Raw genomic sequence first — 230,686 nt, 5'->3', positions numbered from 1 at the left:
GAATGAAATGAAATAACCGGATTTCACCGGGTATTTATTTAATCAAACAAAAACTACGTTTTAAATAACTGATGTGTCGAGCATGAAATTGTCTTATAGTAAACGTAGATTTGTTTATTGTTTGAAGATTTGGTCACAAGAGGTTTTTATGATTAAGTCAAAAATCATCCCGTGCAGCATCAGAAGGAGGTTGCAGGAGTCTTATGCCGGTAGTAAGTGCGTCTTCCAGTACCGGAAGCAATGGAATGAATCCTGGTGTAGGTGCAGGAACCGGATTACTATTTGTATGATGAAAACGATTGTATCCGGGGATTGAAAGCTAACGAGTGGCATTGGAGGGCTTTTCTCGTTCCTCAGGGAGTAAGGTTATGTTCCAAAATATAATAAGAACAGGGCCTTACACATTATGGTGCGATCTGGAAATAGGAAACCCATAATTTTATCCCTTATTTTTGCATAGGACACTATTATGACTACCAAATATTACAAAAAAGTAAAAGAATTGGGAATTTTCATATTCCTGGGTTTATTTATCGTATATTGTTGTATAAATTTTTGTATAACCTTTCTCTTCTTTAATTCGTGGATTACAAATCCTTTATCAAACTGGATCTTCTTTGGCCCGCTAATAATCTTCCAGTATGCTGGCTTTTTTATCAGCATGTACCTGGTATCCGGGAAGGAACTACCGGATGAGAGTGATACAGCAAAGATCCACGAGAGATGTACCGGTCTTAAGGCTTCTGTCGCCGGGTTTATTACCTGGTTTATCGCACTTATTATTTTAGACTATATCCAAGTGCAGATTAATATTTTTCTCTCTATATTCTGTGGATATGCCCTGTCATTAGTGATTTTCTGGCTTTTGAAAAGAATTGACAAAAGATATTGGTAATAAATATTGATGTTTAAAGGAATATAAAAATATAATTACCTGCATCTATAATTCGTACTACCGGGACAGAGGCCCAAGATGGGGGGGAGAAAAACCCTCCTTTTCATAAAGACCATACAATCTGGTGCATGTCTTCAGGAAGTATAGACAACGGGAAAACTGCAATAATTCAGCGGTTTATTATCAGGATAACATCATGACTACAGAGAATTTTAAGGATATAAAAGAATGGGGAATTTTCATCTTCGCATGCCTGTTAATCGTATATTTCATCTTAAACATCCTTTTTCATAATTCCGCGACAGTGGGGGCCTTATCAAACTGGGTTTTCATCGGGCCGCTTCTCATTTTTCCGTTTGCAGGCTTTTTTATCAGCATGCACCTGGTACCCGGAAAGGAGATGCCGGATGAGGGTGACAGAAAAGAGGTCCGTGAGAGATATAATGGTCTTAAGGCTTCTGTCGCCGGATTTTTCACGTGGCTTATTGTACTCGCTCTTTTGGAAAAGGTTTATGTGGAAATGAATATTATTCTCTCGATTTTCTGCGGGTGTGTCCTCTTTTTAGTGATATACCTGGCTTTTGAAAAAGGCTTAACATAAGGCCGGAATGATTGTTGGTAAAGGACCGGTACCTTATACTCATCAGGCATAATTACAAAAAAAAGTTTAAGTAAGAATGTTGAAAGTGATAATCCTTTCTCTCGTTTTTAAAAATCCGTGATTTTTCAGGGTTTGGAAAAAAGCAGTCAGTCCTGTTTGTCCCAGGTATGAGAGTAGCCCTTTCTTTCCGCATCTGTTCCAGATATCCTCACACCTTTATTTTCCGAAACATATCCTATTTTAATTCCCGGGAGAGAGTTTTTTTCATGGAGGCTCTCACTGCATGTATACAAAAGCCCGAAGTCCCCGCCGTAGTAGAAGGCGGTATCAAAACCGATGCCTTCAGAAAGCGGGACAAGGTTTTTGTCTATATCAAAGCCGCATCCGTTGAGGTCAGAGAGGTCGAAGAGTGACACCGCAAGGCCGTCCGAGACGTCCATCATACAGGATACATGTGCTTTTCCGAGAAGAGTTCCTTCAAAAACCTTCGGCTGCGGTTCGCAGAGGTCCTTAAAATAGCGTCTGTCACCGCAAAGCCCTTTTTGGGCATGCCCCAGGTTTCCGCAGACATATACGGCATCCCCTTTTTTTGCACCTTTTCTTGAGACATAGTCCTCTTTTCTGACTATCCCTATTCCTGTAGTGACTATCGTAAGCTCGTCGTGCGAGTCCACGTCGCCGCCGCAGAGTTCAGCTCCAAATTTTTTGCAGCACTCAAAAGCCCCTTTTGTTATTCCGTCTATTCTATCCTCCCTGTCAAGGCCTGCCGCAAGAAGGATGCATGCAGGTTTAGCTCCTGATGATGCGATATCGGACAGTGTTACGGAGGCGGACATCCATCCTGCCTGCCTGTCGGTGCAGCCCTTTGGAAAATCAGTTTTTTCGTGGAGCATGTCGGTTGAAGCGACGATATAGATGTCGCCGAAGGGTATTTTTGCACAGTCGTCCTCGGTTTTACCCTTACCGATAATTCCTGCAATCCTTTTTACAATCTCCCTGTCATCCATTTTTTCTCGCCTCGACCTCGCGTTCGCTTTTGTACTCCCTGACTATGTCCTCTATCATCCTTTTCTTTTTCTCGCTCTCAAATTTCTCCTGCCCTGATGACCATTTCAAAAGCGCTTTTTCAAAGTCTTCGCGTTTTACAGAGCCGGTTCTCCCCCTTATTGATACGAAAGCCTCTGAAGCCTTAAGAAGCGGAGTCTTTTCCTCCCTGAACGCCTCGTCAAGCTTTTCATCAAAGTTTTCTGCGATGACGGCCTTTATGTGCGATTTCGAGAGCATAAGAACAGTTGCCTTTCCCCATCCGCCTGTCTTTGATACGCATATAATGTCACCTTCCGATATCCCGAGGTCGTCTTCAAGTGCAGAAAGCCCCTCTTTTGTAAACGCCGGCAGTATTTTAACCGGGATGTTGTCGCCTCCCATCTGGAGATCAGCAAACCTTTTGAGACGTGATATCCGCTTTAGAAGTCTCTGGGTGTTTTTCTGCTCTTTTTTAAGCCTCCTTTTAAGGGTCGTTATCTGGGAGTCCATCCCGGAAATCTCACGGCTTTTCTGTCTTTCCTCCGCCCTTTTGGTCCTCTCGGACGAAAGAATTTTTTTCAGGCCCTTAATCTCCGACGACTTCTTCTCGTTGTCGGCCTGAAGGGATGATACGTGGCTTCTAAGGTCTTTTATAATCCCCTCAAGGTGTGAGACCCTTGTATCCGTGCCTGAAAATTCGGCTGCAATCTCTTCTTTTGTCTCGTCTTCCTTAAGTGAATCCGGCGATATTTCAGAGAGGATTCTTTCAACGCTAAGCCCCTTTATGACACCTGAACGGACGTAGTCGAGGTCGTACCCGGGAGGTATTCTTCTTTCAATGCTTTTGAACTTGTTTTTGTATGACCTGTACGCTTCAAGGGCTGCGGAAAGAGAGTCCCTCTCGTGGTCGTTTTTAAATTCAAACCCCGAGGATATGCAGATGGACGCTTTTTCGTCCTGCGTCCTGTCCTCTTTCGGAGTGTATGAGACGGCCTTAAACGCTCTTCTTATCTTTTCAACTGAAGCAGGCATTTTTGCTATATCTGAGGCTATTACAACAGGCTTTCCTGCTGAGGATATCTCTTCAGTCCAGTCCGAAAGAGACATCTGCCGCGAACTTTTGAGCGCGACAAGCTCCCCGTCAAGTGAGACCGCGGCAAAGCCGAATGTCGTTCCCGGGTCTATCCCGACGATTACAGGCCTTTTTCTAACAGTCTGCGGGAGGTATTTTATCCTGTCAAGCTTTCTTGCAGAGACTCTCACCTGGAAATCGGAGTGCTTCTCGGACTGAACGGATATTTCATTCTTCGCGGCGCAGACATGAAAACTGACCCTTTTAAGGCCCCCGAAACCCTTCGACTCTTTTTTGTCGTATCTAAACCCCTTCTCCCTCAGGATGTCCTCTATTTCACGTGCTTTTAAAAGGACCGAGCCGTGGATTTTTCTGATATACCTGTTCTGGCTCCAACCGCCCTTTCCTATTGAGCGGCTCCTTGAGACCACAATGTCGCATGAGTTTTCAAATGCGACAACTTCGCATCCCGCACCAAGTTCAGCGACGTGAGCGGAGGTTTTGGCTTCTGAAAAAGGGTCAAACCTGTCGCTTAATTTTATATTGTACCTTGCTGCAACACGCGGGAGAGACTCCTGTCTTTCCCCTCCCGTAACCTGCACAAGCTTTGTCCCGGCAGGCAGGGACTGCATAAAAAAGATAAGTTCCTGCTGGTTTTTCGAGACCTCTCTTGTACTGTCTACGGCAAGTATATCGGGCTTTTCTTTGTTAAGCACCCTTATCAGCCTGTACAGAGATGCCTCTTCGGTTTGTGTGAGTTTTCCGTCCTCTCTTTTCGCAAGTGCGAAGACGGGCTTTTTTGTCCTGGACCTGACTGACCCCTTGATGATGTCTATCCCGAATACCTTCAACCAACCACCGTTTTAAAGGCATCTTCCGGTGTGCAGGCGATGCCGTATTTTCTTGAAAAATATCCTGTAATATTTTCAAGATCATGCATAAGAATATCCTTTGCGTTTGGGTGGGAGGTCTCTGTCCACTGGGGCCAGTCGATAAGCCAGACCTCTTTTTCGTCGAACATTACGTTGTATTCCGAGAGGTCGTTGTGTATATAACCGAGGGCATACGCCTTTTTTACGTTTTCCAGGATAGTGTCAAATATTTCCCCGGGGTTTTCAAGAGTTATCTGCTGGATGTTTCTTCCGGCAATGTAAGTCATTGCAATTGCGTTGCGGTTTATTGCGACAGGGACCGGGACGCTGACACCCCCCTTTCTTAAGGCTTTGAGGGCTTCGTACTCCTGCCTTGCGGAATATGTGGACGCAAAAATCCACGGGAAATGTTTCCATTCAGGCATGAAGCTTCTGTTAAGCCTTGCTGACTGGAATGAACGCTGTCCGACACGGTGGATTTTGAGGGCAAGGACGCCGGTCCCAAGGGCCTCATATACTGTGGACTCTTTTCCTACGCCTATAAGACAGCCGAGGGCTGATATAGTCCCCTTTTTTACAAGCGATAACACTGCAAGTGCGTCGTATCCTGTAAAAGTCAGCTGGTATCCCCTGTAGGGGACGGAGCTGCTTTTTATCATGTCCTTTTCCATCAGGTGCCCGAGCCGGAACTCTGTCTCCTGTGCCGACAGACCTGACGACTTTTTGAGTACGTCATCCGGGACCCATGAATATTTTCTCATGAGTTTTTCGGTGGTCATCAGGAGAAGGGTCTCATATTTATGCATGTTTTTAATATCTTCGGGAGAAACCGGCATAGTCTGTAAACACTTTATCTGTTGGAGATGATATAACTGATTAGATTTTAACAGGCCCTGTTTATTCCCGAAAGTTCTTTGCAGAAATGACATGGGCGAAAGAGTCGTTTTAAGGAGGTTTTACTATGGCAGTGAAATGTTTGAAATGCAATAGGGATGCGGTTATATTTCAGAGATATTCGGGCATGCACTTATGCCGTGAACATTTCACAGCCGATCTTGAAGGCCGTGCGAAAAAGACAATAAGGCAGCACAAATGGGTCTCCCCGGGTGACAGGATAGCTGTTGCGATGAGCGGCGGAAAGGACAGCAGTGCCGTTTTGTATTTCCTGAAGAAGGTTTTCGGGGAAAGAAGGGATATGGAAATATTCGGTGTTACGATAGACGAGGGAATAAAAGGCTACCGCGACCCCTCGTCAGTCTGCGGAATCGCAGAGAAATACGGTGCAAAGTGCTATGTTGCGTCTTTTTCCGAGCGTTTCGGGGTAACACTGGATGATATAGTCAAAAAAAAGGGAGACAAAAACTCCTGCTCTTACTGCGGCGTTTTGAGAAGGCAGATATTAAACAGTTTTGCACGCGAGCTAGGTGCGACAAAGATAGCGATGGGCTTTAATCTTGATGACGAGGCACAGTCGGTATTAATGAACGTTCTTCGCGGGGACTCGGAAAGGCTTCTTAGAAAACAGTCGCCTGCCGAAGGCATGGTCCCGAGAATAAAGCCTTTCATGTATATTCCCGAGCGTGAGGTGGCATTATATGCTTCTTTGTATGTCGAAGGCTATGACGAGCGTGGCTGTCCGTACTCGTACAACGCCCTCAGGGCCGATGTAAGGGAGCTTTTAAACGACTACAACTACCGCCACCCTTCCGCAAAGTATTCACTTGTAAATCTTGGGGAAGACCTGAAAGAAGGCTTAAAAGATGATAATACGAAAATAAGCCGGTGCAGTTTCTGCGGTGAACCTGTTTTCGGTGAATGCCATACATGCAGGGTGCTCAGGGAGATAAAAAAGTGACGCTGAAAAGCTTTATGCAGGAGTTCAGGAATTACCTTTTCAGGGACAGGCTGAGTTTTTACGTGCAGCTTCTTGCCATCCAGGTTATCGTCTATACTGTAATCCTGCATTATTCGATACCGTATCTTGAGGGCGTTGAGCTTTCATGGTCTCAGTCTGCTCTTTTCGTCCTCCAGACCATGACAACCGTAGGTTATGACCTCCTTACTTTCTTCCCGGTTAACAACACCATAACAGTCATCCTGATAATTGTCATCATGTGTACAGGGGTCTTTACGTTTTTGATGATAATTCCGGCAGTCCTGACCCCTTATATCCAGGAAGTATTCAAACCCCTGCCCCCTTCAAGACTTCATGAAAATCTGAAGGACCACGTGATAGTTGCCGGATACAACGAGATATCAAAGTCCCTGGTAGACAGCCTGCTTGTATCACAACTTGATATCGTCCTTGTGGAAGAGGACGAAAAGAAGGGTCTTGACGCTCTTAATTACTACAAAAAGAATAAAAAATCGGTAAAGGTAATCCTGGGAAATTACAACGAAAATGCGACCTGGACCGGTGTCGGTGTGTCTGATGCACGGGACATAATAATATGCGAATGGGAGAAAAAATCGGCGACTATACTTCTCGGGATAAGAAACCGCACCAGGGCCACAATAACTGCAATCGTTGACGACCTCTCATACGAGAGGTACCTCAAATATGCAGGAGCCGATCACGTTATATCCCCGAAGGACTTTACCGGGAAAGTCCTTGCAAGGCACATCTCGCTGACGCCTGAAGTAGACATCCTCTTCCAGGCTTCTGTCCGTAACGGAGAAAAAAGGATTTCAGAAGACAAAAAAAATCCGCTGAAGTTCATATACCTTACTGTAACGGGTGAATGTCCGGTTATAGGCAAAACACTTGACGAACTCTCGCTTTTTGAGACCTACGGCGTTGACCCGGTTTTTATTATGGACAAGGGAAATTTCCACGAACGCGGAGGGGGTGACATAAAGATACAGCGTTCGACGACTCTTTTTCTTCTTGGGCGCTCTGATGCGCTTTCACGTCTCGTAGGAAATATGGTTTCGTGCAGTCCCAAAAAAGAAAGACTTGCCGTAATTTCAGGCTTCGGGGACTTGGGAAGAGTTGTTTATTCTGAGCTTAAGGATGCAGGTATACAGTCGTATGTAATAGACCCGAAGGCTGAAGAGCCTTATGTCATAAAAGGATACGCCCAGGAGGAGTCGGTTCTTATCGACGCCCACATAAATGAGGCTGAAGTATGCGTTGCGGCCGTAAACGACGACGAGGTGAATATCTTCACGACCCTTATCGCAAGAAATCTTAACCATTCCATACATATTCTTGCAAGGGCAAACAAACCCGGGTCCGTCGAAAAACTCTATCGTGCAGGTGCCGATTACGTGACGCTTCTTCCGACTACAAGCGGCCAGATAGCAGCAGGCATAGTTCTTCACAATATAGTATCAGTCCTTCTTGACCTGCCGGGAAACAAAAAAGTCATAATGAAGAAAAGTTCTGTTGAAGGCGGGGTCACCGCAGGATGGTGCGAAAATGCTTCAGGTGCAAAAATTATTGCGGTTGAAGGTAAAGAGGATGCCGCAATAAGACCTTCACCGGATCAGGAGGTCAGACCCGGAGATTGTATAATTGCGTTTGGAGACGTACAGTCACTTAGAAAACTTATTTCGATATTGTCTGGAGGAAAAAAGTAATGGAAAACCTGTGCGAAGGATGTGAATGTGAAAGAATTGAACAGATGATAAGGCACGCCCTCTGGTCTTCCGGAAGAAAAAGGATAGTCGTCGGACTTTCCGGGGGTGTTGACTCTTCTGTCTCTGCGGTTTTGTGCTGCCGTGCGGTTGGTGCTGAGAATGTTTCAGGGTATTTTCTTCCGTCTGTTGTTACACCGGAAAAAGATGTAAGAGACGTTTTGGAACTCTGTGAAAAATTCAAAATTTCCTGTTTTAATGTGTCTATATCAGGGATACTTGATGAATTCAGAAAGATTCCCGGCTATGAGAGCACGCCTTACCTTGACGGGAATTTAATGGCGAGAATAAGGATGACCACCCTGTATTACTACGCAAACCAGAAAGACGCCCTGGTGTGCGGGACGTCAAACAAAAGCGAGTATCTCCTTGGCTACTGCACAAAGCACGGGGACGATGCGGCGGACATCCAGCCTCTCCTGCACCTTTACAAGACCGGAGTTTACAGGATTGCAGAAGAGGTGGGAATACCGGAATCTATAATCAAAAAAGCTCCTTCTGCGGGTCTCTACCACGGGCAGAGCGACGAGGAGGAGATAGGTTTTTCATACGATGAAATCGACAGGTATCTGGTTAACCTTGAGTCAAACGGCTGGAAGCCAGAAAGTGGTTCCGAAAAAGAGATATTAAAAAAGGTGAAATCGGCGCTGCATAAAAGGAACTCCCCGCCGAACCTTATGAAGGACTAAAAAAGAAGAAAAAATTATATTTTTTTTATTTTTCGTGTAATGTTTTTATTTCCCAAGTATTGACGGGTTATTTAAAAATTCCAGGGAGTCTTTTTTTCCTATGAGCGAATATATAGGCTTTTTGTGGTATAAGTTGAGACCCGGGTACTCTTCTGCCTTAACAACTCTTATATCAGGTAATCCTTTCCCGTAATTCGGGTTTTTTACGAACCCGTCGTCTGAAAGTTCATAGTATGCCGCACCGTGCATAAGGATATACTCGGAGTATTCACTTTCAAAGTTGTCAGAGACGATATTCGCCATAATAAGGGTGTCTTCACCAGGGTTTATCGTTACGTGCCCGTATCCCGGGGGAATAAGGGCTACTTCGCCTTCTTCTGCCTCTATTGCGACTATATCATAGTGGTCTTTTGTCTGCAGAAGAAAATGGGCTTCTCCGGAAAGCACCTGGTAAAGCTCCGGGTAACCGCAGCCGCACGGTGCATCAGGGTGATAGTGGCCTTTTGTTTTTACGTATTCCCTGCCAAGAGTGCGTGGCGGAATTATTGTAATATCGTATCTGAGCCTGTTTTCAAAAAGCCACTGAAAATCTTTCCTGCTTTTCGAAAGGCTCCGGTACATAAAATAAAGAGGTTGTTTTTCAGGTGCATCACCTGCATCCTCAAGGACGCACAGCATGTCGCCTACTGTCCGTTCAGCCGGAGAAGGGAGCTCTCCTTCCCAGAATTTATCCATCTTTATTTCTTACGACGTGACCATACAAAATACCCTGCCCCGATGATTACGAAGATGACTATTGTAATTACTATCGGATTTGTAAATATGGCCATGCCTGAGACTTTTGCAATCCCAATCTGCGCTTTCATCGAGTCTGATATTATGCTGTTGTCAAGGGCATCGCGGTAGCGTATTTCGGTATCTATTCCGTAAGTCTTTATTGTAGCGTCGGAGTCTACGGAGACTTCAAATACGGCTTTTGCAGTCTGTCCCGGCTCCATATCGCCAAGGTATGCGGTATCGTCGTTGCTTGTGAAAGGGTCCACAGCCGAGATACGGGCCTGGGCGTTATATGCCGTCGTTGCTCCTGTATTTTTGTAGACTATTGTGATCTCTCCCTTCTGTCCGGGTCTGAGCTGGGCAGGGTCGGATATGATTTCAAAGTCAACTTTTCCGCCGACGTCAATACCTACGGTTTCCGAGTCTGATGTCTTCTGGTCACCGTCGGAGTCTTTGTATTCTGCTGAAACCAAGACCGGGTAGTTTTTGGCTTCTCCTTCGTCAGATACGGATGCTTTGAATGTCACAGTTTTGGTCTCTCCGGGAGCAAATTTTCCTATAAAGACGCTTGCATCGGTCGGGACCACTGCACTTCCGGTTGCTCCCGAGAGTTTTAGAACCGTGTTCTCACCGGTTTCATGACCGACGTTTGTAACGTCCATCGTGATGTAGCCCTCGGTGCCTACATTCATTGAATCAGCGCTTACGTTTGAAACTTCTATCTGGACATCGGATTTGATGTTTATATCAACTGAAAGCGGCTTTTCAACAGTCCTGTAGTTGTATTTTATTGTGTCTGTTCCTGTCTGTTCCGCACTGAAAAGGTACTTGTACTTAAGAGTTACATTCAGCGGGTACTTCCCCGGGCTTGCGTATTTGTCTACCTTTATTTTGAATGAGGCGCTGTCCGAACTTCCTGCTGCAATGTCTCCTATCATCTGCGGGTCTGTTTTGACGGTAATAGGTGCTTTGTTTGCTTCAAGTGAGACCTCTACGAGTTTTGCAGTATCCGGGACGTCATCACGGTCAACTATGTCTGACTGCACTATTTTGAACTCTTTTGTCCCGGTGTTCTGTACTGTGATAGTAATCGTTGTATCATCACCGGGATCAAACTCGTTTGATCCGGATATGGCAACACTCATTTCAGGATTGCCTGAAATATATTTTGTGCCGGCAGAGGCGGGCATTGCCGCAATTACGACACAAATCAGGAATATTGCAAGAATATTTGTGAATTTCATATTCATCATCTCTTTGCTTTTTGGGTGTGTTGTTATTTTTGTGACAACATTTATTAGAACTGTGGATATATATTTGTATGCCAATGATAGATAATCAGCCTGAGTCCGGGAAGATAAGTGAGTCTTTAAAGTCACTGGGACTTACAAAATATGAGGCCCTTGTATATACGGCTCTGTTACAGGTTGACGGCGCAACGGCGTCAGAGATCCACGAAATATCCGGAGTGCCGCGCGCATCTGTATACCCTGCCATAGATAAGATGGTTGTGAAAAACATTGTGAGCGTCTCAAATACGGCACCGAAAAGGTTCAGCGCTGCTCCGCCAGGGGAAGCAGTAAAGAATATGCTGAACTCCATAAAAAGGGATGCAGACGAGGCGTTGGATGCGCTGAACCAGTTGTATGAGTCCCGCAGGGTGCATTCCGCGGAAAGACAGGAGTATATATGGAGTATAACCGGCGAAGAGAATATCTCGGCAAAGTTAAGGGAAATCGTACTTTCGGCCGAAGAGGAGGTCTTTGCAATATGCAGGTCCGCTGTTTTCAGGGAGTCTGTCCTCAGCATACTCAAAAATTTTAAGGGAAATGTGCGTATTGAAGTTGTTACTGACAGGTGGGAAGGTGCAGTTCCGAAAAATTCCTCTGTGCTCGTTTTTGATGAGCATAAGCCCCAGAGCCAGAATGCAGGCAATCTGTCAGGTGCATACATAATAGACAGAAAAAAGGCGCTTCTTATTATGGACTCAAAATCGGGGGACAAGAATATAAACGCTCTTTACTCTGAATCATACGGTTTTGTCCATTTCTTCATGACATACCGCAGTTTTATCTGTAAGCACCTGAAAAATCTGGGCGATGCGAAAGTATTTTCACAGGACTGAACCGTCTTTATTTTTCTGTCAGACAGGAGTCTGCCCGGAAACGGCACTGCCGGTTCATGCTTTTTTAGCTTTTTTCAACTAAAAATTGTATTTTTAACCTTATCTCTTAAATCCGGGTTACTATCCTGTTCGCAATAGAAAATCTAATTCGTTGTTAGGTTCTTATAGGATATTCAGATGATAAAAGAACGGGCTGTTAGTGCGGTAAAAAATATTCTGGAGTCAGCCTCGTTTGAAGTTGACGAGGGTTCCGGAGGAATAGATCTGACTGCATACGGAGGTAATGACTGCCTTGTCGTTCTCTGTTCCGACGATGCTTCTGAAATAGACTATTTTACGAGCAAAAGGTTTAAAGTCCAGCTTGAGGACTGCGTTGCCGAATGCAAAAAACTGCTTTTTACAATGAAGAGCGGTTTAAACGTAAATAACTGCATCATGTGGGGATATGAAGATCTGGCAAAGTACGCAGGGCAGGCGACTGTTGCAGATGTCCTTGGGCAGACTCTTGCACTTGACCTTGCCGGGGGCTCTTCAGCAGGGCAGTCAGGTAACAGTGACTACTTCGAATCGTCTTATGACGACTACGGACCCGAACTTTTGTGCCTTCCGGCGTCAGTGTCAGACGACAGGGCAAGAAGGATTGCAGGGATAAAGGGTGAACTTAAAAGGGTATTTGTGCCTCATTTCCTGTACAGGTGTGAAAGCACTGGAGAAAAAGTGTTCAAGTCCCATGTTATAGATTTTAATTATTCTGAAACCGGGCTTATAAACGGTGTTTCTGGGGATAAACAGGATATTGAGACCGAAGAGCTTGAAAAGGCCGCACCCGAGAGGAAAAATGTTCCCGGAGATGCAAAGGTTGTCGATGCAAAAATTAAGAAAAATGAAATTCTGGATGATATAAAGGATAAAATCGCAAAAGACCTTACAAAGACCGTCCGTGTAAGTACATCAGAAGGTGACACGATATCCTATGAAGACGTTAAGGTCTCTCCGGACAAGGACAAGATAAATATTAAGGTCGACCTTGTCTATCTGCCGGTAATACAGATCCGCGGGGACAAGGTTGTGGAAATAAACGCCTTTACCGGAAAAATACTTAAAGAACCTATGGATGACGGTGTAGAACTTCTTTAACTTTATTTTTTGGAGGGTTTTGAATTAATGATAACAGTTATAGGAGGAGGACCTGCCGGAAGGTTTGCTGCAATACACCTTGCAGGGGCAGGTGAAGAGGTACGTCTTATTGAAAGAAGAGGGAAACTCGGCGGTCAGTGTCTTCACCAGGGCTGTATGGTTATATGCGGCCTGAATGACTGTGCCAGGCTTATTGACGAGTCTGAGAAACTCGGCCGCCTGAATGTTCTTAAAAATCACCCCGGGGTATCCCTTCCTGACCTTTGGGATGAGATGAATAATATACAGGCCAAGATATCAGATATTCTTGACAGGGAGACAAAGGGTGCAGGTGTTAGCGTAACTGATGCAGAAGCGTTTGTTGACGGCAGTACAGTTACAGTCAACGGCGAAATCTTATCCTCCGAAAGCGTTCTTATTGCGACAGGATCAAAACCTTTTGTTCCGGATATCCCAAATAGCAATCTTCCCGGGGTTTATACCCCGCATACAATATTTAATATGAGAAATATCCCCAAAAAACTGGTGATAGTGGGAGGCGGTGTAATTGCAGCCGAATATTCCTATATATTTTCAATGTTCGGCTCAGATGTGACCGTTGCTTCAAGAAGTCAGTTTTTAAGGGGCAAACCAGACCTTCTCAGAAGATCGGCCTTAAAAGACCTGCATAAAGTCTCGATAAAAGAGTACACGCTGGTAAGAAATATATCCGGTAAGGAAAGGGCAGAATCGGTTTTTCTTGAAAGCGGTGGAGAAAAAATGGAATTTAAATGTGATGCTGTTCTTTTTGCATCCGGCCTGACTCCCAATACTGGCAATATCACTGGTATAAAGAAAGGGGAGCACGGAGAGATTATAATAGACGAAGGCTACAGGACAAACTGCAAAGGAGTCTATGCCGCGGGTGATGTCACGGGAAGAGTTTTCATGACACCTTATGCAAGAATGCAGGGAATAAACGCTGCAAGAAGCATCCTTGGGGAAAAACCCTTAAAAATTCCGGAATATATCCCGCAGTCCCTGAAACTGTTTTATGAACACTCATACTGTAACGGGAATACTGAAAATACGAGTTCTGTTAGTATTCCCTCGCCTTCAGGACCCGGCTCCTTCTGGTCGGTTCCTGAAAAGAACACCGGAAATGCAATGATTAACGTCGACAGAAAGTCCGGTGACATTAAGGGGATGTATCTCGGCTCTCCCTCATCTTCAGTCGTTGCGGCGTATATGGGATATCTGATGGAGAAGGGCCTTAATGTATCTGACTTTGAAGATTTCGTCGAAGTTCACCCTTCAACAGATGGTGTTTACGGCCTGATAAAATATGCCTACTCCCTTTTGAAGTGACGGCTTTGGCGCTTCTAAGGGGAAAAACATTTAACTGTCTTTTTTTGACCTGTACGCCTTTGCATCGTCTTTTCATCTAAGCAAGCAGTCTGAAAAGTTGCAATTAAAAAAGTTTATTGATAAAACTGCCAATAGAGAAAGCAGGATGCATAAATATACTCTTTCAAAAGCCTTTGAAAACGAAACTTTTGCAACTTATCTGTCTGTTGCGGTTGTAATCCTGTTGTTTCTGATGATGGAGATTACCTACCAGATAATTTTTGAAAATACGATTATGGTATTGTCTCATATTTTCTATTTCCCTGTAATAATCATCTCTTTTCTCTACCCCAGAAGGGGGGTTGTAATATCCACAGTTCTTTCGGTCTTATACCTTGCATTTGCGTATATTTTTATATCACCTGACATTTACGGGATTGTCTCGGCTACGATGCAGTTCTACGTATATGTAAGTATTTCTGTCGTTGTTTCGGTAATTTCCGACAGACTCATGTCTGACAGAATAAAGTTCAGGACTCTTTTCGATTACTCGGAAAACGGCATATGCGTTGCTGAAAAGGACTCAGGAAAAATAATCGAGATGAATAAAAAATTTTCATCTCTCCTTGACAGATGGGGTTTTTCCGAATCAGAAAAGAGTATTGCCGAACTGTGTGGTAACATGGATTCGTGCGACGAATTTCTTTCAAATTTTTACGAGAGAAATTCGGTTGAAAATTACGAGATGAAAATCCGTGCGAAAGACGGAAATGATGGATATGCCCTTGTATCAGCATCGAATATACCCGGCGGAAAAATCGTTATGACCCTTACCGATATTACGGAAAGGAAAACGGATGCTGAAAAGATAATGAGTCTCAACGGGGAGCTTAAAACAGCAAACGATGAGGCAAACCTTTACATAGACATAATGGCGCATGACATCAACAATGCAAATACCGCAGCGCAGGGTTTTGCGGAGCTTCTTGGAGAGAATATAACTGAAGATGACAGGCCGTATTTTGACAAGATGCTGGCCGGGATAAAGCAGAGCAGCAACATCATCGATAAAGTGATAAAGGTAAGGGAGATTCACAGCATTGATAATACACCTGTAGTGTGCTCTCTTGACAAATCTGTAGATGACGCCGGGAAAAAACTTGGAATCAAAGTGAATTATAGTCCTAACGGGATTTATGTCATGGCGGGGGTATTTCTTTGTGATCTTTTTTGTTACATATTCGAAAACAGCCTTGCCTTTTCAAAAGGTAATGCCGTAATTGACGTGAATGCAGCCGAAAAGGGTGAACTCATTGAAATTTCCGTGACCGACGACGGCCCGGGAATTCCTGACAGCCGGAAAAGTACCCTGTTCTCAAGATTTCAGCCCGAAAACAACAGCAGAAAGGGCAGGGGTCTTGGTCTCGGGCTCTGCTGGCTTATTGCCGATGCTTACGGCGGAAAGATTGAGGCGAAGGATGCAAAGGAAGGGGACTATAAAAGCGGCCTTAAAATAATAATTACACTGAAAAAAGCGGTTTTGGTATGATTATCTGCCTTTCTGGGCTTCAATCCATTCAAAGATTATCCTTTTGAGCTCCTCTTTTGTTGTGTCCTCGTGCAGATAATACCTGAGATAATACTCAAGGTCATCAAGTGTGGGATGGATTATATTGTTCAGTATGTCATCTGCCGTGGCGCCCCTTTTGTTTTCCGAGCGTTTTAATAGCAGTTCGTTGAGGTGGTGCATTTCGCACGTCTCGTCCAGAATATTCTCAAGGTTTTTATTGCACCAGTCCATTTTTGAAGTCCAAATTATATTTTAACGATGATTCTGCAAAAAGTCTGTATCTGGTTTTATTAATTGAATAAAGGATTTTTTATTGCCCCTAAATTCTTTCAGATATCCTGTCTGTCCTGCGTATTTTTGTCACCTTCACTGCTTCCCGGAATTACTGTGTCGTTTGTATGGTTAAAAAGCATTTTATACCGGTTCTCACTGTTTTTAAGCTTTTCAAGGGCTTTTATCCTTATGATTACGTTTGCGGTGATTGCAGCCGCGGACTCTGCCTCCGCGATAAGCCATTTTTCGAATTCAGTCTTCTTTTTTGACACCAGTATTATTGCAGCGAAGAACTGGTCCCTGCTCTTGACTGATATTATGGCTATTGATAAGATTTTCCTTTTTTCAAGGTTATTTACTTCATTCGGGGGGAATATATCAAAATCATTGCTGTTAAGGTAGTAATTTCTTTCTGATATGATATTGTAGAATGCAGAATCCTTCTCTATTTTACGGTATATATTCAAGAATCTCGTTTCACTCCCGTCAGGCAGGAAAAGATCAAGGTCCCCTGTCGTATCGTTTACAAGGTAAATTCCGCCGGATTCCATATTCAGAATAGCCATTACTGTCTTAAGCGAAAGTGGAAGTGCGTCATGGTAGGTTATTGCCGATGAAAGCTTCCAGCCAAGGTCTTTCTGGAGGTCTACGATATCCTCAAATTTTTTTCTTTCGGTGTTGTCCTTAAGTATGACAGCAAGACCCGGCTGCCCGTCGTAGAAGACCACCGGGATGATTTTCATGAAAAAACATCTGACTTTGTTTTTCTTTTTTATAAATATCTCTTCAGCGATTATATTGCCTGAAAAAGCCTCTGAAATCCCCGAAATAATGTCTCTTTCACCTTTCTTTGTCGTAAAAAGTTCATCAGGGTAAAGGCCGGTGACTTCATCAAGACTTCTGTCAAGGAAATCCAAAAGCGGCTTGTTTGCGTTGAGTATTCTGTCGTCGCATCCTACTATAAGGACCAGGTCTGAAGTGAAATCAAGCATTGCGGATACAGGGACCCTTTTTGAAAGAAAATACACTTTCGCCTGACCATATGGCTTCATATCAACCATTCCCGCCGTTTTGAGAACATCCAGATATCTTGCCGCAGTTATTCTGTTCATCCCTATAGCTTCTGATATCTGCCTCAGTGACATCCCACGTGGATTTTTTTTCAGAAGATTTAGTATTGCTGCATTCTCGGGACTGTCAGGAATCATTATATTTTAAAGGTTATTCTTTTGCAACATATAAAGGCATTTGGGAAATGGATAAATACAGCAATTCTGTGTTGATCAATCCTATAGATTATCCAATAACAAAATGTATATATAGTATTGAGTCAACATTATTTTTGTGCATGAGGATGTGTAACACCTTATCCCTGGCATGCATAAGTAAACTGACACAATAATTTGACACAATAAGTTATTCGTTAATCCCCATGATCAATCCCCCCAAAACCCCATCATCACTTAACGGATACAGTTTGCCTCAATGCAAGGAATTGCCCTGGTAAGGGATGCCGGAAGATTTTCCCCCCCCAGAAGAATCCTAAATGTTTCCCCCCCATAAAGGGTTCTTAAATTCCGGCCGACATCCATCATGGCACGGCTTTTTGGCCTTAAATGGAAATATAAATGGTTTTATCTGTTTTCAACTGTTTCACTTTAACGCTTATACGGATTTATTTTTTTCAAAATCACTGTCAAAACAGAAATCCTGATGTTTTTTATGCCGGCTGTTCATTCAGTCTGTCTGAGGCAAGTTATTTTTCTTCATAAGAGTAAACATTAAAGATTATATTTCAGGCGCCAATATTATGATGCCTAAAATACATAGATAAACCCGGATAAGAAAAAGCTTTAGGAGTCTGCACTATTATGGCGATCTTTGACAGAATAAAAGGGCAGGGGAGTAATCCAAACCCCTGGATTGACAAGGCTGCATCACTTTTTGATCAGGGGAAATATGCGGGTGCAGTAAAGAATCTCGAAAAAGCTCTGGAAATTGAGCCTGAAAACGGATCTTTATGCTACAGAATGGGCACAGCGCTTATGCACCTTTCAAAATTTGACGAAGCTGAAAAATACTTCAAGCGGGCTGTCGCGGCATCGCCTGAAAATATGAATGCATGGCAGGCACTTGGAAATTCCCTTTACGAATCGAGGGACTTTTCCAGTGCAGTGCAGTGTTTTGACAAGGTGCTTTCATCGGACCCGTCTGTACTGGATATCTGGTACAAAAAAGCAGACTCCTTCGAATATCTTGGCAATTTCGCCGGTGCAGCGGAATGTTGTGAAAACATCCTCGGACTTGAGCCTTCAAACGTTGATGTAATGGAAAAGCTTGGCACTCTCTGTATGAGAACAGGCGATTTTGACAAGGCCGTGGAAGTGTTTGGAAAGGTCCTTTCATCAGACTCCGAAAATGTATTTGTAATGATAAAAATGGGTGAAGTCCTTGAAAAACTTGGAAAATCCGAGGAAGCCCTTGGATTTTACGATGTCGCCTTAAGGACCGCCCCATCGGATACGTCTGCTGTCTACCACAAGGCTTCTTTGTGTGAAAGACTTGGCAGATACTTTGAAGCTGCCGAAATCTACAGGAACGCAGGTCCTGACATGCCACCTGATGCAGTCGCCGCATTCAACAGGGCAGTAAACCTTGTCTGGAGCGGTTTATATTCTGAGGCTGTTTTCTCCCTTGAGATTGTCCTGAAAAAGAACCCCGCGGATATATCGGCATGGCACATGATGGGAATCTCACTCGAGCATATGGGAGAGTATGAACGTTCTGTCGTGTGCTTTGACAATATACTGAAATACGCCCCTGACAGTTCCGCTGCATGGTACCAGAGAGGAATGTGCCTTTCAAAGCTTGGCAGGTACAACGACGTGATGAACAGCTTTGAACATGTGATGAAAGGTAGTGCCGACGGCGGTGTCAACTGGATAAACAATAATATAGACTTAAGCCTTTTTGAAAAACAGGCGGCAGATGTCCAGTCAAAGCTCAACATTGATGTAAAAGAGTCAAGAATGCTTGAGATGCAGGGAGAAGCGCTTATGCACCTTGGGAGATTCGAGGAAGCGTTTACATGCTTCTCCAAACTTGTCGAGTCCCGGCCTGACAACATCAATGCGTGGCGCAACAGGGCTGATGCTCTTATAAGCCTTGGAGAATACGCCGGTGCAGCCGAATCCATAAATCATGTTCTGGAAAAATTTCCGGATGAAACTGCCCTGTGGGAGAAAAAGGGCAATACCCTGATGCATATCGGGGACAGCGAAAAGGCGGCTTCATGCTTTGAAAAGGTCGTGGAATCAGACCCTTCCAATGTGGGGGCATGGCAAAAACTTACTGAAGCCAGGCTTAAAATGGGTCTTTTTGAAAAAGCCCTTGAAGGTATGGATATTATTTTGTCAAAAGCTCCAGGCGACGATTCGGTAAGAAGCAAAAAGGCGGAGATTTTAATGTCCGAAGGGGACTATGATCAGGCGCTTGAAATCCTTGAGCCGATTATGCAGAAGGGTGGAAGTGATGTCAGTGCATGGAGGAATTATATCACCGCTCTTGATATGACAGGCAGGTACGATGAAGCCGTATCCGCAATAGAGAACCTTGAAAGCGCAGGGGTTGCGGACTCTTTTCTGCTCTGTCAGAAAGCTGAAATTTATGAAAAGTCAGGGAATATCGAGGGCTCTGTTGAGGCATATTCGGCAGCCTTTGAGATTGACCCGGAGAGGGAAGGTCTTTCCCTCTCGCTTGCAAACAGCCTGAAGCTTCTTGGACGGTATGAGGAAGCCTCAAAAGCTTTCGAACATTACGTACGTGCAAACCGTGAAGATGCGGCCGGATGGAGGGAGCTTGGAATAACCCTCAGGCGTACAGGAAGTCTTGAAAAAGCTTCAAAATCGTTCCAGAAAGCTGCCGGGTTAAACCCCGGCAACACGGGTATACTTCTTGACCAGGCCCTTTTGATGCTTGAAGTGGGGGATTTCAGCAATGCCTGTGATGTTTTTGAGAGGATTCTTGAACTTTCACCTGAAAATAAAGTTGCAAAACGCAATTATCCGTTTGCCCTTTCAGGAGCAAAGAGGACCAAAGAGGCTGTAAAGGAGTTCGGGAATTTTCTGGAGACTGACGATGACGACATAGCTGCAAGACTTGAAGTTGCGTCACTGTGCGAAAAAACCGGGGACTTCGAGCTCGCTGCAGGCCATTACGCCGCAGTGCTTGAAGACAATGAAAAAGACCTCAACACATGGATTAAGCTTGCAAAAGTCCTTGCTGTTATGGGGAGGTACGAAGACTGCATAGAGGCATGCGACAGCATATCTGAAAACTACCCTGACAATTACACCGCAAACAGGATGAAGGGAGACATGCTTTTCAGGCTTGGCAGGTTCGAAAAGGCATCAGAAAGCTACAAAAAAGCTCTCGAAGGAGATCATCAGGACAAGGCGACGCTTCTTTTGTGCGCAGAGTCTTTGCTTAAGGCGGGAAAATACAAGGAGAGCCTTCAGAACTATTCGGCTGCGCTTGAGGACTCCGAAGGTGATATCGAAAGCTTCTTCCAGTGTGCGACGGCGCAGATGCATATGGGGGGATATGAAAAGGTTCTGCGGTTTATCGGGCGTGTCTTAAAAGAAAAACCAGAACTTTCAGGAGCTCTTCTTATTCAGGCAAATGCCTATGAGAGAATAGGGCAGTATGAAGAGGCCCTTTCAAACTACGAGGCCGCAATAAAGACTGACCATAAAAACCCGGCGTTATGGGATGCACGCGGCATGCTTCTCGTCAACCTGGGAAGGTACAACGATGCCGGCAAATCGTTCGAGCGTTCGATAGAGATGGGTTCGACATCCTCTGCAAGCTGGTACGGCAAAGGCCTTGCACTTGAGCAGCTTGGAAAGCATGAGGCTGCAATAGAGGCATATGATCAGGTTTTGTCCATGAATCCCGGGGATGCTGCAGCTTCATACCGTAAAGGCATATGCTTAACAAAGCTCGGCAGGTACAGGGAGGCATCGGAGTGCTTTGAAAAAACGGCAAGAGCTGAAAAGGCTTCTGGTTTCGAAGAAGAGAAACCTGATCTTTAATTCGTTTTATAAAAAATATTTTTATCATCCCAAAAAATCTCTGAAAAATAATACCTTCTTTTTGCCCCCCGGGGAAAAATGGATATCTGTTTAGAGGGCCTGTTTTAAGGTGTTTTTTAATTATTGAATTTTTTGTAAAATTTTTTAGATCTCTATGCTTTCATCCGAGAATGTCTTCAGCTGCACAGAAAGCATGGGGTCCATGCAGTCCTTCGCTGCAAGGTAAAACCCAAAACTTTTCATTAGCCTCAGTTTGCTTGAAAGAAAATGAATGAATTTTGTAAGGGTGGGTGTAGGAAGGTATATAAGAAGTGTATTCAGTGAATCCACAACAACGCATGTTTTCTCATCGGGATTTTCCTTGAGCATTTCGGTCAATGCTATCCCTACATCGGTGAGGTTTCCGGGATTGTTTACGAATACCGAGTTGTCAAGGTCTGACGGCAGATTTCCAAGAGCATATTTTGTTATTGCATCGATAAAAAACACTTTTGAGATGTCGAGCCCTTTTGATTTGTACATATCCTTTAGCAGAGGAGACGGATTGTTTGCAGTTATTACAATCGCCCTGTATCCTTTGGAGACTACGGCTTCTATTATCTTGTAATTTGCCTCAATAAGCTCCTCTGCAGGAGCCATTGCGAGGACAATGCGCCCGTTCCCAAAATCAGACAGTACTCCGTTTAAATCAGACAATAGCTCACCTGGTCAAGAAATCCCTGCATTCGTCAGGTATATAGTCAAATCCCCTGGAAATGGCTTTGTTCAGCTCTTTGAGGTTTTCTATTACCTGCTGGGAGTTTTTCAGCTGTACGGACAGTTTCATTTTTATAATTTCCGGGTCTTTCCCATTTTCAATATCGTTGATGGCCTCAGAAAGATTTCTGCATATGTGGTTTACAGGCTCCTTAAGTCTTCTTGCAGCTTCCGTCAGAAATTCCATAAGAGCCTTTTCGGCCTCTTTTTTTTCTGTAATGTCCACATATGAGCCAAAATAGTATGATTCCTTTGACATCTTATTGTATATTTTTATGATGGATAACTGCGCATCAAATTTGTTGCCGTCGCTTTTTAAACCCTTTACCTCACCAAAATATTGCCCGGTTTCTGAAAGCCCGGGTATTATCCTGTTGTGGCAGGAGTTAATGGGGTCAAAAAGCATGGACAGTTCTTCTCCTATTATTTCATCCTTTGATTTGTATTTGTGAAGCAGAAGTGCTGCATTGTTTATATATGTTATAAATCCTTTTTCGTCAAGCAGGAATATCCCGTTGAACGATACCTCCAGGGCATGCTCTTTCATCTTAAGTTCGCATTCGGCATTTCTTTTTTTGAAGGCAATATCTATCTGGTGGTTGAGTTCGATAAACTGGGATGCAGGGTTTTTGCCTTTCTGGACATAGCCGTCAGCACCGTACATAAACGCCTCATGAACAACCTGCTCCCTTCCTTTCCCGGAAAATATTATAAAAGGTATGAACGGGTTTAGATCGCGGACTTTTCTTAGAAAGTCAAGACCGTTCATTTCAGGCATTTCATAGTCAGAAACAATTGCATCGTAAGTATTATTGCATAATTTTGAGAGTGCTTCTGTTGCAGAGTATGCTTTTTCAATAGAGTAATCATTATATTTTTTGAGGTAAATAGAGGCAATTTCAAGAATTTCCGGTTCTTCATCAACCATTAAAATATGTAGCATAAAAATATACCTTCAAATATAATAAGTTACTTTTGAATTGTTATGTATCTATAATTCTATTGCATTAAATAAATATGTATATCATACCTGAAATTGTTTTTTAATTATCCTGCATAATGTCTTTTTCTGTTATTATCTCCTGCGAAGAATTAATCTCTGTTAGTTTTCAATAAACTATCCAATGAAGAACGAATACAGGGGTGCAGTGCTTGGGGCGGCAGCAGGTGATGCACTCGGGATGCCCTATGAGACTTCTCCTCCGGCCTTTGGGAAAAGTATGACAAAAGGGTTTAAAAAAGCTCCGAGGAATCACCCGAACGCCTCTCTTCCTGCCGGCGGCTATACGGATGATACCCAGATAATGCTTGCCTGCGCCGAACTTCTGGTGAGCGGAAATTTCACGCCTGAGAATTACGCTTCAAAATTGCAGAGGCTTCACGAAAACAAAAAGCTGAGGTTCCCTGACGGAACGGTAGTTACAGCGTGTCGTCATATGTCCTCGAAAAAAGAAAATTTCGGGTGCAACTCGACGACATCTGGGTGCATCCCTCTCGGTCTTCCTTTTGCCCTTGCCTTTCATGACATCGTTGAGATGAGCGAGAAGCTTGTCGAAGCATGTGCAGTCACCCATACAAACCCCGGTGCCCATGCCGCAGCAATATCCTTTGCGACATTAATCCGGGCTACCCTTGACGGGGATGAAAAACCCCTTCATGAAGCGCAGAAGAACGCTTTTCTGGAGGATCATAATCTGGGTCTGAAGACAGGTGAGGCTCTCAGGATAGCACGTGAGGATATAAGTCTGGAATCGTCGGTATCTGTAATCGGGAACGATGTAAGCGTTTACCAGACTCTTCCTATGGCGTACTACCTGATACAAAAGTTCGGCGATGACCCTGACCTGATGTACCTTGCGGCAGGAGTGGGAGGAAACACAGATACTATAGGGTTTATATGCGGTTCGTGGTTTGGAGCGCAGTATGGGGCTTCAGCAATCGATGAAGACTTAATTCTGGGCCTTGAAAACCGCGAAAATCTTGAAACAATAGCAGACAGGCTCTATATGCGCTACGGGACAAAGAATTAATTCCGCCTGAATACAATATTATTCCCTATGGATATTGCAATTATCGGTGCGTCGGGTTATACAGGAGGGGATCTTGTCCGTCTTCTTCTGCATCATTCAAAAGCATGTGTTACCTGCGTCACATCCAGAAAGAAGGAGGGAAAGCCGCTTTCTTCACTTCACCCTGGTCTGAGTGGTCTGACAGATCTTTCATTTACAAACCCTGATGTGAACGATATAGATGCGGACTTCGTTTTTCTTGCGGTTCCGCATACGGTTTCAATGAATTACGCAGGTCTTCTCAGGGACAGGGGAATAAAGTGCGTGGATTTAAGTGCGGACTACAGGCTTTCAAAGGACGTTTACGAGAAGACTTACGGCGTTTCCCACAAAGCTTATTTCAAAGCCCCCTACGGTCTGTGCGAGCTTCACAGGGATGAGATACAGAAAGCGCAGTTCGTGGCGAACCCCGGATGTTTTCCGACGGGGGCGACACTTGCATCAGCACCTCTTGCAAAGTTTGCAAATACAATAATATATGATTCGAAGACAGGTGTGTCAGGTGCGGGTGTAAACCCAACCCCGGCAAACCAGTACACAAACGTTGCTGACAATTTCTCAGCGTACAAATGGACAACCCATCGTCATCTCCCGGAGATGATTCAGGAGGCAAAATTCCTCGGATCAAAAGCCCAGTGCTATTTCACACCCCACCTTCTGCCGGTAAACCGTGGTATTCTTACAACGGCCCACATCCTCCTTGACGATCCTATGTCACAGGAAGAAGCCGAAAAGCTCTATAATGATATGTACAAAAATGAATTCTTTGTACGCCTCCAGAACCCCACTCTCGGGGGCGTCAGGGGAAGCAATTTCTGTGACATAAAGGTTGAGTGCGACGGAAAGAGAGTTGTTGCTGTCTCCGCAATTGACAATCTTGTTAAGGGCGCAAGCGGGCAGGCAATACAGAACATGAATATTATGTGTGGATTTGACGAAAAAGACGGCCTTACGACAGCGCCAGTCTTCCCCTGAAAAAATTAAGGAAGTGATTTTGGACTATGCTGATTAAAGATGTGATGACTCCTGACCCAGTTACGGTTAAAGCCGATTCAAAGGTGAGAGAAGCGGCAGGTATTCTTAGAAAATACAGAATAGGCGGGCTTCCCGTAATGGACGGCGAAAGGGTTGTCGGTATTGTAACGGAGACTGATATCCTCTCCCTTCTTGAAACCGGCGATTTGAGTGACGACCTGTGGCTTCCCTCCCCTCTTGAGATTATAGAGGTCCCTATACGCGAGTTCGTAAACTGGGAGAAGACTAAAAAAGCCCTTTCGGATATCGGGGAAAGTCCCGTTTCGGATATTATGAGCAGTGACGTCGTATCAATAGAGGACGGTGCTGATATAGAGGAGGGAGCCAGGCTTATGCTGGACGAAGGCATAGCACGTCTTCCTGTTATTCGTGATGACAAGCTTGTCGGAATAGTGACCCGGCAGGACATAGTACGCGGAATAAGTCTGTTTAATGAAAAAACACCTGAAGGAAGTGATTAGAGAAGTGAATAGTATCTGCGAAGTTGAAGGAGTCTATGCGGCAGGAATCAAGGAGAAAAAATACGGGCTTGCGCTGATTAAGGCCAAGGGGACTGCTGCGGCTGTATTTACGAAAAACAAATTTATGGCTTCGCCTGTTATTCTCATGAAGAGGAGGATTGAGAAGGGTTTTCTCGAGGGCATTATTGTGAATTCGGGAAATGCAAATGTCTATACCGGCGAACAGGGCATGAAGGATGCCGAAAGGATGGCAGAGATTGCAGCGGAGGCCTTTTCTGCAGACCCTGAAAACATCGGTGTTGCAAGTACGGGTGTTATAGGAAGATTTCTCAATATGGAAATAATAGAGGACCAGTGCAGGCGCGTCTCAAAAGACCTCGGTCACGACGAAAAGTCGGAGGAAAACGCCGCAAAGGCCATAATGACAACCGACCTTCTTATGAAAACCGCACTGTGCAGGCGCGAGGGTTTTTCGGTTGCCGGAATTGCCAAGGGCAGTGGTATGATTGCTCCAAATATGGGCACTATGCTTGCTTTTCTCTATACCGACGCCGAACTCACTGCCGACGAGCTTAAGCGTGCTCTTTTGACTGCTTCAAAGAGAAGCTTCAACCGTGTTGTCGTGGACGGTGACACGTCTACAAACGACTCCGCTTTCCTGACCGCTACCGGTCTTAAGGGAAAAGTGGACTATAAGGAGTTTTGCGGCGCGCTTGAAGAGGTCTGCACAACTCTTGCAAAGCAGATGGCTGAAGACGGTGAGGGTGCGACGAAGATGATTGAAGTGCGCATAACAAACGCCCCTTCGGAGGAGGACGCAGAGGTAATTGCAAAAACAATAGTCGGTTCTCCTCTTGTAAAGACGGCAGTCTACGGTGAAGACCCCAACTGGGGAAGGCTTATTGCGGCTGCGGGACGTGCCGGTGTAGAATTCCCTCCTGAAAACGTTACCGTAAGCATCTCGGGTGAAAACGGCAAAAAGACTGTTCTTCTTGCAAAAAAAGGGGAAATTTTAGCAGACAATAAGTATCACCCTGAAGCTTTAGCCGAAGCGAAGGCTCTTATGCACGGTAAAAAAGTCATATTCACACTTGACCTTGACTACGGAGGTTTTTCGGCGACGGCGTGGGGGTGTGACCTCACCGAAAAGTATGTGGAGATAAACGGGAAGTATACCACATGAAGCGTGTTGACATTCTGATGGAGGCTCTGCCCTACATTCAGCAGTTCCACGGAAAGACTATTGTCATCAAGCTCGGCGGTCATGCTATGGTAGACCCCGATGTTCTTGACACCGTGATACAGGATGTCGTTCTTCTGCATTATGTCGGGATGAGAGTCGTTCTGGTCCACGGCGGAGGGCCGGAAATAACCGAAAAGATGAAGGCTATGGGAAAGGAGCCGAAGTTTGTCGCAGGTTTAAGGATAACTGACAACGACACCCTTGAAATTGCCCAGATGGTGCTTGTTGGAAAGATACGCGGCAATATTGTCTCCCTTATAACCAAGTTCGGTGCAAAGGGTGTGGGACTTGCCGGCCAGGACGGAAACCTCATGTTTGCAAGAAAGGCAGGAGCAAAGAAGATCTTTGTCGGGGACAAAGAAGAGGAGGTTGACCTCGGTCACGTGGGTGACATTGAACAGATTAACCCGGAACTTCTGACGGGACTTCTTGACAAGGGATATATCCCGGTTGTGTCACCTATTGCAATAGACCGGAGGGGGAGGTGTCTCAATGTCAACGCCGACACTGCGGCCGGAGACATCGCGGTTGCGCTCCAGGCATATAAGTTCATCAACCTTTCAGATATCGACGGCGTGATGAACGCCCAGAGGACAAGGACGTATCACCGCCTTACGACTGAGGAGTCTTACAGGCTTATAGATGAGGGAGTTATAGTGGGGGGGATGATCCCGAAACTTCAGGCGTGCCTAAAATGCATTGAAAACGGCGTTGAATATGCCCATATCATAAACGGGAACAATGACCATACGATACTGATTGAGCTCTTCACACATGAGGGTATAGGGACGATGATAAAAAACAGCGATTCCGAATAAATAATCAAAAGATCAATATTTTTTGTAAAAAAAATGTCTTTTTTGAAAGTCTGAATTGTAATATGTGCAGGTACGCAGAAATGTCAGGACTGTTTTCACCCGGACCGTTTAAGGCGAAGAAATCCGTTGAAATATTCCGCGAGGCTTTTTTTAAAAACCCTGTCGGAATATGCATTTTGACCCACCCTGATTTCAGGATAAAGATTGTAAACGAAAGCTTTGCGGAAGTTTTCGGGCTTGAAAAATCCGGTATCTCGGGAAAACTTTTTACGGCGGTATGGAAGAAGGACCCTCTTCGCGACGAATTTTTCAGCCTGATGAGGGAAAAAGGACTTGTAAAAAACTTTAAACTTTGCCTTTTCTCCCCTTCGGGAAAAGGTGAACTTCAGATTCTTCTCTCTTCTGCCTTTATAGATGATGAAAACATTATCATCTCGGCCGTGAACGCGGAAAACTCCGGGTGATTATTCATTAAGTTCAGTCTGTTTCTCTTCGTTCATCTCAATTAATATTTCAAATATTTTTCTGGTAAGTTCCGGGTTAAGCCCTTCTTTTTCAGCAGTTTTAAAGGCTCTTCTTAAAACCGCATCTCTCTGCACCTCATCCCTTACCGGGATTTTTTCGCAAATCTTTCCTTTGCAGATGTCCCGGGCACACTCCTGCCTTTTCTTAATCAGGTCTATTATCTGCATATCTATTTTCTGTATACGGTTTCTTGCAGACTCCAAATCCATTACAGAATAATTTCACAGTTTATCACTAAAAAATGATGGCTGAACCGGGACATTCAGTCATGTCTTCAAAAAAATTTCAATGCGGTAAAAATAATGATAGCTGAAAGTCTAATATAGAGTAACAGATGTTTGGAAATATTATATCTAAGATTCCCAAAAGGGAGAGAAATGACCTTTTAATCGGATGGGTGGCGATAGCCATCGCGTTCACGATTATTTTTATAAGGGGAGGCCGCCTGACAGTATCACAATTTGCATTGTATTTTTTCATATCGCTTTTAACTGTAGGCCTTGGTTTTCTCCTGCATGAGCTTGCGCATAAGTTCATGGCAATGAAATACGGGTACTGGGCGGAGTTTAGAAAGGACAACCAGATGCTTCTTGTCGCAGTTGCACTTGCAGCGCTTGTAGGTGTTGTATTTGCAGCGCCCGGTGCGACAGTAATCTATGCGCAGCAGGGAAGGGTCATGACAAAGGAGGAGAACGGAATAATTTCACTGGCAGGTCCTCTTACAAACCTCATACTTTGTGTGCCTTTCTTTTTGCTTATCATTGCTTCAGCGGTTTTTGGCCCTGTTTCGGCAGGAATATTCAGCATTCTGTTTCTTACAGGGCTTATAGGTCTGTCAGTAAATTCGATGATTGCATTTTTCAACCTTCTCCCTGTAAGTGTCCTTGACGGCAAAAAGATTCTGTCGTGGAACCCTGCTGTATTTGCCGTTATGATAGTGCTGTCATTTGTAATTCTTCTGGTATCCTATGACTACGGCGGGATTTTAACTGCAATTATCAGCATTTTCAGTTAAAAATTATCTTTTTTTGTAATTTTTTTGGTTTTGTATACTCTATTATAAGATATACAAAACAGAACGGCTCTTGGTTAACGGGAGTACATTGCCGGAAGCTAATGGTTTTTATGTATAATATAAACTTTCTGTGTTTTCCCCAAATAATATATTTTTAATATATAAAGTACTTATTAGTATATCCTAGATATTTAAGGTATATTTTAAAAAAGCAATCTATTTATCCTGGATTCCCTAACTCTTGAACGTTAATATTGATTGTTTTCAGGTCTCTTCCTTTTAAGAGACTGCCATAGAATCCAAAGTGAGAGATGCCTTATGGAAAACTTTACTTCACAGCAAAAGTACACTGACAACTGCCGTTATCTCCACAGAAAACTTGATGAATCAGAGATGTCTCCTATGCACTGGAAAATATGGTTCCTTTCCTCTATGGGGATTTTTCTTGACGGTTTTGATCTATTTATCATATCGATAGCCCTTCCTCTTATAATTGCGCAGTTTGAGCCTGGTTCTGTGATGACAGGTCTCATCGGTTCTGCGGCTGTAATCGGCTCCATAATAGGTGCCGCCGCCGGCGGCAAGATTTCCGATAAACTTGGCAGAAAAGCGATATACATAGTTGATCTGATATTATTCCTTGTTTTTTCCCTGATGACCACCTTTGCATGGGATATATATTCGCTTATTCTCTTTCGTTTTCTCTTAGGCATAGGAATCGGTGCGGACTATCCCATATGCGCAAGTTATGTCTCGGAGTTTATGCCTGCCGGGAACAGAGGAAGAATGCTTATAGGTGCTTTCTCCTTTCAGGCCGTTGGAATGTTTGCAGCCGCAGGATGCGGTCTTCTTATATTGTGGGCGTACCCGGAACCGGTGTCCTGGCGCCTTATGCTCATAGCAGGGTGTATTCCGGCCGTCCTTATAACTTATATTCCGTATGAAAGTTCCGGAAAGCCCGCGCTGGTACATTGAACACGGAAGACCAAAGGATGCTGCGGCTGTAGTCGGAAGCCTGACTCATATTGATGAAGAAAAGGCTGAGTTCTTTGCAGAGTGTGAAGAGGAATGCATTAATGAGAGAAAGAAAAAGAAAAGTCCCGGTTTTGGTATTCTTTTCAGGCCCGGGTACCTGAAAAAGACTGTTCTTGCTTCAGTGCCGTGGTTTGGCATGGACATTGCGACATACGGCGTCGGGATATTCACTCCTATTTTAATTGGTGTAATGGCAGGGACCGGGATTTCAGGTCTCGGCACGATAGCATCGGACTTCTATGAAACGAAGTACACCGCGTTTCTTGACATCTTCCTTGTGATAGGGTTTGTTCTCAATATCCTCCTTGTGGAAAGGCTTGGGAGGATGAAACTTCAGACTTTAGGTTTTGCCGGGATGATAGCAGGTCTTTTAGTGCTCTCTTTCGTTGCCCTGGAGAATTCTTATCTGTCTCTTGCTTTTGCGGGGTTTATCATATTCAATGTGTTCATGAATATGGGTCCGAATGCGACGACTTTCATTGTACCTGCAGAAATTTTTCCGACCTCGGTCAGGGCAACTGCACACGGGTTTGCGGCTGCTATGGGAAAGGCCGGTGCGGCTTTCGGGATATTTCTGCTTCCTGTTTTTCAGGGCATCCTTGGAACACCGGTTACACTAATGTTTATTGCGGGCGGGTGTTTTGTGGGCCTTGCGGTGACTTCGGTCCTGGGGATTGAAACAAAAGGGAGATCACTTGAGGAGAGCGGGTTGCATGAACTTCCAAAAAATTTAAAGCCAAAAGAAAGCATTTACGGGGAATGAAATAAGAAAAAGCAATGATTGTTGGTTGAAATAAAAAAATATTTTTTTGCGGATATTTTGTTTTTCAGTCTTTTTTACCCGATAGTATGCATGCGGCTACAATGGCAATTCCAAAAAGCGCAGTCAGTGCAAAAAATCCGGGGGACTGCGTTTCTTCGGGCGTAGCCGTCTGCGTTTCGGTTTGTGTCATGGTTACAACAGGTGCGGGGGTCATGTCAGAAACAGTTCCCTTTTGTACAACGCTTATTTTGAAGTCGGATACCGGTTTGCCCTCTTCAGATGTGATGTAACACTTATCCGATGTTGCCTCTCCGCCTGCAAAAGTTACAGAAAGTTCGGATTCGCACCCTTCAGGACTTGTAAATACGTGTCTTTCACCTTTTTTTATGGTATACTCGTATGCGTAGTTTTTGCTTTCCCACCCCTGCGATACTCTCAGGTTGGCGTAACTGGCGCTGCATACTGACCCTGAGCAGTCACTGCAGTTTGGGTATGTCGCGTATGTAAGTTTGAAGTTGTTGAAGAACGGGGATATTATGTACTTCGGGTCACCGAATGCATCTGAAAGGTATTTCCCTGTAGGGTAACTGGTCTGTGTTTTTCCTATGCAGAGCCAGTTAACCGTATTGGGGTCTGAAGTCTTTATGTAAGTAGCCTGAACAGGGTCTGAAACCGAAAGCTCTGAAAACGCAGCACTGTCGTTAAAAGTCCCTTTTAGGGACTCTTCCTTAATTGTTACGGATGCTCCTGTCCATGATTCGCCGTTCCAGGCCTTTTTGGCCTGAATAACGATTGTGTTGTCAGAAGGCGTGATTTTGGATATAACACCGGCAACAGTAACCGTTTCGTCAGATGCAAGTACAGGTGCAGCCATGCCCAGGGATATCAGTATGACTACAAAGACAACCGGCACCACTCCGTTTTTTATTTTCATAGTCCTTCTTTCTACTTTTGTGATTATTTTGTTTTCTGTCGGAAGTCTTTTCGGAAACAGCCGGTTTTAGATAATATTCCCCGGCAGGATGTACAGGATTTTCTTCATGGTTTAGAAAATAGGGGGTATGGATCTCTTAAAAATGTGATTTAGTCAAATCTTTTATAGCGGATACATAGCTTTCGGGATTTGCAGGCATTTGAAAAATAGAACAGATTATATGTAATATTACCTGTTTTTTATTTTTTAGTTTAATCTGCTTTATCTTCCAGGATTTTTGAAAGCTGTAAGACTATTCTTTCTCCTTCCTTTTCTGCCTCTTCAAGGGCATCTGGTCTTCCACCGATACCTCCCGACTTGTCCATTCCGCTTATTGTTATATTCTTTGAGTACTTGAAGCCCGAGTCGTTGAAAAATGCTGTAATAACAGGATAAGCCGCATCAAAGACGTTTTTTATGTCCTGGCCTGCGGTTGAAACAAATACTCCTGGGTGCGTGTCGAGGTGGGCGCTGTCAAAATGAAGGTTTTTCTTTACAAATCTCTGCGCCCATAAAAACTGGCCCCTGTCAATTAAGCCCTTCATTTCGGCCGTTATCGACATGGAGTATATCGGTGATGCCAGAACGAGTATATCGGTATCATCCATTATTTTTTTAAAGACGTCGGTGAGGTCGTCTTTGATTATACATACTCCGGTATTATGGCAGGCGTTGCAACCCTGGCAGCTGTCGTATTTTATCTCCTTGAGCTTGATTTTCTCGACCTCGCCCCCGGCATTTTCCGCTCCCTTTAGAAAACTGTCCAGGAGTTTTTCGGTATTTCCGTATCTTTTGGGGCTTCCCGCAATTGCAGTTACCTTTACCATCACTCTTCACCCTTCATTACTCTCATTTTCTTAGTAATCCTTAAGGAAAGCTCTTCAGCAAGGCTTTCGACGTTATCCTTCTTTTTCAGCTCGCCTTTTTTGTCAACGCCGTTGATCATGAGGTATTCTATATTGCTGTCCTTCACATCGCATACATGGAAAAAGCATTTCATTACAGGTATTGCGGAGTCAAAGACATAGCCCCAGTTCTGCCCGGCGACAGAAAGAAATACGCCGATTCTTTTGTCTTTTCTCTCTTTCGGGACGACCTCCTGTTTCAGGACATATTTTATTGATCTGAAAACCTGCGTCCTGTCGACGAATGCTTTTGCCTGGGAACATATGCTCATGCAGAATATCGGCGAGGAGAACACAATGATGTCCGCTTCCTTAATCTTTTCAAGAAGACCTGCCATATCATCATTTATTACGCAGACACCCTTTTTTTCGCATGCATTGCAGCCTCTGCACGGGTTTAAGTCGTAGTCGGAGAGCACAATTTTCTCTGCGTTTACGTCTTTTTCTCTTTTAAGACAGTTAAACAGTATATCCAGAAGGTCTTCGGAATTGCCGTGCCTTCTCGGTCCTGTTGCAAAACCAATTACGGAGATTGACATTACTTATTGCTATTTGTGGAGCACCGATATAAATAATTCCATTAAAAAGCCCTGATTTGCCCTTTATCGAAAAATGCACCCTTGGATCTGATTAATCCCGGTAAAATACAGGGCAATAACGACCCGGACCGGTTTTACGCTATGTATAAGCAGCAGAAAACCGGCAATGCAGGCAAAAAAGGTAAAATTTGGTTTTTATCCGGTTCAGACGCCTTTAAAGCAGAGGTACCACTCTTTACATTCGTAGCCTTCGGTAGGCCTCTTCTCTACTTCTTTCTGCGTCGCAGGCGGCGGGACGATAACCTTGTCGCCCGGCTGCCAGTTTGCAGGCGTTGCAACACCATATTCATCGCTTGTCTGGAAGGCTTTGATAATTCTTATGACCTCAGGAATATACCTGCCGTTTGACTGCGGGTAGTATATCATCGCCCTCATTTTACCTTCAGGATCGATAAAGAAAACGGCACGCACGGCAGAGGTTGTTCCCATGCCCTTCTGTATCATTCCATAGAGTTTTGCGACATTCATGTTGAGGTCGGCAATTACCGGGAACGGAATTTCTACACCCATTTTCTCCTTTATGTTTTTGATCCATGCAAGGTGGGAATGAACACTGTCTATGGAAAGCCCTATGAGCTGGGTGTTCATTTTCTGGAGTTCGTCGTATATTTTTGCGAATGCCATAAACTCTGTTGTGCATACCGGAGTGAAATCGGCAGGATGCGAGAACAGAACGACCCATTTTCCTTTGAAGTCTGAAAGCTTTATCGGCCCCTGGGTTGTTACTGCCTCAAAATCAGGTGCAGGCTCACCCAGTACAGGCATTGAAATACATTCCTCGCATTCGCAGTTGTCATTTTCTGTGCTCATTTTTTTATTACCCCCTTGTTTGGTTTTTATCTGTACGCTTCTTCAAGTTGTGTTTTTCCGTAGACGTAAGCCGGCATTCCCGCAAGGAGAAACGCCACCCTCAGGCCTTCTTCTATCTCTTCCTTTTTTATCCCGAGATTTTTTGCTCCTGCTATCTGTGCATGGACGGCGTGTTCGTCACGCAGTGATGCCGCGATTGCAATTGCTATAATCTTTTTCTGCTGGCGTGACAGTGCACCGTCACTCCAGACAAGGTTGTCAAAAGCAAGAATCTTTTCATGCAGTGCCGGATCAGTTTTCTCAAGATCCTTGAATATTTCAGGCACTTTTCCTATGTTTTTTCCAAGTTTGTCCATTTCGCCACACATAATAATCACTTCTTCTGAAGCTTCATAGGCTCCCCGCAGCAGACAAGTTCGCCGCCGCCGGCCTCTTTTACTTCAACAACGTTTCCGCAAATCTCGCATACGTAGATTTCGCCTTCTTCTTTTACGTTAACCATTTCTTTTAACACCTACTCTGCCTGATAAAGCCTTTATCATCAGAATCATTTCAAACATTCCGGGAATGTTGCGCAAAATCTTCACCAGAAGGTTTTATCTGTAGAATCCGGATTAATATAATGCTTTAAAAACCGGTTAAACCGGATTTTTTTATTTTCTTTTTGGAGGATTTTTTACATCATCAGGTGTTTTTATGTCGTCTCTGATATGAGTGACGGGGAAACAGTCGTACATTTCGCATGCGCAGGCAGGACATTTCCTCAAATCCTGCTGGGAATCGTTTATTTCAAACTCAAGTCCACAGTCTACGCACACGTACCTGCCTTTGCCGACTTTATCGCCGGCTTTCACTCTCTTTGGTGCTTCACTCATTGATTTCACCTTAACCCTTCATTATGGCTGAATCTATATATTTCTTTTGATTACTGCCTTTTTTAAACTTTTAAGCCTTTAATGCTGATTTATGTGTGACGGTGCATGAAGAATCTCCCGGTAAATTTTAAGTTTGTTGAGGTCGTTAATTCATTTTCAGTTATGTCGTACCAGATAATAGCACTCATGGGAAGCCCTGTTCCTGACGGTAACACCTCTAAGATTCTTGAAAGGGCCGTGAAAGGTGCAGAGGACGCCGGCTGTAACGTTTCGAAGGTTGATGTTACATCTCTTAAGTTTTCGCCGTGCATGGAGTATTTCTACTGCGATCAGAATGAAGGGTGCATGATAAACGATGATTTTACACCCTTTATACAGAGATTTAGGATGGCAGACGGTTTTATTGTCGCAACTCCCGTGATGACAATGGGTATTCCCGGGGCCCTTAAGTCATTTATGGACAGATTTCAGGTTTTTTTTGCGGCGAAATATATGCGCCACAAACCTTTGATTACAAAAGAGCAGAAAACATGGAGGAAAACCCTTCTTATCTCAATAGGAGGCATGAAAATCCCCAATGATTTTGACGGGGTAAAACTTTCCATGAATTCCTTCTGCGATATCATAGATGCCCCCCTTTACGGGGAAGTTTTGCAGAACGATATGGACAATATAAAAGACATTGAAAACAGACCTGAAATCCTTGAAACTGCATACAAAAAGTCTTTTGAGATGTGCAGTGGGATAATCTCCGGCAAAAAAAGGTTCTCAAAAGAGTAAATTGGATATGAATTTATAAGCCGCCTGAAAAAACACTGAATGGCCTTCTTTTGTTATTCTCTGTTTTTTATGAGAAGTTTTTAGAGAAGGCCCCTCTGTTTAAAACTGGTATAATCTTTTTTTGATACAATCAGGTGGTCAAGGACTTCTATTCCAAGAATCTCTCCGGCAGTGCACAGCCTGTCTGTGATGTCTTTGTCCTGGACTGAAGGCTCAGGGTTGCCGGAAGGGTGGTTATGCACAAATATTACGGACGCACACCTGTCGGTTATCGCATCTGAGAAAACTTCCCTCGGGTGCACCGGGCTCTGGTTCAAAAGACCAATCGTTACAACCCTGCTTTTTATCACCTCCCCTGCGCCGTTCAGGGTTATGCATATGAAATATTCCTGAGTCTTGTTTCTTATGTAATCGACGAGAGGCAGCACATCTTCAGGGCAGGTGACCTTTTTAGTTTCGTCTTCACGGTATCTTCTGGAAAGTTCGAATGCAGCGATTATCTGAGACGCCCCGCAGAGTCCTATTCCGTCTATACTCATCAGATCGGACATTTCCGGGTGTCCCTCGTTTTTATCAAGAATTTTTTCGATGTCTGATGATATTGTGCCGACATCCCTTCCCCGTATTCCCCTGCCTATTATAGCGGCGATGAGTTCACGGTTTTTAAGATTTTCTGCACCAAGCCTTGATATTTTCTCACGCGGCCTGTCCTCTGTTCTGGTATCCCTTATTCTCTTCATAAAAATTTTCTTGTTCCTTTAGCAGTTGAATAAATCCAGTTATATTCCTGATAATTTATAGGAATGGCGATTTAAGTCCGGTAATTGTTTCAACAAATCGGATTAGAGTATCTTTCGTTTATTGACGATCGTACATTCGACCGTAAGATATATAATTAATAATGATTAATAATGTAAAATACCCCTGAGGTTGTGGAAAATATATGACAGAAGATGAAGTAAAAATGGGGACTACAGTTTATGTCCCGCACTCCTCCTGCCGTGATTTCAGGTGGATGGGAGACTACGAGGCAGTTTACCGTGAGTCCGTAAAAGATCCGGAAAAATTTTGGGAGAATATAGCTTCTGAACTTGAATGGGACAAAAAATGGGACAAAGTCCTTGAATGGGACTATCCTGATTCCAGGTGGTTTTCGGGCGCAAAATTAAACATCACGAAAAACTGCCTGGACAGGCATGTCAACAGCAGCAAAAAAAACAAAGTCGCTTTGATCTGGAAAGGCGATGACGGCTGCGAAAGACTTTACACCTACCGCCAGCTGCACCGTGAAGTCATGAGGTTTGCGAACGGGCTGAAAAATCTTGGTGTCAGGAAGGGAGACCGGGTCTGCTTTTATATGCCGTTTGTCCCGGAGCACATAGTAGCGATTCTTGCATGTGCAAGAATCGGTGCAGTTCATACGATAGTCTACGCAGGTTTCGGGTCCGAGTCTTTGCACCAGAGAATTCTGGACTCCCAGGCAAAAATTGTTATAACAGCTGACGTCAGCATAAGACGCGGAAAGAGAATAGACCTGAAGTCACTGGTAGACGATGCGATAGTTAATGCACCTTCAGTTGAGCGGGTAGTTGTATTTCGAAGGACACAGCCTGAAATCGAGCTTTATGCAGAGATGGAAATTGACTACTACGACCTCATAAAAGACGAGAGCAATATCTGTGAACCCGAGGAGATGGATGCGGAAGACCCGCTGTTTATCCTCTATACAAGCGGAACTACAGGAAAACCTAAAGGTATCCTGCACACCTGCGGAGGATATATGGTCGGCACGTACTATACCTGCAGGTACATATTCGACATAAAAGATTCCGATGTGTACTGGTGCACGGCAGACCCGGGGTGGATCACAGGTCACAGTTATGTCGTTTACGGGCCGCTTGCCGCCGGTGCGACTGTTATGTTCTCTGAAACCACCCCAGATTATCCTGACCTCGGCGTATGGTGGGAAATTGTCGAGGATTTCGGTGTCACCATAATGTACACTGCACCCACGGCTATCAGGATGTTTATGAAATACGGTGAGGAATGGCCTAACAGGTATAATCTTGAAAGTCTGAGAATTCTCGGGTCGGTAGGGGAGCCTTTAAACCCGGAAGCCTTCGAATGGTTCTATAGGGTAATCGGGAAGGGAAAACTTCCCATAGTCGATACATGGTGGCAGACCGAGACCGGAATGCACATGATAACGACTATACCCGGAGACCCTATGAAGCCCGGATTTGCAGGAAGACCCGTTCCCGGGATTATTGCGGACGTCGTCGACAAAGACGGGAAATCCCTTGAGCCGGGGATAAGCGGAAAGCTTGTTATAAGAAGTCCGTGGCCGTCAATGATGAGAGGTGTGTGGAACGACAGGTCAAGGTATGAAAAATACTGGAACGATGTTCCCGGGTGCTATACGACAGGAGATATGGCGGTAAAGGACAAGGACGGGTATATAATGATAACAGGGCGGTCGGATGACATCATCATCATGTCAGGGCACAATATAGGCTCTGCCGAGGTTGAGTCCGCACTCGTGGAGAATGAGGCTGTCGCAGAGGCGGCTGTAATAGGAGTCCCTGACTCCCTGAAAGGCAATGTCATAAAAGCCTACGTGATACTGAAGGAGGGTTTTGAGGCTTCCGAAAAGCTTGAAAACGAACTTAAGTATCATGTAAGGATGACTCTGGGGCCTATTTCCATGCCTTCCGAGATAAAGTTCGTGCAGTCGCTTCCAAAGACCAGAAGCGGCAAAATAATGAGGCGTGTTTTAAGGGCGGTCGAGACGGGTGCTGACCCGGGGGACCTTTCAACCATTGAGGACTGATACACCCGGAAAACTGTAGCAATAAATTATGTCCTGAAAAAAAGGCCTGAGGGCTGACTGCATAATAAAAAAGTTAAAAGCTCAGGTTAATAAATTTCAGTGCTGGAAGCGCTGAAGTTTATAATGCTGCCTTTTTTTGCCTTAAACCTTGAGAAATCATTTATACCATAAGGGCATTACTTTTCAGTGATACAAAAAAGGTGAGTTAAATATGTCTACGATGGATAATGCAAAAGCAGCCTTTGCAGGCGAATCACAGGCTAACCGCAAGTACAGCAATTTTTCGGATAAAGCTGCGGCAGACGGTTTCCCGAATGTTGCAAAACTATTCAAGGCGGCTTCAGAAGCAGAGGCGATACATGCAAAGAGACTTTTGTTTGCCATGAATATGGTCGGAACTACAGAGGAGAACCTTAAGGGTGCTGTCTCAGGCGAGACCGAGGAATACGAAAGTATGTACCCGTCATTTATTAAAATGGCAGAGGAAGAAAAGGACAAATCTGATGCAAAAGCAGTGTTCACACACGCGATGAAGGCTGAGGAGGTTCATGCCAAAAAGTACAGCCAGGCTCTTGAAGCAGTCTCAAAAGGCAAAGACCTCTCTATAAAAGTGATATTCCTGTGTCCTGTATGCGGCAACATCGAGTTTGACAGTGCTCCTGAGAAGTGCCCGATATGCGGTGTGCCCAAGAGGATGTTTAAGGAAATTATATAATTAAAATCATTTTTTTCGCCCATTGAGCGACATTTAAATATTATTGAACTTTATATCTCCGGTTATGGCTGAAGTGAAAGTGTATTCCACAAAAATGTGCCAGTATTGCCGTCTTTTGAAGGCATATCTTGACAGGCACCATGTTTCATATACAAATATAGACGTCGGTGAAGACGTAAACGCCGCAAAAGAGATGGTTGACCTGACAGGCCAGTATGCAGTCCCTGTAACTGTGGTCGGCGATGAGGTTATTATAGGATTCGATACGAAGCGCCTCAACGAGCTTTTCGGAGAAGAGGAGGCGCCTGAAATATATGACGTGCTGGTTCTCGGTGGAGGCCCTGCCGGGCTTACCGCGGCAATGTACTCTTCAAGAAAAATGCTTTCCTGCATGATTATAACGGAAAATATCGGAGGTCAGGCCCTTGAATCATGGTCAATTGAGAATTACATGGGGTTTCGCATAATAACCGGAGGAGAGCTGATGCAGAAGTTTGAGAACCAGATAAAATCGGAAAATATCCGTGTTGAGCCTGACAGTGTATCTGAAGTTTCCGAAAAAAATTCTCTCTTTGAAATAAAGACCGTCTCGGGGCAGGTGTTTAAGGGTAAAAGCCTGATTATAACAACAGGCGTCAAACCAAGGTGGCTTGGAGTTGAAAACGAGGACAAATTTATAGGCCGCGGTATAAGCGTCTGTTCGACATGCGACGGGCCTTTGTTTAAGGGAAAGGATATCGCGATAGTAGGTGGCGGAAACTATGCGGTGACGACAGCAATTGAGATGAGCAGTGTTGCAAAAAAGGTATATCTTATCGTGAGAAGCAGGATAAAGGCCGATGAGGCCTACATGAAGCAGTTTAAAGCCAAAGAGAACATCGAGACTTTTACAAACTATGAAATCTCTGCTCTTTTGGGAGACAAAAGGCTTGACTCAATAAAAATACGCGAAAAAGATACAGGAAATGAGAAAAAAATTGATGTCTCGGGAATATTTCTCGCAATAGGGCACGACCCGAACACGTCCTTTTTGGACGGTTTTGTGGACTTAAACGAGAAAGGAGAAATAATTACCGATAAAAACGGCAGAACCGGTAAACCGGGGGTATTTGCTGCAGGGGATGTAACCGATGTCGAAGGAAAGCAGGTCATAATTGCCTCTGGAGAAGGTGCAAAGGCTGCTCTTTCGGCTTATTCTTACCTGACTGAAAAGAAAAAATAATTTTTTCAGAACGTTTTTTCTTTCAATAAATAAAAAACGGCTGATTTAAAATTAATACCCGTCTATTCCTAGTTATTTTCAATACTATTTTCGCTTAAGAGTAGAAGCTGACTTTTGTCTCTGTTTTATTCGAACTATAAACTTCCACCATTATCATGTTGCACTGCCTGTAGAAGAGAGTAAGAGACTGTTCAAATCCTTCGTCATCGTTTGTCCTTGCCTGGTCCCTTGCAGTCCTGTATGTCTCAAGAGGTGCGGAGACATTTTTGCCCTGATTTTCCATCTCTCTTAATATATCCTTCATAAAATTCAGTTCATATTCCGTATTCAGGGAAGTTTCTGCAGGAGTGGCAGAAGTCAAAGTTGTCACCTGTTTGTCTGCCGCAGAGTTCTGTGCATTGTCAGTACATCCTGAAATAAATGCTGTTTCTGATATTAAAAGCAGCAGAAGCCCTGTTTTTATAATATTTATAATGCACATTGTTTTTTCACGCCGGCTTTTGGTTTTTGATGATATTGTTTTACTGTTTAACCGGTACTTTTTTTCAGTGAACAACTTAAATGGTTTTAATGTACCTGATTAGTCCATTTAACCGGAAGGTTAAATCCAAGGAAATTATACCTTTTCCCAAAAAATGCTGAGGATTTGTTGCCCGTAGAAAAAGGGCTGAAAAATATCTTTTGGTTATGCCAGTGCCGAAATAAGGACACCGAATATCACAATGAGTGTCAAATGAATTCCCAGTGCTATTTTTGCTTCTTTTTGCATCATTCATATCTCTCCCTTTCAGGCCGTAAGAATCATTAAAATTAAAACCTTTTTTTCCAAGGACTGTTTTTGATTCTTTTTTTTGTATGGTATTCTGCCTGTTATATCATAAGTTGGTACAGGGCAGATATAAATGGTTTAAATGCATTGGATTATCACGTTTAATCCGAAAGTTATATGTATTTACCTTCAAAAAAGATTCATTTTCAAAAAAAAGCTGCCCTTTAGGCCGTATTTTTGGTAAATATTTTCATGTGAATCCTGTTTTTGGAAAAATGCGGAAATAAAACTTTGATGATGTGAAAACAAAAAAAAGTTAATTTTTAATGTTAAGATTGATGGACAAATATTTAGTCTCTGCAAAAAACCAAGGATATTCCCTGAATTATTATCAGGATTATTTAGGTCTGGAGTCGAGTGATTATATGGGTTTTTTGCAGAGATTATCCCGCTTATGGGGCGGTTGTTATGTTTCTGGCTAATTTGGTTTTCTTATTTATCTGGTGATTTTGGATTGTGATCCTACCTGATTTGGTCTGTCGAATCAATTGCAATACTTCTGTTTAATGATGTTTCTGGAATCAATGCCTGTGCATCACCTCCGGTTTTCACTAAACTTGAACGGGGACATGAATAGTTTTTTTTAGACATGCCCTCAGAGGGGGATATACGGCAGAAGTCTGCCGGCATATTGCCCTTTTTCAGATGGAGCATTGAAGGGGTATTGTGCCTTCTTACCATCCTTGGTAATAGGTTATTCTTGCCTGATATAAATGGATAAAATAGAAGTCATTCAGTCGTATAACCAGAAGGTTATACATGCATTGTGGTTAACAATAGTATATTCTGCAATATTTAATAACACAATAAATGCCACCCGTATGTCATTATTTTTATGAGTCACTGTCAGATTCGATATCAAAGCCGCGGTTATGACTTTTAATTTTGTCAAATTCGCCTATTATCTCGTCGACCGTATTGTAGCGGTCATCAGGTTTTTTGGATATCATCTTCATTATAATTTTATCAAATATGATGTCTTCAGGCCTGTTTTCCGAGGGCTTCAGGGGTGTCCTGTGGAGTATCTCGTCGCTCATGTCGGCAACGCCAATTCCAAAGAAAGGTCTCATCCCGACAAGCATTTCGTAGAAGAGAATTCCCATCTGGTATATGTCCGTTCTTTCATCCGGCCTGCCAAATTTTTTTGGCGCTATCTGTTCAGGCGCGGCATAGTTTAAAGAGAAACCTATTGTTGTGGTCTCGTTACCGTCCCCCATAATTTTTCCGAGACCCCAGTCTGTAATTTTTGGGGTGTCATCATCTGAAATGAGTATATTCTGGGGCTTTATGTCCCGGTGGATGATATGTCTTTTGTGGGCATATGATAGGCCCTGTGCAACGCCGTATATGATATCAAAAGCCTCCTTCTGCGAAAGCGGCATATCAAGGTCTGCTATTGCCCTTGGGACATACTCCATTTCTACAAAAGGAACGGGAAGTATATTTACCGAGTAGAGCCTCACGATATTCGGGTGGTTGAGTCCTTCCCAGATTCTCATTTCCTTCATGAAGAGTCTGCCTGTTGTCTCATCAAAGTTTATCGGCACTTTTACCGCAACTACGCTGTCATCAGACCTTCTTTTAGCCCTGAAAACCCTTGCAATTCCCCCCTTGCCTATAAACTTCACGTCCTTGTATTTTTCGTTCAGGGTGTCCGGGAAATATGAGCTGCCAAGCCCGGTCTTCATAATGGACTCCTCGTCAGGGAAGACGACGGTTGAATCCTGGTCATATGGCATAACCATCGTTCTTGAATTGTTGTCTTCCTCCTCCTTAATCCAGATCTTCCTGTTATTCCTGAAAAGACGGGTGAATACGGCGGGTAAAAGCGCCGATAGAAGCAGGGCGGCAGGGTAGGCGACCGAAGAGATTGGACCGAGGTCAACAGGCGATGTGTATACAGAAACAAAGAACATTACGGTTGTAAGGCCTGCAAAAACAGGTTGTATCCTGCATAAAAGTAAGGGCAGCTTTGATCTTATAAGCCCGGCTCCGATAATGCCCGAGGCCGCTATGATATATGCTGTCATGAGAATGAATATAATCTGGACATATCCGAAATCGATTAGTCCGTATACAATCCTTGAAGTGTAGGATATTATCGTGTATAATAGCGCAGCTGATAGGGCAAAATATCCTGCTTCAAAGAATAAAATTTCAGATATCCTTTTGTTTTTTACTGTCGTAAGCGACCCGGCACCTCCTGAAAGAGCTATAAGACCTGCCGCGACTCCTGCTATCAGGAGCATCAGTATAACAATTCCAAAAGGAGACTGCTGATGCCACCATTCGTTGTTTTCAGGGGGCTGGGAACCCTGTGGATGCTGGTATGCCGGAGAACCCTCTGTGGGCTGGCCGGGTTGCGGGCTTTGTTCGGCAGTACCTGTATTATCTCCTGATTCTGTTCCTGCCGGGGCAACAAGAGTATACATGTCGGTATGATCTATAAGGGGATAGTCGTCTGAGACATAGTTTGATGTGTAAAAGAGGTTCTGCCAGTATCCGCTCCCTCCGGTAGCAAGATTCTGGAGGTTGAGGTTGTTCATGAAAAGCTGGTTCTGCGTGCTGAATATTCCGGATTCCAAGGTATTGTAAAGGCTGTAAGAAGTATCACCTATACCGTTATTGTCGTTATCGCTGCCATAGTAGTCGTTCCAGTAATTGCCGAGAGAAGAGGTGAAATTCTGTCCCCCAAATATGTACTGCATACTTGCGGTAGACCACATTATTGAGCGTGACAGTGACTTTGCGTTTATTGTATTCTCAAAGTTGTTGAGATAAACGTCGCATTCTGCCGAATCGTCAATAAAAAGCCCTATCCTATGGTTTTTAATTGTGTTCCCAGATATTGATGTCCCGGCAGAGGAGAAAAGTGTAATTCCTACGGGCGTTTTGAGTATCTCGTTGTCGGCAATTATATTATTGTCGGAATTTATCAGGACTGCGCATTCCGAGTCGCCTGTTATGGTGAAACCTTCAATTACGACATTGTCTGCGTTTATTGTAATCCCTGTTTCGCCGTCCACGGTTATTATCTGCGGTTTTCCGTCACCAGAATCGACGCCTATAAGCTGGACGGGCTTGTCGATGACGAAATTCCCGGTATATTCGCCGCTGCTGACGATTATAGTGGAACCAGATTCAGCTGATGAAATGGCATCAGAAATTGACGGATAGACTGTCTGACCTATTCGTATCTCGCCTGATGAGGCTGGTGTGAAAAGAATAAAAAGCATAAACAGCGCAAGAAGAATAAACAGGGTTTTGCGTGCTTGTGAACCTTTAAAACTGCAGGTTCCAGCCGGTATTCTTCTTCCGTTCATACAAAATTTCCGTTTTAAAAGCTTTTTTTGTTGTTCCGCACCGCATGACCGTATTATTTTGCCCTACCGGTCTGTTGCTGTATTTTAAGGTCTGATCAGATATCTGTTTATCGCGAATGCAGAAAATGTTTATGAAACTATTGTATGAATATTTTTCAGCCCAGATTGAATATCAGCCTTGCACCCTTTGCGCCCCTTGCAAGATCAAGCATATCTCCGTCTTTTATAGGTGTCTGCCTGTTTGCCTGTATTTTTTTGTTGTTGATGTAACTTCCGCCTGTGCTTCTGCAGTCCTCGAAGTACCAGTCGTCGCCTCTTTTTATAAACCTGCCGTGCGGTTTCGTAACCCTTGTTACGGCCTCATATGAAGGTGAAAGAACAACAGATCCGTCTTTTTCTATGTCTGATGCAGACTGGTCTTCACGGCCTATTTTTACTTCACTCTCCTCAAGCGGCCATGCTTTGCCGTCGTCGTCTCCGCCGAGGATTATAAGGACAGGTGTTCTGGTTTTGTTCTCGTTTTCAAGCATGCTTCTTACGGACTTCAGTTTCGAGTTCAGTTCCTCTTCGCCTATCCTGATGTCGATGTTGCTGAATATGCTTAAGTTTCTGATTATGCCCTCCATACCTCCGGGTATAAGGGAGTATTTCCATACCGGAAGAGATCCCTTGGATGTCTGCCTTCCCATGCCGGCCTCTTTTTTTATGACACCGGTGTTAAGAAGCTTGTCCAGGTGTTTTTTCGTGTTTTCATAGCTTGTGTCTATTTCTTTTGCAATTTCCCTGACTTCTTTAGGCTGGTGCTCAATCAGTTTGAGAATTTTAAGTCTTGTAGGATTTGAGAGTACGTTTAGGTATTCCGAAAGATCTTTGTAGAAATCGGGATCGTTTGAGATTGCAATTGTATTTTCGTTTAATTCATCACTCATTTCATCTGCCTCCCTCTTTTCAGGCCGGGTAAACTATTAATTGTATATATTATGCCGTTTATGGATTTTGGATTTTCAGACGATCATTACAACGGCCGTTATATTGTCCTCTGAAGTTTCCAGCGAAGTTTTTACGAGGCCTTTGGCAATGCTGTTGGCGTTTTTTTCATGCATTATATCTTCAATGTTTTCGGTTTCTATATAATCATGCAGGCCGTCGCTTGAAAGGAGTATAACCTCTCCGGGTTTTGTGCTGAAGGTATAAGTATCAACTGTAAAATCGCCTCCGAGGGAATGGTTTATGATATGCTTCATTGGGTGAAATCTTGCATATTTCGGGTCAATAAGCCCTTTTTTGACAAGATCCTGGACAAGCGAGTGATCGACCGAGACCTGCCTGAGGCTTCCGTCATAGTGGTATAATCTTGAATCGCCTGTATTTGCGGCAACCACGCACCCGTTTTCCACGAAGGCTGCAACAAGAGTCGTTCCCATACCAAGTCTGGGGCCTTTTGCGTTTTTAATTATCTCTGAATTAGCTTCTTTAAACGCAAAAATTAAAAGCTCTTTCTTTTCGCCGACGTCCATTCCTTTAAAGTACCCTTCGGAAAAGACTTTTTTTATAGTTGAAACGGCTATACCCGAGGCTACTTCGCCGGCAGCATGCCCTCCCAGACCGTCTGCGACCGCCAGAAAAAGACCTCTGCCGACACATGCTGTTAAATACGAGTCCTCGTTGTAAACTCTTTTTCCGGCAACTGATACAGCACTGTAATCCATAACCAACTATTCCGTTCTGAAATATTCAATACTTAATTTAAAAGTCCCTGAGTCTGCAGGGGTATGAACACATGCTGCAAATTTCAGGTGTTCTTTCTGTTCACATTTATCCTGTATTTATATTAATATTCACTATTACAACGGTTTTTTCATACAACCCTGTGGTTATACGGTTGTATATAAATAAAAGATTAAGGTAGCGTTGATACCTGTAATCCAGAGACTTTTTTTTAAAAAAATTTTCTAAATTATTTTATTTCGTTTTCTTTTGCCTATTTATATAAACATCATCCAGACCATGTATGATATTACAACCATTATCACGAAAACCACGATGAGGAACTTGTACCAGCATTTTTTACAAAAAAAACCGAATGGTCCCATGTCTTTTCGTTCAAACGATTTTTTGCAGCCCCTGCAGACATGTCCTGTTTCTTTTTCCCCGGACTTCTCCTCTTTGGTTTCCTCAAGGTAATTTTTAAGCAGCTTTTTTTCAAGATTTGGGCTGTTTTTAAGCTTGTGCCATTCGGCTTTGCTCATACCCCTGAAATAGTCGCATTCCCTGCATTTAAGCCAGACCTCATATTCATCAGGGTATTCAGCGTAAAGTGCTTTTTTGCCGCATTTAGGGCATTCATAAAGTTCTTCATTCATTTGTCAGGAATCTCCTGATTTTTATTTCCGCAGTCATTGCATATAAACAGGGAGGAATTGAATTTCAAAATCAAGTGTCTGCTGTCAGGTTTGCCCGGGTAAGTTGTAAGGGTGCATTTGGCAGTTTTCCGTTCTGTCCTTCGGAAAGATGCGAATTCCAAAATTCTGCTTTTTTACAGTCATATTTGCAGGCTTTTTGTGTGACCACTGGTTATTTAGTTCAAAAAAATCAATAGAAATAGTTATGAATTTCAGGTTATTTCCGGCGGCCTGTATAGTCATGCTGGCCCTTTTTGCCTGTCTCAGCGGCTGTATGAATGTAAATACAGGAGGAAACAAGGCTGTTTCCGAAAATATAAGTGCACTGTTCTCTTCAGACAATCTGACAAAGAAGACTGCATCCGAAAACCTGACAAAATTAGGTGAACCTGCTGTAATACCGCTTACAAAAGTATTTTCAGAAGGCGATCCGGTGGCTTCCGCCTGGGCGGCGGTTGCCCTTATCAACATAGGCGAGCCTTCTGTTGATCCCCTGATTGACCTTCTTTCATCAGATAATGAGACTGTGCGTGACTGGGCCGGAAACACACTTGCAGGCCTTGGGACGACTGCAGTTCCTGCACTGATTGAAGAGGCGAAAACAGGAAACAATGAATCAAAAGAAATTTCGTCAATAGCGCTCATAAAAATCGGGGAACCTGCCCTTCCTCTTCTCAATCTTGAGCTGAATACCGGGGACAGAAAATATTCCCGGGATATGAAGGCTATAATTCAGTCTATTTATGCTACAGGAGCGCTTCGTGAGAGGCTTTCAAACGAAACCCGGTCAAACACAACAGGAGCCGGCGTTCTGTCAAACTGAAAATTTCAATTTTTTTTTAGTTTAGATTTTCAGCAATGAAACTTACTTTTTTATGTGACAACAGCACCCTGACTGATGTTTACCTGACAGGTGAGCCTGCACTTTCTTTTTATATTGAGGACTGCGGGAAGAAGATACTTTTTGACGCCGGTTATTCGGATGTTTTCATAAAAAATGCTGAAAAACTTGGTATTGACCTTCTCTCACTTGATTTCATCGTCCTGTCGCACGGTCACTGCGACCATACCGGAGGCCTTGAATTCCTGAAAAAAATGTTTGAAGAGGCTGAAATAAACGGTTTTTCTCATAAGAGACCTGTCCTTGTTGCGCACCCGCTTGTTTTCAGGAGTATATACGAGGAAGGTTTCGGAGAAATAGGTTCCCCCCTGAAAAAAGAGGACGCCAAAGCTTTTTGTGAATTAAAACTTTCGCGAAATCCGGTCAGGATAACTGAAAACCTGGTCTTTCTCGGTGAGATTCGTGAAAGCTGCGAATTCGAAGAGCCGCATTCAGCTGGTGTATCCGTGGCAGATTCGGGTGAAGTTCTGCCAGATTTTCAGCCTGATGATTCCGCTCTTGTTTTTTCGGGAAAGAATGGTCTTTGCGTCATAACAGGCTGTTCGCATAAGGGAATCTGCTCAATATTAAAGCAGGCAGGAAAAGTCTCCGGGAGGGACGACTACTTCTGTGTTATAGGCGGATTTCACCTCCTTGAAGCTGAAAAGGAAAGGCTTTATGAAACAGGAAAATTCCTTGGAAATGCAGGTATAAGTTTTATTTATCCCTGCCACTGCACTGATTTTAAAGCAAAGGCCGCCCTTTCAAAGTTTGTTGAAGTAAAAGAGGCCGGTTGCGGGCTTGTCCTGTCAACTATGGCAGGAAAAATATGAAACCTGACTGTTTCAGGTATATTTACAGTTCCATTCTGCAATGCAGTTCTTAAGAGCCTGCTTTTTTCATCCTTCCGCCGGGAAGAAAGAGCGTGAACAAAAGACCTGCCCCGATGAGAGCAGTTACAACCCATAGTGCCGTATTTATCCCCCGGATTCTTGACTTTTGCATTGATACCGGTAATTTCGCCGTGGCAGATGCCGGGAGACCTGCCAGGGCCCCTGCCTCTTCATCTGATACGACCTGAATACCATCAAGTACGACTGACCTGACTTCTTCTTTCTGTTCAGGGTTTAAAATCTGGCTTTGATCACTGAGGGCGATGAAGCAACCCGAAAGTATACTTATTATCCCCCGTCTCATAACCTCTAATTCCGGTGCAGATCTAAAAAATGTTCAGGTGGCCTGACTTAACCGGTGCCCCTTTAATGCCGGAAATCAGGGAAGTTTCAATTTGAGGAGTACTTCTTTGTATTGTTGTCAGGGAAAAAAATCCGTATACATTCTGAAGAAGAGCACACTGAATTACTGCCCTCGTCAAAGCAGTTCATTATGAAAGATTCAGCGTAATAAACGGTGTTCTCAGAGCCGCTGAAAGTAACATTTTCCACACTTTTCAGGCCCTTGTTGTCAAGGACGAAGATCCTGTCGCTTTCGTCAGACAATGTCGTTTCTCATGTGACGCTGTCCGATTCAATTTTTATTGTCTGGTTTTCAAAATGTGTTCCGGTGAAATTTAAGTCGTCAATGTTTTCAAGGTATTTTTCAGGCATTGTATAAGATTTCCTGATTGTCATATAATCATGACTGTTAAGTTTTTGAAAATCTACGTTGACAATCCCTTTTTCTGATTCTGAGTTTTTATGGCATGATACTTTGTATTCGTAAGGGCCGTAGTCTTTTTTGGAGTAAAAGGAGAGATAAGACGAGCTGATCTGATAGTTTTACGGCATTTCCATTGAAAACCGGGAAAAATATTGCGTATCTCATGATAATTTCGACCTGATTTCTATATCGTGCCAGACATTTTCAAGGTCGTGCCCCTCTCCCGTAATATATAATCCGTTTTTCTCTTCGAAAGACAGGTAGTGCATTGGGATGTTATCGCAGATAATCCCCAGGACTAACGAGATTAAACCTGTGAGTATGATTGCAAGGAGAAAAGCTGTCATCAGGTGTAAATTTTTAGATAAGGTCATTTTTTTGTTTTCTTTAGGAAAAAATATACCTCGGTACAGTTAGGATAATATTTTTTATTTTATATATCTACAATGTTCATCATGTTATATATTCAAAGTATTATCTTTTTGTCTTCAGTCATCTTTCGCTTTCAGAAACCTTTTTACAAGAGGTTTCATAAGCTTTGTCCTGAGTCCTTCAAGTGTCTTCGATGTTTTTTTGAGCTCTTCAGGGATTTTTATGTGCTGCGGGCATGATTTCAGGCACTTCCCGCAGTTCCTGCAAAGTGATGCGTTTGAAGGCTCTCCCATAATACCCATCATCTGTCCAATGTAGGTCCCTCTTGTAATCAGTTTTTTTCCTGACATGTAATACTGGTTGTAAAAGTAGAAGCACATGGGGATATTTACACCGAAAGGACAGGGCATACAGTAGCTGCACCCTGTACAGGGGACTTTAAGGAGTTTTCTGTATACTTCCGCTGCCTTTTCCATTGTCTTAAGTTCAGCACCCGTCATTGAGCCCGGAGTCGCCTGTTCGGCGGTTTTTATGTTTTCTTCGACCTGGATTTGCGTGTTCATTCCCGAAAGGACGACAGTAACTTCCGGGTGGTTCCATATCCACCTGAGCGCCCGTTGGGCAGGTGTTTTAACGTCACCTGACTCTGAATATATTTTTTCTATTTCGCGGGGAAGCTTTTCCGCAAGAGTTCCGCCCCTTAAAGGCTCCATAACCATGACGGCAAGACCCTTGGATGTAGCGTACCTGAGGCCTTCTGTTCCGGCCTGGTTTTCTTCGTCTATGAAATTGTACTGGATAAGGCAGAACTCCCAGCCGTAAGAATCGACAATCTCTTTGAAGGTCTTCCTGTCGGAATGAAATGAAAACCCTGCGTTTACGATTCTTCCGTCATTTTTAGCCTTGTTAAGAAAATCGAGAACACCAAGATTTTTCACGTTTTTCCAGGTGTTTTCGTTGAGGGAGTGCAGCAGATAGTAGTCTATATGGTCGGTCTGAAGCTTTTCAAGCTGTCTGTTGAGGTATTTGTCGAAGTCTTCGTAAGTTCTTACCTCCCATGCCGGAAGCTTTGTTGCAAGCTTTATTTTCTCCCTGTAGCCTTCCTTTAGTGCACGCCCGAGAAAACTTTCGCTTTCGCCTCCGTGATAGGGATAAGCCGTATCTATATAGTTAATGCCGTTGTCTATTGCGTATCTTACAAGTGCGGTCGCCTTTTTTTCATCTATCTGTCCTCCTTTTGTCACCGGAAGTCTCATCGCACCGAATCCCAGTGCTGACAGCTCATCCCCGTTTTTTAAAACTTTCCTGTACTGCATAAAAATCAAACCCCCGCCTTTTTTGTTTAGTCATTTTAAACACGTGTGCACATAAGGCGTGCCTGAAAATCATAATCCTTTTTTTGCTTTGGATAAGTGGGTCTATATAATTTTGGAATGAATTTTGGGTATTTGATGTTTAAAATACAAAAAAGTTTAGAGTTCTGATCTTTTGTTTTTAGTTTTAAAACCGTTATTCCAGGCAGAAAGTCATGTTATTTCTTGTAATGTTTATTCTGGTTTCAGCCACAGTTTCATTTCTGATTTTATCTATGGCACAAACTTTCAGGGTAAACTTATCTGGGAGAGTATCTGAATTAAGGTTTCTGCATGACCACCAGACCGTCCTGTCGCCGCAGGTCCATGCATCATCCCCCAGGTACGTTACTTTGTAGCCTGTTGAGTTGTCCCAAAGGAAAAACCCGGTCATATTTTTCTGTTCCGTATCTTTAATGGTCCAGTGGTATATGGTTTCTGTATTTCCCGTTAATTCCGGAGTGAAGTCTATTCCGATTCGGGATGACATTTCAGGAGACCAGCACGTATGCCCTGATGCGACTGTAAAGTTTTGCGCCTGAGCGTTTCCTGAATGTTTGTCTCCTGTCTCTGTGCAGCCCGCCAGAAGAAAAACTGTTGCAAGGACAAAGAAGACCGCAAAAACCAGGGATACAGATCTTTTCTTCATACAAAAATAGTTATTTTTACTTTTTATTCAGGCTTTTATTCATCATTTCGTCCTTCTTTTTGTACCCTTCAAGGAGAAGCGAATTTATGTTTTTAACCGGCTTTTCGGTGCATGACTGGATATGAGTCTCGCAGAACGGGCATGAGGTTATGACGACGTCGCAGCCGGTTTTGTCGATCTCTTTTGAACGCTCCTCACCAAGAGCTTTTGCCTCGTCCGGAAGTCCTGATTTTACGCCTCCACCTGAGCCGCAGCACTTTGCGGGCATCTCAATGAACTCACCTGCAACCATCTTCAAAAGTTCCCTTGGCTGGGAAGTTATGTCCTGTCCTCTCATAAGGTGGCACGGGTCGTGGTAAGTGACCCTGACATCCAGTTTTTCCGGGACTTCAATTCCGGTTTCTGTCAGGAGCTCGTTTATGTCAACGACCCTGAACGGTTTTCCTCCGTAGTTGTTTTTGAGTGTCGACCCGCACCCTGCGCACATCGTCATGACGGTTTTGATTCCCCTTTTTTCAAAGCACTCTATGTTTTTCTTCATGAGTTCGGGGACATATGAAGCCTGTCCTGTCCTTAGAAGAGGAGAACCGCAGCAGACCTGCTCCTTCGGGACAATTATCCTTATCCCGTTTCTTTTCAGGACTTCTATCGCGTCAAGGGCTGTCTTGGGAAGTCTAAGGTTGTAGAGACAGCCGACGAAGAACCCCACCTCCTTTTTTACCTCGCCGTAAGGCTCTATAACTTCCGGAATCATCTCCATAAGAGCCTCTTCATGCCTTTCCACGCTTCTTCCTGTAGTTTTTACAAGCTCTGCCACTTCTTTGTGTCGTGGCAGGGTGAGGCCTTCCTTGTTTGCAAGCTCACGGAGTTTCTCTATGGCCTTTCCGGGGATTTCAATGTGCTTGGGGCAGGCTTTCCAGCACGCCTGGCAGCTTGTGCAGGTAAAAAGGCCTTCCTCTTCGACGCATAAGGGTATTCTGTCCCTTTTGTCCCTCGGGTCAAGGGCAAGCCTCATCTCCTGTCTCATAAGGGCAGGTCCTTCGAAGTCCGCGACGTCCATGGCAGGGCAGACCGATACGCAGCACAGGCACTCTATGCAGTCCCTGATTGGCTTTATTTTGTCTATATTCTCCTTTGAGGGGAGTTCCGCATTTTCGGACGACACCAGGCCCGGCATATTCTTAAGAAATGCACCGAGGTCTACGACGAGGTCCTTTATTACCGGTAGGTCAAGGGGCTCGATTGTCATGCCGTCCTTTGCCTCGGTCATGCATGCAAGGCCCGGTTTTTTGTTGATGAGAACGGCGCAGCTTCCGCACTGGCCTGCACCGCAGCAGTACCTGAATGAAAGAGTCGGGTCAAGCTCGTCGCGTACAGCAATCAGTACGTCAAGGACCCTTGCGCCGTCGTGGACATATACCGTGTAGTCCTTAAGCCTGGGTCCGGTCTCTTCGTCCCTGCAGGTGTCAAAACGGGATATGTGAAAAGTTATCTTTTTTTTGTCTTCCATAGTTCAGTTTTCTCCCTTCTTTTCGATTCCTGCCTTTTCAAGAGACTGATAGGTGTGCCCGTACGGGGATTTGTCAGGTGTCCATTTTGTCTCTATGTCATTTCTTACATGGGCGCCCCTTGATTCCTCACGCAGGAGGGCTCCCTTAACGACAAGAGTTGCCGTTGTCAGCATGTCCTCTAAAATACAGCAGTCGATAAGGTTCTGCTTTGAAACGGCTTTTGGATTCATCCCCTTAAGGCGTTCGATATCTGAAAGCGCTTTTAATAGCCCTTCCTTCGTCCTGAATATCCCTGCATTCTCCCACATGGTCTTTCTGAGGGCGGATTTTATCTCTGATACGCTGTCAGTGCCTTTTGTAAACCTGGATATTCTTTCCTTCTGGGCTTTTACCTGTTCACTGTCTATTGTTATATCGAATTTTTCGGTCTTTCCGGCAGATTCCCCTGCACGCTTGCCGAAGACCTGCGTATCCGCAAGTGAGTTTCCGCCGAGGCGGTTGGCCCCGTGGACACCACCTGTGACTTCCCCACATGCGAAAAGACCTCTCAGCGTCGTTTCGCATTCAGGAGTTATCCTGAGTCCCCCCATCATATGGTGAGCTGTAGGTGCGACCTCCATGGGCTCTTTTCTGATGTCGACTCCGTTGTTTAAAAACTGCTCAAGCATCACGGGGAGACGCTCTTCTATAACTTCCGGGGGAAGGTGCGATACGTCCAGGTAGACACCGCCTTTTTCTGTACCGCGTCCTTCAAGGATTTCGGTTGCAATAGCCCTTGCGACAACGTCTCTTGTTGAAAGCTCCATCCTTTCGGGGTCGTACTTCTCCATAAAGCGTTCACCTCTGGCATTCCTGAGAATTCCGCCCTCCCCGCGGACAGCCTCGGTAATAAGTCTCCCTCTCGCGTCGTAAGGGTAGACGGCTCCCGTCGGGTGAAACTGTACCATCTCCATGTCGATAAGTTCCGCTCCCGCACGGTATGAGAATGCATAACCCTGCCCGTTTCCCATCGCGCAGTTTGTGCAGACGTCATAGATCTGGCCGAGGCCGCCTGTTGCAAGGACAACCGAGTCTGCGCATATGACTACGATTTCACCCCGCCTGTTAAGCCCGGTTGCGCCGCAGACCCTTAATCCATCCTTTAAAAGCTCCGTTACTGTTATCTCCTGCATGACCCTGATATTCCCGGAGCGAATCTTTTCAAGCAGGGTCATTATTATTTCATGGCCTGTCCTGTCGCCCGCAAAGCATGTGCGTGGGAATCTCTGCCCCCCGAACGAGCGCTGGGAAAGCATTTCGCTGTCTGTTACGTCAAAAACTGCGCCCCACCTGACAAGGTCCTCCATCCTTTCAGGCGCCTCTCTTACAAGTATGTCGACAAGTTTTGGGTCGTTGAGGTATGCTCCGCCTTTTATCGTGTCCTCTTTATGAACCGAACAGGAGTCCGCACTGTTTATTACGGCATTGTATCCTCCCTCGGCCATAGTGGTGCATCCCCCCTTTCCTGCAATTGATCTTGAAAGAAGTATGGTGTCCCCGTACTTTGAAGCCTCGATTGCAGCCCGTGCGCCTGCACCTCCGCTTCCTATAACCAGTACATGGCATTCTTTCACGTTATCCGCAAGCATAGTTATCAACTGTTTTGGACTTTGAATAAGATAAATAAATGGCTGAAAGCATAAAATACCCTTGCCAAAAAGCATTCCGGCATACTGTCTTCTTTTATTTTCAGGCTTAAATCAGATGGTGTCCCGGCGATTTTGCTGAAATCTCTTTTTCTTTTCAGAGCCTTACATTAATACCAAAAAAGGTACATTAATATAGGAAAATAATACAGGAATACAAAATTCCGGCAGAGTGAGTTTAATTGAGGTTTTTGATGAAATTCGGCGGCACGTCGGTCGGAGACGACAAGTGCATAGGGCGTGTCGTATCAATAATTGATCACTACTATAAAACAGGCAGTGAAATAGCCGTTGTAGTATCGGCAATGTCAGGCGTGACAGACCAGCTCCATGCTATCGCCGAAGAAGTGGAGAAATCCCCGGATAATCCTCCGATAGAGTCTTTTATAGCGTCTTTAAGGACCAAGCATAAAAAAATTCTTGATCTTGTTGCAAAGGACGAATCCGAAGCGGTTATGAATGAGATTGATATCAGGCTTGAAAATCTCAAGAATATCCTGACTGCGGTCCACAACCTGCGCGAGCTCACTCCGCGTTCAAAAGACTACATAATTTCTTTCGGGGAGAGGCTTTCAGCCCAGATTGTGAGTGCCGCACTCAGGCAGGCCGGTATATCCTCGGTTCCACTGAACGGCTGTGAGGCGGGTATTATTACCAATTCAAACCACGGCTGCGCCCATGTGCTTCCCGAAAGCGAGCCCAGGATAAAGTCAAGAGTAGTCCCCCTCATGCAGGACGGGGTCCCTGTCATCATGGGATATATGGGGTGCACCGAACAGGGGATAGTCACGACTCTCGGGCGTTCGGGCTCTGATTATTCCGCTGCCGTAGTCGGCGCCGCCATAGATGCGGACGAGGTGTGGATATGGACTGACGTCGACGGCATAATGACTTCAGACCCGCGTATCATAGACGACGCGAGGGTTATTCCTGCAATATCATACCTTGAAGCGATGGAGCTTTCCTACTTTGGTGCTGAAGTCCTCCACCCGCGGACAATAGAGCCTGCGATGCAGAAGGGAATCCCTGTAAGGGTTAAAAACACTTTCAACCCGTCCGCTGAAGGGAGCTGTGTCCTTGCAGATGAGCACCGCGACGAAAGGGTCGTGAAGGCAATCACCTTCATAGACAAGGTTTCTCTCATAAATCTTGCAGGCGCCCAGATGTTCGGAAGACCCGGTGTCGCACGCTCCATATTTACGGCACTTGCGGAGAGCCAGGTGAACGTAATGATGATCTCGCAGGGCTCTTCAGAGTCAAACATCTCCCTTATCGTGGACGATGAACACCTGAACAGCGCTCTTAAGGCACTGAACCATGTCCAGCAGAGCGGATATATAAGAGAGGTCACTTTTGACCGCGACGTGAGCGCCGTAGCTGTGGTAGGTGTCGGAATGGCAGGAGCACCGGGAATTGCAGGGCGGGTATTCACGGCCCTGGGGAGAGCTAACGTGAACCTTATGATGATCTCGCAGGGCTCGTCTGAAGTGAATATATCCTTCGTCGTGAAACACGAGGACGGGAAAAAGGCTCTTAGGGTTTTGCATGATGAGTTCAGGCTCTCGGAGGACTCGCAATGAGCGGTTTTGCGGACGGTCACACATACCGCGGTGCAGGCGTCGATATAGACCTTGAGGCTGACGGCGTAAAGGCTCTTGTCAAAATGCTTTCATACAGGCGCAGGGGGAGTTTTGAGATGTGCAGCGACGTCGGTCATTTTGCCGGCCTGATAGAGTTCGGCGACTATGCACTTGCTCTTGCAGTTGACGGTGTCGGGACCAAGATGCTTGTCGCTGACATAATGAATGACTGGTCTACTCTCGGTATAGACTGCATAGCGATGAACGTAAATGACCTTTACGTTATGAACATAGAGCCGGTTGCATTTGTTGACTACATCGCCACAGAAGGCGTCGAGGTCGACAAGATGCGCCAGATAGGCATCGGCCTCAACGAGGGTGCAAGGCTTTCGAACATGAACCTTGTCGGTGGAGAGACCGCGACCCTTAAGGGCATAGTTAAAGGCCTTGACCTTGCAGGGACATGTCTTGGTGTTCAGAAGAAGGACAAAATAATAACGGGAGCCGCCATAAGACCCGGAGACGCCATAATCGGGGTTTCTTCGAGCGGAATACATTCAAACGGGCTTACCCTTGCAAGAAAGATAGTCGAGGACTGCGGGTCGTATGACATGATGATGCCGTGGGGAAAGACACTCGGTGAGGAGCTTTTGACCCCTACAAGGATATACAGCGAAGTCCTTAAGGTTGCATCAGAGGTCAGCGTCCACGGCATGTGCCATATAACAGGCAGCGGCTTGAGAAACCTGAAGCGCCTCGGAAAGTTCGGTTTTGACATAGACCACCCGGTTGACCCGCAGCCTGTCTTCAAGTGGATGCAGGAGAAGGGGTGCGTTGAAGAGCAGGAGATGTACCGTACTTTCAATATGGGAATGGGATATGTTTTCGTAGTCCCGCAGTCTGAAGCGGAAAAAGTCGTAAAAATGGTCTCAGGCGCAAAAGTTGTCGGGAAAATAAGGGAAGAAGAAGGTATCTGGCTTAAGGGAGAGCCTTTCTTCTGAAAAATATTATCTGATTTTTAAACGTTTTTTTCAATTTTTTTATCAGAATTCTTTGGTTTTGTCTTTTTTATTCAGCTATCGGGCTGTAAGTTTTCTTTTCAGACCCTGTACCACCGGGCGGACCACAGGTCTTTTGCAAGTTTCTCTCCCGCATACCTGTCGGGTTTTGTATCAAACTGCCTGTATATAACCGGCAAATCAGAAACACCTGCTTCTTTCAGGATGTCAAATCCGGTCTTTTTGTCTCCTGAAACGACTATGACGTCGGCAATATCCCTGTACTCTGCAAGGAGGTCTGAAAGGTTTTCTGCGGCTTTTTCGACGTGGTGCCTGATGTCTTCCTCTCTTAAGCGTTCAAACCTCTTCTGAGACCAGCCGCCTTTGGAGTGTTTCTCCTTGACGCTGCTCCTGACAAGGCTGCTTTTTATAAGGCCTGACTCTGTTGCAAGCCCTATGCAGGACTCCCCTGCATGGGCAAGAACGAAGACACAGTGCCTGCTCTTCAGAAAAATGTCACTTAAAGGTTCTGTCAGAAATTTTTCGTCCTTTAAAGTCTCCTTTTTTTCCGGGGGAAACGGTGGCAGGACAAAAAAAGAGCACACTGAGGGGCATTCAGTGTCAAAAAATCCTATTACACCGGTATCCTTGTCTGCCCCGCTGACAAGACTTTGAATTTCGTCATCCGGCAGGTCTTCAGTAAAGTCCGTCTCTTTCGGTGGGAGATAAACAGAAAGAAGACTCTTTTTCCCGGATTTTACAGACGATATCCTGTCAATTAAGTCCCCTGATTTTTTTTTGTCCAGAAACCAGTTTTTAACGCAAGGACGGCTCTGTTCACAGCCGTCTTTGTCCATGGTATCTGATATTTTTTCTTCAAGTGATTTTATAGCGGCCTTTGCACGCTTAAGCTCCTCTGCGGTCTCCTGAAGTTTTGCCGGGTCGGATGTTTTTTTCTCCTCTCTTTTTGCAAGTCTTTTTCTTAATTTTTCGTTGTCCTTTTCAAGTTCAGAAACTGTTTTTTTGAGATTTTCAATCTGTTCGAGAAGGTCTTTTTTGAAAAATCCGGTTATCATATAACTTACAGCACCTTTAAAAAAACGCAAATTTCCGGGAAATCAGGCCGCCCGGAAAAATCACTCCTCTTTTTTATCCTCCGGGACAATGGGTATGGATTTTACGGTTTTTTTGCTTACTATGCCGCTGTTTCCCCCCAGGTCCTGAATTATAAGGGTAAAGGGCTCTTTTACTTCGCGTGCATCTGCGATTCTCTTCTTCAGAGCATCTATCTTTTTCTTGTTCTCTTCGTCCGCGTTTAAAAGAAGGGTGTCAAGTGCACTGTCAAAGCGCACCAGAACGCCCTCGACGTTTGATATGAAAGCTTCGCACGCAGGGCCGGGTGTCACCGAAATACCCAGTTCAGGGATCTCCATTGTACCCTCACTGCTTCTTATAACGCGGGCCGAGAGGTCATCCGTTTTTTCCACTTTCAGGGTATACCTGACTGGTGCTCCGTCTCCGAGGACAAACGTCTCGACTGAGCAAAATCCGCAGTCGCAGGTTGCATTTGCTATCATGACCTCCTGAAAATACGGGATTCTTTCAGTCTCGTATATATACTGTATATCCTTTTTGCAAACAGGGCATGGTGCGACCAAAACACGCCGCAACTTCAGGCTCCTCCGATTTTCTCACGTGAAACCTTTACTGACATGGGTGTTATGATGACATATTTCTGGTCACCAAGGCCGACAATGTCACCGTTCACGTCTGCTGCAACGTCCCTTAAGTCTTTTATGACACGTTCATAGGTTATCTTGTCCATTTTAAGGCGTCCTATGTCGACAATCACTATGTTTCCGTTGTAAACTTCGTCTTTAATCCGTGGTGTATCACGAATCTCATTGATTGTCGCAATTTTAACATACATAGACGCCGGACCGGAAGTATTGGAGGTCTCGATGGAAGCCAGATCAAGTTCCATATAGTCTGATTCGTCAGGCTGGTTGCTCTTCCTGAAAAGAGATGAGATCTTTACCATATGAAAAATTTGTGGAGTGAATTTTATTTAACTGTATCCATTGCCGGAAGAGGATTATTTATTCCGGAGCATACAAAAGGGTAAAATTTCTTCTTTACCTCTTGGCATGACAGCATATCACTGCAAAAACGTGGAAGTTTAATATTTGATAAAAGGGTATAGTAACCCTCCTTTCAGATCTCAAGGCTCCAGATCTCGTCGCCGACGTGGTGCACGTTTTTTGCGGTCTTTCCTGTTTCCGCCGCCATCATCTCTTCCGTGTCCATCAGGGCGATTCCTATTGCAAGCGGCTTATTGTGTTTCTCTTCAGCGATGATAACCGGTTTTCCTTTTTTTATGTCGTCTGAGGCGGAGACTATCCCCGGGCGCATAAGATCAGCACCCTTAGCCATGAAGGGTATTGCTCCCGGGTCAACTGTGATCCTTTTCTCCGGAAAAGGCCTGTCAACCGCTCCATGGAGGGTAGGGAATACCGACCCCCCGATCTCCATTAAATACGGTTTTCTGTCTACGAGGTATATTGCAAGGTCTGCTGTAGTCTCAACTATCTCGACCCTGTCCGATTTGAACAGTTCAGAAGATTGTCCTATATTTTCCTTTAAATCCCTGTAAATCTCCGAAAGCTTTGATTTTCTGACTGTGTATCTTTTTTTGATCTCAATTCTGACCATAGATCTCTTCCATTGTATGTCGTGTATAAGATATAATTACACCCTGTTCTGCAGAGTGACTCTGTTCTGGTTGCGCTATATTTATCTATGTTACACTCTCAATTATACTAATCCTCATCAAACAAATCAGGGAATCTCATGACACAAAGACCGTTGGAAATTTTAGATAAGGCTCTCAATCAGAAGCCGGTAATCGTAAGCCTGAAAGGCGGCAGAGAAATTCGCGGAGTCCTTCAGGGCTATGATGTTCATATGAATCTTGTACTTGAGAATGCAGAAGAGGAAGTAGGGGGTACAGTTACAAAAGCTGGCACTCTCATCGTCCGCGGTGACAATGTAATTTATATTTCACCGTCAGTGAACTGATAACAAATTTAAAACTGATATTTTTTAGAAAAAGGTGATTTTTAATGAGTAAAGGTACGCCATGCAGAGGAAAAAGACAGACACAGACACATATAGTCTGCAGAAGGTGCGGGAAAGTATCATTCCACAAGCGCCACAAAGTATGCTCAGCCTGTGGTTTCGGCAGGTCAAGCAAAATGCGTAAGTACAACTGGGAAACCAAGAAATCAGTAAATCCAACCCACTAATATCATGTGCGGAATCGTTGGCATCGTCGATGCTGGCGGCGTTTCATTCCCGCTCTATTATGCCCTCTACGCTCTTCAGCACAGGGGGCAGGAGAGTGCGGGAATCACCACTTTTGACGGTAAAGACCTGCATAAACATAAAGATCAGGGACTTGTTGCCGAAGTTTTTGATATGGACATCCTGTCAGGTCTGGCGGGAAACACCGGTATAGGCCATGTAAGATACCCTACGACCGGGGCGAAAATTCCGGAAAATATTCAGCCTTTCAACTTCACTTTTCAGCACAGAAAGATAGCCGTCGCCCACAACGGAAACCTTACCAATACACTTGAACTGAGAAAGGAATTTGAAGAAAGGGGCCAGATATTCTGCACTTCAACCGACACCGAAATTATAGGTAACATTCTGGTGGACGAACTGAGGCATTCCGGTAGCATGCATGATGCCGTTCTTGCCTGCATGAAGAAGCTTGAGGGTTCGTATTCGGTAGTGGTCCTTGTCGATGACAAGGTATACGCTTTCCGCGACCCCCTCGGAATACGTCCTTTGTGTCTTGGAAGAACACCCGACGGCTATATCGTCTGCTCGGAATCGGTTGCAGTCGATGCACTCAACGGTGAGTTTATCCGTGATGTTAAGCCCGGAGAACTTGTCACACTGTCAGCTGACGGCATAAAATGCTCACAGATAGCGGAGGCGTCGTCGTTTGCCTTCTGCATATTCGAATACATATATTTTGCACGTGCCGATTCTGTTATAGACGGTCAGCTTGTATACGACGTAAGAAGAAGAATTGGCCAGGCACTTCATCTTGAAGCCCCTGTGAAGGCCGACATTATATCTCCTGTCCCGGATTCGGGTACTGCGCATGCGACAGGATATTCCGAAAGTTCAGGCATTCCTTTCCGTGAGGGCCTTATCAAGAACCGCTACATGGGCAGGACTTTTATTATGCCTACCCAGAAGGCAAGGGAAAACGCCGTCAGAATAAAACTGAACCCTGTTAAAAAACATCTCAACGGGAAATCCGTTGTTCTTGTAGACGATTCAATCGTCCGCGGGACTACTTCAAGAAGGATAATCGACCTTGTGAAGGATGCCGGAGCAAGGGAGGTTCACATGAGGATAGGCTCGCCACCCATAAAGGCCCCGTGCTACCTCGGTGTTGATATGTCGACAAGAGAAGAGCTTATAGCGAGCAAGAGGACATGCTGCGAGGTCTGCAGGAAAATAGGCGCAACGTCCCTGCACCATGTGTCTATAGAGTCCCTGATAAAGGCGACAGGACACAACGCCGAAGACCTCTGCACGGGGTGTCTCACGGGGATTTATCCTCTTTCCATAAAGTCCGAGAAAGCCTGTCCCCGGCATATAGATTATGTCTCCGGAACTTACCAGTCAGACCTTGAGACCTTCAAAAAGGACGAGATAATAAAGTGAATGAGACGGGCCTCCAAAGCTGCTCTCTAAAAATCCGGGAAATTGAAATAAAAAGAACATATCATATTTCCTGAAAAATAATCCGCCAATATCTTTTTTTCTGAAAAGACTTTTAATTTGTCAGAAATTCCTGAATATGAAATGTTTGGATTTTTTTTGAAATGTTTCTGCACTGTCCCCGGTCAGTGAGATTTATTTCATGAATGTTTTATAGAAAAAGCCACTTAATTATATATTACTGTTGAAAATCCCTGTGGGACGGGTTTGTCCGCTCTTAAGAGCAGTCACGCAATAAATCCTCAGTTTATAATATAACCGGAGATATCCTGTAAGATGCCTGTAATAAGATTTGTCAAAAGTATTCTGGCGGCTGTTATACTTTTGCATTTTATGGTTTTCAGCGTATCTGCACTGGAATATTCGCTTTCCGGTGACATTTATCCGGTAACAGACGAATCGTCCGGGAGATGGAATGCAGAGATTTCAGACGGTTATGCTGCGTGGACGGAAAATGTCGGATCAGGCCAGAAAATTGTCCTGTTCGATTACCTGAACGAAACGGAGACTTCGCTGTCAGAGTCGGTGTGCTCCGACTATTCACTGGCGCTGTCGGGTAAATACGTCGTCTGGAGTGAAAGAAAGGATTTTGATTCACCTTACCTGCTTGTATTATACAACATTTCAGGCGGAAATAAAAGCTATGTCTCTTATTGCCCTTCCAACCAGGGAGAAGCGGATATTTCCGGGGATTATGTCGTCTGGCTTGACGGCCGCTATTCCGGGTTTACGAATATATTCCTCAAAGACCTTGCTACGGGTGAGTCGGGTCTTATCAGGCAGTCTCTGACCGGCGACAAAAAATCCCCTAAAATTGACGGAAATGACTTTTACTGGGTCGAAAAAGGTGTTTTGTACAGGCAGTCTGTATTTGGGGGCAGTCCTGTGGAAATCACATGCAACGTTTCAGGGGATATCTCGGTTTCAGACGGAAATGTAGCGTGGGAGGGAAAGTCAGACGTTTATTATTCGGTTTATGTCTATGACTCTGCCGACAACAAAATTACAGTTCTTTCAGGTAAGGGTTATGACCTCCGCCACCCCCGCGTATACAACGATTCTGTCGTTTACGAAGACTACAAAAACGGTGATTCAGATGTTTACATGTACGATTTGTACACCGAAACCCCTGCATCCGTGTATAAGGGCAGTGGAGACCAGGTGAACCCGGACATCTTTGGTGACAGAATTATCTGGACTGACAAAAGTGGTGGAAAAAGCATCATTGCAGGCTTTACGGCGGACGAAGAGGCAAAGCCGGACGTGGATTTTTCAGTTACGGGAACTTCCGCGAAAAACGGCCTCCCTCCGCTTGAAGTTCATTTTATAGGTCAGTCTACGATGGCACTTGGTTCGTCTTCCGAATGCCACTGGGACTTTGGAGACGGGGAAACCTCATCAGAAGGCTCTCCTGTTCATATATATGAAAAACCCGGGATATACAACGTCTCGCTTACAGTAAAAAACAACAACGGAAACAAAACGGTAGAGAAGGATAACTACATAAAAGTCGGGGAACTTCCTGTTGCAGCCTTTACAGACGAAGGTACTGTAGGTGTGGCTCCGTATATCACAAGGTTCCATGACATATCAGCAGGAGAAATTGACAACCGCACATGGGATTTCGGTGACGGCGTCTGGTCTTCCCTTAAAAATCCTTATCACAAGTATAATAATGCCGGGACCTACACCGTGACACTTACCGTAAGAAACGAATACGGAGGTGATACCGTGACAAAGGAGGACCTTGTTGATGTCGGAGGTGCACCCCGTGCAGCCTTTGTATACGGGTATGCCAAAAACAGCACTGAAAAGCGGCCTGTTATCATCTTCACCGATGTTTCGTCGGGAAACCCCGGCTCCTGGATGTGGAGTTTCGGCGACGGGAAGACTTCAGATGAGAAAAACCCGGTACATGTCTACGAAACGCCGGGGATTTACGATGTAAGCCTTACGGTTTCGAACCGCTACGCAGAGGATACATATGCACAAAAAGGAGTTGTTCAGGTAAGCCTCTCGTCATACCCCTTAAAGGAGGTAATAGTCGTCCCGCAGGAGGCAGGCCTTTTGCCGGGGGAGAGTATGCAGTTTGTCGCGGCCGGTAAAGATACAGCCGGGAGAAGCAGTATCATAAACCCGGTCTGGAGCGTTTCGGACCCGTCTGTTGCATCGGTAGACAGACTGGGTGTTCTTACAGCAAAATCACCCGGTGAAACAGACATTTTGTGTGAATACCAGGGTGTCACCGGTAACGCGTCTGTTGTCGTGGGAGAGGAAACATATGCGCGCAGCCGCTGCCTCCCGGCACTTGTAATATCGGATATGCCGGAAGAGTTGTCTGATGATTTAAAGAAGCTTGTCGCAATATTTTACCGGAGTTCGGAGAAAAAATAATACGGATATCTCACTTGTGCGGGGCTTCAGTTCAAAAATAATATCCCGGGACTAAAGGTTTTATTCCCGCAAAGAGCGGGATAATATTTTTTGATTTTTTAGACTTTTCCTGAAAAGCATCTGTTATATAAACCCGCATGCGGTTTATATCCTTTTTTTATGCGTAAGACTATTTAAGGCTTAAAAACTACTGGTTTAATGTAAAAACGCAAAAAAAGCTTTTTCTAACATAGCGAGGAATGGATTTGAACCATCGGTCTACGGGTTATGAGCCCGTCGGGATTTCCTGACTACCCCACCTCGCTTTTTGGTGTGCTATATTAGGTTGTAGCCTCTGCCGTATATAACTTGTGATATTGAATTAAGTGTCACATGTGCCGTTTTAATACTCCTGTTTCATCTTTTAGTCCTTTAATTTACTCCATTTGATATTTACGTCATTTAATGTCTTCTTTTTGTCAGAATGTGATGTGATTTGCCGTTTTTCTTCAGGCCTGTTTTTCTGCACATATTTTTAAGAAATGACATTTACAACTGATATTTATGGCAGACAACAGGAAAACTGGTGATGAATCCCATTTTGACGACGAAATACCGGAGCTGAGAAAAAGAAGAATTCCGGAGATTAAAAACGAACTGTTCTCAAAGGATTCGGCGGGAGGGCAGAGTGTTTTTGAGGTGAACGATTTTTCGTTCGGTGATTTTGTATCAGACAATACTTATGCTGTCGTTGACATGTGGGCTGAGTGGTGCGGGCCCTGCAGGATGATGGAACCGGTTATTGAAGCACTTTCGGGGGAATTCTGCGGGAAAGTGGCTTTTGCAAAGTGCAACACTGATGAAAACCAGCGTATTGCAAGTCATTTTATGATAAGTTCCATCCCCACTCTTCTGTTTTTTTCCGGCGGCAGACTATGTGAAAGGATTACCGGGGCATACCCGGTTGAGACAGTAAGAAACAGAATTCTCCTGGCCTTTCAGATTTGAAAACCTGAAATCCATTGAATATTTTTTAGATATCTTCTATTCTGAAGATAGGTGTTTATTTTATTTTTGCCATGTTTTTCCTTTTTGAGGCGGTTAAAGGGTATTCTATATCAAACTAAAAAAGATCAGTCCGGTCAGGGTTCAGTTGTGGGTAAAAGCTTTTTTTTAAAATTTCGGCTATTCCCTGAACCTGTCGCTGTGGTTCATTTTTGACGCCATAATGAAGTCATTTCTTGTTATTCCTCCGCACTTGTAGGTATACCATATAATCTCAAGAAAATTTCCTTTTTCTATACAAAGGTCAGGGTAATGCCCCTCGCGCTTGCACAGGTCATCAAGCTCTTTGATAAAGACGACACATTCACCAAAATTTCCCAGATTATATGTGCGCCTGAGTTTGTTTTCGCCTATTGACCATCCCGGGACTTTTTTGAGATACTCCAGAATATCTTTTCTCGTAAGCGGCGGAACCCTGTCAATCTCCGGATTGCATCTTTCTGTACTGAGATCCATTGTTTAATCATCGCGGTCATATTAAAAAAACTTTTTATCCTGTATTAAAAAACGTGAAATCGTCTTTTTTTCAGGTTTAACCCGGGAAAAAAGCAGATTTTTACTACAATAACAAATTCCTTTTTTTGCAGGAACGAAAATTCTTAATAAATAATCATGTTAAATTTATTGGGGATTTTTTTGAGAGAACTAAGAATACATGGAAGAGGCGGTCAGGGCTCGGTGACTGCAGCTGAACTAATAGCAACGGCTGCATTCCTGGGTAATGTCTATTCCCAGGCTTTTCCGGCATTTGGTGTCGAAAGAAGAGGAGCTCCTGTCCAGGCCTTCGTCCGTTTTGACGACAAGAAAATCAGGCTTCGAAGCCAGATATACGAACCGGATTATATAATCGTCCAGGACAGCACCCTTGTCAAGGACGTTGACGTGTTCGGCGGCTTAAAGACGGGCGGAATCGCCATTGTAAATACGGAAAAGGATATAAAAAATATCCCTGACGGCGTCAGACTTGTAAAAATAGACGCGACGAAAATAGCTCTTGAAGTGCTTGGTCTTCCAATCGAGAACACTACCCTGATGGGTGCGTTTGCAGCGGCAACCGGCGAGATAAGCATGGAAGCGATAAAGAAGGCACTGAAAAAGAGGTTTTCCGGGGCTCTTGCCGAAAAGAACATTCTTGCGGCAGAAACCGCTTACAACAGTGTGAAGGGAGGCAGTGCTTAAGATGTCTTTAAACGTCGGATGTGCGGCACCCCCCGGGAGGGCACGTGAGAACAAGACCGGCTCGTGGCGTGTCTTCAAGCCTGTTGTCGAAAATGAAAGCTGCATAAAGTGCGGCAACTGCATGCTCGTATGTCCTGAAGTGAGTATACACGAGGACAGAGACGGCTACCCGGTGGTCGACTACGACTACTGCAAGGGCTGCGGCCTGTGTGCGGAGGAATGCCCGAAGGATGCAATAAAAATGGTTAAGGAGGAGAAATAATGCTTCAGATAATGGAAGGATCACACGCTGTTGCAGAGGCTGTAAGGCTCTGCAGGCCGCAGGTGGTGTCAGCCTATCCTATAACTCCGCAGACGCACATAGTCGAACGACTGGCCGAGATGGTGGCAGACGGCGACCTTGACGGTGAATATATCTGCGTTGAAAGTGAGTTTTCAGCCCTTTCGTCATGTCTCGGTGCGTCTGCCGCAGGCTCGAGGGTATACTCGGCAACAACCTCGCAGGGCCTTGCATTTATGGCGGAAGTTGTTTTCAACGTCGCCGGAATGCGCCAGCCTGTCATCATGACAATCGCAAACCGTGCACTCGGAGCGCCCCTCAACATCTGGAACGACCAGCAGGACTCGATATTTTTGCGCGACTCGGGCTGGATGCAGTTCTACGCCGAGGACGCACAGGAGGCGACCGACCTTCATTTCATAGCCTACAAGGTCGCAGAAGACCATAATATCCTTCTCCCGGCGTTCGTGTGCTTTGACGGGTTTATACTCTCGCACACATATGAGCCTGTCGACATTCCGTCGCAGGAGGAGATTGACGCATACCTCCCGGCGTTCAATCCCTACCAGAGGCTTGACGCAAAAAAACCGATGTCCTTCGGGATGTATGCAACTCCGGAATACTACGAGGAGTTCAGGTACGAGATAAACGCTGCGATGCAGCGTGCAAAGGATGTGATAAGAAAGGCCGGCGCAGAATTTTCTGAGAAGTTCGGCCGTGATTATTCCGGTCTTGTCGAAGGCTACAGGCTTGATGACGCGGATACCGCAATAGTTGCCATGGGTTCTGTGTGCGGTACGGTAAAGGATGCAGTAGACGAGATGAGGGATGCAGGCGAAAGGGTCGGTCTCTTAAAGATACGTGCATTCCGCCCCTTCCCCAAGGAGGACGTAAGAGAAGCGCTCAAAGGCGTTTCAAATGTTGCAGTCCTCGAAAAGAACATAAGCCTTGGTTCAGGAATGCTCGGTGCGGTAGGACTTGAGGTAAAGGACGCGGTTTACGGCTCGGGTTCATCGGTTCACTCCTATGTCGGAGGTCTCGGGGGCCGTGACATAAGAAAGAAGGTTGTAAAGACTCTTGCAGAATGGGCACGCCAGGGTAAAGACGACTGCTTCTTCGGTCTTCGCGAGGAGTTGCTGTAAATGACGGAAAATACATGTGAATATTTTGAGTCCGGTCACCGTGCCTGCGGAGGTTGCGGGCCGGCACTTGCAGGAAGGCTTATCACAAAGGCTGCAGGTGAAAATACGATTGTCGTGGCATCTACGGGTTGTATGGAGGTGTTTTCTACACCTTATCCCGAGACTGTCTGGAAGACGCCGTGGATACACTCCCTGTTCCAGAACTCCGCCGCCGTTGCGTCCGGAATCGAGGCTTCACTGAAACGGCAGGGCCGTGAAGAAAAGGTAGTTGTAATTGCAGGTGACGGTGCCACATTCGATATCGGGATGCTTTGCATCAGCGGAATGTTTGAACGCGGTCATGACGTGACGTACATCTGCTACGATAACGAGGCCTACATGAATACCGGAATCCAGAGGTCAGGTGCAACGCCGTATGACGCAAGCACAACGACAAGCCCTGCGGGAAAACTTTCAAACGGAAACAAGAGGCCAAAAAAGGACCTTCCTGCAATTCTTGCGGCTCACGGAAGCCCGTATGTTGCGACGACCTCGGTCTCAACCCCCAAAGACCTTATGGACAAGGTCCAGCGTGCGTTGAACACACCTGGGCCGTGCTATGTGCAGGTCCACACGCCGTGCTGCACAGGCTGGGGATTTGACGGCTGCAAGACCATCGAGATAGGGAGGATGGCTATAAACTCCGGCCTGTGGGTGAATTTTGAGATGGTCGACGGTGAGATAGTAAAGGCAAAGAAAGTCAGCCGTGTCCCTGTAGACGATTACCTGAAAAGCCAGAAAAGGTTCCGCCACCTATTCAGACCTTCCCCAAAGACAGAGGAAATTGGAAAGATTCAGGAAATTGCAAACAGAAACGCAGAAAAATATGGCATAGATATAAAGCCCTTCCACTGATATCCCGGCCGGAAAATCCCCTTACTCTATTATATCCTTTTTTTAACCGACCCTAAAAAAGAAATGGCAAAAACTCTAAATCTATTGGAGTATATTCCAGAACAGGAAGGATTTATATGAAAAAAATATTATTTGCAGTTCTTGTTATTCTCCTTATGGCAGTACCGGCTTTTGCATCGGCTGATAACATAACGCTTTCAGGACCTCTTAAGGAGGCAGTTACGGCATACAATGAGGGGCTGGACCTTGCGGACAAAGGTGACTACCAGGCTTCGCTTGAAAAACTCAATAAGGCGACCGACCTTTATAAAAACTTCTCGGCGGCGTATGTCGCAAAGGCCGGAGTCCTGATATCCCTCGGGGATTACGAGGAGGCCCTGGAGGCAGCGGACAAATCAATTGAAATGAGTCCTGACCAGGCATATGCCTGGGTGAACAAGGCTACTGCTCTTATTGCGCTCGGAAGATACGAAGAAGGTCTTGAAGCCTCGGAAAAAGCGATATCCCTTAATCCTTCGGACACAGGGGTGCTTCTCAGCGCCTGGCTGAATAAGGGAACGGCTCTTGGCGGTCTCGGACGTTACGATGAGGAGCTCAAAGCCGCAGAAAAGGCTCTTGAGATAAGCCCGCAGGATGAACGTGCACTTTCAAACAAAAATTATGCAGAGAGCATGATTTCAAACCAGACTTCGCAGACAGGTACAGAGAGTGAAACAGGGGCAGAGGCTACCGGAAGCCAGAGTTCGCCTGTTTCTGTATTTGCCGCAATTGCGGGTATCTCAGCCGTTGCAGCTTTTAGATACATTAGAAAGGACTAATTCCAATATCCCTGAGAAAATTTTGGGGGGCAATAATCCGGCTCCTGAAATTTTTCAGGTATTTCAGTCATTTTTTCTGCATGAATTATATTCTGAATATTTATTCTTAGTTAATCTTGCTTTCAGGGCTGACAATACTTTTATTATCGCTATTTTGTTCTGATTGTCTTAATAGTCCTGGGGTGGTTTTGGAACTTAACATACGAAAAAAAAGGTATGGATGAAAGGAGAAATTACTCTTTTCTGTATGATAAATAGACTCCTGCCAGTCCGAGTGCAAAGAGAACTGAAATTATTCCGGCAGGTGACTGTGTCGTTTCCGGAGACGCAGACGTCTCTGCAGGACTCTGTGTTTTTGCCTGCGTTGTCTCTGTCACCTGTGTAGTCGGAGTTTTTGTGGCTGTTAGTGTTCTTTTTGGTGTCTGCGTTATCTGTGACACCGGCGTTACGACTGGCGTAGGTGTCGGCGTTTGTGTCTGTGTAATTCCTGTGTCTAAGGTCTCGCTTTCCTGCACAGTCCCGACGGGAGACGAAACTGTTGCTCCTGTGATTCTTCCCAGGTTGTCCAGAATACCGTTTACGTCGCATTCAGCCCAGATTGTATATTCGCCTGATGAATAAAGTGAATTTCCGGTGTCCCACAGGCAGGTAAGAGTCCCTGAAGGCAGGAAGTATGCCGAGTTTTCAGGCTGAACACCTTTTATGGATACAGGTGTCCCCTGGCAGTTGTAAAGCGATGAAAAGGTTGCACCGTCTTTGTCCTCTACTATTATGTCTATTCCGCCGTCAGACGAGGTGGCACCGTCCCTTGAAAATATCGGGTAGAGGTTTGAATCGAGCCTGAAATCAAGCATTTCGCCTGAAACAATTTTTCCTCCTGTGATGTCAAAGCTTTCGCCTCCGGGGCGGTAAGAATAAATTTTCATTGCAATGTTGGGGTATACGACGTTAATAGCTGAATACCCGTTCTTTGCGCCGTCAGGGTATGAATACCATATTCCTTCCCTTCCGCTGAAGTCGGCCTGTGATACTATGAAGCTGTTTTTGTCAGGAGTTATGGTGTACGACGGTGAATCGGTTGCAGGGTTTCCTGAGGAATAATACGCAAGCTGCGTGTCGGTTTCGTTTCCTGAAGTGTAAAATACGTCGCTGTTAAGGACCAGACCCTGTTCTCCGAGGAAAACCGTATCCCCTTTGTTTATCTGGTTTAATGCCGCACTTGCAGGATATAATATAAATGCTGTGCAGATTAAAGCAAAAAAAACGATGAATAGCTTTCTTTTCATTATGAGCACCTCTGTGTAACCTTTTTGTTATTGTTTACAGGACAGATATAAATATCTGCGGGGGCTTTCTGTTATTGTCTTATTTTTGGTCCCTGTTGCTTTTCCTGTCCATACTTCCGCTGACGAACCCGTCGATGTCGAGCGTTACATACAAGAATCCAAGCTGTTTTAGTTTTTCTGATATTTCTTCCCTGTTTTTGAGGACTGTTCCGAAGTCGGAAGGGTCAGTCTCAATTCTTGCGCACTCGAAGTACTCCCTGACCCTAAGGACCGATACACCGTAATTTTTGATGATATCTTCAGCCTTTTCTATTCTTTCAAGGTTATTTTCAGAGATTTTTTTTCCGTAGGGTATTCTCGTTGCAAGGCATGATGCCGAAGGCCTGCCGCTGTTTGGAAGTCCGTATATGGTGGCAGCCTTTCTTATGTCGTCTTTTGTCATTTTTGCATCTGCAAGAGGGTGTTTTATGTTCTCCTCGCAGCCTGCAATGTATCCCGGCCTGTAGACTTTTGTGTCGGAAAAATTCGTCCCGTCGGCAACAGATAATAATCCAAGTCTTTCTGCTTCGGCTTTCAACAGTTTTACGGCATTTTTTTTGCATATATAGCAGCGGTTATTATTGTTCTGTGAAAATTTTGGGTCTTTTATTATATCCGATTCAATGACAGATACCGGAAGGCCCAGATCTTCTGCAAGTAAAAAAGCGCTTTTGTATTCGTCTTCAGGCATAAGGGGACTTTTGATTATTGCACATCCCATTGAGTCGTCGAGAACCTCTTTTGCCATGACTGCAAGAAGGGTACTGTCAACGCCTCCCGAGTAGGATATAAGGACCGAGTTTATTTCACTAAGAATATTTTTCAGGTTTTCAAGCTTTTTTTGAAGACTGTCGTCCATAAAATGCACCGTGAATTAGATTTATGACTGCTCTTTTTCGAACCTGTAGCTGCTGTAAGGAACCGTTATCTCAAATATGACACCTTCACCGAAGACTCCGGTTTCTTTTATTGAAATATCGGTTATCGCAAGTATCTCACGCGACAGAAACATCCCGAGACCTGAGTTTTTGTAGAACTTTCTGTTGAATGCGTTTTCCTTCTCTTCATCCGGGATGCCCTTCCCGTCGTCCGAGTACTTAAGGATGAGGTCTTTGTCTCTTAATTCGTAATCCAGAGATATCTTTGTTATTTTTTCACCGTACTTTACCGAATTTTCAGCAAGGTTGTAAAACACCTTCTCAAGAAGAGGATCAGCGTATATAAATATGCTGTCTGTGTTATCCTCTGTCTTTATTGTCCCGGTATTAACGTTCTTGAGAGCATTTTTGAACGATTCACCTACATTCTGCCATACCGGTGATTTTATTCCTATGTCCTGGTAGTCTTCGGTGAATTTTATGTGCTCGTATATATTTCGGGTGGCTTCTGTCTCTCTTCTGATATAATCGACAGATTTTTCGTCTGCCCGGGGAAGGCTTTCGAGATGTTCTTTTGAGATTTCCAGGTATCCCATGAGAACAGTTATCTGGTTGAGGATATCATGCCTTGTTATACTTGAAAGAAGGTTCAGCTTTTTGTTTGCCTGATAAAGCGATTTTTCTATTTTTTTTCTCTCGGTTATATCAAAGATTACTGCGTCAGTTCTCAGGTAGCCGCCTTTTATGTCATTCTGAACTCTTCCGGTGACATATACGGTGATTTTTGTTCCGTTTTTTGTAGTCAATTCAGATTCAATTGATATTTTACCTGATTTTAAAAGTCCGGAATAAGTCTGCCGGGCTTTTCCGCTTTTGTCTTCAGGAAGAAATTCCGTAAATTTTTTGTTTAGCAGTTCCTCTTCGGTGTATCCGGTCATAACCATGTATTCGGGATTTACCCCGGTAATTCTGCCTTCTTCATCAAGGGAAACGTATGAGACCGGGGATTTTTCAAAAAACTCCCTGAAGGTCTCTTCACTCTTTCTAATCTCTTCTTCGGCTTTTTTCTGGAATGTCACGTCGCGGATGGTAACGATTGTCCCTTCGGTATTCCCGTGCCTGTCTTTTAAAAAGGTTGTCTGTACGTGATATATCGTTCGGGTTTCGCCGTTTACAAACGGGATGTCATTTTCAGTCTCTTTGATCTTTTTGTCAAGCATTTCCTGCATGAATTCACTGAACTGCGGCCATTCATGACTGTATTCAGTAATAATTTTTCCGGGGTTTTCCCTGATATCGCAGTTATGAAGAGCTTTTCCTGCCATATCGTTTGCTTCGATGACGTAGCCTGAGTTGTCGAATATTATAAGTCCTGACGGGAGAGTCTGGAACACCATGTCATATCCGACCGGGACAAGCGAGAACAGTCTGTAATGGTACATGCCGATAAATACTATAAGAAGAGTGAAAAGGTATGAAAGCGGGGTTATATCTATGTGGAAGAGAGGTCTTATCCAGAACAGATAGAGCAGTAAGAAAAGAATCAGTATTAATCCGGCTAATATCAGAATTTCAGCCTGTTCTTTAATCACTCCGTGCGTGCGGCCCAGAAAGCCGGACAGCATTGCAAGTCCCGAAATGAGTGCTATAATCAGGTAGGATACGCTGAGAAGATATATAGGCCCGGGTGTAAATGAGAGAAGTAGTGCAGTGTCTGCAACGTAAAATCTGACATTTTCATATAGGAGCGGAATTATAAGATTTGACTGGGTGACACCTATCACTATTGCAGGAATAATGAAAAGCGCTGCATAGAGAGGAGCTGTCAGAATTCTGTCATTGCGTGTATAGTTTATTACGAATAACAGCCACAGGGGCGGGACTAGTGATATTCCTATATACTCGAGCCTTATCATTGCCAGTATGAGTTCCGGAGACGTGAGCGAGAGCTCGATGCCGTATGTTATCGAATAGTATGAAGCGGCAAAGAGGAGCAGCACGAAGGGTGTTGATGTTTTTGATGAGGCTCTTGTCAGTATTAAGAATATAAGAACTGTTCCTATTACGCCTGAGAGCAGGTATATGATGGAGATATCATTCATAGTCGTTTTTATTTTTTTACAGCTGCACCTGGGTGAGATGTTTTTTCAGGCTTTATGCTTTATTTTGCCGGAAGCGGATTACCTGCCAAAGTGACTTTTTAAAAAAATTATCTTTGACGCCTATATGTAATTTATTTGTCCTGTGCACATTTCCCGGGATTTATTCTGACTTTGTACAAGTGTTTTCAGCGCATCCGTTTTCCTCTCCCCTTGAAGCTGTGCATATTTCGCAGATTCTTTTTGAGAGGTTACAGTTCTTTTCTTCTATGATGTCATCTGCAAGATTCATAATAAGCTTTTTGGCGTCTCCGGTGAATTCGACCCTGTACCCCCTTTTCCCTGAAACGTACTGTGAGACTGCCGACGGTGCGATGTCAAGCATTTCGGCAGCTTTTTTCTGGGAGATGCCTCTTTTTACAAGTTCAGTTACTATTGATGCACGGATAGCGGGAAGAAGTTCCCAGACTACCTGCTGGCAGGGAGTGTTCATATTAAAAACCTATATCTAATCACAATTGTGAATATATATGCATAACTGATATACCAGTTTTTCCCTGACAAATAGTCTTATAAGTATGCTGTCAGTCGGGAAATTTCTGCTGTCCTGTAAAAACAGGATATAAATATTAATCTGCAGAGAAGAATAAGAAGGGTCTTTTTATGGATATAAGCGAGAGATACGAGAGGCAGGTGATGCTCTTCGGAGAGGAGGCACAAAAGAAACTTTTTAAGTCGTCTGTCCTCGTTGCAGGTGCCGGCGGGCTTGGAAGTCCTGTCTGTGTCTATCTTTCGGCTGCTGGAATAAAAAAAATAGTAATCGCAGACTATGATTTTGTTTCGCTTTCAAACTTGAACCGCCAGTTCATTCATGACGAGTCGGCTATAGGAGAGATGAAGACTGAATCCGCCAGGAAGGCTATTGAGAGGATAAACGGCTCGGTTGAGGTAGTAACAGTTGATAAGCCCCTGTCTGATGATAATATAACGGATATCTGCAGAGAAGAGGGCTGCAGTCTCATTGCGGACTGCCTGGATAATTTTGATGCGAGGCGGGCCCTGAACAGGGCGGCTTTAAATCTTGAAATACCTATGGTTCACGGGGCGGTAAACGGCTGGGACGGTCAGGCAACAACGATAATCCCCGGAGAGACGCCGTGCTTTGAGTGCATGTTTCCGGACAGTCCTCCAAAGGAGAAGTTTCCAATAGCGGGCCCGACGGCAGGAGTCATCGGTTCCGTGCAGGCCAACGAGGCGATAAGGGTTCTTGCGGGACTTGAAGCCGGACTTGCCGGAAAGCTTTTTGTATGGGACGGGAGATGCTCGTCTGCCGATATTATCCCTTTTGAAAGAGACGAAAACTGCCCTGTGTGCTCGGGAATGACTTTTGGGAGAAGGCATATATGATCAATGTAACATTCAGGATTTTTGCAAGGTTTAAGGAGACTTTTGGGGCGGAAAGGAAGGTCTTCCTTGAGGGTGAACCCAGTATAAAGGACGCGGTGTCAAAACTTTGTGCAGAAACAGAAGGCGGGTATACGGTCCTGTTCGGTGATGACGGAGAACTTCTGGATACAGTCCTTCTTATGTACAACAAAAAAAGGGTGTCTGGTGATAAGGCGGGAGAGACTTTACTGAAGGACGGCGATGAAATAATACTTTACCCGCCGGTTTCAGGAGGATAAAATGGGTATTATTGCGATAACAAAGGATGATATTGATATAGGCAGACTAATCGGCGATGCAAAAAAGCCGGAAACCGGCGGATTTGTGGTATTCGTCGGGACAGTAAGGGACGACGGGATTGAAGCTATTGACTTTGAGTCTTTCGACGAGGTCGCACTTGAGGACCTTAAAAACATCGCGGGGGAAGCGGAAGAAAAGTATTCCCTGACTTCGGTTGATATTGTCCACAGAAACGGTCTCCTAAAGATAGGGGAGAATATTCTTGTGATTGTTGCAGGTGCTGCACACAGGGAGGAGGCCTTTGACGGGTGCCGCTATATTATAGACGAGATTAAGCGCTACGTCCCTATCTGGAAGAAGGACATCTCGAAGGGAGGGAAAGAGCACTGGCATGCATAAGGCTTTCGGGCTGCAAAAAAAGCTATACCGGCGAAAGCCAGAGGTCAAGGAGCCCTGAAGAGACCCTCGAAGTTGTCCTTCCGGTCGCGAAAAAGTGCGGTATTACAAGGATAGCCGATATAACCGGTCTCGACAGGCTCAATATCCCTGTTTTTTCATGCATCAGGCCTGGTGCTGCCGACGGTGCTATATCGGTCTACAACGGCAAGGGCATGACCGAAGCCGCCGCACGTGTTTCGGCGGTCATGGAGGGAATAGAAAGGTACTCGGCGGAGATAAACGGGCGAAAGCTTGTCTGCGAAAGGTTCAGCTCACTCGGAGAAAAAGATGCCGTGAACCCAAAAGACCTTATTCTTCCGAAAGGAGTTGACCCCGATTCGAAAATTCCGTGGTATCCGGGGTACGACATAATAAACGATGAGGACGTCCTTGTCCCGGCCCATGCCGTTTTTCACCCTGTTCCGCACGGGAACATACGTTTTTTCAGGACGAGCACGAACGGGATTGCTTCGGGGAACACTTTTGAGGAGGCCTGTCTTCACGGTCTCTGCGAGGTGGTCGAAAGGGACGCATGGTCTCTTGTCGAGGCCTCGGGTTTTGCAGGTCCGGTTCTTGAAGACATAAAAAGCCCGGAGTTAAGTAGGATTGTAAGTTTATTTGAGGACAACGGCGTCGGCTTAATCCTCAGGGACATTACTTCTGACAACGGTATTCCTACGGTTGCGGCGGTTGCAGACGATGTCAGGCTAAAGGACCCCTCCCTCCTGTGCATAGGGATGGGGACGCATCTGTCTCCTGAAATAGCCGCAGTCAGGGCCATAACCGAGGTCGCACAGTCCCGTGCAACGCAGATCCATGGTGCAAGGGAGGATACTACAGAAGCTGACTTCAGGAAAAAAATAGGTTATGACAGGACGAAGCGGCTGAACAGAAAGTGGTTTGAGAAGTCCGAATCAAAGGACTTTTCGGAGATGAAAGGTTTTGTCTCCGGCGATTTCCTGGACGACATCAGCTATATATCAGAGAGACTTCAGGAATGCGGGACACAAAGGATTATTGTCAGTGATTTGAGTATTGTCGATGCCGACATTAAGGTAGTGCGTGTGGTCGTACCGGGGCTTGAGACGTTTGCCATCGACAACGAGCGTGCAGGAGAGAGGTGCAGAAATGCGAGACGTAATCGTTTATCTGGGGCCAAGTCTTCCAAAAGACAAGGCTGAGAGGATTCTTCCGCCTTCAGTCGCGGAATACCGTCCGCCGGTAAGAAGGGGAGACCTGGCGGAGGCTATAGAAAAAAGACCGAGGGCCGTCTGTATTATCGACGGTCTTTTCTTCCAGGACTGTTCTGTCGGTCACCGGGAGATTATGGCGGTCTTAAAGTCAAAGATTTCCGTGTACGGTGCATCTTCGATGGGTGCACTCCGTGCCTGCGAGCTTGAGGCTTTCGGGATGGTGGGTGTAGGAAGGATTTTTGAGATGTACCGTGACGGGGTCATAGAGTCCGACGACGAGGTCGCACTTTCATGCGACCCGTTTACAAACGAGGCCGTTTCGGATGCACTTGTCGATATGAGGATTAACTTTGAAAGGGCGGTCCGTTTTGGCATTATCACGGGTTTTGAGCGTGACGTCCTCATTGATGCCGCATCTGAAATATACTACCCGAACAGGACTTACAGGCGGGTTTTGAAGGATGCAAGACTTTCTGAGGCAATTTCAGGAGAGTCTTTCGAAAAACTTACGGGATTTCTAAGAGAGCACCCTTTCTCCCAGAAGGAGGAGGACGCCAGAGAGGTTCTGAGGGTTGTCGGAGAGAGAGAACTTTACCGGTGAGTTTTGCCTGATTTTAAAATTGGGATTTTAGATATTGATTGATCTTTCAAATAAAGACATCTCGAAAAATATATCTTTTATATTTCTAATAAGATTCACATGGGATTGTTTCATGAGAATTTTATTGGATACAAATATTTTCATTTATCGGGAAGAATATCGTATTGTTGAGAAAGATCTTCAGGAATTGTTTCAACTACTGAATGAATTGAAATCAGAATTAATTGTTCATCCGCTTTCTATATCTGAATTGAATAATGATGCTAATTTAACTCGGAAAAAAGTAAATATTTCAAAGATTCGTAGTTATTCCCTTCTTCAAAATTTTCCTGATTCCTCTGTAGATTTAGAATTTAATAAATTGTTTGGTAGTCCAAAAAATTCACATGATCGTATTGATCGTGAAATTTTATATTCGATTTATAGAGATGCGGCGAATTTTTTAATTACCGAAGATAAAGGAATGCTTAAACAGGCAGAAAAAGTCGGAATTTCAGACAGAGTATTTTTAATTTCTGAAGCTTTGGATTATTTTAAAAATTATCTCCCGTCTAAACTAAAGATACATACTCCACCTGCTTTAAAAACTGATTATCTGTATAATATAAATATCCAGGACCATATTTTTGATTCTCTTAGAAAATCATATCAGGGATTTGATGAATGGTTTAAGGCAAAATCCAGAGAAAACAGAAAATGCTACTATCATGAAAGGTCTGATGGAAGTCTTGGTGCTATTTCTAATCTGTAAAATTGAAGATGAATTCATTCCAACATTGAAACCCCTTCCAAAAAAGAAAAGGCTAAAAATTTCAACGTTGATCGTTGATCACGTTGGTTATAAAATTGGGGAACTGCTACTTAGAGTAGCAATAGATGAAGCACTAAAAAACGATATTTTTGAAATGTACCTAACCCATTTTACCGAAGAAAATGATCGACTTGTGGATTTGATTCATGATTACGGTTTTTATTCTGCAGGAATTATTGAGAAAAATGGGAAAAAAGAGGATGTTTTCTTAAAACATCTGACTTCTGAGAATTGTGATATTTCAGGATTAGACCCTCAGAAATTATCTGCCATGTTTTTTCCAAGTTTTTGTGATAAAAAGAAATTTAATAAATATATTATTCCAATTATCCCAATCTATCATGATAGGTTGTTTAGTGGATATAAATGTCGACAGACCAGTTTAAATGAACATTTTGGAGAATTTGCGATTGAGGGAAATACTATAAAAAAAGTTTATCTGACTCGTAGTAAAATAAAAAAAATAAGTTCTGGAGATATTATCTTCTTTTACCGTTCTCATGATAAAAAATCTATTACATCGTTGGGTGTCGTGGAATTTTTTTATCATGATATTTCAGATATAGGTGAAATTTCTAAAAAAATAGGAAAAAGAAGCGTATATACATCCGAAGAAATACAAAAAATGAAAAAGCCATTGGCTATAATAATATTTAGACATCATTTTTATATAAAGGAAATAAAATTTGATAGCTTAATGGATTCTGGTATACTTTCAGGATGCCCGCAGTCAATTATTCAAATATCCCATCAAAAATATGAAAAGTTAATCAAGTTGGGTGAAATCAATGAACGTTTTATTATCCATTAAACCGAGGTATGTTGAAAAAATAATCTCTGGAAAAAAAAGATATGAGTTTAGAAAAGTAGGGTTTAAAGAAACTGTTGGAGAAGTGTATACCTACTCTTCTTTTCCCGTAAAAAAAATTGTTGGAAAATTCCATGTAGGGCAAATTATTGAGGATCATCCTAAAAATCTCTGGAGTCAGTTACAGGAGTTTTCAGGAATTAATGAGGATGAATTTTTTTCCTATTTCAAGGGTAAAAATAATGGATTTGCAATAAGTATTGATGACATGGTTACTTTTGACACCCCTATTGATCCATGGGAAATGGATTCCAGTTTCAATCCTCCGCAATCATTTCAATATCTAAAAGATAGTTTATGCTTATCTTTTTGATTTTTTTATTTGTATGATTTTGTAATTTTTGAGATTAATGATATAATTAAATAAATGGTAAAATAGTATGTGAAGTAAACTTCATATGAAATAAACTTCACATTAATTATGATGATGAACACTGGCAATGAAAACGGCAAAGACAGTGGCAGCGGCAATGAAAAAGCTGAAAGCACTGAAAAGGCTGAAGTGACCAATAACAATAAAAAATCCGAAAACTCCGGGAACTTCAAAAATACCAGGAACTCCAAAAAATTTGGATATGCCATTTTGGCATGGACTGCGGCAACAGTTACCGGTGTCGCCCTTATGGTTCTGTCAAAAGCCGGGATTGCGGAAAGCAGCCAGTCGGGTGGTGTCCTAATCGGTGTCGGTGCGGCTCTTGCGGTTCTTGGTATCGGAAACCTCGTTGGAAAATATGTCACTAAGGCGGTAGAGACACCGGAAACAATAAAAGTTTCGCAGCGGGAGGAGAACGATGAAAGAAACGTCCGCATAAGAGAGAAGGCCGGGTGGAATGCGTCTCATATTACACTTTATGTCCTGAGTTTTCTCGCAGTCGCCTCGGCACTGATGGACCTTGACCTTTATATCACGATTTCACTTGCACTCCTTATTTTAATGGATTTTTTGCTTATCGTCGGCTCAATAGTCTACTACGAAAAGAGGATGTGAATGGACAACCGCATCAGAGAGCTTCGGACGGAGAGGTCAATGACACAGCTACAGCTCGCGGAGATGGCGGATGTCTCCTCAAGGACCATAATCTCGCTTGAAAAGGGGCAGTACAACCCTTCCGTTCTCCTGGCACATAAACTGGCGGTGATATTTCACTGCCCGATAGAGGAGGTCTTTATCTTCAGTGAAGAAGACCTCCTGTAAACTCTTTTTTTTCAGCAGAGATTTATCTCCCGCAGTTTTGTCTCCGGTCTTCCGGAAAGGCTGAAGTCAAGGGTGAACATGGCGGAAACGATACCGGATGATACTATCTTCCCTGTCTTTTCTGCAAGAATGTATGAGACCGCAGCTCCGCCGGTGCAGCCCATATTGTCGGTTCTCCCGAGAAGCTTCTTTTTTGTGATGATTTCCCCGCCGCTTTGGGCGACGTTCACGCAGAGTATATGCGTTATTCCAAAAAGCTCTTCCTTCTCCCTCAAAAGGGCTTTCATAAGCTTTGAAGTTTTATCCGCATCTGCTGCGGCTGAAATTTCCTGAATTATTGTTTTACTCTCGTTTATAATCGTATCCGAATTTTTGATTGCAGTCCTTATTGTCTTCTGAGCCGGGTCTTCGCCTGAGTCTTTGCCCGTATCCTCTTCGGTCCCCTTTTTGCCTTTGGTTTTGGAGTTTTCTTTTTCCGCGTCCGACCCTGAGTAATACTCGAGTTTTGTCTTTTTTTCGGACAAATCCATAAGCATCTTCTGGATTTCAGTGTAGTTTTTCAGGACCTGTGAACCTTTAACGGAGTCATAAAGTGAATAGAAGTTTTGTATATAGGAAGTCATGCCGTAAGACCCCAGGTGTCCTGCGACCGATGACATGAGCGCCTCTTTGTCCAGTGAAATTTCTTTGCCTTTGATTGTGTAGTCGGTCCTGAAATACCCCGCGATGTCGGAAGCCGTTGCGAGGAGTCCGGGTATTGCGGGAATGATGCCCATTACAGCCCCTAATCCCGCAATTCCTGCTGTCATGAATTTTGTTTCAGATATTCTGGCCTTTTCAAAACCGGTGAATACACCCTCTTTTTTTGGTTTTTTTAGACTATTAAGCAGTTTTTCGTTGATTTCTGCCTGTTTCTCAACCAGGTCTTTCAGAAACCCTAATTTTTCTGTGACTTCGATTAAGGAAGCGTCGCCGGAGGCATAGTTTAGGCCGTCCACTATGAGAATCTTTGAATCTTTGGGAAGACCGTCTGATTCGTGTATTTTTTTCGCAATTTCGGATGATATTTTGTCCAGGGCACGGTATGCTACAATCGCTGAAATGTAGCCTGAAGTATCGTCCGTATCTGTTTTTCCTTCCAGAGGTTTTGTCTGTGAATTTTTCGAGACCTCTGCAAGTGTTTCACTGAGAGTTTTTATTTTTTCTACCAGTTCTTCCTGGTTATTCGCCCCGGAATCATTTTCTTTTTTTTCACCGGAATTTTCTGTAATTTTGTTCCCCCCCTTTTCAGGATTAAACAGTTTACTTCATCTGTCAGAATAATAATCTTTGCCGGAAAATTTTCTTTTGCTTTCCGCTTTGATGCATAATATTTTAACCTGTTGAACAGATCAGAGATTATGAAAGCAGCAGTAATATATCACTCCTTTTCAGGAGTTACCAGGGGTGTTGCGGAAAAAGTGAATAAGGCTTTGGAAGGGGATTTAATTGAAGTAAAACCCGTTGATTCGTATTCAAAGCTGACCGCGTACACTGTCGGGACATACCGGGCAAGAAAAGGTGAAGCTGATAAAATAACGCCTGAAACGATTGAAGTTTCCGGTTATGACATCATCGTTATAGGGACGCCTGTATGGGCATTCCGCCCCACACCTGCTATAAACGCGGCGGTAAAGGGTTTAACCGGTTGCGCTGGAAAAAGGGCCGTTATATTTGCTACATGCGGGGGAAGTGCAAAGGATACGACAAAATATCTTACCGACGCCCTCTCGGAAAAGCACGTAACTGTCTTTGCTGAATTTGTTCTTGACAAAAACGACGTTCTAAAGGATGAAAACATCGAAAGGATTTCAGAGTCTGTCGTTCATGCAGGAGAAAGCGAGTGAAGTGAATTGGCATTTCCCGGTGTTACAGCCGTCAGGTGAATGAGAAATTTTCAGTACTATCTCTTTTTTGCCGGGAAACTTTCAATGAATTGTAAAATGCCTTTATGAAATATCTTAAGGATAAAAAGGATATTCTTGAAATTCTCAGGAATTTTTCAGCTGAATATTCCTTCAAGGCAAAAGACGGTCATTTTTCCTGTATTACCGGTATTGCCGCAGAGACGTTTAAGCGAACACTCCGGGCACAGGATATTTCCAAGATCATTTTCAGTTGCGTCAAGTGTTCCGGCATGTTCATGGAGACCGTATAAAAGCTTTAAGTATCTGCCCTCGGCTCTCTGTGGAATCCCGTTGCCGTGTTCATTGTAGTTCCACTCATAAAGTTTTTTATGAGCCATTTTTCCGCTGCATCTTTCGCATATGCAGACCCTGTTTTCATCGCAACATAAATCATGGGAACTGAAGTTAAAAATGTAGTCAGACTTAAGCGCAATTTTTGCCCCGCATAATATGCATTCATCGGGTTTTTCATGCTCATGCAGCCATTCATCAATGTTGGAAGACCAGATTATTTTTCCGCTGCGAAGCATAAAAAATCTGCTCATCTCAAATCCACGTTGCCCCTCCAATCCCGCAGATTTAGCCAATACTTTTGCATACTGCCAGAATATTAGGTCACGTACCGTTTTTACTGAAGACGGTGACATAACATAGTTATCATAACCGCATATCAATCATAAACATATCGCTGCATATCATATTATATTTATCAAAAAAGTTAATAACAAATATTATTCATGATGTTATTTTAATGAGAGTATTCATGTATTTTTTGTCTGTAAAAAAATTATAATATGGTTTAGGATATTTTTTTTGGAGGGCTTATATGCGGATAAAAGATATATTCTACAGTTTCCCAATGTAAACCTGTATCACAATAAATCGGGCATACTGAGTCAGGCTTAAACCCGTGGTGGTCTTTGTGAAATCGGATACAGAAAAAATGAAGGGCAGTCCTGTGACTGATGCCGGCAAAACTGACTTTGAGGCACTTAAAAAAGATCTGGGATTCGGACCCGGGGGTCTTGATTCAGACGAAGCAAAAGAGAGAATTTCAAAATACGGGTATAATGAAATAGCCGAAAAAAAAGAGAGTGCATTTTTGAAGTTCGTATCCTATTTCAGGGGCCCTATACCCTATATGATTGAAATTGCCGCAATATTGTCGGCGATTCTCAGCCACTGGGAAGATTTTTTTGTGATAATTGCTCTTCTTCTGATGAACGCCTTTGTAGGCTTCCGTGAGGAGTACCAGGCGGGAAATGTCATCGAAGCTCTTAAAAGCAGGCTTTCGGTAAAGGCGAAGGTCAAAAGGGACGGAAAATGGACTGTCGTTTTTTCGCGTGAAATAGTCCCCGGTGATATGATACGAATCAGAATCGGAGACATTGTCCCTGCCGACTCCTATCTTCTCGGCGACAGTCCGGTTGAAGTTGACCAGTCATCCCTCACGGGTGAGTCCCTTCCTGTTGAAAAGAAAAAAGGTGACCTTGTATACTCGGGATCAGTAATAAAAAGCGGTGAAACCGACGCAGTTGTATTCAAAACAGGAGCAGCCACATACTATGGAAAAACAGCCGAACTTGTGGAGGGAGCCGGGGCGAAAAGCCACCTGAAGGCGGCGGTCATCAAAATTGCAAACTTCCTGATAGTCGTCGCCTTTGTCCTGGCAGCGCTGATTCTTGTAACAGCTGTATTCCGTGGAGACCCTTTCCTTGAGGTAATCCAGTTCGCCCTTGTCCTGACTGTCGCAGCAGTCCCCGTTGCAATGCCTGCGGTCCTTTCGGTTACAATGGCCATCGGAGCCTTTGCCCTTGCAAAGAAGAAGGCCATAGTAACAAGGCTTTCTGCAATAGAGGAACTTGCAGGAATAGATGTTCTATGTTCCGATAAAACCGGGACGCTTACGCAGAACAAACTTTCCGCAGGAAGTCCTTTCACCCTGGACAAAACAAATCCCGGTGACGTAATTCTCTGTGCAGCTCTTGCCTCAAGGGCTGAAGACAATGATTCCATTGACATTGCTGTCTTTGAAAGTCTCAAAGGGGGAGGAGATTTCGCTCTTTCTTCATATGAAATACTGGACTACGTGCCTTTTGATCCTGTAAAAAAGCGTTCCGAAGCTGTCGTCAAATCCCCTTCCGGTGAGGTCTTCAGGGTTTCGAAGGGGGCGCCGCAGGTCATTCTATCCCTGTGCGGTGGCGGAGAATATTTAAACGCTGTAATCAGCCCTGCCATTGAAGATTTTGCCAAAAAAGGCTACAGGTCTCTTGGCGTTGCAAGAAGAGAAGGTGATGTGGAGACATGGAAATACCTTGGAATAATCCCCCTCTTTGATCCTTTAAGGGAGGACTCCGCAGAGACTGTAAAGTCCGCAAAGGAGATGGGCATAAACGTAAAGATGGTCACAGGCGACCAGGCTGCTATTGCAAGGCAGACCGGGCAGCTCCTGGGTCTTGGCACAGGGGTTGTGGATGCATCTGTCTTTGAGACGACAAAATACCACGAAGCTGCACAGATGGACTCTCTGATAGAAAATACGAACTGCTTCGCCCAGGTATTTCCCGAGCACAAATACCACATCGTAGACGTCCTTCAAAAACGCGGGCATATCGTCGGGATGACCGGAGACGGCGTAAACGACGCTCCTGCCCTGAAAAAGGCCGATGCGGGAATAGCTGTTGCAGGCGCAACTGATGCGGCAAGGGCTGCTGCCGATATCGTCCTGATGACAACCGGCCTTTCAGTTATAATTGACGCCGTAAAGGAGAGCAGAAAAATATTCCAGCGGATGCTGAATTATACAATTTACAGGATTGCCGAGACTTTTGCTCTTTTAATCTTTCTGACCGCGGTAATTCTCCTGTTCAACTTTTATCCCGTAACCGCCATCATGATAGTCCTTCTTGCAATCCTCAATGACGGAGCCATACTCTCGATCGCATACGACAATGTAAAGATGTCTGATACACCGGAATCGTGGAATATGCGGTTTGTAATAGGAATTGCGACAGCAATCGGATTCTTCGCAGTAATAAGATCGCTTGGGATATTTTTTATAGGGGAAAGCGTCTTCGGACTTGACCAGGACTTTATAAGGACGATTGTGTACCTCAACCTCTCGGCAGGCGGTCACCTGACGGTTTTCGCCGCAAGGACACGTGGTCCGTTCTGGTCCATCAGACCTTCGTCCATTCTTTTCGCAGCAGTTTTTGGCACGCAGTTTCTGGCAACACTTATTGCAGTCTACGGTGTCTTCATGACACCTGTAGGGTGGTTCTGGGCGGCATTCGTGTGGGTTTATGTGCTTGTAATGTTTGTCCTCCAGGACGGTGTCAAACTGGGAGCATTATCCCTGTATAATAATTTTAAAGGGAGAAACCTGCCCGGAAAGAAAGATTCTTCTTTATTCAGCTAATCTTTTTAAAATCATCAAAAGGCAAAATCTGCCGTTTTGCTAAGTTATTTATCGTATGGCAGGTTATGTTATCAATTGTACATGCCCCAGATCCCCTTTGAAATCAGACCTGGAAGGCATTGTTCTTTATCAATGAGGTGCATAGATAATGTTCCGATTCAAAGCAGATCAAAAGATATACGAGATCGCCGGCGTTAAAGTCGGAGGACAGCCCGGTGAAGTTCCTACAATGCTTGTGGGAAGTATGTTCTACCAGAGGCATAAGATAGTTTCAGACGAGAAGGCGGGAATATTTGACAAGGATGCCGCCGAAGGCCTCGTCAAAAAGCAGGAAGAGCTTGGAGATATCACTAAAAACGCTCCTGTCGTAGATATCATCGGCTCGAACCCGAATGCAATCATCAAGTACGTGGACTTTATCGCTGATCTTAACGACAAGCCGTTCTTTGTCGACTCGGCAAGTGCCGACGTAAAGATTGCTGCAATAAAGCATGCAAAGGAAGTAGGCCTTGAAAAGCGTGTCATCTACAATTCCGTTTCTATAGAAACAAAGGAAAACGAGCTTACTGCTTTAAAGGAGTGCGACATCGATGCCGGAATTCTTCTGACATACACGAAAGATCTCATGAGGAGCAGTGCCCGTGAAAAGAAGGTTGAAGAGCTTATGCCGAAGATGCTTGATGCAGGAGTGGACAAGATACTTGTCGATACTTTTGTTATGGACGTCCCGTGCCTGACACCTTCATCAAAGGCGACAATCGAAATAAAGAACCACAAAGGTCTTCCGTGCGGAACTGCTGCACACAATGCAGTCTCGACGTGGAAAGGTCTTAAGGGAATGCTCGGAAAAGAGGGAGTTAAAGCAGCCGATCTCACCGCAAACCTCCTGCCTGTCACAGCCGGAGCCGACTACGTCCTTTACGGACCTATCGAGAACTGCGGCAACGTGTTCCCTGCGGTCTTCACAATCGATTCGTCATATAAATATGCTTATAGAATGAAAGAATCATTATCATTAGATATCTGATGAAAATGACTGCTAAAAAAAAAGTGTCACAATAACATTCGAACCTGACGGGAAAACAGTATCCGGGTCCCCCCGGACTCTGCTTGACTTTGCGCTTTTGGGAAATGTCGCTCTGCGAGGAGAGTGTGGGGGAGTCGGTATCTGCGGGAAGTGCAAGGTACAGATAGTAAAGTTATACGGCACTATAAACGGGCCAACTGAAAAGGAGAAAAAACACCTTTCAGAAAAAGAGATTGAAGAAGGGTACAGGCTTGCATGCCAGGCAAAAATTGATGAAGGCAAAGCTACTGTATATATTCCGCCCGAAAGCCGTACGGGTAAGAGGGAAATCTCATCAGCCGGGCTTGACGAATATATAGAGCCCGACTCGTCAGTAAAAAAAATTAATTCAGTCCTTAAAAAAACCACTTTTGAAGATATAAGGACAGATTACGACAGGCTTTGCGGCAAACTCTCATGTTCGTCGAAGACTGAAGTTTCACTGAAAATTCTTGAAAAACTTCCTGAGCTTTTAAGAAAGTCCGACTGGAACGTAACCGCGGCAATATGTAAAAACAGGATAATATCTCTTGAAAAAGGGGACACTTGCGATAAAATTTTCGGGATAGCCGTTGATATCGGCTCATCCAAGGTCATATGCCATCTTGTAAACCTCATTACAGGCGAGACCGTTGAACGTGCGAATTCCGAAAACCCCCAGGTTATGTTTGGAGAGGATATCGTTTCAAGGATAACTTATGCCTCAAAGGAGCCTGAAAACCTGAAAAAACTCCAGAGGCTTGTCATCGATACGATAAACTCGCTGATTGACACTGTATGTAAGAACGGCGGTGTCCTGCATGAAAACATTTACGAGCTTGTTTTCGTTGGAAATTCAGTTATGCATCATCTTTTTCTTGGGATTACACCGAAATACATAGGTGTCGCACCTTTCATTCCGGCTGTAGGAAACCTTATCAGCTTCCAGGCTAAGGAGCTCGGTGTAAATATCAACGAAGAAGGGTTTATCACCGCTGTTCCCCTTATAGGCGGGTTTATCGGCTCTGATGCTGTTGCAAACCTTCTTATCACAAAGATTTACGAAACGGACGAGGTAAGTCTTGTAATCGATATAGGGACCAATACTGAGATCCTACTTGGAAATTCAAAGGGCATTATGGCCTGTTCAACGCCTTCGGGGCCCTCTTTTGAAGGAGCACATATAAGCTCGGGGATGAAGGCCGTAAGCGGTGCAATCGAGAGCGTGAAGATTGAAGAAAATGACGTCACCTTTACGACAATAGACAATGCAAAGCCCAAAGGCATCTGCGGTAGCGGCATTATCGACCTTGTCGCCTGTATGTACAATGCGGGAATTATAACGAGAACGGGCAAGTTCAAAGACAAGAGTAACCCCAGAATTAAAGAGGGTGAAAAATCTCCCGAGTACATAATCGCCGAAGGCAAATACACCGAAAACGGCAAGGACATCACAATCACGGAAAAGGACATCAATGAATTCCTTCTTGCAAAGGGCTCCATCCGGTCGGGCTGGAAAATCCTTCATGAAAAGTATGGAATTGACCCCATGAATGTTGACAAGGTATACCTTGCGGGCTCCTTCGGGACACATGTCAATATTGAGAATGCGATTACACTTGGTATAATTCCCGGTATAGACAGAAAGAACATCGTCTTCGCCGGAGAGACTGCAGTGGGAGGAGCAAAAATAGCTCTGAAATCTCTTTTTGAGCGTGATAAGCTCGAAAAAATCCTCAAGGAAGTTGAGTATATAGAACTCTCGGTAGAGTCTTCGTTCAGCTCCCAGTATTTAAAGTCTATCCCAATAACGGGCGCATAGGCCCGCAATATTTATTTTTAATTATAGGGGCAAGTGATATTGAAGGATTAAGCTTAGATTCGGGCAAGTTTATTCAATATTTTTTACTTAAATCCATGAATCTTGATTAGATATTTTCCATATATATGCCTCATTGAAAAGTATTATCTATCTCCCGTTATAGATACGAAACTATCTCACCTTTGCGTGAGAGCGGGGTTATATTAATGACAGACGTAAGAGAAGAATTTGTAAACGCACTTATCGACTTTGACGAGTCTAAGTGCATGGATATTTTAAACAAGAGAATTGCGGACAAGGAAGACCCGAAACTCATAATTGAGGATGTAAGGAAAGCCACGGATATCGTAGGCAAGAGATTTGAGGAAGGAAGATTCTTTGTTTCAGACCTTATGATGACAGGTGAAATCCTTTCACAGATTATGGAAGTCTTAAAGCCTGTGTTCGGCGACAGCCAGATGGAGAACATCGGTACAGTTGTTATCGGCACAGTTGAGGGAGATGTCCACGACATCGGAAAGAACATCATCATAGCTCTGCTTGAAGCGGAAGGCTTTAAGGTTATAGACCTTGGTGTGGACCAGCCTGCTGATTCATATATTAACGCAATCAGGGAGAGCAACCCTGACATCGTTGCATTAAGCGGACTTCTGACAGAAGCCACTGAGTCGATGAAAAACATTGTCGAGAAGATAACTGAAGCAGGTCTTCGCGAGAAGGTAAAGATTGTCGTAGGTGGCGGAAGGACAGACGAGGAGACCATGAAGTATACAGGTGCTGACGAATGGTCTGATGATGCAACCTCAGGAGTTAAGAAGTTCAGACAGCTTGTGGAGGCTTGAGCTTAAATGGAGCCAACTGAAATATACAAGGAAAAGCTGGCAAGGCTTGAGGCTGTCATCAAGGGAAAGACCCCTGACAGGACTCCGATGACTTCAATGGTGAGCACATTTCATGCTCATTATTCCGGGTATAAATCAAACGATGTCATATACGACTACAACAAGAACAAGGAATGTGTTATTAATTTCCTGAAAGACTTCGACCTTGACTCACTGACTGTTCTTACGGGTCTTGAAGCGACATTCATGAGCATCAGCCTCATGAAAAACGCACCAGGGGTCATTCCTTCGGCAAGGTTCATGCAGCCGTACTTCCACGATGCTCTCGGGGACATTTTCACAAAATGGCCGGGCATGGAACTTGGAGACGACACAGCTCCCCAGTTTATCGGAAGCGAAATCATGAAGCTGGATGAGTATGACCAGTTCATAGCAAATCCGACTGATTTCCTGAACACTGTAGCACTTCCGAGAATCTGCAAGAACCTTTCAAACCCCGGCTCTGCCCAGGCAATCGGAGCTATGGCAAAATACGGGGCGGAACTTCAGAGATTCGGCGCTGCGCAGGGCGAGCTTATTCAGGCTATGGCAACCGAATGCGGTGTGCCTACATTCCCGACAGCATGGAGCTATGCTCCTCTTGATTTCCTCGGGGACTTCATGCGTGATATAAAGCACATTGTTCTTGACTTCTACAGGCACGGTGACAAGGTCAAAGAGGCAACTAAAGCTATCACACCTTACCTTATCGAGTCTGCAAAAGTAACTGGTCAGGTTCCGCCGGAGATGCAGAAAGCTCTCGGCACGGATGTTGTCCAGTGCTTCTTCCCGCTTCACTTAAACGAATACTTAAACCCGAAGCTCTACGACGAGTACTACTGGCCTGCACTCAGGGAAGTCCTTGAAGAAGTAATCAAGATGGGACAGACACCGTTCATCCTCTTTGAAGGAAGACACGATGCACACCTTGAGTCACTCCTTGAACTCCCGAAAGGAAAGGTTATCGGTGTGTTCGACAAGACCGACCCGAGAAAGGTCAGGGAAGTCATTGACGACCATGTAATACTTTCATACGGAGCTCCGAACTCGCTGCTTATAGGTGGAACCCCTGAGAAGGTCGACAGTTACATGAAGAGCATGCTTGATGACTGCAAGGACGGTGGTATGCTTGTTTACCTTGGTGTTGACGGAGGAATCTCCGGAGACGCAAAACCTGAGAACGTCCGTGCTGCAATTGATGCAGTCAAGAAATACGGTACATACTAAAGACACTGATATCAAAAGGGACGAAAATCCCTTTAAAATAATATTTTCCTTTGTTTAAATCCTTCAATTTTGATATTTAGGCATGTCTCGCAGGGGTTTGGCTTTGATGCGGCTCTGGTGATGTTTACAGCCGCAGGCTTTTGTTCCTCTTTTAAATATTCAAAAATGTAATTAAAATAATCTGTTTCTGTATTTTTTTGTCAGTTATTCCAGGTTCACCTGAATGCAGCGTTCCGGTTTCTTAGTTATTTTACATTTTCTGGTTTTGTTTTTTTATTTTTTTCGGATTTTTTGTCTCCTTTTACTCTTGTAAGGTCAAATACAGTTATATCCTGGTTTAAAGACTGATTCTAATTTTATCTGTTGAAACATATTCTCAGGCGTCCTGATACGGGTTAAAACCATCTATTATGTATCTTTTCAGGAAAAAAGCGCATATAGGATATCATATATAATTATATGTATCAAGGCATAGTATACTGAAGAAAAAGACTCTGATTGCCGGAATTAGATTAAGTAATGTTTTAATATATACATTTTTTTTGTTTTTCTCTTTTTTTAAGGCGTTTTTCCGGGAAAACTATTAATATCACCATTTATAGAGAGCAAATTACCTCACAGTTAACTGTGAGACCGGGGTTATACTAATGACAGATATAAGAAAGGAATTTGTAGATGCACTCATCGACTTTGACGAGTCGAAGTGCATGGATATTTTAAATAAAAGAATTGCAGACAAAGAGGACCCTAAACTGATAATCGAAGACGTAAGAAAGGCTACAGATATTGTAGGCCAGAGATTTGAGGAAGGAAGGTTCTTTGTCTCCGATCTCATGATGACCGGAGAGATACTGTCGCAGATTATGGAGGTTTTAAAGCCAGTATTCGGCGACAGCCAGATGGAAAACATTGGGATAGTTGTCATCGGAACAGTCGAGGGAGATGTCCACGATATCGGAAAGAACATTATCATAGCTCTTCTCGAGGCTGAAGGCTTCAAAGTCATAGACCTTGGTGTGGACCAGCCGGCAGACGCGTTCATTAAGGCCATTAAGGAGAACAAACCTGATATCGTCGCGTTAAGTGGACTTCTGACCGAGGCTACCGAGTCCATGAAGAATATCATTGAAGAGATCAAAAAGGCAGGTCTCCGCGACAAGGTAAAGATTGTAGTGGGCGGCGGAAGGACAGACGAAGAAACCATGAAGTACACCGGTGCCGACGAATGGTCGGACGACGCAACGTCAGGTGTAAAGAAGTTCAGAAAGCTTGTGGAGGCGGACTAAAATGGACGCAAAAGAAGTATATAAAGAGAAGATTACAAGGCTTGACAACGTCATCAAAGGAAAAACTCCTGACCGGACACCTGTACTGGGCCTTATGACGCTGTTTCAGGCGCACTATTCCGGATATACTGCAAAGGAGATATTTTTTAATCCGGAAAAAAACAAAAAGGCCATTCTGAAAGTTGCAAAAGACTTTGACATGGACAGTATCTCTGCCATAGGTGGCCTTGATGCGACATTCATGGGTTTAAGCCTCCTTAAAAGTTCACCTGAACTTGTCCCGCCTGCGAAGTTCATGCTTGGAAATTACCACCAGATACTTGGTGATGTCTTTACCAAATGGCCGGGCATCGAACTTGAGGATGATGCACACCCGCAGTTCATCGGGTCAGAGATTATGAAGCTTGACGAGTATGACCAGTTCATAGCAGACCCTATTGGATTTCTGAACTCGGTTGCACTCCCCAGAATATGCAAAAATCTTGCAAATCCCGGTTCTCCAAAGGCAGATGCTGCTCTTTCCGGTTATAAGGCAGAACTTGCAAAATCAGGCGCTTTCCAGACGGACCTCGTTCAGTCTCTTGCAGGCCAGTACGGTGTTCCTACTCTTCCCATGGGCTGGAGCTACGCACCTCTTGATTTTGTCGGGGACTTTATGCGTGACATTAAGCATGTGGTTCTTGATTTCTACAGGCACGGGGACAAGGTAAAAGCTGCCGTTGACGCACTGACACCTTACTTTATAGAATGTGCAAAAGTTACCGGTGCAATTCCGCCTGAAGTGCAGAAAGCCGCCGGAACGGATATTGTGGAGTGCTTCTTCCCGCTGCACTTAAACGAGTACCTGAACCCAAGGCTTTACGACGAGTATTACTGGCCGTCTCTGAGGAAAGTGTTTGAAGAAGTGATAAAGATGGGGCAGACTCCTTATGTCCTCTTCGAGGGCAGGCATGATGCCCATCTCGAGACGCTTCTTGAGCTTCCGAAAGGAAAAGTCATCGGTGTATTCGACAAGACAGACCCGAGAAAAGTCCGTGAAGTCCTTGATGACCATGTAGTCCTTGCATACGGGCCTCCAAACTCGCTTCTTATAGGAGGAACTCCCCAGAAGGTCGACAGTTATATGAAGAGTATGCTTGACGACTGCAAAGACGGCGGAATGATAGTTTTCCCCGGTGTTGACGGTGGAATATCCGGAAATGCAAAGCCCGAAAACGTAAAAGCTCTTATTGAGGCAGTAAAGAAGTACGGTACATACTAAATAAACCAAAATAAAAAAACCATATGCCTGAAGGGAATAATTTCTCTTCAGATATAACTTTGTTCTGGTTTTTAGGCTGGCTTCGCCTGAAAACAGTGTTTTTGCCGGGATATTAGCAGTGGCTGTAATTTTTAAATTTATTTTTTTTGAATTACCTCTACTGTTTATTTAATATATTCTGCTCCTGCACGCTCAAAAATGTTATATCTGACTTTTACTACTGCTTTTAATATTACGTATCTGATCAGGTATTTTCAGGTTGAAATCCTGGTGAAAACGAAATCCCACCTGATTTACCAAAAAAGCGCACAGATGTATCCGTATATAGATATTTTGGTAGCGGCAAATGATCTCAATGATTCTGGCTTGGATGTGCTGTTTGTTATTAGATAATATTTACTTAAATCCATATCTTTTGTATTGTGTGGTTTATTCTGTCTGTTTTGTAGGAAAAGTATTAGTACGGCGGTTTATAGAGAGCAAATTACCTCACAGTTACTTGTGAGACCGGGGTTACACTAATGACAGACAAAAGAAAGGAATTCGTCGATGCACTCATCGACTTTGACGAGTCGAAGTGCATGGATATTTTAAACCAGAGAATTGCAGACAAAGAGGACCCTAAACTTATAATCGAAGACGTAAGAAAGGCTACAGACATTGTAGGCCAGAGATTTGAGGAAGGGAGGTTCTTTGTTTCGGACCTCATGATGACCGGAGAGATACTCTCGCAGATTATGGAGGTTTTAAAGCCAGTATTCGGCGACAGCCAGATGGAAAACATTGGGACAGTTGTCATCGGAACAGTCGAGGGAGATGTCCACGACATCGGAAAGAACATCATCATAGCCCTTCTAGAGGCTGAAGGCTTCAAAGTCATAGACCTTGGCGTAGACCAGCCCGCAGACGCGTTCATTAAGGCCATTAAGGAGAACAACCCCGATATAGTTGCTCTGAGCGGTCTTTTAACGGAAGCTACCGAGTCCATGAAGAACATTGTCGAAAAGATAACGGAAGCAGGTCTTCGCGACAAGGTAAAGATTGTCGTTGGCGGCGGAAGGACAGACGAAGAGACCATGAAATACACAGGTGCCGACGAGTGGTCGGACGACGCAACGTCAGGTGTAAAGAAATTCAGAAAACTCGTGGAGGCGAACTAAAATGGATGCAGACGAACTACGTCGCGAAAGGCTTGAAAGAATTGAAACGGTTATTAAGGGAAAAGAGCCTGACAGGGTTCCTGTACTTGTTTCAACGAGCGTGTTTCATGCTCATTATGCAGGCTACACCTCAAAAGACATCATCCACAATCCCGAACTGAACGTGAAAGCAGCAGTAAAAACAGCCAAAGACTTTGACTTTGATTCTTTCGCCCCTCTTGTGGGACTAGAAGGGTCATTTCTGAGTATACCTTTTACGTGCTCTTCGCCCTCTTTCGGGCCTTCCACCAGGTTTATGCAGGCCTCATTTCACAAGGTCTTAAAGGACGACTTCACCAAATGGCCCGGAATGGAGCTTTCTGACGACGCCTCGCCACAGTTTATCGGAAAAGAGGTAATGAAGCTTAACGAGTACGGCGACTACATTGAAGACCCGGTAGGCTTTCTGCACAGGACTGCACTTCCGAGAATGTGCCAGGCCTTAAAAAATCCGGGGTCCCCCGAGTACAACGGGGCCATGGCGGAATTCGGTGCTGAAGTGCAGAAAAACTCTGAAGCGTCGGCAAAGCTTTTCCAGGCGCTTGGAGAGTGCGGTTATCCCCTGATACCATCCGCAAACAGCTATGCACCGCTGGACTTTATAAGCGACTTTCTGCGTGATATCAAAAACATTGTTCTTGATTTCTACAGAAATGGCGATGTGGTGAAAAAAGCGGTTGATGTAACGACTCCTCTTATGATAGAGTCCGCAAAAGTTTCCGGGAACATTCCTCCCGAAGCCAAAAAAGCGTTCGGGACTGATATAGTCGAGTGCTTTTTCCCTCTTCACTTAAACGAATACTTAAACCCGAAGCTTTACAAGGAGTTCTACTGGCCTTCCCTTCTGAAGGTATTCAAGACAGTCATAGACATGGGCCAGACACCTTATGTAATCTTTGAGGGAAGGCACGATGCCCACCTCGAGACTTTGCTTGACATCCCGAAAAAGAAGCTTATCGGTTTCTTTGATAAAACTGACCCGAGAAAAGTCAGGGAAGCAGTCGGTGACCACGTGATACTGATGACCGGCCCGCCGAACTCACTTCTCATCGGAGGAACACCCCAGAAGGTGGACGATTATATCAAGAGCATGCTTGAAGACTGCAAGGAGGGCGGTATGATTATAACGCCCGGAGTAGACGGAGGAATCTCCGGAGATGCAAAACCTGAAAACGTAAAAGCTCTTGTAGAGGCTGTTCACAAATACGGGAAATACTGAACTGGATAGTCACTCCACATAAATACATTTTCTTCTCTAAAGGGGATTTTTTAAAATCCCCCCGACTCTCATGGCTTTATGCTCCTGAAATGTAGCTTACGGCATTTTTATTGTGGTATTTTAATCTGATTAAATTGTCATCGTTTTTTTTGTTCATAATATTTAGATAATCTGATTTGTCACGTCTTTTAGCCAAAAAAGCGCACAAATATACAGTATATAACTTTATAGATAGGGGCATACGATCTGCAAGAAATAAGCCCAAATTTTTTGAGATTTCAAGAAAACTTGATTTATAGAAAAATTTATTGTCAAATCTGCCTTTTTTTTCGTTTTTCATTTAATAAGTATTTTATACCACTCTCAAGAGAGACCAATTTAGCTCACCTTAGGGGTGAGTGCGGGGTTATACTAATGACAGACAAGAGAAAAGAATTCGTTGATGCGTTAATCGACTTTGATGAGTCGAAATGCATTGAGATTCTAAACCAGAGAATAGCAGACAAGGAAGACCCTAAACTGATAATCGAAGACGTAAGAAAGGCTACAGACATTGTAGGTCAGAGATTTGAGGAAGGAAGGTTCTTTGTTTCCGATCTCATGATGACCGGAGAGATACTCTCGCAGATTATGGGGGTTTTAAAGCCCGTATTCGGCGACAGCCAGATGGAGAGTATCGGAACTGTTGTCATAGGAACAGTCGAGGGAGATGTACACGACATCGGGAAGAACATCATAATAGCTCTTCTCGAGGCTGAAGGCTTTAAGGTTGTAGACCTTGGCGTAGACCAGCCGGCAGACGCCTTTATAAAGGCTATTCAGGAGAATAAACCTGATATCGTCGCATTAAGCGGACTTCTTACCGAAGCTACCGAGTCCATGAAAAACATTGTCGAAAAGATTACGGAAGCAGGTCTTCGCGACAAGGTAAAGATTGTAGTGGGCGGCGGAAGGACAGACGAAGAGACCATGAAGTACACCGGTGCCGACGAATGGTCGGACGATGCAACATCGGGTGTAAAAAAGTTCAGAAAGCTTGTGGAGGCGAACTAAATGGATACAGATGAACTGCGCCGTGAAAGGCTTGAAAGGCTTGAAGCTGTTATGAAAGGAAAGGAGCCTGACAGGGTGCCTATAATCGCTTCAACAAATGTGTTTCACGCCCATTATTGCGGGTATACATCAAAGGATGTTATCCTCAACCCTGAGCTTAATATAAAGGCTGCGGTTAAAACCGGTCAGGACTTCGATTTTGATTCCTTTGCACCGCTTATCGGACTTGACGGCTCTTTTATGACCATACCGTTCATAAACTCGGCTCCGTCAATAGGTCCTGCCACCAGGATGATGGAGGCGCCTTTCCACAGTGTTTTAAAGGACGTATTTACGAAATGGCCCGGAATCGAGCTTTCAGACGACGCTTCCCCCCAGTTTATCGGCCGGGAGATAATGAAGCCTGACGAGTACGACAGTTACATAGAAGACCCTCTCGGCTTCCTTCACGGGACTGCACTTCCGAGGATGTGCTCAGCCTTAAAGGACCCCGGCTCTCCGGAGTACAACGGAGCTATGGCCGAGTATGGTGCTGCAGTACAGAAAAAATCCGAAGACAACGCGAAGCTTTTTATGGCACTTGGCGAATGCGGCTATCCTTCTATACCACAGGCAAGCGGCTACGCTCCTCTTGACTTCATAAGCGACTTTCTGCGTGACATAAAGAACATGATTCTTGATTTCTACAGAAACGGCGACAAAGTCAAAGAGGCAATCGATGCGACAACGCCTCTTATCATCGAAGAGGCAAGGGTTTCAGGAAATATCCCGCCTGAAGTTCAGAAGGCCTGCGGAACTGACCTCATAAAGTGCTTCTTCCCGCTGCACTTAAACGAATATCTCAACCCGAAACTTTACAACGAATATTACTGGCCTTCCCTTCTGAAGGTATTCAAAACTGTTATCGATATGGGACAGACGCCTTATGTAATGTTTGAAGGCAGGCATGATGCACACCTTGAGACGCTTCTTGACATTCCGAAAAAGAAACTTGTAGGTTACTTCGACAAGACAGACCCGAGAAGAGTCAGGGAAGCTGTCGGTGATCATATCATTCTCATGAGCGGCCCGCCGAATTCGCTTTTGATTGGCGGAACACCCCAGAAAGTGGATGATTACATGAAGAGTATGCTTGACGACTGCAAGGAAGGCGGAATGATAATTACGCCTGGTGTTGAGGGAGGAATCTCCGGAGGCGCCAAGCCCGAGAACGTGAAGGCCCTTATCGAGGCTGTCCACAAGTATGGAAAGTACTGAATAAATAGTTTGCATAATTCAGATTGGAGGTTTTTACAATGGCTAATTCAAAATTACTCAGTCCTGATTCACCGCTTGTCATAATTACGATAATGTCAATCTTTTTCCTGCTGATGGGTTTTGGTACAATCACACCGGCTCTTGACGTTATAATGAAGGCGTTTCCGGACCTTTCTATAAGTACATTTTACCTGATATCAACGCTGCCGTCGCTGATACTTGTACCGGGGTCTATGATTGCCGGTGCTATCGCCGGAACCAAGGTAAAATACAAAGTGCTTGCACTTATCGGTATTGCACTGTTTACCCTCGGAGGTATCGCTCCTGTATTCCTTGACGACTTCTCGGTAATCCTTCTGAACAGGGCCATATTCGGGTTTGGTATCGGTATGCTGTACCCGCTTGGAAGTGCCCTTATACTTGGTCTGTATGAAGGTGAAATGCAGGCAAGGCTGCTTGGAATGGGAACAATCGTCATGAACATCGGTGGTATTGTTCTCCAGTTCTTCGGAGGATATTTCGCAAGTTTCGGATGGCACGCAAGTTTCTGGGCCCACGCTTTTGCAATAATATCGTTCATTTTAGTTCTGCTCTTTCTGCCTGAACCAAACAAATCAGTCCAGGAAGAGAATGGCGACAAGCCCAAGGAAAAAGTCAGAGTACCGTCTTCGGTATGGGCCCTGTCCCTTATATGGGGTTTCACTGTCCTTATGCTCTACCCTGTCCTTCTGAACATGTCCACGTTTATGGATATCAACTCTCTCGGAGGGTCGGCTGTTGCAGGTATCGTACTTTCATTCTTCACGGTAGGCGGAATGATTGCGGGAGTTATATTCAGCAAAATGACGAAGCTTAAGGCGACACGCAGGTATCTTCTTACAATCGCCATGTTTGCTGTTTCCTTAGGTCTGGGCCTCGTGCTCTACGGAGGAAACATTGTCCTCGTAACTATCGGTATATCGTTTGTTGGTATAGGCTTCTCGACGATGTATCCCGGAGTTCTGATGCTCATCGGCCTTATAGTAACACCTGATGCTCTTGCCAAATCAACAGCTATAATGACAATCTGCATGGGTATATTTGAGTTCATTTCCGGATACTGGATTGAGTTAATCGGTGACCTGACAGGGGACGCAATTGCAATGCCATTGTTCGTGGGCATGGTAATCGTTGCTGTCTGTGCTGTAATCTCGATATTCATCAACCCGTACCCGAAAAACGACGTTGCAAATAAGTCAGGAGAATCTTCCTGATTAATTTGCTCTTTTTATGACACTTTTTCTGTGAGTGCCGGCTGTGGCGCATATTTTTAAAAATTTCTTTGTAAACTGTCTGTGATATGATTCTATGTCATCTGGTGCGCCATATTGTTGAAATGAATCTTTTTATATATCAAACCTGATTTTTAGATGGTTGTGTATTAAAATTATTCTTAATATCATAGAAAAAGTCCTAAAAAATTTAATTATGCTTTTTATTCTATTATTTATCTAAAATAAAGCGCGTATGCCTGGACATATTTATTTTTATGTATATGGGCAAACGATATCTGCGGATCATGCTCCGTTAACATATATAAAATAAATTAATAATTATATACAACAACTATTGTTGCCTAAATAAATTCATTATATAAGTTTTGCTGATAAACTATTTGTAAAACTCATTATAGATACCCAATTATCTCACCTTAGGGGTGAGTACGGGGTTATACTAATGACAGACAAAAGAAAAAAGTTGCTAAATACTTTTTTGGACTTTTTTAAGTCACAGTGCACAGAATTACAGATACGAAAAACTGTTGATGACCCGGAAGTGGTCTGAAATGGAGCCCGGTGAACTTTACACGGAGAGGCTGGAGAGGCTTGAAGCCGTAATAAAAGGAAAAGAGCCCGACAGAGTTCCGGTTCATGCTGAAACAAGTCTTTTTCATGCACACTATGCGGGATATACTGCAAAGGACATCACCCTTGACTATCTGAAGAACAAGGATGCGGCCCTAAAGACCGCCCGTGACTTCAATTTTGATACTCTGGCCTGCATTACAGGAGTTGCGGGGTTTTACAGTTTTCTTGCCCTGATGAAGGATGCACCCCAGATAGCACCCTCGGCCGCTCTGATGCAGGCTCCCTTTCATAAAATCCTGAATGACGTCTATACAAGGTGGCCCGGCATCGAGATAGAAGATGATGCAGCTCCCCAGTTTATCGGCCGGGAGGTAATGTCCTCCGATGAATATGCAAAACTTGCAGAGGACCCTTACGATTTCATCAACAGGGTTCTTCTCCCGAGAATATGCAGGTCCTTAAATGACCCGGGCTCTTCCGAATACAACGCTGCTCTTACCAGTTTCGGTGCCGAGATTAATAAGTTCAACATGGTTATGGGAGAAATGTCAGCTGAACTTTCAGGCAAATATGAAGTGCCTTTGATTCCGACAGGATGGAGCAGTGCACCCCTTGATTTCCTCAGCGATTTTTTGAGGGACATGAAAAACCTCTCGCTTGACCTCTACAGGTGTCCTGAAAAGGTCAAAGTGGCAGTAGACGCTCTTACACCTGTTATGGTGGAGTCCGCGAAAGTCACCGGGACTTTTCCCGAGGAGGTAAGAAAACAGGCAGGAACGGATATCGTCCAGTGCATGTTTCCGCTTCACCTGAATGAGTATCTTAACCCTAAGCTTTACGATGAATATTTCTGGCCTTCGCTTCTCGAAGTTCTTGAAGAAGTAATAAAGATGGGCCAGACGCCTTTTGTTGTATTCGAAGGCAGGCAGGACGCTCACCTGGAGAGCCTTTTGGACCTTCCTAAAGGAAAGGTAATCGGTCTGTTTGACAAAACCGACCCGAGAAAGGTAAGAGATGTCCTGGGAGATCATCTCGTCCTTGTGAGCGGCCCGCCCAACTCCCTTTTAATTGCCGGAACACCGCAGAAAGTGGAAACTTACGTAAAAAGCCTTCTGGACGACTGCAAAGAGGGTGGAATGATAGTAACGCCCGGTGTAGACGGAGGAATTTCCGGCAGTGCGAAGCCTGAAAACGTAAAAGCCCTTGTTGATGCAGTAATAAAATACGGCGGGTACTAAGGAGGCGTTTGAAATGGATAAATCTCAGGCATTTAATCCTGATTCACCCGTCGTAGTGATAACGATAATGTCAATCTTTTTTTTGATGATGGGACTTGGAGTTATCACACCTGCGCTTAACGTAATTATGGATGCATTCCCCGACCTTTCCATCAGTACGTTTCTCCTGATATCAAATCTCCCATCGCTTCTGATGATCCCAGGATCTGTTATCGCGGGTGTAATAGCCGGGTCAAAGATGAAGTACAGGACTCTTGCAGCTCTTGGAATTCTGTTGTTTATTATAGGAGGAATAGCTCCGGTATTTCTCGATAATTTTTATGTAATTCTTATTAACCGTGCAGTCTTCGGTTTTGGTCTCGGGCTGATTTCTCCTCTGGGAAGTGCCCTGATACTGAATTTTTACGAAGGTGATATGCAGGCGAAACTGCTTGGCGTAGGAACCATAGTAATGAATGTCGGCGGAATCATCCTCCAGTTCTTTGGGGGTTTTTTCGCAAGTTTCGGGTGGCATGCCAGTTTCTGGGCTCATGCCTTTGCAATAGCATCGTTCGTTTTGGTCCTGCTTTTTCTGCCGGAACCGCAGAAAAAGTCTGTAAGTGAAACGGGGTCATCTGAATCGCAGGATAAGGTCAAGGTCCCTGCCGGAGTGTGGATGATATCAATAGCCTTCGGAATCGCACTGCTCCTTTTGTATCCTGTGCTCCTTAATATGTCAAGCTTTATGACCGAAAATTCGCTTGGAGATTCAACGGTTGCAGGAATTGTACTTTCGTTTTACACCATAGGAGGGATGATTGCAGGCGCTCTTTTCGGTAGTCTTTCGACAAGAAGCATTACCAGGAGGTATATAATTTCAATTGCACTCTTCTGCATGGCGGCAGGCCTTGGCCTTGTGTTTTACGGAGGAAATGTCGTTATTGTGGCACTTGGTATTGCCGTGACCGGGGCAGGATTTTCCATAATGTACCCGGGAGTTCTTATGATAATAGGAGTTATGGCAAACCCGGAGGTCGTTGCAAAGTCGACGTCTATAATGACTGTTTGCATGGGAGTTTTTGCCTTCCTTTCAGGCTACTGGATTGATTTTATCGGTAACATCACCGGCGACGCCATTGCAATGCCTCTGTTTGCCGGAATGGTACTTCTGGGAGTCGGAGCTTTTGCTTCGGTTTTTGTCAACCCTTTTCCAAAGGAAAAAAGTAAATCCTGAATGTTGCGGGGGCAGTTCCCTCCATTAATTTTTTGCATAAAATCAGGTTGAATAGTTAAAATGGTATTAGAGATTTGCAGTGATTTCGATCCCGTTTTTGAAAAAGGTCTTTTTTGGATAATTCTGTTTTTAACAAGCTTCTCTTTTTTGGCGATGTAGTGATTTATCTAAGTTTTCAGGCTTTATTCCGGTTAAATCTGTTTGCTTAATCTCATTTTCAGAGGTGAGGCGCATAAGGTTTTTATATATATATTTTTGGATAGCAACATATACTGCACAGAACAGAAGCTTAAAAAGCATCAATATCCATGAAAATAATCTTATTCTAATACAACATTTCTTGTGTAACTTATTTATTCCGGTTTTATTATGGAAAAAGTATTAGTATAACCCTTTATAGATACCCAATTGGTACACATTGGTGTGTCTGAGAGCGGGTTAATGGTTATAAAATGACAGACAGAAGAGATGAATTCATAAATGCAATTGTTGATTTTGATGAGCTGAAGTGCATTAATATTCTGAAGAAAAGAATTGCTGACGATGAGGATCTGGAGAATATAATTGAGGACATAAGGAAAGCTACGGGAATTGTCGGAAAGAGGTTTGAGGACGGTGACTACCTTGTGTCAGACCTTATGATGGCTGGTGAAGTGCTTTCACAGATAATGGAGGTTTTAAACCCTGTTTTAAGTGTAAGGCGTGAAAAAATCATAGGGACTGTAGTTATAGGTACTGTAGAAGGTGATGTCCATGATATCGGAAAGAGTATAGTTATAGCTCTTCTTGAGACGGAAGGTTTCAGGGTCATCGATTTAGGTGTTAACCAGCCCCCCGAGTCATATATAAATGCCATCAGGGAGTACCATCCCGATATCGTTGCACTGAGCGGACTTTTAACCGAGGCCTCCGAGTCCATGAAAAATATAATAAACGAAATAAAAAAAGCCGGTCTTCGCGACAAGGTAAAGATTGTCGTAGGTGGCGGAAGGACGGACGAAGAGACCATGAAGTACACAGGCGCCGACGAATGGTCATATGATGCAACTTCAGGCGTTGGAAAATTTAAAAGGCTCCTGGATAAAAAGCAGGTCTGAAAAAAGTATATTCTATCTGGAAATCATTCCAGATTGTTTTCGTATTTAATGATTTAAAAAAGGAATTCTGAATATCTTATTATATTAAACCTTTTTAATCAGAACTTTTCTGGTTTGCTCTTTCATTCGTCACATAAGAATTAATGTACTTTCAGTACGTCTGCCAAAAGATCTCCTTTAAACTTTTTTGTTGCAAAAATTTTGTGGATTTTTTCGTTTTTTTGTTGCAGAAGGCATATATTTTAAACCAGAGAATTGCAGCCAAGGAAGACCCAAAACTCATAATTGAGGATGTAAGGAAAGCCACGGATATCGTATGTAAAAGATTTGAGGAAGGAAGGTTCTTTGTTTCAGACCTTATGATGACAGGTGAAATCCTTTCGCAGATTATGGATGTTTTAAAGCCTGTATTCGGCGACAGCCAGATGGAGAACATCGGAACAGTTGTTATCTGAACTGTCGAGGGAGATGTTCACGACATCGGAAAGAACATCATCATAGCTCTTCTTGAAGCTGAGGGCTTTAAGGTCATAGACCTTGGAGTGGACCAGCCTGCTGATTCATATATCAACGCAATCAGGGAGAACAACCCTGACATCGTTGCATTAAGCGGACTTCTGACCGAAGCCACCGAGTCAATGAAGAATATTGTCGAGAAGATAAAGGAAGCCGGTCTTCGCGACAAGGTAAAGATTGTCGTAGGCGGCGGAAGGACAGACAAAGAGACCATGAAGTACACCGGTGCCGACGAATGGTCGGATGATGCAACATCGGGTGTAAAGAAGTTCAGAAAGCTTGTGGGGGCGTGATAATTATGGAACACAGTGAACTGTTCCGTGAGAGGCTTGCAAGGATAGAGGATAAAATAAACTGCAAAACTCCTGACAGAGTCCCGGTGACATCCCTTGTTATCCTTTTCCATGCGCACTATTCCGGCTATACTGCAAAAGATATCTTCTTTGACTATGAAAAGAACCGCCAGGCGGCTGTTAAGGTCGGCAAAGATTTCGATTTTGATTCCCTTGGTGTCGTGACCGGACTTGAAGCCTCGTTCATGAGTTTTTACCTGATGAAGAACGCACCTGAACTTGTTCCTTCGGCAAGGTTCCACAAGCTTCTCGGTGACGTTTTCACGAAATGGCCTGGTATTGAGCTTGAAGATGACCTGCACCCGCAGTTTATCGGCAGTGAAATCATGAAGGTGGACGAGTATGATAAATTCATAGCTGACCCGCTTGGTTTCGTGTGCAACGAGGCTGTTCCCAGAATCTGCAAAGGCCTTGCAAACCCCGGTTCTGTCGAGGCAGGTGCGACCCTGACAAAATACGGTGCAGAGCTTGAAAAATACGGCAATGCAGTGACCGACCTTATCATGTCGCTTGCGCAGGAGTGCAGCCTCCCGTCCATTCCAATGATAGCTATGCACCGCTTGATTTCATAAGCGACGACCTGAGAAATATACAGAATATTGTTCTTGATATCTACAGGAGGAAGGACAAGGTTAAAGCGGCAACCGATGCAGTAACACCGTAATTCATAGATTCGGCAAGAATTACCGGGACACTTCCTCCTGAACTGAAAGAAGCTCTCGGAACGAACATTGTCGAGTGCTTCTTCCCGCTTCACTTGAACGAATACTTAAATCCGAAACAGTATGACGAGTTCTACTGGCCTTCACTTAAAAAAGTCCTTGAGGAGGTAATTAAGATGGGACAGACACCGTATGTTTTCTTTGAGGGCAGGCACGATGCACATCTTGAAAAACTTCTCGAGCTCCCGAAGGGCAAGGTCATTGGTATTTTTGACAAGACCGACCCGAGGAAGGTAAGGGAAGTCCTTGACGACCACATTATTCTCTTTAGAGGGCCTTCAAGCTCTCTTCTGATAGGAGGGACGCCGCAGAAGATGGATGATTACATGAAGAGTCTTCTTACCGACTGTAAAGACGGCGGCTTCATTGTCTTCCCGGGTGTCGACGGAGGTGGAATATCCGGAGCTTCAAAACCTGAAAATGTCAGGGCTTTAACAGACGCCGTAAAGAAGTACGGTACGTATTAACCGGGGGAAGAAATTTTTTTTGTCTCCTGCTGAAACAATCTGTAAAAAACCAAAAAATACAACAATTTTTAGAGTAATGTCAAATTAAACGCTCATTTTTAAAGTATTCTTTTGTTCCCGGCGCCTGCAAAATTTCATCTGCAATAAAGACAAAAAGAAAGTGAGAATGGAACACTCAGAAGATACAAAAAAACCGCATGACAAAAGTAGTTTTCTTGATGAACGGAAAAAAGTTCTTGAGATTGCGGGTGTAAACGATCTTGAAGTGCTTGACGTCGGGGCCGGGCCTCTTTGCATCATGGCTGCGAAAGGGTACGACTGTTTTGTAACGTCAATCGATATTGATACTGAAAAAATTGCAGTCTGGGAGGAAAAAGCGGAAAACGAGGGAGTTTCCGAAAAGATAAGTTTTGAAAAAGAGGATGTAACAAACCTCTCCTACTGCAATGATGCCTTTGATGTGGGAATATGCTTTGGTGCACTGCACCATATTCCTGAGGACAAAAGAGAAAAAGCTCTGGCTGAAATCTCCCGTGTTTCTTATCTTCGTTTCATAATAGCGGAGTTTACACCTGAAGGATTTGAAATTCTTCACGGAAAAGACGGATTTACCGGAGTAGACCTTCATTCACTTGAATCTTATCTTAACAAATCAGGTAGCTTAAGGGTTGTTCCGCTGGAAAACCTGAACGTTTATATCATTGAAAAAAAGGTCTGAATAAAACCTTCCTGTTTTTTTCTGAAGTGAAAGGATTCTGTTGGACTTGTCCTGTGTAAAGGCCGGTTGCCTTCTACAAGCTTTTTAACCTGCCTTAAGGTCTGAATTATGAGTTTTATTATCAGAGAATTTATTCATGGTTTATTAGGAAAATGTGAGTTTATTCAAAATTTTTGGAACATTGAGGCCTTTTTAGAAAAATCCCGGAGATAATACGTAATTCTTAAAATCTTCTGCGGACTTAACATCTTCAGACGTATTCATTACGGCGATGTAGTTGTCCATGTTGTACTGCGAAAGTTCCGTTTCCTTAAGGTTTCTGCCGTACTAATTTTCAAAAGCTTTGAATTCACTGTCCAACATGCAGGTCGCAATCAGCAAGTGCCGTTCTTTACGGTCAGATAGAGAGTCCCCGTATCAATACACAGGACGGGATTAACCGTTATGTTTTCAGACGAAATTATGTAGTTTGCAAGGCACCCCGGGGCACATGATAGTTGTCAAGGTCGATGATTGCGAAATTCGTGTTTTTATTAAGGTCAGAAAAACCGTTTATCCTGCTGTATTCTCCTGAAATAAGCTCTGATTTTCCCGTGCACAGGTAGTCTTAGGAACTTATGATCCCTTTCTGGCTGAAAATATAAAGGCCGCTGAGACTGAATAAGGGATAGCTCTTTTAAAGTATTACGATGTCAGGCGAAATATCGCCGTTCAGGATTTCCGAGACTATTTTCTTTCTTCCCTGAACTATTGTTATTTCAATTCCTGCGTTGTGGTCACTGCTGTAATTTTCAGCTGTCTGTGTCAGGGCAGAAGTTAAGAAGTTATACAGATTCATCATATGGCATAACAACCTTTAAAATTTCGGTCTGGTCTCCCCGGGACTGGCCTAGGCCTGAAACGAATATATAACCCGCAGAAATGCAAATTATCAGCAGAACTGCAAAAATGAGTGAAATTAAATAGTTGTTTCGTGGCAAAACAGCCTTCCTCCGAATTCAGGACAGAAACGCCCTGAGATAACAGCCATGCCGAATATGCATAAGGCCACTATTCCGAGCATCAGTGCGGATATAAACGGATCAACGGAGGATGCCGGATGAATCGTTGTGACAATCTCTCACCCCGCAGAAATTTGCTGAACACATAATAATTGTTATGAGAGCTTCATTGTTAGTATTATCATAAAATAATATTAATTGCATTAATTAACCCACTTAACCTAAAATTCTGAATGTTAATTTGTCACCCCCTGTGGGAGGGGATAGTTTTTTATTCCAAAATTTTCAAGAGACTTATCATAACGGGGAGGACTAAAAATGGATACGATGGATGCCATAATGACACGCAGAAGCATCAGAAAATTTGAGGAAAGGCAGATTCCTGATGAGATTCTAAACAGGATAATTCTTGCTGGTACATATGCACCTTCCGCTCTTGCACTCCAGCCGTGGGCTTTTGTCGTGATACAGGACAAAGAGTTTCTTAAGGAAATCTCTGATTACTGTGCACCTGTTCTTTTGTCGAATATGAGAAAATCTGTTTCCCATGAGGGCATGTCCGATAAGTTCAGAAAGCTTCTTGAAGGAGAGAACTATTCCATTTATTACAACGCACCGACCGTTATCCTTATCGCGGGAAAGAATACCTGCCGTTTTAAGGATATAGACTGTTCGCTGTGTGCCGAAAACATGATGCTTGCAGCTCACGCCCTTGGAGTCGGGAGCTGTTTTGTCGGGTCATCCGAGATTGCATACGAAAACAAAGAACTCCTGGAAAAGTTCAGGATTCCTGAAGGCTCCAGTCCCGTAGGGACTATCGCTTTTGGTTATCCTCTGGAAAAGCCAAAGGCCGGGGAAAAGCTGACGCCTAAAGTCGTCAGAATATAAGAGAGATTTTTCCTTTACACTTAGCCCTCCATTATTTTTCGGGACAGTATGCAACTGTTTATCAGTTTTCAGGCATAATTATGAAATTATGACATTGATATCAATATATATGTGCAGGAATCCTGTTTTCTGCTGCTTTTTTTTGTCTATATTAACTTTATTTTTAATTTTTGTGAACGGAACCACGTCCTTTGCAGCAGCGTCAGGGATAAACAACATAACCTTTGACCCTGGCGTAAAGATGAACTACTCTTCCGGTGAAATTCCGGTTCTGGCAAAGGAGGCGCAGGATTCGGCAAACGCCTCCCTGAACACTATAGCAAACATTCCTCCTGAATACAGGACTTTTGAAAACACTGTTATAGCGTTTGACAGCGTGATGACGGACTATTCCGATGCGATGTCTCCAATGACCCTGGTGGGGGACATTTTCCCGGACCCCGAGGTTCTGGCTGAGGGTCTTGGTGCAAAGGACTCATACAACTCATTTTTAAACGACGTTTACACCAGGGAAGACCTTTATAACGCAATGAAGGGTCAGACTGCCGGAAATCCCGTTGAACAGCGCCTGTATGATGTTGTCATGGAGGAGTTCGATAAAAACGGTCTTGGCCTTTCTGGTGACAAAACGGCCGTAATAAGGGATATGAAAACGAACCTGAGTTCTCTTGAAACAAAATACAACTACAATATCAATTCCGACGATTCGGTTGTTGAGTTTACGAAAGAGGAACTTGCAGGGATATCGCAGTCTGACCTGAACAAATTTGACAGGACAGCAGACAAAAACTACAGCGTGAAGCTAAACTATCCGAATTACGCAATAGTGATGAAATATGCGGATGACGAAAATGCTAGAAAAAGAGCATATATAGCCTACAGCAACATTGAGGCCGACAAAAACACGAAGCTTATTGAGGAAGCAATATCCCTGAGGACGAGGATTGCAGAGGAGATGGGGTATTCCACCTGGGCCGAATATGTCCTTTCTGACAGAATGGCCAAAAACGTAAGCAATGTGATGGACTTTCTTAACTCCATAAAAGAGCCCCTCTCTGAGAAAAACGACGAGGAGATGAAAAAACTCCTGGAGGTTAAGAAGAGCATTGATTCAAATGCGACGACAGTCTTCCCGTGGGACAAGGTTTATCTTTCAAATATCCTGAAAGAAAACGAATACAGCTACGATGAGGAGAAGCTGAAATCGTATTTCCCATACGGGAGTGTTTTAAACGGCGTTTTCGATACATGCGGAAAGCTGTTCGGGGTAAATTTCATAAAGGTTGAGAACGCCTCCGTCTGGTCGCCTGACGTGAGCCTGTATGAGGTCACGAATTCGTCTGACGGGAAGGTTCTGGGTTACCTTTACGTCGACCCGTATGTCCGTGACGGCAAATATACCGGAGCTGCAGCCGAAATGGTTATAACGGGAAGAGAGAAGAACGGCGAATACGTAAAGCCCGTTGCGGTCATAATCGGTAATTTTGAGAAACCGCAGAACGGCAGACCGAGTCTTCTTTCGGTATCCGATATCGAAACACTCTTCCATGAGACCGGTCATTCCCTGCATATTATACTCTCAAAGTCGCCTTACGGCACGCTTTCGGGATATAATGTGGACTTTGACTTTACTGAGACACCTTCACAGACCCTTGAGGAGTGGGCATGGGACCCGGAAATTCTTGAGTTGATGTCCGGAAAATACGACAAGCCTTCGGAAAAGATTCCTGATTCGCTTCTTAAAAGTGTAATCTCCGCAAGAGATTTCGGGAAAGGCATCAGCTACAGTTCGCAGCTGATGTATTCCCTTGTGGACATGTATTATCATAATTCAACGGTTCCTGTGAATACTACAAACGTCTGGAACTCCACGTACGAGGAGGTCTTCGGGGAGGGTCTTCCTGTCCTTATTCACCCGCAGGCGACGTTCCCGCACCTTATGGGGGGGTATGATGCAGGCTATTACGGGTACCTCTGGTCTAAGGTATACGCACTTGATATTGATGAAAAATTCAAAGAATACGGGATGACAAACGAAACCCTTGGCTTAAAACTTAGGGATGACATCTATTCAAAAGGGAATACAGAAGACAACATGGTTCTTCTCGAGAACTTTTTGGGGGAGAAGCCGGGTGTAGATGCACTTTATGATTATCTTGGCCTGAACACCCCGGATGAGACATGAAATAAAGGCTTTATACAAAAAATCTCTTCCTTTTTTTAATTATTCATATCCGTTTTTATCATACTTCTTTAGTTAAACCGAAGGTTTCTTTTCTTCCTGTCTGCTTTTATGATATTCTTTTTGGGTTAATTCTTTCTGATTTCAATATACATTTAAACAGTACATAATATGAGCGAATGCAGAGAGGAAAGGTCGTACAGGGATATATTTGACGGGGTTATAGAGGCGACCATAAAGAATGCGGGCAGGATTGCCTCGAAAAATCCGGGACTTGTCCTTACGGGGGCAAAGATAGCATATCACCAGAAAAAGGCTGCAGCAAAGAGGGCTGAATACGAGAGAAAGGGAGTCCTGGTCCCGGGCGTCATGATGATATCCCTTACGTCACGCTGCAACCTGACGTGCATGGGGTGCTACATGAACTCCCGTGAGTGCCGTTTAGGCAGTTCAGATATGACCGATGAGGAAGTGTCGGATATAATATCGCAGGCAAGGGACCTTGGAGTCTCTGCCGTCGTTTTTGCGGGAGGAGAACCGTTCCTCAGGCTTCCTTTGATCCTTTCGCTTGCAAAGAGATATCACGAGATGCTGTTTCCCGTTTTTACAAACGGCCTTCTTATAGACGAAGCCGTATCAAAAGAGCTTGGTAGACACAAAAATATAGTCCCGATGCTGAGCCTTGAGGGTTTTTCAGTGGAGACGGATTTCCGCAGGGGGGAAGGGACATATGAAAAGCTGATGGATGTTTGCAGAAGGCTTTCTGAGAGGGGAATGTTTTTCGGCTGCTCTCTTATGGTCACCTCAAAGAACATGCCCTGCGTAACCGGTGAGGAGTTCGTCAGCGACATGGTCTCAAGGGGTGTTCTGGCGTTCGTATACGTCGAATACGTCCCGATTGAAGCAGGGACCGAAGACCTTGTCCTGACAAAGGAGCAGCAGTCGCACCTTCGGGAAAAGCTTCATGAATACTGCGACCGTTTCCCTGCACTTTTCATAGGTTTTCCGGGCGACGAGGATGCATACGGCGGGTGCCTTGCGGCCGGAAGGGGCTTTGTGCACGTAAGTCCTTCAGGCGACCTTGAACCCTGCCCTGCCGCCCCATTTTCCGACATGAACCTGAAGACCGTTCCCCTGGAGGACGCCCTTAAATCGGGTCTTTTGGAAAAGATAAGAAAGAGTCACGGTATGCTCACCGAGTCCGGGGGCGGGTGTGCACTCTGGGCGAACAGGGAATGGGTCAAAACCCTCCATGAGAAAAAATAGATGAAATATGCCAGATGTTTTAGGTTCGGCGGAAGTAAAAGAAAAGGCAAAAACTTTGGGTGCGGACCTGTGCGGGATTGCGGATGTTGAAAGTTTTCCCGGTGCACTTCTTCTCGCAAAAAAACTGGACCCAGACCCTGTTGCGACATATGAAGTCTGCCCTTAAAAGTGCTCTTTATGCCTGAACAACTGTCCGGTATCCGCACTTGACGGCAAAACCGTGAACCAGAAACTGTGCAGGCCGCTTTCAAACTTTATAACGCAAAGGGGTTTTGTCCTCCAGAAGTGCCGCAGGTGCAGGGAAATATGCCCCAGTGCACGGGGAATCCGGAAAAAAGGAAACTGTTAATCCTGTCATGCACTGAAATAATCTTTTATGTGCAAAAGGTTCGCCCTTTATGATTTGGAGTTTTTCTGCGACCTTTTCGGAGTATGCGGTCCGGTCCCGCAGGTAAACCTTTCATACAATATATCACCCGTAAAAAACGTATGCATCATCTGCAGCAATAAAGGAAATAATAATGGAAATTATGTAATGTCCGCAAAATGGGGTATTGATAAAAGTCCAAAACCAGATTCAGATTTTTCAGGGCAGAAAAAGTATTCCGTGATAAATACAAGGGACGATACGTTAAAAGAAGGCGTATATCTTTTCGGGAATACGGGGAGGTGCCTTATTCCCGCCAACGGTTTTTACGAGTGGAAATCCGGGGGCCTGAGAAAGACTCCGTTTTACATTTATGCTTCAGACTCTCCGGTGTTTGCATTTGCAGGCGTTTATAAATCGTCCTCTTCTTCAAATGGCAGGTCTTATTCATGCAGTATCGTAACAACAGCTTCGAACAGGGTCCTGAAAGAGGTCCACGGCAGGATGCCTGTAATATTACGCGGAAGCGGTGCAATGAAGTGGATAAACCCTGAATATGAGGATTTTCTTTCTCTGCTAAAGCCTTATCCCTCGGAGAAAACAGGGTTATATCCTGTCGGAAACGGTGTGGAAAATCCCGACAATGACGGGCCGAAGCTTATGGAACGGATTTATGAAAACAGGTGGTGGTAGTACCCCCAAAAATCAAGTCTCCTGTCTTTTCAGGTCGCAAAGGGTGTCAATTGTTTTTTTTTCACGGATTTATTCTCATATATTGTTCTGACTAAAAAAAGCAGTTTTTGGTTTTATTTATTTTCTTTTTGGATTTCTCGCAAAAACTATCGACACTATAAGAAGTGCGGCCAGTGAAGCAAGAGGAGATATGGGACTTTCAGTGCCTGCCAGGTTGTTGTCTATCTCCGCATTACTTTTAATTTTCGTTGAATTTATGGTATTTGGGTTAATAAAAGGGTTCAGGTCTACAAACCATATTTCGTATTTGTCCGGTTCATATCCCGGGTAATCCTTAGGATATGCCCTTAAAAGAAGCTGACCTTTGTCGAACTCGACTATATCGCCGACCTCAAATTCATCGTTTCCTGTTATATTAATCTCTTTTTTCATACCGTCCGGGATATGATACAGGTAAATATGACCGTCTTTTTTGTAGACCACATAATCACCGTCGACTGAATAGGCGTAAAGACCGAAGTCCAGGTCTCCGTCTTTTGTGTCTAAAACAATGTTTTCAAGGCTTTGAAGATCTGTAGCATAGAGCGTACAATAAAACTCATCATTACCGTTATTATTAGTGGTCTTTGTACCTTTAGACCAGATGAAATAATTGTCTGAAAAGCAGTCCTGGTCTATTGCCACACTTTCATCTGAAGAAATATCTTCAGCCCCTTTAATAGAGATTTTTTCAGCTTTTCCGCCTGAAAGTGCCGGTTTCACGTTATATACTGCAATTCCGTCATCATGATTTCGTTCACCGGGTCTTTTATTTATAGTTCCTGCAAGGGTTGCGACTTTATAATTCCCGAATCCAAGTAGATCATCAATTTTTGACTGGTTGTCGATTGTAATTACATTCCCGTTACTGTGAGAATATATTCTCAGGCGATCTGGCCGGATAATATCTTCTCCTTCATATGGGAGGCAGTCTTCAAACAAGACCAGATCATTGTCGGCCAGTACTCTTTCCATAAAATGATCAGAAACCTTCTCGTTATTCTCTCCATCAAATGAGAATGTTCCTTCAGCGACACCGCCGGTACCACTTGAAGAAGTAATTTCTGTTGAGAGAGAATAGTACGCAACGCCATTTGAGATATCAAGGCTTTCTATATTCATCCAGTATGAAATCCAGTCGTTTGCCCGCCTTTTTTCTCCTATGATTCCTGTATCAAACTTTTTTGTTTCTTTGGTAGTGCTGTTCCAGATATAGACAATCGGGTCTGCATATTTCCTGTATGCAACTTCTCCTTTGCTTAGTCCTGCCCGCGAAACAGGTAGATCAGACGGCAGGTTAGGAAAGTAAACACCGTCATTTCCGTCAATGTATGTATAACTGGTAGTAATTATCTGGCACTCTTCTGCGCTAACTATTGAGATTGAGGATACAGATATCAGGACTACAAATATTGAGAATATGAAAATATTGAAAGTGCGGTGTATCCCACCTATGGCACTATATTTTTCATGAAATTCAGACACCATCATCATTCTGGGAATAATCATTCATCTTTTTATATGCTGTTTATTCCAAAAGTATCTACACAAAAATGTATCTTTTAGTTTCATGTAGATGCTTTCGGAATAATGCTTATCAAATAATACGGTTTATTGCAACTACGTGGACCGCATGCCCGGCACTGCACATAAAAACTTCGATTTTTATGCAAATTCATAGTCTGCGTGGGTTTAGTTTAATGAAACAAAGCCCCTCAGCCACAGGTGTGATTCATACCAATGCCGATAAATCTGAATCATATGAATACAGGGAAACCATAATTAGCAGCCGGGAATTGATCAAAACGTCTGATTTAGTGATATACGGCAAGATAAAAAAAAGATGACAAAAATGAACGCGAAAACAATCAAATTTTCATTTTGCTGTTTGTCTTCTTCTGCTGCTGGCAGCAGGAACGGGGGTTGCAAGTGCATACTCCATATCGGCACATGCAAATGAAAGCCAGCTTAAAGAAATTGATGATATATATGGCCAAGACATGACCGAAGGAGAGTTTTGGGAGCAGGTTTTCCCGGAAGAATATGCAATGTTAAAGGAAAACCTGACTGCAGAAGAGTTTGAAAACTTTTCAGCGATGAAAAAATATTGGGGAGATGACCATCCCGAGCTTCCATACGGGGCAAATGTATGGGACGAAAACGGTCCTGTTTCACTTAGATCAATTAAAAACGGAGAAACTAGTATTTATGGTCTTAAAAACCAGAATATAGATAAGAGTGGATATGTCATTAAGGGAGCAAATCAGGATGCAGAGTTTACTGTAAATAGATTATGCCTACTTTTGGGTAGAAAGAGTGGGATTGTTTTATGTGCAGATAATCTTAGGAGAAAGGGATCTTCAATAGTCTATAGTGGTACAGGAAGAGTTGCAGGATATACCAGCTCTACAGAATTGACTGTAACAATTGAACTGTATGGAGATGGTACTAGAGTAGGTTATGATGTGAATTATGGAAATAAAGGTCACACAGTAACTGTTTCAAATTCCTATTCAAATCCGCAAAGTGGCACTTTATACCAATCAAAAGTTATTGGAACATCAACAAATCCGGATCTTACAACGTATACATGGTCACCCGGGAGACTGTGGCCATATAACTAGATATCTGTAATGAATTGGTGTTGCATTAAGTGCCACCTTTCTTGATCAAATCTATAAATATTGTAATGGGGGAGACTCAAAGTCTCCTTTTTTTTAATTTTATTATTCTAAATCATAAAAAAGACAAATAACACTTTTTTGTGTAGATACTTTCGGAAAAATCAGTATATAATATCAAAATTAATTATCTGTTCATGGCAATAGAACTTGAATTTAATGAAAAAATCCGATGTCGTGGATTTTTGAATATTCTTTACAAAATATTTATATATTTAATAGTAACAGTTTTTGTATCTGTTTCCTTAATTTCAGTAGTAAGTGCAGAATCCTCCGTAATAAATACGCCATACACATATGTTGACGGGAATTCATGCAATATTCTCACTTATCCTTCGGCTTATCATACATCTTATATGGGACTTAGTATGGGAGAGGTTGCGTACAGAAAATATGAAGACCCGCTTGTCTATATCTGGAACAGCACTACTAAAGAAACAAAAACATTTGACACAAAGGTAATCGGAGAAAAAAGAAAAGCCAACGACTGGATATCGTATAAGATGGGAATAGAATCCGTTGATATTTCAGACGGTATTGTTTATTTTTCCCTTCAAACTTCCACAACTACCCCCAACGGTACTTGTGCATTCACTGAGGGCATGTTCTCTCTTGACAGTGATAATAATTATGAAAAGATTTCTGATGGAGAGAATGATATCGTTAATCTAAGGGCGTTTGATGATCTTGTTCTTATGGATGAACTTTCTGATATGGACTGTTTACGGGTCTATTCGCGTGACACAGGCAATATAATTACTCTGGATAACCGTGGACTGGCACTTAACAATATAATCGGGTTTGGTGATAACAATGCCGCATTATCTTTATGCATTCTCTCTTCTCACCAAAATGTCAGGAAGCCTGAAGATGGGATAACTGTCTTCAGACTTCCAAAAAATATTACCGGAAATTCTTTTGAATCCGTTACCATCCCGTCATCAACCGGTTATTCGTACACTGAAGGAGAGATGGCAGTAAGCCAGGACTGTTTTTCAGGAGATAAGCTAATCTGGTCAAAAGAAGTGTCTCCTGATTACGATAATTCCGGGGAAAACGGATGGGCTGAACTTTGTGTAACCGATCTGAATACACTAAGGGAGACTGTCATAGACACAATAAATGAGCCGGTTGGTGAAATGAATGTGGTCAGGGAGAAAGATAACATTGAGAAATTCGGGTTTTACTCATATGCCGTCGACGGTGATTATGTGGTCTACAAAAAAAGCGGTCATATTTACCTGTATCATATCCCGGACGGTATGAAAAAAGAGATTCATATAACAGGAAACGATGAATTTGAGGTTGGTGATATCATTGAGTTTGACAACGGTCAGCTTCTTTTAAGGGCATACCCGAAGGATTACCCCGGTTATGAGCCGAACAAATACGAGATATGGTTTGTAGATCTTAACCCGTTTATTAACCCGAATGCAGATAATTCCACAGAGACCGGAAATAACAGGGAAGGGAACAGCAACCTGCCGGGTACTGAAAGCCCTTTGTCTCCTTTTGTTTCACTGGCGGCACTTCTTATAACGTCCGTGGTTTTTTGGGGAGCACGGAGACGAAAATAAACGAAAAATAAAATAACCGTTCCATTTTTTTAATACGGACTTTTTGTGTAGATACTTTCGGAATAATGCATATTTAAGCTCCGGTTCTACTATAGCCTTAAGGATTACGTGTTTTTTTCATGCAGGTAATTCATGACCTGAATAAAAGGAGAATATAAAAAATAAAGGAGGAATTTAGATGAAAACAGTAATGAAAGAGGAAAAAAATGAAAAAAAAGAATTGCTGACATCAGCCGGTATACCGGCTGTCCTGTCTGTTCTGATAATTGTGTGCGGGATGGCCGGAGTTGCAGGTGCATATGCCGTGTCAGCCCATGCAAACGAAAGCCAGCTTGAACTGATAAATGAGATATACGGACAGAAGATGACCCAGGGAGAGTTCTGGCAGCTGGTATTTCCTGAAGAGTACACAATGATGAAAGACAACATGACTCCTGAAGAGTTCAAAAATTTTTCGGAGACTGAAAAGTACTGGGGAGACGACCACCCTGAACTTCCCTACGGTGCAAATGTGTGGGACGAAAACGGGCCGGTTAACCTTAACGAAATCAGCGACGAAGAGAAGGAGGGACTCGGGCTTGGCGGAGTTATCGTCGATGACAGCGGATATATCATATTGGGGTTTGACAACGACACAAAGGGTGCAATGGAAAGACTTGAGGCATACGGGGATGTAAGCGGAGAGAACTTCCTGAATGCCCTTGCATCAGGTCTTTACAGCAGTTCGCCTGTAAGGACACAGATCGATCTAATAAGATCAATTTCTGAATTTCTTGGGATATTCTGAGAAAAATCCCAAAAAATTCATTTAAAAAAATCCGGAAGATTTGGGTTTATGCGTTGACGGTTTTGGAATAATACGTATATATGAGGGACATTATATTACTCACCCGTAATACCTGCTGTAAGTATTTATCCCCGTATTGGACGGCCTGAAGAAGTAAAAAATCCAAAAATTTTGACTGATGCAAAAAAATTCTGAACTGAGAGGCATAAAATATGCTTAAAAAAAGAAGTCCTGAGATGAAATGGGTATTTATGGCCTTTTCATCAGTTTTGCTTGTCTTTTTTGTCTCGCAGGCTGTTTCAGCGGAAAACAGCACAATCACCGATGATTCAAGAATAAGTCTCATAAACGAGCTGTACGGTGAAAATATCACAAACGGGGAGTTTCTTTCTATGACCGACCCCGATACCCTTGGTGCCCTGAAAAAAAGTATGACAGATGAGGAGTTCAGGGATTTCTGCAGCAGGCAGAAGTACTGGGGAGACGATTACCCTGAGCTTTCCCATGGTGCAAATTTCTGGGACGAGAACGGACCGGTAAACCTAAGCAGTCTCAACAGGTCAGAAAAAGAGATTTACGGCCTGGAATCCACACTAATCGGAAAGGACGGATATGTCATCCTCGGCTACATGAAAAATTCGGTTGAGGAGGGAGAATCAGTTCCTTTCTACAAGACGATGCCTGAAGGAATCGAAAATTTCACCTGCGATCTCAACTGGATGGATTCCGGGAGCGAGTTGAAAATTACGATATTCTCGCCGGACGGCATGATGGGTCCGTATTCGGATGACAGCGACGGTGTAGTAAACGGCAGAATTTTTCTCAGAATATCAAGGCCGGAAGGTATAGAAAGCGGGGAATGGTATGCAGTGGTTCAGGCTGATAAGACCGATAAAAAACAGCACTTTGTGCTTTTATTCTACTAGGAGGGGGGATTATGAAAGGAATAAAGAACATTTTAATTATTACGGTTCTTGGAGTCCTTTTTGCCATTTCCTGTTTAATCAGCTGTGTGTCGGCAATTGAGACAGGAGGATATGTAGTTGAACCGGCATACGGCATATCGCCTGATTATACAGATATTTATTTTGGCTCCATGGACGGTGACGATAACCTGTTAAGCGGACCGCAGCCTGAACAGACCGGATATTCAGACCTCCCCCTTCCGGTACTCATAATACTCGCATTTTTAGGTGCCGGTGCAGTCTTGGCGTATCCGGCAAAACTACTCCTTTCAGGTAAGCTTCCTGCCCTTACAGGACTTTCCCGGCTTAAAAAAAGTGAAATCCTTGAAAACGGACCACGCAGGCAGGTATATGAAACTATAGTCAACAGTCCCGGTGTTCATTTAAGCGAGATTGAAAAGAATACCGGACTTACGAACAAAAACGTAGAATATCATGTAAAAAAACTTTTGAGCTACAATATGGTAGTATCAAAAAAGACAGCAAGAGGAAAAGGTTATTTCAGGAATTCCGGCACATATTCGTCTGGTGAGAAGCTTTTGTACCTGCATTCCAAAAACCCGACCGAAAGAAAGATTCTTGAAACAATTAATGAAAATCCCGGAATCTCAAGAAAGGAACTCAGCATTGCCGTAAAAATATCCGCACCTTCCGTAAGCTGGTACATATCGGGGCTGGTACGTGACAATATCATAACGAAGGAGCAGAATGGAGGCTGTGTCAGTTATTGCATAAATGATTCCCTGAAAAAAGACCTCGCAAAAATCGTCTCAGGTTACGCTGTAGCGGCCTGAAGGTCATCTGTTCATTTAACTGGTTTCCAAATGAGTTTTTAACAATAATAACTGCCAGCCGGAATTACCGATTTTTCCTGCCAGGACCGGATTCCTGAGATATATAGTTAACATATCCTGCTTTTAATTATCTGCCCGCAAAGACTTTAGTTCCCACAAATTATTTATAACTCTTCTATTGAACTATCAGACAGGCAAAGCGGAAGTGGTGTGCAAAAATTCTGGTCTGTGATGTAGCGGTATTTCTCAGTGCTCTTGCGCAGAGGAGAAATTACAGGCAAAAAGTCATCCCGCGTTTTGCAGCTGTTTTTATACGAGGTGAATCTAGATTATGGGACTGAAACATCCGAAAGGGCCCAAAACCCACATAAAAGACCTGATAATAGACCCCATCTTTGCAAGTGAGGGAATGGAGACAATCCCGAGGGACAGGCTGCCTGAAAACGAGATCGAGCCTGACCTTGCATACCAGATAGTCCATGACGAGCTCATGCTCGACGGCAATGCAAGGCTTAACCTGGCGACATTCGTAGGGACCTGGATGGAGCCGCAGGCAAGAAAGCTTGCTTCCGAGACCTTCGACAAGAACATGATAGACAAGGACGAGTATCCGCAGACGGCTGACCTTGAAATGAGGTGCGTAAGCATGTTAAGCCACCTGTGGAATGCACCCGACCTTGAACAGGCGACAGGGTGCTCCACCACCGGGTCAAGCGAAGCCGCGATGCTCGGCGGAATATCGATGAAAAGGAGATGGCAGCACAAAAGAAAGGCCGAAGGGAAGCCCGTTGACAGACCGAATATCGTCATGGGGATAAACGTTCAGGTCTGCTGGGAGAAATTCGCAAACTACTGGGACGTAGAGATGCGTCTTGTCCCCATGGAGAAGGGGCGTTATCATTTAACGGCAGAAGAGGCTGTAAAGCTCTGCGACGAGAACACTATAGGTGTCATTGCAATTCTCGGCTCGACTTTCGACGGTTCATACGAGCCCGTCCTTGAAATATGCCAGGCACTTGACAAATTCCAGGAAAAGACAGGTCTTGACATACCTGTGCATGTCGACGCCGCATCAGGAGGAATGATAGCTCCTTTCCTTGACCCCGGTTTAATCTGGGACTTCAGGATCCCGAGGGTCGCATCCATAAACACGTCAGGCCACAAGTATGGTCTGGTATATCCCGGGGTAGGCTGGGTCATATGGCGCAATGCGGAGGCACTGCCTGAGGATCTGATATTCTACGTAAATTATCTCGGCTCGAACATGCCGACTTTCGCGCTTAACTTCTCAAGGCCCGGTTCACAGATAGTCCTTCAGTATTACAATTTCCTGCGTCTCGGAAGGGAGGGATACAAAAAAGTCCAGCAGTATGCAAGGGATATTGCACTGTTCCTCTCGTCGGAAATAGAAAAACTCGGTCCTTTCGAACTTGTGACCAGAGGAGACGAACTGCCTGTGTTTGCGTTCAAATTAAATGACAGTATAAAAAATTACACTGTGTTTGATGTATCCAACAAGATGCGTGAACGCGGCTGGCTCATTCCTGCGTACACTTTCCCTGAAAACTGCAAAGACCTTGCGGTTTTAAGGATTGTCGTAAGACGTGGATTTTCCTGCGACCTTGCGGATATGTTTCTCGAGGACCTGAAAAGACAGCTCAAAGTCCTTGAAAAACAGTCCGTGCCCGTTCATGACGAAAAGACGGGTACAAGCTTCCACCACTAAGTAATACAGGGGGGTGAATATTATGGGTGATGATAAAAAAGATGCTGAAAAAGCCTTTCAAAATCCTGTAAAATCCATAAACTGGGTTACTATGGCTCTTTTGACCACGGTTGCCGTCGCAAGCATCCGCGGCCTGCCTGCAATGGCGCCTTACGGGCTTTCATCGATTGTCCTGTATGTAATCCCGGCGATTGTCTTTCTTATTCCTACGGCACTTGTCTCTGCAGAGCTTGCGAGCGGGTGGGAAGGCGGTATATTCGGATGGGTCTACGCCGCTTACGGGGGACGTGCCGGAATGGTTGCGATATGGCAGCAGTGGATACAAAACGTCGTCTGGTTCCCTGTGCAGCTCGCTTTCTTTGCAGCGGCTGTAGCCTACATCTTTAACCCTTCCCTTGCGCAGAACGGTGTTTTTGTAGGCTTCATTATTATTGTCGTATACTGGATTGCAAACCTGATTGCTCTACGCGGCGTGAAGACGTTCTCGGAGATTGGAAGCAAGGGCCTTATAATCGGAACCCTTCTTCCTGTCCTCGTCCTTGTGATCCTTGCGGTCATATTCGTCTTTACGGGAGGAAAAACGGATATTCCTGTCAGTGCATCCGGTTTCGTTCCAATGTGGGCGGGAATCGGAAGCGTCGTTCTTATAATAAGCAATTTCCTTTCGTTTGCCGGGATGGAGATGAACGCTGTCCATGTAACGGATATGCACAAACCTGCGAAAAATTACCCGAAATCAATACTTATGGCATCAGTCCTTATTCTCCTTATATTCATACCGGGAACGCTTGCTATTTCTGCATGCCTTCCTGCGTCAGGAATTGACCTGACTACGGGTGTTTTCCAGGCTTTTGACGTTTTGTTCGCCCATGTGGGTATATCGTGGGGAGCATCAGTTATGGCCTGTCTTGTCGTTATAGGTGTTCTCGCCTCGGTCGTAACATGGATTCCGGGTCCGAGCCGTGGTCTTTTGTTTGTGGGAAAGGAAGGATACCTCCCCCCGTGGCTCCAAAGGACGAACAAAGCCGGGATGCAGGAGAACATAATGGCTGTGCAGGGAATTATCGTAACTGTTCTTGCACTGTTCTATGCACTTATACCGTCGGTGGGAGAGGCTTTCTGGATACTTTCCGCTATGGCCGTTCAGCTCTACCTTATAATGTACGTTATGATGTTTATGACGGCGATGAAGCTGAGGAAAAGCGCTCCTGATACAAAAAGGGGCTTTAAAGTGCCTGCAATGCGTTTTGTCGCATCCGTCGGGGTTATTGCAAGTATCCTTGCGTTTTTCATAGGTTTCATCCAGCCTTCGGGAGAAAACCTCAACCCGTTCTTCTATGCAGGAATCCTCCTCATTGGAATTATTGTTCTTGGTTCGGGGCCTTTCATCCTTCACGAGTACAAAAAACCCGGGTGGGACTTAAGACCAAAAGACAGTGCTGGTGATAGTCCTTCCGGAAGCGAAGGTGCAGAGTCCTGATTTAAAGGTTAAAGGCGTGATAAAAAAGATCTCCTTTTTTTAAACTAATCCTAAAGATATTTTGTAAAGGTTTTTTCATATATACGGAATCAATAACATGAAGCAGTGATAGAATGGAAACTTCAGAACCTGTTTTTATAAAAACGTCTTTGGCAGTCCTTCGTCCGTGGAGTGTTGCCGACGCTGATTCCATCGTTAAATACGCTGACAACCCTAATGTCGCCGGAAACTTAAGGGACGGGTTTCCGAGTCCTTATTTCCGGGACGACGCACTGAAGTTTATATCGGCTGCAAATGTTTTGGAGAACGGCTTTATGCTTGCAATCGAGACTGGTGGAGAAGCGTGCGGCGGAATCGGGATAAGTATTTTAAGTGACGTCTACAGGAAGACTGCCGAAATAGGCTACTGGCTTGGAGAGCCTTTCTGGGGAAGAGGGATTGTTACAGAAGCCGTGAAGGCGGTTGTACCGGTCGCTTTTGAGAGGTTTGACATTGCAAGAATTCAGGCCGGGGTCTTCGGGTGCAACCCTGCATCTGCAAGGGTTCTTGAAAAATGCGGGTTTGTCCTTGAGGCCGTTTTAAAAGACGCCATCTTTAAAAAAGGAAGACTTATGGACGAAATTATGTACGCCAGGTTTCGTGAATGATTCTTTTTGATAAATCGTAATGCTGCAAAATATAAAATTCATGTTTTGCCAATAAGGTATTACCTGAATGATTACCGACAAAAATGAAATATCAAGGTTAGGAAAACTCTATCCTATAATTATATCGAAATACGACCCAAAATGGCCGAAAATATTCGCCGATGAAAAAGAGCTTATCAAAAAATCTCTTGGTGCGGGAAATATTGAAAAAATATCGCATATCGGTAGCACTTCAGTCAAAGGCATGCCTGCAAAGCCTACGATTGATATTCTGCTTGAAGTCAGAAGTGACATGAAAAACAGTGATATCGTCGCAAAACTGACAAATATGGGTTATGCTTTTGATCCGCAGCCACAAAATCCCCCTCCCCATATGATGTTTATGAAAGGATACGGGAAAGAGGGCTTCACGGGCCAGGCTTACCATATCCATGTAAGGTATAAGGGAGACTGGGACGAGCTGTATTTCAGGGATTACCTGGAAAAGCACAACGACGCTGCAAAAGAGTATGCCTCTTTGAAAATTCGCCTGAAGGAAAAATATGAGTTCAACCGCGAGGCATACACGGATGGAAAAACAGAATTTATCCGTGATATCGTGAAAAAGGCACGGAAAGAACAAAAATAAGGTTTTTGGAATATTTGTCCTGTTCATTTTTTTGTTGATTTTATGTGCCACTGCATTTATTAAATCTCGTGCATATGTAGATCAGTTGATGAATTATGGACCTAGAAGAATGCATTAAGTTCGCGAACGAAAACCCTGTTGCATGGGTGGGAACAGAAGACGGAGACCAGCCACGTGTGAGGCCTCTCGGGATGTGGTTTGCCGATAAGACCGGGTTTTACTTCCAGATATGGACTATAAAGGATATCTATAAGCAGATGGAGAAAAATCCCGTCCTTGAACTCGGGTTTATAAGCGAAAAAAAGGACAGGGTTCTTCGCATCGCGGGCCGTGCCGAGTTTCTGGACGACCTGAAACTAAAAGAGAAGTCTCTTAATGACCGCCCGTTCCTAAAAGACTTTGGTCTTACGGCCGACAGCCCGAAACTTGCCATATTCAGGATATCGAAAGGCGAAGCCTACTTCTGGACTATGGAGACAAACCTCGACCCAAAGAAAAAGCTGCTGTTCTGAGTCATGAAATATTATATATAACCTATTTTTTTGTCTTTTGTCCGGTTACCGTAACTTTAAGGTGTTAATACAAAGGTGCATAGAAAATAGTCCTGCATATTTTCAATAAGGGTTTATGCCGGGTTTTCGCAGTTGCGGCTGGTTATACAGTGAAAAGAATCCTAAAAATCATCTTCTTCCCTGTCATCTATGCTTATTTCCCTTTCGCCAAGATGATAATACAGGTATTCGATTCCGAAAGCAAGGCCGAACATGACGACAAGCACTAAAAGCTTCACCGGTGCGGTAACAACCGTGTCATAGACCAGAAATCCTGCCGCCGCAAGGCAGAGGACTGTTCCTAGTGCCGGAATTATACGTTTTGAACCTGTTTCTTTCGACAGGCGGACGTTTGCGTAGTTTACGGCCGCAAATATTATCAAAAACCCGGCAGAGCCCATCGTCGATATGTCCTGGAGGTCAAGAGTATTTGTTATTACAAGGGTTATCGCCGCGGTGATGAAAAGTCCCTCAAGGTGGCGGTTCCAGACCTCCTTTTCAAGAAAATGTGGGAGTTCGCCTGATTTCGCGATTATGTAGCTTAAACGGGCCGTCCCGTAGAATGTCGCGTTTATTGCCGATGCTGTTGAAAGAAGGGCCGCGATTGCTATAAGGACAAAGCCTGCATGCCCTAAAAACGGAGTTGCGGCCTCGGCAAGTGCATAATCACTAGATGCCGCGATTTTGTCCAGTGAAAGGTTTCCTACGGCAACTATTGCTATCAGGATATAAAGCACCGCGACAAACCCGACAGAAATGTAGAAAGCATGGGGCAGGGTCTTTTCAGGGTTACGGACATCTTTTGCGGTGTTTGCGATAAGTTCAAACCCTTCATACGCAACGAATATGATGAAACCTCCCGATACGAGGGTAAGCGCCGGAGACCATGTCGAAGGCGAAAGCGATGCGGTGTTAACGGACAGAAGGCCTATCGCGGTGAAAACAATAAGGATTGCCAGTTTTATTGCGACTATCACGTCCTCCGCCTTTCCGACGACGTTTGCCTTTAAGACGTTTAAAAACATCAAAATGAGGATAACTGCCGTTGCAAGAACATGCTTCATCAGAAACTGTATGTTTTCAGGAAAAAACGTCGCCCCGTAACTTCCGAAGGCGTATGCGTAAAGGGAGAGCATTATAATATAGCTTATCCATATCAGAAGGTTCATCGTGCCTGAAAAAAGGCCGTTTCCGTATCCTTTGATTATGAATTTAACAGTCCCCCCGGGACTTGGATATGCTACCGAAAGCTTTGCGTAGGAGTATGAGGTTACTATTGCGACAAGCCCCGCTATCATGAATGCGACCGGCGTCCCGCCCCCGGAAAGCTTTACTGCAAGGCCCAATACAGCGAATATGCCGCCTCCGACCATGCCTCCGATCCCTATTGAAACGGCTTCGGCAAGGCCTATTGCTTTCCTGTCACCGGTCATAACTATCGTGTTTCACCGAAATCGGCAAAAAGGGTTTTCTTTTCTGCAAGAAAAATGACTGAAAACGGTAGTTAATCTGAATAAGTCTCCGTTTTTCATACGGCATAACCTGAAATGGGCAGGCAGTTTATTGCACCGGATAAAAGCTTTCGGGAAGTTAAAAAATGGTTCATGTCCCTACCGGTGAAAGTGGGTGGGATTTTTATCGTCCGGCAGATGCCGTTACCACAACTGTTTTTTTATCGGTCAGAGGCTCTTCTGCCTTCACGCTGTAGCTTTTCTGCTTGTCTTCAATTTCGTCCCACAGAGATTCGTTTTTGATACATCCGGGGTCGGGCATCGAAAGGTCGCTGAAGTATGACCATGCTCTGGCCCTGCACCCGCCGCAGATGTATTTGTCCGGGCATTTTCCGCAGTTTCCTTTCAGGAGGTCGCGGTTTCTCAGCTGTTTTAGGACCGGTGATGTGTGCCATATAGTGAGAAAGTCATTTTCTCTTACGTTTCCGACATTGACAGGCATGAATACACACGGCTGAACGTCTCCCTGCGGCTCAATGCTGCAGTAAAGTCTTCCTGCACCGCACCCGCCAATGAAGTCGGCAAGCATTCTTGTCTTTCCCTTTATGGCCCCTCCCAGATAGAAGTGACCTACCGGGACACCGGATTTTTCATGCCTGTCTACAGCCACACGGGCAAACTGTGGTGCTGTGGAAAGGACTTCGGGGTAGACACCGGGGCTGTTTTTTGAAAGTATCCTTTCCAAAAGTTTCTCCCTTTCGCACGGCTGAATGTCGCGGTTTGCCATCTCGGTTCCCCTTCCTGTCGGAATGAAATTGAAGCAGATGAGCCTTTTTGCACCGGTATCCTTTACAAAGTCGTAGATTTCGTTCATCTGGCAGTAGTTGTCCTGTGTGACGGTAGTTGCAATGCACGTGTATATGCCTTCTTTTACGCAGTTTTTTATGCCTTCAACACTGCGGTCAAATGCACCGTGTATTCCTCTCATGGCGTCATGCTGCACTGCATCCTTTCCGTCGATGGATATTTCTATGTAATCTACACCTGTTTTTCTGAGTCTTGATGCCGTTTTGCTGTCAATCATCGTTCCGTTGCTCGCCAGTGCAACGTACATCCCTTTCTGGTTTGCATATGAAGCGACCTCAAAGAAGTCCTTTCTCATAAGTGGCTCTCCGCCTGAAAAAGCAATGACGACGACTCCTGCCGAGGCAAGTTCATCTATGAGTCTTTTTGACTCGTCCGTTGTGAGTTCGTCAGGAAGCGCCTTTTGTGCGTCCTGGTAGCAGTGTCTGCATTTCAGGTTGCAGAGGTGCGTGAAGTCCCAGACCACGAGAAACGGTGCATTTATTATCTGGGGCTTTGTGACTCCGTACTGGGCGATTCCTTTAAGTACATTCATAAGCCCTCTTTTGAATACCGGGTTGGAAAGCCCTTCTTTAATTGTGTCGTCATCTATTCCGAAGAGACTTCCTCCTTTTTTGACCGTGTATCCCACAATTTTTCCGGCCAGCCTGCACCTCCGGCACATGTCCGTATCACAGCCCAGGTAGCTGTCTATTGCGTTTGAAAGTCTGTTTCCGCATTTGTCGTCACTTACGACGAATCTGAGAAGAGATAGTGAGAACGGGTTGCCAATCCATTTCTCCACTGCAGCCATTGCCAGTGTAATATCATCAGACATTTTTTTAACCCCCAATTGTCGCCTGATTAAAATGTTAACGGATATATCAGTTTCACGTTGAAAACCAGGTCATAGCACCTTAAATCCTGACCAGAGAATTTTGTGATGCAATGTCCTGAATTTTTGCGCTGATTTTAAAAAGTATTCATTATCATAAATTAACATTTCGCAGAACTGTATCTTGAGGAAGGTTTTGTTTAGAGTACCATTTTAATAAAAAACACCGTTATCATCCAAAAGGCCCATCATATGTGAGGGCAAAAAAAGATTTATGGACTGCCAAAGTGATAATGAACCCCTGACAAAAGAAGAACTCCTGGTTATTGAAGAGTCACTTGAAGAATATAAGAAGGGAATTTACTATACTCACGAGAAGATACTTTCTGACCTTGGCATTCATTGATATGAGTAAATGGTATGATTTCCTGAAAACCGGAAAGTTCCCGGGCTTCATTTTTCAGGTTTTTTCGCTTTGGCTTCAAGTCTTGCCATTCTTACATGAATAAGACGGTCTTGGCCTTTCGGGAGCAGGCGTGAAATCTCAGCCGTCAGTGTCCCGTCACCACAACCGATATCAAGAAGCCGTTCGCTTCCGTTAAGCCCGAGTTTTTCGATAAGCTCATTTCCCCATTTTTTCTGGGCAGGTGAATTTTTGCAGTAGTCGGACGCATTCCATGTAAATGAACCGAAACCTTCCCGAGAGCTCATTGTAAGATCATCCGGTAAGTTTTGGTTAATTCTGTGGAATATATGTTTGTATGGGCGGATGTCTTACCCTGCGTTAACCGGTAAGGATATTTCAGGGTAATTTTTGGGGCAATATATATTATGCAAAAAAACAGAGAGGTCATCCATGGAAAAGAAGGAAATAAATCCTAACTTCTTCATCCCGATGCCTGTTGTTCTTGTAGGGACAAAGGTTCACGGGAAAGCTAACTTCATGACCGCAGGGTGGTGCACCCGTGCAAACGCAAGCCCTCCTATGATTGTATGTGCAATCGGAAACACTCATTATACGCCAAAGGGAATCGCCGGGACTGAAACCTTCTCTGTAAATATTGTCCCAAGGTCGCTTCTCGAAAAAGCGGATTATTGCGGTATGGTTTCAGGAGTTAAGACCGATAAGTCCTGCGTCTTTGATGTATTCTACGGGCGGCTTGAAACGGCGCCTATGATATCCGAATGTCCGGTGTCACTCGAATGCAGGCTTGTTAAGACAGTTCTTCTCCCGTCAAACAGCCTCTATATCGGAGAAATTGCAGGAGCATATGCGGACGGAAACGTTTTCAGCGGGAACAAACCCGATTTTAAGAAGATAGATCCCCTCATTCTGACTATGCCTGACAATAATTACTGGACACTCGGAGAGTACGCCGGAGATGCCTGGAGTGCGGGCAGAAAATTAATGGAGAATGGCAAAGACTGATAAATATAACGGAAAAAGAGGTGAATCAGTATACATGGATACAATAACCGTTGACGGCAGTCTCTGTACAAAATGCGGGACCTGCTCCGAAGTATGCCCTATGGGTATCGTGATTCCGGCAGGAAAAAATAATCTTCCGTATGTTGAAGAGGGTATGTCAGGTCTTTGCATACTTTGCGGGCACTGCGAGGCTTTTTGTCCTGAAAAAGCACTTAAGCACAGTTTCCGCCCTGACGACCGCGAGTACCAGCCTGAAGGTACGGGAGAGATTTCCCCGGAAGACATTGATCTTTACCTGAAAAAAAGGCGTTCTGTCAGATTATATACAAAAGACCCGGTGCAGAAGGAGAAAATAGCGGAGCTTCTGGACATTGCAAGGTACGCACCTTCAGGTGGAAACGGGCAGACCGTCGAATGGATAGTCGTATATGACTTTGAAAAGGTGAGACGGATTGCTGAACTTACCATCGAATGGATGAAGACGCTTGTCAATGTCAGTCACCCGATGAGCGGCCTGATGGGAGGGCTTATCACGGCTTTTGAAGGAGGAAATGACGTTATCTGCCGCAATGCCCCTCATCTTCTTTTTGCGCATATCCCTGAGGGAAACCCGGTTTCTCCGGTCGACGCCATAATAGCCCTTACAAATTTTGACGTTGCTGCACCTGCCTTCGGTATAGGGACATGCTGGGCCGGATTCGTTTCAATGGCGGCCTCTTCGTATAAGCCTCTCCAGGACGAAATAGGAATCCCTGACGGGAGGAAGGTTGGATATGCGGTGATGTTCGGATATCCCAGATATCAGGCGAAATCTGTTCCCGGCCGAAATCCGGTTAAAGTGACATGGATTTGAAGGTTTAAGTGTTTCCGGGTAAAATAAAAAATTAAAGAGTGTGATATCTCAATGAAAGTGATAGGAATAAACGGCAGCCCGAGGATAAAGTGGAATACTGAGACTCTTGTTGAAAAAGTGCTGGAAGGCGCCGCCTCAAAAGGTGCACAGACAAAAATCTTTCATCTTTATAACCTTGATTACCGCGGGTGCACCAGCTGTTTTGCCTGCAAGGTCAAAGACGGAAAAAGCTATGGAAAATGTGTATTGAAGGACGGACTTGCACCTGTCCTTGAGGAAATCGCCGGTGCGGACGCACTTGTAATCGGCTCTCCGGTATACTTCGGGGACGTAACAGGAGAGATGAGATCGTTTCTTGAAAGGCTTTTCTTCCAGTACCTTGCATATACGAATCCCCCGTCGTCTATATTCGGGAGAAAAATCAAAACGGCTGCGATATACACAATGAATGCTCCTGAAAAGCAGGCAAAGGAAGTCGGGTATGATGCCGTTTTCGGCTCGATAGAAAATGTTCTGGTAAGAATATTCGGATATTCCGAGAAGCTTTGTTCGTATGAGACGCTTCAGTTTGCAAACTACGACAAATACGTATCATCTCTTTTCGACCCGAAGGAAAGACTCAAAAGGCACAGGACGGTGTTTCCGGAAGACTGCAAAAAGGCGTATGAACTGGGTGTCCGTCTCTGCAGCCCGTGATGCAGATGACTTAATTATACCAACCTTTTTTTGCGGGGCTTACCCGGGAGAGTGACATCCCTGTTTAAAATCCGGTGTAAAGGAAGAACCCGCAAAAGTAAGAAACATCGATGCGATAAAAAAATTATACTATCAAAAAGCTTAAAGAACCCTTTTCAGGCTAAAGATTTTTTTAATTAAATATATCTGATTGCCGGTGTTCTTAGTCTTCATTTTATTATCTTATCCATGATGTTTTCAAATCTTGTATTGCTTATCGGGTGGTGACTTATGACCTTGCCGTTGTACATGATGCAGAACGTCCCGAAGGGAGAGGGTGCGTTCTGGACCGATTCTTCATCCTCCATTTCTACAAGCCTGGCCTTTATACCGTATTTTTCTGAAGCCGTCTCCATGATTGCCGCAACGTTTTTCTCAGAATACGGGCACTGGGCCGAACGGAATATTGACAGGCCTTCGGGATATTTTTCACAGTTCTTTTCTATATCCGCCTTAAAGGATGGATTTTCTGCCCCGGGGTCGAATTTGAGTGCCATAAGTTCGAAATCAGGCTTTGCCTCATCGACCATAACAAAACCCTTTTTGACGAATATGTCCTTTTTGGCCATAAAAGGGCCTTTTCTTGTGACGACTGCAACACCTTTCATACCTGCATTTTTTGCATCACTTATGCAGGCGTCTATGAGGGAGGAAGCATAACCGTGGCCCTTGAATTCTTTCCTGAACCCGACGAAGATGCACTGGATAAACATATACCCGCCGGCATCGACAGGGCGGTGGGCATAGCGGCCCGGCATGTATTCAAGCATCCCCTGGTATTCCCCTTCCTTCGTTAAAACCGCCTTTATTCTTAGTCCCTTTGGGTAGTATTTTTTGAACCAGTCTATTTTTCTTCTCAGCTCAACGTGCTTTTTTACGTCCTTATACCCGCAGACACCGTATTCGGCGATGTTTTCAGGAGTCAGGTCAATGACCGTGACATCACTCATGCTTTTACCTTCTATTCTGACAGGATAAAATACATCATGATTTTAGGATATCTTTATCAGCCGCAGTTGTCCGGTTTCTGCCTCCGGAAAAATCCATATTTTGCTAATTTTTTTCTATATCCATGTGCATTATTTATGGAAAATCCATTCAAGGCAGTATACCGTAAGCTTCTCTTCAGTCCCTTCCCCGATGCACTTTTTTCTAAGGTCACAGTGAGGACACATGAGGTGCCCCAGCTCTTTTTTGTCCACGTTCAGTGTCCCGTTCTTTTCATGGAGGTCATACAGAAGCTTCAGGTATTTACCCTCGGCAATTCTCGGGATTTCGTCCTTTGAGTCCGACCCTTCCCATTCGTAAAGCCTTTTTTTGCCCTTTCCCGAATTGCATGGCATGCACACGCGTATTGCATTGTCCGGTGTGTCAGGTCCTCCGCAGCAGCGTGGACAAGTATGTGCTCTGTTGTCAGCGGACCTTTCGCTCCGCAATATATGCATTCGTCGGGTTTTTCATGCTCTCTTAACCATTCCCGTATTGTCGACGACCAGACAATTTTACCGTCCCTGAGCTGAATAAACCTGTTCATCTGAAACGCATGCTGCCCCTCAAGACCTGCAGATTTGGCAATAAGTTTTGCATACTGCCAGAATATCAGGTCGCGGACTGTTTTGACTGCTGCCGGTGGCATAATAATTTCTCTATATGGGGCGCGGCGATAAACGTATCGAAATAATCTCAATACCTGCAGTTTCACCAGACCCATAAGGGCCTTTGTGGACTTCCCTCGCCATTGCAGTTATCTCTACCAAAGAAATATATACAGGATTAGCTTATTCATCCCTGAGCTGATTGCTATGCCAACAATCACGCAGTATGTAATAAAGGTCCCTGAAGCGGTTATCGACCGCAGGGACTGGGTAAGATATCTTGCCTTAGTGAACTGGCATTTCAAGGAAGTCGGGGATTCTATAATAGCGACCCCATCCAAAGATTTCAATGCATTCGTTGAAAAAACACTGAACGAGTACCTTAGCGAGAAAAAAATGCCTGATCCGGAGATTGCTCCGGTGGTAATGAATCTGGCTGATGATCATTTTGCCGGAAGGGAGCTGTTTCTAAGAGCAGGGGATTATTATATCCTTCAAAATCACTTCCGGAAGGTAAAAGGTAAGACTAAGACCAAGACCCGGGCAAAATGACCGGGTGCGGAAGAAGGTTCTGAGAATCACTTCCCATAAAGGTATTTTTTATGGTTTTTGAAGGATTCCCTTTTATAATCGGCTGGGAGCTGACTCTTGAATGCAACATGCGTTGCAGGCATTGCGGCTCTGTTGCGGGAATGAGACGTACCAAAGAGCTTTCTACAAAAGAGGCCCTGTCTCTCTGCGACCAGTTCCCTGACCTCCTTGTCCGGGAGGTTGACCTCACGGGAGGCGAGCCCCTTTTGAGAGATGACTGGATGCAGATAGCAAAACATCTTAATGACCTTAACATTCCCGTAAATGTCCTGACAAACGGGCTTGTTATAGACGAAAAGATGATCAGGAAGATGAATGAATGCAAAATTACCGGTGCGGGCCTGAGTATAGACGGTCCGCAGAATGTCCATGACCGCATTCGCAATTATAACGGCTCCTACGAAAAAGCTGTTAATGCGATAAAACTTTTCCAGGAAGCCGGGATTGGTTATAATATTATAACTACCGTAAACAGGGAAAATATCGGATTTCTTCCTTCTATGAACGAAGCCTTCAAATCTCTTGGTGTGGCTTTCTGGCGTCTTCAGCCGTTAATTCAAACCGGACGTGCACGAAAATCTCCCGGACTTGAGCTTGGCGACAGTGAGATGCTTTCACTTGGAGAATTCGTACGCAGTCAGGCCAGAGAAGCTGAGTCCGGGTCTCCGGAGATTATATGCAGCGACGGACTGGAATACGTCAAAAAGACCGGAGATGGTGAGCGGCCCTGGAGAGGATGCCCTGCCGGAATTGTATCCTGCGGGATAATGAGCGACGGACGAATAAAAGGCTGCCTTTCCATGCCTGATGAAGTGTGCGAAGGTAATATCCGTGACCAGAGTCTGTGGGATATCTGGTTTAGTCCTGATTCTTTCAGGTATACGAGAGTTTTTTCAGCAGACGATGCCGGGCCTCTGTGCGCAAAATGCGAAAAGATAGGTGAGTGCAAAGGCGGGTGTTCGTCAAGTTCATATGCCGGCACAGGAGTTTTTCATAATGATCCTTCCTGTTTTTTCAGGGCTGAAAAGAAAGCCGGCGGCATCAAAAACGAATCTTAATTTTCTGTAGTTAGACATTTTGTATCTGACTTAAAATTTCTCAAGGGGGCAGACCTTAATGCACATCCCGCAGCGAAGACCCCCGAGGGAGTTGAACATATAATCTGCATACCTCTCCCTGTGGATAACGCCTTCGGGGGTAATGGCCTTTGGAGGGCAGACTTCTATGTATTTCATGCAGTCACGGCACGCCTCGTTTATGAATGAAAGCCCGCCGTTGTCATCGGCCTTAAGAGGAGCATCAGTAAGTATTGCGGTCATACGCACCCGGGGACCTGACTTTTTCGTTATAAGCAGGTGGTTCACCCCGAAATTTCCTATTCCTGCGTTATATGCGGCATACTTGGATGAAAAATCCGCCATCAGGAGTTTGCGGTCCGCATACCAGTAGCCGAACTCGCTTCCCTCGCTCGGGGCTATCGTTGCGACAAAGCCTTCAGTTTCGATGATTTTTGCGGCTTTAAACGCAATTATCCTTAACGTTGCAGTCCCGGCCATAAGAGTGTTGGTGTATTCGGCACGGCCTTTGGGAAGTGTCACAAATGCCCCCTTTGGAACGGAGACCCCTATTATAATGACAGACCTGACATCATCCATAATATCTTTCGGGTTTTTTCCTTCATAGCCGGGGTTATCAAAGCATGACGCATACGCAATGCCGACAAAGTCCGCACCAAATTTTAGTATATCTCCTTTAAGCGTTTCTGAAAATTAGTCGTCCGTCATCTTTGCCTCCGGTGACTTCATTTAAGTTTGAAAAAAGAGCTTTTAAACGTATTGTACAGATTGCACCCGGAAATAAAAAAATGAATTAATTTTGAGTAGGGGGTTTTGGATAATTCCGGAATCAGTTGCCTGATTTTTCAATCATTTCGGAGATGTCGCCTACAGCTTTTGCAATTGAGCAGTCGGGGCTGTGCTTCCCGCACCCGAGACAGGCGGTTTTGACTTTGTTCAGTGATTCTTCAGCTTTTTCTTTCGTCATTTCTTTTCCAGTGTATTTCCATGTCGGCAATTTACTCACCATAACATAATTTGCAGGTTATTGTTATATACTTAAGCGGCATTAAAATATACAAAGACTGCGGGTACACAAAAATAACCTTCAACCATAATGTGGCAGACAGACGATTACCTAAAGGAGGGCCGGCAGAATTATGGAAGCGGCATTTGATTCCGCAAATGAAATAGTGGAGCTTAAAGACGAGATATTCAGACTGCGTTCTGATCTCAGGCGGTTCATGGAGCGGTCGGGCCAGAAGCACATAGAGACGGTTCTCGGCGACATAAAGAAGAACTACGCAAAAGCGTTCGAAGAGCAGCAGATAGAAAGTGCAAAAAGCTGTCTTTCCTCTAATATGACCAAAGGATGTGCGATGCGTGAGAACTGCTATAAGGTTTTCATGGACTTTTTGCAGGGTACAGCAAAGCACCTTCATGACGACAAAGTATCAGACGAGATAATAAATTCATACCGGGAGCAGATGAATGAGATTCGAAAGAAGTGCACATCCGAAAACTGCGGCACGTGTTTTTCCGAGGTCTTCAGGCTATTTGAAAAGCAGCTTGACTTAATGCAGTCGCTTGGAGTATATTCAGGACCTGAGGATGAAAAATCGGCTGTGTCTGATATTTCCGAAGAGAAAATCGTGAAAGACGTCCTGGAGCCCGTATCGAATGTCCAGAGGTTCCAGATACTTAAGGCCCTCGTATCAGAAAGCCTTTCGTTTTCGGAAATTTCAAAGATGACAGGTCTTCGCGGGGGAAATCTTCTGTTTCACATAAAAAAGCTTACCGATTCCGGGATGATATTTCAGCGCTACGAAAGAAGCGACTACATAATAACCGACAAAGGTTACAGGACCTTAAAGGCTCTCTCCGGGCTTTACAAAAGTCTCAACGCAAATCATGTCACGTAAGGATTTTACCCGGCCGACGGAGAACTATGACTTCCGGATGAGATATTACGTAATGCCCTTTTTGTACAGGACGACGACAGGTGCCCACCGCAAAACTCTTGAAAAAATGCTTTGCGGGTTTCGGGATTTGGACGTCCTTGATATCGCCTGCGGGACGGGAATATGCGAAAGAATTCTGGACAGTTCGGACAAATGCACGGGTCTTGACATTTCGGATGAAATGCTGCATAAAAGTTCTTTTTTATCGGAACACAGAAAAATCCACTTTAACCCTGTAAAGGGGGATGCGGTGAAGCTTCCCTTTAAGGACGAAGCCTTCGACGTTGTCTTATGCTCTCTTGCCCTTCATTTTATGCCCGATTTCAGGGTAAGCATCAGGGAGGCGTCGCGTGTCCTGAAAAAGGAAGGCTCTTTTGTGTGCTGCTGCCCCGTGATGCAGAGCGGAATTATCCTTGACTCCTACTGGCGGTATTACTACAGTAAAGGCAGGTTTTATGCACCCATATTTGAAAAAGACCTGAAAGAGACATGCGTATCATGCGGTCTGTCGTACCGGCGCATCTCAAAAAACGGAAAGCTTCTCTATTTCACATGTGAAAATAAGTGAAAAAAGCAAAAAAATCTTTTTTTGAATTTGTTTTTTTTGGCAGGGTCGGTTTTGGGACTGCCTGAAAAAGGGGATTTATCCTGATATATCTGGTTTTGGAGTCTTTTTGTAGGCCATTCCCTGGAATATCGCAATTATATCGCAATTTTTCTGCCGCTGTCGTAGGTTATCGAGACCGTATAAAGAGATATCTTATTGTTCTTTTCAAACTCCTCAGCATCTGCGGTAAGAATTCCGTCTTTTGCCGCCGTGAGCCGTGCCGTGGCTGTTTCTGTGCCCGTCTTCAATCTTCATGGAAGCCTTTGCAGATCCTTTGGAAACCTCAACAGGCTCTATCCCGGTCACCTGCGCAAACCTGTCTTCCGGAATAAAGTCAGAATCCGTGCCGCTTTGCATTGACATGGTTATGAGGTTTTTATTTGCGAATAAAAAAGATATCCGGAAATTTGTATTGTGCAGGCTGAATTTCTGTCCGGGCGGTCCAGGCAGCCTGGTATTATGTGATTATCTGATGGTCTTAATTCTTGAAACTGTGTACAGGTGCCGGAATTCTTCCGCCGCGGTTTACGAAATCTTCGCAGCCGAACCTGTTTACGCTCTGGACAGGTGCATGCCCCCAGAGGCCGCCGAATTCCAGGGTGTCGCCGACGTCCTTTCCCACAGCCGGGATAAGCCTGACCGCTGTCGTCTTCTGGTTTACCATGCCTATTGCCGCCTCGTCGGCGATGATTCCCGAGATGGTCGATGCGGGGGTGCTTCCGGGAATTGCAATCATGTCAAGGCCGACCGAGCAGACGCATGTCATAGCTTCTAGTTTTTCTATTGTAAGAGCTCCTCTTTCCACGGCATCGATCATCCCCTGGTCCTCGCTTACCGGGATGAATGCACCGGAAAGTCCCCCTACAAACGAGCTTGCCATTAAGCCGCCTTTTTTTACCTGGTCGTTTAAAAGGGCGAGGGCAGCAGTCGTCCCCGGCGCTCCGACTGACTCAAGTCCCATCTCCTCGAGAATTCCTGCGACACTGTCCCCGACCGCAGGTGTCGGTGCAAGCGAGAGGTCGACGATTCCGAACGGGACGCCGAGTCTCTCTGACGCCTCCTGTGCGACGAGCTGGCCTGCACGTGTGACCTTAAAGGCGGTCTTTTTCACCGTCTCACACAGGATTTCAAAGTTTTCACCTCTTACGGCCTCAAGGGCGTGTTTTACGACACCGGGACCTGAAACACCAACGTTTATCACCGCATCCCCTTCGGTGACACCGTGAAAGGCCCCGGCCATAAACGGGTTGTCGTCAGGTGCGTTGCAGAAGACGACGAGCTTTGCACAGCCGAAAGAGCCTGTATCCTTTGTCTCCTCGGCAGTCTCCTTTATTATTTCGCCCATGAGCCTGACCGCGTCCATGTTTATTCCGGTCCTTGTCGAGCCGACGTTTACCGAACTGCACACTCTCTCGGTTACGGACATTGCTTTCGGTATCGAGCGGATGAGGTTTTCCTCCGATGGGGTCATCCCCTTTGAGACGAGTGCGGAAAATCCTCCTATGAAGTTGACGTCTGTGTCTTCGGCCGCTTTGTCAAGCGTTTTTGCGACTTCGACGAAGTCTTTTGGGGTTTTGCATGCGCATCCCGCGAAAAGTGAGACCGGTGTAACGGATATCCTCTTGTTTACTATGGGAATCCCGAATTCGCGGCCAATCTCATCACCTGTCCTGACGAGGTCCTTTGCTTTTCCTGTAATCTTTTCGTATATGTTTTCCTTTAAGGTGTCTGGGTCGGAATCGCAGCAGTCAAGAAGACTTATGCCCATGGTTATGGTTCTTACGTCAAGCTTCTCCTGCTCGATCATCTTGTTAGTCTCGGACACCTCGAAGATGTTGATCATAACTTCTCAACCTCCGTTTTTTTCAGATGCGGTGCATTTTCGTGAAGATGTCCTCGTGCTGGCACCTGATTTTGACGCCAATCTCGTCGCCGAGTTTTTCAAGCTCTTCTGCCATCTCGCAGAACGATTTTTGTGATTCGGATGCATCAGCTATCATCATCATGTTGAAGTAGCCCTTAACTATCGTCTGCGATATGTCCTCGATGTTGACCTGGTTTTTTGCAAGGTACGTGCAGACCTTTGCAATTATCCCGACCGTGTCCTTTCCGACGACAGTTATTATAGTCTTTTTAATGCCCGGATTCATTGTTCTGATTATGTTTGTTTTACTCGGGCATTAATTCAGTGCGGACACCATACGAATTTTTTCATGCAAAACTGTTTTCATAATGAATCACTATTTTCGTTGTAATGCAAATCTTTATAATTCACAATTGTGAATTAACAATAACAGTAATTTCACAATTGTGAATTAATGATGAGGACTGCATAAAACTTTTCAAAAAATGAGCATATGTTGTGTCTGATATGAACCAGAGAATAGAGAAAGTTTATGAAGCGCTGTTTGCCATTGAGGACATAAGGGAGGTATTCCGCAAATCCCTTCCGGCAGGCCCGGATGTTGAAGGCGAAAAAGCCATACAAAAAATTGCGGAGAGCCTGAAAGGGACAATCGATGACATAGAGTACAACCGCGGGAATTCTTCGGGCAAAAAGATAGGGGACAGTCTTCCGGTACGCGACCGCGAGGAGGCATATATCAACATCCAGCCGATACAGGCTGCGGGAAGACTTACAGCGGATGCAAGAAAGGCGATAATATCATACGGAGACGGTTATTCCGCCTGTGACCAGTGCAGAAAGCCTTTTCGTCTTGACAAGATTGAAAAGCCGTGTATTGCGGGATTTCACCGTGACCTTGCATCGTTTCTCAACATGGACGAGGCACGGGTTGTTCCGGGGGCGACAAAGCAGTGGAAGTTTTCAACCTACGGTCTTACGTGGGAGCAGGTGAAGTATCTTGCGGACTCGTTTGACGAAATAGCTGAAAAATACGGACTTGAAGTAAAAAAGCCAAAACCAGAACCATAACCGGGAAATAAATATGACGAAAAAAAACGGCGAAGACAGAAAATACGGGCAGGAAACTCTCTGTGTACACGCGGGGAGCAGACCTGACCCTGCAACCGGGGCAAGGGCCGTCCCGATTTACCAGACGGCGGCATATGTCTTTGAGAGTTCAAAGAACGCAAAAAACCTCTTCTCATTAAAAGAGGACGGAAACATCTACACGAGGCTGAACAACCCGACGACGAAGGTCTTCGAGGACAGGGTCGCTGCTGTTGAAAACGGTATCGCATCTCTTGCTACGTCTTCCGGGATGTCTGCGATTTCAACGGCAGTTTTGACATTCACGTCCCCGGGTGACGAAATAGTTTCGGGTGACAAGATCTACGGCGGGACGCACGAACTTTTCGGCCAGACCTTTCCTAAGCTCGGAAGGCGTGCCGTATTCGTGGACTCCGGAGACCCTGCCGCTTTTGCGGAGAAGATAAACGAAAATACAAAGGCGCTGTTCGTCGAGTCAATAGGAAATCCGGGCCTTGAAGTTGCGGACATAGAGGAGCTTTCAAAGATATCGCATGAAAACGGGATACCACTAATAGTCGACAATACCGTTGGAGTCGGTCTGGTAAGACCGATAGAGTTCGGTGCCGACATAGTCGTCCACTCGGCGACAAAGTACATCGGCGGTCACGGAAATTCCCTCGGCGGAGTTATAACCGACTCGGGAAAGTTCGACTGGACTAACGGCAGGTTTCCGGAGATGACAGCGCCCGACGAAAGCTACGGTGGTCTCATCTACCCGGACGAGTTCAAAAATTCCGCTTTTATCGTAAAGGCAAGGGTGCAGTTCATGAGGGATATGGGGCCGTGCATATCCCCTTTCAACTCGTTTCTTCTCCTTACCGGAATGGAGACGCTTCAGCTCAGGGTGAAAAAGCACTCCGAAAACGCGATGATAATTGCCGAGTTTCTGGAAGACCACCCGAAGACGGAGTGGGTATCTTACCCCGGTCTTTTGTCCCACAGGTCGCATGAGCTTGCAAAAAAATACCTTTCAGGTGGGTTTGGTCCTATTGTCGGCCTCGGGGTAAAAGGCGGACTTAAAGCTGCATCAAAACTTGTCGAAGAGGTCAGGCTGTTTTCGCACCTTGCAAACATCGGTGATACTAAGAGCCTTATAGTCCATCCTGCCTCGACTACGCATTCACAGCTTTCCGAAAAGGAGAGGCGGGATGCAGGAGTATACGACAATTTCGTGAGGCTTTCGGTCGGAATAGAAGATGCATGCGACCTGAAAGGCGACCTCTCGTACGCACTTTCAAAGATCTGATTCTATGGTTGAATATGACAGAAAAAACTTATGCTGAAAAATGCAGGAACGAATTTCCCGTTGAAAAAGGCGTATTCTCGTATGACCACGATTTTCTGACCGAAAACGGACAGTTAATGCCTGAAATAAAACTTTCGTACGAGATTTACGGCCGGCTCAATGCCGAAAGAAGCAACGCGGTTTTGATATGTCACCCGCTTACGGCTGATGCACATGCAGCGGGCTTTAACGACGGCGACAGAAAACCCGGATGGTGGGATATAGTAATAGGGCCGAAAAAAGCGTTTGACACTAAAAAATTCTGCATAATATGCTCAAACGTCCTCGGCGGGTGTAAAGGCTCAACAGGCCCGTCATCGGTAAACCCGGAGACCGGCAGGGTATGGGGTGCGGACTTTCCCGTCATAACCATAGGTGATATGGTAAATGCCCAGAAGCTTATGACTGACTCCTTCGGCATAAAATGCCTGTTTGCCGTAGCCGGCGGTTCGATGGGGGGAATGCAGGTCCTCCAGTGGGCCGTGTCATACCCGGATATGGTCAGAAAAGCTGTTGTGATAGCGTCTGCCGCCTCCCAGGGCCCGCAGCAGATTGCATTCAATGCCATCGGGAGGAGAGCCATAACACAAGACCCTGACTGGAACGGCGGGAGTTATTACGAAAAGACCTTTCCCGGGCGGGGACTTGCCCTTGCAAGGATGATAGGGCATACCACTTACCTGAGCCCGCAGTCGATGGCAGAGAAGTTCGGGAGGGACACCATTTCATCCCAAAAATGTCCCGAAAGCGCAGGAGTCCCCGTATCACGTGCCGGATTTCAGGTCGAAAGTTATCTTGACCGCCAGGGAGGGACGTTTTCGGAGAGGTTTGACGCGAACTCTTACCTTTACATAACAAAGGCGGCCGACCTTTTCGACCTCAAAAAGGGAGGGTCTTTGCGGGCCGCAATGTCGAAAGCGAAAGCCGGATTTCTTGTTGTTGCGATAACCTCGGACTGGCTTTATCCCCCCGAATATTCGGAGGAGATAGTCTCGGCCGTTCTTGAAAACGACGGTCATGCGGAGTACTCCGAAATCCGGTCGCACAAGGGCCATGACGCTTTTCTGATAGAAGGCGGACAGCTCAACTATATTCTGGGAAGGTTTTTATCGCAGATCTGCTCAGGCGACGTGATGTCCGAAACAAAGACTATTGATGAGTCCGATTTTTCGGTTGAAAAAGCCGCCAGACTTCTCATTGAAAACGGGATAAACCACCTCCCGGTAACAGGGAAGGATAAAAAAATCTGCGGAATAGTGACTTCGTGGGATATCGCCAAGGCGGTTGCATGCGGTGCGGGCGAAAACTCCGGGATTATAACAAGGAGTGTCGTGTGCACCGGCCCGGAAGAGCCGGTCGGTGACGCCGCCGGGAAAATGGCGAAAAACCAGATATCCGCACTTCCTGTGGTGGACGACGACGGCAGAATTCTTGGTATAGTTACAGGAGAAGGTCTCAGCAGGCTTATAGGAGGAGGCAGTCTATGAGGATAGTGTTCATCCACGTCGACTATATGAGGTACAGGGCGGTTAAGCGTGCAAAATCCGCCGGGGAACTGGAAAAAAGGGAGGGCGGAATTGAAGACGGGCTCGTCCTGTTTTCGTGCGCAGAAAAGGAGGACGAAATAAACCCCGAATTTGTGGTAAAAAGCGCTGTAGAAAACGTAATCAGATGTCTTGACATGATAGGCTGCAGAAAGGTCATGATTTATCCTTACGCACACCTGACCCCGTGCCTTTCAACGCCCGAAACTGCGGTTAAAATTTTAAAGGGACTTGAGGAAGCGCTTAAAAGGGAAGGGGTGGAGACGGAGCGTGCCGTTTTCGGGTGGTACAAAGAGCTTGAAATGAAGAGCAATGGTCACCCTCTTGCAGACCTCTCCATGATGATAAGGCCTTTCGGAAAGGAGAGGTGCGACTTTCACTGCCCGTTCTGTGGAGTTCCTGTAGTAAAGGAGGAGCTTGTTGCGGTAAAATCATGAAAGTCCAAAAAAAGAGAAATTTTGCCGGTGGCAACTGCTGCGGCCGGATTTGCTTCTCTTATGAGAAAAGCAAAAGATAATTCCGGTGCAAAACCAATCCGGAAGAGAAGCAGTACAGTTAAATTCTACTATAAGCACCAGTCAAAAAAAGGAGATAACCAGGATATGGAAAAACCAGAAGAGCATATGATTTACATGGACAACGCCGCAACGACGCCTGTAAGACCTGAGGTAGTCAAAGCGATGGTCCCTTTTATGACGCAGAACTTCGGGAACCCGTCTTCACTGTATACAATAGCACAGGTCTCACGTGAGGCCGTCTCAAAGGCACGCGGGCAGGTCGCAGACGCAATCGGAGCAGATCCTAAAGAGATATATTTCACTTCGTGCGGGACGGAATCTGACAACTGGGCGGTAAAAGGTGCTGCCTTTGCAAACAAAAACAAGGGAAAGCACATTATTACAAGTTCAATCGAGCACCATGCAGTCTCATACACCTGCGGCTGGCTTGAAAAGCAGGGCTTTGAGGTCACGTACCTTCCTGTCGACAAGTACGGGCTCATCGACCCGGAGGACGTTGAGAAAGCTATCAGGGACGATACGATTTTAATCACGATAATGTTTGCAAACAACGAAATCGGGACTATAGAGCCTGTAGCGGAAATCGGCAGAATAGCCCGTGAAAAGGGTGTTTTGTTCCACACAGACGCAGTCCAGGCGGCAGGGCATGTCCCGATAGATGTCTCCTCGATGAACATCGACGTGCTGTCGATTTCGGGCCACAAGTTCAACGGCCCGAAGGGGACTGGAGTCCTCTACATAAGAAAGGGCGTAAAGATTGACCCCCTGCTCCACGGCGGGGACCAGGAGAGAAAGAGGCGTGCAGGGACCGAAAACGTCCCCGGAATCGTCGGTCTCGGCCTGGCCCTCGGGCTTTCGGTAAAGGAGATGAAGGATACGAACAAAAGGCTTACAAGGCTTCGCGACAGGCTTATCGACGGCCTTCTGAAGATACCAAAATCGCGCCTCAACGGTCACCCTGAAAAGAGGCTTGCAAACAACGTGAATGTAATCTTCGAGTATATCGAAGGCGAGTCGATACTCCTTATGCTAAACCGCAGGGGAGTTGCGGCATCGACAGGAAGCGCCTGCAACTCGTCGTCTCTTGAGCCGTCGCATGTCCTCACTGCAATCGGTCTTCCGCAGGAGATAGTGCACGGGTCGCTTCGGCTTACAATCGGAGAGGACACGACTGATGCGGATGTCGACTACGTTTTAAAGGTTGTTCCTGAAATTGTCCAAAAGCTGAGGAACATGTCTCCTCTGACGCCTTCGGAACTGAGGACATAAATCAGGAATAATAAAGAAAAAAGGAAAAGGCTGAGAAGAGAATACGGGCGAAGGTTTTTCCTGTACAGGGCGGATTTTTACCGGGATATGCTGTAAATCCGCTTTGTACCGGAAAACGTTATTGCGCCCGCAGATTTAAGGATAAAAAAAGGTGGTGTATATGAATTACAACGAAACAGTGATGGATCATTTCGAAAACCCGAGAAACCAGGGAGTTATAGAGGACGCTGACGGGATAGGAGAAGAAGGAAACCCGCAGTGCGGCGACATAATGAAGATTTACCTGAAAGTGAGGGGCAACATCGTAACCGACGTGAAGTTTCAGACTTTCGGGTGCGGTGCCGCGATAGCTTCGTCAAGCATGGCGACCGAGCTAATCAAGGGAAAGACTCTTGAAGAGGCGTGGGAGCTCTCAAACAAGGCCGTTGCGGAGGCACTTGAGGGTCTCCCCCCGCAGAAGATGCACTGCTCTGTCCTTGCAGAGGACGCAATCCACAAGGCGATAAACGACTACCGCGTAAAGCAGGGGCTTGCCCCGTGGGAGGAAAAGCCCGGAAAAGAGTCCCACCACCACTAAATATTTTTTATAAAGAAATTTTTTCTGCTTTATTATATCATTTTCGCGCTGCAGGGTCATATGTTATTATACTAAAAATGTCTATCTCAGGTCATGTCGCCTGAAGTTATCGTACACAACAGTGTCACCCTTGACAACGCTTTTACAGCAGATGCATTTGCCAAAAAGGGCATTGATATAGGACTTCATTATGAAGTTCTTTTGTCTTTTGAACCTGATGCGCTGATTATAGGCTCAGGTTCGTCCGTAAAGGGAGCCGAAATGTGCGGTGATGATTTTCCCCGCGAGGAGGAAAGTGATTTCATAAAACCGCAGACCGACCCTTCGGACAAAAGGCCCTGCGGGATTTTCGTTGACAGCAGGGGTCTTCTTTTAGGTAAACTCCATTTCTACAGGCGTCTTTCGCACATAAAAAACGTCGTCGTCCTGATATCAGAAACGACACCGAAAAATTACGTCAGCTACCTTGAGGGGCGTGGCTATGACTATATTGTTTCAGGTTCTGACAGGATATCCCTTTATTCTGCACTAAAGGAAGCGGAGAGAAGGTACGGTTTCAGGAGGGTAGTCTCTGACAGCGGCGGGACTTTGAACGGAGTAATTTTAAACGAGGGCCTGGCAGACGTTTTAAGTCTTCTAGTATACCCTGTGGTTGCAGGAAGAGGGTCCAGAAAACTTTTTGAAAACGTAAATGTTCCTTTTTCCATGGAACTTGTGAGGTCTGGCCTGAAAAAGGATGGAATTATACATAACATCTACAGGATAGAATAATAGTTTAACTGTCTGACAGGAAAATATACAGGTTCTTATCTTCATATATTGCCATTTTTATGCTGATAAATCTTTTAAAAATCATTTTAGGCGTTTAATTCGCGATATATATAAATAATATTGGAGCAGGTAATCATTTTAACCAGTTGTCCGCTAAAAAAGAAATTTATGCCGTACCCTGACATCTGGTGAAGATAAAGGGGGTATATTATGAATCCTGAAGAAGTTCTACAGGTTGCTGTAGTTGATGGTTCCGTTAATTCAAACACTCCTGAAGGCAATGCGATAAACCGCATAATTGACGACCTTTCAGGTTACGGAATACTTGTAACGAAATTCGTGTCATATGAAGATGCAAAAGCCGCCCTTTCAAACCTTCCCGGGGCAGACTGTATACTTATAAACTGGAACCTCGGTGAAGGGGATGATAACAGGAACGTGGCCGGTGAAATGATCTCTGCAATAAGGGAAAGAAACGAGGATATTCCTCTCTTTATGATTGGAGAGCCTACACGTGACCCTCCTACTACCCTTACAATTGATATAATCCGCGAAGTAAACGAGTTCGTATGGGTTATGGACGATACGGCGGAGTTTCTTGCCGGAAGAATAACCGCCGCTGCAAGGAGGTATCGCAGCGGGCTTCTGCCGCCTTTTTTCGGTGAACTCGTAAGGTTCTCGCATGACTTTGAATATTCATGGCATACGCCCGGGCACGCAGGAGGAACCGCATTCAGAAAATCTCCTGCTGGAAGAGCGTTTTTCAACTTTTTCGGCGAGCAGCTGTTCAGGTCAGACCTCTCCATATCCGTAGGAGAGCTGGGGTCGCTTCTTGACCACTCGGGTCCTGTCGGAGAGGCTGAAAAGTATGCCGCAAAGGTGTTTGGAGCTGACAGGACGTATTTTGTCACAAACGGGACATCGACGTCGAACAAGATTGTATTCTTCGGCCGTGTCACCGAGGGGGACATAGTCCTTGTCGACAGAAACTGCCACAAATCGGCTGAACACTCCATAACGATGACGCACGCTGTCCCTGTCTATATGATACCGACAAGGAACAGGTACGGAATAATCGGCCCGATTAGCCCTGAAGAGTTCTCTCCTGCCACAATAAAGAAAAAAATAGAGAAATCGCCGCTTGCAAAAGATTGCAAGGACAAAAAACCCGTTCATGCGATTATAACGAATTCCACGTATGACGGCCTCTGCTATCAGGCGGTATGGGTAGAAAAAGAGCTTGGAAAAAGTGTTGACAGCATCCACTTTGACGAGGCATGGTACGGCTACGCAAGGTTTAACCCGCTTTACCGTGACCGCTTTGCAATGAGGGACGGTGCAAAGGACCCCGAAGGTCCGACTGTCTTTGCCACGCAGTCTACGCACAAACTTCTTGCAGCACTTTCCCAGGCTTCCATGGTCCATGTCAGAAACGGCAGGGTTCCTGTTGAGCACTCGAGGTTCAACGAGGCATTCATGATGAACTCGTCGACATCCCCGCTTTATACGATAATTGCGTCCTGTGACGTATCATCGAAGATGATGGACGGAGCATCGGGCAGGATGCTGACCCAGGAGCCTATTGAGGATGCGATAAGGTTTCGAAGGATGATGGCGAGGATAAAGAGGGAGGTAGGAACCGGAAAGGACTGGTGGTTCGGCATGTGGCAGCCTGACCATGTTACCGACATGAACACCGGAAAGCAGATTGAGTTCTGCGACGCTTCCCTGGACCTCCTGGGCAAAAATCCGTCCTGCTGGGTGCTTCACCCGGGCGATTCGTGGCACGGGTTCAAAGGTCTTCCCGACGACTACTGCATGCTTGACCCGATTAAGGTGACAGTCCTTATGCCGGGTGTAAACGATGACGGTTCACTTGCCGAATGGGGAATTCCTGCGGCTATTGTAGTCAGGTTCCTTGACAAGAGGGGTATCGTCATAGAAAAATCGGGTGACTACAATATCCTGTTTCTCTTCTCGATGGGGATAACCAAAGGAAAATGGGGAACTCTTGTTACCGAACTCTTCGAGTTCAAGAAGCACTACGACGAAGGGTCGCCTCTTGAAGAGGTCTTCCCGGTTCTTTCAAAAACTTATCCTGAAAGATACGGAGGTATGACCTTAACGGAACTCGTAAAGGAGATGCATGACTATATGAGAAGCACAAAGCAGGGAGAACTTCTTGAAAAAGCCTACGAAAAGCTTCCCGAGCAGGTTGCAACTTACGCCGACACTTACAAAAAACTTGTAAAAGGGGACGTCGAGCAGGTGCCTGTATCAAAGATGCAGGACAGGATAGTTGCAACAGGCGTTTTCCCTTACCCCCCCGGAATACCAGTTCTTGCGCCCGGTGAGGCTGCCGGAAAATCCAATGGCCCTGTTTTAAGTTATCTTATTGCACTGCAGGAGTTTGACAAAAAGTTCCCGGGATTTTCGCATGACATACACGGTGTCGAAAACATAAACGGGGAGTACATGATCTACTGCACAAAGGAGTGATATCATGGCTGAAAATGAGCCGAAAAGTGTTTTTTCAGGCAAAAAAAAGTATCTGGGAGTATTTACCCTGGCAATGATAAACGTTGCCGCGGTTTTGAGCATAAGAAATTTTCCGTCAATGGCAATTTATGGGTGGTCGTGCATAGGCTGGTACATAATAGGGACTATCTTTTTTTTAATCCCTATTTCCCTCGCCGGGGCCGAACTTGCCACGGGATGGCCGGAAGGCGGGGGTGTCTATGCGTGGGTGAAGCAGGCTTTCGGTGAAAAGGACGGTTTTATCGCTCTTTTCTGCGAGTGGTCGAACAATCTTGTGTGGTTTCCGACAGTCCTCTCATTTATTGCTGCAACCCTTGCCTTCGGGCTTACGCCTGAGCTTTCGCAGAGCCCTTACTATATGTTTACCGTGATGATGATTGCATTCTGGGGGACTACGGCGGTCGCCTATTTTGGTGAGGACGCTTCAGCAAAAATGAGCAATTTCGGTGTCATCGTCGGAAGCATCATCCCGGCCGTTCTGATAACTCTTCTCGGTTTATGGTGGTTTTTGTCGGGCAAAGCAATTGTACTGCCGCAGTTTTCCTTTTCAGTGTTGGTCCCGGAGATAAACCTCGGGACCCTGCCTTTCTTCTCGACGGTGATTCTTCTGTTCGCCGGAATGGAGATGGCGGGCTTTCACGCCCTTGAGGTCAGAAACCCACAGGAGGATTTTCCAAGGGCAATCGGCATATCGGCAGTAATAATATTTCTCTGCAGCGTTGCCGCAACCCTTGCAATCGCTTTTGTGATACCTGCTGAAAAGCTCAACCTTGCATCGGGTGTCATGCAGGCTATACAGTACTTCTTCGACTCGTCAGGTCTTTCCGGCCTTGTCGGTCCGATGGGCATTTTAATAGCAATCGGGGGTGTTGTATCCCTTGCAGCATGGCTTATAGGTCCTGCAAAGGGCCTTGGTGTTGTTGCAGAGGAGGGAAACATGCCTCCGATGTTTGACAGGACGAACAAATACGGGGCCCCTGTTGCCGTACTTGTCACCCAGGCCCTTATAGGCTCTGCAATCTCACTTCTCTACGTGTTCCTGCCATCCGTAAACCAGGCATACTGGATTCTTTCCGCTATGACTGTCGAGCTTTTGTGCATAGTATATTTCCTCGTTTTTGCAGCTCTTATAAAACTGCGCTACAGCCAGCCCGACAAGCCCCGTGCTTTTAAAATACCCGGCGGAAAGGTTGGAGTATGGCTTGTGGGAGGTCTCGGTCTTGTAGGAGTGTCGTTTTCGTTTCTGGTAGGACTTATGCCGCCTAACTATTACTCGAACACTTTCGGCTATATCGCATCAGTCCTTCTCGGGACGTTTGTCCTGGCAGTCCCGCCGGTGATTTTCCTGAAGCTGAAAAAACCGTGGTGGAAAAAGGGTGTAAAAAAGGAGGAGGTGTGAAGAAATGAATGAAAAGCAGGAGTTTATTCTGGGGTGTATTGTGCTTGTAATCGCGATAATGATTATACCTGTGAGTATTGCCGTGTTTATGCACGGGTCGTCTCCTTACAGTGAAATGGAAAATGACCCTGTAGTTGAGGCTGCGGAACTTGCCGGACTTTCAATATGCAGCGTCAATGATTCTGTATGGGACATTCCGGGAGCAGAAGGCGGTAAGACTTACACGTTCTCGGGAAACTGCACTGATCCGGATGAAAGACTTGTTGTATATACGCAGGCTTTCAACAGCTCGGCTTCAAGGGATGCGGCTATATTGTCATTCAATTCGAGGGTTATAGGAAAGCTGAAAAACCCTGGCGTTCCGATAGTTGTCGGCCAGTACCTGGTATACGTTGATGACAGCAGGGGCAAGGAATTGTCTTCGCGTATTGCGGATGCCCTGGATAAAATTGAAAACAGCCTGGATGAACAGTTCGGGCAATAAAAAAATAATCATTTTTTGTTTTTTGATTTACTGACTCTTTCTCCTTGATAGTATGTATGGTACAAGAAAGACTGCCACAAGTGCAATCCAGAAAGTCCCGAAAATTGTCAGAATCTCGACTTGAAAGGCATCGTAAAACCTTGCTTCCGCGTAGGATTTCCTTGTCCAGTCTATCTGCACTGTGCCGTTGTTTTCCGTTGCAGACCCGCCTGTGCTTACCGTTCCCAGAAGCGGGTTTCTGACGTCATAGCCTTTCGGAAGGTACAGCGTTACGTTATAGAAATTGTCGAAGAGTACCTGAAAGTCTTTGTTTTTAAGCTCTGCGTCATAGCCTGCGGTATAGTTGCCCTTCTCAAAGGTGATGCTTCTGCCCTTGTCCTCAAATGTGGCGTTTGTCCCGTTTTCATATGCAAGTGAGACGTTTGAGACCTCAAGCGGAACTTTTTCGCCTAGAATTCCGGGCTGAAGAAATTCAAAACCGTCAAGATTTTGGATATCAACCGACGCGTGGTATGAAGATGCGTTTTCATAGACATAATACGATGCATTAAGCCCTGATACGCAAAAAACGAGGGATGATAGTATTATCAGTGCAGCACAGAAAGAAGTGACTCTAAATCTGCATCTATCTCTGTCGGCGGGTCGCATTGTTTGATCACCGTTTCAGGGTCTTTTAAGAGGTGTCCTGTAACCACACATACAATTTTCTCGTCACTGTCCAGAAGGCCTTCTTCGGCCATCTTTTTGATTCCTGCAACAGACGCGGCCGAGGCAGGCTCTACACCTATCCCCTCTTTTCTTGCAAGGTCTTTCTGCATGGAAAGAATTTCGTCGTCGGTTACGGAGAGTGCACAGCCGCCAGTGTTTCTTATTGCTGCAAGAGCCTTTTCGGCGTTGACAGGTGCACCTATTCTTATGGCTGTCGCTACGGTTTCAGGGTTCTTTTCAGGGACAAGAACATCAAGATTCTTTTCGATTGCATTTACTACAGGACTTGCCCCTTCTGCCTGGACACCTGTCATCTTCGGAAGAGAATCGATGAACCCGAGGTCCTGGTATTCAAGAAGGCCTTTGTATACGGCTGATATGTTTCCGGCGTTTCCTACCGGAAGAACAAACCTGTCGGGGACGCACCCAAGCTGGTCGACTGCCTCAAAGCCTATGGTTTTCTGGCCTTCAAGGCGGTAAGGGTTGACCGAGTTTAAAAGATAAAGCCCCTCTTTTATACAGAGGTCGTTTACCATCTCAAGCGCCCTGTCGAAATTTCCGCGTATTGCAATAACCCTTGCTCCGTGCATAAGGGCCTGGGCAATCTTTCCAAGTGCAACCTTCCCTGCCGGGAGAAGGACAACCGCAGGGATTCCTGCCTTTGCAGCATATACCGCAAGACTTGCCGAGGTGTTGCCTGTGCTTGCGCATGCAACGGTCTTCATTCCTAGCTGAAGCGCCATTGAAACGCCTACAGTCATTCCCCTGTCCTTGAATGACCCTGAAGGGTTCATGCCTTCGTGTTTTGCGTACAGGTTTTTAAGCCCGAGTTCCTCGCCTATCTTTTTCAGGTGGTACATCTGTGTTCCGCCTTCCTGCAGGGTTACAGGCTCCCCTTTTACCGGGAGAAGCTCTTTGTATCTCCAGAGGCGGAGAGGTCTTTTGTTCCACTCTTCACGCGAGATATTCAGCGTATCAAGGTCATATTCAACTTTAAGGAGATGATTGCAGTGTTTACACCTGTATATTATCTCATTCTGGTCGTATTCTGCGCCGCAGTTTACACAGACTAGACGAAACATGATTATGAGTTTCTGTCCGCAGAGGAGTTATAGGTAGTGGATGGAGGTACCGGTCAGCCCCTGTGCACGCCTGAGATTAAAAATACGGCCGACCATTCGAAGACAAAGAGTACGAAAGGAAGAATGATCTCAGTAGTGTTTTTTATGCTCCTGTCGAGGGCAAAAAAAAGCGCCATAACGGCTGTGACCCCGATGACAAGTGCGATTAACCAGTACCTTCTGCTTCCGGGGGCAACTGTCCCCGACACCTTCGTGCAGCTTAAAGGAAAAAGCCAGAAAACGCCTTCATGTGTACACGAATCTTCGAGGAGGTGAAGAAAGGAGCCTGAAAGGACACCTGCGCAGAATACCCCCGCAGGAATTGAGACCGTCATAAAATCATTGGTAATCAGTTTTGATGCTATGCATATGTAAACCCATAAAAGCACCGAAGCTGCCGCAATGCCTAACATGGAATGCAAAAGCCCCCTGTGTTTCGGCCTGATGCGCCCTAACGTGAAGATGTATACCAGAAGGGACACGGGGTAGTATATGAAGTATCTTATGATGTAGCCGAATACCGGCAGTATGAGAACCGTGTGACGTCTCAGCTTTCTTGCACCGCCGCGTCCTCCCATAAGCCCGTGCATTATGGCGGAGTCGGCCGCGTCGGCATCGGGTGCAAGAGAGCCTATGAATATCCCGAAAACCGCCGGAATTAAAAGTATGTCCTCAACTCTGCCGTAAATCAGCGGGAAGAATACCGCAGCCGAAAGGAGACTGAAAAAAACATGCTGCTCTCCTCTCATATTTCTCTAAAATACTTCTATCTTCCCCATTTTATGTATAAGTCGTCCCTGCGGTCCGAAAGTGAACAGAATTTTTTTCTGGTCTCTTTCACAACGTAAGGGTCGATTTCAGCATAATATAAGTCTTCGTTTTCTCCAGCCTCAAGGATGTCTTCACCTGAAGGTGACACGAGAAGGGAGCCTCCCGGATATTCGTCGACGGAAGTGTTTCCGGTCGTATTTACTCCTGCGACAAAGTACTGGTTTTCGACTGCTCGTGAATGAATGAATAGTCTCCAGTGCTTCATTCTTTTTTTCGGCCAGGCTGCCTGGACGAAAATGCACTCGCACCCTTTTTTGCAGTAGTATGAATAGAGGTCTGAAAATCTCAGGTCATAGCATACCGAAAGCCCGAACCTTATTCCCTTATAATCAAAAACGGCGGGCATGTCCCCGGAAAGAAAGAACCTGTCCTCGTTTCCGGGTGAAAAAAGATGAATTTTTGAGTACTTTGCCAGAAGCCTCCCGTTTTCGTCATAGAAGACCGAGGTGTTTTTCGGTTTTGCCGGGCCGTAAGTGTTTTCTTCCGTTATTTCCCTGAAAGAGCCGAGGACAGCAATATTATTCTCCTCTGCAATTTTTCTGAAAGTCCGGGGGATGAAGCCATCCGGGCCGGACATGTTTTCGTTTGATTCCGGGTCCCAGCCTGTTGCATACTGCTCGGGAAATATTATTATGCCGGCGGCTTTTTCTGATGCCTCTTTTGCATAAATACCGGCTTTGTCCATGCTTTTACGGGGATTTTCCCACGCGGGACCTGCCTGTGCAAAACATATCCTTACAGATGCCATTTCCTAAAAAAGAAGTGTATTTTTAAGTATTATATTTCTTCTTCTCTTGAGCCGTAGAGAATTGCGGCAATTCCTGCAACGATGAACACTGCTGCTACAGGCAGGACGTATATGATGCCGCCTAATTCTTCTCCGGCGTTTACTGAAATGATAATTAATATAAGGGCAATTCCTGCGACGATTATGCTCCCTGCCGAAAGAATAGCGCCGCCATATACCATTTTTTCCGTCATTTTTGCTTTATGAGTATTTCTGGGCATCTTCATTTAAACTGTTCGTTATGCACGTTTTTCAGAATAATATTTCTGAAAACGGTTCTTTATGAAAAATATTTTTGTAATCTATAAGGGATTATGGAGATTTGATTCTATATATCTTTATTCTGCACGGCTGTCAGGCCGAAAACCCTGTAACCACCTGAATTAATACATGTGATTATAATTTCCGCAGCCTGAAAAATAATAGTTATTTAGTCTGTTCTGAACGTTCAAAACCGAGAATAAATGCTTTCTCGTTGACTTCAACGGTCTTTTTCGGGACGAGCATCTTTACCGCCTCAAGAAGCGTCTCCTTTTTAAGCGGGAGGTAATGGGAGGCCGCACCGAGCATAACAACGTTCTGCGAGAGTATGCTTCCGGCTTCACGGGCAGCTTTCTCTGCATCGACTTTAATCAGGTTTACGTCCTCAAGCCGGCTTAAAATCCACTCTTCAGAGGGTATCTCAAGGTTGTTCTGGAATGCTGATACCGGGACCACAATTCCTGATGCGGAGACAATAATACCTCCTTCTTTGAGGAAATGACGGTATCTCAGTGCTTCCAGGAGGTCAAACGATATGATGAGGTCAGCTCCTCCCGGAGATATGAGAGGACCATAGATTCCGTCGATTCTTATGTGCGTCTCGACCGATCCCCCTCTCTGGGCCATCCCGTGAGTCTCCGCCGACCTTACGCTTCTCTTTTCGAGAATGCATGCCTCTCCTATGATGTTTGACGCAAGGATTGTTCCCTGTCCTCCTACTCCGACGATGAGAAGGTCAAAGCTTTCAGTCATCTAGTTTCCCTCCGGGATTATCGCCCCTTTCGGGCAGATGTCGGAGCATACACCGCACCCGGAACACAGCTCGTTTATCGACGACTTTTCGTCCCTGAACTCTATTGCCGGGCATCCGAACCTTACGCACGCCCTGCAGCCTATGCAGGCGTCGGGGTTTACGGTATAATGTCTTCTCTTAATGCCCTGTTTTCTCGAGGCGATTACGCATGGCTGTCTTGATATGACAACCTTTACGCCTTTCGTGCTCTTTGCCGATTTGAAAGTGTTAAGCATGGACGTAAGGTCGTACGGGTTAATTGTCTCGACGAATGAGGCACCGCACGCCCTGCATATTGTCTCAAGAGATATTGAGGGTGAGGTCTCTCCTTTTGCCGTAAGCCCGGTATTCGGGTTGGGCTGGTGGCCTGTCATTGCAGTAATTCTGTTGTCAAGGATTACGACTGTCATGTTGGCGCCGTTGTAGACTGCGTTCAAAAGACCCTGTATTCCGGTATGAAGGAAGGTCGAATCCCCGATTGTACAGACAACGTCGCTTTCGTCGCCCGAATGGGAAATCCCGCTCCCTACAGTTATCGATGCCCCCATGCATATAGTCGTATCGACGGTTCCGAGCTGAATTCCGAGAGTATAACATCCGATGTCAGACGGATAAACTGCGCTTTTTCCGAAGACCTTCTTCATGGCGTAGAATGTCGCCCTGTGTCCGCATCCCGCACAGAGAATCGGAGGTCTTGGCGGAAGCCCTTCGGCAGGCACGGGGTGTGGATAATTTTTACTGTGCTTAAATCCGGCCTTTTCAAATGCAAGTGCAGTTCTTTCCGGGTCGAGTTCGCCTTCGTAAGGGACGCATCCGTCCTTTTTCCCGAAAACCGTTGTTTTTACTGCGGCCTGCCTGACTTCCTCCTCGACTACAGGTGAGAGCTCTTCTACGACAAGGACTTTTTCGTGCTTTGATACGAATCCTTTAAGCCATTCTGAATCTATGGGGTATGCGCCTATTTTTGCAAAAGAGACATCTTCGGGAATTATCTCCTTTACGTATTCAGCCGCAATTCCGCTTGTTATGACAGCAGTTTTTCCCCTGACTTCGCAGAAGTTGTACCCGGATTCTACAAGTCTTTTTGCAAGTGAGGCCTGTTTTTCGTCAAGCTTTTTGTGAAGAATGCGTGTGTGCACGGGAATTACGACATACTGGGACGGGTCTTTTTCAAAACTTCCCTTCCTGTGCTCCTGTCCGCATTTATCTATCTTGACATCGCTTTTTGAGTGGCATATGCGTGTCGTCGGGCGGAACAGGACAGGCAGAGAGAACTCTTCCGACAGCCCGTATGCCTGTTTCATCATGTCGTGCGCCTCCTGGAGGTTTGAAGGGTCAAGGCACAAAATCCCTGCAAACTTTGCGTATATCCTTGAGTCCTGCTCGTTCTGGGAGCTGTGTGCAAACGGGTCGTCTGCCGAAAGTATGACAAGGCCCCCGCGGACTCCCGTGTAGCCGCTTGTCATGAGGGGGTCTGCCGCAACGTTTAGGCCCACGTGTTTCATCGTGACAAGGCAGCGGACGCCGGTCCACGAGGCGCCGAGGGCGTTTTCAAGAGCCACTTTCTCATTGACAGACCATTCTATATAGAAATCACGCTCTTTCTGAAATCTCAGGGTGTCTATGACCTCTGAAGAGGGCGTGCCCGGATAGCCGCTTGCAAAATCGAGGTCTGCCTCACAGCAGGCATGTGCAATGGCCTCGTTTCCAAGCATATATTGTGTAGCCATAACCTTGGAGAATATTTTGTAAGTCGGTGGCATTTAATCTGACTGATATAGTCCGGGCAAAACAGCACTGAAAAAAGTTTAAGTTTTGGAAGAATGCACATTTCATGCATTGAACAGTATAAGCATATTTTTTTACTTCATGTCGCTTTTTTCGCAGTTGAAATTATAGTGCTTCCTTAAGAAGTCCCTTATTTTCTCCGATTCAAGCCATCTTTTGTCAAGCCTGTTTACAAGCCTGTCGATGGCTTTTATCTGCTCCATTACCTCATTATAGTATATGAAATTTCCAAGGTCGATGTAACCGAGTATCGTCTGGAGAGGATTTCTTATTTCGTCGTTTAGAATCGCAAGCTCCTCAAAATTTCTGTTCAGCTGGTCGATAGCTATCTTCTGCTCATGCTTCAGTTCTACAAGGTCGGTTATATCCGTATATATTGCTGCGAACTGGTCTTTTCCCGGGCTGTAGACGTGAATCTTGTGGTACTGCCTTAAAGCAGGGTTGTAGTCCGAAAAATTTTCGGATTTGCCTGTCTTTGCTACACGCCCGTATCTTTCTATTATCTCCTTTCTTCCGCGTGGGAATATTTCAAGAAACGTTTTTCCCTGTATTTTTTCCGCACATAACCCGGTCATCTTTTCAAATGCGGGATTAACGTTTAAATACCTGTAATCAACGGGATTTCCGTCTTTACCGGTAATTATTTCGTGAAGTGCGAAAGCGTTTGTCATTGTCGTGAAAAGGTCTTTGTACTGTTTTTCACTCTCCCGCAGTGCCCTTTCAGTCTCCTTTACAGATGTTACGTCAAGGACTGATTCAACAGCTCCTTTAATATTTCCTGAATTGTCATAAACCGGGTATCCGGCAATTTTTAAGCATCTGCCGTCAGTGCTGTACTTCTCCCTGACAAAACTTTCCCCTGTGTTCAGAATTTCATGCATTGTACACCGGGTGCATTTTTTTTCGTTCGGGACGTCAAGTATGCAGAAATTGTTTTTTGAAGGACTGCATGATGTTTGCAGTGACTGGCATTCTGAATTGTATTCGCTTCCTGTTTTGTGTGAAAATATGCAGATTATGTTTTTTTTGTTTAATTCCATCATTCCTGCGCATGATTCTGCAGCGTATACTGTATTGTCTGATCTCCTGTGTCCTGTGCTATAGCTGATTACACCGCCGCTTTTATGCAGTTTTTTCCATAATACCGGAAATGAAAATTTTGTTCTCTCTCCTGGTCTTATATCATCAATTTTTTTCCGTTTTATCTCTTCAGGCAGATATCCAAGGTTGTCGCATGCTTTTTTGTTTGCAAATATTATTTTTTTCTCTTTGTCTATCCAGTATACTTCTTCGTGAACATTTTGAAGTGCTGATATGCCCTGAGCTGTTATATGTTCATTTTTTTTGGACAGTGCACTCCTGGTTATTGTATAGTTGTGTCTTTTATTGAAATCAGGATTGTCTTCCTCTTTTCCTGACCTTTCTGTTTCGTCGGGATGGTTTTCTGACATATCGCGTTTAAAATATTGCGTAATTAAGAATATATAATTAGAGTCCCTGTTTAAAAGAGGTACTCTACCACAATATCCTTAAAAAGCGTATTCTGGTATTTTTTTGAGAAAAATAATTAAAAAAAAGGTTATTTTTTCCTCAAAAAGTGAAAAATTTCAATCGTTTTTGATTTGCTTAAGGATCTCCCCGAATGTTGAGTCTTTTGGAACTGATACTGTTTTGCCGGTATAAGCAAGTCCGGGTGTGTCTTTAAGCTCTTTGAAGAAGTATGTCCTCGGACCATACTGGTAACCGGTATTGTCGCACCACCAGCCAGGATATCCGTTTTCCTCAACTTTTTCGGTCTTTGGGTCTGTTACAAGCCCGTTGGAATATTTGACAATCATCTTTTTCGTAAGGGCTTTCCATTTGGATATGATTTTGTCGCCACGTGTTACGGAAAATTTCGTCATAAGTTTCTCAGCGTTTTTTCTGTCGCCTTTTTTAAAGAGTTTTCCTGCTTTTTTGTCAGTTTTTTCAAGTTTTGAGAGGGAATTCGCTTCAATTTTTTTCTGTTCCTCAGAAATATCCTTTATCATGGCGTCGTACTTCAGCATTGCCCAGTTTGTAAGAAAGTCAAAAGTCCAGTATGCTGCATCAGGGTCATACTCCAGGCGGTCTCCGCGAGAGTATGAACCGGATATCTTATGTGAATTTGCGTATACGGGGGCATAAACTGTCTCGTATGCTACGGCAGGACCAAACCACATAACTCCTTTGAGTTCGTCCGGAAGGTCAGGTCTTATCTCTGTCATGTAGCTGTATGAGCAGAATATCGCGGATATCGGTCTTACGTTTACACCTGCACGTATTTCCATTGAATTTTCGTTCATGAAACTGGTGTGCGCATCCATAGGGCCAAGGTAGCGGTAAGGGTTTCCGAACGGTCCTGCCGCCTCACCTTTCGTAAGGTCGAATTCGGTTCCTTCATAATGGTCCCTGAACATGTTGAGGGCCTGCGTAAATGTCACTTTTTCGTCCGGCTTAAAAGAGAACGGGTAATCACGCGTGTATGTGTCTTTCACGTACGGGCTCAGGTTAAGAGACGGTGCCAGGGTACTCTCAAGTCTCCAGATTCTCATAAGAGAGTAATAAGGGTGCGAATACTCCCCGTAACTTACTGTAGAAAGCCAGTCCAGCTCCCCGTCAGAAGGTTTCCACAGCCCGGCCTTTTCAGCGTTCGAAAAAAGGTTTTCAGAATAGATGATATCCGGGTTGTCCTTTTCCACTTCCCTTATCCTGAACTCGTTTGCAGCGACGAATATTTCTCCGTCCGGAATCTTTATGGCGACCCAGAGGCCTCCTGTGTCCCCGGCGGGGTTTCCGCACATCTCTATGACCCAGGCTTCGTTTTCGTCGGCAAATATCAGGGTCTCGCCGGTTCCGTAGTACCCGTAGTCGTCGATAAGCTTTCCCACAAGCTTAACGGCCTCTTTCGACTTTGAGCACCTCTCAAGAGCTATGTTGGACAGTTCAGACGAGTAGAAGATGCGTTTTTTCTCTTCTGCTCCTGGTTCATGTTTTGCATAATCGGTGCATTCTGCGCTTACCAGGTTTTTTTCGTTGATTATTCCGTAAGAGGCCGTGTAATACGCGTAGGTGTGGGAAATCTGGTCTATGTAGCCTAAAATTTTCCTGTCGCTTCCGCCGCCCTTGTCTCCCGCTGCATCAGACCCGCTGTTCGGGTCGAAGTAGACCGGCCTTTTGGAGTTTTTTTTGTGGTCAGCCGCCGGGACGTATGTGAGGAATATTCCGTCACGATTTCTCCAGTCTTTTCCGACGCCGTCGTTTGTATGACCGGCGTAGGTTTTTCTGTCCGAGGACGCGCCGGGCGTTACAACATAGATTGTGCACGCTGAAGCCGGATTCGGTGTACATATTAGCGACAGCAGCAAAATCAGAAGGCCGGCTTTGAATCTGCTCCTAAAAAAGCCCTTAATGTTTTCCATAATCCCAAAAGAATTCATGAGTTAAAATAGAGAAATTGAATATATATATTTTTACGATACTGTGGGTTCACCCGCAAATAAAAAAATTTGATAAGTCTTGACATATCCCCTTTAAATATATTTTCCGGCCTTTTTTCATATTCAAAAAATCCGGAAAAAAGATATCGGGTTTTAACCGGTCCGGCCGACGGACGGAGATGAGAAGTCCCTGTTCCGGACGATTTCTCCTGTTTCTATTCCGTAAAACTTTTTGTAGAATTCCTGCTGCTCGTATTTAAGGTCAAACGAGAAAATTTCAGGATGAATTTTGTTTGCTATGTACATAAGCCCCAGAACCCATCTCGGGCTCCCGAAGTCCCACCCTGCCGGGACGTTGTAGACACTTCCTGATTTTACCGCTTCGACTGCGATGTTGTGCTTTTTGCAGTAGTCGATAAAGTCGGATGCAGGAGAACTCAGAAATCCTGATATGAATATCTTTTCAGGGTTCATACTGTTTAGTTCGTCAGCCGATATGTTGACTCCGGGCTTGCCCTTTCTTTTTATCGTCTTGTTTACGCACCTGCCCCCTGCCGTTTCCACAAGGTTTGTCTCAAACCTTTCCGCGTTTAGGGCGAATAACGGGTATCCCATCGAGTAATATACGGAGGGCCTTGAACCGGACTTTTTGCTCTCTGATTCTATATAGTCGACGCGGGTTTTTATGTGGTCTATGAGTTCTTCACCTTTCTTCACCTTCCCTGAACGCCTGGAAAGTTCTTCTATGAGGCCAATCCATGAGTCTATGCCCTGTACACGGTCGTGAAGACCCCGGATAAAGTCTTCTTTGATTATTTCTCCGAGAATCTGACCGAGTTTTTCATCGTCATTAACGCCGAGTGCAACAAGGACGGCATGTGCCATCTCAATAGCTCTTGTAGTCCTGTAGCCTCCGAGCATCCCGTATTCGGTATACTGGGATTCTGAGATTCCACCTTTTAGCGGTGCCCTAAACCCGCATTTACATATCGCGTTTTTTGCTGCATCCGAGACCCGGCATCCCATGGGCCCGTAAAATTCCCTTTTGATGATTGTCCTGCCGCATTTAGGGCAGACAGTGTTTAAATATTCAGTTCCCGGCGAGTTGAAAAGGTATGCGTAGTTGACAATTCCTCTTATCCGTTCGGTTATATCTTCTGCCTTCTTTATTGTCGGTTCAAGTCCGGGCTGTGCATCGCCGAACGGAACGAATCTCATGACCTGAACCGGAATCTCCTTTGATATTTCAGATACCTTTTCTGCGGCACTGATAACCTCGTCTTCCGAGCCGTTTATGTACATCGATGATACCTCGACGTGGACACCCGCTTCTTTCAAAAGCCTGATGTTTCTGAATACAGGTCCGGAAGACTTCACACCGCATTCTTTGTATCTCTCATCGGATGACCCCTTTATACCTACGTTTACGAAATCAAGCAGGGGGATTAGTTTTTCAAGTGCTTTTTCGGTGAAATACCCGTTTGTCGAGCACCCGACAAAAAGTCCTGACTTTTTTGCCTCTTTTGCAAGTCCCGTAAATGTATAATAGGAGACTATGGGGTCGTTTAAGCAGAATACGATACCTTTGCACTCCTCTTTGAGCGCCATTGAAACGACTTTTTCCGGGGGCACCCGCTTAAGGGCGCCTGATACCGCCTTCGGGTGTGAGGCAAGCATCTCGGAGATGCAGCCCCGGCACGAAAAGTTGCACCCTGATGTGCTCACCTGAAGTACCTTCGATTTCGGTGCGAAGTGGACAAAGGGCACGGTTTCAATCGTTACCGGGAGGAGCGTTAAGTACGCGTCCGGAAATTTTTCTACAATATTTCCGCCTGAATTTGTGTACATCCTGCATTTTCCGCTTTTATCTTTTGGAATTTCACAAAGGTTTTCACAGATTTCACATTTCATGGCAGGGCCCCTGGCGTCTCTTTTGAGATAATAATCCAGAAGCCGTTTTCTTTGGTGTTTATTTCATATGTAACACCGATGTTTTCAAGTGCCGTCTCAAAGCGCTTTTTGTTTTCTTCCGAGAGATTTTTCTTCCTTAAATCGCTCCATTCCGGGTTTAACCTGTCCATCTCGCGGCAGACGTTTTCAAATATCTCCTCTGAGCCGAACCCCCCGCCGATGTAAGTCTTTCCGCCGGGCTTTAATACCCTGTAAATTTCCCTGAAGGCTTTGTTTATGTCTTCCCAGAAAAACATCGACCCCCTGCTTATGATAAGGTCTGCGTAATCGTTGTCAAGCGGTATTTTGTGGACATCGCCGTGCAGAATGCTGATTTTGCCGGAAAGTCCTGCATTTTTGATGTTCTCTTCCGCTTTTCTCTGCATCTCGCGTGAATTATCAAAAGAGATTACATTAAGGTCGGTTATCTTTGCGACTGCAATTGCAAGCGAGCCCGGGCCGCTTCCGAGGTCGATGCATATGCCTTCTTTTATCTTCAGCTCTTCGACAAGGTTTTTCGCGATTGCCGGGTATACCGGTGCAAACACGGTCTTTGAAATGTCGTTCATCTGGTTTGCGGATTTTTTTCCGAATTTTTTCTTTCCCTGCATATTTATCTCATCTCTTTTTTGGGTAACCATTTTCACCGGTTAACCTGGCAATATTCAATACAATCTATTAACTGTCGCCTGAAAAAAGAAAAATCATTTCATTTTTACCTGAAAATTGGTTGAAAAGAAAAAAAGTAAAATATTAAGCCTGTTATTATTTCTATTTTGAAAATGCTGTCTTTTTTCTTTTTATAGCAGTCAGGAGGGGAACACGTTGATTGCGGGAGCTTTGAATATTACGTATATTTCCTGGCCTGTATGAAGGTTTAAGTCCTCAATGCTTTTATGCGTCATGACGCCAGTAAACTGTATTCCGGCGTCCACGATAACTCTTGAAAGGGGACCGTTCCAGTGTATTTCTGATACGGTTCCTTTAAGTATGTTTCTTGCCGAAGATTTGACAGGTCCTGTTGAAAACAATATCTCCTCAGCCCTGATTCCCGCGATGACATCCCCCGTTATATCTGTTATGGCATGAAGGACAACATCTCCTACATGAATTTCTGTGTCTTCGGAGGGCCCTGTTCTTTCCGCGTATCCTCTGAATATGTTCTCCATCCCGGTAAACTGTGCGACAAACCCTGATGCCGGTTTTTTGAAGACTTCCTCAGGTTTTCCCATCTGTATTATCTTTCCCTTCTCAAGGATTGCAACCTTGTCTCCGAGCTCGATTGCGTCCGAAAGCGTATGTGTAACCACTATGCACGGTATATGCTCCGCTTTAATCCTGTGGTGAAGTTCGCGTCTCATTTCAGCCTGCATTCTTACGTCGACTGCTGCGAGAGGCTCGTCAAGGAGGAGAATACCGGGCTTTAAAACAAGAGCCCTCGCAAGTGCCACTCTCTGCCTCTGTCCCCCGGAGAGGTTTCTTACGTTGACCGGCGAGTACTCGGATATCATCATAGTCTCCATCTGCTCGTTCACAAGCATTTCAATCTCGTTTTTCGGGACGTTTTTGAGCCTGAGGCCGAATGCGATGTTGTCAAACACCGACAGGTGGGGAAACAGTGCATATGACTGGAACAGGTGGCCTGTGCTCCTTTCGTCCGGGGGAACGAAAATTTTCTTCTCTGATGAATAGTAAATGTCGTCTCCGAGTGCAATTTTTCCTGATTCCGGCGTGAGAAGACCCGATATAATATTTAAAATTGTGGATTTGCCTGCTCCGTTCTCACCTATTAATACCAGTGTTTCACCGTCGGACACGCTGAAGCTGACGTCCAGACGGAAATCACGCAGTTTCATATTTACATCGACAGAAAGCATCAGACACCTCTTTTTGTAACGTATTTTACTGTAAGGATGACTGCAAAGGATATTGCAACCAGAATTATCGAGAGACTTATAGCTTCATCCATACTACTCTGCATCGTCGTATATATTGCAAGAGGCATCGTCTGCGTTCTTCCCTGATAATTTCCAGCAAACATTATGGTTGCACCGAACTCTCCCAGAGCCCTTGCAAAAGAGAGAATAGACCCGGATACAAGTCCAGCCCACGCAATTGGAATTGTAACCTTTGTAAGGACTTCAAATTTTGATGCACCGAGGGTTTTTGCAGCGTTTTCATAGATTATGTCCACTGCTTCGAAGCTTGCCCTTGCCTGCCTTATGTAGAAAGGCGATGCGACAAAAACCTGTGCAAAGATTACTGCAAGAGTTGTGAAAGCTATCTGGATGCCGAATGCATCAAGGTATACACCGAGGACGCCTTTTCTTCCGAATGCCATGAGAAGGGCAAGACCCGCGACTGCCGGCGGAAGCACTATCGGAAGGTCGGTTAACGTGTCGACGATATTTTTTCCCCTGTAGTTTGTCCTTGCGTTTATGTATGAGAGGGGTGTTCCGAGAAGAATTACGATGACTGTGCTTATTCCTGCTGTTGTAAGGGAGAGAGAGAGTGCATCGAGTACTGCAGGCTGCTGCAAAGCTTCAATAAATCCCTCCGGCGTTATCTTCAGAAACAGCGACGCGACGGGAAGAAGTATAAAGATAAGAAACAGCGTTAAAAGAGCAAAGACAAGGAATGTTACTCCCTGTCTTTTAATCTTTCTTTTGTCTATACCGGAGGCTTTTTTTTCACTCTGGAATTGGGTCGAATCCATAACTCTTCAGAATAGCACTGCCTTCATCGCCTCTGACGAATTCAATAAAGTCTTCGGCTTCGTCCTTCTGTTTAGAGTCTGCAAGAATACCAAGCGGGTATTTTGCGAGTACGTTGTATTCTTCAGGTATCTCTATCTGAATTATCTTGTCGCCGTAGTCCTTGCTTACATCGGATTTGTAGACGAATGCAGCGTCAGCTTCGCCTAAAAGAAGCTTCGGAACGACCGTTGAAACCGACGTCTCTTCTGAGATTACATTGCCGTAGACCGCATCAACGTAGTCCTGGCCGTATTCGGAGCTGTTTGCCATCTTCCCAAGGATCTGTCTCGTGTATGACCCGAAAGGCACGTCCTTTGTACCCATTACAATCTTGACGCCGGAGTTTGCAAGGTCTGAAAGGTTCTGTATTTTTGCAGGGTTGTCTGCAGGCACAATTACTGCAAGAGAGTTTTCAAGGAAAAGCTGGACAGTGTCGTTATCCATGTAGCCCTCGTCTACGAGAGCGTTCATGTGCTTCTGGTTTGCGGAAACAAATATATCAGGCTGTGCGCCCTGCTCAATCTGCGTCCTTAAGGCCTGGGACCCGTCAAATACATTTTCAACGTTTACATTCTCGTTTTCCGCCATATATTTCTCGCCGACATCGGTGAAAGCACCTGTAAGCGATGCTGCCGTAAACACGGTGAGAGTTATCTGCTCTGCCGATGTCGTCTGCACAGGCGAAGCTGTTGGAGCTGTGGTCTGCGTAGGTGCGGCTGTTCCCGTCCCCGTCCCTGTACATCCCGCAAATGCAATTGCAGCGACTATCAGGAGAACAGGGATTATAATTGAAATTTTGCTGTTTAATTTCATCAGAATCACCTGAATTTGATAACCAGTTTACAACCTAGTATTTGTAAATAGACACTATTTAAAGTAACATTATCATATTCCCTATAGTAAATAATGTTAATTTGACTGAGTTTATCTAAAAAAACCCATGTTTTTTTCGTTTAACGCCGGGTCCGTCTAACTGTTGTTTAAGCAGGATTTCTGTTTTCACAATTCTCCCTTTGATTTCATGTGAACCTTAAAAAGCGTGCCTATAGGATTCTGGAATGAGTCTTTTACCACAAGAGAGCTTGCAAAGACTGTTCTGAAATTTCCGCTGGCAAGTTTTACGGCGATTTTGGACTTTTTGCCGAAGAAGTTGCTTTCCCGGACTGCATTTTTGAATGTGTCCCTTATAGGCTGTTTTGTATCCAGGTCGTAGAAAAGGAGGTATTTGTTGATGGAATCAGTTGCCACATCACATATTTTGCGGTTGATCATATGCTCTGCGTAAGGGTTTATGAATATGATTCTTCCTGCCTCGTCCAGGAGGAAATATGCGTCCATCTCGGTAAGGGACTTGTATGCAAGAACTGCGGGAAGTTCGTAGCTTTCTTTGGACGATCTTTTCAGCTGTGAGTTTTTTACTGCTATCTCGATGTTTGAATATATGTCGTTGGCGGTGAACGGCTTTATGATAAAACCGGAAGGGGAAGATTCCGCAGCTTTTTTAAAAATCTCGTCATTTTCTTCCCCTGATACAAAAAGCACCGGAATTTTGAACATTGACGTTATGTATTTTGTCGCAAGTATTCCGTCTATTCTTCCCTCAAGCTGTATATCCATCAGGATAAGGTCCGGGAGATGTTTTATCGCCATTTCTATGGCTTCTTCTCCTGTGGAGACTCTTCCTGCGACTGCATAATGCTTTTTGGAAAGCAAATCTCTGATCAGGGCTGCAATAAGGTTATCGTCCTCGACGATCAGAATTTTTTTAATACCCTTTTTGTCCTGTCCGTTAATTTTTATTCTCCCCTCGCTTGATTTTTGGCGGATTTAAACCCTTATAAGTTTTCTTATTCAGGCATAACCACAGAAAAAATGAGATGCAGTAAGTGTTTCCCTAAATTTTTTTGTTTCTCATGTTATGCATAAGTGCTTATCCTATGATATATTGTATGTATTCCCTGAACTATAAAATAAATCCAAAACTGAAGATAGCAGAAATTATGGGTAAGTTAACCTAAAGTCACAAAAAGTCCTGCGGAATAAATATTTTTTGGAACAGAAAAAAGCGGGACCTCATTTTAAAATTATTTTTTACCGGACTTTTCAGTATTACCTGTAATTTTTTAATTATTTTCCCGGGGTATTATTTTCACTGAAAATTTTCAGTTTTCCTGCTGCCTTTATGCAGTCTCCGGCCGATGAAAACGCATCTGCAAGCTCCGAAAAGTTTGGTACATGGGCCTCGTTTAAAACCCTTATTCCCTGCATCATGCTGTCTCCGCCTATAAGGCACCCGATTACCATATTTTTTGTCTGGGACGAAAACCTGACAATCTCCTTTGCAAGTCTTACTGGTTCGATTGACGTTACGGGCGCTGCGGCAACAAAAGCAATGTCCCACTCGTTGTCATGCTTCATGAGCACATCCAGGGTTTCCGCGTATCTTTTCGAACCTGCATCTCCTACCATGTCTATCGGGTTTTTGCCGCTCCAGCCAAACGGAAGAATTTTGTCCAGTTCGTATTTTATTTCGTCGCTTAAATCGATAAGGACAATCCCGTTGTCTTCTGCGTAGTCAGCCGAAAGAACCGCAAATCCTCCTGCACTTGTTATTACAACGGCACGGTTTCCCTTTGGCCATCCTTCGGATGCCAGAAGACCTGCTGTCTGAAAAGCTCTTGTGACAGAGTATGCCATGACAATTCCGGTTTCCATGAACGCTTCCCTGTAGATTTCCCAGCTCCCCGCAAGGGAGCCTGTGTGTGAACGCGCAGCCTCAGTTCCTTTTGCCGACCTTCCGGATTTTATTGCGACCATGGGAAGGTCTTTTATTGTCCTGCCTGCCCTTTTAAGAAACTCCCTCCCCCTGACTATCTCTTCTATGTATAAGACGGCAGCCTTTGTCCTGTTGTCCCCGGAAAGCATATCCACGTAGTCCGAAAATTTCAGGTCGGCCTGGTTTCCGACCGAAATGACTGATGAAATCCCGACGTCACCGGTGATGCTTCTGTCCGCGACTGCCGAGATTATCGCACCGCTCTGGGATATGAACGCAACAGGGCCTTTTTTGGGAAGCGCCGGACCGAACGTCGCATTGAGACCTATTCCGGGTATCATGATTCCGAGGCTGTTGGGTCCGGTTATCCTCATATTGTATTTTCTTGCAGTTTCAAGGACCTCTTTTTCAAGTGCCTCACCTTTTTCTCCTGTCTCCTTAAACCCCGCAGAGATTATCACACAGAATTTAACCCCGGATTTTCCTGCATCGGATACTATTTCGTTCACTTTTCTGGCAGGGACACATATTATGACCCAGTCCGGAGTTTTTTTGATGTCGGAAACTTTTTTGAACGCTTTTCTGCCAAGTACCATATCCCTGCCGGGATTCACGGGGACTACCTCTCCCTTAAACTCCAGGAGGTTTTGCATTACATAGTATCCTACCTTTCCCGGAACAGGGGATGCACCCGCAACCGCTATCGTTTCAGGCATGAAAAGGTCTTTTGGAATTTCACTGCCGTATGTTTCGGGAGCCTTCTTTTTCATGCTGCTGTCGGTTATAAATCTTGCATCGACACATACGGCCTTAGTTTCGCTTAAAATGACAGGGTTTATGTCAAATGATACTATACTTTCATCTGATTCAAAAATTTCCGAGATTTTAAGTATTGTACCGGTAAGTGCATCAATATCAAGAGGTCTCAGTCCGCGGAATCCTTTTATTATAGCTGAAATCTTTGTTTCGTCAATCATTGACCTGACTCTTTCCCTGTCAAGAGGGACGAGGCGGAAAGATACGTCCTTCCAGAGTTCTACCTCGGTTCCGCCCTTTCCGAAAGACATCACCCTGCCAAACGAGGGATCGGTGACTCCCCCTATTAAAACCTCGGTCCCTGAAGGCACCTGCTCGGAAATCATCACACCGTTAATCCTTGCTTTCCCTGCATTTTTCTTCACTCTTTTAAGAAGGGATTCGTATTCTCTGATTAACGCTGACTCATCCGGTATATCAAGGACAACACCTCCGGCATCGCTTTTATGTGAGATGTCAGGTGAGGATATTTTCAGGGTGGCAGGATATGGAATTTTTTTTGCCGCATCAATGACCTCTTTTTTGTTTTTGGCAAAAAAATAACAGGGAACAGAGATCCCAGCCTTTTTAAGAAGGGAATAGGCTTTTGTTTCAGGCATGAGTTTTTGAGGCATAAGGCTTTATGATGATTTTTTACCTTATCTAATTAACCTGTGTCTTTGGCACTTAAGTTAACGGCAGCGTCACGGGAACACACAAAAAAATATTTTCAGCCCGGCAGGAAATAAAAGATTTTATAGAAAAAAGGATGTTTTAACCGTTTTTTAATTTTGGTTTTCCCCGCATTTTGTGTTTTATCTTCTGTTGCACCCTGGACCTTTGAGGACGCTTTTTCCGCCCTGTTTTTTTATGACTTCTATTTTTGTCGGGATTCTCTGCTTTATTGCAGGTACATGCGAAATTATCCCTATCAGTTTTCCGTCCTGCCTAAGCCCGGAAAGTGTGTCAAGAGCCGTATCCAAAGCCTCGTCGTCGAGTGTCCCGAAGCCTTCGTCAAGGAACAGCGAGTCTACGCGGACATTTTTGCCTGACATTGCGGAAAGCCCGAGTGCCAGTGCAAGGCTTATTATAAAGCTCTCTCCACCGGAAAGGTTCTTCGTTGACCTGACTTCTCCTGCCTGGTAGTTGTCTATTACGCAGAGGTCAAGCTGTTTTTCAGGGTTCTGGACAAGGATGTACCTGTCATTCATCTCTTCAAGGCGGAGGTTGGCCTGCGAGATTACAATCCCGAAAGTGAGACACTGTGCAAAGTTTCTGAATTTTTTTCCGTCAGATGACCCGATAAGCTCATGAAGCCTCTCCCACCTCAGGTAGTTTTCCTTCTGTCTTTCGCAATTTTTAAGCTGTTCAGAGAGTGTTTTTCGTTTTCTTTCATTTTCTGAAATTACGGAATCAACTGCCCCGATTTCTGATAAAATCCAGTTTCTATCGTTTTCCGCTTTTTCCTTTTCAGCCTCAATTACAGGTGCCTCTTTGTCGGTCAGGGCTTTTTTTGCCTCGCTTTCATATGCCTTTTTCCTTTCGGAAAGCATAGCCTCCGTTCTGCTTTTCATCCCTGAGATTTCGTTATGTTCTGTCTCGAGTTTCTCCGTTTCAGCCGGTGATAAAAGAGAGTCAAGGAATTCTTCTTCGTCCTTAAAGCCCGAATCACAAAGTTTTGAGTAAAATCCGGCTGATTTTTCTTCAAGTTTTTCTGAAAGGGAATTAACTTCTCTTTCAAGTTCACCTTTTCGCCCTGATTTTGATTTCAGCCCGGCTTCAAGGTTTACCTTCCTGATGTTCAGGTCAAAAACCGTTTTTTCGGCACTGGACAAAAGCTCCTGAAATCTTTTTTTCTCGTTTTCAGGGTCTTTATCTCCGTAGATATCGAATCTTTCCTTTTTCAGTTTTAAAAGCCTGTTTAGTGAAGTTTCAAGTCTGCTGCTGTTTGCCCCTGTTTCCCTCTCCGTTTCTTCCAGTCTTTTTTCCGCCGATTCTATATCCTTTGAAAGTATTTCCGTATCTCTTTTCAGTCTCTCCTTTTCGGAAGTCTTATCCAGGAATATGTTCTTTCTCTCTTCAAGGATTTTCGGGACATCAGACAGGTTTTCAGTAATTTTTTCCCGTGAATCCTTTCCGAAGAATTCTGAAAGAGTATCTTTTAAAAATTCTGTGTTCTCTGAAATTTTTTCTTCGGTTTCATTCAGCTGTGACGAGTACGAGGACTCCTCTTTTTCGAGGCTTTGAAATGCGTTTTTAGAGTTGTCATAGTCCTTTTCGCAGTCATAGACGCTTTCCCTTGCCAGGACATATCTTTTATCTGCCTCTTTTAATTCTTTTTCAAGGTTATCTGCCCCTGAAATGGTTTTATTAAGGGAGTCCAGTTTTTCTGAAAGCTCTGAATGAGCTCTTTTATAGAAGTCATCCTCTTTAATTTCAGTCGGGTCGATGCCTATTTTTTCAAGCTCTTCTTTTTTCGCAAGGAAGGTCTTTTTTGCTTTATCTTCAGCTTCTGATATTGCATTGTTGTTTCCTTCCGACTCGGTCTCAAGCCCTGCGTATTTTTTGTTGTTTGAAAGAAGCTTTTCCCTGAGAGATTTTATCTTTGACTTATGTTTTGTTATGTCAGATTCCGTTCCTGAAAGTCCGGGGAGGGTATTAATGTTCTTAGAATAGGGATGTTTTGTTGAGCCGCAGAGAGGGCAGGGTTTTCCGTCAAATAAGTTCTTTCTTTCTTCCCTGAGACTCTGCACTTTTGCAGCGAGGATAAGCTTCTTTTCAAGCGCTGACATAACCTCTTCAAGCGTTGTTATCTCCTCTGAAACTGCCCCGGCAGCCCTGAGTAACGTGAGTTTTTCCGTCTCAATTTCCAGGTTTCTTTTCAGAAGAGACTCCTTTTGGATGTTAAGCTCCTTAATATTATTGTCTGCTGCGGTTGTTTTTTCAAAAACCGACAACTCTCTTTCAAGCCTGGATTTCTCTTTTATAAGTGATTCCGGATCGTTTTCCCCGCAGACCCTTTTGATTTCGTCCGATATTTCATTAACTTTTGATTTTGATGTTTTGCGCTCCTCTTTTTTCTCTTCAAGGGCAGTTTTATATTTTTCAAGCTTTTTCAGGCATTCTTTCTTTTTAATTATTGTTTTTTTCAGGCTTTCTTTTATTGCAGAGGCCTTTTTTTCATAATCGTACAAGGATGATATTCTGCTTTTTATAACACCTAAATTCTCAAAAATAAGTCCGTCTACGGCGTTTATTTCAAGGTAATCCAGAATTTGAGACAATCTTTTCTTTTTTATGTCGTATTCCCTTTTAAAATTTTCAAGACTGTTTTCATATTCCTTGTGCTTTTCGGAAAGTTCGTCCTGTTTTTTGCTGTATTCCCGGTATGAGATGTCTTCCCGTTCCGTTCCGGCGTCCAGAACATTCACGGCCTTTATTATCTCCTCTTCTTCGGAGTATCTTTTTTTCAGGAGGTTATGTTCTTCGTTGGCACTCACGTGTTTTTTGGTTATTTCAGCCAGTTCTGTGCCGGCATTTTCGATTTCTATGGCAAGTCCTTCATATTCTGATTTATTCCTTTCATAAAGCTCTTTTGTGCTCTTGTAGTCCCTGTATGACCCATCGGCTTTAAGCGCACTTTTCGCTTTCTCAAGCCTTTTTAGGTTTCCGGAAAAATTCATTTCCTTCTTAAGGACTGACGCCCGTTTTTCTTCAAGTCCTGCTATCTCTTCCCTGGTTTTGTCCATTCCGGAGATCCAGAGTAGGTATCCGGAAAGCCTGTTCAATGTGGTTGAAAGCTCTTCCGCCCTTTTTCTTTTCTCTTCTTTCTCTTTCAGAAGTCCTTTTTTCTCCTCATCCGAGATGAGGGTGACCGCACCTGCCTGTGCGTTTAAAACCGATAGTTTTTCTTTTTCCTCCCTGGTCTTTTCGTGCACCTTAACCGATATTCTGCTGTAGATTTCCGTTCCTGTAATCTGCTCGAGAATGGGTGACCTGTCGGCGGGGTCTGCGTTGAGAAATACCGCAAAGTCTCCCTGTGCAAGCATGACCGAGCGTGTGAAACGCTCAAAATTCATGCCTGTCAGGTCTTCTATACGTTTTAAAACGGTATTTCTTGAGGTCTCAAGGATTTTGCCCGAATCCGCATCCGAGATTTCATGCTTTGGAATCTGCAGGTTTCCGTCAGGTTTTGAGTATGACCTCTTCTGGCTCCAGTGGCACCTGAACCTTCCTTTTGCGGACCCGAAGATAACTTCCGAGAAGCATTCCCCTGTTTTTCTGGACATTATCTCGTTTGAACCCTGGGAGATTTTGCCAAGCCTCGGGGTCTGTCCGTAAAGCGCAAGGCACACAGCGTCCAGAATAGTGCTTTTTCCGGCACCGGTAGGCCCTGTAATTGCAAATATCCCGTCATTTGTATATTCCGGCAAAGTAAAATCAACTGACCATTCGCCGTAGAGGGAATTCAGGTTTGAAAATCTCAGTTTCAGTATTTTCAAAACTTATCAGCTCCGGGATTTCAGGCTTTCCTGGTCATATTCCCATTCTTCTCCGTCGTCTTCCAGAACCAGCCTTAATGCTTCGTTAAATGTCTGCCTGAGTTCACCTTTCTGCGAACCGGAAACGCCGGATGATTCAAGGCATCTTTCAAAAACTTCGGATTCCGTGAGGCTGTCAAGAGTCTCGCCTTCAGCCTCCCTCAAAAGGATTCCGGCAGAAAGACTCTCGTTTTTGATTCTTAGTATCTCAATGCGGGAATTTTTTGCCATGTCAAGGATAATTCCCCTGAGGTCTCCGTTCACCGTGTTCCCTGTGTATATTACCTCGGCCCACACTGGCTCTCCAGAGAGTTTAAGTTCAAAGATTTTGTCCCTGATGTGGTCCGTATCACCTTTAATGGACTCAAGTCGCCTGAAAACAGGAACCTGGATATCCCTGATGTCCGTTATGCCGCCAGAGAATTCCACGGATACAACGGTCTTTTTCTGTTTTGCTTCAGAAAAGCCGACCGGAAGAGGTGATCCGCAGTAGCGCATGTTGTTGCACCCGAAAGCTTTCTGGGGGACATGGAGGTGTCCCAGGGCAAGGTAGTCTATGCCGTCGGGAAAAATGTCACTTCCGACATTTTCAAGGTTTCCGACATATATCTCCCTGACTCCGTCTCCTTTTACCGTCGTCCCCCCGGCTGCAAAAAGGTGTCCGGTGACAATAAGGGGCATTTTTTCTCCGCCCGGACTCCTTTTTTTTTCTGCTGTGCGGACGACGGCGGAATAGTGCATCTTTATCCCTTCAAGCATTTTTTTGGATTTGTCACCTGGCGTTTCGTTGTCACCTGCTGTTCTTATGTCCTTTTCCCTGATGTAGGGTACTGCGCAGACCACAGCCCCTGTTTCTCTGCCGTTTTTGTTTATTATGATGACTTCGTCCTCGGGATTTTCCGAAACGTTTCCGATGACATGGACATTTAAAACCCGGAGAAGTTCTTTCGGCGCCGTTAAAAGGGAGGGAGAATCATGGTTTCCTGCCGTGATTATGACATTTTCGCAGCACGACAACACTGACACCCTGTACAAAAAATTGTAGTACTGCTCAAGCGATTTGTTTGAGGGTGTTATTGTGTCGAATATGTCGCCCGCGACTATCAGGGCGTCGGCCGATTCGCTTTCTATTATGCCGAGAAGCCAGTCCAGAAATTTTTCCGATTCCAGGTACCTGTTTTTTCCGTACAGCCTTTTTCCGAGGTGCCAGTCGGACGTATGTATTATCTTCATCCGTTGTCCTGCGCTTTTTTATACAACAAAATCCGGTGGTTTTACCATGGGTTTAATCTCATTTTGATCTCTTATTGCAGGCATAGGATAGGCAATTCCCTGAAAATTTTCTCTTAATCTCTTGTGGTTTTATGAAAAATGAAAAATCCACGTGTTCTGTTATGCCTGTAACTGTAGCGGGGTAATCCTTTCAGCCGCTGCTTTTAACCTTTAATCTCTTAATTATATTATAATAAAGCCGTGCGGTTTGAAAATAAATCCGGGAAATCTCCCTGAACAAATTCACAACATATAATAACCTCCAAAGTCAATTTATTTAGGCAACACAAGGGAGGGCCCGTAGCATAGTCGGTGGTGCACCCGGCTGATAACCGGGAGGTCGTGCGTTCGAGCCGCACCGGGCCCACTAGATTCTTGATCAAATCGAATTTCACAGATTTCTTTTAACAGATTTTTTTGATACAAAATTGCATCAGACCGGTAAGGGTTTACAAAATTTTATTCTTATCGGCAGAGATTTTAGTGGACTAATTTTATTTTTTATTTTACTGTCTCAAATGAGATTTTCCTATGAATTGTTGAGGATTAGATAATTAATTTAACTACCAATTGACTGTTCTGCATCATGTTGATTATATAAAGATGTGTATTTATATAAAACTAAATAGTTAATACGGATGTGACACTATTCACATTCATTGTAATATGTTTAATAAAGAACCATTTGTAGTGCCGCATGAGACAATCTGCATAGATGGGGAATGGTTTGATCTTGAAGACATTGTACACTGCGTGATAGAAGGGCAGGAATATATCTGGCTTGATGATCAGTGTTATGAATTAAATGACTCAGTCCTAGGTGATCCCGTTGAAATCAATGAAGATTATGAGGATGAAGATGACGTACCTGAACAGTATGAGCCTCCGCGATCAAGTGGGTGTTTAACAAAAATTGCTATAGTTTTGGTTATTATCTTCATTTTAGTATTAGCGGGGCCGGAAATAATGAATACTCTGAATTATGCAGGCAGTGCTGTCAGTAACGTAGATGTCAGTCCTGTTCTGTCATCGGTGGCTGAGACCGGAGACAAATTGTCCGAGTCAGTCTGGAAAACCAAGACCTCAGATGTAGTTGACGCAATGGATTATACAAATCCTACTACCAGAGATTATGCTCTGTCGCTGATCGATAAAGAGCACGGGGGAAATTATAATATTGAGCAGATTTGCGATATGTGGGAAAAAATTGACGGACAGTGGACATACGTAAACGATCCAAAAGGTGATGAATATTATTCTCCAGCAAGCAGAACAATAAATCTCAGTTTGAAGGGAGACTGTGACGATTTTGCTATCGTTATGGCATCGTCTCTGCTTGCAATCGGCGGTACTCCACGGGTTATTCTGGCCAGTAACAAAAATAAGGCCGGACATGCCTATGCGGAAGTTTATATTGCAAAAAACAAGAAGGGCCTTCAGAAAATAGGAAATTATATCTGCAAAAGATATAACTGCAAAAAAATTGCATACAGAACCTCAGAGAAAAATGGACAGACCAGATACTGGTTAAATCTGGACTGGAGTTCAAAACATCCGGGGGGACCATATTACCAAAATGACGGAACGACTATTGCAGTATATCAGGACAAACACTGGTCGGAAATTACATGAATTATTCCTGAAACCTGGCATAACAGATTAATCTGATCTTACTATGACTAGGTATCACCTTAAATGAGACATTTTTGTTTTTTGTCTTCTCTTCAAAACCATTGATATATCCTGAATAAGAATATATTAAAGCAGATGAAATCTCCGGGCACCCTTGCCAACAGCGGCATTTCTGATGACCCTACGCTTGAAGACGGTTCTGAGCCGGGTTTTTTTGAAGAACTCCTGTCATATCTTCAGGCGATATCAAATCCCGTGAGACTTGAGATAATTCTTTTAATTGAAAAGCATCCCAGTTCGGTAAAGGAGATTGCCTCTCATATAAACTGCAGCTACGACAATGCCAAAAAGCACATAGAAAGACTTATGAAAACAGGAATAATCAAAAAAGAGGCAGGAGTCGGTTTTGAAACCTCAAAAGGCTCACTTCCGGTGTGGAAATATTCACTTATTCCCGGTGGGATGGAGTCTCTTATAAGGAGCCTGAACCTGTTTTCAAATCTAAATCTTAAGATAATAAGTGAAAAATCCGAAAAATGCCTTTTAATGTGCAGCAAAAAACTGAACAGCTGCTATGAAAAATTTCCGTATCTTGCCGTTCTCGGCGGTGATGACGACGGCAAATCGATTTTTCTTTTGTCAGACCTGGTGAAGATAGGAAGAGCTACCGGTGATTACGATTACAGCAGAATATCCGGTATTGTGGCTCTTTCAGGGTATTACAGGTCTGTTACAAGAATTGGTGGTTTTCACGCATGTTTTGTGCACCGCGGGGATTGCTGGTACTTTTCAGACCTCAAAAGTACAAACGGATCTTTTGTAAACCACAGGGCGGTTTCATCAGGTGATGAGGTAATGCTTTCAGACGGGGATATAATAGACCTCGGAAGGGGAAGGTACCGGGCAAGGCTTGTTTTTCACGGTGTGTGCAGCGATGTCGGAAATGCAGATAACCAAGGGGCAATTAGTTGAAGAAAAATGCATATGCCGAAATTGCAGTTGCCCTCGCCATTGTTATGGTAGTAGCGGCTGCCGTTTTTGTTCTGTCTTTTTCCGGGAATTCCAGCCTGAAATCTTCGCCTTCATATGTCACTGTGACATCAGGAGATTACACCGAAGACAATCCGGAAAGCTTCATTTTTTCAAATAACTCTTTAAATATATCAGGCTCCGGGGAAGGAATCTTTTTGGAGAACAGTCCGGCCAAAGTTGTCGTACATATCCTGAATTCACAAAAATTCAATGATTCTTTCAACGAATCAGGTCATAAATATGATGGAGGTCTGGATTTATATACAGTCCCTTTAGTTGATGTCAGCGTACGTGGAGACGAGTCACTTCTTAACAGCAGCTGGGCTGAAATATGGTACTCGGAGAATTCCGGATTTTTTTATTTCGCCCTTATAATCTCCTTCGTAATGTCGGCCGTGCTCTCCATAATTCCCAACAGGCATGAAAAAGGCTGGTTTTTTGGGGACCCGGCAAAAAAAATCCTGATAGCAGGCGGGAATATTCTCATAGCCTCACTGATGTGCCTTATATCATCAGGGCTTATCGAAAGCTCATACAGCATTTTTGAATTATCAGAACAGGGCCTTTTCATATGCGCAGGGCTTATCTTTACCCTGATATATGCAGCGGCCTCATCAATACTGTTTTTTGGTCTTACGATAGCGTCCGGAAAAACCGGGTATTCCCCGCATGCCCATTTTTTGTCCCTTGCAGGAGCAGGAATCTTTTATGCCCTGTGCCTGTCATCCGAAAATCCCGCACTCTATGGCATGAACCTGGTATATATACCGCTTCTTCTGGTTCTCTCGGCCCTTCTTGTCTTAGTACCGCGGTTTGTGCCGGTTTTTTCATCCGGCAAATCTACAAATGCGGCAAATTTTGAAAAAGGAGACAATACTCTTGTTTTCGATTCCGGTGAAAATACACCTGAAGAAAGGCAGCCGCTGTTTCCGAAGGAACTTTACAAAAATTACAGTGACGTCTCGATTGCCGGTGCCGGCGGAATTGCAATAGTTTTTCATGCAAAAAGAAAAGAGGACGGGCGTGACGTTGCGGTAAAGGTACCCATAAGCAGGGATGAGCTTACCGGCAGGTCATTTATACGCGAGATAGGAGTGTGGGAGAAGCTTAGGCACAAAAATATCGTAGAGGTCTACTCTGCAAATATTCTTCCCGTCCCTTACATAGAAATGGAGTACATCGAAAAGAATATTTCAGACCTTCTGGCGCATATTCCGGTTCTTTATGCGTTTGAGATAATGTGCGGGATTCTTGAGGGGCTGTCCTATGCCCACAAAAAGGAAATAGTCCACCATGATATAAAGCCTGCAAATGTCCTCATAGATTCAGACAGCACCCCGAAACTCACTGACTGGGGGCTTTGCAGGAGTGCATCTGACAATTTTGAGTGCTCGGGTATGGGATTTTCGTTTTTTTATGCCGCACCTGAGCAGATATTCCCCATGAAATACGGAAGACCCGGCAAAAAAACGGACATCTACCAGGCAGGCCTTTTGTTTTATGAAATACTGACAGGAAGAAAAGTCCATACCGGAGACATAATCGGGAAATTCTTCTCTGAGGATGAGAAAGAAGAAATAAAGCCTGTATCATCAGTTCTTTCGGACGATTCACTGAAACCCGCGGACAAAATAATCCGGAAATGCCTCGAAAAAGACCCCTTATTAAGGTATGATGATATAGAAAGCCTTCTTGAGGATATAAGAAGTCTTTACATATGCCTGAAAGGTGATAAAGACAAAGAAAAAACCGGAAAAAATAAAAAAAAGAACTGATCTTTTAGGAAATCAGATCATCATTTTATCTTCTTTCGTATTTTCTGTACATATAATAAACGCCTGCTCCGACTATAATTATCATCAGTATGCCGAAAATTCCTATGAGTGAGTTTTCCTTCACATCAATTCTTATGCTGTCAGAGACCTCGTTCTGGTCTGACACTACTTTTACGGTTATTTTGTATTCGGATGCGGCGATATTGGACGGCGGGACGACCTTTAAGAGTACTGTGTCCTTTTTGCCTGGTGCGATGCTTGGAAGAGTCTCCGGTGATGTCGTAACCTTCCATCCTTCAGGCGTTGAGACCTCTATTCTTACGTTTGTCAGGGCTACACCGTTGCCCTTGTTGAGGATTTTAACGGGAATTTCTACTGTTTCGCCTTTTGTCACCTCGTAAAGGTATTTTTCGGAGAATACTTCCAGGTCACTGCTTCCCTTGATTGTGGCCTTCAGGTTTGTCTTGTATGAGGAATTGTCTGAAGATATGACGTCTGATTTGAAGGTATAATCCCCTTTCGTCACGGAGTACGGGGGGATGACCTCAAAGAATACCGTTTTTTCTTCTCCTGCCTTTATGAAGACTTCAGAGACCTCGCTCGTGGAGTCTGCAGCCTCTTTGTAGCGGCCGTACCAGCCGTCAGGCATGTCCTCGTATGAGAGTGTGAATGTATCGTCGCTTTTTCCGACGTTTGAAAGCTTCATCTCAAATATAGGCTTGTCTCCAATCTGTGCAGTTACAACGGGGGCTTTCGTGTCGATATCAAGACCGAAATTCTTTCTTTCGAGCATTAAAGTGCCGACGTCCTCGGTGTACCCGCTCTGGATAACAACGTCATCCTTTTCGCGGCTCAGGTATCCGTCGTTTTCAACCAGGAGCCGGTATGTTCCCTGTACAAGCTCTGTCCTGACTTCTCCGTCGGATGTCGAGTAGACGACTGTAGAGGCATTGGATTTCCTGTCAGAAAATGCCGAAACTTTTGCACCTTTTATGGTGTCGCCCTGCTCGTTGACTATCTTAAGTTTTAGAACACCGTTTTCTCCTGCGTGTGTTTTGTCTATAATAATATAAAGCCAGAGTTTTGCATCGTCCAGTGAAACTCTCAGCTGGTATGTGTCAACCGGAGTATCTCCCGCGGTCTTTACCTCCAGCTGTACCGTATCGGATTCTCCCGGTTCAAGTGAGAGCCTGTCAATTTTCATATCATTCTTGATGAACTTGAACTCCCAGTCATTTTCCCCTTTGAAAGTGTCTACCCGAAGTTTTTTAGGGGTGTTGGTTCCGGCAACATTTTTGATGGTTATATCAAATTTAACCACTTCTCCTGCCTCTATTATCTGCCCGGGATATTTGCATGCCATGGTGAATCTGCTACTTGAGCCGCTGTTAGAACTGCTGTCATCTGCATATACGGGCTGGACTGCGGAAATTACCAGAAACAGAATTAAAAATGCCGTGAATGCGATGCCTTTTAGGTTCTTTTTGGATTTTATAGAAAAATATTGTGTGATTTTCATTTGAATCCTACCTGATATCCATCCTCATGAATCTGACATATGCAAGGCCGAAGAATACGGCCGGGAAGGCAATAAGTGCTATGAAATTTTTGGCAAGGTCTCCCATGACATCTGCTACATCAACTGTCTCGGGAATTGATGAATCGTCCTCGACGTTAAAGCTAATATCATACATATTCCGGTATATCTGAGGGTATGCTATGTACGATGATATATACTGAAAGTTGTTTGTAGGCGAGAGCAGGTTGAAGAAGTCCGATATTGCCTGTCGTTTTTGCCAGTATTCGTTTATTTTATTTTCATAATTCTGCCATTCGTCTGTTTCATAAGGGTTTTCATAGTATTCGTCATCCCCGTCTGATGATACAGCGTATGTAACCGAGGATAATGCACCCGTCGAAGAGGTTTTGAAGAGGCTTTCCGGTGGTTGTGGTGCGTCTCCTGCAAGGAGGTCCATAACAGAGCCGGAGACCAGGACCGGCAGAAGACCTGTCAGGAATATGAATATTATCAGCGTGTATATCAGTGCACTTCCGCTGTTTTCAGATACCGTGGACATGAACAGTGATATTGCAAAATACGAGAAAATCATCAGAAATGCCGCTATTCCGAATATCATTATGTATTCTATCTCTGAGACTCCGGGGATTATGCTGAATATCATAAGAAGGGCCACACACACCACAAATGTCACGATAAGAGCGAGAATAAGGGCTGCGACTCCTCCAACTGCTTTTCCGTTTATTACTTCATCGCGGTATATCGGGTGAGAGAGAAGAATCTTTAACGATTTGCTCTCCTTTTCACGTGTAATAAGGTCAAAGCCCATCGCAATCCCGAGAATTGCTCCCAAAGATGCAATTATTGTACCAATCTGGCTGAATATAGTCATGACCGAGGGTTTTGACCACATGTATGAGTATGATGAGTGACCGTTTTCCTGAGCTTCAACCTGGTGTTCGGCGTAGTTCTGAATTTGTTTGTTGTAGTCGAAAGCTCCTCCTATCATGCCGACTATCGTTGCAGTCAGAATAATTGCAAGGATTATCAGAAATTTTTTGCTCATTATGTGATCCCGAAACTCTTTTTTCGAGATCTCAACAAGACCCGCGGATTTCATGCCTGTGTTCCCCCTGAATTTTCATTGTAGTATGAGAGGACTGCATCCTCAAGAGTTGTAGAATCAAGGGCGAGATTTTTCAAAACGATACTGTTTTTGGTGAGTATTCCTGCAATATCGCTTCTGATATCTGATTTGGCGACAATTGAAGCGAATCTGTGGTCGTATTTATACTCTGCAGATATGATTTCAGAGTGTGATATTTCAGGCATGGGTGTTGTTGTCTCGATATTTATCCTGATTTCGCTGAGTTTCAGGCTTTCCTGCCCTGAAGAAAGTTCTTCCCATGTTCCTTCCCTGACAAGTCTTCCCTTCTGGAGAATTCCTATTTTTGTCGAGACCTTGCTTATCTCGGAGAGGATATGCGATGACACGAGAACCGTCCTTTCCTCTTTTGCAACATTTCGTATTATTTTCCTGTAGTCCGCAACTCCTTTCGGGTCAAGGTTTGCCGTCGGTTCGTCAAGGATTATGACTGACGGGTCATTGAGCTGGGCTTTTGCGATTCCAAGCCTCTGTCGCATTCCCTTGGAATAACCTCCTACGGGCTTTTTCACACCGTTTAGTCCTACCTGCTTTAAAAGCCCCTCAATTTTGTCTTTAAGCTCTTTCTCGGGAATTGAATAAAGCCTTCCGAAAAAATGAAGGTTTTCATAAGCATCCAGGTTGGAGTAAAAACCAACGTCTTCGGGCATATATCCTATTTTTTTCTTCACTTCAATCGGGTTCTTTGAGACTTCGGTTCCGTCTATCAGGCACTCACCCGATGTGGGCTGGATGAGTCCTGTAAGCATCAGTATTGTGGTGCTTTTTCCGGCACCGTTAGGGCCTAAAAGTCCGTATATCTCGCCTTTGTCAATATTAAGGCAGAGATTGTCAACAGCTCTTACGCCGTTGTACTCTTTTACCAGATTTTTTATATCAATCATTTGCTCTCCACACAAAATTTACGGTACACTTATGGCAAAACATATCCCAGTGATAATTTTCATGTTATGCTGCTGTCTCTGCGCCTGTAATAACTGAAAAAAATAAAAATTATATCAAAGAGAGTTCATTTGCAATTTTATTGTACACTATTATAATATTAAATGATTATTCATTTATAAATTAGTTAATTAAAGAAAATCCCTGTGTATAACCGGATGGTTATACGTATGGAAATGGAAAATTTTGCTGAACCCTAAAATTGTACCAGGGATTTTGATAAAAAAGCCGGGAAAATTATTGTGTTGTAAAAGTTGTTACATTTGTTGTCTTCCCGCATGCTTTCTGAAGAAGTATCTGTCCCCATCGCAGCTGCTATAAGAAAGATTATTACAGAAACTTTTGGATGCTGAATTTTCATTTATAATGAGTTTTTTCTGACAGTTCTTAGGTTATGGTTCTCTTCTTTACCAGGGATTGTCTGCACGGACAAAAATCTTAACAAAAAAGAGATATCAGGGGATTATACCCTGAAATTAATATTTTTTATTTCTCTAGAATAAACGAGACGGTTTTTTCAAGGGCTGATACAAGCTCTTTTTCATCATCAAGGTATTGTGCGAATGACTTGTAGAGCATGAAAATAATCTCTGTACCGTATATATCAACCGCTTCTTTTGAAGAAATTTCCTGAATATATGAGTCTGTAAGGATTTCGGTTGACGAATACATCACTTCTTCGAGACTGCCGTCTTCAGAGAGTGTACAGAACTGGCTCTGGACCTTTTTTGTCATGTCGTCAGGCCGGTAAGGCATGGGTTCTGTTTTTCCGAGGACAAACATTTTTTTGTCGCTGTAGATTTTGTCGTACATCTCGCCGTGCATATCGGTTCTTGCTTTGACAAGCATGTTTATGCCATGTTTTTTTACAAGCGGGGCCGCCTTTTCGCTCATTTTTTCAAGAAGCGCGGCACTGTTTTTCATGACTTCATCCGACAGTTTTTCTTTGTTCTTCTCTTCCTCTTCAATCTGTCTTAAAATTTCATTGAAGCCTTCTTCTATTGCATCCATATTGGATAGATCTATTGCTCTTATGCTATAAAAAACAGAAATTTCCTTAGTTAATAAAAATTTTAGAGTTTGCCTTTTCTTCTGTAGGAATAATAGACAACCAGAAAGACCGCCCCGGCAAGTATTACGAGTGAAATCGGATTTGTGATTATACTCAGGACTTCGTTTTTGTTGTTTGCTGATATGGGAAGCTTCATCTGGTCAGACAGTATCAGGTTGTCGGATTCGTCCCTGTATTTTATCTCGGTGTTTATACCGTACGGGATTATGAGTGCGTCTGAGTCCATCGATATTCTGAACTCAGCTGTTTTTGTATCTCCCGGTTTTATGTCGCCGAGAATTGCGGTGTCGGTTGTGCTGTCAACAGGGCTGTCGGGTACAATTCTTGCGCTTGCACCGTATGCGGTCTCGTCCCCGTAGTTCAGGAAAGATACTTCAACCGTCTTCTCATCTCCGGGTGTCATCGAGATGTTGCCTGAAACTATCCTGAACTTTGCACCTTTAGAAATGTTTATCCCGAAAGTCTCTGAAACCGAGTCTTTGATTTTGCCGTATTCGTCGGTGTATACGATGTCAATTGTTTCCGGGTAAGTCCCGCTTCCGGCCGAATCGTTTACCACTGCACTGAAAACAATCTCCTTTGTCTGCCCGGGTGCAAAGTCGCCAAGGAATACGCTTCCGTCAACAGGTCTTATTATGCCTGAAACTCCTGAAATTTTTGCTCCGGCGTTGTATCCTGTCTGGTATCCCGAATTTTCGACGGTGACTATTATATTTCCCTTCTCGCCCGGGCTTAGCCCTGTTGTCCTGGCCGAGAGGATTTCAGGTTTTACGGCACCTTTAACCGTGACAGGGAGGTTTATCACCTGCGTTTTGTCTTTATAAACGTAGTTCCACCTGTCGCCTTCAATAAGACTTTCTGCAAAGGCGTATGTGTAGTGCACGTAAAGCGTCAGATTGTATACACCTTTCGGGGCGTTCTCGTCCACATGGGCGTAAAATGTCCCGTTTGCCTCTCCGCCCTCTTTGAGGTCTCCGACCATAAACGGTTCCGTCTTAATCCTAAGAGGTGCATTGCCTGCCTGAAGGTCAAGTGTCGTTCCAAGGGAGGTAGTCGGGTTTATGCTCGTCTCCATATACTGCAAGCCTCTTAATTCCTCGTTGTCGACACCGTGGTTTTCAACCACTATCGTAAATGCGACGTTGTCTCCGGGGTAGACCTCAGAACTGCCCAGAATTGTTGCGGCTACAGACGGCTGGCTGTATAAAAATTCTTCTCCTGCACAAAGAGCGGTCCCTGCGAGGGCTGATATGAGGACCAGAAAAATGCTTAAAAGGCCTGCAGTCCGGGTATTAATCCCTGACATGAAATATTTCTCCTTTCATTCCTGTAACACCCTGCAACCGTTATTTTCTTCCCGCTCTTTTTTTGTGCACAATGTAGCCTGCAGCAGCAAGTATGAGTATGACGATTACAGCGATGACAGCTATTCCCGTTGTCATACTGTCTTCTACCTTTACTATCACTTTTATCGTGTCTGAAACGTAGTTGTTGTTTTCAATGTCGTTGTACCTGATTTCAGAGTCAAGGGAATAGTTTTTGGCAGTCGCACCTGAACTTACTGTCACCTTGTATACTGCAAGGGCCGAGTCTCCAGGCTTCATGTCGCCGAGATACACGTTCGTGTCGCTGCTTGAGAACGGGTCGACGACACTTATTCTCCCCTGTGCATAGTATGCTGTCGCACCGCCAGTGTTTTTATATGTTACATATATCAGGCACTCCTGACCTGAGTAAGCTACAGCAGGACCTCCGGTCACGTCAAACTGAATTTTGCTCTTAAAGCCGATTCCAACACTTACAGGTTCGGTTTTGGCGGGAAGGCCCTCGTAGTCCTTGTATACGCCGTATACCTGAACAGGATATGTCTGATCAGATGACGCGTCGTCTGATATAGCGGCCTTGAACCCGGTAGTTATTGTCTCTCCGGGTTTGAGGTCACCTGCAAATACGCCGTTTTCAACAGGTGTTACAGGGCTCTGCCCTGACGGGTTAAGAAAGATTGAAAGCGTTTTTGCGGTATCGGTCCCGTTGTTTGTTATATCCATGTAGATATAACCTTCACCGCCGGCATTCAGGTCACGTGAGGTTAAATTTGTGATTTCAAAAGAGACTGACGGTTTTAAAACGATGTTTACGGGAATTTTTACTGTTTCTGTTTTGAAGTCATAGGATATTGCGTCGGTCCCGACCTGGTCTGAGTTCTCCATGTACTGGTACTCGACAACGGCAGTCATCTGGTAATTTCCCGATTTCGCATCTTCAGGCACAAAAACGTCGAACGACACTGTCTTCATGTATCCCGAGGGAAGGTCTCCGAACACCTGCGGGTCGGATTTCACTACAAAAGGCGAGTTGCCGGGCTTTAATGCAACTACTCCGGCCTTTGCTGTGTTGGGAAGGTAATCAGGAGTCATATACTGGTCCTGGACAATTTTCATGTCTATCAGACCCTTGTTTTGAACAAGCAGGGTAACCGTCGTGTCGGCCCCTGCCTGGACCTCGTTTGTGCCATACACCGATATGTTTATGTCAGGTCCGTCTGTGTAGAACTTGTCCCCTGCACATGCGGTCTGTGCAGAAACGGCAAAAACAGTCAGTATAACCAGAAACAACATCATTTGCGCTTTCATCTGAAATCCTCTTTATATTTTATGCGGCAGGACTTTGCCGGGTAATCTCAATATATAGTTAATCCTTTTTGAATATTTGGCCGGATGCCCGGATATTTAATCTATAATAAACTATTATAGTTAAAAATATGCCTAAAGTGTGCCGGCTGTGCCGGTAAGCGGAATATGCTTTATCCTGTCTGCGTTTTATTTTTATATACCAACGAATCAATGTAAATGCATATAGAAAAGTTGTTTGCCTAATCCGGAACTAAAACCCTATAGTAAATTTAAGGAGATGTTTTTATAAGTCTTGGTATAAGTTCCCTTTACGGGGGTATTTCACACCTGATAAACAAAAACCCGCGTCTTGTCATAGGTATAATGACTGTTCTTTTAATTGCCGCAATATTTACGATGTCAGGCCTTAAGTTTCAGTCTACATCCGACCAGTACCTTGACAAGAGTTCTCCCGAGGGTCTGAGATACGACCAGTACAATACCCAGTTCGTCTCCGATACTTTTATTCTTCTTGTCCAGACGTCGGATACGACAAACTACGAACTTATGCAGGACCTTCTTGTTCTCGAGGGCGAGATAAAAAGGCTTGACTACGTTTCAGAGACTGTCTCTATAGGGGATGTGCTAAAGGAAGCTAACGGGGGAATTCTGCCGCAGAACCAGGTTGATATAGACTATATACTCTCTAAAATTCCGGATTCAGAGAAGAATCTTCTGGTCCCTGACAGCCAGACGTCCCTTTTGTATGTCAAAATAAAGCAGGGAATTTCAACCGATACGTCGGTTTTGATTCTTCCAAAGCTTGAGGCTCTTGCAGGGGAGGCCACTCTTCCGCCGGGTATCTCTATAGAAATTACGGGAAATACTCCATACAACGACGAACTTCAGGAGGATATGGTGCTGTCAGGAATCACTCTCGTAGGCGGAGCCTTCATACTGATGACAATCGTCCTCTTTATCCTGTTCTCCAATATGCGTCACTGGTATCTCCCGCTCATCCTTTTAGCCTTCGGGCTTTTGTACACGTTTGCGGTCATGAGCCTGTTCGGTGTGGAGATAAACAACGGTGCAATAGCGTCTTTTCCTATTCTTCTGGGGCTTGGTATAGATTATGCGGTCCAGTTCCATGCCCGTTTTGACGAGGAGAGGAGGTATGGAAAATCGATTGCCGAGTCGTCAGAGAGCACACTTAAAAACACCGGTCCTGCTGTTCTTCTTGCAATGCTTGCGACAACCATGGGCTTTATTGCAATGTTTATAACGCCTGTTCCGATGATAAAGACTTTTGCTGTAGTATCAATAATCGGTGTTGGCTGCTGTTATCTTACGTCCCTCTTCGGTTTTCCCGCCCTTGCAGCCATATTAAAGTACAAACCAAAAGAGAACGAACAGTCAAAGGCTGTCGTCCTGATGAACAGGTACAGCACTTTTCTTGAGGGGATTGTCAAAAAGGTCTCCTCTGCTGCGATTCCTGTTATAGTTATCTCGATCGTGATAGCATACGCAGGGATACACGTGGACCCTTCGATTCCGATAGACACGGACACAAAATCCATGGCCCCTCCCGACCTTCCGGCCCAGCTTACCCTGGACAAGGTCGAGGATGTGGCAGGTTCGGTTACGCCTTTTCCGCTTTACCTGAGAGGAGACGACCTGAGGTCGCTTGATGCCGTTTCGTGGATAGATAAGTTCGGCAGTTATGCCGCATCAACGCACGACGAAATAACAGGCTTTGACAGCGTTGCAACTCTTGTACGGGAGTACAACGGCGGGAAGATGCCTCTTGACCAGGCGACTCTGGACACTGTCCTTTCAAAAATCCCGGAGGACTCACTCAGCGAGTATCTAGACGGCTCAACTGAGGCTGTAATTTCTTTTACAACGACAATTCTTACGCTGAATGAGCAGAACACACTCAAGCAGGAGGTAGCAGACGATGCTACGTGGTCAGAAATCCCCGCCCACATGGAGGTTTACCCGACAGGCGACTTCGACCTTTACACAAACCTTATGGACCAGATTGCAGACAGCAAGGACAAAATGACTATGCTTGGGTTTATCCTGATATTCTTTTTCCTTGCACTGGCATACAGGAAGAAGGAGGCTTTAACCCCGATTGTCCCGATTGTGTGCATAGTGGGGTGGAACGCTGTTGCAATGGTCGCAATCGGCCTTCATTACAACCCGATAAGTGCATGTCTCGGTTCGATGACAATCGGTGTTGCTTCAGAATACACGATTCTTGTGATGGAAAGATATATTGAAGAGAGGAACAGCTGCGACAGGAATATCGACGCCATTACAAAGGCTGTCCAGAAGATAGGGTCTGCGGTTACGGTATCGGGCCTTGTTACCGCAAGCGGTTTTTCGGCACTTATGCTTTCTGTGTTCCCGATTGTTTCCAGTTTCGGCCTTTCAACGGTAATCGCGGTAGTGTTCTCTCTAATCGGTGCAATTGTCATTATGCCTGCTGTTCTGACCCTTGTCGGTTCGGCAGAAAAATTTTACGGCAGTAAAAAAGGAAAAACCGCCTGAAAACGGTTGATAGATAGTATATACAATCTTAAAATATTTTATTGAAGATTCTAAAGATGCTTTCTCAATCACAGTATTCCGAAAGTCATCCTGAGAAGTCCGGTTAAATACAGAAATACAGGCACGTAAAGAATGCAGTGGATTGCAGCCGCAGTTATCACCGAATACAAAATAAGGTGTGGTCTTTTTTTAAGCATTCCTTTGAGCCCGGTATATTCAAGATATGCAAGGGGGGGCACCACATATATGAAGAAGATGCAGGTGCTTATGATGCCTCCTGTGCTGTAAGGTGTCAGTCCTGTAAATAAGCAGTTTTCGGTAAGTGAATAATATATCATGTAAAGGACAGACCAGATTTTGGTAAAAGGAAAGGCCGCTGCACAACTGTAGAATATTACGCTTAATGCGGGTATGGACTGAAACCTGAATTTAAGAATTTTCAGGAGGGCAACAAGGACTATTCCTTCAATGCCGAATATTATAATTAATGTAAATATGACCGGTATATTTTGCCACCAGCCGTATATGACAGGATAAAGGGGGTATGGAAAAGGGCTCAGGATTACATTGTAGATTAAGTAAACAAGTGTATAATATAATATTTGTATTACAAATACCGATATGAAAAGTGCCAGAATTCCGTGGACTGCCCTGCCTTTATTTATAATCTCAAATGCCTGTTTCGGGTGCCTGTAAAAAAGATATATGAGATGAAAGTATTCGGAAAATTTCAGTTTTTCATTGGTTTCATTCCGGCCTGAAGGATTTGGGCAATCATTAGTAGTAATTATATCCACCGCTTTTAAATTTAATTCTTTTTTATTTGCGCTACAGTATATATAACTGGCCCTCTGCATTTCTTGTTATAAGATACCTGCTAAACGTATCCTGTGAGGTGTATCCTTGTAATAAACAGGACTGCCACTGTCACCTTCTGCAGACTGGAAATTTGCATACCATTGATCAGGTATTTTTTTTATGAAAATAGGTATTATAGAGCGATTCTTTCTTAACCACGATTCCATTAACAGTCCCAATTGTTATTCCGGACATTGATATATCAAGATTAGCCCATGGATCACTATACCCGTATACATCAGTTTGTGCCCATGAAAATTCAAAGATATCATCATTAACATTGCTTTAAGGTACCCATGCCGAATCTGAATTATCACCATTTGATGATACAGTAATTGTTCCAATTGAACTTGATGAATCTGGTTGATATACTCTGTCTCCTGGTTGACCCATATGCCCGGCAATCACAATTCCATTTTGTCCGTTTCTCGTTGCAGCAAAACTTGTTGTACCTGCGTGACTATTGGCAACACATTGTATACCCCCAATAACAGGTCTCCAGCTATCATCTCTGTCCGAACATAATTTTGCCATAGGTTCTGATATGAAAATTATAGGAACATCATTAATGCCTTTTTTAGTAGCATCCGAATCAATAAACCCAATTATTTTATTGATGGTTTCTTTATCAATATCTTCCTCTTCATAAATACCAACGCAAATTGTTCCCAATAGATCATAGCCATAAGAAATTACAGGACCATCGGGGTAGAAATACTCATCCATATCCGTGCTGGTGTCTTCCAGAATATCTTCTAACTGTTTATACCATTTAGTCATAGCATCCTTGTCAGAAATTTTTTCTCCAATTCCAATCTGCATGACTTCCCCTTTTTGATTATACTCTGGGACGTCCCCGTGACTGTCTATAAGATATTTTGTATAATCTGCAGAAACAGCCTGGAATGCCTCATCTCTCATTTGATATCCTGAAACTGTGCTAAAGAAGCATATAATCAGAAAAGTTGCCAATAAAAGAGAGAATAATTCTTTTTTTTCCATCATAACAAAGTCCTGCCAAAATATACGGGGATTTTAAATACATACCCAATATATTTTTGACATTTCCTATTTCTTCGTCAAAATGATATTAAATGTTCAAAAATATTAGTCTGAAAACTAATAACTACCAAAGGTTTAAATCAGGGTCCTGTTTTTAAAATAAAAAACAAGTATTATTATTGTCTGTAAAATTATCGCAGAAATGCATACTGCAAATAAAACACAGAAGGGGTCTTCTATTAAAAGAGGAAATAAAGATTTGGAATTGAGTCTTGGAATTGTATAATATGTATATAATGCAGCTATAGTTGTTATGTATGTAAGCAGGGAAGATAGATAAATTATAAAATTATTGTTTTTGTTAGGATTAATCAATGCGTCTCCTGCGGGAGTAAGTTCATAATATACCCATTTATTTTCTGAGTCTATTGATTTTATTAACCCGGTTTCTTCCAGTTTCTCAAGATGTCGATGAATTGTTGATGATCTTAAAGAAAGTTCTTTTGAAATTTCTGAATTTGTTTTTCTTCTTGAATTAAGTGATTTGAGTATGTCTATTCTTGTATCGCAAGATAAAATTTCAAAGATATCCTTATTGAGAACAATACTTTTTTTATCCATTATTGTTTTTCCTTTAGTAGGATCTAAATTATGTCATAATTATAAATTGTGACTATCAAACATTTTCTGCACATAATATACACTTTGATTAATCCATTCTTAATCAAGGTATTATATTAAATATTTTTATATATCATTTGCCGTTGCACCTGTTAAGGCTCCGGGAAAAGGCTCATATAAACATTATATAGAAAAGATCCAAAGAAATGGTATATATAAAGGACAATAAATGCGGATATTAAAAAAGCTATTATCCCGTGAACAGCCCTGCCTTCGTTTACAATCTCAAAAGCCTTTTTCGGGTGCCTGTAAAAAAAGATATATGAGGTGGAGATAATCTTCTGCCGTCCCGTTGAAATTTTCTGGTTTCATTTCTCTTCTTTTCCTTTTCCAAAATACCATCCCACAACAATACATGCCGGGATAACAAGGATTATTATATAGAATATAATCACCGGGATATTGTTTCCTGACCGACTGCCGGTGTCAATCAGAAAACCATTGTCATATCCGGAATTTTCCAGGCAGGCCACTTTCGTGCCGTTATCAGCCCATGACAGAGTATGGCCGTACTGAAGTGTTGCAGACAGAATTTCTTCTGATTCGCTGGTTTTGGGATCTGCAAATCCGATTCTTTCATTTTCCGGACTTCCGGGGGGCAGAATGAAACAATAAAGAATTTTACTTCCGTCAGGGCTCCATTCAAGGTGCTTACAGATACTGTTGTCTTTATAGCATTTAATCAGGTCAGGATATTTACCGTCCGGACTGCAGATTCCAATTGTGCCTGAAGAAGAATATGCAATTATATCTCCTTTCGGACTCCATGCAGTTCTTTCAGGGATGTTTGTATGAGCATTGTTTTCTATTTTAAGACCGGATGCCGTAACACTAAGATTTTTCAAATCCGCTATATACATTGTGCTTTCTGTACTCCGCGAATCATTTTGGACAATAAAGGACAGATAATTTTCATCAGGACTCCATGAGGGCGGACTGAAATATTCGGTTGAATTAAATATGTTTTCGGATTCGCCGGTATTAAGGTCATATACACAGATGGAGTAGTCAGAACTCGCTGTTGCCACAGTAATGGCGATTTTGTCTCCTTTAGGGCTCCAGGATATATCGTATATATAGCGGGCGTGTATGTCCTGTACATTTATACGTGTGTCTGTCCGTGTTCTGCTGTTATATATTCTAAGGTCTTCTGACAGGTTTTCAGTGGCTGCAAATTTATCGCCCGCATTGTCCAATTCCGGGAAAAAAGGAACTTCGTTTTTGACTTCATCATATACGGTTCCGTTTAAATCTGAGAGATATGTCTTGTACATCCCGCTGACATTCTCAAACTGATACAGCATTCTGTCACCTGAAATATCAAGTATCAGGCAGTGTGCATTTATCACCGGACTGATACGGCTTGTTGGAAATATCTCCCCTGATGTAAGGTCTGAAAAGAGGGGATACGCAATAACAGAAATTATGATTATAATTAATATTGCTGTAATTGCTCTTTTTTTCATAAAATCACAGGTTTATGTGATGCATCAATTTCTATTATTTTTTCGATATCATTTCTTAGAACCGGTTCAATGAGACAGCTAATCATTATTTCTCCTCTCTGAAAAATGTCGGTTTATGGTCTGTTGTGAAAAATATTTTTTATTCATATTGTATATCTGTACATTTCATAAGTCATCACAGAAGAATATCAAATATATAATCGTAAAGGGGCTGATATAAAATGCACTGGACTATGACCGCAATTAATACCAGAAGCAGAATCAGGTGCTTTCTTGTTTTTAACATTCCCTTAAGTCCGGTATATTCAAGATACGCAAGAGGCACAGCAAAAATGTAAAAAATGTAGCTGATTGGAGAATAATAAAGGTCGTCAACTCCGGTATAATAAAGGCAGCCAATTGCAACATCTATTGACATCCCGGTAAAAAAATTGAAGGCAGTGTCTATACTCCACCAGAGTTCAATAAAAGGAAATGCTATGGCGCAGCTGTAAAATATTACGCTTAAAGCCGGTTTAAGCTGAAAACCAAACCCCGATAACTTAAGCATTATAACAAGAATGACTGCTTCCATTCCAAAGGAAATAAAATACACGGCCATATCAGGCAAAAATGCTGTATAATCCTGAGAAATGGAACATGGATTGAGAAATGGAAAAAGCCCGTCGTATACATTGTATATATGTGATCTGATAAAGTGAAAAATCATGTAAACTACAAGTACAGATATTATAAAAGCTATTATCCCGTGAACAGCCCTGCCTTTATTTACAATCTCAAAAGCCTTTTTCGGGTGCCTGTAAAAAAGATATATAAGGTGGAGGTAATCAGTGTGTTCGCTTTCTTCAGGTCCGTTTTTCAGTTCATCTGTCACAGTTTTTCACCGGAATAGTATTACCTTCCTTATAGCTTTCACTCAATTTCAGCCTGAAATTTATCGTGGCATTGCACCCGGGCTGCACCCATGCTATCCATCTGAAAAGATTCTCGGCATAAAATGTTTTACCTCCCTGGGGTGTATGACCATTGGACTTTATAGTCGCCTCGTAAGGAAACTGTGATTTTTGGAAACGGATTGCTGTATTACAGTAATAGTTTGAATTATTTGTCATTTTTATTTTATCTTTTTGTATACTGGTTATTTTCGACGATATATACTATTTCTGTTACACAAACGCAATCGATTAAGCACCACTATTTAACAAAGTGACTATAAAAGTGCTTTGAAAAAAATTTAGCATAAATTTATTTTAAACTCAAAAAAAAACAGATCTTTATTTTAGCCCTGTTTTAATGCTAATAAACAGTGAATTTTGAACTGTTGCCTGTTTATGTGATAAAAGCCGGTAACATTTCTACCAGGAAAAATTTTAACCGGATATCAAAATTATATTTATTGTATAATATCATGTTTGTCTTTGACAGACAAACTGGAAAGTGGATAATTATGAGTATTGGGTTGCATGTTCTTCCCCGCCTGTCCTTCAGATAGAACCGACTACACATTGTAATATGAACTGTCCCTTTTGCCTGAGAAATAAGTTCATTCCCGGAGAAGGGGGTAGTATATCACCGGAAATTTTTAAAAAAGCTGTATCTTATAACGGGTTCAGGTATCCCTCCCTGCACTGGTGGGGTGAACCTCTTATGAACCCTAATCTTTTTGAGATGATAAAATACGGCGCAAAAAAGGGGCTTTCCGTAAATTTTACTACCAATGCAACACTTATTCACGAAATTGCTGGAGATTTGCTCTCCTCTGACCTAGATATTGTTGCTTTTAGCATTCCTGATCTCTCTCTGTTCTTTCAAAAAATTTACAACAATATCGAATATTTTCATAAATGCAGAGAAAAAAGAGGATTAACACATCCCAAAACGTACATGAACGTTGCTATGATGGGCTGTAATTTTGATACAGTCGAAGAAACATTGTCAGTATCACGCCGTCTTGGTGTTGACGCAGTAAATTTTGAAAGGTCTTATCTCTGGAGACCTGAATTCTCAGGAAAAGAGGATGAAGTTTTCAGGCGGGCAGATGATTTTGCAGCTAAAACCGGATTAAAGATTTATCTCCCGGTTTGCCATACGCTGCCGTGCCGTCTTTTCAATACTACGCTTTTTGTAAGATACAACGGCGATGTGACCCCGTGCTGTTACAGGCCGGATAAAGTCCTTAGAAATATAGCCTCAGACAGCATGGACGATATAATGAGCAGAAGAGGCACTTTCCGGGAAAATATGGAAAAAGACCCCGTATGTATGGCATGCGGGATTTAAAAATCAGGGTGTTCTCAGAAGTTTACAGTCACCAATATAAGTCACTTCAGTTCTTTTCAAACTCTTTCAGCGATAAGGTAATGTGTTCTGTGGGACTTTATCACTACGTCAAGCTTTGTCCCTAAAGGGATGTCCTCCTTTATCACGATATTGTTGTAGGACTTATCCCTTGAGATGACAGACCCTTTCTTTTTCTTTTCCGTCACTGCAACTGGGAGGACTTTTCCTATCATTTTTTCGTTGTTTTCGTCATATATACTGTTTGCAGCTATTGTAAGTTTTCTTGACCTGTTCTTTTTAATCCAGTCAGGCATGTCTTTGTAAAGGGCGGCGGGAGTGTTTTCCCTGACCGAAAACCTTGTGATGTTCACTTTCGTAGGTTTAGTGTCGTTTAAAAGCTTTACCGACTCCTCAAAGTCCTCTTCGGTCTCGGTAGGGTAGCCTATTATAAAGTCGGTCGAAATCCTTATGCCGGGGACCTGTCTTTTGAACTCGTCGACGACCTTTCTGTACTCCGACTGCGTGTATCCTCTCTGCATTGTCTTCAGGACTTTGTCGGAGCCTGCCTGCACGGGGAGGTGTGCAAATGAGTATATTTTTTTGAGCTTAAATGCCGGGACGAGTTTTTCAAGAATAGGAATCACGGTTGCAGGGTTCATCATGCCGACCCTTACCGCGAAATCGCCCTTTATTTCGTTTAGAAGGTACAAAAGCTCTGAGAGGTCGGACCCGATGTCCTTTCCCCAGGCGCTTAAGTCCTGGCCCGTGAGCTGTATTTCGGTTGCACCCTTGCCTACCAGCCTCTTTGTCTCTTCAACGATATTCTCGGAACTGAAGCTTTTCATGCGGCCCCTTGCATGCCTTGTTATGCAGTATGCACAGTTCCCGAGACATCCTGTACCCACCTGGACGACGCCGGTATTTTTGTCGACCATTCCTCCGGCATGACGGTTTTGTTTATAGATATCTTCGGGCAGAATTATGTGTATGTCAGGCCTTACCGAAAGGAGAGTCTCTTTCTGCACTACGGGCATGCAGCCCGTTACGTATATTTCGCGGTCAGGAAACTCGTTAATCGCTCTTATCATGGCTCTTTCGGTCTGTGAAACGACTGTACATGTATTTATCACGACCGCTTCCGCATCTTCCGGTCCTGAAACCGTGCAGCCCTGCCTGACTGCAATCTCCTTTAACTTCTCCGTGTCGGCGAAGTTGAAGGTGCAGCCGTATGTCTCAAAATAAACTTTTTTGTTTTTCAGGGTTTGCATAAGAACTGAAGGTACATTTGTCTTTTTAGTGCAAAAAAGATCTTATTATTCATAACTACTGTTGCAATTCATTGCTCTAAGTTGTGGGTACAGGGGTGCCGGCAAAATATTAATCCGTTAATTTTTGTAGAATCCAGATTTTCGGCCCGATTTCTTCGGATTTAAAAAGTATGAACTTTCCCGAATTATTTTTTCCGTTCAGGATAAATTCGATATTTTCATCTGTACAGATAAGAATCTCATACTTTCCTGAGTCTTCTATTTTGAATTTGGCAGGAGTCTTTTGTCTTTCTCTCATAAGACCTGAGAAGTAGAGCATTCTTGTTGTGCATTCGTCTTCTTCAACAGCAATGCATTCTTCGTCAGGACTTTCGGGCATCCCGTCGACTATCATCCAGCATTTTAAGACACCTTCCATTTCAAGTCTTAAGAGGTGCTGTACAGTCCGGAATTTTTTCTCGTGAATGACAAATCTTCCTTTTTTAATGCCTTTTCCCTTCTCCCCGTCATCATTTGTCATGATCATAATGTTATTATAGTACCTCAGGGTCTTTTTTAAAGAAAAAGATTTTGATTTGACATTATTTTTAAAAACCTGTTCCTGTTTTCGCCGTATTTTGCGTATATTGTAAAAAAAAGGTACATTTAAAGTGTATAGAAAAAATCTCCTTAAAAACAAATTTAGGGTTTTTTAAAGCCTGTATTTTTTAGCTTTTGTTCAGAAGTCCTCCAAGAGCCCCTCCGATAAGGCCGAGTATTCCGAGAGTCAGTGCAAGTATTATGATTATTACAAAGTCTATCGCGGCACCGATGATAAATCCCCCGATGCCAAAAAGTGCTGCACCGAATATGAGGATAAGAATCGAGATTACAATTCCCCCGAATATCCCTGCACAAAAACCTGCTTTTGCTCCGTTTGAAACACCCTCTCCTGCAAGAAGACCTGCGGCAAAACCGCCTATTACAGGCCCCAGAAGTCCCGCCGCTCCTTCGTAATGCCCGAGGACGGAACTGAATATAATCATTGCAATAAAACCGATAAAAGAGGCCAGCCAGAATCCCATGTAAAGAACTCTGATTTACGTGTATAAAATCTTTTTATTTATTTTTCGTATTACATTAGCCTGCTGCAGGGGCAGCCTTTTGTGCCGCATCCCAAAATTAATGCACTCCAAAACTCCTGAAACCGGGTTAAACGGCTTTACTGTGCGTTACCTGTACTGTTTAAGAAAATTTCATCCGATATTTTGGGTATTTTATTTTCAGCCCACCTTTTAAGGTCTTTGAAGAGTCCTGTTTCATAGAACCTGTTCTCGTCGTACATATTCCTGAAAAGCCGCTCAAGGTCGCGGGAACGAACTTTTTCCCCGGATTTCTGCGGGTAATTTATGTTTATGTCTGCGAGAAGGACGCACATAAGGTCATGGCCCCGGCACAGCTGCATAGGGTCTTTCAGAAATCTTTCGAAACAGGGTTTTTCCCTGGATAATGCCTCCAGAAATCTGTCATATTTTTCTTTGTTTCTCTTCTTCAGGAGCACGAGGTATTTTTCTTTGTCAAAACTCATAGAGGTGACATCTGTAAAGTCAGTGAAAACATTTCTTTTCTTGCAGTTTATGTGCTTGAAGGTGATATTCAGGTTGTATTTTTCGTTTATGTAGAGGCTGAACCCGATAAAACTGCAGCATTCAACAAGTTTTGAGAGGATGTCGCCTCCTCTTACGGCGTCAAGCATGCTCCTCTGAAAACTTTTGCCGGCAGAGTTTGTGGCGTAATGGTCAAGGACTCTTTTTATGAGGTCGTTTGAGACAATCATCGTCTCTATGTCATGCGTATCAGTCAAAAAAAGGTTTTCCGGGCGTGAACCTTCGCCGTCTTCGTTAGTTATGTTTGTTTCCTCCGAATCCTCAAAGAATGAAAAATCCCTGTCGATTATTCCTATTACTGAGTCGGAGGCGTTTCCTGAAATTTCCGAGAGTATACTGTTTACTACGGATATCACGTTCTTTTTTGAGTTTGCAATCCTTATTTCACACAGGTCTCCTGAAAAGAAGCGTGAATAAAATTCGTAGTCGTAAGGGCCTTCAGTTATGATGAATATTTTTCTGCTAAGGGTGGGATAGTTTTTCTCCATCTTTCTGATTGCCCCGCTAATTTCGTCAGCGTCGGCCCAGATGTCCTCAAGCCTGTAGTTTCCAGAGCATTTGCCAAATCTTTTCTTCTTAAACATCGGGACGTTCACCTGAGAGGTCGACAGTGTAGTCCCAGTATGTGTGAATGAGCTGGGGGGAGTGTGTTGCAATCATGAAGTCCGACCCGGTAATGTTCGTGATTTTTTTGATGTAGTCGAGGTACTGCCTCTGCCACACGATATGAAGCGATATTTCAGGTTCGTCGACGAGTACAAGGGTCCCCGGGTCGGTGAAGAATATCAGGTCGTAGTACATTACAAGCTGGTTCTGCTCACCGGATGAAAGTTTTTCAGGGGATATCGACTCGCGGTCTGAAGCCATGAAGAAAAATCCCCTGTCTGCCCTGACCTCGAAGGAGAGGTTGAGGAAAAGGGAGTTTATTATCTGGATGAGAAGGTCAATCTTTTTCTCGAGGTCCTTGAATATCAGGTATTTCTTTTCGGTATCCTCTATATAGAGTTTGAGAGCCGCAAGGACCCCTGTCTCCCCTTCTATGTCGCTTTCGGGAATTTCCTGTTCCGACCATGTCTTCGGGTTGTATGCCAGAAACCCTAGATTTTTAAGTTTTTTCTGTTCGAGACGTATTTTAAGAAGTTTTTCAGTGATGCTGTGAGCGGACGGGAGAAGGCCTTCATCCATCTCAAGACAGAGGTCCATGTACCTCCCGGGGTATGTCACGTCAAGCTGCTGTGTGCTTGCGGCGTAATCACTTAACATCGCCTGGATGCGCCTTTTTATATCGTCGGAGTAGTTAAGGATAGTCAGTTCGTAGCTCCTTTTCACCCCCCCGCCATGTCCCGTGAGGAGATCACCTTCATGACCCTTGTCATCGTCTGCGTTCTGCCACAATCTCTGTGCGGATATGAATTTTACGGGAACAGGAGGTATTATTCTGCTCAGCTCCCATGAAGTCTTCTCCTCGTCGAAGTTGTCGGGGTTCACTGTGTATTCAAGCGTATCGCCGGTATCTGTTTCGGACTTAAAGCTGACAGACCACATGTCCCCCAGGGGAAGCTTTATCCCCTGCCTCTTTCCGAGACTTTTTCTTATTTCAAGTGACCTTTTGCTGTAAACACCTTTTTCTGTCTTGTCTTCGGATGAGAACGTAAGGTTTAAGCAGTCGAAGGGGATATCGCGTATTTCACCCAGGTTTCCGACGAATACCGACCTTAGAAGTCTTAATATCGTCGTCTTTCCGTAGCCGTTCGGGGCGGTTATTATCGATAGGTTGTCGTCGTTTTCTATCGGGATTACGTGGTGGAAATTCCCGAAGAGTCCTGAGATTTCGACTTTTGTCAGTCTTATCCTGTTGAACCTTAAGGGTAAATCCCTTGTAATGGCATCAATAAGCCTCCCGAGCATCTCCTCGGTATTTTCGGCATCAAGAAGGGGGTACTCCACCCATTTATCGGAAAAGACGCGAGACACTATATCCATATATTCGCCGTGCAGGTTTCTGCTGCCTAAAAAGACCACCCTTTCGTAGTTTAAAAGGCCGTCGGATTCGGCGTTGCTCTCTATCGTATCGTATTCAATGCCTGATTCGCTGAATGAATTCTCGGGGTAGTAGAGGATCTCCTCGTGCGGGAGGACGAACCCGTATTTCGGGGATAAAATGACCCTGTCGTCAGGGTAGAATTTTTTTGTGTATTCATGGCATCTTTCTGCAAATCTTCCTGTGAAGGCATATTCCGCCTTGATATGCCTGTCTTTGTCAAGATTTGCATCCCTGTCCCAGATCTTCTCGTCTCCGGCGGGTGTTATTACAAGGGTTTTTAGTGCCATTTATTTATTTTTGGGGCGTTATACGAAATTAATGTAGCGAAGAAATGACGTCAGGTGGTTTTAGTCCTTTAAATCTTCATATATCGCGGAATCAATTGCTGGAAATGATTCATCCGTATAATAACTGTCTGGAAAAATACGGGGAGTTTACCTGAATTCATAGTCATAGATATGTGTTCGCGTATTCGAACATTTGTTCGTTATTCCAAACATCTCAGGAATATGGACATTGGCTTAAAATTCTGTTTTGTTTCAAAACTTTAAAAAAACAGCCTTTAAATCCAAAATAAAAAAAGGCCGCAGTTCCGTCATAGCGGAAGTGCGGCCGCATAGAAACCTTTGTTCCGAGCAGGGTTAATGCTTGGTACCGCATTTAGGTTATGATGCGGTAACTTCAAAAGACGTAATTGTAGGACTACTCCTTTTTCTCTCACTAAACTCCCCGAGGTAATGAGATGTAGCTTCCCTCAGGCTCTCCAAAGCTTCTTCCTTTGTGTTCCCAATACTGACGGTCCCCAACTCGGGACACTCCGCAACGTAACATCCCCCCTCTTCAAATATCATTGCGGTAAATTTGTTCATTTTCAATCCCTCCTTTACAAATTTTTATGTTACCTTTTTTCTATTTAATACTGCCGTTTAATGTCCTGAAAAATATTTAATGACGTTTTTTTGTTACCTTTTGCGAAGAGCAGATCGTATTGATTATATTATATTTACTGAATCGGTTTTTGCGGTCACCTTTTGGATTTATGTGGTTATTTATGGCTTACTTATAAAAAATAGCTCTATTATATACTTATTTATCAATATAGTAGTTCTGAAGAGCTGAAAATAACTTTTAGGTTTTTCGAAAAGGTATATCCCTTAATTTTTTTATTTGTATTCTGACAGGTAAATCCAATAAAAACTTATACCTCAGGTCAGTAATGCCTGTGCCTGTGGTGGATATCAGGCCTGTGGGCATGCGTATGCGTAAGTTCTGTATGCGTGTGCAGGTGTGAGTGATAACCGAACCTGTCAAGAGGCGGATCGTCAGGCGTATGCTCGTGTTCATGGTGAATATCGGGGTGGTGGTGCCTGTGTTCATGCGTTTCCGCAGGGTGCGTGTGCAGGTGCGAATGCTTCTCGGTTGAAAGGAGGAACAGTCCCGATACCATGAGAAAAAGAGCCGGAAAGAAAAGGATGCCTGGCAGTTCCCTGAAAATCAGAAAAGATGCGATAACTCCGAATACCGGGTTCATCCCGAAAAGAGAGCTTGCTCTTGCGGCGCCGAGTTCTCTCAAACCGTATATATATAGTATCATCATAAACCCCCCGAATGAAATAAAACCCACAGTCATTGCAGGAATTAATATTTCAGGTGAGGGAAAGGCGGAACCTGAAACCATGGCGATGATGAAAAGCACGGTCCCGGCAGTCATACCTTTTGCAAGAATGATTTCAAACGGGTCTTTTGATGAGAGTTTTCTTTCTATGTTTGTATCTATTCCCCAGCATATGCACGTGAGAACGATTCCCAGGGCTCCGAGTGATAATCCGAATTCGCTTCCCGGGGAATATGCAAGCGCAAGACAGGCCAGAGTAATCAGGCAGAGGGCTGCCCAGACCCTTCTTCCTACAGGTTCGCGGCATACGGTCACTGCAATCAGGGTTGAGGCAACCGCCTCAAATGAAAGAAGCATCGATGCCGTGACTGCATGGACATGCTGGAGGCTTATCATGAGAATTATCGTTGAAAGTACAGAGCCGGAAAATGCTGACCCCAAAAACCATGGAATATCTTTTTTGGAGAGAGGTGCCTCTTTTTTTGACCTTGGAGTCTCGTTTTTCACCAGCGATATGATTTTTGAAGCGGCAAAGCAGATTAGAAGACCTGTTGCACTTCCCAGGTACAGGACTGACGCCAAAGACAGGGGAGGAATGTCTGTCAGAAAAAGTTTGGCAAGCGGAGTTCCGGAAGCAAAAAGCGCCCCTGCAATGAGTGAGTACAATACAGGCAGTTGTTCGCGGTTTATTGTCAATGTGCCTGATAATTTGGATTTTAACCGCAATATAAATTTTTAAGCAGCTCTTTTGAGTAAACGGATATGCCGGGCAGGACCTGACCTAAAAAAAAGTAAAAATCACTGAAAATTTCATTTCACATTTTTAACTTTTAATGTCCGCATCGACTTTCGTTTCCCTTTGTCTTTAAGAACCCCGGAGTCGCAGAGGTATATCAGCCTCCCGAATATAAGGGCATATCCGGCCTGGTTGCATTCATCATTGATACTTCCGAGTACGTCTCCTACGATTCTTGTAACGGGAACCCATCTTTTTCCTTCCCTGCTAAGTTTTTTTGTCTTTTTAATTATAGTCCGGTCGTATATGCAGTCCGGTGCGGAATAAATCTGGCTTCTCCAGAGTTTTCTGATGTTGGCATTTTCTTTTTTTAATCTTTTCCAGACTGAAGTGTAATAATCCTTTTCTGCTTCCTTGAGGCATTTCACCTGTTCAAAAGCTTTGACAATCTGTTCCTGGTTTAGTTCACCTGTATGTGCGGGGACCATTTTGTAGGGGGTGCTTCCGCAGATGCCGCCTGAATCCACTGAATTCACTCCGTCTGTAAGGTCAATGACATATGTCTGCGGGGAATTGTCCTGTTCCGAGATAAACCTTAGAAAACCGCAGTATTCCTGTACAGACCTCCTTGAAAACCACAATACTTTCTTCTCATATTCCCCCGAAATGTCGTCCCTGAATTTTTTAAGCAAAGACTTTGTTGTTTTTGCATATTCCATGTATTCTGATTCCCGGCAGAAACCGGAGAAAAAATCAATTCTTTTGTCTATATCATATTTTTTCAAAGGCCCAACTCCAAGGTCGTCAGGCATGACGGTAAATGCGTAATTCCCGTTTTTTCCGAGAGAGTGTTTAATCATCCCACCCGCCGACTCCGAAAATGCTATGTGAAGGATTTCTTTTTTAATATTAACACCGTCCAGTGAGATTGTTGCTATAACAGTCGTTTCCTGGGAAATATGACTTATTTACATATATATATGAAGGACTGCCCTGTTCACCCCGGAATGCCTGCATGTATTTTTTGCTGCTTCTTTTATGTTTTCTTTAGTAACAGGACTGACTTATAACCTGATAAGAATAATCTGAATTAATTTGAACAAATTTTTTTGGGCTGCAAATTTTTAAATCGTCTAATGCCATGATTTCTACGAGCCGGTTATCAGCCTGCGCATTCACCTGTATCCTGAAAGCCCGGATTAAATTTTTCTAAAATATAAGCTCCCCGAAAAGAATTTTTGTTTTGAAGTCTTTTGAAAACATCACTGTTAAAATCTGTGCATCTTTTTTTCAGGTCTTTCCAGTATCTCGTATCCTCTTTCCATTTCTCTCTCAGCTTTTCCAAGGGCGTCGTCAACTCTTAAGCGGTGTTTTTCCCAGTTGAATTCATCCGAGTTGTCTGTAATTTCTATCTCAACGTCGGCAAGGTTTATGTACATGTCAATGTTTACCATCTGATCTTCAAGATCTCTCAGGATAATGGCTGATGCGTCCTTTTTTCTTCTGTTTATATCCCCTCTCATGGCTTTAATCTCTTTTAGCCTCGCGTTTGCGTCACGGAGGTATTTTTCCCTTGTTTCCTTTACTTTGGCTTTGAGTTCTTCCATTCCCATCTCATAATTCCCCCCTCTTTGGATGCGGTTTGATATTACATGATAGTATTTAGTATTATCTCAGTCTGAAGGCAAACTGGTAATATTCAGCAATGCCCCGCCATTTCTGCGGTACACTTTTTTCTGGATAAATAACGCTGAAAATAGTGAATAACCGTTAAAAAAAGGTAAAATATGTTTTTTATTACATCCCGAAAATGCCTGAGAGGAGGTTTACGTATTCCTCATAAAACCCGTAGAACCTGTTCATTTCAGACCTGAAATATTCCGTTCCGGGAATCCCGAATATTTTTGTCCCGGATGAACCGGTGGTTACAATAGTTTTCGTAGGGGCAGGAGTTGGCGTTGTGGCGGCGGTTATCGAGGAAATATCACTGACCGTTATGTAGTTGCTTCTGGAGTATGTGTAAGTATGACTTTTTGTGTCGGTAACCGTAAGCTTTACCGTGTATGTTCCGGTTGATTTGTAGGAATGAGTTGTCATTTTTGATGTAGTTGTATCCGTATAACCGTCACCGTACTCCCAGTAGTATTTGCTTACCGGGTAGTCATTGCTGCCTGCAGGAGTTGCAGTAAACGTTACGTCAAGTGGTTTATGTCCTGATGTCGGAGAAGCCGTAAATGTTGCGGATAAGTCCAGAGTGACTTTGACGTAGTCTTTTTTTGTTTCGGTGTCAGTGAATCCTTTATCATCGGTTACTACAAGCTTTATTGTGTACGTGCCCGGGTCAGTGAATTCAAACTCAGGATCGTAAGATTTGTATTTCTGTATCTGTTTATATTTACTTCCTTTTTCATCGTAAACTGTCCACTCCCATTTATATAAATCTACTTTTGTTTTATCCGAAGGCTTTGATTTGTCGATGAATTTTACTTTGAGAGGGGATTTTCCGCTTTTTTCATAGTCATCGTCCAAGGTAAATCTGGCCTCCGGAGCATCCTCATCCCCCACCGAAATTACTGTGCTGTAAGTGTCAGTATTCCTGTTTTTATCGGTGACTGTCAGGCTTACCGTATAGTTCCCGTTCTTTTCAAAGGTATGCTTAACATTGGCACCTGTTTTCTTTGTTAGTGTATTGTTGTCTGAACCGGAATCATGGAAATTCCAGTACCATTCTTTGATGTAATAGTCCTTGTCAGGGTTTTTGTATGATCTATCATCAAATGTGACGGTAAGAGGAGCGCCTCCCTTAACGGGACTGGCTTCAAAATAAGCCATAAGCTTGTTCATATCAATTCTTTCAGAATAGTAGCTTGTATTTCCCGCCGGGCTTCTGACCGTAAGTTTAACGGTATAATCGTTGGGTTTGGTATATACATGCGTGCCATTGTCAAGAGTTGAAGTACCCCCGTCCCCGAAATTCCAACTCCATGAAACTGCACCGGGTGTTCTGCTGTCGTATTTCAGGGTTTCATCGCTTAAATCAAGGTCGAGTTTTGCAGAAGCGACAAGGGCAGGTTCTTTGATTGTGACCGTTGTGGTATTTTTAACTGTTGTTGAGCTGTCTGAAAGCTTTGCAGAGACTTCAACTTTGTATGTATTTGCTTTGGAATACGTATGCTTTCCTGAACTAGATGTTGCAGTATTACCATCGTCAAAATTCCAGCTCCATGAACTTGCGGTTCCGCCTAGTATTGATGATGAATAATCAATTATATTGTAGTTGTCCCAATTGGACCCCTCTGTTGTAACTGATATTGTAGCCGTATTAGTACCCTCCCCGGCCAGAGCAGTCATGTCGCCGGTAAGCGAAGATATGATAAAAAACGTTGCAGTTACGGCCAAAGCCAGAAATACAATGTTTATTCGGGTTGATTTCATTCAATTTACCTTCTTGTCCTGATCATTTTATTTCACTTTTATTTTGAGTTGTATATTCATTATTTTGAGACTTATAAATAAATCAATTAACTTTTAAAACGTCACTCTTCATAAATATAATGTTGAGGCAGACCCGGAATATATATTCCGGGTGTTTCAATAATTGCCTTATTGGACTAGCTTCCCCCTTCCGCAAAAAATGCCATAATCATTATTATTATGAATAATAACGGAAAAATCCAGATCCCTGCCGCCTGGTTAATATCTTCAGAGTACCCCTGCCTGATCCCCGTGAACATAAGGATAAGGCTCCATACGGGCGCAACAATGATTCCGAGCACCGGTATAAACCCGCATAATAAAAAAGGGGTTGCCGAATATGCCGCTATTTTCAGACCTTTCTGCATATCGCTGCTATATCCCTTAAGACACGCCGCAAAATGAATTATGCACCCGATAAATGCAGCGGCAACAACTCCTGCCAGTATAATTTCAGCGGATATGAAGAGTTCTGTACCTGCGTCGGTAAGTGCAGAAAGTACAGGGTATTGTGCAGAATCAAGGGATGATGCCAGAATCCCGAAAAAAATCGTATTGCCAAAGGCGAATGCAATAAGGGATATTAAAAGTACCATAAAGGCCCCTGAAATGTCTTTGTTTTCAGTGATCCGAAAAGCCTCTGACGGGGATGTAAGAAATTCAGGTATTATTCCCGCATGAATTTCGAGGTCACGAAATTCCCCCGAAAATTTTCCGGAATAAAGTCCGGGCCGGTATGAACGTGTTTTTCTGGACGAATAAGGTGTTCTGACCCCTATGTTGTGGACAGGTATTGTACCGGCAGGCGGCAGACTGCTGCCTGAAGAAAGATTTGTTCTGTGATTGCCTGAATGACTGTCCGGGTTTATTTTATGGCCGTTTTCTATTTTCCCGCAGTTTTTGCATGTTTTTGAATAGTTAATTGCCGGTTCACTTCCCGGGGGATATCTGCCGGTGTGCGCCCTGAAATCACGTCTTACCGCAGGTCCTGTTTTCTCTGAATTGTATGTATTTTCATATTTGTCCCGGGTACCGGTCATTTTGCTGCTGCCCGGATAACTGACGGGAGGACTGGTTGTCCCGGGTCTTTTGTTTATCCTTACAGTCCGGTCGGGCCAGGGCTTTTGCCCGCCCGGATAATTAACAGGAGGGCTGTTTATTCCTGTTGTTCTGGTTTTTCTTGCGGGATTATCCGGCCATGCTTTTTGACCGGGTTGGGATATATGCCCGGTTCTTTCACTTTTGGCGCATTTTCTGACTGAATGAAGATTATCAGAGATCTTTTTTTGAAGGAGTTTTATCTCATTTTCTCTTTCGTCCGACCCTTCTTTGTTAAATAGAATATCTATTGCCCTGTCAGACCCGTCCGGAGCCTTTATGAAAAGTGAGAGCCCTTTTTTATTTTGTTCTCCGTTGAGGGTGGACGCAGATTTAATCACCGGAAGCGGAATTTCCGTTTTTTCAGGGTTTTCTGTCCCTGCCTGGCTTAACACCACTTTCCGGTCTGTTAAAGTCAGACTAAACGCCATATCGTTTATAGAAATGTCCTGTACCTTCAGAAGAACCGCCTCTCCCGGGTAAAGGTATGGGTATGTCATAGATATCATCAGTTAACTGAACGGACTTTGTTGCCTGTTCATATGTTATGTAAACTATCCTTTTTGTTACAAATTCTCTACATTTTGATAATTGAAAAATTTATCCGGAAAAATCCGTGATAACATCAGCTTTGTTTTTCCGGTGCAGAACTGCAACAGAGTGGCGGAATATATGAAATCAGCCGGCTCTGTGTTATTCCTGACATATTGAATTATATACAATATTTTGTTTTATATAATTTTTCTGCCGGAATATTTTTTTGGTTATTTTGCAGGGGTAAGTCTGCTGATCCGGATGTGGCTTGTTTTTGCAGCCTTTTTATCGTAAAGTCTTTTTAGTATGATGGCTGATAAAGAGTATAACCGGGGATTTACCGGATTTGGAGATTATTATGAGTGAAGAAGTTGATAAGTGTTCATTTTTCGGGTGTTCCACAAATTTCACCCCTGCATGGTGGACATTTGTTCTTTTAGGGATTTTGGCAATTGTTGTCGGAGCCATCGCCTTTTTATGGACTCCTATGTTTATACTGTTCGTAGGCATGTTTATCGGAATTATGGTAATAATCTACAGCGTTATGACCATAGTCCAGGGAATAAAGAGCAAGGAAGGGGCAGGAGCATCGGCTGCGCTTATCCTTCTGGGAATACTTGGCGTAATTATAGGATTTTTCGTAGTTTCAAGCCTGTTTTCAGCATGGCTTCTTGTCACATACCTTATTGCGATATGGGCATTTCTGGCAGGATTTACGAATATCTGGATGGCATTTTCAGGTAATGCCGGAACAGGCTACAAAATTCTTCTGTTGATTGCGGGAATTATCGCCCTGATACTCGGGTTCTATGTCATGGTGTTTCCGGTCATGGCAACGGATGTAGTAGTTCAGGTATTTGCGCTGTTCAGCATGGTTTGGGGAGTTGTTCTTGTGATTACAGGACTTACAACCAGAAAAGTTCCAGTGACCGCAGAGGCGCCGGTGGCCTGAAAAAAAGTCGGAAATCTGATTTACGAAAATGATTTCGGGAGAGTTGTCTCTTCCGAATACAGATGATTAAACATTTTTTATTTTTTGCCAGGAATGTATCGCATTCGCCCTGACAAGCATTATTCATAGGTTTTTTCTCACTTTTCTGATTCTCTTAAAATCACCAGTTTTATTTCTCTTATTATTCAAATTTAATAAGTAGTCTGAATGAATTTTAAATATGGAACCGATGATGTTCCGCCTCCTGGTTATCTGGTTCAGTCGGGAATCTCGTGGGCGGCCGTTCTTTTGTCGTATGTCGTTATAATAGGCCTTGTCGTTTCAAACCTGCAGTACAGCAGTTTTTCCGATCAGGTCTACTATATACAGAAACTTCTTCTGATGACTGCGTTTGCTGTCATAATTCAGGTAATTGCAGGGCATAGGCTTCCTGTAATATTCGGACCTGCAACAGTTCTCCTTATAGGGATAGTATCATCACAGTCTTTTTCAACTGATGCCGTATATTCTGCTATTATTGTCGGTGGAATCATAGGCCTTTTGGCAGGTGCCTCAGGACTTCTGGTTTATATTGCGCGTCTTTTTACAAAACGTGTCGTTACGGTTGTTTTGATGCTTATTGTTTTCACCATGGTCCCAACACTGGCACAGCTCCTGACAACTGAGTCGGGAGGAACCGGCGCTGCAGGTTCTTTATTATTTGCCTTTATACTGATGCCCTTGATATTTGCGGCAAACAGGTATCTTAAGGGATTTTTTAAAAATACACTTCTTTTATGGGTTATATTAGCCGGAACAGCTGTGTATATGCTGATTTTCCCGTATTCTTTCCAAATTGCGTCCACTCTGCCGCAGGCAGGCATATTTGCAGGATTTACAGGTTCTTTTGTGTTTGAGCCCGGAGTTATGCTCTCATTTGTAATCTGCTACTTTGCACTGATGGTAAACGATATCGGGTCTATTCAGAGTGTATCCGAGATCGTAAAGCCGGCCGAAATGAAAGGAAGGTTTAAGAGAGGTGTCGTTGCAACCGGGATAGTAAACGTCCTTTCTGGTATTTCCGGTGTTGTAGGAGGCGTCAACTACTCTACAAGTGCCGGAATTATCCTTGAAAGCCGCTGTGCCTCACGCTGGACACTTGTTCCGGCGGCCCTGATACTTGCTGCAATCGGTCTTTTTCCGCAGGCAGCGTCTTTAATCTGTGCAATTCCCCCTGTCATCACAGGCTGCCTTCTAATATATGTACTGGCAGCCCAGTTTTCGGCGTCGGTCTCTGTGTTTTTTTCTGATATGAAGGAGAAAGGGTTTGACTTTGATTCAGGAATTATAGTCGGTCTTTCGGTTGCGATGGGAGCAATTGCATCAGCCGTCCCGCAGGACGTTGCGATGAAACTGCCTGTTTTTCTCCAGCCTCTTCTTCCGAACGGCTTTGTAGTTGGCGTCCTGACTGTCCTTGTAATGGAGCACCTTGTATACAGGGGCAGGGATTCGGAATAAGATTCATATGAAGGAAAAGACGGGTTGAATTTTTTTGGCAGGTGCCTTTTTTTGAGATGTTTCTTATGATAAGATAAAATATGCAGTTAAATTTTTTTGCAGGAGACACAATAAGAGAACAATGAATATTTACTGTTTTATTGTCGGGTTTTTGTTTATTGTCCTCTCTGGTCTCCTGGCAATCGACATCCTGACAACGACAGTAATCTTGGATCTCGGGGGTTCGGAGTTAAACCCTGTGATGGACTTTGTAGTGCATGACCCTTATCTTCATTTTCTGGTGAAGCTTTTGTTTGCGGTTTTCGTGATAATCGTTGCATGCCGTGCAGAGCACTTAAAGGAACGCTCGGGGGTCCTTATTATGATCTGTGTATGCACTCTGTTTTTTGTCGTTGCAGCTCACAACATAGCCGTTCTGCTCTCATCAGTTTTCTGAGGCGCCCCGTGAAATATTGCCTGGTAAGTCTTTTTGGGAAGAATCATTGAAAGAAGGGATTTATTCCCTGACCCTTTCTATGACAAACCGGCAGAAAGGGTCTCCCATAGCATAGCAGTTTGTCTCCTTTGCAGTGATGTCCTCTCCTGTCTGAATCGAAAACAGCGCAGAAAGCATGCCTGAATCAAAGTAGCAGGCGGGCCTGTTTATTTTTGGGAGTTCCTGGCATTCATAGCAGTTTCTAACTGTTATAACCCACGGGCCACCCTTTTTTTCTACAGTAATCTCTCCCAGCTCGTTTTTTAAGAAGAAATCGTAGAGATTGTCGAGGAATTTATCCATTGAATCAGCCGAAACCAGTTTTGCAATCTCTTCTCCCGCCATAAAGCCCGCGCTGAAAAGTACGGGTTCGACGTTGACGCCCTTTTGCAGAAGGCTTGTCCTGACCGAATTGAATATCATGCGGAATACGGATGCCGGTCTCATCGGTTCCTGCCCTGTTACGGGAAGGATGCACCTGTAATCCGAAAAAATACTGCTGTCTGACTGCTCGATTGTCCCGAGGTACTCGCAGTCAAGGGATATGTACTTTCGCCTCGCGTCGGTTTCGTCAGTCCTTTCGGCAAGAATTCCGGCATCAATAAGGTCGTGAAGGTGGACCGATATTGTCGACTTCGCTTTGTTCAGCCTTTTTACCAGTTCGTCAAACCTCTGGTCGCCTTCAACGAGAATTTTAAGAATTTCAATTCTTGCCGGGCTGTCAATCACTGTTGTAACGCTGTTTTTTGAAAAAATCATTGCGTCTGGAAATACTGCTGCCTGTTCTGAACTGGTCATCTCTTCTATTCATTGTGATCCGCTAAGTTTTTATAGGTTCTGTTCGTATACAATAGAATGTTAGTAATAATACGAACAATAGGTGAATGAAGAAAATGAAAGCAACAAAACTTGCAGAAGGAGTATACTGGGTAGGAGCAATAGACTGGAACCTGCGTGACTATCACGGTTACACGCTTCCGGGAACTACCTACAACGCGTATCTTATAACGGGGGAAAAGAACGTCCTTATCGACACAACGTATCCCGGCTTTGAAAACCAGATGCTTGAACGCATAAAAGACGTCATTGACCCGTTAAAGATAGACTATGTTGTTGCAAACCACGTCGAAATGGACCACTCCGGTGGTCTTCCGAAGATAACGAAGATGCTTCCCGGAGTTCCAATATACTGCACCCAGCTCGGTGTCGAAGGGTTCGGGCGCCATTATGACACGAAAGACTGGAACTTCCACGTCGTAAAGACTGGTGACACCCTTCCTCTCGGCGGCGGAAAAACACTTGTTTTCGTTGAAGCCCCTATGCTTCACTGGCCTGACTCGATGTTTACATACCTTGCCGAAGATGAGATATTATTCCCGAACGACGCATTCGGACAGCACATAGCATCATCAGAGCGCTTCGACGATGAATTCGGTGTAGATGAAGCGATGAAGCATGCCCAGAAGTTCTTTGCAAACCTGATTATACCGCTCGCACCCAAAGTCCTTAAAAAGCTTGCAGAGGTCACAGACCTTAAGATTGGAATCAAAATGGTCGCACCGAGCCACGGTGTCATCTGGCGCAAAAATGCCGGCGGGATCATACAGGCATATGCCGACTGGTCGCACGGTGTTTCAAAGGACAAGGTGACAATCGTCTATGACACCATGCACGGATCAACGACGAAAATGGCGCAGGCAATCGCCGAGGGTGTAATGGAAGGAGGATGCCAGGTGAAGTTCTGCCTGCTGAAGGACGGGAGGTACGAAGGTGTCCACAGGTCTGATGTGGTGACCGATGTTCTTGACTCAAAAGCCGTTATTGTCGGCTCGTCTACACTTCAGGACGAATACCTGCCGACAGTTGCAGGCTTCATGAGCTATCTCCGCGGCCTTAAGCCCGGGAGGCTTACGCAGAAGAAGAAAGGATTTGCATTCGGCTCTCACGGCGGTCACGGCGGAGCGGTAAAACTTATCGATGCCGACCTGAAAACCGCGGGAATCGAGATATTCCGTGACCCCATCGAAGTTTACTACCGCCCGGACGAGTCAGAGATAAAACTCTGCCATGACGCAGGAAAAGCAATAGCAGAAGCTGTAAAAACAAAGTAAACATCGTATAACCTCCTGACTGAAAAGACCAAAAAAGCACGGGCACCGTTTGCACAATCCCCTCCAAAAAGGATTTTTCAGTCAAAAAGTAGATCAAAGCCCCGGATAAGAACTTTTCCAGGCGGCAAAAAATAAAGGTGAAGTGAAAAAATACAATCCGGCAATCAGACATCAGTTAAGATCAGGAAGACAGATAAGAATAGTCATAACACAAATCCCATATAAAAAATCCCAAAAATATTTTTTTCCTTCCTCCAAAACAAGACATCAATGCCATAGCAACCTTTTAAATTTTTTTGGTCCCTTATTTTACCGGGGTATTATACTGAAAAACCAGTACTTCGGAGATGTCAGGGACCTGTTCAAATATGACATCATTATGGAGATTATGCAAAAATCGTCAATATTCAGTAATTTCCTGTTTGTCCCGATGCTGACGTGCGACGACGGCACGTCAGACGGTAAAATACTGCCGTGCAAAAACTCCTTAAACGGCAGAAAAAGGCCGGGGTACAACAACAGGGAGCTTATGAAATTCCTGGACGATTCAGCCAAAAAATCCGGTGAAAAAGACTTCATGAGCATTCAGAAATTTTTTTCAGACAAAGGTCTCAAATGCCGGATTTATCCATTTTGTTCTGAAAATAATGAAACCGAAAAAGAAGATTATTTCACCAAGAAGAACCGCCAGGCGTATTTTACAGGTCTCGCAAAAGAATCTCTGAAATCCTCGCTGGTACTTTTTGACCCCGACAACGGCCTTGAAGTGGGAAAAAACACTGAAAAACACCTCTTATATTCCGAGTTAATGTCCGTTTTCAGGCAGACTGGTGACGATTCGGCTGTCATGATATACCAGCATTTCCCGCGTGAAAATCACGAAGTCTACCTTGAAAGAAGGCTTTCAAAACTGGGAAAACTTTCAGGGTGTTCTCCTGTATGTATTTCCGACGGGGAGATAATCTTTTTTTACCTGGCGAAAAATGAAAAAACACGCAAGGAAATTAAAAAAATAATTTTGGACTATTCCGGATTATACAAAGAGAAGTGTTTTTTCAAAGATTTTGATGAAATGCCGCAGAAAACCCCCGGATATTAAAAAATATTGATAATTTTCAGAGTTAGTAGCCTGATATCGAATTCTGCGATAAAATGCAGTCTGCAATGACGAGTGCCGCCATGCACTCCGATACGACAACTATTCTCGGTACAATACAGGGGTCGTGGCGCCCGCCTGTTGAAACCGTCGTTTCACTGCCCGCGACGGTCACACTCTTCTGCTCTTTTTTAATGGAAGGCGTCGGTTTAACGGCAAACCTGACATTTATGTCTTCACCTGTTGAAATTCCTCCTAAAATTCCACCGGCGTGGTTTGAAAGAAACCCCGATTTGTCCATGCAGTCATTGTTTTCCGAGCCAAATTTTTTTGCCGACAAAAACCCGTCTCCTATTTCAACACCTTTTACGGCTCCTATTGACATTATCGCGGATGCAAGGGATGCGTCAAGTTTCCCGAAGACAGGGTCACCGAGTCCTGCAGGACACCCTGAAATCTTTGTCTCAACGATTCCGCCGACAGAATCATTGCTGTTTTTAGCCGAGAGGATTTCGTCCGAAAACTTTTCAGGATCGGTTTCACCGTGAATTTCAAGAATTTTTCCTGAAACAGATATTCCGTCTCTTTCCAGGAGTTTTAGGGCAAGGCCTCCTGCAAGGACCCTTGAAACGGTCTCCCTTCCGGAGCTTCTGCCTCCGCCGCGAAAGTCCCTGGCGCCGTATTTGGACTGGTATGTAAAGTCGGCATGTCCCGGCCTGAAAAGGTTTTCAAGTGTTTCGTAGTCCCCACTTTTCTGGTCTTTGTTGAATACGGCCATTGCGACCGGCATGCCTGTCGTCTTTCCGTTGAAAATGCCTGATAGAATTACAGGATTGTCCTCCTCTTTTCTAGGTGAAGACAGAGGGCTTAAACCAGGCCTTCTTCTTGCAAGAAGCGGGAGAAGGTCATTTTCGGAGAATTTTATTCCGGGCGGGCACCCGTCGACTACTACACCGAGGGCGTTTCCGTGGCTTTCCCCGAAGGTCGTGCACCTGAAAAACCTTCCGAACGTGTTCATCCGAGAATCTCCCTGATTTCAGACGGCAAAACCCGTATCCCGAACATCCTGAAGAACTGCTCTTCCGCCTGGTAGACGAACATCTCTTTGCCGTATATGCACGTGCACCCGACTTCCTTCGCCTCTCTTAAAAGCCTTGTTTCAGGAGGTGTGTAGACTGCATCAAAAACCATCATTTCCGGCTTAAATACACTTTTATCTACCAGAGTGTCGTTGCCCTTCATCCCGACAGGGGTTGTGTTTATTATAAGGTCAGGGTTCAGGCTTTTGAGCATATCAGGAGTCCCCCACTTGTAGCCGTTTTCGAGTGCAAGTTTTTTCGCCCTCTCCCCGGTCCTGTTGAGTATATATACATCAATATCCGTGTGCTTCAGTGCATATACCGCACCTCTTGCAGCACCTCCCGCACCAAGAATTACGGCAAGTTTAGGTTTAATCCAGGAATTTTCAAGAGGTCTTAAGATGCCGACCCAGTCGGTGTTGCACCCTAAAAGGTTGTCGCAGCAGTCGACAACAGTGTTTGCAGCTCCAAGGGCTTTTGCATGCCTGCCCCTCCTGTCCACGAACTTAAGCATGTCCTCCTTGAAAGGTATGGTCACGCTTATTCCGCGGAGCCCTGCCTTTCTGAATGCACCGGCTGCCTTTTCCGCCGATTCCGTTTCAAGATAGGTATAATGACCGCATATCCCGTATCTTTCAAAGAGAGTGTTGTATATAAGAGGGCTTTTGCTGTGCCCGCACGGGTTTCCCGCTATTGCGCAGATGTGTCCTCCCGGGTGCTCTTCAAGAAAACCTGTAAGTTTTTCCATTGCACCATCAGGCATTTTAAGTCCCGAAAAAACACCGGTTATTGTCCTGACCCTGGTTTTTGCTTTTTTTTCGCTCAGAAAGGCCCTGCAAGTAATATCATCGCATATTTCGTCAGGGTCTCCGGACGCGTCTATGCAGGTGTCGGAAGTCCTTGCATAGTGTGCGTACCTTTTTCTGATAAGGTATTTCACTTCGTCGTCTGGTTCATTGTCAGTCAGGGCCGGTCTGTCGCTTCCTGAAATTCTCATGTAGGAAGTTTTCGGGTCGACGTCTAAGAAGACGACATATGAGTGTCTCCTGAGATTTTTGACATTTTCATTATCCAGAACCGCCCCGCCGCCTGTAGAGATTACGCAGTCCTTTTCGGGTAGTTTTCCAATAATGTCTTTTTCAAGTTTTCTGAAGTGTTCCTCCCCGTATTCGGAGAATATCTGCGGGATGTCTATTCCTGAAGCCTTTTCAATTTCGGTATCGGTGTCGATGAATTCAACACCGAGTTTTTTTGAAAGGATCTTTCCTATTGTGCTCTTTCCTGCTCCGCGAAAGCCTGTAATCACTATTCTTCTAATAGTCCTGCCCTCCTTAATTCGTCCCAGAAACCCGGAAATGACTTTGAGACGCATTCGGAACCCTTTACCGTGACACCGCCTGTCCCAAGCCCTATGATTGCGGAGGACATCGCGGTCCTGTGATCATCATTAGGGTCTGCGGCAAATCCGTGCACCTCTCCCGGTGTTATCGAGATGGAGTTTTCACCCGCCTCGAATCCGCACCCTGATTTGACTACCATATCTTCAATCGCATCAATTCTGTCGCTTTCTTTGTATTTAAGGTGGGAAATGCCGTTTATTACCGTCTTTGTAGATGCGAAAGCCGCAACGGCACAGAGAGTCTGAACTGTATCAGGACATGATGTCATATCAGCCGCAACACCTTTGATGCCGCCGTCGCACTTAACGGTTACGGAATTCTTCCCTTTTGAGATTTTGCATCCCATATCGTGCAGGGCAATCAGAAAAGCCCTGTCACCCTGCACTGACTCCGTGTTTAAATTGTTTACTTTGATTTTTCCCCCGCATACGGGGGCTATTGCAAAAAAGTACGAGGCAGATGAATAGTCGCCTTCGATTGTGTAGTCCGTTGCATTGTATACGGACTGGGAGACGTGCCATGTCCTGTCGGGGGTAAGGTATACGTTTGCGCCGAATTTACGCATGATATCGGTTGTAATGTCCACGTAAGAACGCGAGACGACACTTCCCTTAGGCATTATGTCAACGGGGCTGTCGGCGTATGGTGAGCACAGCATAACCGATGAAACGAACTGGCTGCTCTTGGATGCATCTATTATGATTCTTCCTCCCCGGAGTTCTCCTGATATCCTGAAGGGAGGATATCCTGTCATGCCCAGAAATTTGATATCCGCACCGGCCTGCTTCAGTGCATCGCAAAGTCCTTTCGCAGGCCTTTGTTTCATACGTTCCGAGCCTGTAAGCGTTATCTTTGAAGGGGACAAAAGTGCAAACGTTGCGAGAAGTCTTAAAGACGTGCCTGAGTTTCTGCAGTCTATTGTGACGTCCCCCATATCGGGAAGGACACCGCCACAACCTTTTACGATGACGCATTCGTTGCACTGCATTATCTCAATGCCAAGTTTTTTTAAGGCCTCTGTTGTAACATCTATGTCGTCTGCGACAAGGGGTTTTCTTATAACAGATGTCCCCTGTGCGAGTGCCGCCGCGATAAGGGCCCTGTGAGTATAGCTTTTTGAAGGGGGTGCTGTAAATTCCGCTGAGACATTCTTCTTTTTTGCAATATTTATATCCATATTTTTTATAACTCCTTTCTGCTGTAGCATCCGAGTTCTTTTAAAACTGTGACTGTCTTTAATTCCGATATCGCGTCCCTGCAGTTTTCGCCGGTTTCAAAGTCGATGAAAAAGACGTACCTTCCTATGCCGTCCTTTGACGGCCTGGATTCAATCCTTGTTAGGTTTATGTTTTTGCGGGCGAAAATCTCCAGGATGCCGTATAAAAGACCGGGACGGTTTTCTTTAGGAATAATGACAATGCTGCACTTTTCAGGATTTTCAGGTAACGTGCCTTCTGCTGAAATTTCCAGAAATCTTGTGGTATTGTTTCCCGAATTCTGTATATCTTTTTTTAGAACAGGCAGGTTATATAATTTCGCTGCGGTTTCTGTTGTTACAGCGGCGGAATTTGCGGTCGTCTTTGCCTCTTTTGCGCTTTGTGCGTTGCTGCTTGTATGAATTACGGGAATGTTTTCCAGTTTCTCCAGGAATATGCTGCACTGTTCATGAGACTGCGGGTGCGTATATATGACCGAGATATCTTTATGGCTGCACCCGGAGACGAAGAGGTGGTGTATCGGCATATAGTATTCGGCAAAAATTCTGCATTCAGAGGTCATAATTGCGTCAAGAGTTTCTCCTACACCCCCGGCCTCGCTGTTTTCGACGGGGACGATTCCCCTGACACCCTTTGTTTTTCTGAGACAGACCTCCCTGAAGACGTCTTTAATCGTCGGGAAAAGAAGGACCTCCTCGTCTTTTCTTTTTATCTTTTCGGCAAGCTCATGTGAAAACGTGCCTTTTGGTCCGAGTGCTGCTATAGTCATCTTCTGCCTGCCAGTGTATCTATGAGAAGGTCGGTGTCTTTTGTAGCCTGCGGGATGACGTTTTCGAACACTTTCCTGTTTTCACTGAAAAAAACTGTGAACCTGTCAATGTCCTTTGATTTTACGATTTCCTGTAATTTCTCTGCGGATTCCAGGAATTTTTCCATAACATCTTCACTCTGCGGGTTCTGCTGCAGGATGTCCGCGTAAAGGGCAGGGTCCTGGCCGAGTATTCTTCCGATAAGGCCTGTTTCTATCCTGTATACCGGACTCATTACCGGCAGCAGTTCATCCGGAGATATGCCTGTCTTCTTTATGGTCTCGGCAACGCAGAGCGTGGAAAAATGGACAAGCCCCTGTACGATGCTCATGACTTTGTCGTGCTTTTCAGGCGTCATTATACAGACGTCCGCTCCCTGCTTCCTGAATATGTTGTAAAGCACTTCCTGTGTCCTTTCATCGCAGCGTGCCGGAGATGCGACAATTGTCTGTCCCGAGATGCCGGAGACCGAGGGGCCGAACATCGGGTGAAGACCGATTACTTTCGCCTTGGATTTAAGCATCGCCCTGACAGGCTCCGTTTTAAGCGATGTGAAATCGCACAAGAGCTGTTCATCGTTTAGAAGCGGGGCAATTTCCCCGATTACTCTTACTGTATCATGAATGGGGACGGATACTATTACGATATCGCAGGTCAGGGCGATCTCTTCGTTTGAAACAGGAGTGTTTCTGCCCGAGCATGTCACGCTGTACCCGGCCGCTTCAAAAACGCCGGAAAAAAGGCGCCCCATCCCGCCGAAGCCGCCTATTATGCCTATAACAACTCCACTGTCCATAGGTCTTCATTTCTCAAGTATCGTCTCTTCTACGGAGTGCCCAAAGTGTCTTCCGCCTGATTCAATACGCCCGAGGACTTTGTCGCCGGGTTTTATGTCGACGACGGACACAGCTTTTTTGTCCTCTCCGACGAGCCTTATGGTCTCGGCGTTCTGGAGTACCAGAGATAGTCTGCTGTCGCCTGATTCCGCTTCCACCAGTAGCAGCGGGCGGCTCTCTATCTTTACCCTGCCTACCGTCACCTCTCTTGTGTTTCCGGATGAGCCGGCGATAAGTACGCGGTCTCCCGCCTTAAGCTCTGAAAGGTATGACGTTTTTCCGTCAGCCATCAGGGCGTATGCGTGGACGGCGCCTGCGTTGACCCTGAAGGGCCTTGGTGCAACGTAGGGGTTTTCAAGAGTTTCTGCATGCACAAGCAGAAAAGACGACGATGTATTGCCGACCATCATGCCTTCTCCGTCTTTCATAAGAGAGCACGTATCGACGCATACCCGGTCGCCCATTCCTGCCGGAGTCACTGATTTTATCGTAAACGACGAAAGCTGAAGTTTTATTCCGGAGCCCCTGACCATTTCCGAGACTTTCTTTATTACGGCGGGGTCTTTGTTTTTGAGGACTATCCCAAAGACGCCTTTTTCAAGGACACCGATAGCCATTGCCGCCTCGTTTTCATCCGAAACGCCTGCGATTATTTTGTCGGACTGTGCGACGAGGTTTTCCAGCGGGATGACCGTCCAGTCGGTAGTCCTGACGATTACATAGCCTTTTTTCGAAAGTGAAACCGCTTTGTCTTCCGTTATCCTGTCTTTGAGGAGGACTTCGTAGACGTCCTTTCCGGGCACAAGGTCACCGTTTTTTGCAATTGTTTTTATCCTGCCGAGCTCCTTCACCCTGTGCGCATCGTCAGTCAGTATTGCGTCCGCACCGCTTTCTATTGCGGCTGTTGCAGCGTCCTTGTCCCAGTCGGTCAGGTCGACCCATAACTCTTTTTTCATCGTTTTTAACCTCAGGCTTTTAATACGTCTTCGGGGTTTGATTCGTCATGCACAACGCTGCAGAGGGCCTTTATGAACTCTTTCGGGTTTTCCCTCTGGAATGAGTTCCTACCGAGTGCGACGCCTGCGGCACCTGACAAAACGGCTTCCTTCACGACTTTAAGGGTCTCCAGGTCGCCGGCCTTTTCTCCGCCTGCGACTATTACAGGGACCGAACATGCCGACGTTATCCTTTTGAACGATTCCGCATCTTTCGTGTAGCTTGTCTTTATTATATCTGCACCGAGCTCCTCTGCGACCCTTACGCAGTGCCCGATTGCATCCGGAGACTGCGGGTCTATTCCTTCTCCTCTCGGGTAGATCATGATAAGAAGAGGCATTCCCCATTTCGTGCACTCCTTTGATACGGCTCCGGCCTCCTCTATCATTCTCGATTCGTGTGCAGCACCGAGGTTTATGTGGATTGAGACCGCATCGGCGCCGAGTGCTATGGCCTCCTCAACGGTGCAGACCATGACCTTGTCGTCCGGGTCGGGATTCATTGACGTGCTCGCGGAGAGGTGGACGATAAGCCCGATATCGCGGCCGTGTTTCCTGTGGCCAGCCTTCACCATTCCCTTGTGCATTATTATCGCGTTCGCACCGCCGTCGGAAATTTCGCCGATAATTTTTGGCATGTCCTCAAGCCCCTTTATCTGGCCGAGCGTAAACCCGTGGTCGAGCGGGATAATGACGGTTCTTTTTGTGTTTCTGTTCATTATCCTTTCGAGTCTGATCTCTTTTCCTATCATTTTCACGCATCTTCTTTCAGGATTTCCATGGCCTCTTCGGCCGTCTTTCTTTCATGGACTATCATAGTCGCAGCCCTCACGAACCTGTCGGGGTATTTGTGCTGGAATGCGTTTCTTCCGATTGAAACGCCTGCCGCACCTCCTTCCATTGCACCTTCGATTATTTTCATCGTCGAGTAGTCGTCGGTCTTGGACCCGCCTGCAATAACTACCGGGACGTGGCATCCTTCGGTGACTTCCCTGAACGAGTCGGGGTCTCCGGTGTATACCGTCTTTACGATGTCAGCTCCGAGCTCTGATCCTACACGTGCCGCGAGTTTTATCGATTCTGTCATGTTCTCGCCGTTAATCTTTTTTCCGCGGGGGTACATCATCGCAAGAAGAGGCATTCCCCATTCTATGCATTCTATTGCAACCCTGCCGAGGTCGGAGAGCATGTTCGCCTCGTTTTCCGCTCCGATGTTTACGTGTATAGAGACACCGTCGGCACCCATTTTGAGTGCGTTCTGCACGGTATTTATGATGACCTTGTTGTTCGGGTCAGGCCCGAGGTCGGTGCTTGCCGAGAGATGAAGTATAAGCCCTATGTCAGGCCCTACTTTCCTGTGCCCGTGGAGAGCAAGTCCCATGTGTCCTATGACGGCGTTTGCACCTCCCTTTGCAACAAGGTCGACGCTTCTTTCAAGGTCAATCAACCCTGGTATCGGTCCGCTTGAGACCCCGTGGTCCATCGGGACTATGACGGTTGTTCCTGTGTCACGTTTCATTATCCTTTCAAGTCTTATCTCTTTTCCTCTCATTTTTGTATCCCTTTTTTGCTGTTTTAGCTGCCTTTTTTTGGATTTGTTTTTTGGTGAACGGTTTTACCCGGGTTTTACTGAAAATTAAAAATACATAGCCGTAACTGCACCAAAAAAAATTCCCGTAAAATCTTTTTTTTGTATTTTTCTTATGGAAATTCGTTCCGGTGCAGTTTTCCTACTGTCTAAACCAGAAGTAATAGCTAAAGAAATAGCTAAAGCCAAAGAAAAATCCGAATTTGCGATATGCGAAAAGAAGGCTTCCCCGGACCGGAGGCATCTCTTCATCAAAAAGCGTTTCTTTTTTCAGGAACGGTGCATGGCGCAGGCTCAATGCGACGCTGTCGATCACAGTCGGGCATTCACCACACATGACATTTTAAGTGAACTTAATAAGTGATAAAACCTTCGAAGGATACGGGTGCCGTAGTATTACAGCCTGTGGGATATTTTAAATGATGCCTGTTTTTCCTTCTCCAAAAAATCAGTCAGATTATCTGAAAAAAATTATTTTGAGGTTAGTTCAGCAGGCTCTTCTGACAGTGCGGGGACATACTCTTCAGCACTCATCACGGATTCATTGTTGACAAGGACATTCCCCTTAAAGACCCAGACAGGTTCAAGGTAGTCCTCAGAATAGGCGCCGGCTGTCGTCTGGTACGCAAGATACACTTCATCAAAAGAGACCAGGGAATCCTGGCTGTTCATACCAACAGAGACTCCCCGGGACTTCAGACTTTCAAAAGCTTTGCCGGAGGAAACAACGGGGTACTCCTTATAAGGTTCATAGTCACGCCAGTTGGCGTAATACCCTATGACATCTCCGCCACCGCCGACATAGACTACAAGCTGGGTACCTTCGACTTTCATATCATTAAGACTACGACTGTACCAGACACCGATTTGACTAAAATAAATCTCGTCACCTTTTCCGACAGTGTAGGCATTCTCACGCTCAACTGACGGGTTAACTGCACCATCTGGATAAAGATCTTTTTCCTCCAGGAATTTTGTCGCAATTTCTATTGCCTCTTCATCCGAAGGGAGATACTGTGGTGCGTCCTGATTTTCATTTGGACGATCTTGATCGCAATAGTCTATGGATCCAGAATTTTTTGTTATTGTAAGATAATACCTCAAATCTTCAGACTGAACAGTTGTTTCTCCCCGGAGTGTCCCGGATACATCAAATTTTTTTGCATACTCCAGTGTTACTTCTTTGTTAACAACAGGAGCAACTGTTTTGTAAACCATAACGTTGTCAACGGATTCCTTTGCAGGTGAAGTAAGGACAAGGTTATGCGAAACTCTGCCTGCTACGTTGCTGGATTCGGAAGTAGTTATTGTTGTATTCTGTACAGAACTAACGTTATCATCAGAATTTGTTTCAGACCCCTCAGAATATAAGAAGACAAAACTTCCGATAATTACTATTGCAAAAAGGATTAAAACACCAGTTAATTTAGTTTTCATTTGCCTTACACCCTCCCAGGTTTGCATGGAAAATTCTCCCAGTTAATGACATAGTTTTCGTTATTTTTCACCGGCTCTTCAAAAGGTCCGTATCCCGGAAGATAATCGTCCCCGCAGGGGTCAGCCCACATATATGCTCCTCTATACGTAGAATTTTCAATAATACTTTCTAGGGTCTTTTTCCAAGCTATTCGAATTTTGGTGGAAGCATAAGTTGTTCCTCCATACGTTCCGCCTCTCATTCTTTCGACAAACTGCGGACCCGTATTACTATTTATCAACCCCGTCGTATCATATGACATAAGAATATGAAGCCCGTTAAATACCGATTCCCGGTTGCCATGCGTTGGCTCGTTTAATACACTGCATGAGTCCAGTACAACCCATTTTGCTGTGCTGAAACTCATGTTTGAACTAAATACCTCATGATACTGGTTTGCAGTCCCGAAAAGTATGCCGTCATTCCAGCCGTGACCTGAGTGATACGCGAATTCCGCGCTGTTCGCGCCTATTGTGTCGGCCGACTCTGTCCTGCTCCGGTAGACCGAACCAGTGCTGTCGTCGACAGGGTTGCTCCTTTCATTCCAGCAGTAATTTATTCCGTCATATTCATGACAGCAGTCCTCGTCTGTCATACGCCTGTATAATTCCTGTGAATTTGCAACCGGGTCAGTCCCCAGATTTGTGTTATTCTGGTAACCGTGATATTCACCTACACCATCGGCAAAGACATAGTAGTTAACCGTCCGGGACAAGACTGCCTGACCATTCATCACCTGAGGAATTGAATTTAAGGACACTGGAGACTGTTCAGATGACTATCAGAGAATTCGTTTACAGAAAATTTTGTTTGACTGTAATTAAGAAATATACCTGAATATTTCATTTTCTTATTACCCCCTCCTTAATTCCTGTGACATTGATTCATTATTTTAATTAATATTGAAATAACCCTTAGTTATCCACCGAAAAAACCAGTTTTATCTCATTTTTGATAAACAAGGCCATTTGATTTCATTCAGTTTAAAATTATATCAATACTTTAAAATTTGATCTTATTCACAATTTTAATATAATATACACTAATATTATTCATAATCTATTGAGAGTAACAAATTATTAATCTAAAAATAACTATCAACTAATTTATAATACATAAATTAATCTTTTTTTAATTAAATCTAAACATTACGATGAAAATCTAGTAATAATAAAAAATATCTGCATATTATCCGTTAAATTTGAAATATTTTTTATTTTATTCATTACCATGAACTTTTAACTTCAGGAACTACTGGTACAGTCACTGCATGCGGGAGAAAAACATTTTCCTAAAGCATAGCGTACCTATGGTTTTAGGATATCCACGAAATTAACAGAATATAATGTTGAATGAGTGTCGAGATAAAATAACATAACAGCCTGGATGAGAAGTTTTTAAGAACTTTCTGAGATTATTTGTTTCTCGATTTAAATTGCGGAAAAAACTTTTTTTAAATGAGGAGTGTTGGATATTTTTTCCGCAATTTTCCAGGGTTTTATGAAGATTTTATGATTTAATCTTTTTATGCTGTTGTTATGGGACTTATCTTCACTGTTAAACTTTAAACAGTTAATCATTAACTATTTTGGATGTTCTTCTGCTCTTCAGGATGCAAAAGACACGATTTTGACATATTTTATTCCGGATTTCAATTTTTAATCCTTTTAATGCCCTTCGTCTTTGGCACCCTGAATAAATGTCATACTTATCCTTATATATATGGATACAATGGATACGCTCTTTTTGTTTAACGGTCAGGTTAAACGACGGGAATTTTTATTATAGGACTGTTCCTTGAAAGAAGGCCCGCTCCAGGATAATGGTTGTGTTTTGACAGTAATTATCAGTGATTTTTACTGACAAAAAGTGCCCGGGTTTTTAAAATTCAAGAAATACCTGCAAGTTTAAAAATCTGTTAAAATCAGCGGGGCACTCTTTTTTTGGCCTTTGCAGAAAAATGAAAAAAGTGAAAAATGTATCTGGTTTAAGTTTTTTCACAACAAATTTTTGCTGTTGTTTTTTACCGGATAAAACCCTTTTTCCTATGTCTGGCTGATATATTTGAAAAAGGGTTTTTCCGGTATCTTTGGGGGGGTTGGTAATGCTTATTTCTGGTTTTTGTTTTTGCCGTTGTTTGATCTGTTTTTTTTATTCTGGTTTTAATTCAGGAGGTTTTGGTAATGCTAATTTTTCTGGTATGAGATGCCAAAAAAAGACTAAACCGCCAATGAAGTATTGCGGCTGCAAAACAATGCTGCCTTTTTTTACTTCTTTGAATCAGTTTTTTCTTTTTGGGGGCACTTCCTGTAAATGTCGTTTTCGTCGGTATATATATGAATAAAATGGGTGTGTTTGTCCGGTTTAACAATCCGGTTATATGGTTATAAAGAAGATGCAGGTCTGCCGTTTTGCATTTCATATTAAAAATACTCCCTGTATAAATCATTCAGAAACCAGAGGGTATTTATTTTCAGAAAGTCTCCTTCCCGTCGTCTTTTGGCAAAAAAACCTGTCCTTAAAATTAAGGTTTTATGTAAATCCGGTCACGGAATATATGTAATATATCCCGAATATCACAAGAAACCCTCCGCATACTGCATTTATTTTCCCGTAAAATTTCTCTGGCATAATCTTTTTTCCGCGTGAAACTCCTGTTGAGACAAATGTAAACCATAAAAAGTCAGACATCCAGTGGCCTGCCATAAAAGCAACAGCCATAATAACACCACCCCTAATCCCGTCTAAAAGAAAACCGCTCCCGATAGTTAACCACCACAGCCAGAAATACGGGTTTGATGCGGATGTTATAACGCCTGCAGTAAACGGGTTTCTGAATAATTTTCCTGTATTATTGTCACTTTTAAACGGAGTTATTACTGGTTTTATGCTCAGAATGCCGAATAAAACCAGTGCTACCCCACCGAAAACCGCAATATAACTTGTGTACGACGAAAATACCGCTGAAAGCCCGAATATTATCAGGAGAGCAGGTATTGTCTCTATTGCAGCATGGCCTGCGGTTACCATCGGCCCTGCAGTCCATCCCCTGTCAACCGATGAACGTATAGTGGCGATAAGGGTAGGGCCTGGTGCAAGAGCTCCTGTTAAGCCTATCAGAAATGAGAATATAAAATATTCAGGGGGTGTGAACATATATGTACATCAATAGACCCTTGCTGTATATACCTGTGTTTTCAGGTTATCTTTATGGGCCTTTATTTTTGGCATGCCATGTAAAATAAAAAATCATTCTTTTTCATATGTAAAGACGTCCTCTATTGTGACCTTAAACCGTTTTGCTATCTTGAATGCAAGGTCAAGGGAAGGGTCATATTTCCCTTTTTCGATTGCAAGAATCGTCTGTCTTGTGACGCCCAGTTCGTCGGCAAGCGCTTTTTGCGTGAGGTCATACATTGCACGAAATACTTTAATCCGATTCTTCATTTTCCTAGTCTCCTCTGTATTTTCGTGAGTAGTATATCCTGAACGCGGGGTATATAAGCAGAATTGATGCAAGGAAAATCAGCTGCGTTATAGACCCACGCAGAATCCTGTCCCCGATACGCGGGTTTTCTATGCTCATTGCAGTTGAAAAGCCTGAGATTGTCAGTGCTAAAAATACCACCCACAGGACCTGCAGTTTTCTCATTCCCGCTTTTTCATTTATCTTCGAGTTAATCCCGTCGACTATTACGGCATCATCGATTTTGAGTCTCAGTCTCAGTATATAGATTGCAGCAGCGCCGGCTATTGCCGCTATTGTGACTACAGGCACTGGGAGGTCTTTTGAGCCGGAGTAAAGGGCGACCCGGCAGAAAATCAGGGCTACTATTATTCCTTGAGGCCGCTGCATAAAAGGTGTTTCTTTTCATCCGGTTAACCTGAAAGATAATTTGTATAATTTGTTAATTAAGTATTTACTAAATATTATCGCACGTGTGCCGGCGGTACAGGAAAGTACTTATTTTTTTAGCCAACAGGAGAAATATCCTGTTGCTCTTCCTTAACTCAAACTCAAAAAATCGGAGAATTATGCTTTTTTCTTTTTATCCGGGTAGCTGGCACCGGGAACGCAGTCAATAGAAGGCACATACGGCTTTATATCAAGGACAGGGGTGTTGTCAAGGGCGTCAAGACCTGATACGGTAATTCTTCTCCCGTCGACGGATACGATGCGCCCTATGTCAAAACCTATAGGATTTGGCCTGTTGGGGCTTCTTATGGTAAATACCGGTCTTTTTTCACCGCCAGCCCCGTGAGGTGTACCGGAAAGCGTCGTTCTGTCGGCCCTGTCAAACCACAAAAGGACTATTATGTGGCTTATACCTTCAAAACCTCCGAGACCCTCCTCAAATTCGTCATAAATCTCTATAACGGTCTCAACAGAATCTTCCTCTCTTCCCTGCCTCGGTGCCTCGCCGCGGATTTTATACGGAGATCTTGTTATCCCTATCGGTTTTATCTCTGTCATAAGCCCTCTTTTTTAATAAAGGAATACTTTGAAGCCAATAAGACTTAAACGTTGATGCCAGAAAAAGTTCCGACAGTTTTTAACCAATGAACAGTCAGAAATCTTAATTATTGAAAGGGGGAGTATTGCAGAAATGTATGTCACGGTTTATTTTCTGTACAAAAAATGAATCTTTTATCCCCCTAAGAGTTTAATCAGAAAGGCAACGATGCCGCCGGCACCGGCACCTATTCCGGCTGAAATTTGCGATTCTTTAAGGGACGAGACAGGTGCTTTGGATAAGTTTTTCTCGAGATTTCTGATTCTTGCATCCATCTCATTCTCCTTTTCCTTTATTGCCGATATTGATTCGCGGATACATTTTACATCCCTGCTCGTCTCGATAATAAGGTCATGCAAAGCTTCAGGGTCCATATTATCCTCAGTTAAGTTTAAAAGATGGTTTTGCCCCGGAAAAATCGCGGGAAAAATCCAAATCTTTTTTTGAAAGCTTTTTTTCTTATGACAAAATATCAACCGTGTCTGCCCAGTTTTCTATTCTTGCCATAATTGCGTCGTCTTCGTAGGAGGATACCCTGACTTTTGAGCGGGTAAAGGTTACGTAATATGTTTCACCGTTTGCATCGTGGCATTTCAGCTGGCAGTAATATGCATCTTTCGAGCTGTCCCTTACAGGGTCTGCACCTATTGTCCCTGCAAGTTCAGTATCAGAAACGATTTTTTCCGCTGCCGAGCCGAAGGAGTTAACTGACGGTGCTTTTACTGATACTGAGCCTGTCACTTTTGCATTATCGTCTTCAAAATTTATTTTTGCGGTATAGTATTCCCTGTTTCTGGTTATCCCAAGGAAATCTTCACCGCCATAGGAGTAATCAGTGCATTCAAACGGGTTTTCGGAGACGATTCTGCTTATCATGGCATCAAAGGATGCGATGTCTTCCACAGGCTTTTCGAGATTTCTGACGGCGCTTTTTGAGCTTCCGGTCTCAATAAAATCAGTCATTTTCTTCACTAACCTACTATTTCTTCAATTGTTGCCGTTTCATGCAGGTATCTGCATGCCGACGTCATAATAGTTGGAATTTTGGATATAAACGACCTCGCCGCGTGTGGTGTGAAAGTGCGAAAATAAAAAAATCAGTTATATTTGCGTTTTAATATCGCAAATACCGTAATTATAGCCAGAACTCCCAGTGGTGCGCCAAAGCCCGGAGACTTTTTCGGTTCTGACTCAGGTTTCATGTCGACTGATACAGTTGCCGTCCCACCCGCAGTGACAGTGATTTTTCCTGTAGAATCATCATATCCTGAGAGTTTTAAGGTTACTTCATGTTGTCCTGACGATATTCCCGGAACAGTAAAATTTGTAATCCCTTTGTAGACGTCGTCTACGTAGGCGTTTGCACCGGATGGGTTTGAATTTATGCTTATCGAGCCTGTGAGGGGATCGGTAATGAAGACAAGGTCTGTGTTTACGTTTACCGTCTGGCCTGCCGAAACGGAGACCTGGGTGTCATAATCCCGGTATCCTGTTTTTTCAATTGAGACCTTGTAGGTGCCCGGGTTCACCACAAGGTCATACGGGCTGTTTTCTCCGGTCTGCCCCATATAAGCTCCGTTTAAGTAAACTTCAGCATCTCCGGGTGTTGACGATGCATATATATGCCCTGTCGTCTGGTCCGGGACGGGGGTCAGGGCGGCGTTGACTGTTGCGACCGAGCCTGCGTTTACGTACTGGCTGTTCGTCCAGTCATAATATCCGTTTGCAGAAACAGTTACTGTGTGGCTTCCTGCCGGGATGTTGTTTATTTTCACGGGAGCTCTTCCAGTATTTGCACCGTCTACATAGACCTGGGCACCTGTCGGGTTTGATGTTACTACAAGAGTCCCGTAGGAGGAAGCCTGTTCAAGCGTATAATATCTTGTTTTACTCGCTCCGTCTGAAATGCTGACAGTGTCTGTGACCTGGTTGTAGCCGCTTTTCGCGATGTCGATGTAATGGACCCCTGAACTGAGACTTACAGTCAGAGGAGTCGTCCCTTTGAAGATTTTGTCCACGTAAAGACTTGCACCCAAAGGAGTCGTGTCAACTGTAAGCTGTCCGCCTGATGTCGTTTGCGCCTGGAGCGTTACATATGCATCAACAGTCTGGCCTGCCGGAGGTGCTGCCGGAAGACTCTGTGATGCTGTCGTATATCCCTGTTTTTCAACAGTGACAGTGGAGTACCCTGATGAACCTACTGTCCACTGGACTGAAAGCATTCCTCCTTTTATCTCTCCCATGTAGTTTCCGTCAAAATAGACTGACGCTCCGTCGACATTGCAGTGGACATTGTACCATCCTATCCCGGGGGCGGCTGTCTGAGTAGGAGCAGGAGTCACGGTAGGTGCAGGCGTTTTAGTTTGTGTTGGGGTTGGTGTGGGTGTAGGTGCAGGCGTTTTAGTTTGTGTTGGGGTTGGTGTGGGTGTAGGTGCAGGCGTTTTAGTCTGTGTTGGGGAAGGTGTGGGTGTAGGTGCAGGTGTTTTAGTTTGTGTTGGAGTTGGTGTCGGAGTCGGTACTGGCTCAAGGGTTACTGAAACCGCCTTTTGTTCGGCGGCAGAGAGTGTGACGCTCTGTGATTTATCTTCATATCCATTTTTTGAGAAGGACAGGGTATATGTCCCCGCGACAAGTTTATAGCCTGTAACGGGTGTCGTTCCTATGTCTTTGCCGTTAATTGCTACATCTGCGCCGGAGGGGTCTGATGTTACCGTAAGAAAAGCATCATCTGAACCTGTGGTGTTTGTAGTGTTATCCGCAATAACGGGCGGTGCCAGTGCAATGAATATTGCAGCGGCAAAAAATATAGACCAGACCAGTATTTTAGCCATCAGTATCAAAAGGAAGTGCAGTTTATCAGTATATAGAATTATTCAATTAATTCTGTAGTAACATTGAGCCTGACTTTAGCAGTCCGAAAAAATAAATGAGTTCTCCGGTATAAGTATGAATTGCCCTGGATGCAGTAAAATCCAGGACGTAACTGGTTTTT

Annotated in this window: 222 protein-coding genes, 2 tRNA genes and 3 pseudogenes (1 of these 227 running past the window's edge); 113 read left to right on the top strand and 114 right to left on the bottom strand. The window is 44.3% G+C overall.

Going from position 1 to position 230,686, the window contains the following annotated elements:
- Together J2128_RS11230 and J2128_RS11225 are read left to right on the top strand one after the other, a co-directional pair.
- Positions 1 to 16: the end of a hypothetical protein gene (locus J2128_RS11230; protein ID WP_209691524.1), read on the top strand. Its footprint begins 422 nt before the window's first position; 16 of the gene's 438 nt are visible here — the last part of the coding sequence; its start codon lies beyond the left edge, outside the window; it ends in the stop codon at positions 14 to 16.
- Positions 17 to 1,091: 1,075 nt separating this feature from the next.
- Positions 1,092 to 1,496 carry a hypothetical protein gene (locus J2128_RS11225; protein WP_209691523.1) on the top strand — a complete coding sequence of 135 codons (405 nt, stop codon included), beginning with the start codon at positions 1,092 to 1,094 and terminating at the stop codon, positions 1,494 to 1,496.
- A 146-nt stretch (positions 1,497 to 1,642) separates the two neighbouring features.
- Here J2128_RS11225 and thiL read toward each other — a convergent pair whose 3' ends face one another.
- Genes thiL through J2128_RS11210 form a run of 3 tightly spaced genes read right to left on the bottom strand, consistent with a single transcriptional unit; the run spans position 1,643 to position 5,302 of the window.
- A complete protein-coding gene (thiL, locus tag J2128_RS11220) occupies positions 1,643 to 2,503 on the bottom strand; it encodes a thiamine-phosphate kinase (RefSeq protein WP_209691522.1) in 861 nt (286 codons plus the stop codon).
- A complete protein-coding gene (locus J2128_RS11215) occupies positions 2,496 to 4,445 on the bottom strand; it encodes a DUF460 domain-containing protein (protein ID WP_209691521.1) in 1,950 nt (649 codons plus the stop codon). The genes thiL and J2128_RS11215 overlap by 8 nt, the downstream gene beginning before the upstream one ends.
- Entirely contained in the window at positions 4,442 to 5,302 is an 861-nt protein-coding gene (locus tag J2128_RS11210) for an RIO1 family regulatory kinase/ATPase (protein ID WP_209691520.1), read from the bottom strand. Before J2128_RS11210 ends, J2128_RS11215 begins: the two co-directional genes overlap by 4 nt.
- Before the next feature lie 125 nt (positions 5,303 to 5,427).
- Between J2128_RS11210 and J2128_RS11205 the strand changes: the two genes are divergently transcribed.
- The 3 genes from J2128_RS11205 to J2128_RS11195 are packed head-to-tail and all read left to right on the top strand — an operon-like array spanning position 5,428 to position 8,794.
- Positions 5,428 to 6,321 carry a TIGR00269 family protein gene (locus J2128_RS11205; RefSeq protein ID WP_245323697.1) on the top strand — a complete coding sequence of 298 codons (894 nt, stop codon included), beginning with the start codon at positions 5,428 to 5,430 and terminating at the stop codon, positions 6,319 to 6,321.
- The gene (locus J2128_RS11200) at positions 6,291 to 8,048 is read left to right on the top strand and encodes a TrkA family potassium uptake protein (protein ID WP_209691519.1); all 1,758 of its coding nucleotides are present in this window, start codon (positions 6,291 to 6,293) and stop codon (positions 8,046 to 8,048) included. The genes J2128_RS11205 and J2128_RS11200 overlap by 31 nt, the downstream gene beginning before the upstream one ends.
- On the top strand, positions 8,048 to 8,794 hold the full coding sequence (locus J2128_RS11195; protein ID WP_209691518.1) for an NAD+ synthase: 747 nt from the start codon (positions 8,048 to 8,050) through the stop codon (positions 8,792 to 8,794). Before J2128_RS11200 ends, J2128_RS11195 begins: the two co-directional genes overlap by 1 nt.
- A 45-nt stretch (positions 8,795 to 8,839) precedes the next feature.
- On the opposite strand, the gene J2128_RS11190 is transcribed toward J2128_RS11195, so the two are convergent.
- Together J2128_RS11190 and J2128_RS11185 are read right to left on the bottom strand one after the other, a co-directional pair.
- Positions 8,840 to 9,529, bottom strand: coding sequence for a glucose-6-phosphate isomerase family protein (locus J2128_RS11190; protein ID WP_209691517.1), 690 nt, complete (start codon positions 9,527 to 9,529; stop codon positions 8,840 to 8,842).
- Positions 9,530 to 9,531: 2 nt separating this feature from the next.
- A complete protein-coding gene (locus J2128_RS11185; RefSeq protein WP_245323694.1) occupies positions 9,532 to 10,899 on the bottom strand; it encodes a COG1361 S-layer family protein in 1,368 nt (455 codons plus the stop codon).
- On the opposite strand from J2128_RS11185, the gene J2128_RS11180 reads away from it, so the two are divergent.
- From J2128_RS11180 to J2128_RS11165, 4 genes are all read left to right on the top strand, one after another.
- On the top strand, positions 10,899 to 11,696 hold the full coding sequence (locus tag J2128_RS11180; protein WP_209691516.1) for a TrmB family transcriptional regulator: 798 nt from the start codon (positions 10,899 to 10,901) through the stop codon (positions 11,694 to 11,696). The two genes, J2128_RS11185 and J2128_RS11180, sit on opposite strands and share 1 nt — an antisense overlap.
- Before the next feature lie 177 nt (positions 11,697 to 11,873).
- Entirely contained in the window at positions 11,874 to 12,833 is a 960-nt protein-coding gene (locus J2128_RS11175; protein ID WP_209691515.1) for a hypothetical protein, read from the top strand.
- 27 nt (positions 12,834 to 12,860) lie between these two features.
- The gene (locus J2128_RS11170) at positions 12,861 to 14,180 is read left to right on the top strand and encodes an NAD(P)/FAD-dependent oxidoreductase (RefSeq protein WP_209691514.1); all 1,320 of its coding nucleotides are present in this window, start codon (positions 12,861 to 12,863) and stop codon (positions 14,178 to 14,180) included.
- Positions 14,181 to 14,325: 145 nt separating this feature from the next.
- On the top strand, positions 14,326 to 15,708 hold the full coding sequence (locus tag J2128_RS11165) for an ATP-binding protein (protein WP_209691513.1): 1,383 nt from the start codon (positions 14,326 to 14,328) through the stop codon (positions 15,706 to 15,708).
- Here the strand turns inward: J2128_RS11165 and J2128_RS11160 are convergent, their stop codons facing one another.
- The gene (locus J2128_RS11160; RefSeq protein ID WP_209691512.1) at positions 15,709 to 15,960 is read right to left on the bottom strand and encodes a hypothetical protein; all 252 of its coding nucleotides are present in this window, start codon (positions 15,958 to 15,960) and stop codon (positions 15,709 to 15,711) included.
- 98 nt (positions 15,961 to 16,058) lie between these two features.
- Positions 16,059 to 17,210, bottom strand: a complete 1,152-nt coding sequence (locus tag J2128_RS11155) for a helix-turn-helix domain-containing protein (protein WP_209691511.1) — start codon at positions 17,208 to 17,210, stop codon at positions 16,059 to 16,061.
- Between the two features lie 663 nt (positions 17,211 to 17,873).
- Here J2128_RS11155 and J2128_RS11150 point away from each other — a divergent pair.
- The gene (locus J2128_RS11150; RefSeq protein ID WP_209691510.1) at positions 17,874 to 21,095 is read left to right on the top strand and encodes a tetratricopeptide repeat protein; all 3,222 of its coding nucleotides are present in this window, start codon (positions 17,874 to 17,876) and stop codon (positions 21,093 to 21,095) included.
- 144 nt (positions 21,096 to 21,239) lie between these two features.
- Here J2128_RS11150 and J2128_RS11145 read toward each other — a convergent pair whose 3' ends face one another.
- Both J2128_RS11145 and J2128_RS11140 read right to left on the bottom strand, forming a co-directional pair.
- Positions 21,240 to 21,791, bottom strand: coding sequence for a hypothetical protein (locus tag J2128_RS11145; RefSeq protein WP_209691509.1), 552 nt, complete (start codon positions 21,789 to 21,791; stop codon positions 21,240 to 21,242).
- Positions 21,792 to 21,795: 4 nt separating this feature from the next.
- Entirely contained in the window at positions 21,796 to 22,779 is a 984-nt protein-coding gene (locus tag J2128_RS11140) for a response regulator (RefSeq protein ID WP_209691508.1), read from the bottom strand.
- A 196-nt stretch (positions 22,780 to 22,975) separates the two neighbouring features.
- Between J2128_RS11140 and J2128_RS11135 the strand changes: the two genes are divergently transcribed.
- The 6 genes from J2128_RS11135 to J2128_RS11110 all read left to right on the top strand — a co-directional run bounded on the left by J2128_RS11135 (position 22,976) and on the right by J2128_RS11110 (position 27,941).
- Entirely contained in the window at positions 22,976 to 23,881 is a 906-nt protein-coding gene (locus J2128_RS11135) for an ADP-ribosylglycohydrolase family protein (RefSeq protein ID WP_209691507.1), read from the top strand.
- Between the two features lie 27 nt (positions 23,882 to 23,908).
- Entirely contained in the window at positions 23,909 to 24,895 is a 987-nt protein-coding gene (argC, locus tag J2128_RS11130; protein ID WP_209691506.1) for an N-acetyl-gamma-glutamyl-phosphate reductase, read from the top strand.
- 26 nt (positions 24,896 to 24,921) lie between these two features.
- Positions 24,922 to 25,416 carry a CBS domain-containing protein gene (locus J2128_RS11125; protein WP_209691505.1) on the top strand — a complete coding sequence of 165 codons (495 nt, stop codon included), beginning with the start codon at positions 24,922 to 24,924 and terminating at the stop codon, positions 25,414 to 25,416.
- A gap of 4 nt (positions 25,417 to 25,420) precedes the next feature.
- A complete protein-coding gene (argJ, locus tag J2128_RS11120; protein ID WP_209691723.1) occupies positions 25,421 to 26,599 on the top strand; it encodes a bifunctional ornithine acetyltransferase/N-acetylglutamate synthase in 1,179 nt (392 codons plus the stop codon).
- Positions 26,596 to 27,477 carry an acetylglutamate kinase gene (gene argB / locus J2128_RS11115; protein WP_209691504.1) on the top strand — a complete coding sequence of 294 codons (882 nt, stop codon included), beginning with the start codon at positions 26,596 to 26,598 and terminating at the stop codon, positions 27,475 to 27,477. The genes argJ and argB overlap by 4 nt, the downstream gene beginning before the upstream one ends.
- Before the next feature lie 80 nt (positions 27,478 to 27,557).
- On the top strand, positions 27,558 to 27,941 hold the full coding sequence (locus J2128_RS11110) for a PAS domain-containing protein (RefSeq protein ID WP_209691503.1): 384 nt from the start codon (positions 27,558 to 27,560) through the stop codon (positions 27,939 to 27,941).
- Here J2128_RS11110 and J2128_RS11105 read toward each other — a convergent pair whose 3' ends face one another.
- Positions 27,942 to 28,211: a chorismate mutase gene (locus J2128_RS11105; protein ID WP_209691502.1), complete on the bottom strand. Its 270-nt coding sequence runs from the start codon at positions 28,209 to 28,211 to the stop codon at positions 27,942 to 27,944.
- 125 nt (positions 28,212 to 28,336) lie between these two features.
- Between J2128_RS11105 and J2128_RS11100 the strand changes: the two genes are divergently transcribed.
- The 3 genes from J2128_RS11100 (at position 28,337) to J2128_RS11090 (ending at position 30,815) form a co-directional block, all read left to right on the top strand.
- Positions 28,337 to 29,017: a peptidase M50 gene (locus J2128_RS11100; protein ID WP_209691501.1), complete on the top strand. Its 681-nt coding sequence runs from the start codon at positions 28,337 to 28,339 to the stop codon at positions 29,015 to 29,017.
- A gap of 318 nt (positions 29,018 to 29,335) precedes the next feature.
- On the top strand, positions 29,336 to 29,992 hold the full coding sequence (locus tag J2128_RS11095; RefSeq protein WP_209691500.1) for an MFS transporter: 657 nt from the start codon (positions 29,336 to 29,338) through the stop codon (positions 29,990 to 29,992).
- Complete coding sequence (locus J2128_RS11090; RefSeq protein ID WP_209691499.1) at positions 29,958 to 30,815, top strand: MFS transporter; 858 nt, start codon at positions 29,958 to 29,960, stop codon at positions 30,813 to 30,815. Before J2128_RS11095 ends, J2128_RS11090 begins: the two co-directional genes overlap by 35 nt.
- Positions 30,816 to 30,879: 64 nt before the next feature.
- On the opposite strand, the gene J2128_RS11085 is transcribed toward J2128_RS11090, so the two are convergent.
- The 7 genes from J2128_RS11085 to J2128_RS11055 all read right to left on the bottom strand — a co-directional run bounded on the left by J2128_RS11085 (position 30,880) and on the right by J2128_RS11055 (position 34,977).
- A complete protein-coding gene (locus J2128_RS11085; RefSeq protein ID WP_209691498.1) occupies positions 30,880 to 31,749 on the bottom strand; it encodes a hypothetical protein in 870 nt (289 codons plus the stop codon).
- Positions 31,750 to 32,000: 251 nt separating this feature from the next.
- Entirely contained in the window at positions 32,001 to 32,615 is a 615-nt protein-coding gene (locus J2128_RS11080) for a flavodoxin family protein (protein WP_209691497.1), read from the bottom strand.
- Positions 32,615 to 33,232 (bottom strand): flavodoxin family protein, encoded by a 618-nt coding sequence (locus J2128_RS11075; protein ID WP_209691496.1) that lies wholly within the window; start codon positions 33,230 to 33,232, stop codon positions 32,615 to 32,617. Before J2128_RS11075 ends, J2128_RS11080 begins: the two co-directional genes overlap by 1 nt.
- Positions 33,233 to 33,436: 204 nt before the next feature.
- On the bottom strand, positions 33,437 to 34,102 hold the full coding sequence (locus J2128_RS11070) for a peroxiredoxin (RefSeq protein ID WP_209691495.1): 666 nt from the start codon (positions 34,100 to 34,102) through the stop codon (positions 33,437 to 33,439).
- 26 nt (positions 34,103 to 34,128) lie between these two features.
- Positions 34,129 to 34,470 (bottom strand): carboxymuconolactone decarboxylase family protein, encoded by a 342-nt coding sequence (locus J2128_RS11065; RefSeq protein ID WP_209691494.1) that lies wholly within the window; start codon positions 34,468 to 34,470, stop codon positions 34,129 to 34,131.
- A gap of 5 nt (positions 34,471 to 34,475) precedes the next feature.
- Positions 34,476 to 34,604, bottom strand: coding sequence for a desulfoferrodoxin FeS4 iron-binding domain-containing protein (locus J2128_RS11060; protein WP_209691493.1), 129 nt, complete (start codon positions 34,602 to 34,604; stop codon positions 34,476 to 34,478).
- Between the two features lie 151 nt (positions 34,605 to 34,755).
- Positions 34,756 to 34,977: a hypothetical protein gene (locus J2128_RS11055; protein WP_209691492.1), complete on the bottom strand. Its 222-nt coding sequence runs from the start codon at positions 34,975 to 34,977 to the stop codon at positions 34,756 to 34,758.
- A gap of 105 nt (positions 34,978 to 35,082) precedes the next feature.
- Here J2128_RS11055 and J2128_RS11050 point away from each other — a divergent pair, with 105 nt between their 5' ends.
- Positions 35,083 to 35,757, top strand: a complete 675-nt coding sequence (locus tag J2128_RS11050; RefSeq protein ID WP_245323685.1) for a flavodoxin family protein — start codon at positions 35,083 to 35,085, stop codon at positions 35,755 to 35,757.
- An 80-nt stretch (positions 35,758 to 35,837) separates the two neighbouring features.
- Here the strand turns inward: J2128_RS11050 and radC are convergent, their stop codons facing one another.
- Positions 35,838 to 36,497: a DNA repair protein RadC gene (gene radC / locus J2128_RS11045; RefSeq protein WP_209691491.1), complete on the bottom strand. Its 660-nt coding sequence runs from the start codon at positions 36,495 to 36,497 to the stop codon at positions 35,838 to 35,840.
- Positions 36,498 to 36,700: 203 nt separating this feature from the next.
- Between radC and acs the strand changes: the two genes are divergently transcribed.
- The 3 genes from acs (at position 36,701) to J2128_RS11030 (ending at position 40,524) form a co-directional block, all read left to right on the top strand.
- The gene (gene acs, locus J2128_RS11040; protein ID WP_209691490.1) at positions 36,701 to 38,587 is read left to right on the top strand and encodes an acetate--CoA ligase; all 1,887 of its coding nucleotides are present in this window, start codon (positions 36,701 to 36,703) and stop codon (positions 38,585 to 38,587) included.
- Between the two features lie 211 nt (positions 38,588 to 38,798).
- Entirely contained in the window at positions 38,799 to 39,302 is a 504-nt protein-coding gene (locus tag J2128_RS11035) for a rubrerythrin family protein (protein WP_209691489.1), read from the top strand.
- Positions 39,303 to 39,366: 64 nt separating this feature from the next.
- Positions 39,367 to 40,524: an FAD-dependent oxidoreductase gene (locus J2128_RS11030; RefSeq protein WP_209691488.1), complete on the top strand. Its 1,158-nt coding sequence runs from the start codon at positions 39,367 to 39,369 to the stop codon at positions 40,522 to 40,524.
- A gap of 94 nt (positions 40,525 to 40,618) precedes the next feature.
- Here J2128_RS11030 and J2128_RS11025 read toward each other — a convergent pair whose 3' ends face one another.
- From J2128_RS11025 to J2128_RS11005, 5 genes are all read right to left on the bottom strand, one after another.
- A complete protein-coding gene (locus tag J2128_RS11025) occupies positions 40,619 to 41,005 on the bottom strand; it encodes a hypothetical protein (RefSeq protein ID WP_209691487.1) in 387 nt (128 codons plus the stop codon).
- A 1,181-nt stretch (positions 41,006 to 42,186) separates the two neighbouring features.
- Positions 42,187 to 44,676 (bottom strand): protein kinase, encoded by a 2,490-nt coding sequence (locus tag J2128_RS11020; RefSeq protein WP_209691486.1) that lies wholly within the window; start codon positions 44,674 to 44,676, stop codon positions 42,187 to 42,189.
- A gap of 155 nt (positions 44,677 to 44,831) precedes the next feature.
- Positions 44,832 to 45,605, bottom strand: coding sequence for an FHA domain-containing protein (locus J2128_RS11015; protein ID WP_209691485.1), 774 nt, complete (start codon positions 45,603 to 45,605; stop codon positions 44,832 to 44,834).
- 75 nt (positions 45,606 to 45,680) lie between these two features.
- Positions 45,681 to 46,385: a PP2C family serine/threonine-protein phosphatase gene (locus J2128_RS11010; RefSeq protein WP_209691484.1), complete on the bottom strand. Its 705-nt coding sequence runs from the start codon at positions 46,383 to 46,385 to the stop codon at positions 45,681 to 45,683.
- 276 nt (positions 46,386 to 46,661) lie between these two features.
- Positions 46,662 to 47,039 (bottom strand): hypothetical protein, encoded by a 378-nt coding sequence (locus J2128_RS11005; protein WP_209691483.1) that lies wholly within the window; start codon positions 47,037 to 47,039, stop codon positions 46,662 to 46,664.
- Between the two features lie 280 nt (positions 47,040 to 47,319).
- On the opposite strand from J2128_RS11005, the gene J2128_RS11000 reads away from it, so the two are divergent.
- The gene (locus J2128_RS11000; protein WP_209691482.1) at positions 47,320 to 47,901 is read left to right on the top strand and encodes a HEAT repeat domain-containing protein; all 582 of its coding nucleotides are present in this window, start codon (positions 47,320 to 47,322) and stop codon (positions 47,899 to 47,901) included.
- Positions 47,902 to 47,936: 35 nt separating this feature from the next.
- Positions 47,937 to 48,791, top strand: a complete 855-nt coding sequence (locus J2128_RS10995) for an MBL fold metallo-hydrolase (protein WP_209691481.1) — start codon at positions 47,937 to 47,939, stop codon at positions 48,789 to 48,791.
- Between the two features lie 49 nt (positions 48,792 to 48,840).
- Here J2128_RS10995 and J2128_RS10990 read toward each other — a convergent pair whose 3' ends face one another.
- From J2128_RS10990 to tfrA, 7 genes are all read right to left on the bottom strand, one after another.
- Positions 48,841 to 49,155, bottom strand: coding sequence for a hypothetical protein (locus tag J2128_RS10990; protein ID WP_209691480.1), 315 nt, complete (start codon positions 49,153 to 49,155; stop codon positions 48,841 to 48,843).
- 86 nt (positions 49,156 to 49,241) lie between these two features.
- Positions 49,242 to 49,457, bottom strand: a complete 216-nt coding sequence (locus J2128_RS10985) for a hypothetical protein (RefSeq protein ID WP_209691479.1) — start codon at positions 49,455 to 49,457, stop codon at positions 49,242 to 49,244.
- Between the two features lie 321 nt (positions 49,458 to 49,778).
- On the bottom strand, positions 49,779 to 49,964 hold the full coding sequence (locus J2128_RS10980) for a hypothetical protein (protein ID WP_209691478.1): 186 nt from the start codon (positions 49,962 to 49,964) through the stop codon (positions 49,779 to 49,781).
- A 141-nt stretch (positions 49,965 to 50,105) separates the two neighbouring features.
- Positions 50,106 to 51,305: an aldo/keto reductase gene (locus tag J2128_RS10975; RefSeq protein WP_209691477.1), complete on the bottom strand. Its 1,200-nt coding sequence runs from the start codon at positions 51,303 to 51,305 to the stop codon at positions 50,106 to 50,108.
- A 193-nt stretch (positions 51,306 to 51,498) separates the two neighbouring features.
- Positions 51,499 to 51,990: a hypothetical protein gene (locus tag J2128_RS10970; RefSeq protein WP_209691476.1), complete on the bottom strand. Its 492-nt coding sequence runs from the start codon at positions 51,988 to 51,990 to the stop codon at positions 51,499 to 51,501.
- Positions 51,991 to 52,006: 16 nt separating this feature from the next.
- On the bottom strand, positions 52,007 to 53,500 hold the full coding sequence (gene tfrB, locus J2128_RS10965) for a fumarate reductase (CoM/CoB) subunit TfrB (protein ID WP_209691475.1): 1,494 nt from the start codon (positions 53,498 to 53,500) through the stop codon (positions 52,007 to 52,009).
- A 3-nt stretch (positions 53,501 to 53,503) separates the two neighbouring features.
- Positions 53,504 to 55,129 (bottom strand): fumarate reductase (CoM/CoB) subunit TfrA, encoded by a 1,626-nt coding sequence (gene tfrA / locus J2128_RS10960; RefSeq protein ID WP_209691474.1) that lies wholly within the window; start codon positions 55,127 to 55,129, stop codon positions 53,504 to 53,506.
- A gap of 251 nt (positions 55,130 to 55,380) precedes the next feature.
- On the opposite strand from tfrA, the gene J2128_RS10955 reads away from it, so the two are divergent.
- Together J2128_RS10955 and purM are read left to right on the top strand one after the other, a co-directional pair.
- Positions 55,381 to 56,766, top strand: a complete 1,386-nt coding sequence (locus J2128_RS10955; protein WP_209691473.1) for an aspartate kinase — start codon at positions 55,381 to 55,383, stop codon at positions 56,764 to 56,766.
- Positions 56,763 to 57,767: a phosphoribosylformylglycinamidine cyclo-ligase gene (gene purM / locus J2128_RS10950; protein WP_209691472.1), complete on the top strand. Its 1,005-nt coding sequence runs from the start codon at positions 56,763 to 56,765 to the stop codon at positions 57,765 to 57,767. The genes J2128_RS10955 and purM overlap by 4 nt, the downstream gene beginning before the upstream one ends.
- Before the next feature lie 98 nt (positions 57,768 to 57,865).
- On the opposite strand, the gene J2128_RS10945 is transcribed toward purM, so the two are convergent.
- From J2128_RS10945 to J2128_RS10930, 4 genes are all read right to left on the bottom strand, one after another.
- Positions 57,866 to 58,840, bottom strand: coding sequence for a Vms1/Ankzf1 family peptidyl-tRNA hydrolase (locus tag J2128_RS10945; RefSeq protein WP_209691471.1), 975 nt, complete (start codon positions 58,838 to 58,840; stop codon positions 57,866 to 57,868).
- A gap of 60 nt (positions 58,841 to 58,900) precedes the next feature.
- Positions 58,901 to 59,434 carry a ZPR1 zinc finger domain-containing protein gene (locus J2128_RS10940; protein WP_209691470.1) on the bottom strand — a complete coding sequence of 178 codons (534 nt, stop codon included), beginning with the start codon at positions 59,432 to 59,434 and terminating at the stop codon, positions 58,901 to 58,903.
- Between the two features lie 2 nt (positions 59,435 to 59,436).
- Positions 59,437 to 59,805 carry a cell division protein SepF gene (sepF, locus tag J2128_RS10935; RefSeq protein ID WP_209691469.1) on the bottom strand — a complete coding sequence of 123 codons (369 nt, stop codon included), beginning with the start codon at positions 59,803 to 59,805 and terminating at the stop codon, positions 59,437 to 59,439.
- Positions 59,806 to 59,978: 173 nt separating this feature from the next.
- Positions 59,979 to 60,476: an RNA-binding protein gene (locus J2128_RS10930; RefSeq protein WP_209691468.1), complete on the bottom strand. Its 498-nt coding sequence runs from the start codon at positions 60,474 to 60,476 to the stop codon at positions 59,979 to 59,981.
- 138 nt (positions 60,477 to 60,614) lie between these two features.
- Here J2128_RS10930 and J2128_RS10925 point away from each other — a divergent pair, with 138 nt between their 5' ends.
- The 4 genes from J2128_RS10925 (at position 60,615) to J2128_RS12920 (ending at position 64,961) form a co-directional block, all read left to right on the top strand.
- Positions 60,615 to 60,842 carry an LSM domain-containing protein gene (locus J2128_RS10925; RefSeq protein WP_209691467.1) on the top strand — a complete coding sequence of 76 codons (228 nt, stop codon included), beginning with the start codon at positions 60,615 to 60,617 and terminating at the stop codon, positions 60,840 to 60,842.
- A gap of 44 nt (positions 60,843 to 60,886) precedes the next feature.
- The gene (locus J2128_RS10920; RefSeq protein WP_209691466.1) at positions 60,887 to 61,069 is read left to right on the top strand and encodes a 50S ribosomal protein L37e; all 183 of its coding nucleotides are present in this window, start codon (positions 60,887 to 60,889) and stop codon (positions 61,067 to 61,069) included.
- A 4-nt stretch (positions 61,070 to 61,073) separates the two neighbouring features.
- On the top strand, positions 61,074 to 62,510 hold the full coding sequence (gene purF, locus J2128_RS10915; RefSeq protein ID WP_209691465.1) for an amidophosphoribosyltransferase: 1,437 nt from the start codon (positions 61,074 to 61,076) through the stop codon (positions 62,508 to 62,510).
- Positions 62,511 to 62,843: 333 nt separating this feature from the next.
- The gene (locus J2128_RS12920; RefSeq protein ID WP_209691464.1) at positions 62,844 to 64,961 is read left to right on the top strand and encodes a PKD domain-containing protein; all 2,118 of its coding nucleotides are present in this window, start codon (positions 62,844 to 62,846) and stop codon (positions 64,959 to 64,961) included.
- Between the two features lie 230 nt (positions 64,962 to 65,191).
- Here J2128_RS12920 and J2128_RS10905 read toward each other — a convergent pair.
- A tRNA-Met gene (locus J2128_RS10905) sits at positions 65,192 to 65,266 on the bottom strand.
- A 238-nt stretch (positions 65,267 to 65,504) separates the two neighbouring features.
- Here J2128_RS10905 and trxA point away from each other — a divergent pair.
- Positions 65,505 to 65,948, top strand: a complete 444-nt coding sequence (gene trxA, locus J2128_RS10900) for a thioredoxin (protein WP_209691463.1) — start codon at positions 65,505 to 65,507, stop codon at positions 65,946 to 65,948.
- A gap of 177 nt (positions 65,949 to 66,125) precedes the next feature.
- Here trxA and J2128_RS10895 read toward each other — a convergent pair whose 3' ends face one another.
- A complete protein-coding gene (locus J2128_RS10895) occupies positions 66,126 to 66,461 on the bottom strand; it encodes a 4a-hydroxytetrahydrobiopterin dehydratase (protein WP_209691462.1) in 336 nt (111 codons plus the stop codon).
- A gap of 180 nt (positions 66,462 to 66,641) precedes the next feature.
- On the opposite strand from J2128_RS10895, the gene J2128_RS10890 reads away from it, so the two are divergent.
- The 5 genes from J2128_RS10890 (at position 66,642) to J2128_RS10870 (ending at position 70,318) form a co-directional block, all read left to right on the top strand.
- Entirely contained in the window at positions 66,642 to 67,184 is a 543-nt protein-coding gene (locus J2128_RS10890) for a pyruvate ferredoxin oxidoreductase subunit gamma (protein WP_209691461.1), read from the top strand.
- A gap of 1 nt (position 67,185) precedes the next feature.
- Complete coding sequence (gene porD / locus J2128_RS10885) at positions 67,186 to 67,446, top strand: pyruvate synthase subunit PorD (RefSeq protein WP_209691460.1); 261 nt, start codon at positions 67,186 to 67,188, stop codon at positions 67,444 to 67,446.
- A complete protein-coding gene (porA, locus tag J2128_RS10880) occupies positions 67,446 to 68,606 on the top strand; it encodes a pyruvate ferredoxin oxidoreductase (protein ID WP_209691459.1) in 1,161 nt (386 codons plus the stop codon). Before porD ends, porA begins: the two co-directional genes overlap by 1 nt.
- Entirely contained in the window at positions 68,607 to 69,500 is an 894-nt protein-coding gene (locus J2128_RS10875) for a thiamine pyrophosphate-dependent enzyme (protein WP_209691458.1), read from the top strand. It begins immediately after the preceding gene.
- Between the two features lie 116 nt (positions 69,501 to 69,616).
- On the top strand, positions 69,617 to 70,318 hold the full coding sequence (locus J2128_RS10870) for a tetratricopeptide repeat protein (RefSeq protein WP_209691457.1): 702 nt from the start codon (positions 69,617 to 69,619) through the stop codon (positions 70,316 to 70,318).
- Between the two features lie 233 nt (positions 70,319 to 70,551).
- Here the strand turns inward: J2128_RS10870 and J2128_RS10865 are convergent, their stop codons facing one another.
- From J2128_RS10865 to J2128_RS10850, 4 genes are all read right to left on the bottom strand, one after another.
- Positions 70,552 to 71,604 (bottom strand): DUF3821 domain-containing protein, encoded by a 1,053-nt coding sequence (locus tag J2128_RS10865; RefSeq protein ID WP_245323682.1) that lies wholly within the window; start codon positions 71,602 to 71,604, stop codon positions 70,552 to 70,554.
- Positions 71,605 to 71,683: 79 nt separating this feature from the next.
- Positions 71,684 to 72,502 (bottom strand): ATP-dependent sacrificial sulfur transferase LarE, encoded by an 819-nt coding sequence (gene larE / locus J2128_RS10860; RefSeq protein ID WP_209691456.1) that lies wholly within the window; start codon positions 72,500 to 72,502, stop codon positions 71,684 to 71,686.
- Between the two features lie 21 nt (positions 72,503 to 72,523).
- Positions 72,524 to 74,623, bottom strand: a complete 2,100-nt coding sequence (locus J2128_RS10855) for a histidine kinase N-terminal 7TM domain-containing protein (protein WP_209691455.1) — start codon at positions 74,621 to 74,623, stop codon at positions 72,524 to 72,526.
- A gap of 160 nt (positions 74,624 to 74,783) precedes the next feature.
- Positions 74,784 to 75,113, bottom strand: a complete 330-nt coding sequence (locus J2128_RS10850) for a transcriptional regulator (RefSeq protein WP_209691454.1) — start codon at positions 75,111 to 75,113, stop codon at positions 74,784 to 74,786.
- 170 nt (positions 75,114 to 75,283) lie between these two features.
- Between J2128_RS10850 and J2128_RS10845 the strand changes: the two genes are divergently transcribed.
- From J2128_RS10845 to J2128_RS10800, 10 genes are all read left to right on the top strand, one after another.
- Positions 75,284 to 76,027, top strand: coding sequence for a HesA/MoeB/ThiF family protein (locus tag J2128_RS10845; protein WP_209691453.1), 744 nt, complete (start codon positions 75,284 to 75,286; stop codon positions 76,025 to 76,027).
- The gene (locus J2128_RS10840) at positions 76,024 to 76,305 is read left to right on the top strand and encodes a MoaD/ThiS family protein (protein WP_209691452.1); all 282 of its coding nucleotides are present in this window, start codon (positions 76,024 to 76,026) and stop codon (positions 76,303 to 76,305) included. Before J2128_RS10845 ends, J2128_RS10840 begins: the two co-directional genes overlap by 4 nt.
- Position 76,306: 1 nt before the next feature.
- Complete coding sequence (locus J2128_RS10835) at positions 76,307 to 76,705, top strand: molybdenum cofactor biosynthesis protein MoaE (RefSeq protein WP_209691451.1); 399 nt, start codon at positions 76,307 to 76,309, stop codon at positions 76,703 to 76,705.
- Positions 76,657 to 77,925 (top strand): YcaO-related McrA-glycine thioamidation protein, encoded by a 1,269-nt coding sequence (locus tag J2128_RS10830; protein WP_348632408.1) that lies wholly within the window; start codon positions 76,657 to 76,659, stop codon positions 77,923 to 77,925. Before J2128_RS10835 ends, J2128_RS10830 begins: the two co-directional genes overlap by 49 nt.
- Positions 77,873 to 78,538 carry a TfuA-related McrA-glycine thioamidation protein gene (locus J2128_RS10825; protein ID WP_209691450.1) on the top strand — a complete coding sequence of 222 codons (666 nt, stop codon included), beginning with the start codon at positions 77,873 to 77,875 and terminating at the stop codon, positions 78,536 to 78,538. The genes J2128_RS10830 and J2128_RS10825 overlap by 53 nt, the downstream gene beginning before the upstream one ends.
- Positions 78,539 to 78,662: 124 nt before the next feature.
- Entirely contained in the window at positions 78,663 to 79,289 is a 627-nt protein-coding gene (locus tag J2128_RS10820) for a hypothetical protein (protein ID WP_209691449.1), read from the top strand.
- Positions 79,198 to 80,160, top strand: coding sequence for a hypothetical protein (locus tag J2128_RS10815; protein ID WP_209691448.1), 963 nt, complete (start codon positions 79,198 to 79,200; stop codon positions 80,158 to 80,160). Before J2128_RS10820 ends, J2128_RS10815 begins: the two co-directional genes overlap by 92 nt.
- On the top strand, positions 80,138 to 80,530 hold the full coding sequence (locus tag J2128_RS10810; protein ID WP_209691447.1) for an ASCH domain-containing protein: 393 nt from the start codon (positions 80,138 to 80,140) through the stop codon (positions 80,528 to 80,530). The genes J2128_RS10815 and J2128_RS10810 overlap by 23 nt, the downstream gene beginning before the upstream one ends.
- A gap of 108 nt (positions 80,531 to 80,638) precedes the next feature.
- Positions 80,639 to 81,205 (top strand): hypothetical protein, encoded by a 567-nt coding sequence (locus tag J2128_RS12775; RefSeq protein ID WP_245323680.1) that lies wholly within the window; start codon positions 80,639 to 80,641, stop codon positions 81,203 to 81,205.
- Positions 81,206 to 81,412, top strand: coding sequence for a helix-turn-helix transcriptional regulator (locus J2128_RS10800; protein WP_209691446.1), 207 nt, complete (start codon positions 81,206 to 81,208; stop codon positions 81,410 to 81,412).
- A gap of 11 nt (positions 81,413 to 81,423) precedes the next feature.
- On the opposite strand, the gene J2128_RS10795 is transcribed toward J2128_RS10800, so the two are convergent.
- Positions 81,424 to 82,410 carry a hypothetical protein gene (locus J2128_RS10795; protein WP_209691445.1) on the bottom strand — a complete coding sequence of 329 codons (987 nt, stop codon included), beginning with the start codon at positions 82,408 to 82,410 and terminating at the stop codon, positions 81,424 to 81,426.
- Positions 82,411 to 82,812: 402 nt separating this feature from the next.
- On the opposite strand from J2128_RS10795, the gene J2128_RS10790 reads away from it, so the two are divergent.
- Positions 82,813 to 83,298, top strand: coding sequence for a flavodoxin (locus J2128_RS10790; RefSeq protein ID WP_209691444.1), 486 nt, complete (start codon positions 82,813 to 82,815; stop codon positions 83,296 to 83,298).
- A 155-nt stretch (positions 83,299 to 83,453) separates the two neighbouring features.
- On the opposite strand, the gene J2128_RS10785 is transcribed toward J2128_RS10790, so the two are convergent.
- A complete protein-coding gene (locus J2128_RS10785) occupies positions 83,454 to 83,903 on the bottom strand; it encodes an HNH endonuclease (protein WP_245323677.1) in 450 nt (149 codons plus the stop codon).
- A gap of 377 nt (positions 83,904 to 84,280) precedes the next feature.
- Here J2128_RS10785 and J2128_RS10780 point away from each other — a divergent pair, with 377 nt between their 5' ends.
- The 20 genes and pseudogenes from J2128_RS10780 (at position 84,281) to J2128_RS10695 (ending at position 107,197) form a co-directional block, all read left to right on the top strand.
- Positions 84,281 to 86,776, top strand: coding sequence for a plasma-membrane proton-efflux P-type ATPase (locus J2128_RS10780; RefSeq protein ID WP_209691442.1), 2,496 nt, complete (start codon positions 84,281 to 84,283; stop codon positions 86,774 to 86,776).
- A 148-nt stretch (positions 86,777 to 86,924) separates the two neighbouring features.
- On the top strand, positions 86,925 to 87,803 hold the full coding sequence (locus J2128_RS10775) for a tetrahydromethanopterin S-methyltransferase subunit H (protein WP_209691441.1): 879 nt from the start codon (positions 86,925 to 86,927) through the stop codon (positions 87,801 to 87,803).
- A gap of 31 nt (positions 87,804 to 87,834) precedes the next feature.
- Complete coding sequence (locus J2128_RS10770; RefSeq protein ID WP_209691718.1) at positions 87,835 to 89,643, top strand: ASKHA domain-containing protein; 1,809 nt, start codon at positions 87,835 to 87,837, stop codon at positions 89,641 to 89,643.
- A 206-nt stretch (positions 89,644 to 89,849) separates the two neighbouring features.
- Entirely contained in the window at positions 89,850 to 90,485 is a 636-nt protein-coding gene (locus J2128_RS10765) for a B12-binding domain-containing protein (protein WP_209691440.1), read from the top strand.
- Positions 90,486 to 90,491: 6 nt separating this feature from the next.
- The gene (locus tag J2128_RS10760; protein WP_209691439.1) at positions 90,492 to 91,751 is read left to right on the top strand and encodes a uroporphyrinogen decarboxylase family protein; all 1,260 of its coding nucleotides are present in this window, start codon (positions 90,492 to 90,494) and stop codon (positions 91,749 to 91,751) included.
- 647 nt (positions 91,752 to 92,398) lie between these two features.
- Complete coding sequence (locus J2128_RS10755) at positions 92,399 to 93,037, top strand: B12-binding domain-containing protein (RefSeq protein WP_209691438.1); 639 nt, start codon at positions 92,399 to 92,401, stop codon at positions 93,035 to 93,037.
- A gap of 1 nt (position 93,038) precedes the next feature.
- Positions 93,039 to 94,298, top strand: coding sequence for a uroporphyrinogen decarboxylase family protein (locus tag J2128_RS10750; RefSeq protein ID WP_209691437.1), 1,260 nt, complete (start codon positions 93,039 to 93,041; stop codon positions 94,296 to 94,298).
- A 521-nt stretch (positions 94,299 to 94,819) separates the two neighbouring features.
- On the top strand, positions 94,820 to 95,458 hold the full coding sequence (locus J2128_RS10745; RefSeq protein ID WP_209691436.1) for a B12-binding domain-containing protein: 639 nt from the start codon (positions 94,820 to 94,822) through the stop codon (positions 95,456 to 95,458).
- A 1-nt stretch (position 95,459) separates the two neighbouring features.
- A complete protein-coding gene (locus J2128_RS10740; protein ID WP_209691435.1) occupies positions 95,460 to 96,716 on the top strand; it encodes a uroporphyrinogen decarboxylase family protein in 1,257 nt (418 codons plus the stop codon).
- Between the two features lie 414 nt (positions 96,717 to 97,130).
- On the top strand, positions 97,131 to 97,769 hold the full coding sequence (locus J2128_RS10735; protein ID WP_209691434.1) for a B12-binding domain-containing protein: 639 nt from the start codon (positions 97,131 to 97,133) through the stop codon (positions 97,767 to 97,769).
- Positions 97,770 to 99,026 (top strand): uroporphyrinogen decarboxylase family protein, encoded by a 1,257-nt coding sequence (locus J2128_RS10730; RefSeq protein WP_209691433.1) that lies wholly within the window; start codon positions 97,770 to 97,772, stop codon positions 99,024 to 99,026.
- Positions 99,027 to 99,064: 38 nt separating this feature from the next.
- Positions 99,065 to 100,279, top strand: coding sequence for an MFS transporter (locus J2128_RS10725; protein WP_209691432.1), 1,215 nt, complete (start codon positions 99,065 to 99,067; stop codon positions 100,277 to 100,279).
- 551 nt (positions 100,280 to 100,830) lie between these two features.
- Entirely contained in the window at positions 100,831 to 102,111 is a 1,281-nt protein-coding gene (locus tag J2128_RS10720) for a uroporphyrinogen decarboxylase family protein (protein ID WP_281069306.1), read from the top strand.
- Between the two features lie 13 nt (positions 102,112 to 102,124).
- A complete protein-coding gene (locus J2128_RS10715; RefSeq protein ID WP_209691431.1) occupies positions 102,125 to 103,324 on the top strand; it encodes an MFS transporter in 1,200 nt (399 codons plus the stop codon).
- Between the two features lie 452 nt (positions 103,325 to 103,776).
- The gene (locus J2128_RS10710; RefSeq protein WP_209691430.1) at positions 103,777 to 104,421 is read left to right on the top strand and encodes a B12-binding domain-containing protein; all 645 of its coding nucleotides are present in this window, start codon (positions 103,777 to 103,779) and stop codon (positions 104,419 to 104,421) included.
- A gap of 224 nt (positions 104,422 to 104,645) precedes the next feature.
- Positions 104,646 to 104,876, top strand: a complete 231-nt coding sequence (locus J2128_RS12770; protein WP_245323674.1) for a B12-binding domain-containing protein — start codon at positions 104,646 to 104,648, stop codon at positions 104,874 to 104,876.
- A gap of 12 nt (positions 104,877 to 104,888) precedes the next feature.
- A pseudogene (locus J2128_RS12765) lies at positions 104,889 to 105,230 on the top strand (B12-binding domain-containing protein); the annotation flags it as partial.
- A 5-nt stretch (positions 105,231 to 105,235) separates the two neighbouring features.
- The gene (locus J2128_RS12760; RefSeq protein ID WP_245323637.1) at positions 105,236 to 105,862 is read left to right on the top strand and encodes a hypothetical protein; all 627 of its coding nucleotides are present in this window, start codon (positions 105,236 to 105,238) and stop codon (positions 105,860 to 105,862) included.
- 185 nt (positions 105,863 to 106,047) lie between these two features.
- Positions 106,048 to 106,479 carry a uroporphyrinogen decarboxylase family protein gene (locus J2128_RS12755; protein WP_245323635.1) on the top strand — a complete coding sequence of 144 codons (432 nt, stop codon included), beginning with the start codon at positions 106,048 to 106,050 and terminating at the stop codon, positions 106,477 to 106,479.
- A 166-nt stretch (positions 106,480 to 106,645) separates the two neighbouring features.
- A complete protein-coding gene (locus tag J2128_RS10695; RefSeq protein WP_209691429.1) occupies positions 106,646 to 107,197 on the top strand; it encodes a class I SAM-dependent methyltransferase in 552 nt (183 codons plus the stop codon).
- Between the two features lie 676 nt (positions 107,198 to 107,873).
- Here J2128_RS10695 and J2128_RS10690 read toward each other — a convergent pair.
- Entirely contained in the window at positions 107,874 to 108,038 is a 165-nt protein-coding gene (locus J2128_RS10690; RefSeq protein WP_209691428.1) for a hypothetical protein, read from the bottom strand.
- 478 nt (positions 108,039 to 108,516) lie between these two features.
- Here J2128_RS10690 and J2128_RS10685 point away from each other — a divergent pair, with 478 nt between their 5' ends.
- The 5 genes from J2128_RS10685 (at position 108,517) to J2128_RS10665 (ending at position 113,594) form a co-directional block, all read left to right on the top strand.
- A complete protein-coding gene (locus J2128_RS10685) occupies positions 108,517 to 109,086 on the top strand; it encodes a nitroreductase family protein (protein ID WP_209691427.1) in 570 nt (189 codons plus the stop codon).
- 172 nt (positions 109,087 to 109,258) lie between these two features.
- Positions 109,259 to 111,271 carry a M3 family metallopeptidase gene (locus J2128_RS10680; protein ID WP_209691426.1) on the top strand — a complete coding sequence of 671 codons (2,013 nt, stop codon included), beginning with the start codon at positions 109,259 to 109,261 and terminating at the stop codon, positions 111,269 to 111,271.
- Positions 111,272 to 111,439: 168 nt separating this feature from the next.
- The gene (locus J2128_RS10675; RefSeq protein ID WP_209691425.1) at positions 111,440 to 112,534 is read left to right on the top strand and encodes a radical SAM/SPASM domain-containing protein; all 1,095 of its coding nucleotides are present in this window, start codon (positions 111,440 to 111,442) and stop codon (positions 112,532 to 112,534) included.
- A gap of 7 nt (positions 112,535 to 112,541) precedes the next feature.
- Positions 112,542 to 112,700: a hypothetical protein gene (locus tag J2128_RS10670; protein WP_209691424.1), complete on the top strand. Its 159-nt coding sequence runs from the start codon at positions 112,542 to 112,544 to the stop codon at positions 112,698 to 112,700.
- Between the two features lie 210 nt (positions 112,701 to 112,910).
- Positions 112,911 to 113,594: an SOS response-associated peptidase gene (locus tag J2128_RS10665; RefSeq protein ID WP_209691423.1), complete on the top strand. Its 684-nt coding sequence runs from the start codon at positions 112,911 to 112,913 to the stop codon at positions 113,592 to 113,594.
- 117 nt (positions 113,595 to 113,711) lie between these two features.
- Here J2128_RS10665 and J2128_RS10660 read toward each other — a convergent pair whose 3' ends face one another.
- Both J2128_RS10660 and J2128_RS12915 read right to left on the bottom strand, forming a co-directional pair.
- Entirely contained in the window at positions 113,712 to 115,142 is a 1,431-nt protein-coding gene (locus J2128_RS10660) for a hypothetical protein (protein WP_245323633.1), read from the bottom strand.
- A 367-nt stretch (positions 115,143 to 115,509) separates the two neighbouring features.
- On the bottom strand, positions 115,510 to 115,635 hold the full coding sequence (locus J2128_RS12915; protein ID WP_281069305.1) for a hypothetical protein: 126 nt from the start codon (positions 115,633 to 115,635) through the stop codon (positions 115,510 to 115,512).
- Here J2128_RS12915 and J2128_RS10655 point away from each other — a divergent pair.
- The 10 genes from J2128_RS10655 (at position 115,634) to J2128_RS10610 (ending at position 125,430) form a co-directional block, all read left to right on the top strand.
- On the top strand, positions 115,634 to 116,257 hold the full coding sequence (locus J2128_RS10655) for a hypothetical protein (RefSeq protein WP_245323630.1): 624 nt from the start codon (positions 115,634 to 115,636) through the stop codon (positions 116,255 to 116,257). The two genes, J2128_RS12915 and J2128_RS10655, sit on opposite strands and share 2 nt — an antisense overlap.
- A 194-nt stretch (positions 116,258 to 116,451) precedes the next feature.
- On the top strand, positions 116,452 to 117,891 hold the full coding sequence (locus tag J2128_RS10650; protein WP_209691422.1) for a peptidoglycan amidohydrolase family protein: 1,440 nt from the start codon (positions 116,452 to 116,454) through the stop codon (positions 117,889 to 117,891).
- Positions 117,892 to 118,069: 178 nt separating this feature from the next.
- Positions 118,070 to 118,678, top strand: a complete 609-nt coding sequence (locus J2128_RS10645) for a hypothetical protein (RefSeq protein WP_209691421.1) — start codon at positions 118,070 to 118,072, stop codon at positions 118,676 to 118,678.
- Positions 118,679 to 118,890: 212 nt separating this feature from the next.
- Positions 118,891 to 119,604, top strand: coding sequence for a hypothetical protein (locus J2128_RS10640; protein ID WP_209691420.1), 714 nt, complete (start codon positions 118,891 to 118,893; stop codon positions 119,602 to 119,604).
- Positions 119,605 to 119,615: 11 nt separating this feature from the next.
- A complete protein-coding gene (locus tag J2128_RS10635; RefSeq protein WP_209691418.1) occupies positions 119,616 to 120,437 on the top strand; it encodes a winged helix-turn-helix transcriptional regulator in 822 nt (273 codons plus the stop codon).
- A 331-nt stretch (positions 120,438 to 120,768) separates the two neighbouring features.
- A complete protein-coding gene (locus tag J2128_RS10630) occupies positions 120,769 to 122,163 on the top strand; it encodes a glutamate decarboxylase (RefSeq protein WP_209691417.1) in 1,395 nt (464 codons plus the stop codon).
- 22 nt (positions 122,164 to 122,185) lie between these two features.
- Positions 122,186 to 123,643 carry an amino acid permease gene (locus J2128_RS10625; protein ID WP_209691408.1) on the top strand — a complete coding sequence of 486 codons (1,458 nt, stop codon included), beginning with the start codon at positions 122,186 to 122,188 and terminating at the stop codon, positions 123,641 to 123,643.
- Between the two features lie 113 nt (positions 123,644 to 123,756).
- Positions 123,757 to 124,290, top strand: a complete 534-nt coding sequence (locus J2128_RS10620) for a GNAT family N-acetyltransferase (protein ID WP_209691406.1) — start codon at positions 123,757 to 123,759, stop codon at positions 124,288 to 124,290.
- Positions 124,291 to 124,357: 67 nt separating this feature from the next.
- A complete protein-coding gene (locus tag J2128_RS10615) occupies positions 124,358 to 124,918 on the top strand; it encodes a GrpB family protein (RefSeq protein ID WP_209691404.1) in 561 nt (186 codons plus the stop codon).
- A gap of 95 nt (positions 124,919 to 125,013) precedes the next feature.
- Positions 125,014 to 125,430, top strand: coding sequence for a pyridoxamine 5'-phosphate oxidase family protein (locus J2128_RS10610; RefSeq protein WP_209691402.1), 417 nt, complete (start codon positions 125,014 to 125,016; stop codon positions 125,428 to 125,430).
- A gap of 161 nt (positions 125,431 to 125,591) precedes the next feature.
- Here J2128_RS10610 and J2128_RS10605 read toward each other — a convergent pair whose 3' ends face one another.
- Positions 125,592 to 126,902, bottom strand: coding sequence for an APC family permease (locus tag J2128_RS10605; protein ID WP_209691400.1), 1,311 nt, complete (start codon positions 126,900 to 126,902; stop codon positions 125,592 to 125,594).
- A 202-nt stretch (positions 126,903 to 127,104) separates the two neighbouring features.
- A complete protein-coding gene (locus tag J2128_RS10600; RefSeq protein ID WP_209691398.1) occupies positions 127,105 to 128,601 on the bottom strand; it encodes a radical SAM/SPASM domain-containing protein in 1,497 nt (498 codons plus the stop codon).
- Between the two features lie 271 nt (positions 128,602 to 128,872).
- Between J2128_RS10600 and J2128_RS12910 the strand changes: the two genes are divergently transcribed.
- The gene (locus J2128_RS12910; protein ID WP_281069304.1) at positions 128,873 to 129,004 is read left to right on the top strand and encodes a hypothetical protein; all 132 of its coding nucleotides are present in this window, start codon (positions 128,873 to 128,875) and stop codon (positions 129,002 to 129,004) included.
- Between the two features lie 47 nt (positions 129,005 to 129,051).
- Here the strand turns inward: J2128_RS12910 and J2128_RS10595 are convergent, their stop codons facing one another.
- Complete coding sequence (locus tag J2128_RS10595) at positions 129,052 to 129,309, bottom strand: class I SAM-dependent methyltransferase (RefSeq protein ID WP_209691396.1); 258 nt, start codon at positions 129,307 to 129,309, stop codon at positions 129,052 to 129,054.
- 145 nt (positions 129,310 to 129,454) lie between these two features.
- Between J2128_RS10595 and J2128_RS10590 the strand changes: the two genes are divergently transcribed.
- From J2128_RS10590 to J2128_RS10580, 3 genes are read left to right on the top strand one after another with little or no spacing between them, the layout of a single operon-like run.
- A complete protein-coding gene (locus J2128_RS10590; RefSeq protein WP_209691394.1) occupies positions 129,455 to 130,027 on the top strand; it encodes a flavin reductase family protein in 573 nt (190 codons plus the stop codon).
- A 34-nt stretch (positions 130,028 to 130,061) separates the two neighbouring features.
- Entirely contained in the window at positions 130,062 to 130,880 is an 819-nt protein-coding gene (locus J2128_RS10585) for a nitroreductase family protein (RefSeq protein ID WP_209691392.1), read from the top strand.
- A gap of 51 nt (positions 130,881 to 130,931) precedes the next feature.
- Positions 130,932 to 131,576 (top strand): flavodoxin family protein, encoded by a 645-nt coding sequence (locus J2128_RS10580; protein WP_209691390.1) that lies wholly within the window; start codon positions 130,932 to 130,934, stop codon positions 131,574 to 131,576.
- Positions 131,577 to 131,785: 209 nt separating this feature from the next.
- On the opposite strand, the gene J2128_RS10575 is transcribed toward J2128_RS10580, so the two are convergent.
- Together J2128_RS10575 and J2128_RS10570 are read right to left on the bottom strand one after the other, a co-directional pair.
- Positions 131,786 to 132,565 (bottom strand): N-acetyltransferase, encoded by a 780-nt coding sequence (locus J2128_RS10575; RefSeq protein WP_209691388.1) that lies wholly within the window; start codon positions 132,563 to 132,565, stop codon positions 131,786 to 131,788.
- Positions 132,566 to 132,694: 129 nt separating this feature from the next.
- The gene (locus tag J2128_RS10570) at positions 132,695 to 133,060 is read right to left on the bottom strand and encodes a hypothetical protein (protein WP_245323627.1); all 366 of its coding nucleotides are present in this window, start codon (positions 133,058 to 133,060) and stop codon (positions 132,695 to 132,697) included.
- Between the two features lie 357 nt (positions 133,061 to 133,417).
- On the opposite strand from J2128_RS10570, the gene J2128_RS10565 reads away from it, so the two are divergent.
- Together J2128_RS10565 and J2128_RS10560 are read left to right on the top strand one after the other, a co-directional pair.
- Entirely contained in the window at positions 133,418 to 133,762 is a 345-nt protein-coding gene (locus tag J2128_RS10565) for a hypothetical protein (protein WP_209691386.1), read from the top strand.
- A 50-nt stretch (positions 133,763 to 133,812) separates the two neighbouring features.
- Positions 133,813 to 134,859, top strand: a complete 1,047-nt coding sequence (locus J2128_RS10560; protein ID WP_209691384.1) for a radical SAM/SPASM domain-containing protein — start codon at positions 133,813 to 133,815, stop codon at positions 134,857 to 134,859.
- A gap of 30 nt (positions 134,860 to 134,889) precedes the next feature.
- On the opposite strand, the gene J2128_RS10555 is transcribed toward J2128_RS10560, so the two are convergent.
- A complete protein-coding gene (locus J2128_RS10555; protein ID WP_245323624.1) occupies positions 134,890 to 135,456 on the bottom strand; it encodes an epoxyqueuosine reductase in 567 nt (188 codons plus the stop codon).
- Between the two features lie 250 nt (positions 135,457 to 135,706).
- On the bottom strand, positions 135,707 to 135,886 hold the full coding sequence (locus tag J2128_RS10550; RefSeq protein ID WP_209691382.1) for a hypothetical protein: 180 nt from the start codon (positions 135,884 to 135,886) through the stop codon (positions 135,707 to 135,709).
- Positions 135,887 to 136,016: 130 nt separating this feature from the next.
- Here J2128_RS10550 and J2128_RS10545 point away from each other — a divergent pair, with 130 nt between their 5' ends.
- Complete coding sequence (locus J2128_RS10545) at positions 136,017 to 136,778, top strand: winged helix-turn-helix domain-containing protein (protein WP_209691379.1); 762 nt, start codon at positions 136,017 to 136,019, stop codon at positions 136,776 to 136,778.
- 37 nt (positions 136,779 to 136,815) lie between these two features.
- Positions 136,816 to 137,385 carry a class I SAM-dependent methyltransferase gene (locus J2128_RS10540; RefSeq protein ID WP_209691377.1) on the top strand — a complete coding sequence of 190 codons (570 nt, stop codon included), beginning with the start codon at positions 136,816 to 136,818 and terminating at the stop codon, positions 137,383 to 137,385.
- 134 nt (positions 137,386 to 137,519) lie between these two features.
- Here J2128_RS10540 and J2128_RS12750 read toward each other — a convergent pair whose 3' ends face one another.
- From J2128_RS12750 to J2128_RS10525, 3 genes are all read right to left on the bottom strand, one after another.
- Positions 137,520 to 137,672, bottom strand: coding sequence for a hypothetical protein (locus tag J2128_RS12750; protein ID WP_245323621.1), 153 nt, complete (start codon positions 137,670 to 137,672; stop codon positions 137,520 to 137,522).
- Positions 137,673 to 137,902: 230 nt separating this feature from the next.
- The gene (locus tag J2128_RS10530) at positions 137,903 to 139,267 is read right to left on the bottom strand and encodes a PFL family protein (protein ID WP_209691376.1); all 1,365 of its coding nucleotides are present in this window, start codon (positions 139,265 to 139,267) and stop codon (positions 137,903 to 137,905) included.
- A gap of 22 nt (positions 139,268 to 139,289) precedes the next feature.
- Positions 139,290 to 139,562 (bottom strand): ACT domain-containing protein, encoded by a 273-nt coding sequence (locus J2128_RS10525; protein WP_209691713.1) that lies wholly within the window; start codon positions 139,560 to 139,562, stop codon positions 139,290 to 139,292.
- A 233-nt stretch (positions 139,563 to 139,795) separates the two neighbouring features.
- On the opposite strand from J2128_RS10525, the pseudogene J2128_RS12745 reads away from it, so the two are divergent.
- From J2128_RS12745 to J2128_RS10475, 10 genes and pseudogenes are all read left to right on the top strand, one after another.
- Positions 139,796 to 140,239: pseudogene (locus tag J2128_RS12745) on the top strand (O-phospho-L-seryl-tRNA:Cys-tRNA synthase); the annotation flags it as partial.
- A 133-nt stretch (positions 140,240 to 140,372) separates the two neighbouring features.
- Positions 140,373 to 141,665: an O-acetylhomoserine aminocarboxypropyltransferase/cysteine synthase family protein gene (locus J2128_RS10515; RefSeq protein ID WP_209691374.1), complete on the top strand. Its 1,293-nt coding sequence runs from the start codon at positions 140,373 to 140,375 to the stop codon at positions 141,663 to 141,665.
- A gap of 14 nt (positions 141,666 to 141,679) precedes the next feature.
- Positions 141,680 to 143,191, top strand: coding sequence for a homoserine O-acetyltransferase (locus J2128_RS10510; protein ID WP_209691372.1), 1,512 nt, complete (start codon positions 141,680 to 141,682; stop codon positions 143,189 to 143,191).
- On the top strand, positions 143,188 to 143,685 hold the full coding sequence (locus tag J2128_RS10505) for a threonyl-tRNA synthetase editing domain-containing protein (protein WP_209691370.1): 498 nt from the start codon (positions 143,188 to 143,190) through the stop codon (positions 143,683 to 143,685). Before J2128_RS10510 ends, J2128_RS10505 begins: the two co-directional genes overlap by 4 nt.
- Before the next feature lie 165 nt (positions 143,686 to 143,850).
- A complete protein-coding gene (nifS, locus tag J2128_RS10500; protein WP_209691712.1) occupies positions 143,851 to 145,035 on the top strand; it encodes a cysteine desulfurase NifS in 1,185 nt (394 codons plus the stop codon).
- A gap of 160 nt (positions 145,036 to 145,195) precedes the next feature.
- Complete coding sequence (gene nifU / locus J2128_RS10495; protein WP_209691368.1) at positions 145,196 to 145,612, top strand: Fe-S cluster assembly scaffold protein NifU; 417 nt, start codon at positions 145,196 to 145,198, stop codon at positions 145,610 to 145,612.
- A 93-nt stretch (positions 145,613 to 145,705) separates the two neighbouring features.
- Positions 145,706 to 146,383 carry a dihydrofolate reductase family protein gene (locus J2128_RS10490; protein WP_209691366.1) on the top strand — a complete coding sequence of 226 codons (678 nt, stop codon included), beginning with the start codon at positions 145,706 to 145,708 and terminating at the stop codon, positions 146,381 to 146,383.
- A gap of 210 nt (positions 146,384 to 146,593) precedes the next feature.
- Positions 146,594 to 148,882 carry an Orn/Lys/Arg decarboxylase N-terminal domain-containing protein gene (locus J2128_RS10485; RefSeq protein ID WP_209691364.1) on the top strand — a complete coding sequence of 763 codons (2,289 nt, stop codon included), beginning with the start codon at positions 146,594 to 146,596 and terminating at the stop codon, positions 148,880 to 148,882.
- Between the two features lie 4 nt (positions 148,883 to 148,886).
- Positions 148,887 to 150,320 carry an amino acid permease gene (locus J2128_RS10480; RefSeq protein WP_209691362.1) on the top strand — a complete coding sequence of 478 codons (1,434 nt, stop codon included), beginning with the start codon at positions 148,887 to 148,889 and terminating at the stop codon, positions 150,318 to 150,320.
- A gap of 4 nt (positions 150,321 to 150,324) precedes the next feature.
- The gene (locus tag J2128_RS10475) at positions 150,325 to 150,804 is read left to right on the top strand and encodes a hypothetical protein (RefSeq protein ID WP_209691360.1); all 480 of its coding nucleotides are present in this window, start codon (positions 150,325 to 150,327) and stop codon (positions 150,802 to 150,804) included.
- A gap of 27 nt (positions 150,805 to 150,831) precedes the next feature.
- Here the strand turns inward: J2128_RS10475 and J2128_RS10470 are convergent, their stop codons facing one another.
- From J2128_RS10470 to J2128_RS10385, 18 genes and pseudogenes are all read right to left on the bottom strand, one after another.
- Complete coding sequence (locus J2128_RS10470; protein WP_209691358.1) at positions 150,832 to 151,452, bottom strand: DUF5803 family protein; 621 nt, start codon at positions 151,450 to 151,452, stop codon at positions 150,832 to 150,834.
- Positions 151,392 to 152,594 (bottom strand): threonine synthase, encoded by a 1,203-nt coding sequence (gene thrC, locus J2128_RS10465; protein WP_209691350.1) that lies wholly within the window; start codon positions 152,592 to 152,594, stop codon positions 151,392 to 151,394. Before thrC ends, J2128_RS10470 begins: the two co-directional genes overlap by 61 nt.
- A 53-nt stretch (positions 152,595 to 152,647) precedes the next feature.
- The gene (locus J2128_RS10460) at positions 152,648 to 153,382 is read right to left on the bottom strand and encodes a metal-dependent hydrolase (RefSeq protein ID WP_209691348.1); all 735 of its coding nucleotides are present in this window, start codon (positions 153,380 to 153,382) and stop codon (positions 152,648 to 152,650) included.
- 17 nt (positions 153,383 to 153,399) lie between these two features.
- Positions 153,400 to 154,212 (bottom strand): nitrilase-related carbon-nitrogen hydrolase, encoded by an 813-nt coding sequence (locus J2128_RS10455; protein WP_209691346.1) that lies wholly within the window; start codon positions 154,210 to 154,212, stop codon positions 153,400 to 153,402.
- 29 nt (positions 154,213 to 154,241) lie between these two features.
- The gene (locus J2128_RS10450; protein WP_209691344.1) at positions 154,242 to 154,478 is read right to left on the bottom strand and encodes a hypothetical protein; all 237 of its coding nucleotides are present in this window, start codon (positions 154,476 to 154,478) and stop codon (positions 154,242 to 154,244) included.
- Between the two features lie 199 nt (positions 154,479 to 154,677).
- Positions 154,678 to 155,265 carry an indolepyruvate oxidoreductase subunit beta gene (locus J2128_RS10445; RefSeq protein ID WP_209691342.1) on the bottom strand — a complete coding sequence of 196 codons (588 nt, stop codon included), beginning with the start codon at positions 155,263 to 155,265 and terminating at the stop codon, positions 154,678 to 154,680.
- Positions 155,266 to 157,035 (bottom strand): indolepyruvate ferredoxin oxidoreductase subunit alpha, encoded by a 1,770-nt coding sequence (iorA, locus tag J2128_RS10440; RefSeq protein ID WP_209691340.1) that lies wholly within the window; start codon positions 157,033 to 157,035, stop codon positions 155,266 to 155,268.
- A 132-nt stretch (positions 157,036 to 157,167) separates the two neighbouring features.
- Positions 157,168 to 158,544 (bottom strand): PAS domain S-box protein, encoded by a 1,377-nt coding sequence (locus J2128_RS10435; RefSeq protein WP_209691338.1) that lies wholly within the window; start codon positions 158,542 to 158,544, stop codon positions 157,168 to 157,170.
- Positions 158,545 to 158,700: 156 nt separating this feature from the next.
- Positions 158,701 to 160,551 carry a dipeptidase gene (locus J2128_RS10430; RefSeq protein ID WP_245323616.1) on the bottom strand — a complete coding sequence of 617 codons (1,851 nt, stop codon included), beginning with the start codon at positions 160,549 to 160,551 and terminating at the stop codon, positions 158,701 to 158,703.
- Between the two features lie 153 nt (positions 160,552 to 160,704).
- Positions 160,705 to 162,462 (bottom strand): radical SAM protein, encoded by a 1,758-nt coding sequence (locus J2128_RS10425; RefSeq protein WP_209691336.1) that lies wholly within the window; start codon positions 162,460 to 162,462, stop codon positions 160,705 to 160,707.
- Positions 162,459 to 163,142, bottom strand: a complete 684-nt coding sequence (locus J2128_RS10420) for a class I SAM-dependent methyltransferase (protein ID WP_245323614.1) — start codon at positions 163,140 to 163,142, stop codon at positions 162,459 to 162,461. The genes J2128_RS10425 and J2128_RS10420 overlap by 4 nt, the downstream gene beginning before the upstream one ends.
- A gap of 168 nt (positions 163,143 to 163,310) precedes the next feature.
- Positions 163,311 to 164,378: an ABC transporter ATP-binding protein gene (locus J2128_RS10415; RefSeq protein WP_209691334.1), complete on the bottom strand. Its 1,068-nt coding sequence runs from the start codon at positions 164,376 to 164,378 to the stop codon at positions 163,311 to 163,313.
- Positions 164,378 to 165,217: an ABC transporter permease gene (locus J2128_RS10410; RefSeq protein ID WP_209691332.1), complete on the bottom strand. Its 840-nt coding sequence runs from the start codon at positions 165,215 to 165,217 to the stop codon at positions 164,378 to 164,380. Before J2128_RS10410 ends, J2128_RS10415 begins: the two co-directional genes overlap by 1 nt.
- Positions 165,192 to 166,070 (bottom strand): molybdate ABC transporter substrate-binding protein, encoded by an 879-nt coding sequence (gene modA, locus J2128_RS10405; protein WP_209691323.1) that lies wholly within the window; start codon positions 166,068 to 166,070, stop codon positions 165,192 to 165,194. Before modA ends, J2128_RS10410 begins: the two co-directional genes overlap by 26 nt.
- Positions 166,071 to 166,256: 186 nt before the next feature.
- Entirely contained in the window at positions 166,257 to 167,012 is a 756-nt protein-coding gene (locus J2128_RS10400; protein WP_348632407.1) for a response regulator, read from the bottom strand.
- A gap of 372 nt (positions 167,013 to 167,384) precedes the next feature.
- Complete coding sequence (locus J2128_RS10395) at positions 167,385 to 169,448, bottom strand: acetate--CoA ligase family protein (protein ID WP_209691321.1); 2,064 nt, start codon at positions 169,446 to 169,448, stop codon at positions 167,385 to 167,387.
- Positions 169,449 to 169,643: 195 nt separating this feature from the next.
- Positions 169,644 to 173,330 (bottom strand): SbcC/MukB-like Walker B domain-containing protein, encoded by a 3,687-nt coding sequence (locus tag J2128_RS10390; RefSeq protein WP_209691319.1) that lies wholly within the window; start codon positions 173,328 to 173,330, stop codon positions 169,644 to 169,646.
- Positions 173,331 to 173,474: 144 nt separating this feature from the next.
- Positions 173,475 to 174,602 (bottom strand): annotated as a pseudogene (locus J2128_RS10385) (exonuclease SbcCD subunit D C-terminal domain-containing protein); the annotation flags it as partial.
- A 333-nt stretch (positions 174,603 to 174,935) separates the two neighbouring features.
- Between J2128_RS10385 and J2128_RS10380 the strand changes: the two are divergent.
- The 4 genes from J2128_RS10380 to J2128_RS10365 all read left to right on the top strand — a co-directional run bounded on the left by J2128_RS10380 (position 174,936) and on the right by J2128_RS10365 (position 179,080).
- A tRNA-Ile gene (locus J2128_RS10380) sits at positions 174,936 to 175,008 on the top strand.
- Between the two features lie 299 nt (positions 175,009 to 175,307).
- A complete protein-coding gene (locus tag J2128_RS10375) occupies positions 175,308 to 176,273 on the top strand; it encodes a transglutaminase domain-containing protein (protein ID WP_209691315.1) in 966 nt (321 codons plus the stop codon).
- Between the two features lie 135 nt (positions 176,274 to 176,408).
- Positions 176,409 to 177,245 carry an FHA domain-containing protein gene (locus tag J2128_RS10370; protein ID WP_209691313.1) on the top strand — a complete coding sequence of 279 codons (837 nt, stop codon included), beginning with the start codon at positions 176,409 to 176,411 and terminating at the stop codon, positions 177,243 to 177,245.
- Positions 177,242 to 179,080 (top strand): serine/threonine-protein kinase, encoded by a 1,839-nt coding sequence (locus J2128_RS10365; protein ID WP_209691311.1) that lies wholly within the window; start codon positions 177,242 to 177,244, stop codon positions 179,078 to 179,080. The genes J2128_RS10370 and J2128_RS10365 overlap by 4 nt, the downstream gene beginning before the upstream one ends.
- 25 nt (positions 179,081 to 179,105) lie before the next feature.
- Here the strand turns inward: J2128_RS10365 and J2128_RS10360 are convergent, their stop codons facing one another.
- The 6 genes from J2128_RS10360 to J2128_RS10335 form a co-directional block, all read right to left on the bottom strand.
- Positions 179,106 to 180,599 carry an NEW3 domain-containing protein gene (locus tag J2128_RS10360; protein WP_209691309.1) on the bottom strand — a complete coding sequence of 498 codons (1,494 nt, stop codon included), beginning with the start codon at positions 180,597 to 180,599 and terminating at the stop codon, positions 179,106 to 179,108.
- Positions 180,600 to 180,606: 7 nt separating this feature from the next.
- A complete protein-coding gene (locus J2128_RS10355) occupies positions 180,607 to 181,719 on the bottom strand; it encodes an ABC transporter permease (protein ID WP_209691307.1) in 1,113 nt (370 codons plus the stop codon).
- A complete protein-coding gene (locus tag J2128_RS10350) occupies positions 181,716 to 182,648 on the bottom strand; it encodes an ABC transporter ATP-binding protein (RefSeq protein ID WP_209691305.1) in 933 nt (310 codons plus the stop codon). Before J2128_RS10350 ends, J2128_RS10355 begins: the two co-directional genes overlap by 4 nt.
- A gap of 544 nt (positions 182,649 to 183,192) precedes the next feature.
- Positions 183,193 to 183,717 carry a hypothetical protein gene (locus tag J2128_RS10345; RefSeq protein ID WP_209691303.1) on the bottom strand — a complete coding sequence of 175 codons (525 nt, stop codon included), beginning with the start codon at positions 183,715 to 183,717 and terminating at the stop codon, positions 183,193 to 183,195.
- 62 nt (positions 183,718 to 183,779) lie between these two features.
- Positions 183,780 to 185,084: a COG1361 S-layer family protein gene (locus tag J2128_RS10340; protein ID WP_209691301.1), complete on the bottom strand. Its 1,305-nt coding sequence runs from the start codon at positions 185,082 to 185,084 to the stop codon at positions 183,780 to 183,782.
- 40 nt (positions 185,085 to 185,124) lie between these two features.
- Positions 185,125 to 186,411: a COG1361 S-layer family protein gene (locus J2128_RS10335; protein ID WP_209691299.1), complete on the bottom strand. Its 1,287-nt coding sequence runs from the start codon at positions 186,409 to 186,411 to the stop codon at positions 185,125 to 185,127.
- Between the two features lie 285 nt (positions 186,412 to 186,696).
- Here J2128_RS10335 and J2128_RS10330 point away from each other — a divergent pair, with 285 nt between their 5' ends.
- Positions 186,697 to 188,946 carry a hydrophobe/amphiphile efflux-3 (HAE3) family transporter gene (locus J2128_RS10330; protein ID WP_348632406.1) on the top strand — a complete coding sequence of 750 codons (2,250 nt, stop codon included), beginning with the start codon at positions 186,697 to 186,699 and terminating at the stop codon, positions 188,944 to 188,946.
- A gap of 68 nt (positions 188,947 to 189,014) precedes the next feature.
- On the opposite strand, the gene J2128_RS10325 is transcribed toward J2128_RS10330, so the two are convergent.
- From J2128_RS10325 to J2128_RS10300, 6 genes are all read right to left on the bottom strand, one after another.
- Positions 189,015 to 189,743: a hypothetical protein gene (locus J2128_RS10325; RefSeq protein WP_209691288.1), complete on the bottom strand. Its 729-nt coding sequence runs from the start codon at positions 189,741 to 189,743 to the stop codon at positions 189,015 to 189,017.
- A gap of 346 nt (positions 189,744 to 190,089) precedes the next feature.
- Positions 190,090 to 190,809: a hypothetical protein gene (locus J2128_RS10320; RefSeq protein ID WP_209691286.1), complete on the bottom strand. Its 720-nt coding sequence runs from the start codon at positions 190,807 to 190,809 to the stop codon at positions 190,090 to 190,092.
- Positions 190,810 to 190,941: 132 nt separating this feature from the next.
- Positions 190,942 to 191,427 carry a winged helix-turn-helix domain-containing protein gene (locus tag J2128_RS10315; protein ID WP_209691285.1) on the bottom strand — a complete coding sequence of 162 codons (486 nt, stop codon included), beginning with the start codon at positions 191,425 to 191,427 and terminating at the stop codon, positions 190,942 to 190,944.
- 368 nt (positions 191,428 to 191,795) lie between these two features.
- Positions 191,796 to 192,953 carry a hypothetical protein gene (locus J2128_RS10310; protein WP_209691283.1) on the bottom strand — a complete coding sequence of 386 codons (1,158 nt, stop codon included), beginning with the start codon at positions 192,951 to 192,953 and terminating at the stop codon, positions 191,796 to 191,798.
- Positions 192,954 to 193,128: 175 nt separating this feature from the next.
- Positions 193,129 to 193,827, bottom strand: a complete 699-nt coding sequence (locus J2128_RS10305) for a hypothetical protein (protein WP_209691281.1) — start codon at positions 193,825 to 193,827, stop codon at positions 193,129 to 193,131.
- Positions 193,817 to 194,065: a hypothetical protein gene (locus tag J2128_RS10300; protein WP_209691279.1), complete on the bottom strand. Its 249-nt coding sequence runs from the start codon at positions 194,063 to 194,065 to the stop codon at positions 193,817 to 193,819. The genes J2128_RS10305 and J2128_RS10300 overlap by 11 nt, the downstream gene beginning before the upstream one ends.
- 325 nt (positions 194,066 to 194,390) lie before the next feature.
- Here J2128_RS10300 and J2128_RS12975 point away from each other — a divergent pair, with 325 nt between their 5' ends.
- Positions 194,391 to 195,233, top strand: coding sequence for a radical SAM protein (locus tag J2128_RS12975; protein WP_348632395.1), 843 nt, complete (start codon positions 194,391 to 194,393; stop codon positions 195,231 to 195,233).
- 56 nt (positions 195,234 to 195,289) lie between these two features.
- Here J2128_RS12975 and J2128_RS10290 read toward each other — a convergent pair whose 3' ends face one another.
- The 11 genes from J2128_RS10290 to J2128_RS10240 all read right to left on the bottom strand — a co-directional run bounded on the left by J2128_RS10290 (position 195,290) and on the right by J2128_RS10240 (position 207,614).
- A complete protein-coding gene (locus tag J2128_RS10290; protein WP_209691274.1) occupies positions 195,290 to 196,501 on the bottom strand; it encodes a tRNA (N(6)-L-threonylcarbamoyladenosine(37)-C(2))-methylthiotransferase in 1,212 nt (403 codons plus the stop codon).
- Between the two features lie 109 nt (positions 196,502 to 196,610).
- The gene (locus tag J2128_RS10285; RefSeq protein WP_209691272.1) at positions 196,611 to 197,027 is read right to left on the bottom strand and encodes a DNA polymerase ligase N-terminal domain-containing protein; all 417 of its coding nucleotides are present in this window, start codon (positions 197,025 to 197,027) and stop codon (positions 196,611 to 196,613) included.
- Between the two features lie 181 nt (positions 197,028 to 197,208).
- Positions 197,209 to 197,565, bottom strand: coding sequence for a DUF5518 domain-containing protein (locus J2128_RS10280; protein WP_209691270.1), 357 nt, complete (start codon positions 197,563 to 197,565; stop codon positions 197,209 to 197,211).
- A 137-nt stretch (positions 197,566 to 197,702) separates the two neighbouring features.
- The gene (locus tag J2128_RS10275) at positions 197,703 to 198,731 is read right to left on the bottom strand and encodes a DUF4435 domain-containing protein (RefSeq protein WP_209691269.1); all 1,029 of its coding nucleotides are present in this window, start codon (positions 198,729 to 198,731) and stop codon (positions 197,703 to 197,705) included.
- On the bottom strand, positions 198,724 to 200,478 hold the full coding sequence (locus tag J2128_RS10270) for an AAA family ATPase (RefSeq protein WP_209691267.1): 1,755 nt from the start codon (positions 200,476 to 200,478) through the stop codon (positions 198,724 to 198,726). Before J2128_RS10270 ends, J2128_RS10275 begins: the two co-directional genes overlap by 8 nt.
- A gap of 378 nt (positions 200,479 to 200,856) precedes the next feature.
- Positions 200,857 to 201,060: a type II toxin-antitoxin system HicB family antitoxin gene (locus J2128_RS10265; RefSeq protein WP_209691265.1), complete on the bottom strand. Its 204-nt coding sequence runs from the start codon at positions 201,058 to 201,060 to the stop codon at positions 200,857 to 200,859.
- A gap of 341 nt (positions 201,061 to 201,401) precedes the next feature.
- Positions 201,402 to 202,502 carry a DMT family transporter gene (locus tag J2128_RS10260; RefSeq protein ID WP_209691263.1) on the bottom strand — a complete coding sequence of 367 codons (1,101 nt, stop codon included), beginning with the start codon at positions 202,500 to 202,502 and terminating at the stop codon, positions 201,402 to 201,404.
- A gap of 114 nt (positions 202,503 to 202,616) precedes the next feature.
- Positions 202,617 to 203,429 carry a DUF3658 domain-containing protein gene (locus J2128_RS10255; RefSeq protein ID WP_348632405.1) on the bottom strand — a complete coding sequence of 271 codons (813 nt, stop codon included), beginning with the start codon at positions 203,427 to 203,429 and terminating at the stop codon, positions 202,617 to 202,619.
- A 381-nt stretch (positions 203,430 to 203,810) separates the two neighbouring features.
- On the bottom strand, positions 203,811 to 204,155 hold the full coding sequence (locus J2128_RS10250) for a hypothetical protein (RefSeq protein ID WP_209691259.1): 345 nt from the start codon (positions 204,153 to 204,155) through the stop codon (positions 203,811 to 203,813).
- Positions 204,156 to 204,339: 184 nt separating this feature from the next.
- Entirely contained in the window at positions 204,340 to 205,977 is a 1,638-nt protein-coding gene (locus tag J2128_RS10245) for a PKD domain-containing protein (RefSeq protein ID WP_209691257.1), read from the bottom strand.
- A 176-nt stretch (positions 205,978 to 206,153) separates the two neighbouring features.
- Entirely contained in the window at positions 206,154 to 207,614 is a 1,461-nt protein-coding gene (locus J2128_RS10240; RefSeq protein WP_209691255.1) for a YIP1 family protein, read from the bottom strand.
- Between the two features lie 392 nt (positions 207,615 to 208,006).
- On the opposite strand from J2128_RS10240, the gene J2128_RS10235 reads away from it, so the two are divergent.
- The 3 genes from J2128_RS10235 (at position 208,007) to J2128_RS10225 (ending at position 210,533) form a co-directional block, all read left to right on the top strand.
- Positions 208,007 to 208,600 (top strand): HdeD family acid-resistance protein, encoded by a 594-nt coding sequence (locus J2128_RS10235; protein ID WP_209691253.1) that lies wholly within the window; start codon positions 208,007 to 208,009, stop codon positions 208,598 to 208,600.
- 207 nt (positions 208,601 to 208,807) lie between these two features.
- Positions 208,808 to 210,097 (top strand): uracil-xanthine permease family protein, encoded by a 1,290-nt coding sequence (locus J2128_RS10230; protein WP_209691251.1) that lies wholly within the window; start codon positions 208,808 to 208,810, stop codon positions 210,095 to 210,097.
- 121 nt (positions 210,098 to 210,218) lie between these two features.
- Complete coding sequence (locus tag J2128_RS10225) at positions 210,219 to 210,533, top strand: DUF5658 family protein (RefSeq protein ID WP_209691249.1); 315 nt, start codon at positions 210,219 to 210,221, stop codon at positions 210,531 to 210,533.
- A 60-nt stretch (positions 210,534 to 210,593) separates the two neighbouring features.
- Here the strand turns inward: J2128_RS10225 and J2128_RS10220 are convergent, their stop codons facing one another.
- Positions 210,594 to 211,370: a V4R domain-containing protein gene (locus J2128_RS10220; RefSeq protein WP_209691247.1), complete on the bottom strand. Its 777-nt coding sequence runs from the start codon at positions 211,368 to 211,370 to the stop codon at positions 210,594 to 210,596.
- Between the two features lie 95 nt (positions 211,371 to 211,465).
- On the opposite strand from J2128_RS10220, the gene J2128_RS10215 reads away from it, so the two are divergent.
- Both J2128_RS10215 and J2128_RS10210 read left to right on the top strand, forming a co-directional pair.
- Positions 211,466 to 212,683, top strand: coding sequence for an FprA family A-type flavoprotein (locus J2128_RS10215; protein ID WP_209691245.1), 1,218 nt, complete (start codon positions 211,466 to 211,468; stop codon positions 212,681 to 212,683).
- Between the two features lie 388 nt (positions 212,684 to 213,071).
- Positions 213,072 to 213,782 (top strand): hypothetical protein, encoded by a 711-nt coding sequence (locus J2128_RS10210; protein WP_209691243.1) that lies wholly within the window; start codon positions 213,072 to 213,074, stop codon positions 213,780 to 213,782.
- 22 nt (positions 213,783 to 213,804) lie between these two features.
- Here the strand turns inward: J2128_RS10210 and J2128_RS10205 are convergent, their stop codons facing one another.
- The 8 genes from J2128_RS10205 to J2128_RS10170 are packed head-to-tail and all read right to left on the bottom strand — an operon-like array spanning position 213,805 to position 221,667.
- Positions 213,805 to 214,797, bottom strand: a complete 993-nt coding sequence (locus tag J2128_RS10205; RefSeq protein WP_209691241.1) for a chorismate synthase — start codon at positions 214,795 to 214,797, stop codon at positions 213,805 to 213,807.
- A complete protein-coding gene (gene aroE / locus J2128_RS10200) occupies positions 214,794 to 216,230 on the bottom strand; it encodes a shikimate dehydrogenase (protein WP_209691239.1) in 1,437 nt (478 codons plus the stop codon). Before aroE ends, J2128_RS10205 begins: the two co-directional genes overlap by 4 nt.
- Complete coding sequence (aroA, locus tag J2128_RS10195) at positions 216,164 to 217,435, bottom strand: 3-phosphoshikimate 1-carboxyvinyltransferase (protein ID WP_209691237.1); 1,272 nt, start codon at positions 217,433 to 217,435, stop codon at positions 216,164 to 216,166. The genes aroE and aroA overlap by 67 nt, the downstream gene beginning before the upstream one ends.
- A gap of 5 nt (positions 217,436 to 217,440) precedes the next feature.
- The gene (gene pheA / locus J2128_RS10190) at positions 217,441 to 218,244 is read right to left on the bottom strand and encodes a prephenate dehydratase (RefSeq protein WP_209691235.1); all 804 of its coding nucleotides are present in this window, start codon (positions 218,242 to 218,244) and stop codon (positions 217,441 to 217,443) included.
- Positions 218,241 to 219,080, bottom strand: coding sequence for a prephenate dehydrogenase/arogenate dehydrogenase family protein (locus tag J2128_RS10185; RefSeq protein ID WP_209691233.1), 840 nt, complete (start codon positions 219,078 to 219,080; stop codon positions 218,241 to 218,243). Before J2128_RS10185 ends, pheA begins: the two co-directional genes overlap by 4 nt.
- 6 nt (positions 219,081 to 219,086) lie before the next feature.
- A complete protein-coding gene (locus J2128_RS10180; RefSeq protein ID WP_209691231.1) occupies positions 219,087 to 220,076 on the bottom strand; it encodes a 3-dehydroquinate synthase II in 990 nt (329 codons plus the stop codon).
- 11 nt (positions 220,077 to 220,087) lie between these two features.
- Complete coding sequence (locus tag J2128_RS10175) at positions 220,088 to 220,867, bottom strand: 2-amino-3,7-dideoxy-D-threo-hept-6-ulosonate synthase (RefSeq protein ID WP_209691229.1); 780 nt, start codon at positions 220,865 to 220,867, stop codon at positions 220,088 to 220,090.
- 2 nt (positions 220,868 to 220,869) lie between these two features.
- Entirely contained in the window at positions 220,870 to 221,667 is a 798-nt protein-coding gene (locus tag J2128_RS10170) for a 2-amino-3,7-dideoxy-D-threo-hept-6-ulosonate synthase (protein WP_209691227.1), read from the bottom strand.
- 239 nt (positions 221,668 to 221,906) lie between these two features.
- Between J2128_RS10170 and J2128_RS10165 the strand changes: the two genes are divergently transcribed.
- Positions 221,907 to 222,050 (top strand): hypothetical protein, encoded by a 144-nt coding sequence (locus J2128_RS10165; protein WP_209691225.1) that lies wholly within the window; start codon positions 221,907 to 221,909, stop codon positions 222,048 to 222,050.
- Positions 222,051 to 222,174: 124 nt separating this feature from the next.
- Here the strand turns inward: J2128_RS10165 and J2128_RS10160 are convergent, their stop codons facing one another.
- The 9 genes from J2128_RS10160 to J2128_RS10120 all read right to left on the bottom strand — a co-directional run bounded on the left by J2128_RS10160 (position 222,175) and on the right by J2128_RS10120 (position 230,525).
- On the bottom strand, positions 222,175 to 223,140 hold the full coding sequence (locus J2128_RS10160) for a hypothetical protein (protein WP_209691223.1): 966 nt from the start codon (positions 223,138 to 223,140) through the stop codon (positions 222,175 to 222,177).
- A 5-nt stretch (positions 223,141 to 223,145) separates the two neighbouring features.
- Positions 223,146 to 223,913 (bottom strand): DUF6345 domain-containing protein, encoded by a 768-nt coding sequence (locus J2128_RS10155; protein WP_209691221.1) that lies wholly within the window; start codon positions 223,911 to 223,913, stop codon positions 223,146 to 223,148.
- Positions 223,914 to 225,712: 1,799 nt separating this feature from the next.
- Positions 225,713 to 226,336 (bottom strand): LysE family transporter, encoded by a 624-nt coding sequence (locus J2128_RS10150; protein WP_209691219.1) that lies wholly within the window; start codon positions 226,334 to 226,336, stop codon positions 225,713 to 225,715.
- Between the two features lie 93 nt (positions 226,337 to 226,429).
- A complete protein-coding gene (locus J2128_RS10145; RefSeq protein WP_209691217.1) occupies positions 226,430 to 226,627 on the bottom strand; it encodes a helix-turn-helix transcriptional regulator in 198 nt (65 codons plus the stop codon).
- Positions 226,628 to 226,631: 4 nt separating this feature from the next.
- Complete coding sequence (locus J2128_RS10140) at positions 226,632 to 227,036, bottom strand: DUF2178 domain-containing protein (protein WP_209691215.1); 405 nt, start codon at positions 227,034 to 227,036, stop codon at positions 226,632 to 226,634.
- Between the two features lie 177 nt (positions 227,037 to 227,213).
- The gene (tsaA, locus tag J2128_RS10135; RefSeq protein ID WP_209691213.1) at positions 227,214 to 227,654 is read right to left on the bottom strand and encodes a tRNA (N6-threonylcarbamoyladenosine(37)-N6)-methyltransferase TrmO; all 441 of its coding nucleotides are present in this window, start codon (positions 227,652 to 227,654) and stop codon (positions 227,214 to 227,216) included.
- 174 nt (positions 227,655 to 227,828) lie between these two features.
- Positions 227,829 to 228,068, bottom strand: coding sequence for a hypothetical protein (locus J2128_RS10130; protein ID WP_209691211.1), 240 nt, complete (start codon positions 228,066 to 228,068; stop codon positions 227,829 to 227,831).
- 85 nt (positions 228,069 to 228,153) lie between these two features.
- Positions 228,154 to 228,657 (bottom strand): hypothetical protein, encoded by a 504-nt coding sequence (locus J2128_RS10125; RefSeq protein WP_209691209.1) that lies wholly within the window; start codon positions 228,655 to 228,657, stop codon positions 228,154 to 228,156.
- A gap of 134 nt (positions 228,658 to 228,791) precedes the next feature.
- Positions 228,792 to 230,525, bottom strand: a complete 1,734-nt coding sequence (locus J2128_RS10120; protein ID WP_209691207.1) for a PEGA domain-containing protein — start codon at positions 230,523 to 230,525, stop codon at positions 228,792 to 228,794.
- Between the last annotated feature and the right edge of the window lie 161 nt (positions 230,526 to 230,686).

It is taken from the genome of Methanomicrobium sp. W14, assembly GCF_017875315.1.
Classification (GTDB): Archaea; Halobacteriota; Methanomicrobia; order Methanomicrobiales; family Methanomicrobiaceae; genus Methanomicrobium.
Note: the sequence above shows the minus strand (reverse complement) of the source record. Positions and strands in the feature narration are given on the sequence as shown.

Coding starts and splice junctions, on each gene's coding strand:
- J2128_RS11225 (WP_209691523.1), top strand. CDS start 1,092: ATGACTACAGAGAATTTTAAGGATATAAAAGAATGGGGAATTTTCATC.
- thiL (WP_209691522.1), bottom strand. CDS start 2,503: ATGGATGACAGGGAGATTGTAAAAAGGATTGCAGGAATTATCGGTAAG.
- J2128_RS11210 (WP_209691520.1), bottom strand. CDS start 5,302: ATGCCGGTTTCTCCCGAAGATATTAAAAACATGCATAAATATGAGACC.
- J2128_RS11205 (WP_245323697.1), top strand. CDS start 5,428: ATGGCAGTGAAATGTTTGAAATGCAATAGGGATGCGGTTATATTTCAG.
- J2128_RS11200 (WP_209691519.1), top strand. CDS start 6,291: ATGCAGGGTGCTCAGGGAGATAAAAAAGTGACGCTGAAAAGCTTTATG.
- J2128_RS11195 (WP_209691518.1), top strand. CDS start 8,048: ATGGAAAACCTGTGCGAAGGATGTGAATGTGAAAGAATTGAACAGATG.
- J2128_RS11190 (WP_209691517.1), bottom strand. CDS start 9,529: ATGGATAAATTCTGGGAAGGAGAGCTCCCTTCTCCGGCTGAACGGACA.
- J2128_RS11180 (WP_209691516.1), top strand. CDS start 10,899: ATGATAGATAATCAGCCTGAGTCCGGGAAGATAAGTGAGTCTTTAAAG.
- J2128_RS11175 (WP_209691515.1), top strand. CDS start 11,874: ATGATAAAAGAACGGGCTGTTAGTGCGGTAAAAAATATTCTGGAGTCA.
- J2128_RS11170 (WP_209691514.1), top strand. CDS start 12,861: ATGATAACAGTTATAGGAGGAGGACCTGCCGGAAGGTTTGCTGCAATA.
- J2128_RS11165 (WP_209691513.1), top strand. CDS start 14,326: ATGCATAAATATACTCTTTCAAAAGCCTTTGAAAACGAAACTTTTGCA.
- J2128_RS11160 (WP_209691512.1), bottom strand. CDS start 15,960: ATGGACTGGTGCAATAAAAACCTTGAGAATATTCTGGACGAGACGTGC.
- J2128_RS11155 (WP_209691511.1), bottom strand. CDS start 17,210: ATGATTCCTGACAGTCCCGAGAATGCAGCAATACTAAATCTTCTGAAA.
- J2128_RS11150 (WP_209691510.1), top strand. CDS start 17,874: ATGGCGATCTTTGACAGAATAAAAGGGCAGGGGAGTAATCCAAACCCC.
- J2128_RS11140 (WP_209691508.1), bottom strand. CDS start 22,779: ATGGTTGATGAAGAACCGGAAATTCTTGAAATTGCCTCTATTTACCTC.
- J2128_RS11135 (WP_209691507.1), top strand. CDS start 22,976: ATGAAGAACGAATACAGGGGTGCAGTGCTTGGGGCGGCAGCAGGTGAT.
- argC (WP_209691506.1), top strand. CDS start 23,909: ATGGATATTGCAATTATCGGTGCGTCGGGTTATACAGGAGGGGATCTT.
- J2128_RS11125 (WP_209691505.1), top strand. CDS start 24,922: ATGCTGATTAAAGATGTGATGACTCCTGACCCAGTTACGGTTAAAGCC.
- argB (WP_209691504.1), top strand. CDS start 26,596: ATGAAGCGTGTTGACATTCTGATGGAGGCTCTGCCCTACATTCAGCAG.
- J2128_RS11110 (WP_209691503.1), top strand. CDS start 27,558: ATGTCAGGACTGTTTTCACCCGGACCGTTTAAGGCGAAGAAATCCGTT.
- J2128_RS11105 (WP_209691502.1), bottom strand. CDS start 28,211: ATGGATTTGGAGTCTGCAAGAAACCGTATACAGAAAATAGATATGCAG.
- J2128_RS11100 (WP_209691501.1), top strand. CDS start 28,337: ATGTTTGGAAATATTATATCTAAGATTCCCAAAAGGGAGAGAAATGAC.
- J2128_RS11095 (WP_209691500.1), top strand. CDS start 29,336: ATGGAAAACTTTACTTCACAGCAAAAGTACACTGACAACTGCCGTTAT.
- J2128_RS11090 (WP_209691499.1), top strand. CDS start 29,958: ATGAAAGTTCCGGAAAGCCCGCGCTGGTACATTGAACACGGAAGACCA.
- J2128_RS11085 (WP_209691498.1), bottom strand. CDS start 31,749: ATGAAAATAAAAAACGGAGTGGTGCCGGTTGTCTTTGTAGTCATACTG.
- J2128_RS11080 (WP_209691497.1), bottom strand. CDS start 32,615: ATGGTAAAGGTAACTGCAATTGCGGGAAGCCCCAAAAGATACGGAAAT.
- J2128_RS11075 (WP_209691496.1), bottom strand. CDS start 33,232: ATGTCAATCTCCGTAATTGGTTTTGCAACAGGACCGAGAAGGCACGGC.
- J2128_RS11070 (WP_209691495.1), bottom strand. CDS start 34,102: ATGAGCACAGAAAATGACAACTGCGAATGCGAGGAATGTATTTCAATG.
- J2128_RS11065 (WP_209691494.1), bottom strand. CDS start 34,470: ATGTGTGGCGAAATGGACAAACTTGGAAAAAACATAGGAAAAGTGCCT.
- J2128_RS11060 (WP_209691493.1), bottom strand. CDS start 34,604: ATGGTTAACGTAAAAGAAGAAGGCGAAATCTACGTATGCGAGATTTGC.
- J2128_RS11055 (WP_209691492.1), bottom strand. CDS start 34,977: ATGAGTGAAGCACCAAAGAGAGTGAAAGCCGGCGATAAAGTCGGCAAA.
- J2128_RS11050 (WP_245323685.1), top strand. CDS start 35,083: ATGAAGAATCTCCCGGTAAATTTTAAGTTTGTTGAGGTCGTTAATTCA.
- radC (WP_209691491.1), bottom strand. CDS start 36,497: ATGAAGAGAATAAGGGATACCAGAACAGAGGACAGGCCGCGTGAGAAA.
- acs (WP_209691490.1), top strand. CDS start 36,701: ATGACAGAAGATGAAGTAAAAATGGGGACTACAGTTTATGTCCCGCAC.
- J2128_RS11035 (WP_209691489.1), top strand. CDS start 38,799: ATGTCTACGATGGATAATGCAAAAGCAGCCTTTGCAGGCGAATCACAG.
- J2128_RS11030 (WP_209691488.1), top strand. CDS start 39,367: ATGGCTGAAGTGAAAGTGTATTCCACAAAAATGTGCCAGTATTGCCGT.
- J2128_RS11025 (WP_209691487.1), bottom strand. CDS start 41,005: ATGTGCATTATAAATATTATAAAAACAGGGCTTCTGCTGCTTTTAATA.
- J2128_RS11020 (WP_209691486.1), bottom strand. CDS start 44,676: ATGAACGGAAGAAGAATACCGGCTGGAACCTGCAGTTTTAAAGGTTCA.
- J2128_RS11015 (WP_209691485.1), bottom strand. CDS start 45,605: ATGAGTGATGAATTAAACGAAAATACAATTGCAATCTCAAACGATCCC.
- J2128_RS11010 (WP_209691484.1), bottom strand. CDS start 46,385: ATGGATTACAGTGCTGTATCAGTTGCCGGAAAAAGAGTTTACAACGAG.
- J2128_RS11005 (WP_209691483.1), bottom strand. CDS start 47,039: ATGAATGAAGAACTTTATGAATGCCCTAAATGCGGCAAAAAAGCACTT.
- J2128_RS11000 (WP_209691482.1), top strand. CDS start 47,320: ATGCTGGCCCTTTTTGCCTGTCTCAGCGGCTGTATGAATGTAAATACA.
- J2128_RS10995 (WP_209691481.1), top strand. CDS start 47,937: ATGAAACTTACTTTTTTATGTGACAACAGCACCCTGACTGATGTTTAC.
- J2128_RS10990 (WP_209691480.1), bottom strand. CDS start 49,155: ATGAGACGGGGGATAATAAGTATACTTTCGGGTTGCTTCATCGCCCTC.
- J2128_RS10980 (WP_209691478.1), bottom strand. CDS start 49,964: ATGACAGCTTTTCTCCTTGCAATCATACTCACAGGTTTAATCTCGTTA.
- J2128_RS10975 (WP_209691477.1), bottom strand. CDS start 51,305: ATGCAGTACAGGAAAGTTTTAAAAAACGGGGATGAGCTGTCAGCACTG.
- J2128_RS10970 (WP_209691476.1), bottom strand. CDS start 51,990: ATGAAGAAAAGATCTGTATCCCTGGTTTTTGCGGTCTTCTTTGTCCTT.
- tfrB (WP_209691475.1), bottom strand. CDS start 53,500: ATGGAAGACAAAAAAAAGATAACTTTTCACATATCCCGTTTTGACACC.
- tfrA (WP_209691474.1), bottom strand. CDS start 55,129: ATGCTTGCGGATAACGTGAAAGAATGCCATGTACTGGTTATAGGAAGC.
- J2128_RS10955 (WP_209691473.1), top strand. CDS start 55,381: ATGAAATTCGGCGGCACGTCGGTCGGAGACGACAAGTGCATAGGGCGT.
- purM (WP_209691472.1), top strand. CDS start 56,763: ATGAGCGGTTTTGCGGACGGTCACACATACCGCGGTGCAGGCGTCGAT.
- J2128_RS10945 (WP_209691471.1), bottom strand. CDS start 58,840: ATGATAACCGGATTTTTCAAAAAAGACCTTCTCGAACAGATTGAAAAT.
- sepF (WP_209691469.1), bottom strand. CDS start 59,805: ATGGTAAAGATCTCATCTCTTTTCAGGAAGAGCAACCAGCCTGACGAA.
- J2128_RS10930 (WP_209691468.1), bottom strand. CDS start 60,476: ATGGTCAGAATTGAGATCAAAAAAAGATACACAGTCAGAAAATCAAAG.
- J2128_RS10925 (WP_209691467.1), top strand. CDS start 60,615: ATGACACAAAGACCGTTGGAAATTTTAGATAAGGCTCTCAATCAGAAG.
- J2128_RS10920 (WP_209691466.1), top strand. CDS start 60,887: ATGAGTAAAGGTACGCCATGCAGAGGAAAAAGACAGACACAGACACAT.
- purF (WP_209691465.1), top strand. CDS start 61,074: ATGTGCGGAATCGTTGGCATCGTCGATGCTGGCGGCGTTTCATTCCCG.
- J2128_RS12920 (WP_209691464.1), top strand. CDS start 62,844: ATGCCTGTAATAAGATTTGTCAAAAGTATTCTGGCGGCTGTTATACTT.
- trxA (WP_209691463.1), top strand. CDS start 65,505: ATGGCAGACAACAGGAAAACTGGTGATGAATCCCATTTTGACGACGAA.
- J2128_RS10895 (WP_209691462.1), bottom strand. CDS start 66,461: ATGGATCTCAGTACAGAAAGATGCAATCCGGAGATTGACAGGGTTCCG.
- porD (WP_209691460.1), top strand. CDS start 67,186: ATGTCTTTAAACGTCGGATGTGCGGCACCCCCCGGGAGGGCACGTGAG.
- porA (WP_209691459.1), top strand. CDS start 67,446: ATGCTTCAGATAATGGAAGGATCACACGCTGTTGCAGAGGCTGTAAGG.
- J2128_RS10875 (WP_209691458.1), top strand. CDS start 68,607: ATGACGGAAAATACATGTGAATATTTTGAGTCCGGTCACCGTGCCTGC.
- J2128_RS10870 (WP_209691457.1), top strand. CDS start 69,617: ATGAAAAAAATATTATTTGCAGTTCTTGTTATTCTCCTTATGGCAGTA.
- J2128_RS10865 (WP_245323682.1), bottom strand. CDS start 71,604: ATGAAAAGAAAGCTATTCATCGTTTTTTTTGCTTTAATCTGCACAGCA.
- larE (WP_209691456.1), bottom strand. CDS start 72,502: ATGGACGACAGTCTTCAAAAAAAGCTTGAAAACCTGAAAAATATTCTT.
- J2128_RS10855 (WP_209691455.1), bottom strand. CDS start 74,623: ATGAATGATATCTCCATCATATACCTGCTCTCAGGCGTAATAGGAACA.
- J2128_RS10850 (WP_209691454.1), bottom strand. CDS start 75,113: ATGAACACTCCCTGCCAGCAGGTAGTCTGGGAACTTCTTCCCGCTATC.
- J2128_RS10845 (WP_209691453.1), top strand. CDS start 75,284: ATGGATATAAGCGAGAGATACGAGAGGCAGGTGATGCTCTTCGGAGAG.
- J2128_RS10840 (WP_209691452.1), top strand. CDS start 76,024: ATGATCAATGTAACATTCAGGATTTTTGCAAGGTTTAAGGAGACTTTT.
- J2128_RS10835 (WP_209691451.1), top strand. CDS start 76,307: ATGGGTATTATTGCGATAACAAAGGATGATATTGATATAGGCAGACTA.
- J2128_RS10825 (WP_209691450.1), top strand. CDS start 77,873: ATGCGAGACGTAATCGTTTATCTGGGGCCAAGTCTTCCAAAAGACAAG.
- J2128_RS10815 (WP_209691448.1), top strand. CDS start 79,198: ATGAATGGTTTAAGGCAAAATCCAGAGAAAACAGAAAATGCTACTATC.
- J2128_RS10810 (WP_209691447.1), top strand. CDS start 80,138: ATGAACGTTTTATTATCCATTAAACCGAGGTATGTTGAAAAAATAATC.
- J2128_RS12775 (WP_245323680.1), top strand. CDS start 80,639: ATGATGATGAACACTGGCAATGAAAACGGCAAAGACAGTGGCAGCGGC.
- J2128_RS10800 (WP_209691446.1), top strand. CDS start 81,206: ATGGACAACCGCATCAGAGAGCTTCGGACGGAGAGGTCAATGACACAG.
- J2128_RS10790 (WP_209691444.1), top strand. CDS start 82,813: ATGAAAGCAGCAGTAATATATCACTCCTTTTCAGGAGTTACCAGGGGT.
- J2128_RS10785 (WP_245323677.1), bottom strand. CDS start 83,903: ATGAGCAGATTTTTTATGCTTCGCAGCGGAAAAATAATCTGGTCTTCC.
- J2128_RS10775 (WP_209691441.1), top strand. CDS start 86,925: ATGTTCCGATTCAAAGCAGATCAAAAGATATACGAGATCGCCGGCGTT.
- J2128_RS10765 (WP_209691440.1), top strand. CDS start 89,850: ATGACAGACGTAAGAGAAGAATTTGTAAACGCACTTATCGACTTTGAC.
- J2128_RS10760 (WP_209691439.1), top strand. CDS start 90,492: ATGGAGCCAACTGAAATATACAAGGAAAAGCTGGCAAGGCTTGAGGCT.
- J2128_RS10755 (WP_209691438.1), top strand. CDS start 92,399: ATGACAGATATAAGAAAGGAATTTGTAGATGCACTCATCGACTTTGAC.
- J2128_RS10750 (WP_209691437.1), top strand. CDS start 93,039: ATGGACGCAAAAGAAGTATATAAAGAGAAGATTACAAGGCTTGACAAC.
- J2128_RS10745 (WP_209691436.1), top strand. CDS start 94,820: ATGACAGACAAAAGAAAGGAATTCGTCGATGCACTCATCGACTTTGAC.
- J2128_RS10740 (WP_209691435.1), top strand. CDS start 95,460: ATGGATGCAGACGAACTACGTCGCGAAAGGCTTGAAAGAATTGAAACG.
- J2128_RS10735 (WP_209691434.1), top strand. CDS start 97,131: ATGACAGACAAGAGAAAAGAATTCGTTGATGCGTTAATCGACTTTGAT.
- J2128_RS10730 (WP_209691433.1), top strand. CDS start 97,770: ATGGATACAGATGAACTGCGCCGTGAAAGGCTTGAAAGGCTTGAAGCT.
- J2128_RS10725 (WP_209691432.1), top strand. CDS start 99,065: ATGGCTAATTCAAAATTACTCAGTCCTGATTCACCGCTTGTCATAATT.
- J2128_RS10720 (WP_281069306.1), top strand. CDS start 100,831: ATGACCCGGAAGTGGTCTGAAATGGAGCCCGGTGAACTTTACACGGAG.
- J2128_RS10715 (WP_209691431.1), top strand. CDS start 102,125: ATGGATAAATCTCAGGCATTTAATCCTGATTCACCCGTCGTAGTGATA.
- J2128_RS10710 (WP_209691430.1), top strand. CDS start 103,777: ATGACAGACAGAAGAGATGAATTCATAAATGCAATTGTTGATTTTGAT.
- J2128_RS12760 (WP_245323637.1), top strand. CDS start 105,236: ATGGAACACAGTGAACTGTTCCGTGAGAGGCTTGCAAGGATAGAGGAT.
- J2128_RS10695 (WP_209691429.1), top strand. CDS start 106,646: ATGGAACACTCAGAAGATACAAAAAAACCGCATGACAAAAGTAGTTTT.
- J2128_RS10690 (WP_209691428.1), bottom strand. CDS start 108,038: ATGATGAATCTGTATAACTTCTTAACTTCTGCCCTGACACAGACAGCT.
- J2128_RS10685 (WP_209691427.1), top strand. CDS start 108,517: ATGGATACGATGGATGCCATAATGACACGCAGAAGCATCAGAAAATTT.
- J2128_RS10675 (WP_209691425.1), top strand. CDS start 111,440: ATGAGCGAATGCAGAGAGGAAAGGTCGTACAGGGATATATTTGACGGG.
- J2128_RS10670 (WP_209691424.1), top strand. CDS start 112,542: ATGCCAGATGTTTTAGGTTCGGCGGAAGTAAAAGAAAAGGCAAAAACT.
- J2128_RS10665 (WP_209691423.1), top strand. CDS start 112,911: ATGTGCAAAAGGTTCGCCCTTTATGATTTGGAGTTTTTCTGCGACCTT.
- J2128_RS10660 (WP_245323633.1), bottom strand. CDS start 115,142: ATGATTATTCCCAGAATGATGATGGTGTCTGAATTTCATGAAAAATAT.
- J2128_RS10655 (WP_245323630.1), top strand. CDS start 115,634: ATGACCGAAGGAGAGTTTTGGGAGCAGGTTTTCCCGGAAGAATATGCA.
- J2128_RS12915 (WP_281069305.1), bottom strand. CDS start 115,635: ATGTCTTGGCCATATATATCATCAATTTCTTTAAGCTGGCTTTCATTT.
- J2128_RS10650 (WP_209691422.1), top strand. CDS start 116,452: ATGGCAATAGAACTTGAATTTAATGAAAAAATCCGATGTCGTGGATTT.
- J2128_RS10645 (WP_209691421.1), top strand. CDS start 118,070: ATGAAAACAGTAATGAAAGAGGAAAAAAATGAAAAAAAAGAATTGCTG.
- J2128_RS10640 (WP_209691420.1), top strand. CDS start 118,891: ATGCTTAAAAAAAGAAGTCCTGAGATGAAATGGGTATTTATGGCCTTT.
- J2128_RS10635 (WP_209691418.1), top strand. CDS start 119,616: ATGAAAGGAATAAAGAACATTTTAATTATTACGGTTCTTGGAGTCCTT.
- J2128_RS10630 (WP_209691417.1), top strand. CDS start 120,769: ATGGGACTGAAACATCCGAAAGGGCCCAAAACCCACATAAAAGACCTG.
- J2128_RS10625 (WP_209691408.1), top strand. CDS start 122,186: ATGGGTGATGATAAAAAAGATGCTGAAAAAGCCTTTCAAAATCCTGTA.
- J2128_RS10620 (WP_209691406.1), top strand. CDS start 123,757: ATGGAAACTTCAGAACCTGTTTTTATAAAAACGTCTTTGGCAGTCCTT.
- J2128_RS10615 (WP_209691404.1), top strand. CDS start 124,358: ATGATTACCGACAAAAATGAAATATCAAGGTTAGGAAAACTCTATCCT.
- J2128_RS10610 (WP_209691402.1), top strand. CDS start 125,014: ATGGACCTAGAAGAATGCATTAAGTTCGCGAACGAAAACCCTGTTGCA.
- J2128_RS10605 (WP_209691400.1), bottom strand. CDS start 126,902: ATGACCGGTGACAGGAAAGCAATAGGCCTTGCCGAAGCCGTTTCAATA.
- J2128_RS10600 (WP_209691398.1), bottom strand. CDS start 128,601: ATGTCTGATGATATTACACTGGCAATGGCTGCAGTGGAGAAATGGATT.
- J2128_RS12910 (WP_281069304.1), top strand. CDS start 128,873: ATGGACTGCCAAAGTGATAATGAACCCCTGACAAAAGAAGAACTCCTG.
- J2128_RS10595 (WP_209691396.1), bottom strand. CDS start 129,309: ATGAGCTCTCGGGAAGGTTTCGGTTCATTTACATGGAATGCGTCCGAC.
- J2128_RS10590 (WP_209691394.1), top strand. CDS start 129,455: ATGGAAAAGAAGGAAATAAATCCTAACTTCTTCATCCCGATGCCTGTT.
- J2128_RS10585 (WP_209691392.1), top strand. CDS start 130,062: ATGGATACAATAACCGTTGACGGCAGTCTCTGTACAAAATGCGGGACC.
- J2128_RS10580 (WP_209691390.1), top strand. CDS start 130,932: ATGAAAGTGATAGGAATAAACGGCAGCCCGAGGATAAAGTGGAATACT.
- J2128_RS10575 (WP_209691388.1), bottom strand. CDS start 132,565: ATGAGTGATGTCACGGTCATTGACCTGACTCCTGAAAACATCGCCGAA.
- J2128_RS10570 (WP_245323627.1), bottom strand. CDS start 133,060: ATGCATATATTGCGGAGCGAAAGGTCCGCTGACAACAGAGCACATACT.
- J2128_RS10565 (WP_209691386.1), top strand. CDS start 133,418: ATGCCAACAATCACGCAGTATGTAATAAAGGTCCCTGAAGCGGTTATC.
- J2128_RS10560 (WP_209691384.1), top strand. CDS start 133,813: ATGGTTTTTGAAGGATTCCCTTTTATAATCGGCTGGGAGCTGACTCTT.
- J2128_RS10555 (WP_245323624.1), bottom strand. CDS start 135,456: ATGGATGATGTCAGGTCTGTCATTATAATAGGGGTCTCCGTTCCAAAG.
- J2128_RS10550 (WP_209691382.1), bottom strand. CDS start 135,886: ATGGTGAGTAAATTGCCGACATGGAAATACACTGGAAAAGAAATGACG.
- J2128_RS10545 (WP_209691379.1), top strand. CDS start 136,017: ATGGAAGCGGCATTTGATTCCGCAAATGAAATAGTGGAGCTTAAAGAC.
- J2128_RS10540 (WP_209691377.1), top strand. CDS start 136,816: ATGAGATATTACGTAATGCCCTTTTTGTACAGGACGACGACAGGTGCC.
- J2128_RS10530 (WP_209691376.1), bottom strand. CDS start 139,267: ATGATCAACATCTTCGAGGTGTCCGAGACTAACAAGATGATCGAGCAG.
- J2128_RS10515 (WP_209691374.1), top strand. CDS start 140,373: ATGACGAAAAAAAACGGCGAAGACAGAAAATACGGGCAGGAAACTCTC.
- J2128_RS10510 (WP_209691372.1), top strand. CDS start 141,680: ATGACAGAAAAAACTTATGCTGAAAAATGCAGGAACGAATTTCCCGTT.
- J2128_RS10505 (WP_209691370.1), top strand. CDS start 143,188: ATGAGGATAGTGTTCATCCACGTCGACTATATGAGGTACAGGGCGGTT.
- nifS (WP_209691712.1), top strand. CDS start 143,851: ATGGAAAAACCAGAAGAGCATATGATTTACATGGACAACGCCGCAACG.
- nifU (WP_209691368.1), top strand. CDS start 145,196: ATGAATTACAACGAAACAGTGATGGATCATTTCGAAAACCCGAGAAAC.
- J2128_RS10490 (WP_209691366.1), top strand. CDS start 145,706: ATGTCGCCTGAAGTTATCGTACACAACAGTGTCACCCTTGACAACGCT.
- J2128_RS10485 (WP_209691364.1), top strand. CDS start 146,594: ATGAATCCTGAAGAAGTTCTACAGGTTGCTGTAGTTGATGGTTCCGTT.
- J2128_RS10480 (WP_209691362.1), top strand. CDS start 148,887: ATGGCTGAAAATGAGCCGAAAAGTGTTTTTTCAGGCAAAAAAAAGTAT.
- J2128_RS10475 (WP_209691360.1), top strand. CDS start 150,325: ATGAATGAAAAGCAGGAGTTTATTCTGGGGTGTATTGTGCTTGTAATC.
- J2128_RS10470 (WP_209691358.1), bottom strand. CDS start 151,452: ATGCGACCCGCCGACAGAGATAGATGCAGATTTAGAGTCACTTCTTTC.
- thrC (WP_209691350.1), bottom strand. CDS start 152,594: ATGTTTCGTCTAGTCTGTGTAAACTGCGGCGCAGAATACGACCAGAAT.
- J2128_RS10460 (WP_209691348.1), bottom strand. CDS start 153,382: ATGAGAGGAGAGCAGCATGTTTTTTTCAGTCTCCTTTCGGCTGCGGTA.
- J2128_RS10455 (WP_209691346.1), bottom strand. CDS start 154,212: ATGGCATCTGTAAGGATATGTTTTGCACAGGCAGGTCCCGCGTGGGAA.
- J2128_RS10450 (WP_209691344.1), bottom strand. CDS start 154,478: ATGAAGATGCCCAGAAATACTCATAAAGCAAAAATGACGGAAAAAATG.
- J2128_RS10445 (WP_209691342.1), bottom strand. CDS start 155,265: ATGACTGAAAGCTTTGACCTTCTCATCGTCGGAGTAGGAGGACAGGGA.
- iorA (WP_209691340.1), bottom strand. CDS start 157,035: ATGGCTACACAATATATGCTTGGAAACGAGGCCATTGCACATGCCTGC.
- J2128_RS10435 (WP_209691338.1), bottom strand. CDS start 158,544: ATGTCAGAAAACCATCCCGACGAAACAGAAAGGTCAGGAAAAGAGGAA.
- J2128_RS10430 (WP_245323616.1), bottom strand. CDS start 160,551: ATGAATTCTTTTGGGATTATGGAAAACATTAAGGGCTTTTTTAGGAGC.
- J2128_RS10425 (WP_209691336.1), bottom strand. CDS start 162,462: ATGAAATGTGAAATCTGTGAAAACCTTTGTGAAATTCCAAAAGATAAA.
- J2128_RS10420 (WP_245323614.1), bottom strand. CDS start 163,142: ATGGTTACCCAAAAAAGAGATGAGATAAATATGCAGGGAAAGAAAAAA.
- J2128_RS10415 (WP_209691334.1), bottom strand. CDS start 164,378: ATGCTTTCTGTCGATGTAAATATGAAACTGCGTGATTTCCGTCTGGAC.
- J2128_RS10410 (WP_209691332.1), bottom strand. CDS start 165,217: ATGGATTCGACCCAATTCCAGAGTGAAAAAAAAGCCTCCGGTATAGAC.
- modA (WP_209691323.1), bottom strand. CDS start 166,070: ATGAAATTAAACAGCAAAATTTCAATTATAATCCCTGTTCTCCTGATA.
- J2128_RS10395 (WP_209691321.1), bottom strand. CDS start 169,448: ATGCCTGAAACAAAAGCCTATTCCCTTCTTAAAAAGGCTGGGATCTCT.
- J2128_RS10375 (WP_209691315.1), top strand. CDS start 175,308: ATGTTTAATAAAGAACCATTTGTAGTGCCGCATGAGACAATCTGCATA.
- J2128_RS10370 (WP_209691313.1), top strand. CDS start 176,409: ATGAAATCTCCGGGCACCCTTGCCAACAGCGGCATTTCTGATGACCCT.
- J2128_RS10360 (WP_209691309.1), bottom strand. CDS start 180,599: ATGAAAATCACACAATATTTTTCTATAAAATCCAAAAAGAACCTAAAA.
- J2128_RS10355 (WP_209691307.1), bottom strand. CDS start 181,719: ATGAAATCCGCGGGTCTTGTTGAGATCTCGAAAAAAGAGTTTCGGGAT.
- J2128_RS10350 (WP_209691305.1), bottom strand. CDS start 182,648: ATGATTGATATAAAAAATCTGGTAAAAGAGTACAACGGCGTAAGAGCT.
- J2128_RS10345 (WP_209691303.1), bottom strand. CDS start 183,717: ATGGATGCAATAGAAGAAGGCTTCAATGAAATTTTAAGACAGATTGAA.
- J2128_RS10340 (WP_209691301.1), bottom strand. CDS start 185,084: ATGTCAGGGATTAATACCCGGACTGCAGGCCTTTTAAGCATTTTTCTG.
- J2128_RS10335 (WP_209691299.1), bottom strand. CDS start 186,411: ATGAAAGCGCAAATGATGTTGTTTCTGGTTATACTGACTGTTTTTGCC.
- J2128_RS10320 (WP_209691286.1), bottom strand. CDS start 190,809: ATGATGGAAAAAAAAGAATTATTCTCTCTTTTATTGGCAACTTTTCTG.
- J2128_RS10315 (WP_209691285.1), bottom strand. CDS start 191,427: ATGGATAAAAAAAGTATTGTTCTCAATAAGGATATCTTTGAAATTTTA.
- J2128_RS10310 (WP_209691283.1), bottom strand. CDS start 192,953: ATGAAAAAAAGAGCAATTACAGCAATATTAATTATAATCATAATTTCT.
- J2128_RS10300 (WP_209691279.1), bottom strand. CDS start 194,065: ATGACAAATAATTCAAACTATTACTGTAATACAGCAATCCGTTTCCAA.
- J2128_RS10290 (WP_209691274.1), bottom strand. CDS start 196,501: ATGCAAACCCTGAAAAACAAAAAAGTTTATTTTGAGACATACGGCTGC.
- J2128_RS10285 (WP_209691272.1), bottom strand. CDS start 197,027: ATGATCATGACAAATGATGACGGGGAGAAGGGAAAAGGCATTAAAAAA.
- J2128_RS10280 (WP_209691270.1), bottom strand. CDS start 197,565: ATGGGATTCTGGCTGGCCTCTTTTATCGGTTTTATTGCAATGATTATA.
- J2128_RS10275 (WP_209691269.1), bottom strand. CDS start 198,731: ATGTTTAAGAAGAAAAGATTTGGCAAATGCTCTGGAAACTACAGGCTT.
- J2128_RS10270 (WP_209691267.1), bottom strand. CDS start 200,478: ATGGCACTAAAAACCCTTGTAATAACACCCGCCGGAGACGAGAAGATC.
- J2128_RS10265 (WP_209691265.1), bottom strand. CDS start 201,060: ATGAACAAATTTACCGCAATGATATTTGAAGAGGGGGGATGTTACGTT.
- J2128_RS10250 (WP_209691259.1), bottom strand. CDS start 204,155: ATGGGAATGGAAGAACTCAAAGCCAAAGTAAAGGAAACAAGGGAAAAA.
- J2128_RS10245 (WP_209691257.1), bottom strand. CDS start 205,977: ATGAAATCAACCCGAATAAACATTGTATTTCTGGCTTTGGCCGTAACT.
- J2128_RS10240 (WP_209691255.1), bottom strand. CDS start 207,614: ATGACATACCCATACCTTTACCCGGGAGAGGCGGTTCTTCTGAAGGTA.
- J2128_RS10235 (WP_209691253.1), top strand. CDS start 208,007: ATGAGTGAAGAAGTTGATAAGTGTTCATTTTTCGGGTGTTCCACAAAT.
- J2128_RS10230 (WP_209691251.1), top strand. CDS start 208,808: ATGAATTTTAAATATGGAACCGATGATGTTCCGCCTCCTGGTTATCTG.
- J2128_RS10225 (WP_209691249.1), top strand. CDS start 210,219: ATGAATATTTACTGTTTTATTGTCGGGTTTTTGTTTATTGTCCTCTCT.
- J2128_RS10220 (WP_209691247.1), bottom strand. CDS start 211,370: ATGACCAGTTCAGAACAGGCAGCAGTATTTCCAGACGCAATGATTTTT.
- J2128_RS10215 (WP_209691245.1), top strand. CDS start 211,466: ATGAAAGCAACAAAACTTGCAGAAGGAGTATACTGGGTAGGAGCAATA.
- J2128_RS10210 (WP_209691243.1), top strand. CDS start 213,072: ATGCAAAAATCGTCAATATTCAGTAATTTCCTGTTTGTCCCGATGCTG.
- J2128_RS10205 (WP_209691241.1), bottom strand. CDS start 214,797: ATGAACACGTTCGGAAGGTTTTTCAGGTGCACGACCTTCGGGGAAAGC.
- aroE (WP_209691239.1), bottom strand. CDS start 216,230: ATGCGTCTCAAAGTCATTTCCGGGTTTCTGGGACGAATTAAGGAGGGC.
- aroA (WP_209691237.1), bottom strand. CDS start 217,435: ATGGATATAAATATTGCAAAAAAGAAGAATGTCTCAGCGGAATTTACA.
- pheA (WP_209691235.1), bottom strand. CDS start 218,244: ATGACTATAGCAGCACTCGGACCAAAAGGCACGTTTTCACATGAGCTT.
- J2128_RS10185 (WP_209691233.1), bottom strand. CDS start 219,080: ATGGACAGTGGAGTTGTTATAGGCATAATAGGCGGCTTCGGCGGGATG.
- J2128_RS10180 (WP_209691231.1), bottom strand. CDS start 220,076: ATGAAAAAAGAGTTATGGGTCGACCTGACCGACTGGGACAAGGACGCT.
- J2128_RS10175 (WP_209691229.1), bottom strand. CDS start 220,867: ATGATAGGAAAAGAGATCAGACTCGAAAGGATAATGAACAGAAACACA.
- J2128_RS10170 (WP_209691227.1), bottom strand. CDS start 221,667: ATGAGAGGAAAAGAGATAAGACTTGAAAGGATAATGAAACGTGACACA.
- J2128_RS10160 (WP_209691223.1), bottom strand. CDS start 223,140: ATGAAAACTAAATTAACTGGTGTTTTAATCCTTTTTGCAATAGTAATT.
- J2128_RS10155 (WP_209691221.1), bottom strand. CDS start 223,913: ATGAATGGTCAGGCAGTCTTGTCCCGGACGGTTAACTACTATGTCTTT.
- J2128_RS10150 (WP_209691219.1), bottom strand. CDS start 226,336: ATGTTCACACCCCCTGAATATTTTATATTCTCATTTCTGATAGGCTTA.
- J2128_RS10145 (WP_209691217.1), bottom strand. CDS start 226,627: ATGAAGAATCGGATTAAAGTATTTCGTGCAATGTATGACCTCACGCAA.
- J2128_RS10140 (WP_209691215.1), bottom strand. CDS start 227,036: ATGCAGCGGCCTCAAGGAATAATAGTAGCCCTGATTTTCTGCCGGGTC.
- tsaA (WP_209691213.1), bottom strand. CDS start 227,654: ATGACAGAGATAAAACCGATAGGGATAACAAGATCTCCGTATAAAATC.
- J2128_RS10130 (WP_209691211.1), bottom strand. CDS start 228,068: ATGGACCCTGAAGCTTTGCATGACCTTATTATCGAGACGAGCAGGGAT.
- J2128_RS10125 (WP_209691209.1), bottom strand. CDS start 228,657: ATGACTGATTTTATTGAGACCGGAAGCTCAAAAAGCGCCGTCAGAAAT.
- J2128_RS10120 (WP_209691207.1), bottom strand. CDS start 230,525: ATGGCTAAAATACTGGTCTGGTCTATATTTTTTGCCGCTGCAATATTC.